The organism is Micromonospora sp. ANENR4 (assembly GCF_015354395.1).
In the GTDB taxonomy this organism is placed as follows: Bacteria; Actinomycetota; Actinomycetes; order Mycobacteriales; family Micromonosporaceae; genus Micromonospora; species Micromonospora aurantiaca.
This window is the reverse complement of the sequence record NZ_JADKYQ010000011.1, coordinates 110,601-274,443: the sequence shown is the minus strand read 5'-3', so window position 1 is coordinate 274,443 and position 163,843 is coordinate 110,601. Positions and strand designations below refer to the sequence as shown.

Genomic DNA, 163,843 nt, shown 5'->3' with positions numbered 1-163,843 from the left:
TAGACGACGGGATGCGAAGGCAGGTCAGCAAGCGGAGGCGGCCTCTGCCCCTCTGGGCGCCTTCGTTCGCTGCCAAGTCTTGGAGGCTAGCCAGCTGGGCCGAGGAAACAGGTCAGCCGACACGCCAACGACACTGGCGCGCCCATGCAGGCCGTGGCACTTCGCAGCGGCTGGGTAGGGGGCTTGTGCCAGCCAGGAGCGGGTACAGAGATGGAAGCGGCGAGAGTCTAGACAAGCATCCGATGCGAAAAGGTCGGACCTGGCAGGTACCGTTACAAGCACCCCCCCGAGAGGAGTAGTGCGATGCTTACCGCAAGTGACGCACGCGACATCCAAGTGGTGGAGCTGACCCCAGACGAGGAGCACGAGTACATCCAGAGAGAGTCCCGCCGCCTGCTGGGCATGGACGTCGAAGAGTTTCGGCAGCGCTGGGAAGCCGGCGAGTTTCGCGACAATGACGACCCGAAGGTGACTCAGGTGGCTATGCTGCTGCCTGATGCCCGGTAGCACCCCTCATGCCGCGTTCAGCGCGTTCGTCACTCCAATGACGGACGCGCTGAACTGTGTCGTCCACCCGCGTCTGGCCGTCTCTCCAGGCGGTCAAACGCTGATCAACCAGAAGCACAACCTCTACCTCACGGGCCATCAGCGCGAGACGGATGGCTTCCTGCGGCTTCCCCGCACGGACCTTGAGTTCCGCGCCCGCATGTTCTACATGATCATTGAGGATCCGCGGGAGGACTACGGTCCCTACCGCGTTACCACTCGTGGTTACGACTACTCGGTTCGCAAGACGGACGGGGCGGCCGTCATCGACTACCACTGGCACCCCGTGGGCCTCTCGCACGAGAAGCGACCCCATATCCACCTCGGGTCATCGCAGCTGCGACCCGACGCTGTGCTGTCGAATAAGCAGCACATTCTGAGTGGTCGCGTAACGCTTGAGTCCGTAGTGCGTGACCTCATCGGCCTGGGCGTGCCGCCCCGCTTCGAGGACTACGCCGCCCTCCTCGACCTGTGCGAGGCCCCGCACCTGCTTCATCGGACCTGGACGAACGACTACGAGCAAGAGACTGGCCAGTCCATCCCGGAGTGATTGCGGCCCACCTGCTCGTCGCGTCGCTCACCGTCGGCCCAGGACCGCCCCAGCCAGCGGCTGGCTGTACAGCCACCGTCTGATCCGTAGCTCCGGGCGATGCGATCTCTCGTGGCCGCGCCCGACCTCCCACAGCTCCTGGTCGTCGCGTGGCAGCTCGTGCGGCTTGCTCGGTTGCTGTACTTCGCTGCTGTACTGCTGCGGCTGCTCCCCGTCGTCGGGTAGTGCTGGGCGGCCCGCATGTTGGACCGAGCAGCTTGATCGGCGCTGGCCTTCGCCGCTGAACCTGCTTCGATTACTGCTCGGCGAGGGAAGCCCCGAACGCATACCATCTTCCTCGGATGGCCAGCGATGTTCCTAACTTAGGAAGTCACGAACTGGCCGGCGGACTGTGCCGCTGCCCCCGTTCGTCGTCCAGGCGCTGACCGACCATCGGCAGTCCTTCGAAACGGGCGCCGACGGGTTGATCTTCGTCGCCCGGACTGGCGAGCCGCTGAAGCGGGGAACGTTTCGGGCTCGGATCTGGAAGCCCTCCCTGCAACGCGCCGGCCTGCCACTCGGGCTCCGGTTCCATGACCTGCGGCACTCCTACGCGACGTGGCTCGTCTCCGACGGGGTACCGATCAACGACGTAGCCAAGGTGATGGGACACGAGCAGACGTCGACGACTCTGGACCGGTACACGCACTCGACCCTGGACCGGGATCGCAGGGTGCTCGCGTCGTTTGCTGCCTTCTCGCTGCCTCTGCTGGAGCAATGATCGGCGGGAACGAATCAAGGCCCCTCCGTGGAGGGGCCTTGACCTTTACTTACCTCTGGTCGGGGTGGCCGGATTCGAACCGACGACCTCTTCGTCCCGAACGAAGCGCGCTACCAAGCTGCGCCACACCCCGAGGCGTGCCGACAAATAGTAGCCCACCCGCCCGCACGGTCAAACTCGGTACCCCCCGCCCCGCGTACCCGGCAGATCTTGGTACGGATCGGCCCTCCGAGGGGCGGCCGCGTACCAAGATCTGCCGGGGGGTCAGCGGGGGATCAGGGTGAGGATGCTGGCCTCTGGGGGGCAGGCGAAGCGGATCGGGGCGGTGGGATGGGTGCCGAGGCCGGCGGAGACGTGCAGCCAGGAGTCCGAGCCGGGCCAGCGGTGCAGCCCGCGCGCCATCGAGCGGGGCAGCCCGCAGTTGGTCACCAGGGCGCCGTACCCGGGCACGCGGACCTGGCCGCCGTGGGTGTGGCCGGCGAGCAGCAGACCGAAGCCGTCGGCGGCCATCCGGTCCAGCACGATCGGCTCGGGGGAGTGGGACACCGCTATCGACAGCGCCGCGTCGCCGCTGACCCGGCCGGCCACGGCGTCGTAGTCGTCCCGTTCGATGTGTGGGTCGTCCACGCCGGCCAGCTCGATCTCCCGCCCGCCGGCCTTGAGCGTGGTGCGGGCGTTGTTCAGGTCGGCCCAGCCGGCACCGGTGAGGATGTCGCGCAGTTCCTCGTACGGCAGCGGCACGCCGTCGGTGTACTCCCGGTCGGGCAGGAAGTAGGTGAAGGGGTTCTTGAAGACCGGACCGGTGTAGTCGTTGGAGCCGAAGACGAACGCGCCGGGCAGATCGAGCAGCGGCTGCAGGGCACGCAGCACGCCCGGCACCGACTCCGGGTGCGCCATGTTGTCGCCGGTGACCACGACCAGGTCGGGGTCGAGCGCGGCCAGTGAGGCCACCCAGTCCTGCTTGCGTCGCTGGCCGGGCATCATGTGCAGGTCGGAGAGGTGCAGCACCCGCAGCGGTTCGGCGTCGGTCGGGAGCACCGGCACGTCGTACCGGCGGAGGGTGAACATGTTGCGCTCGATGAGCGACGCGTACGCCAGGGTGGCCGCGCCGGCGGCGACGGTTCCGGCCGCGAGCCGGAATAGTGTGCGCTTTCGCATGGCGTTCAGGGTAGTTTCACCGTCCATGAGCACGCTGAAGGACCGTCTCACCGCCGACATGCGCGCCGCTCTCAAGGCGCGCGACGAGCTGACCACCTCCACGCTGCGGATGGCCCTGGCCGCCGTGGGCAACGCCGAGGTCGCCGGCCGGGAAAAGCGCGAGCTCAGCGACGACGAGGTGCTCGCCGTGCTGACCAAGGAGGCGAAGAAGCGCCGCGAGGCGGCGGTGGCGTTCGCCGACGCCGGGCGCGCCGAGCAAGCCGGCAAGGAGACCGCCGAGGGTGAGGTGCTGGAGCGCTACCTGCCCAAGCAGCTCTCCGACGAGGAGCTGGCCGAGCTGGTCTCGGGGGCGCTCACCGCGGGCGGCTTCACCGGCAAGGCGCAGATGGGCCCGGCCATGAAGGCGGCCCAGGGCGCGGTGGCCGGCCGGGCCGAGGGTGGTCGGGTCGCCGCGGAGGTACGCCGCCAGCTCGGCCTCTGACCCGGGCTCCGGTAGCGCGGAAACGACGACGGCCACCTCCCGGGGGAGGTGGCCGTCGCTGTCTGCTGTCCGGGATCAGTTCCCCGGGCGTCCCGGTCTGCCGTTACCCCCGCCCGGCCCACCCGGCCGGTCCGGTGTCGCGGTGCCGCCCTGCTCCGGGGTGCCCGTGCCCTGGCCGGAGCTGACCTCGATCATCACCACGCCACCCTTGATGGTGCGCCCGTCCGGGCTGGTGCCGGCCGCGGTGCCGGCCGGGCACTCCGACGGCACCTTGTTGCTGGAGACCACCGGCTCGAAGCCGGCACCCTTCAGCCGGGACTTCGCGGTGTCGATCGACTCGCACTTGACGCCGGGGATGGAGCGCTGGTCACCCAGGACGATCTTGCCGCTGGGCGGCGTGAAGTTCTTCCGCTCCTTGCCCTTCATGGCGTCGCGCAGCGTCTGGTAGACCGCCGGGTTGATGCCCTGGGGCGTCTCGTCGTGGCCCATCTTCTGGTTGGTCTGCGGCCAGTCCGGGTCGGCCATGATGCCGGCCACCGCGTACTGCTTGGTCATCGCGACCAGGGCCGAGGTGCGGTCGGAGTCGGTGGTGCCGGACTTGCCGGCCACCGGCGCGTCGACGATGTTGCGGACGTTGCCGGCGGTGGCGGGGCCGCACTTGGTGGTGGAGGAGCGGTCACCGACCGGGCAGCGCGCGGCGTCGACGGCGGCGCGGGCCACCTCGGTGCTGACCCGCTGCTCGCAGCGGGGGTTGGCGACGTCCAGCTTCTCGCCGTCCGGACCGCGGATCTCCTGCACCGGGATCGGCTCGCAGTACTTGCCGTCGGCGGCGAGCGTGGCGTACGCGTTCGCCAGCTCCAGCGGCGTGGTCTGGGAGACGCCGAGGCTGAACGCGCCCCACTGGTGCGGGTTGGCGGCGAGCTGCGCGTCGCTCGACGAGCGGAACGTGATGCCGAGCTTCTGCGCGGCCTTCACCACGTTCTCCGCGCCGACCCGCTGCTGGAGGTCGATGAAGAAGGTGTTGACCGAGTAGCCGAAGCCACTCCACATGTTGTGCATGCCGGCCATCGCCGGGTTGGCGTTCTTCGGGCAGTACTTGCTGGTGCCCGGGCAGGCGGCGGGCGAGTTGAACTCGACCGGGTAGTCCGACTTGAACACCGGCTGCGCGTTGATGGGGTAGCTGAGCGGGTAGCCCTTCTCCAGCGCGGCCACCAGCGTGAAGATCTTGAAGGTCGAGCCGGCCTGGTAGCCGGCGATGCCGGGACCACCGGTGACCAGCGGGTTCACCGTGTTGGGGTAGTTGCCGCGGATCTTCTTCTTGGCCTTGGCCGGGTCGCTGGAGATCTTGTTCTGCGGGTCGGCCGGGTCGTCGAGCTTGAAGTTCCGGTTCACCGCCACGGCGCGCACCCGGCCGGTGCCCGGCTCGACCGCGGCCACCATGCGGGCCGCCTTGCTGCTCTCGCCGAGCTTGTTGCGGACGGCCTTGTCGGCGCCCTTCTGGGCCTGGACGTCCAGGGTGGAGATGATGGTGTAGCCGCCGCTCTTGAGCCGCCGCTCACGGTCGTACGACGTGGCGCCGAACGTCTCCTGCTGCAGCCACCAGCGGTAGAGGTAGTCGCAGAAGAAGCCCCAGGAGCGGGTGGTGGTCTGGGTGCAGCCGTTCGGGGTGCGCTTGCCCTTGACCACGAGCTTGATCTTCTTGGCGGCGTCCGCCTCCTGCTGGGTGATCGCGCCGATCTGCACCATGTTCTGGATGACGTAGTCGCGCCGGCCGACCGCCTCCGGGTAGCCCGACTTGGTGGTCGGGTCGAACGAGGTGGGGGCCTTCACCATGCCGGCGAGCATCGCCGACTCCTGGATGTCGAGCTTGCTCGGCGGCTTGTTGAAGTAGACCTGGCTGGCCGCCCAGATGCCGTACGCGCCGTTGCCGAACGCGGCGATGTTCAGGTAGCGCCGGAGGATCTCGTCCTTGGAGAGCTCCTTGTCGACCTGGAGCGCCAGGCTCATCTCGCGCAGCTTGCGACCGCTGGTGTCCTCGGTCGCGGCGACCACGTCGGCCGGGTGCGTGGCCGAGTAGGAGATGGCCAGCCGGACGTACTGCATGGTGAGCGTCGACGCTCCCTGCCGGGACGAGCCGGCGGCCTGGTTGTTGACGAAGGCGCGCGCCACACCGTTGATGTCCACGCCGTTGTGCTTGTAGAAGTCGTGGTCCTCGGCCGCGATGATGGCCTTCTTCATGTACGGCGAGATGTCCTCGAACTTGACGTCCTTGCGGTTCTCGTCGTACATCGTGGCCAGCACGGTCTTGCCGTCGGCCGCGAGCAGCTTGGTGATCTGCGGCGCCCGGGCGACTGTCAGCTCCTTGGGCAGCGCCTCGAACGTCTCCGCCCCCGCCTTCGCGGCCAGGCCCGACATCGCCGCCACGGGGAAGGCCGCCGCAGCGACCACCACTCCGGCCAACAGGCCGCAGATCAGCAGCGATGCGGCGTTGGTCAGCACGTTGTGGTCACGTTTCCGCATCCAGGTCACCTCGACAGGGTACGCGAGTAGGGAATGGCGGGCGCGCGGGGAACTTTCCCCATTTCCTGCACGCGCCGGCCTCGTTGTGCTAAACGCACGAGCCCTGGTCCGAGGTTGCGTGGGATCCGGCGGAAGTCTCGCCGAACTCCGGGAGCGGCGCAGCGTTTTCACGTAGTCGGGCGGGGTAGTCGCGGGGCGAAAGCCCGGGAAGCCGGGAGTGTCCGGAATGATGGATTTCGCCGACAACGTTGCGTAATCGGGCGACTACACAGCATGATGGTGGCGGCGACCGCAGCCATGAGTCGTTCGTGCCGCCCTGGGGAGGCCGGGGCGAACGACCGGGGGGATGTACGACGGCTGCTCGCGCGAAGTCGGTAGGTACTGCAAGGGGGGACGTGTACAGATGGGCATGATCACTGACTGGCCGTCACTGGCGGCGTGTCAGAACGGAGACCCGGACGCGTTGTTCGTACAGGGCGCCGAACAGAACGTGGCGAAGAGGATCTGCCGGAGCTGCCCAGTTCGGTACGAGTGCCTGGCCGACGCGCTCGACAACCGGATCGAGTTCGGCGTGTGGGGTGGCATGACCGAGCGCGAGCGCCGGGCGTTGCTGCGCCGTCACCCGCAGGTCACCAGCTGGCGCAAGATGTTCGAGGCGGCCATGAAGAAGAACGCCAAGGAGAAGGCCGGCAAGGACAAGGTCCTGGTCACCACGGCCACCTGACCGCACCGGTCAGCTCCGGCTGATCGCCTCGCCGATCGTCCGCAGCCCGTCGACGTCGTGCACGTCGGCGGGTTGCGCCGTCACCGACACCGCCGGCACCGCCGGGAACGCCTCGGTGAACCGGGCCGCCACCTGCTCCTCGCGTACCGCCTGCTGAGCCAGCGCGGCGTGCGCGCGCAACACCTCGACGGTGCCCTCGTGCCCACCCACGCCGGCCAGCCGCTCCGCGGCGGCCAGGCTCTCCGCCGCGGACAGGTCCGCGGCCGGCCGGTGCACCCGGTTGAGTACCAGCCCGGCCAGCGGCATCCGCTCCTCACGCAGGCGGCCGGCGAAGTAGGCGGCCTCCCGGACCGCGTCCGGCTCCGGCGTCGCGACCAGCAGGAACGCCGTCTCCCGGGCCTGCAGGATCCGGTACGTCTGCTCGGCGCGCTGCCGGAACCCGCCGAACATCGAGTCGAGGGCGGCAACGAAGCCGGACAGGTCGGTGAGCAGCTGGGCGCCGATCACCTTCTGCACCACCTTGGAGAACATCCCGAAGCTGGCGGTGACCAGGCTGAACATGCTCCGCCCGCCGCTGCGTGCCGGAGCCAGCAGCAGCCGCAGCATCCGGCCGTCGAGGAACCGGGACAGCCGGGCCGGTGCGTCCAGGAAGTCGAGCGCGGACCGCGACGGCGGCGTGTCCACCACGATCAGGTCCCACTCGCCCCGGGCGTGCAACTGGCCCAGCTTCTCCATCGCCATGTATTCCTGCGTGCCGGCGAAGGTGGAACTCATGGCCTGGTAGAAGGGGTTCGCGAAGATCTCCGCGGCCTTCGCCGGGTCGGTGTGCTGGAGCACCACGTCGTCAAACGTGCGCTTCATGTCGAGCATCATGGCGTGCAGTTCGCCGCCGCCGGCCTCGACGTCGATGCCCTTTACCTGCCGGGGTGTGTTGTCCAGTTCGGTCAGGCCGAGCGACTGGGCCAGCCGCCGGGCCGGGTCGATGGTGAGCACCACCGTCCGCCGGCCGTGCCGCTCGGCCGCCCGCAGCGCCAGCGCCGCGGCGGTGGTCGTCTTGCCCACGCCGCCCGCCCCGCAGCAGACCACGATCCGTACGCCGTCGTCGGCGAGGATCTGGTCGACGTCAAGCGGAGGCGCCGCGTCTTCGGAAGGCACCAATCGAGCGTATCGGTCCCGAGGGCCTCTCTGCTCCGTGCCGGCCGCAGGTGTGAGTCAATCCGCCCGGACGAGGGCCTCGGCGAGCGTCTCCAGCCCGGCCCGGTCGACCCCCTCGGGCAGCAGCGGCAACTCGACCAGAGGCAGGCCCAGATCCACCAGGTCACCCCGCAGGGAGTCCTCCAGCTCACGGCGTACCTGCTGGTCACGTGCCTCCTCGACGAGCCCGGCCACGGTCGGGCCGTCGGCCGGCAGGCCGGCGGCGGCCAGCCCGCGCTTCAGCTCGGCCGCCGTCACCGCGCGTCCGGCCGGCACCGGCGGGCGGACGCCGTTGACGATCACGCGGCCGACCGGGAAACCGAGCTGGGTCAGCTCCGCGACCGCGTCGAGCGTCTCCTGGACCGGCATCTCCTCCAGCAGCGTGACCACGTGCACAGCGGTCATCGGGGACCGGAGCAGCGCGGAGACACCCTCGCTCTGGGTCTTGATCGGGCCGACCTTCGCCAGCCGGGCGGTCTCCGCCGTCACGTTCAGGAAGCGGCCGATCCGCCCGGTCGGCGGCGCGTCCAGCACCACCGCGTCGTACGTCCGGCGCGACCCGCTGGTGCGGGTGGTCGCCTCCTTGACCTTGCCGGTGAGCAGCACGTCGCGCAGGCCCGGCGCGATCGTGGTGGCGAAGTCGATCGCGCCGAGCTTGCGCAGCGCCCGGCCGGCCGCGCCGAGCTTGTAGAACATGTCCAGGTATTCGAGGAGCGCCTCCTCGGCGTCCACCGCCAACGCCCGCACCTCACCGCCGCCGGGCGCGTCGGCGAGGTGCCGTTCCTCGTACGGCAGCGGGTCGGTGCCGAAGAGCTGGGCGATGCCCTGCCGGCCCTCCACCTCGACCAGCAGGGTGCGCCAGCCCCCGGCGGCCAGGCCGAGGGCCAGCGCGGCGGCCACGCTGGTCTTTCCGGTGCCGCCCTTGCCGGTCACCACGTGCAGGCGGGCCGGCCATCTGCCGGCGGACTCGGCCGGCTGCTCACTAGCTGCCACCCGTCGAGCCTAACCAGCCGTTGGGACCAGCCCTGTCCGGCCGGCGGGATCAGCCGACCTCGCAGACCCACCAACCCGTCTTCCGCACCACTGTGAAACGCAGCGCCTGCTCGGCGACCTTCTCGTCGGCGGTGGTCATGGTCACCCGCGCGGACACGGTTGCCCGGTCCCCGGTCTGGTTGTCGACCGTCGGGGTGGGCCAGCGGAAACGGGGGTTCTGGTACTGGGCGACGTACTCCCGTACCTCGGTGACCTTGGCGGCGATCTTCTCGTCGTCACGGGCCGCCGAGCAGACGAACGCGGCCGCCTTCTCGGAGTCGCGCTCCTGGTAGACGGCCTTGAGGAAGCCGTCCACGGCTACCTGCGGTTCTTTCGCGCCCTGGCCGTCCTCGCTGTTGCGTAACGCGAGGAACGCGGCAGTGCCCCCACCGCCGCAGAGCAGGACCGCGGCGGCCAGCACCAGCGAGACGATCAGCACCGCCGGTCGCTTTCGCGGCGGGGTGTCGGACGGGTACGGCGGCGGACCGGCTGCGGGTGCGGGTGCGGATCCCGGCGGCGCGCCGCCGGCGGGCGGCGGTTGCGGATTCGGGTCGCCGGGCGTGCCGGTGTCGCCACCGGCGGGCGGTTGGGTCATCTGTCTCCCCCGGGTTGCGGCTCCCGTCGCCGCCCCAGGCGACGGGCACGGGTCGAGGTGTGCGGGCGCGCGTCGGCGCGCGTCCAGTCCGGAAGGGTATCGGTCGGCGGTGCGCTTGCCAGCCCCGCGTACGCGCCCCGCCGGGCGGACACGGCTAGCGCGTTCCCGACCACCCTTGTGTCGCAAATGTGACTGGAGGTGACGAGGAGTGCGCGTCCCGTTGCCGGGACTTGTCGCAGGATCTACGTTCGTCCCCGACGCGGAGAGCCGGGCCGGGGACGGCTCCGAGCCGGATGGCGGTGTTTGTTGAACAGGTACGACGCCCGGAGGCGACGGATGCGTGACGCGGAGAACAGTCCCCGAGGCCAGTTCCCCGGTGACCGGGCCGGACGGCCGGGTGAGGCCGAGGTGCCGGGTGCGCCGTTCAACGAGCGCTCCTACGGCCCGCCGGCCGAGGCGGTCCGGACGCTGCCCCGATCCGGCGGGAAGGGGCGGGACGAGGACGAGCCCGGCTACGTCATCCACCTCCAGGTCCGGGTACCCGACCTGGACGCGGCCACCGCGCTCGCCGGCACCGTGGCCACCTCGCTGGGCTTCCTGGTGGAGCTGGACGCGGGCGAGACCACCGTCTCCACCGCCGACGACCAGAACAACAGGCACCGGGTCTTCTGCGACCTACTGCTGCCCGACCGCAGCCGGTGCCCGCAGCGCTTCGAGCACGAGGGCCCGTGCGGCGAGCCGCCACCGGCACCGGAGCCGCGTCCCGCGTCCTGGTGACCGCGGCGGACCGTAGGCTGTGCCTGACCGAAGTCCAAGTCAGGCAAGGGAGCCCTCCTCCGATGCAGAAGTGGGAATACGCCACGGTGCCGCTGCTGGTCCACGCGACCAAGCAGATCCTCGACAACTGGGGCGAGGACGGCTGGGAACTGGTCTCCGTGGTCCCCGGCCCGAACCCGGAGCAGCTCGTCGCGTACCTGAAGCGTCCGAAGGGCTGACCCCGATGAGCAACGGACCCCACGCGAAGCTCGCCGAGCTCGGCCTCGAACTGCCCGAGGTGGTGCCGCCGGTGGCCAGCTACGTGCCGGCCGTTCAGTCCGGGCAGCACGTCTACGTGTCGGGCCAGCTGCCGATGGCCGAGGGCAAGCTGCTCGCCACCGGCAAGGTCGGCAACGGCGTCTCGGCCGAGCAGGCCAAGGACCTGGCGGAGCGGTGCGCGCTGAACGCGCTCGCCGCGATCGACGCGCTGGTCGGGCTGGAGAACGTGGTGAAGGTGGTGAAGCTGACCGGCTTCGTGGCCAGCGCACCCGGCTTCACCGGCCAGCCCGGCGTGATCAACGGTGCCTCCGACCTGTTCGGCGCCGTGTTCGGCGAGGCCGGCCGTCACGCCCGCAGCGCCGTCGGCGTGGCCGAGCTCCCCCTAGACGCCCCGGTAGAGGTAGAGGTCATCGTCGAGGTCGCGTAACGCTGAAGCCCGCGATCTTGCGGTTGTGGCCCCGGCAGAAGCCCCAGACGGGGACAAAGCTCGGGCCGGAACTGCAAGATCGCGGGGAGCGGCGGGCGGAGTCGTACGATCGCAGCCATGGGTGGGCGTATGGCCGGTGCGGCGGGGGCGCTTGCGGACGGGCTGCCGGGGTGGGTGACGCTGCTGCGTGCGCCGAACCCGGGGCCGATGACGCTCGACGGGACCAACACCTGGGTGCTGCGGGCCGGGCCGGACGCGCCCGCCGTCGTGGTCGACCCGGGGCCCGCCGACGAGGGGCACCTGGCCGCGATCGCGGCGCAGGGACGCATCGGATGCGTGCTGATCACGCACGGGCACGCCGACCACACCGAGGGCGCGCCCCGGTTGCGCGAGCTGCTCGACGGCGTACCGGTGCTCGCCGCCGACCCGGCGCACACCGCCGGAGGCGAGCCGCTCACCGCCGACACCACCATCGACGTGGGGCTGGACCTGCGCCTGCTGCCCACCCCCGGGCACACCGCCGACTCGGTCTGCCTGGTCGCCGCACACGACGGCGAGCACGTGGTGCTGACCGGTGACACCATCCTCGGCCGGGGCACCACAGTGGTCGCCCACCCGGACGGGCACCTCGGCGACTATCTGTCGAGCCTGGAGCTGCTCTCCGCGTACCGGGGGATCCCGGCGCTGCCGGGCCACGGCCCGGCGCTCGCCGACTGCGGTGTGGCGGCCGACTTCTACCTGGCCCACCGGCGGGCCCGGCTGGACCAGGTGCGTGCCGCAGTCGCCGCGGGCGCCACCACCGCCGCCGAGGTGGTCGCAGTGGTCTACGCCGACGTCGACAGGTCGCTGTGGTGGGCCGCCGAGTGGTCGGTCCGGGCCCAGCTCGAACACCTCGGAGTGGAGCAGCCGTGACCTGCCCGGTGTGCGGAACCGTAGCCGTGCCCGGGGCGCGGTTCTGCCACAACTGCGGGGCGGCGCTCCCGGCCGCTGCCACCCTGCCCGCCGCCGAGCGCCGCGTGGTGACTGTGCTCTTCGGCGACCTGTCCGACTTCACCTCCTGGTCGGAGGACCTTGACCCGGAACGGGTCGGCGCGGTCACCGACCGGGTGCTGGCCGCCCTCGCGGGTGCGGTCAAGACGTTCGGCGGGCACGTCGACAAGCTCACCGGCGACGGCATCATGGCGGTCTTCGGCGCGCCCGTGGCGCACGAGGACGACGCCGAGCGGGCGGTCCGCGCCGCGCTGTCCATGCAGCGCGCGGTGCGGCGGGTGCTCGACGACGAGCGCGGCGGCGGCGCGCCGCTGGGCCTGCGCGTCGGCCTCAACACCGGGGACGTGATCGCGGGCATCCAGGCGGCGATCGAGTACACGGTCATCGGCGACACGGTGAACACCGCCGCCCGGCTGGCCGACGCCGCCGCCGTCGGCGCGGTCTACGCCGGGGCGCGCACCTCCGCCGCCACCCGGCACGTCGCCTCCTGGCGGGCGCTGCGCCCGCTGCGGCTCAAGGGCAAGCGGGAACCGGTCGAGGCGTACGAGCTGCTGGGCCTGCTCGACGCGCCCGGCACCCGGTCCGGCCTCGGTGACGAGGCGCCGTTCGTGGGCCGGGAGACCGAGATCGGCCGGGTCGCCGGCCGGCTCGCCGAGGTGATCGACAGGGGCGAGCCCCGGGTGCTGCTGATGACCGCCGAGGCGGGGATCGGCAAGTCCCGGTTCGCGGCCGAGGTGGAACGCCTCGCGGCCGGCTACGACGTCGGCGCCGGGCGGTACGCGGCGCACACCGGCGCCCGCGTCCTCTCGGTGCGCTGCGCGGCGTTCGGCGAACGGCGCCGGCTGGCCCCGCTGGCCGACCTGGTCCGGGCCGCAGTCGGCCTGCCCGGCGACGCGGCCACCGCGGTCACCCGGCCGGCCGTCGAGGAGCGGCTGCGCCGCCTCGGCCAGCGCCTGTCCCGGCTCCCCGGCGACCCGCCGCCGATCGCCGTGGATCAGCTCCTGGCCCTGCTCGGGTACGCCGAACTCCCGCCCGCCAGCGAGAACGGCGAGTGGAACGCGGCCGGACCCCCGCCCGACGACGAGGCGGTGCCCACCGCCGTGGCGGACCTGCTCAGCGCGCTCGCCGGTGAGGCGCCGCTGGTGATCGTGGTGGACGACCTGCACGACGCCACCGCCGAGACGCTCAAGGCGCTGGCGCTGACCCTCAACCGGCTCAGCGGGCCGGTGCTGGTGCTGCTGCTCGGCCGCCCCGAGCTGGTACGGACCGCCGGTGCGCTGACCCGCGTCGCGGACGCCGAGGTGCACGCGCTGCCACCGCTGCGCGGCGCTGACGCGTCCCGGCTGCTCACCAGCTACCTGTCCGGTGGCCGGATGCCGCAGACCGACGCGGACCGGCTGCTCGCCACCGCGCAGGGCAACCCGTTCTATCTGGCCGAACTGGTCACGCTGCTGATGGAGCGCGGTGCGCTCACCGCCGGGCCGGGCCGGGGCTCCGACGTCGGCTGGCGGCTCGCCCCCGGCTCGCTCGGCAGCCGGCTGCTCTCCCGGGACCTGGCCGCGGTGCTCGCGGCGCGTATCGACGCGCTGCCGCCCAACGCCCGTTCGGCGTTGCGGGACGCCGCGGTGGTGGGCGACACCGTGCCGGCGGGGGCGCTGGAGGCGCTGCGGGAGCAGCGGGTCGGGCAGGACGGGCGGCCCGCCGCGGTGGCCGCCGTCGAGCTGGACCGGGCGGTGGAGGAACTGCTGCAACGGCGCATGCTGCACCGCACCCGCAGCGGGTTCGCCTTCGCCACCCCGCTGATGCGGGAGGCCGCGTACGCCGGGGTGAGCAAGGCCGAGCTGGCCGAGCGGCACGCGGCGCTGGCCCGCTGGGCCGCGCCGGAGAGCGTCGACGAGACCGGCGGCGCACCCGGTGGCGCGTTCACCGAGGCCGCCCGGGACGACTTCGTCGCCGAGCACGTGGAGCGGGCCACCGCGCTCGCCGACGCGGTCAAGCTGCGCCCGGACGCGCCGGCCCGGGCGGTCACCCCGCTGGGCGTGGCCGCGCTGGGCCGGGCCGCCCGCCGGTCGCTGCGGTCGGGGGAGCCGGCTCTCGCCGTCGAGTACGCCGAACGCGCGGCCGAGCTGGCCCGCGACGGGGTGCCCGCGGCCGACCGGGTGGTGCACGCCCGGGCGCTGCTCCAGGTCGGTCGCCCGGCCGACGCGCTGGCCTTCGCCGAGAAGATCGCCGCGAACACCGGCGACCCGGCCACCCGTACCGCCGCGCTGCTGCTCGCCGGGCAGGCCCAGCAGACCCTCGGTGACGCCGAGCGGGCCGAGTGCAACTGGCAGGAGGCGTTGCAGGTGGCGACCGACGCCGACCTGCCCACGCTGCGGGCCTCGGCGATGCGGCGGCTCGGCATGGCCGACTTCATCGCCGGCCGGCTCGGGCAGGCGAGCAGCCGGCTGGCCGCGTCCTACCAGGTCAGTCTCGCCGCGCGGGATCTCCGCGGGCAGGCGTGGTCGTTGCAGAACCTGGCCTGGGTGACCACCACCCGGGGCGACTTCGCCGGGACCGACGCGGTGCTCGGCCGAGCCGCCCGGCTCTTCGCCGAGCTGAAGGACCCGTACGGGCGGGCCTGGCTGCGCGGCACCACCGCGTTCGCCCGGCTGCTCGCCGGCCGGCTGCGGGAGGCGTGCCGGATGGCGCGGGTGTTCCTGCCGTTCGGCGAGCGGGTCGGCGAGGCGTGGGCGGTGGGGACGCTGCGCGCGGTCGAGGCGTACGCCACCGCCGAGCTCGGCGACCTGGCCGAAGCGGACCGGGCGGCGCGGCGTGCGTACCGGGACTTCGCCGAGGTGGGCGACGACTGGGGGCAGGGCTTCGCGCTCGTGGTGCGCGGGGTGGTGGCGCGCGGGCTGGGCGAGCCGGAACACGCGGCCGACCTGTTCACCGACGCGCTGGAGTACGCCGACCGCACCACCCACCCGCTGCTCACCGGCATGGCCGGCACGCTGCGCGGCTTCGTGGCGCTGGACATGGGCGACCACGAGACCGCCGAGCGGGAGGCGCGGTCGGTGCTGACCCGGGTGGAGCCGCACAACCCGCAGGCGCCGGCCCAGGTCGCGCCGCGGGTGCTGCTCGCCATGGCCCGCCTCGCGGCGGGTGACCCGGGCACCGCCGTGGGGCTGCTCGCCCCGGTGGCGACCGGCGCGGCGAACGCGCCCTCGCTGCTGTTCTCCCGGCGGCAGACGATGGCCCGGTACGCCGCCGCGCTGCTCGCACACGGCCAGCGCGAACAGGCGCTCGACTGGGCGCAGCGGTCCATCACCGCCCCGGCGGAGGACGTCCGCAGCCAGGTGGTGGCGCTGCTCGTGCTGGCCGAGGCGCTTGACGCCTGCGGTCGGCGGGCCGAGGCGCTGACGCACGCGGAGGAGGCGGTACGCCTCGCGTACGTCACCGAGCAGCGCAGTGAGCGGATCGTCGCGGACGCCTTGCGGGTGCGCCTCTCCAGCGGCTGATCGCCCGTGTTCTGACGGTTCCGGGGATGTGTTCGTCGGTGGAGCCGGTTAGCGTGGGGCGGCCACAGTCGTGGATCGACTGTGGCCGCCCGGTGCGCGCCCGCGTCACCGGCGCTCATGCTGGGGAGGAACGATGAGGCTGCCGCGCTCGGGCGCCGGCTGGACGATCGCGGTCTTCGGGCTCCTCGCGCTGCTGCTCGGCGCGCTCGGTCTGATCTGGCCGGAGACGCAGCTGCGCCTGCTCGGCTTCGAGGTGCCGGCCGAGCGCGCTCCGGGCGACTACACCGGCACGTTCCTCACCGCGTCCTCGATGGCCTCGTTCAACATGGGGGTCTACTACCTGCTCGCCGTCGCCACCGAGTGGCGGCCGTTCTACCGGTTCACCGTGTGGTTCCGCCTGGTCACCTTCACCGTGTTCACCATCGCGGTGCTCTCCGACGTCGCGCCGGACCGCTTCTTCGCGGTCGCCGCGTGGGAGGGCCTGGGCGCGCTCGCCACGGCAGCCGGCCTGTGGTGGGACGCACGCCGGGCGGCTCCCGCCGGTGCCGTGTCCGCGCCGGAGCCGGCGCCGGCCACCGACGCGGCGCGCTGACGGGTCCGGATCGTTGGGTATTTTCGAGTCGTGACCGAGACCCCGCCCGGCGCCCTGCGGCTGCCCATCGTGCCCGGTCTGACCGATCTGCAGGTGTTCGCCCGGGGCGGCTACGCCACCATCTACCGGGCCACCCAGATCTCGGTGGGACGCGAGGTCGCGGTCAAGATCGAGAACCGCACACTGGACAGCGAACGCGACCAGGCCCGCTTCCTGCGCGAGGCCCGTGCGGCCGGGCGGATGTCGTCGCACCCGCACGTCGTCGACCTGTTCGACGTCGGGGTCACCGTCGACCAGCACCCCTACCTCATCATGGAGCTGTGCGACGGCTCGTACGCCGAGCGGATGCGCACCTCCCCGCTGGGTCCGGCGGAGACCCGCGACCTCGGCGTGAAGATCGCCGACGCGCTGGCGCACTCGCACGCGGCGGGCGTCCTGCACCGCGACGTCAAGCCGGCGAACATCCTGCACTCCGAGTTCAACTCGGCGGTCCTGGCCGACTTCGGCCTGGCGGTGCTCGCCGAGTTCCGCGACTCCTCGGTGATGCTGGAGGCGCTCACCCCGGCGTACGCGCCGCCGGAGACGTTCAACCACAGCCCGCCCACGCCTGCCGTCGACGTCTACTCGCTGTGCGCCACGCTCTACGCGCTGATGTACGGCCGTCCGCCGCGCTGGCACTCCGAACGCAACCCGAGTCTGGTGACCGTGCTGGAGATGTTCCAGCAGCCGATCCCGGGTCTGCCCGGTGTGCCCGGCGAGCTGATCGACGTACTCCGGCTGGGCATGTCGAACGACCCGGGCGCGCGGCCCTCGGCGGTCGAGCTGCGCGGCCTGCTCGCCTCGCTGCCGCTCGACGGCGCCCCGGCGACCGGCGGCCGGTACGACGACGGCATCGGCGACCGGTTCCACCGCACCGGTGGGCCGAACCCGCGACCGCCCGCGGACGACGACCACCCGACGGTGGCCTCGCGTGGCCGGCGCTGGCCCAAACGCTGGTTCCTCGGCGGTGCCGGCGTGCTGGCGCTTGCGGCCTCGGCCGGCGGTGGCTGGGTGGCCGGCGGCCACGCTCCGGCCGCCTCGCCGACGCCGACGGCCAGCGGGGTGGCCGGGGTGGCGCCGGTACCGGGATGCGCGTCCGCCGACGTGCGGCTGCCCGCCGGGGCGCGCTGCGCGACGGAACTGGAGTGCTTCGGTCCGGTACGGCTGCGCCGCGACCGGGCCGAGGCGAGCCGGGTGCCGTGCGACGGCCAGCACACCTGGGAGACCTACGCCGCCGGTGACCTGCCGGCCGCGCTCGCCGGGGCCCGGCACGAGACGGTCGCGGCCGACCCGGCCGTCGGCAGGGTGTGCAACGCCGACACGTTCCGGCTGGTCAGCGGCGGCAAGTCGGCGAGCGGGTGGAACCTGGAGGTGCTGCCGCCGGAGGCCGAGGCGGACCGCACCTACCGCTGTCTGGCCGGCCGGGGCGTCAACGCGCTCGCCGGTCCCACGCTCACCGGTCGCTGAGCCCGTTCACGGTCCGGCTCTGCCGCACCGACCGCGGGTCGAGCGTCTCCAGCGTGTCGGCGTCCACCGCCGTCGGCGCACGCATGCCGCGTACCACGCGCGGGTCCAGCGTCTCCAGCGTGTCCGCGTCGATCGGCTGACCCGCCGGGGTGCGCAGGTTCCGCACCGCGCGCGGATCGATCGCCTCCAGCGTGTCGGCGTCCACTCCGTACCCCTGGTGGGGGACCGGCCAGGTCTCGGCCTGCGGGGCGGACCCGCCGGTGCCGCCGGGCTGACGCGCGGCGGTGATCGTCACTCCCGTGATCATGGCGAGCAGCACGCAGACCAGGGCCAGCACGACCGACAGGATGCCGGGCGGACGCCACACGGCGAGGGTCACCACCGCCGCCACCGTCGCCAGGGACGCGACGACGGCCTTCGCCCGCGCATCGGGCTTCGGGAACGATCTCACCCGACAAGCATGGCCCAGCGCGTCCACCTGTCAACCGGCGGGATGAGACAGCTTCCCGTCATTGAGGCTCCACTTCGGAGTCGCAGGTAGCGACGATCGAGAAAAAATCGTTACATCATCTGGTTGTTTGCCGTATCGATCCATGTTTGGGGGCCACTAACGTGGGCGTCGATCCCTACAGTGACGGGGGTCGAGGTCTCCTCGACGGAACTGTTCCCCGACGGAAGGCAGCCTCATGCCCCGTGCAATCCGATCCCTGGCCGCAACCGGGATCGCCGGCGTCCTCCTCGCCGGACCGGCCGTCGCGCCCGCCGCGGCGGCGACTCCGCAACCACCCGCGCACGACCGGACCACCGCCGCCGAGGCACGCCGGGTGGACCGCGTGCCGACGCCGAAGCTCGACTGGTACGCCTGCTACGACTACGCCGAGTGCGCCACGGTCCGGCTCCCGCTGGACTACGACAACCCGAAGGGCGCCACCACCGAGGTCGCACTGCTCCGGGTCAAGGCCCGCGACCAGCAGCGCAAGGTCGGCAGCCTCTTCCTCAACCCGGGTGGCCCGGGTGGCTCCGGCACGAGCATCGCGCTCGCCGCGCCCTACTTCCTCGGCGACGACCTGCTCGACCGCTTCGACATCGTCGGCGTCGACCCGCGTGGCGTCGAGGCCAGCGAGAACATCAAGTGCTTCCGCTCGGTGAAGGACCAGACCCGGGCGTACGCCGGGTTGAACGTCGCGTTCCCGTGGACCAAGGCGGAGGAGAAGGCGTACGTCGCCGCGTCCAAGGCGGTCGGCAAGGCGTGCTCCACCACCGGCAAGCCGCTCACCGGCGCGGCCTCCACCGCCGAGGTGGCCCGCGACATGGACGTGTTGCGCCGGGCCGTCGGCGACAAGTTGCTCAGCTACCTCGGGTTCAGCTACGGCACCGCGCTGGGCCAGTACTACGCGAACATGTTCCCGGACCGCTTCCGCGCGCTCGTCGTTGACGGCGTGCTCGACCCGAACGCCTGGGTCGGCCAGGGCAGCGCCCGCAACCAGCTCCAGGAGACGCGGCTGCGCAGCGCCGACGGCGCGTACCGGGCGCTGCGGGAGATCCTGGCCCGGTGCGGCAAGGCCGGCGCCGAGAAGTGCGAGCTGGCCGCCACCGGCAATCCGCTGGCCGCGTACGACACGGTGGCGAAGCGACTCCGCAAGAAGCCGGTGGTGATCGAGGATCCGGACTTCGGCTCCTTCACGGTCAGCTACGCCGACTTCGTCGGTGCCACGCTCGGCGCGCTCTACGATCCGTACGGCTGGCAGTCGGTCGTCGACATCACCGTGCAGCTCCTGGCCGCCACCGATCCGGCCGCCGGCAAGGCCGCCACCGCGTCGGCCCGCACGGCGCTCGCCGCCCGCGCCGCGCAGGCACGGCAACAGCGGGGGTACGACTTCCCGTACGACAACGGGCTGGAGACGTTCCTGACCGTCGACTGCACCGACGCGTACCACCCGAAGAGCGCCGACGCCTGGCCGGCGCTGTCGGCAAAGGAGGACAAGCGGGCGCCGTACTTCGGGCGCGCGTGGGCCTGGGGCACCTCGCCCTGCGCCCGCAACACCTGGACGGTGCGGGACGAGGACGCCTGGACCGGGCCGTTCAACCGGGTCACCGCCGCTCCGGTGCTCGTCGTCGGCAACTACTGGGACCCGGCGACCAACTACCAGGGTGCGGTCAGCTCGGCCGAGCTGCTGCCGAACAGCCGCCTGCTGAGCAGCGACAGCTGGGGCCACACCGCGTACGGCACCTCGGCGTGCGTGACCGGCCGGATCGACGCGTACCTGCTCACCGGGAAGCTGCCGGCCAAGGGCACGCTCTGCGTCGGTGACGCGCAGCCGTTCCAGGAGGACGCGGCGGCCGGCCGGGCGGACGCGTCGAAGAGCGAGCTGGCCCGGGCGGGCGAACCGCGCCGGGGCGAGCCGAAGCGGCTGCCGCCGGTGGCGACGCCGCGTCCGGCGGTCGGCACGCTGACCGTCCGCTGACGGACCCCCGGGGTACGGCGGGTGATCGGGCACCCGCCGTACCCCGGGCCCACCTCGGTCAGTAGGACTTGTCCTGGCCGAGGACGTGCTGGGCGACGAAGTTGAGGATCATCTCCCGGCTGACCGGGGCGATCCGGCCCGCGCGTACCGCGCCGAGCAGCGTCGCCACGCCGTACTCGGTGGTCATGCCGGCCCCGCCGAGCGCCTGGACGGCGGTGTCGACAGCGAGCGCGGCGGCCTCGCCGGCCGCGTACTTGGCCATGTTGCCGGAGATGCCTGCTTCCAGGTCGCGGCCCGCGTCGTAGAGCGTCGCCGCCTTGTGGATCATCAGCCGGGCCAGCTCGACCTGCACTGCGGCGTGCGCCAGCGGGTGCGCCACACCCTGGTGCGAGCCGATCGAGCGCCCGCCCCACACCTTGCGGGTGGACGTGTAGTCGCTGGCCCTCTCGATCGCGTACCGGCCGGTGCCGGCGCCCATCGCGGCGACAGTGATGCGCTCCGGGTTGAGCCCGGCGAACAGCGCGGGCAGCCCGGCGTCGAGCGACTCGCCGACGAGCGCGTCGGCGGGGAGCCGGACGTCGTCGAGGAAGAGCAGGAACTGGTTCTCCGGCGACAGGATCTCCATGTCCAGCTTGGACTTCTCCAGGCCGGGCGCGTCGGTCGGCACGATGAACAGCGCCGGCTTCAACTTCCCGGTGGACGCGTCCTCGGTGCGGGCGACCACGAGGACATGTCCGGCCTCGTCCACCCCGGAGATGTAGATCTTCCGGCCGCTGAGCAGCCAGTCGTCGCCGTCGCGCCGGGCCACGGTGGCGAGGCGGTGGAAGTTCGAACCTGCGTCCGGCTCGGTGATCGCGAAGACGATCTTCTGGGAGCCGTCGGCGAGACCGGGGAGGTGCTTCTTGCGCTGCTCCTCCGTACCGTGCTTGTGGATGATCGTGGCCGCGATGGCGGGGGAGACGACCAGCAGCAGCAGCGGGCAGCCGGTCGCGGCCAGCTCCTCGCACACCAGCGCCAGCTCGGTGATGCCGCCGCCCCCGCCGCCGTACTCGGTGGGGATGTTCACGCCCAGGTAGCCCAGCCGGCCGGCCTCGTGCCACAGCTCGTCGGTGTGCCCGCCGGACCTGGCCTTCTCGACGAAGTAGGAGTGGCCGTACTTGCGGCCCAACGCCCGTACGGCGTCGCGGAGCTGGTCCTGCTCGGGGGTCAGGTCGAAGTTCACTGCGGGTCCTCCTCGGGGTCCACCACGGCAAGTACGGCACCCGTCTCGACCTGGCCGCCGGCCGGCACCGGCAGCTCCGTCACCACGCCGTCGGCGGGGGCGAGCACGGGATGTTCGAGCTTCATCGCTTCCAGCGTCAGCAGCAGGTCACCGGCGGCGACCCGCTGACCGACCTCGACGTGCACCCGGGTCACCGCGCCGGGCAGCGGCGCGAGCAGCGACCCGGCCGCCAGCTCCGCGGTGGGCAGGGGCAGGCGGGGCAGCTCGGTGAGGCTCGCCGCCCCGTCCGGGCCGTCCACGAAGACCGACGACCCCGCCCGGTGTACGCGCAACGCCCGCCGCACCCCGTCCACGTCGAGCACCACCCGGTCCGGGGTGGCGTCGACGACAGTCACGGCCGGGGTGGCGTCGGACGACGACACCGACCATTCGGCGAGCCCGCCGGTGCGGTCGAGCCGGTACCGGACCTCGATCTCCTCGTCGCCCGGGCCGGTGAAGCGGGTGACCTGCGGGAAGGACGGCACGTTGCGCCAGCCCGACGGCAGCCCGGCCAGCACCGGTGCGGCGGCCCGGCGCGCGGCGGCCCCGGCCAGCGCGGCGGCCAGCGCCACCACCGGAAGCTGCTCGGCAGGCAGCAGCGGCGCGAACACCTCCGGGTGCCGGTCCAGGAAGCCGGTGTCCACGTCCACCGCGGCGAACTCCGGACTGCGCAGCACACGGACCAGCAGGTCCCGGTTGGTGGCCACGCCGTGCAGTTCGGCGCGGGCCAGCGCGCCGGCGAGCGCGCGGGCCGCCTCGGTGCGGGTGGGCGCCCAGGCGATGAGCTTCGCCAGCATCGAGTCGTAGTGCACGCTCACCGTCGAGCCGTCCACCACACCCGAGTCCAGGCGCAGCCCGCGGGCCGGGCCGAACTCGGCGGCGACCCCGGGGATCGCGAACCGGTGCAGCGTGCCGGTGGCCGGACGGAAACCCTGAGCCGGGTCCTCGGCGCACAGCCGTACCTCGATGGCGTGACCGTCGGCCGGCGGCGTGGTGGTGACCGGCAGCGGCTCGCCCTCGGCGACGAGCAGTTGCAGCCGCACCAGGTCCAGCCCGGTGGTCAGCTCGGTGACCGGGTGCTCCACCTGGAGGCGGGTGTTCATCTCCAGGAAGTGCACCTGACCGTCCGGCGCGAGCAGGAACTCCACGGTGCCCGCGCCGACGTAGTCGACTGCGCGCCCGGCCGCCACCGCCGCCTCGTGCAGCGCCGCCCGCACGTCGTCGGGCAGCACACCGGGTGCCTCCTCGACGATCTTCTGGTGGCGGCGCTGGATCGAGCAGTCGCGTACCCCGAGCGCCACCACCGTGCCGCGGGTGTCACCGAAGATCTGCACCTCGACGTGGCGGCCGCGTTCCACGTACCGCTCGATGAAGACCGTGCCGTCGCCGAACGCCGCAGCCGCCTCGCGGCGCGCACCGGCGACGGCCTCGGCCAGCCCGGCCGCGTCGCGGACGATCCGCATGCCCCGGCCGCCGCCACCGGCAGCGGCCTTGACCAGCACCGGGAAGGCGGTGACCTCGGCCGGGTCGGTCCAGGTGGGCAGCATCGGCACGCCCGCGTCGGCGAGCAGCGCCTTGGCGGCCATCTTGTCGCCCATCGCCGCGATCGCCTTGGCCGACGGACCGATCCAGGTCAGGCCCGCGTCGGTCACCGCCGCCGCGAACTCGGCGTTCTCGGCCAGGAACCCGTAGCCGGGGTGGACGGCGTCCGCGCCGGAACGCCGGGCCGCGTCCAGGATGGCGTCGATGCGCAGGTACGTCTCGGCCGGCGTGTTGCCCGGCAGCCGGACGGCCTGGTCGGCGTCCGCGACGAACGGCGCGTCGGCGTCCGCGTCGGAGTGCACGGCGACGGTGGCCACGCCGAGGGCGCGGCAGGTGGCGAAGACCCGGCGGGCGATCTCGCCCCGGTTCGCAACCAGAAGCTTCGTGATCATTGGCGCTGAGCCTGCCTTTCGTTCGCGACTGCGGGACTCCGCTTCGCTGCGTTCCTCGCGCTCACAGGTCACATCCGGAAGACGCCGAAACCGTCGGCGCCCTTCACCGGTCCGTTGTGGATCGCCGACAGGCACAGCCCGAGGACGGTACGGGTGTCCCGGGGGTCGATCACCCCGTCGTCGTAGAGCCGCCCGGACAGGAACAGCGCGCCGGACTGCGACTCGATCTGCTGCTCGACCATCATCCGCATGGCGGCGTCGGTGTCCTCGTCGTACTCGCGTCCCCGCGCGGCGGCGGCCTGCCGGGCCACGATGGACAGCACCCCGGCGAGCTGTGCCGGACCCATCACCGCCGACTTCGCGTTCGGCCAGGTGAACAGGAACCGGGGCTCGTACGCCCGGCCGCACATGCCGTAGTTGCCGGCGCCGTAGGAGGCGCCCAGGTTGACGGTCAGGTGCGGCACCTTCGAGTTCGACACCGCGTTGATCATGAAGGCGCCGTGCTTGATGATGCCGCGCTGCTCGTACTCGGTACCGACCATGTAGCCGGTGGTGTTCTGGAGGAAGACCAGCGGTGTGTCCGCCGCGTTGGCGAGCTGGATGAACTGGGCCGCCTTCTGCGCCTCCTCGCTGAACAGCACGCCCCGGGCGTTCGCCAGCACGCCGACCGGGTAGCCGTGCAGCTCACCCCAGCCGGTCACCAGCGCGGTGCCGTAGCCGGGCTTGAACTCGTCGAACGCGCTGTCGTCGAGCACCCGGGCCAGCACCTCGCGCGGGTCGAACGGCACCTTCAGGTCGGCGCTGGCGATGCCGAGCAGCTCCTCCGGGTCGTACCGGGGTGGCAGCGGGTGGGGGTTGCGCGGCGGCGGGCCGTGCTTGCGCCAGTTGAGCCGGCGGACGCACTGCCGGGCCAGCCGGATGCCGTCGCGCTCGTCCTCGGCGAGGAAGTCGGCCAGGCCGGACGTGGTGGCGTGCATCGCCGCGCCGCCGAGTGACTCGTCGTCGGTGACCTCACCGGTGGCCATCTTCACCAGCGGCGGCCCGGCCAGGTAGACCTGCGACCGGTCCCGGATCATGATGGTGAAGTCCGACATGCCCGGCACGTACGCGCCACCGGCGGTGGCGTTGCCGAAGACCACGCTCACGGTCGGGATCCGCTGCGCGGAAAGCCGGGTCAGGTCGCGGAACACCCGGCCGCCGGGAATGAAGATCTCCGCCTGGGTGGGCAGGTCCGCGCCGGCCGACTCGACCAGGTTCACCATCGGCAGCCGGTTGGCCGCCGCGATCTCACCCGCCCGGCGGGTCTTCGCCAGCGACCACGGGTTGATCGCACCGCCGCGTACGGTCGGGTCGTTCGCCACGATCAGGCACTCGACGCCCTCGACCACGCCGATGCCGGTCACGGTGCTGGCGCCGACCGGAAAGTCGGTGCCGTACGCGGCCACCGACGACAACTCCAGGAACGGGCTGTCCGGGTCGAGAAGCAGCTCGATCCGCTCGCGGGGGAGCAGCTTGCCGCGGTTGTGGTGCCGCGTCACGTACTTCTCGCCGCCACCGCCCCGGGCCTGGTCGAGCGCCGACTCCAGCTCGGCCAGGCGTTCCAGCAGCGCCTCCCGGTTCGCGGTGAAGGCGGGCGCGGACGGGTCGATGGTGCTCTGCAGGACAGTCGTGCTCATAGGCCCATGCCCTTCGCGATGATCTCGTTCATGATCTCGGTGGTGCCGCCGCCGATGCCGAGCAGACGGGCGTCCCGGTAGTGCCGCTCCACCTCGGCGTCGCGCATGTAGCCGAAGCCGCCGTGCAGTTGCAGCGCCGCGTCGACCACCCAGTCGCAGGTGGCCACCGCCACGTTCTTCGCCATCGCCACCTCGGTCACCACCGGTTGCCCGGCGGCCACCCGCTCGGCGACGTCGTGCACGTACGCCCGCGCCGCGTCGGTGCGGCTGTGCATCTCGGCCAGCTTGTGCCGGACGACCTGGCGACCGACGAGCGGCCGGCCGAACGTGGAGCGGTCCCGGCACCACTGCACCGACAGGTCCACGCAGCGCTGCGCGGTCGCGTACGCCTGGGTGGCGAGCGACAGCCGCTCGTTGGCGAACTGCTGCATGATGGCGAGGAATCCGGTGTCCTCCGGGCCGACCCGGTTCGTCACCGGCACCCGCACGTCGACGAAGGACAGCTCGGCGGTGTCGGAGCAGTGCCAGCCCAGCTTCTCCAGCCGCCGGCCCACTGTGAACCCGGGCGTGCCCTTGTCGATGACGAGCAGGCTGACCGAGCCCGAGCCGGGGAAGTCGGTGCAGACCGCAGTGGTGACGAAGTCGGCGCGGACCCCGCTGGTGATGTACGTCTTGGAGCCGTTTACGACGTAGTGGTCGCCGTCGCGTACCGCGCAGGTGCGGATGCCCGCCACGTCCGAGCCGCCGTCCGGCTCGGTGATCGCCAGCGCGCCGATCATCGTCCCGGCCAGCGCCGGCCGGACGTACCTGTCGATCAGCGCCTCGTCCTGGGTCTCGACCATGTGCGGCAGCGCGATCCCGTGCGTGAACAGCGCGGCCACCAGCCCGGACGACCCGCCCGAGCGGATGATCTCCTCGGTCACGACCATCGAGTCGAGCAGGTCACCGCCGCTGCCGCCGACCGACTCCGGGAAGCCGATGCCGAGCAGACCGATCTTGGCGGCGGTCTCGTGCAGCGACCGGGGCACCTCGCCCGCCCGTTCCCAGTCGGACAGGTGCGGCAGCACCTCCCGGGTGACGAACGAGCGGGTCAGCTCGCGCAGTTGCCGGCGTTCCGGCGTGTCCACGATGGTCATGCCGGAACCTCCGTCGGTAGGTCGACCACCCGGGAGCGCAGCAGCTCGCCGAGCGCCTTGGCCTGGGGGTCGAACCGGGTGGACGCGGCCACGCCCTGCCCGAGCAGCCCACGGATCACGAAGTTGACGGCGCGCAGGTTCGGCAGCTCGTACCGCTCGACGGTGAGCGCCGCGGTCTCCGGCAGCAGCTCGGCCAGCCGCTCCACGGTCAGCCAGTCGCGCAGCCAGGGCCAGGTCGCGTCGGTACGGGCCCAGACGCCCAGGTTGGCGTCGCCGCCCTTGTCGCCCGACCGCGCCCCGACCAGCTCACCGAGCGGCCCCCGCCGGGTTGCGGGTAAGGACGGGCCCCCTGTCAACGCCTCGTGTTGTACAGGGGCCCCCTGCAAACCGCCGGTCACCGTCGGCGGCGGGATCGGCACCCGCTCGCCGGACGGGAGCACCGCGACGTGCTCGACCGCGTCCTGCGCGATCGCGTCGGCGGTGAACACCCCGTACGGCGTCGCGTCGCCGGGCAGCGTGGTGAGCGTGCAGCCCGGGTACGAGGCCAGCGCCAGCTCCACCGCCGCCGCCGAGAACGCCCGCCCGGCCCGCGACTTGTCGCCGTCGCGCAGGTGTACGTGCAGCAGCGCGCTGGCCGCCTCGGTGTCGCCGGTGTCCGGGTGGTCGGTACGGGCCAGCGTGAACTCCAGCCCTTCCGTGCCGACCGACTCCTCGATCTGCCCCCGGACCAGCGCCGCCTTGGCCGGGATGTCCAGCCCGCACAGCACGAACGTCATCGAGTTGCGGAAGCCGCCCAGGTTGTTGACGCCCACCTTGAGCGTGTCCGGCGGCGGCGTGCCGCGCACCCCGGAGACGCGTACCCGGTCCGGGCCCTCCTGCTCCAGCCGCACGGTGTCCAGCCGGGTCACCACGTCCGGCCCGAGGTAGTCCGGCCCGCCCACCTCGTACAGCAGCTGGGCGGTGACCGTCTCGACTGTCACCGCGCCGCCGGTGCCGGGGTGCTTGGTGAGCACCGACGAGCCGTCCGCGTGCAGCTCCGCGATCGGGAAGCCGGGCCGGTGCCCGCCGTCCGGCAGCTCGGTGAAGAAGCTGAAGTTGCCGCCGGTGACCTGCGCGCCGCACTCGATCAGGTGCCCGGTCACCGTCGCGCCGGCCAGCGCGTCGAGGTCGTCGCGGGTCCACCCGAAGCGGGCGATCGCCGGTCCGACGGCCAGCGAGGCGTCGGTGACCCGCCCGGTGACCACCACGTCCGCGCCCGCGTCGAGGCAGGCCGCGATCCCGAACGCGCCCAGGTAGGCGTTCGCGGTCAGCGCGTCCGGCCGCTGGATCGCGTCGCCCTCGACGTACCCGACCCGGACCTGAAGGCCGAGCCGGTCGCCGAGCGACCGGATCGCGTCGGCCAGCCCGGCCGGGTTGAGACCGCCGGCGTTGGTGACCAGCGTGACGCCGCGCTCCAGCGCGGTGCCGAGCACGCCCTCCGCCTGACGCAGGAACGTCTTGGCGTAGCCGAGCGACGGGTCGCGCATCCGGTCCCGGCCGAGGATGAGCATGGTCAGCTCGGCCAGGTAGTCACCGGTCAGCACGTCCAGCTCGCCGCCGTCGAGCATCTCCCGCCAGGCGGCGAAACGGTCGCCGTAGAAGCCCGACGCGTTCCCGATCCGCAGCACGCTCATGAGGGGGTTCCGTTCGCCGGTTCCCGCTTGCCGCCGGGCGGGCCGGCGAACGCCTGGGCCACGTCCAGCCACTCGTCGGCCACCGGCCCGGTGGCGGTCAGGGCCAGGTCCGCGCGGTGCCGGCGCTGCGTGACGAGCAGGCAGAAGTCGAGCGCCGGGCCGGTCACCCGGTCGGCCGCGTCGGCCGGTCCGAACTCCCACACCTCGCCGTCCGCGGGTGCGGTCAGCTCGACCCGCACCGGCACCGTGGGCACGTCGCGGCCGTGGGCCGAGAAGCCGTGCCCGAGGGTACGGAAGCCGAGGTGCGCGATGTGCCGCAGGCGCTGCGTCGGGGTACGGCTGACGCCCAGCGCGTCGGCCACGTCCTCGCCGTGCGCCCACGTCTCCATCAGCCGGGCCGTCGCCATCGAGGTGGGCGACATGCTGGTGCCGTACCAGGGGATCTTCTGCCCGGCCGGGACGGCGGCGAGCGCCCCGGCGAGCGCCGACCGGCCGGTACGCCAGCGGGTCAGCAGCGCTGCCGGGGGTGCGAGGAAGGACTCGGCGCCGTCCTCGACCAGGCGCGACGGGTCCGGCGCGGCCATCACCGAGGCGAAGAACGCGGACTCGTCGGTGGCCGCCAGGTAGGCCACGTGGTCGGTCCAGGCCAGGTGCGCGACCTGGTGTGCGACGGTCCAGCCCGGGGCCGGTGTCTGCTGCTCCCATCCGTCCGGCGGCAGATCCGCGACGAGCGCGTCGAGCTGTTCGGACTCGGCGGCCAGATCCGCGAGCAGGGCTGTCAGGTCGACCATTGTGCCTCCGGGCGGGGGTGGGGCGTCAGGGGATCAGTGCCGCTCGCTCTCGGGGGTGAGCAGCGCGGCGAGCTGGCGTTTCCAGGTGTGCAGCAGGGCGGCGCGGCGGGGCGAGTCGTCGCTGAGCAGGTTGGCCACGCCGAGGCCGCGCAGCAGGTCGAGGGTGGCCTGCACCGACTCGCGTACGCCCGGCCTGCGCTCGTCCACACCGAGCAGCTCGACGGTGAGCCGGTGCATCTCGCGGCCGATCCGCGCCTCCAGCGGTACCAGCGCGGCGCGCAGCTCGGCGTCGGTACGCGCGGCCACCCACAGCTCCAGCGCGGCCACGAACAGCGGGCCGGTGAACGAGGCGGCGAGCAGGTCGACCACGCCGTCGAGCCGCTTCGGGCCGACCGGCAGGTGCGCCGCCTCGGCGCGCAGCTCGGCCGCCCGGCGCTCGGTCAGGTGGGTGACGGCGGCGGTCACCAGCGCGGCCTTCGTCGGGTAGTGGTGCAGCTGGGCGCCCCGGGAGACGCCGGCGTGGGCCGCCACCACAGTCGTGGTGGTGCCGGACCAGCCGTGCTCCACCAGGCACTCGACGGTCGCCTCCAGCAGCCGGGCCTGGGTGGCACGGCTGCGCTCCTGCTGCGGAACCCGGCTCGACACGCAGACAGCGTGCCCCGTCCAAAACAAACAGTCAAGCCTGACTTTTTTTTAGGAGGGGGCCCTTGTTGACGCCTGCGGTAGAGGAACGGCCCCTTTGTGACGCCTCAGCGGCCGTCGCGCGGAGCGAAGACCGTGAGCGCGTCGGCGTCGGAGTGACGGGAGCGGACGTACTCGTCGGCCCAGGCCGCCGCATCCGGGAACGTGGACTCGGCGGCGATCCGGGCGCAGGCGGCGTCCACGTCGAAGCGCGTCCGGCGCATCTGCACGCCCGGGCCGAGCAGTGCCCACCAGGCGCCCGCGCCCCCGTACGGCATGCCGACGCTGCCCGGGTTCACCACCAGGCGACTGTCGACCAGCCGGGTGAACGGCATGTGCGTGTGCCCGCAGACCACCGTGCCGACCTCGACCGGCAGGCCGGCGAAGACCTCGGCCCAGCGGTCGAGCCGCGAGTCGACGAGCACGACCTCCTCGTCGTCGCGCGGGGTGGCGTGGCAGAACAGCACGTCGCCCAGACCGGTGACCGGCAGCGTGACGGACGGCGGCAGCGCGGCCAGCCGGGCCACCTGGTCGTCGCGGAGCTGCCCGGCGGCCCAGTTGGAGACGGCGATCGGGGATGACCTGCCGGCCCGCGCCTGCACCAGCTCCCGGTCGGCGTTCCCGCCGACCCAGCAGGCCCGGTCACCGAGCGCGGTCAGCCGGTCCAGCACCTCGACCGGCTGCGGACCGGCCGCCAGGTCACCGGTGAGGACGATCAGGTCGGCGGCGGCCACGTCCGGCTCGGCCAGCACTGCTTCCAGCGCGGGCAGCACACCGTGGATGTCGGAGAGGACGGCGATGCGATCGGGCATCGTCCCAGCCTGGCGGCACCGGCGCGGGAGCACCAAGCGATTCTGCGGCGGGCAGAGCCGGCTTGCTCAGAGGCGGCCGGCCCGGCCTGCGCAGAAGACGGCATCGGCCCGGCTCCGCGCGGTGGCGGGCCGGGCCGGGAAGCCGGTACGGAGGATCAGACCCGCGCGCGGCGGGCCAGGCGCTCCGGGTCGAGGATGATGATGCTCTTGCCGTCCAGCCGCAGCCAGCCACGCGAGGCGAAGTCGGCCAGCGCCTTGTTGACGGTCTCCCGGGAGGCGCCGACGAGCTGGGCGATCTCCTCCTGGGTGAGGTCGTGCGTCACGCGCAGCACGCCGCCGTCACGGGTGCCGAACCGGCCGGCCATCTGGAGCAGGTTCTTGGCGACCCGCCCCGGCACGTCGGTGAAGATCAGGTCGGCGAGCGAGTCGTTGGTCCGCCGCAGCCGGCGGGCCAGTACCCGCAGCAACTGCTCGGCGATCTCGGGCCGGTTGTTCAGCCACGGCCGCAACGCCTGCTTGCGCAGCCGGACCAGGCGGGTGTCGGTGACCGCCGTGGCCGTCGCCGTACGCGGACCGGGGTCGAAGAGCGACAGCTCACCCACCATGTCCGACGGGCCCATCACGGCGATCAGGTTCTGCCGGCCGTCCGCCGCGCGGCGACCCACCTTGATCTTGCCGGACAGGAGGATGTAGAGACTGTCGCCGGGCTCGCCCTCGTTGAACACGATCTCGCCCTTGCGGACCTCGATCGTCTCCATCTCCTTGGCGAGCGCCTCGGCAGCCTCCGGGTCGACACCCTGGAAGATCCCGCTGCGGGCCAGTACCTCGTCCATCGCGCACCTCCGCCTGCGCGTGCCGTCCGTCGGCCGGGTCTGCCGTCCGCTGATCCCTCGCGCGCCGCCAGTCTAGGCGCACATGAGCAGGAATCAGAGGTGCACCCCTGGAATCTTGATCGTTGGGCGTAACCCACCCGACCTGGGGAGCGGCTAAGATCCCGCCTCCGGCCCGGGCCGGCGCCACCCGTTCCCACCTGTGATCGTAGGGTGACCGGCGTGCTGTGTGAGCCGTTCCTGACCAGCCGGTCCGAATCCGGCTGGGACATCCCGCTGCTGGCCTGGCGGGCCGAGTCGCCGCTGCTGGCGGTCGGCTCCGCGCCGCTGGGCGGGGGGATCGGCGTCCGCCGGTGGGTGCTGAACGCGACGGTCCCCATGTCGTACGACCGGGACGACCCCGCCGCGCACCTGGCCGAGCTGGCGCACGGCCTCGACCTGGACGGGCCCGGGGTCGGGCTGCTGACCGGCGTGGACGTGAGCGAGGTGGTCCGCCGCACCGACGGCGGCGTCCGGGTCTGGGCGACTGTCGGCCTCGGCACGCCGGTCTGGGCCGCCGCCCCCGGGCCGGCGCCGTCGGCCGCGAGCGAGCCGGCCCGGCCCGCGCAGCACGTAGGCACCGTCAACATCGTCGTGTACGTCCCGGTGCGGCTCGGCGACGCCGCCCTGGTCAACGCCGTGGCCACCGCCACCGAGGCGAAGGCCCAGGCGATCTGGGAACTCGGCCTGCCCGCCACCGGCACGCCCACCGACGCGGTGACGGTGCTCTGCCCGGCCGACGGCGATCCGGCCCCGTACGGCGGTCCCCGGTCGGCCTGGGGTGCGCCGCTGGCCCGGGCCGTGCACGCCGCCGTGCGCTCGGGCGGCGCCGGGACCGTGGTGCCCTGGTCCGACCGGCGGGCGGGCTGACGTGGGCCCGGCACACGCGACACGCCGGGTTTTCCGACCGATCGGCCCTCGTCGCGGCGTTCCGGGGACGGTAGCGTCGCCGACGATGTACGCTTCCGCCCGCTCTGTGCCCCGTACCCTCCGCGCCGCCGTCGCCGGACCGCCCGCCGCCGTGCCCGGCCCGCGTCGCGCGGTGCTCGGCCGGCGCCTGGCCGTGTTCGCCGCGCTCGTCGCCGTCCTGTTCGTCGCCGGCTGCGGCGGCGACGCCGGCGGGTCCGGCGGCGACCCCCGGTGGCAGGCGGGACAGGGCGGCGGGTCGACCGGCTCGGCCGGGCCCGAGACGGGTGACCAGCCGGCCGCGCCGGGCGCGTCGAAGGAGCCGTCGATCTCGCTCACCGCGACCGGTGACGTGATCATGGGCAACGCGCCGGACCGGCTGCCGCCCAACGGCGGCAAGGGCTTCTTCGACGACGTGAAGTCGGCGCTCAAGGGCGACCTGGTGATGGGCAACCTGGAGGAGCCGCTCACCGACGACACCGGCGCCGGCAAGTGCGGCCCGGAGCCGAAGAACTGCTACCAGTTCCGCGCGCCGCCCGGCTACGCCGCGCACCTGCGCTCGGCCGGGTTCCAGCTGCTCAACCAGGCAAACAACCACGGCTACGACTACGGCCGGCAGGGCTACGAGAACACCCAGTCGGCGCTGGAGGCGCACGGGCTCAAGCACACCGGCGCGCCGGGCGAGATCACCGTGGTGGACGTCAAGGGCATCAAGGTCGCCGTGGTGGGCTTCTCGTCGTACCCCTGGTCCAACAGCCTGGTCGACCTGAACGCCGCCAAGCAGGTGGTCGAGATGGCCAAGGAGCAGGCCCAGCTCGTGGTGGTGCAGGTGCACATGGGCGCCGAGGGGGCGGACAAGACCCGGGTCAAGCCGGGCACGGAGATGTTCTTCGGCGAGAACCGCGGCGACCCGATCCGCTTCTCCCGCACCGTCATCGACGCCGGCGCCGACCTGGTCATCGGGCACGGCCCGCACGTGCTGCGCGGGATGGAGTTCTACAAGGGGCGGCTGATCGCATACAGCCTGGGCAACTTCGCCGGCGGCGGGAAGTCGCTGAACAGCTCGGGCCGGCTCGGCTGGGGCGGCGTGCTCAAGGTGTCGCTCACCGCCGAGGGGACGTTCGTCGGCGGCACGTTCACCTCCACCGTGATGAACGGCGTGGGCCGTCCGTCGGTGGACCGGCAGGACCGCGGCCTCGGACTGGTCCGTGACCTGAACCGGTCCGACTTCCCGGACACCGGCGCGAAGCTCGACGGGACCGGCAAGATCACCGCACCGGCGGGTGGCTGAGCGCACCCCGGCCGCGCCGAGCCGCCGGAGCGTCGGCCCCGCGACGTAGGCTGGCCGACGTGACCACGCGTTCCCCCGAGACCGACCTCGGCCGTACGCGCCGCGCCCGGCGCATCGGCCGCGTGCTGACCGAGACGCACCCCGACGCGCACTGTGAGCTCGACCACGGCAACGCGCTGGAGCTCGCGGTGGCGACGATCCTGTCCGCCCAGTGCACCGACAAGAAGGTCAACGAGGTCACGCCGAAGCTGTTCGCCCGCTACCGCACCGCGGCCGACTACGCCGCGGCGGACCGCGCCGAGCTGGAGGAGCTGATCCGGCCCACCGGGTTCTACCGCAACAAGACCAGCTCCCTGATCAACCTGGGGCGGGCGCTCTGCGAGCGGTACGACGGCGAGGTGCCGGGGCGGCTCGACGACCTGGTGACCCTGCCGGGGATCGGCCGCAAGACCGCGAACGTCATCCTCGGCAACGCCTTCGGCGTCCCCGGCATCACCGTCGACACCCACTTCCAGCGGCTGGTGCAGCGGTGGCAGCTCACCACCGAGACCGACCCGGTGAAGATCGAGCACGCGATCGGCGCGCTCTACCCGAAGCGCGACTGGACGATGCTGTCGCACCGGGTGATCTTCCACGGCCGCCGGGTCTGCCACGCCCGCAAGCCCGCCTGCGGCGCGTGCACGCTGGCGAAGCTGTGTCCCGCGTACGGCACCGGGCCGACCGAGCCGGCCGCCGCGGCCAAGCTGCTGAAGGGCCCCCGGGCCCGTGACCTGGCGGTCGCAGTCGGCCTCGATCCCGACCTGGTGCCGCAGCAGGCGGCAGCGGCGGACGTGCCGTGATGCGCCGGTTCGCGTACGTGCTCGTCCCGCTGCTGCTGGCGGCAGCGGGCTGCACCGCCACGACCGAGGCGCCGGAACGTCCGGCGCCGGCGACCCGGGCCGAGCGCCCCTCGCCGTTCGCCGACTGCGCCCCGCTGACCGTCGCGCCCGCCGCCGCGTCCCCGACTCCCGCCGGGAAGGCCGGGGACCAACTCCCCGACCTGACGCTGAACTGCTTCACCGGCGGCGCGCCGGTGAACCTGCGCGACGTCAAGGGCCCGGCGGTGATCAACGTGTGGGCGTCCTGGTGCCCGCCGTGCCGCAAGGAGCTGCCCGCGTTCCAGCGGCTCAGCGAGCGGGCCGACGGCCGGTTCCAGGTGATCGGCGTGAACAGCCGGGACAGCCGCGGCGGCGCGCAGTCCATCGGCGAGGACTACGGCGTCGACTTCCCGATGCTGCTCGACCAGGGCGACGCGTTCCAGCGCGCGCTGGAACGCAACGCGTTCCCGCTCACAGTGCTCGTCGACGCCGACGGCCGGATCCGGCACACCGACGCGACCGGCGCGCTCGACGACGCCCGCCTCGCCGCGCTGCTCGAACGTCACCTCGGGGTGCGGGTATGACCCGACGGCCGCCGGGGTGGTTCGACCCGCTGCTGGGCCGGCTCGGCACCGCGCGGGCGGAGGACTTCACCCGCATCGTCACGCCGGAAAGCGGCGGCCGGGAGAGCGCCGTGCTGGTGCTGCTCGGCGAGGAGCCCGGTGCCGGGCCGGACGTGCTCGTCCTCCAGCGCGCCGCGACGCTGCGCAACCACGCCGGGCAGCCGGCCTTCCCGGGCGGGGCGGCCGACCCGGAGGACGCGGACGCCCGCGCCACCGCGCTGCGCGAGGCGAACGAGGAGGTCGGCCTCGACCCCGGCAGCGTCACAGTGCTGGCCGAGCTGCCCCGGCTGTGGATCCCGGTCAGCGACTTCGTCGTCACCCCGGTGCTCGCCTGGTGGCACGACCCGCACCCGGTGCACCCGCGCGAGCCGGCCGAGGTCGCCCACGTGGCCCGGCTGCCGGTCACCGAGCTGGTCGACCCGGACAACCGCATGCGGGTACGCCACCCGAGCGGCTGGATCGGTCCCGCCTTCTCCGCACGCGGCATGCTCGTCTGGGGCTTCACCGCGGGCGTGATCGACCGGCTGCTGGAGATGGGCGGCTGGTCCCGGCCCTGGCCGCACTCGCGGGTGGTGGACCTGCCGCCTGTCGACGCCACGCCCGCTCCGTCGGCGGGCACCGAGGCGGCCGACGAGAGCCCGGTGCGGTGATCACCCGTACGCATCCCCGGGTCACGTTCCGCGAGCGCTGAGCCGAGCACGGGCCTCGTGCCCGTACCCTTGGGGCGTGTCCGCCGTGGATCTCGTCCTTCTCCTGCTCATGCTCGTGTTCGCGATCAGCGGATACCGCCAGGGTTTCGTCATCGGGGCCCTGTCGTTCTCCGGCTTCTTCCTCGGAGCGCTGCTCGGCCTCCAGGTCGGGCCGCTGATCGCACAGCAGTTCGCGGCGAGCGGCACACGCGTGCTGATCTCCCTGGTGGCGATCTTCGGGCTCGCGGTCCTGGGGCAGGCGCTGGCCGGCTGGCTCGGCTCCAACCTGCGGGCAGCCATCACCGGCCCGGCCGGCCGGAAGATCGACGACGTCGGCGGCGCGTTCATCTCGGTCATCGCGGTCATGCTCGTGGCGTGGCTGGTCGCCGTGCCGCTCGGCTCCTCCTCGGTGCCGTGGCTGGCCTCCTCGGTCCGCAACAGCGCGCTGCTCACCGTCGTCGACCAGGTGCTGCCGGACAAGGCGCAGGACCTGTCCACCGCGCTGCGCGACACGGTCGACACCAACGGCTTCCCGGACGTGTTCGGCGACCTCGCGCCGACCCGGGCCCGGCAGGTCGCACCGCCCGACCCGGCCCTGGCCAACTCCCAGGTGGTGCAGAACAGCAGGCGGTCGGTGGTGAAGGTGCTCGGCTCCGCGCCGAGCTGCTCACGCCGCATCGAGGGCTCCGGTTTCGTGTACGCCGACGACCGGGTGATGACGAACGCGCACGTGGTGGCCGGCACCCGCTCGGTGGCGGTGGAGTTGCGCGGCGAGCGGTACGACGGCGAGGTCGTCGTCTACGACCCGGACCGGGACCTGGCGGTGCTCTACGTACCGGGGCTGCCCGGGCCGTCGCTGCGCTTCGCCGCCGGACCGGCCGCCACCGGCGCCGACGCGATCGTGCTCGGCTTCCCGCTCGACGGCCCGTACGACGCCCGCCCGGCCCGGATCCGCGACGTCGACCGGATCACCGGCCCGGACATCTACTCGGCCGGTGACGTCAACCGGGAGATCTACACGATCCGGGCGCTGGTACGCAGCGGCAACTCCGGCGGCCCGCTGGTCTCCTCGAACGGTCTGGTGCTCGGCGTGATCTTCGCGGCGGCGGCGGACGACCCCAACACCGGCTTCGCGGTGACCGCGGCCGAGGCGCGACCGGTGGCGCTGGCGGGCGCGGAGCGTACCCGGGGAGTGGAGACCGGCGACTGCACCTGAGCCGGCCGGCGGCGCTCAGCCGCCCGCGGACGCTCCCGCCGGTGTCGCCTCGTCACCGGAGCGGGACAGCGGCAGATGGGCGCGGCCCCAGGTGAGCGTGCGGTCGAGGACCGCCCGGGCCATGATCGCCACGCAGACGCCGCCGTTGAGGAACGAGGCGACCACGTCGCTGGGGTGGTGCATGCCCCGATACATCCGGGTGAGGGCCACGCCGATCGGCACCAGCACCAGCAGCGTCCACCAGCCGATCTTGGCCGGGGTGCTGCGCGCCCGCAGCGCCAGCAGCACCGCGAGGCCGACGTAGAGCGCCGTGGCCGCCGAGGTGTGCCCGGACGGGAAGCTGGACGTGGGCGGCGAGGCGTCCATGTGCGCAACGGCCGGGCGGTTCCGGTCGATGACCATCGTGGTGAACAGGAAGATCAGCGCCTGCGCGGTCACCGCCGCGCACAGGAAAAGCGGCTCCCGCCAGCGGTGCAGCACCAGCCGCAACACCAGCGCCGCCAGCACGGTGACCACGACGATCATCTGGGTGCTGGCGAGCGTGCTGAACACCAGCGAGACGTCGTTCCACCCCGGCGTCCGGTCGCCGGCCAGCTCCCGGTTCACCGTGTCCTCCACGGTGAACGGCCAGGTGTGCGCCAGTACCCGGGTCACCAGCAGGCCCAGGCCCACCATCAGCGCGAAGAGCAGGGCCAGCGGCAGCAGGACGCGCCGGGTGACTCGGATCACGACATCGGACATGGGCTCGCCTATACCCCGATGCGGGCCCGGCTACGCCCGGCCGCACTCCGGCCGCTGGTCGGCCAGCTCCGGCTCGACCCCCTCGCGCAGCGGACGCGCGGACGGCCGTCCGGACCCGCTGCGCCAGGTGGCGAACGCCGCCGCTGTCGCGGCCACCACGGCGGTCCCGAGCACCCAGCCGCCCACCACGTCGCTGGTCCAGTGCACGCCGAGCGCGATCCGGCTGATCCCGGTCACCACCGTCACCAGCAGGGCGGCGGTCCACAGCGCGATCCGGCCCGGGCGGCTGTCCCGCACGAACGGCAGGAACACCAGCAGCAGCACACCCGCGGCGAGCGTGGCGTTGAGCGCATGGCCGGACGGGAAGGAGTAGCCGGCGGCCCGGGCCACCGGGTCGAGCAGATCCGGCCGGTCCCGGCCGACGAGCAGCTTGAGCAGCGCGCCGAGCAGGCCGCCGGCGACCACGGTGACCACCACCCAGACCGCGAGCCGGGGCGCGCCGCGCCGGACCAGCCAGACCACCACCACTACCGCTGCCACCCGCAGCGGGCCGGGCCCGAACACGTGCGTCCAGACCGTCATCACCGCCACCCAGGCGGGATGGTCCTGCGCGTACCCGTGGAACGCGTCGGTGATCGAGGCGTCCAGCCGCAGCAGGGGCGGCCAGGCGCCGAGCACCAGCAGCGCGATCAGCGCGAACGGCACCAGCACCAGGAACGCCGCCACCACTGTCAGGGTGAGCCGCAGCCCCAGCGAGTGATCGCGGTCGAGGCGGCGGTGCCGCCACGACCGGTGCGTGATCGTCGCCTCGGTGGTGTCCATGGGGCTTCCCCTACCCACCCAGGGGCGGGATCAGACCGGTTCAGCGCCGGGTCTGCCGGAACCGGCGAACCATCAGCGCGGTGCCGGTGACGAGCGCGACGAACAGGGCCAGGCCGGTCCAGAGCCGCTCCGGGGCGGAGACGTCCGTCTGCCCGGCCGGCCGGGCGGTCCAGCCCTCCGCCGTACGCCCGAGTGGGTCGCCGCCGCGGCCCGCCGCAGCGGCCCGGGTGTCCGGTCCGTCGCCGGGTGCCGGCCCGAAGCCCACCACGCCGGGGGAGGCGTTGTCGTCGAGCGGGTTGTGGACCACCGGCGGCACGTCACCGGTGAGCGCGGCCACCGGGTCGACCAGGCCGTAGCCGAACCGGTCGTCCCGCCCGGTCGGGCCCAGATCCCGGGCGGTGCTGATCAGCCGGTTGACCACGTCCCCGGCCGACATCTTCGGATACCGCGAGCGGACCAGGGCCGCCGTCGCGGCGACGAGCGGCGCGGCGAAGCTCGTCCCCTGCACCCGCCAGTAGCCCTCCGGGCGGGCGCCGTAGAGCCCGGTGGCCGGGGCGCTGAGCACCGTCTCGTGACCCGTGATCGAGCCGGACCAGAGGTTCTCGCTGGTCCGCTCCAGCCCGGTGACCGCGAGCACGCCCGGTTCCCGGGCCGGGTACCAGACCTCGGTGGTCGTCGAGGTGGCCAGGTTGCCGGTGCAGGCGACCACCACCACGTCCCGGGCGAACGCGTAGTCGAGCGCCGCGGCCAGGGCCGGGTTGTCGCTGCTGCCGCCGAGCGACAGGTTGACCACCTGGGCGCCGTTGTCCACCGCCCAGCGCACCGCCTTGGCGATGATCAGCGCGTCGTCGTAGCGGTTCTCGGCGTCGAGGACCCGGACCGGGAGGATCTTGGCGTCCGGCGCGAGCCCCACCACGCCCCGGTCGTCGTCGGACCGCCCGGCGATCAGCCCCGCCACAGTGGTGCCGTGCCCCACCGGGTCCGCGCCGTCCGAGCCGTCCGGCGTCACCAGATCCAGGCCGGGCAGCACCTGCCCGGCCAGGTCGGGGTGAGAGCCGTCCACACCGGAGTCGATCACGGCGACCACCACGCCGCGCCCGGTCGACGTGCGCCACGCGGTCTTCGCCCGCAGCTCCTCCAGCTGCCACTGCTCGTCGCGTACCTGGTCGGTGCGCAGCGGACGGTCGGGGGCCGACCAGGGCCGCGCCACGGCGGTCGAGGCGGCGGGCGCGGCGTGTGCCGACGGTGCCAGCGGACCGGCCACGGTGACCAGTGCCGAGGCGGCGGCGAGCAGCGCGCGTCCGGCGAGACGCCGGGGCGGCCCACCGGGCAGTCCCTGCCGATCCCCTGTCACATTCCCCAGCCGTTCGGTCGCGTCAGACACATGCTGCACGGAGATTACCGGTTGCCCCGGCCGTCACGGGGCAACTCGGCCAGCCTGATCACCCGGGCGGGAGATACGCCAGCTGCACCAGGCGCACCCCCTCCCGGCGGGTGACCAGACGCGCCCGCCCCGGCGGCAGCGGCCCGGCCTTCACCTGGCCGACGAGCGTGCCCTCCTCCGGCCCGCCCGACATCACCAGCCCGGCCGTGGACAGCTCGCGCAGCCGCTGCACGATCGGCTCGTACGCGGTCCGCCCGGCGCCGCCGGTGCGCCGCGCCAGCACCAGGTGCAGCCCGACGTCCCGCGCGTGCGGCAGGTGGTCCTCCAGCGCCCGCAACGGGTTCGTCGGCCCGCCCGCCACCAGGTCGTAGTCGTCCACGAGCACGAACAGCTCCGGTCCCGTCCACCACGACCGGCTGCGCAACTGTGCCGGTGTCACCTCCGGCCCCGGCTGCCGCCCCTGGAGATAACCGGCGGCCGACTCGATCAGCTCGGCGGTGTGCGGCGCGGCGGTGCCGTACCCGATCAGGTGCGGCGTCTCGATCACGCCCATCAGGCTGCGCCGGTAGTCCACGAGCATCACCCGGGCCTGCTCCGGGGTGAACCGGTTGACGATCGAGGTGGCGAGCGCCCGCAGGAACGACGACTTGCCGCACTCGGCGTCGCCGAAGACCAGGAAGTTCGGCTCGGTCGCGAAGTCCAGCACCACCTGGGACAGGTCCGCCTCGGCCACGCCGATCGGGAACGCCGGCCCGCTCGTCGCGCTCTGGTCCAGCTCGGCGTACGGCAGCACCGGCGGGAGCAGCCGTACCTGGGGCGCGGGCGGACCGCTCCACGCGCCGGCTACCGCCTTGACCAGGTCGGCGGTCTCCGCGCCGAGCGCCTCGACGCGCGGCTCGGCGGTGAGGAAGTGCAGGCCGCCGGCGGTGATGCCGCGGCCCGGCCGCTCCTCCGGCACGGTGGCCGCCAGCGCGCGCTTGACCACCACCGAGTCGGCCGGGTCGCCGAGACGCAACTCCAGCCGGGAGCCGAACAGGTCGCGGATCGCCGGGCGGAAGTCCGACCAGCGCAGCGCGCTCGCCACCACGTGCACCCCGTACGCCAGGCCCCGGGTGGCGAGCTCGGTGACCAGGGGTTCCAGGTCCTCGTACTCGCCGCGCAGCGTGTTCCAGCCGTCGACCACCAGGAACACGTCCCCGAACGGGTCCGGCGCGCCCGCCGCCCGCCGCCGTCGCCACGCGGCCATCGACTCCACACCGGCCTCGGCGAAACGCCGCTCCCGTTCGGCCAGCAGACCGGCGACCTCGCCGACGGTACGGCGCACCGCGGTGCCGTCGGTGCGCCCGCTGACACCGCCCACGTGCGGCAGGTCGCGCAGCGTGCCGAGCGTCCCGCTGCCGAAGTCGAGGCAGTAGACCTGCACCTCGGCCGGGGTGTGGGTGAGTGCGAGCGCGCAGACCAGGGTGCGCAGCAGACTGGACCGGCCACTGCGGGTGGTGCCGACCACCGCGACGTGCCCGGCCGCGCCGTCCAGCGCCAGCCAGAGCAGGTCGCGCCGCTGCTCGAACGGCTTGTCGACCACCGCCACCGGCACCTGCAGCGCCCCGTGCAGCTCCGGATTCGCGACAGTGAGCCCGCGTACCGGGGCGGCGCCGACCGGGCCGAGCAGCTCGTCCAGGGCGGGCGAGGCGTCCAGCGGCGGCAGCCACACCTGGTGCGCGGGCGGGCCCTGCCCGGCCAGCCGGTCCACGAGCAGGTCCAGCAGCGTCTCGCCGCTGTCGTCCTCGGCGGGCGGGGCGACGGGCGCGGGCGGCTCGGGCACCGGGACCAGGTGGGTGGAGAACGCGAGCACCCGTGCCTCGCCGGCGCCGGACGCGCCCGCCGCCCCGCCGCGCCGGCGGACCGCCCCGGAGACGTACGCGGCCCGGAACCGGACCAGCGGGTCGGTGCCCGAGCGCAGGTAGCCGTGCCCCGGACTGCGCGGCAGCTCGTGCGCGTCCGGCACGCCCAGCACAGTCCGGGACTCCAGCGCCGAGAACGTCCGCAACCCGATCCGGTACGACAGGTGCGTGTCCAGCCCGCGCAGCCGTCCCTCCTCCAGCCGCTGGCTCGCCAGCAGCAGGTGCACACCCAGCGACCGGCCCAGCCGGCCGATCTGCACGAACAGGTCGATGAAGTCGGGCTTGGCGGACAGCAGCTCGGAGAACTCGTCGCAGATCAGCAGCAGCGACGGCAGCGGGGCCAGCGGGGATCCGGCCGCCCGGGCCCGCTCGTAGTCGCGCACGCTCGCGAAGTTGCCGGCCCGGCGCAGCAACTCCTGCCGGCGCATCAGCTCCCCGTTTATCGCGTCCACCATCCGGTCCACGAGCGGCAGCGCGTCGGCCAGGTTGGTGATCACGGCGGCGGTGTGCGGCAGCCGCTCGAACGACGCGAACGTGGCGCCGCCCTTGAAGTCGACGAGCACGAAGTTGAGCTGCTCCGAGCTGTGCGTGGCGGCCAGCCCGAGCACCAGTGTGCGCAGCAGCTCCGACTTGCCCGAGCCGGTCGCGCCGATCAACAGGCCGTGCGGGCCCATGCCGTCCTGCGCCGACTCCTTCAGATCCAGGTCGATCGCCCCGCCGTCGGCGCCCACCCCGATCGGCACCCGCAGCCGGTCCCGCGCGGCCCGGGGCGCCCAGCCCTGCTCGGCGGTGAAGCTCTCCGGGTCGCCCAGACCCAGTAGCTCGGGCAGGCCCAGCTCGGTGCCGGGCGGCGCATCCGGTCCGCGTACCGTGCCGGCCAGCCGTAGCGGCGCGAGCCGCCGGGCCACCGCCTCCGCGTCGGCGGGCGCCAGCGCGTCGGCGGCACCCACCTCGGCGTGCCCCTCCGCGGAGTGCGAGTGCAGCCGGCCGTCGACCAGGTCGAGCAGGAGCGCGTACCGGTCGAGCAGCCGGGGCGGCGGAGTGTCCAGGTCGAGCACGGTGACGGCGTCGATGCCGCCGTCACCGGCCAGGTCGGTCGCGCCGGTCAGGTCACCGCCGTCGAGCACCACCACGACGTGCGGCCCGTCGGTCGCGGTGCCGTGCGGGCTGAACCGGGACCGGGCGCCGAGTACGTCGTCGAGCAGCCGTTCCAGGTCGGCGGCGGAGCTGGTGACCAGCCGCACCGGGCCCAGCGCGTCGGTGCGCGCCGGATGGTGGGCGTGCGGCAGCCACTTCACCCACTCCCAGGCGCTGCGGCGTTCCGGCCCGGCGCAGACCGCGATCAGTAGCTCGTCCGGCGCGTGGAAGACGGCGAGCTGGGTGAGCACCGCCCGGGCCAGCGCCTGCCCGGCGGGCGAGCCGGCGCCGCGTACCTGGCCGGCCGGGCCGCGCACGAAGACCCGGGCGAAACTGCGCAGCGACAGCGCCACCGGCAGGTCCGGCACCACCGAGTACGCGTCCAGGAAGCGCCGCAGCGCCCCGGCCGTCATCGGCTCCAGTTCCTCCAGCGGGCGGGTGACCGGCGGGACCAGCGGGGTGGCGAGCGTCTGCGGGCCCACACCGACCCGGACCACCGCGAAGTCCGGGTCGGCCGGCCGGCGCTCCCAGACCCGGTGACTGTCGACTGTCGACCAGAGCCGCCCCGGCTCGGGATGGCGGTAGGACAGCCCGGCCCGCTGGGCCCCGGCCGTCTCCCGCACCCGGCGCCGGAGCGTGGCCAGGTGGCGCAGGTATTCCCGGCGGGCGGCCATCAGCTCGGACTTCTTCGGCCCGGCGCTGCCCCAGGTGGTCACCAGCATCGCCAGCGAGGAGAGGCCGAACATGCCGCCCACCACGTACGAGTAGGCACCGCCGCCGCGGCCGAACATCATCGCCATGGCCACCGTCCCGCCGAGCATCGGCAGCACCATCAGCGCCTGCTGCCAGCGCCCGCCCGCAGCGGCGGGGATCTCCGGCGGCGCCTCGACGGGCAGCTCACCGACCGGGATCTCCGGTGCCGGGCGGCGTGGCGGCCGCTTGATGACGACAGTGGACACTCACCCTCCCCGGAAGTGGCTCTGGGTAACCCGAGCCTGGCTCATCGTAGGTAAAGTCCTCTCGTCCGTCAGCCCACTCCCTCCGCCCGATATGGAGATGCCTCGATGACAAGCGGGCTCGCCCGGGTCACGATCAGCGCGCCCAGGCGGCGGGTCGACGTGGCCCTACCGGAGCAGGTGCCCCTGGCCGAGCTGCTGCCCGAGGTGCTCCGGCACGCCGGGGAGGGACTGGCCGACGACGGGGAACGGCACGGCGGGTGGGTGCTGCGCCGGACCGACGGGGCGGTGCTCACCACCGCCCAGGCGCTGCTGCCGCAGGGCGTGCGCGACGGCGAGGTCCTGCACCTGGTGCCGGCTCGCGCGCAGTGGCCCGAGTTGGAGTACGACGACGTGGTCGAGGCGATAGTGGACGGCGCCCGGCGCCGGGGTGCCGCCTGGTCCGGCCGGGCCACCCGGGCCGCGGCGCTCGCCGGTGCCGCCGTACCCCTGGCCGTCGGCCTGGTCGCCGTGGTCGCGGCCGGGCCGGGCGCGCGCGGCTGGCCGGTCGCCGCGGCGGTCGCCCTGATCCTGGTGCTCACCGCCACCGCGGCGTCCCGGGCGTACGGCGACGGCCCGGTCGGCGCCACGCTCGGCGGGTACGCGCTGCCCTGGGCCGCGGTGGCCGGTGCGCTCGCGGTCGCCTCCGGCGATCCGGTCGGCCCGATCCCCGGCCTGCGCTGGGTGGGCGCCCCCGAACTGCTGGTCGGCTCGGTGGCGCTGCTGCTGGTGGCGGTGCTCGGCCTGCTCGGCGTGGCCAGCCGGTCCCGCGTCTTCGTGGCCGGGGTGACAGTCGGCCTGGCGGGCGTGGCGGCAGCGCTCGGCGGGCTGCTGCTCGACCCGGACGGCACCGCCGCTGTCCTGCTCGCCGTGCTGGTGTTCGCGCTCGGCGGGCTGCCGCTGCTGGCCATCCGGGTCGGCAAGCTGCCGCTGCCGCCGCTCACCCTGCCCAGCCCGGCCGGCACCCGGGACCTGCCGGACCGGGGCCGGGTGCACGCGGCGGTGGCGCGCGCCGAGGAGGTGCTCACCGGGATGCTGCTCGGCCACGCGGTGCTCGCCGTCGGCGCGGTCGCGGTGCTCGTCTCCGTCGGCCGGACCGCCGGGCTGCTGCTCGCCGCCGTCGCCTGCGGGGTGCTGCTGCTGCGCTCCCGCCTGTTCGTGGCGGTACGGCACCGGGTGCCCGCGATCGTCGCCGGGTTGACCGGGTTCGCGCTGCTCGGCGTGGTGCTGGCCGACCGGGCCGGTCCGGGTGCCCGGCTCGCGCTGACTGTGGGCGGGCTGGCCCTGGCCCTGACGGCGGTCACCGCCGGGGCCACGTACGCCCGGCGGCCGGTCTCCCCGTACCTCGGCCGGCTCGCCGACCTGACCGACACCGCGCTGGTGGTCGCGGTCGTGCCGGTGGCCTGCGCGGTGCTCGGCCTCTACGACCGGGCCCGCGACCTGCTCGCCTGAACACGCGGAGGCCCGGGTCGCGAAGCGCGACCCGGGCCCCCGGCAGGTGTCAGCGTCAGTGCAGCGTCTCGCCGCGCTCCTCGGCCTCCTTGGCACGCCGGTACGACGCGGCGATCTCCGCCTCGGCCTCGACCCGGCCCACCCAGGTCGCGCCCTCGACCGACTTGCCCGGCTCCAGGTCCTTGTAGACCTCGAAGAAGTGCTGGATCTCCAGCCGGTCGAACTCGCCCAGGTGGTGGATGTCGCGCAGGTGCTCCTGACGCGGGTCCTCGTAGGGCACGCAGAGGACCTTGTCGTCGCCGCCCTTCTCGTCCGTCATCCGGAACATGCCGATGGTGCGGCAGCGGATCAGGCAGCCCGGGAACGTCGGCTCCGGCACCAGCACCAGCGCGTCCAGCGGGTCGCCGTCCTCGCCCAGGGTGCCCTCGATGAACCCGTAGTCGGCCGGGTACTGCGTGGAGGTGAAGAGGGTGCGGTCCAGCCGGATGCGGCCGGTCGCGTGGTCTACCTCGTACTTGTTCCGGTGACCCTTGGGGATCTCAACCGTGACGTCGAAATCCATCTTCCACGCTCCCTCGTTTGCCCACGCTGGCTAACGGAAACCAGCGGCTCACCCCCGGCGCGGGGTGAACGCCCCCCGTCGGCTCCGGCCGCCGCATAGTGTTCGGACCGAAGTAGTGTCGCCCAAGGTGATTTCGAGCGGGGAGGAGGGGGCCGTGGGGAGGGAAGATTCACACTACCGCCCCGAGAGGGTTGACGGGCGCGGGTCCGCCGGTTCCGGTTCCGGCGGGGCCACCGGACGGGTGTCCGTCCCGGGGGCCAACGTCCCTCATCGTCCCTCTCCGGCCGGGTCCGCCCGCGTCGGCCCGCCGCACCACGGCCCCGGCCCGCTGCATCACGGCTCCGGCCCGGCGAGCGGCTCGGCCCGTGTCGGGCCGCCGCACGATCCCACGGCTGCGCTGAACCGGCCCGGCGCGCCGGACTCGATCCCGGTCAGCCCGCCGGTCCCGCCGGTCGGCGCCGCGCCGCCCGTACCCTCCGGGCCGCCCCCGGGCCGGCCGCGACGTCGCCTGCGGCTCGTCGCGGCGCTCGCCTGCGTGCTCGTGCTGGCCCTGGCGGTGGCCGGGCTCGCCGTGCTGCGCCCCGGCCCGGTCGCCGGGTGGCTGGGCGACGACGACAGCACGGGTACGGCGGTCGCCGCGCCGCCCGAGCCCTCCCCGCCGGCCGTGCTGGCCGGGCCGGACGGCAACGCCCCGCTGCCCACCGAGGCCGGCATCCGCGCCGCCCTGGACCCGCTGGTCCGCGCTGCCGCGCTCGGCGACCGGGTGCACGTTTCGGTGGCCGACGTGAGCACCGGCCAGGGGCTCTACGGCAGCGGCCAGGACACACCCACCGTGCCCGCCTCGGTGACCAAGCTGGCGACCGGGGTGGCGGTGCTCGCGGCGCGCGGTCCCGCCTACCGGATCCCGACCCGGGCCGTGGCCGGCGCCAACCCGGGCGAGGTGGTCCTGGTCGGCGGCGGTGACCCCACGCTCGCCGTGGACAAGAACGGCTTCTACCCGGGCGCGGCCCGGCTGGACGACCTCGCCGCCCAGGTGCGCGACGCGCTCGGCGGCACCGCCCCGACCAAGGTGATCGTCGACTCGTCGCTGTTCAGCGGCCCCGTCTTCGAGCCCGGCTGGGACTCCGACATCCCCACCGGCGGCTTCGGCGCGGCGATCACCGCGCTGATGACCGACGGCGCCCGGAAGAACCCGGCGGAGGCGCGGCGCACCGCCGAGCAGACGAACCACGCCGCCGAGCGGGTGCCGCAGCCCGACCTGACCGCCGGCCGCCAGTTCGCCAAGCTGCTCGGCCTGACCGGCGGCGCCGCCCAGGTCACCCGGGGCACCGCGCCGGCCGCCTCCGGCGCCACGGGTACGGCCCCCGGCGCCGAGCTGGGCACTGTCGAGTCCCTGCCGATGATCCGGCTGGTCGACATCATGATCAGCGACAGCGACAACGTGATCGCCGAGGCGATGGCCCGCCAGGTGGCGCTCGCCAAGGGCAAGCCCGGCTCGTTCGTCGGCGGCGCGGCCGCGACCGACCAGGTGCTCGGCGAGCTGGGCCTGCCGGCCGGTGAGATCAGCCTGGCCGACGGCAGCGGGCTGTCCCGCACCAACCGGATCAGCCCCTCGCTGCTCACCGACCTGATCACGCTCGCCGGCAACGGCAGCCACCCCGAACTCGCGGCGATCTTCGGCGGACTGCCGGTCGGCGGCTGGTCCGGCACGCTCGACGAGCGCTACCGGGCGGCGGCGACCCGCGCCGGAGCGGGCGTCGTCCGGGCCAAGACCGGCACGCTGAGCGGCGTCAACGCGATCGCCGGCACGGTGACCACCGCCGACGGCCGGCTGCTCACGTTCGCCGTGCTCACCGACCGGACGCAGGGCTCGCTGGACGACACCCGGGCGGCGCTGGACCGGATCAGTTCCGCGCTGGCCGGGTGCGGCTGCCGCTGACCGACGGGCGTCGATCGGTCGGCGCGAGCCCGGGTAGGGGTGTTCCGGCGCGGGTACGGTGGGTTCATGGCGCAGTTCGTGGACTGGGATCTGGCCGCCGCGACAGCGGGGGCGCTGAGCAAGTCGGGCCCCCGGGTGTCGTACGCCGAGGCCACCGACGTGGTCGGCGACCTGCGCCGGCTGACCGACGAGGCGGCCGGTCACGTCGCCGACTACACCGGCCTGCGCGCGCAGGTCGCGCACCCGCCGGTACGCGTGGTCGACCGCCGGGACTGGGCGGCGGCGAACATCGCCGGGCTGCGTGAGGTGGTCTCCCCGCTGGTCGAGCGCCTCTCCGGCGACAAGCGGCCGGGCGCGCTCACCGAGGCGATCGGCTCCCGGGTGACAGGTGTGCAGGCCGGCACCGTGCTGGCGTACCTCTCCGGCCGCGTGCTCGGCCAGTACGAGGTCTTCGCCGGGGACCCCGGCCAGCTGCTGCTGGTGGCGCCGAACATCCTCGAGGTCGAGCGGAAGCTCGGTGCCGACTCGCGCGACTTCCGGCTCTGGGTGTGCCTGCACGAGGTCACCCACCGCACCCAGTTCACCGCCGTGCCGTGGATGCGCGCGTACTTCCTCGGCGAGGTGCAGGCGTTCGTGGACGCCTCCCAGGGCGGCGAGCACCTGCTGGAGCGGCTCCGCCGGGGTGTCGCCACGCTCTCCGACGCGGTGAAGGACCCGGAGAGCCGGGCCAGCGTGCTGGACATCGTGCAGACCCCGGCCCAGCGCGCCGTGCTGGACCGGCTGACCGCGCTGATGACGCTGCTGGAGGGCCACGCCGAGTTCGTCATGGACGGCGTCGGCCCGCAGGTCATCCCCAGCGTCGAGTCGATCCGGGCGGCGTTCAACCGGCGCCGCGAGTCCGGCAACCCGCTGGAGAAGGCGATCCGGCGGTTGCTCGGCATCGAGGTCAAGATGCGCCAGTACGCCGAGGGCCGCAAGTTCGTGCACGGCGTCGTCGACCGGGTGGGGATGGCGGGCTTCAACAAGATCTTCTCGTCCCCGCTGACGCTGCCCCGCCTCGACGAGTTGGGCGACCCGGACGCCTGGGTGTCCCGCGTACACGGTCCCGCCGGTGCCACCCCGCCCGTCGGCTGATCCGGCCGGCCCGGTCGTGCCGGGCGGTCCCGCCGGCTCGGCTGATCCGGCCGGTCCGGCTGATTCCGTTGGTCCGCTCGGTTCGGCTTCTTCCGCGGGCCGGGCTGATTCCGGCGTTCGGTCGCGCCGCTCGCCGTCGCCCGCTCCCGCCGTTGCCGCGGTGCGGCTCGCGGTCCGCCGGATGCTGACGGGTCTGTCCGGCGCCGGCCCGGTGCTGGTGGCCTGTTCCGGCGGGGCCGACTCGCTCGCGCTCGCCGCCGCCACCGCGTTCGTGGCCCCCCGGCTCGGGCGGCAGGCCGGCCTGGTGACGGTCGACCACGGCCTGCAAGCCGGGTCCGCCGACCGGGCGGAGGCGGTCGCCGGCTGGGCCCGCGCCGAAGGGCTCGACCCGGTCGAGGTGCTTCCGGTACGGGTGGACGGCCGGCCCGGCGGACCCGAGGCGGCCGCCCGCGAGGCCCGGTACGAGGCGCTGATCGCGGCAGCCCGCCGCTACGACGTAGCCGGGGTGCTGCTCGGGCACACGCGCGACGACCAGGCCGAGACCGTCCTGCTGGCGCTGGCCCGGGGCGCCGGACCGCGCGGGCTGTCCGGGATGCCGGAGCGGCGCGACGTCGACGGGGTATCCCTGCTCCGCCCGCTGCTCGACGTCACGCGCGCCGACACCCGGGCCGCCTGCGCCGCGCTCGGGCTCGACCCGTGGGCGGACCCGCATAACGCCGACCCCGCGTACGCCCGGGCGCGGGTCCGGTCCGACGCGCTGCCGGCACTCGTCGACGCGCTCGGGCCGGGGGTGGTGGCGAACCTGGCCCGTACCGCCGGGCTGCTCGCGGCCGACAACGCCGCACTCGCCGCGCTCGCCGACGCCGCGCTCGCCGACGTCCGGACCGCTGACGGTGGGCTGTCCGTAGCCGGACTCGCCGAGTTGCCGGCCGCCGTCCGTACCCGGGTGCTGCACGCCTGGGCCCGTGAGCTGGGCGCGACGCCGGCCGCGCTGTCCCACAGTCACGTGGCGGCGCTGGACGCCCTGGTCACGGCCTGGCACGGACAGGGCCCGGTGCACCTACCCGGCAACCACCAGGTACGCCGCCACGCAGGCCAACTCCTGCCCTGACCCGCGCACCCTCCGCCTCCGCCCGCCCACTCATCCCCGCCCCGTTGATCAAGGACTTCTGGTCCCGATCCGCCCCTCTCGAGCCCGCAAACTCCTTGATCACCGCTCCAGGGGTGCGCCCGGGGGCGTCGATCATGAGGTTGACGGGGAGAAAACGGGCGCAAATTGCGGTCAACTTCATGATCGACGGGGCAGACCCGGGCGGGGCGGGGGTGGGGGTGGGGGTGGGGGGTCAGGTGGTCTGGCGGTCTCGGAAAGTCGTGCGGTAGGCCAGCGGGGTGGTGCCCACCCGGCGGGTGAAGTGGTGCCGCAGGGCCGCCGCGTCGCCGAAGCCGGCCTGCTCGGCCACGCCCTCCACGCTGAGCGTGGTGTCCTCCAGCAGGTGCCGGGCCAGCAGCACCCGCTGGTTGGTCACCCAGTCGTGCGGGGTGGTGCCGGTCTCGGCGCGGAACCGGCGGGCGAACGTCCGCGGGGCCATGCCGGCGCGTGCCGCGAGTTCGTCCACAGTCACCTGCCGGCGCAGGTGTCCCATCAGCCACTCCAGCACCGGTTCCAGGGTGGCCGCCTCGGGCGCCTTGGGGATCGGCGCCTCGACGTACTGCGACTGGCCGCCGTCGCGGTGCGGCGGGACGACCATCCGGCGGGCCAGCCGGGTCGCCACCGCGGAGCCGTGCTCCTGGCGTACCAGATGCAGGCAGGCGTCGATGCCGGCGGCGGTGCCGGCGCTGGTGAGCAGGCGGTCGTCCTGCACGTAGAGCGAATCGCACTGGACCCGGGCGGCCGGGAAGCGCCGCTGCAACTCGTCGGTGTACCGCCAGTGGGTGGTGCAGTCGCGCCCGTCGAGCACGCCCGCCTCGCCGAGGACGAACGCGCCGGCGCAGACGCTGAGCAGCCAGGCGCCCCGGTCGGCGGCGCGGCGCAGCGCGGCGAGCACCGGTTCGGGTACCGGGGTGCCGTCGGCGTGCGCGGGCACCGCCACCAGATCGGCGTCCTCGACCGCACCCAGGTCGGCGGTGGGGGTGAGCAGGAACCCGGACCGGCTGCGGACCGCGCTGCCGTCGGCGGTGCACACGTCGAACCGGTATTCGGGAAAGCCGTCGGCGGTGCGGTCGGTGCCGAAGACCTCCGCGAGCACGCCGAGTTCGAACGCGGCGACCTGGTCCATGACGATGACGGCGACCGAGCGGAGCATGTGACGAGGGTAACCCGACATCTGGCAGGAAATCGATGCCCGGTGACATTCCTGCCACTGTCCGGATCGGTCGGTGGGCCGCAGAATCAATGGTGTCCGGTGCGCACCGGCGGCGAAAACAGTCTCAACCATGCGAAAGTGAGCGCCGCCATGACCGTTCTGCTGCTCCTGCTCTTCCTGCTCCTCCTCGTCGGCGCCAGCGCCCTCGGGTTCACCGCCGACACCCGCGACTCGGCCGACTGGAAGCCGAGCGACGACGGGCAACGCTGGCGCTCCCGTACCTGCTGAGGTGATTTATTCAGTTCGCGCCGAAAATCCCCGGCGGGACCGCGCCAAAAGGGGCGGCCCCGCCGACGGCGGCGCGGGGGCGTACGGCAGGCTAGGAGCATGGCTGACGGCTCCTGGTACGACGCCGACATCGACCACGTGATCATCTCGGAGGCGCAGATCCGCGACAAGACCGCGGAGCTGGCCAAGCAGGTCTCGGCGGACTACGCCCACGTCGAGGACGGCCTGCTGCTCGTGTGTGTGCTCAAGGGAGCGGTCATGTTCATGGCCGACTTCGCCCGCGCGCTGGGCCGCCAGGGTCCGCCCGCCGAACTGGAGTTCATGGCCGTCTCGTCCTACGGCCAGGGCACCACCTCGTCCGGCGTGGTCCGCATCCTCAAGGACCTGGACCGGGACATCGCCGGCCGCCACGTGGTGGTCGTCGAGGACATCGTCGACTCCGGTCTGACGCTGTCCTGGCTGCTGCGCTACCTGGAGTCGCGCTCCGCGGCGAGCGTCGAGGTGGTCGCGCTGTTCCGCAAGCCGGACGCGGTCAAGGTGCAGGTCCCGGTCAAGTACGTCGGGTTCGACATCCCCACCGAGTTCGTCGTGGGCTACGGGCTCGACTTCGGCGAGCGGTACCGCGAGGTGCCCTACGTCGGGGTGCTCAAGCCCGAGGTGTACGCGCGGGCCTGAGGCTCTGCCGAGCCCTTCGTCAGCTGACATTCAGCGGGCTCTCAGTCTTCCGGTCTACGGTAGGAGCCGGTGACGTGGAGGCACCCTCCACGCCCGGCCCCTCGAACCGCGTGACCGTGCGGTGTGGGCGGGCCGGGTGGGAGCTCCCCGCCACGCCGGCTCAGACCCGGGTTCGCCCTACGCGTAAGTGCCGGGCTCGCAAGCTCACTCGTCGCGCGCGCCGAGGTTCCGAATGTGCGCGACTGCGGGGCTCGCAAGCTCACTCCTCGCGCGCACGGTGTACCGTCGAATGACCGTGGTGCGGCAGTTTGCGTGCCCCGGGGGTCGGGCCGGCCCGCACGGCGGCCCCGGCCGCCGCTCAAGGCGGCGACACCATTCAGACGGTCAGGACGTCGATCAGGAGGATGCGGGCGCCTCGGCACCCGACTACAGCATGGAACGTACGCGTTTCTTCCGCCGACCGGTGGTCTGGATCATCCTGGTCATCCTCGGCGCCGTTGTGCTCAGTCAACTGTTCACCGCTGGTCCCAGCTACCACCGGGTGGACACGTCCGTCGCGCTCGACCAGCTCAACAAGGGTGGCATCGAGAAGGTCGTCTTCCAGGACAAGGAGCAGACGCTCCAGCTCGACCTGAAGGACAAGGCCAAGTTCGACGGCGACACCACCACTGACAAGATCGAGGCGCAGTTCCCGTACGAGGTCGGCGGCCAGGTCTGGAACCAGGTACGCGAGGCCGAGGCGGCGGACCGCATCACCGGCCCGGTCGACACCAAGGTGTCGTCGGACAGCATCTGGGTCAGCCTGCTGGTCAACCTGCTTCCCATCGCGCTGCTCGTGCTCCTGCTGCTGTTCTTCATGTCGCAGATGCAGGGTGGCGGTTCCCGGGTGCTCAACTTCGGCAAGTCCAAGGCGAAGATGATCACCAAGGACACGCCGAAGACCACCTTCGCTGACGTCGCGGGTGCGGACGAGGCCGTCGAGGAACTGCACGAGATCAAGGACTTCCTGCAGAACCCGGCGAAATACCAGGCCCTGGGCGCCAAGATCCCGAAGGGCGTGCTGCTGTTCGGCCCGCCCGGTACCGGCAAGACGCTGCTGGCCCGCGCGGTCGCCGGCGAGGCCGGGGTGCCCTTCTACTCCATTTCCGGCTCCGACTTCGTCGAGATGTTCGTCGGTGTCGGCGCCAGCCGCGTCCGCGACCTGTTCGAGCAGGCCAAGTCGAACGCTCCGGCGATCGTCTTCGTGGACGAGATCGACGCCGTCGGCCGCCACCGCGGCGCCGGTATGGGCGGCGGTCACGACGAGCGGGAGCAGACGCTCAACCAGCTGCTTGTCGAGATGGACGGCTTCGACACCAAGGGCGGGGTCATCCTGATCGCCGCCACCAACCGGCCGGACATCCTCGACCCGGCGCTGCTGCGCCCGGGCCGGTTCGACAGGCAGATCCCGGTCGACGCCCCCGACATGGAGGGCCGCAAGGCCATCCTGCGGGTGCACGCCAAGGGCAAGCCGTTCACGCCCGACGTCGACCTCGACGCGGTCGCCCGGCGTACCCCGGGTTTCAGCGGCGCCGACCTGGCCAACGTGATCAACGAGGCCGCGCTGCTCACCGCTCGTAAGGAGCAGCGGGCGATCACCAACGACTCCCTGGAGGAGTCGATCGACCGGGTGATCGCCGGCCCGCAGCGCCGGACCCGGGTGATGAGCGACCAGGAGAAGAAGATCACCGCGTACCACGAGGGTGGGCACGCGCTGGTCGCCTGGGCGCTGCCGCACGCCGCGCCGGTGCACAAGGTGACCATCCTGTCCCGGGGTCGCTCGCTGGGTCACACGCTCGTGCTCCCCACTGAGGACAAGTACACCCAGACCCGGGCTGAGATGATCGACACCCTGGCGTACGCGCTGGGCGGCCGGGCGGCCGAGGAGCTGGTCTTCCACGAGCCGACCACCGGTGCCGGCAACGACATCGAGAAGGCCACGCAGCTGGCCCGCGCGATGATCACGCAGTACGGCATGAGCTCCAAGCTCGGTGCGATCAAGTACGGCACCAGCGGCGACGAGCCGTTCCTCGGCCGCAACATGGGCCACGAGCGGGACTACTCCGACGCGGTGGCGGCCGAGATCGACGGCGAAATGCGTGCGCTGATCGAGCTGGCCCACGACGAGGCCTGGGAGATCCTGGTGGAATACCGGGACGTCCTGGACAACATGGTCCTGGAGCTGATGGAGAAGGAGACCCTCTCCACCGCCGACATGGCCCGCATCTGTGCGCGTGTGGTCAAGCGCCCGCCGATGGCCCCGTACCACGGCTTCGGCAAGCGTCAGCCCTCCACCGAGCCGCCGGTGCTCACCCCGGCCGAGAAGGAGGCGCTGGCCGCACAGGCCCGCGCCGACGCCGCCGCCTCGATCGGTGGTTCCAGCAACAACTCGGACGGTACGCACTGAACAGCGATCCGACGACGGCCGGCTCCCACCACAGGGAGTCGGCCGTCTCCGCGACCGAGCCCGACGGGGACGACGCGCTCGACTACGTGGCCGCACGCCTGATCAGCGGCAAGCTCACCGGCGGCCCGGTGGAGGACAGCGTCGACCTCGCCCGGATCGAGAAGGCGGTCCGCGAGATACTCATCGCGGTCGGCGAGGACCCGGACCGCGACGGCCTCCAGCAGACGCCGGCCCGGGTGGCCCGCGCGTACGCCGAACTCTTCGCCGGCCTGCGGGTCGACCCGGCCCAGGTGCTCCGCACCACGTTCGAGGCCAACCACGAGGAACTGGTGCTCGTCCGGGACATCGACGTGATGAGCCTCTGCGAGCACCACCTGCTGCCGTTCCGGGGCAGCGCGCACATCGGCTACATCCCCGGCCCGGACGGCCGGATCACCGGCCTGTCGAAGCTGGCCCGGCTGGTCGAGGTGTTCGCCCGCCGGCCGCAGGTGCAGGAGCGGCTCACCTCGCAGATCGCCGACCTGCTGATGTCCAGCCTCGCCCCGCGCGGCGTGATCGTGGTGCTGGAGTGCGAGCACATGTGCATGGCGATGCGCGGCATCCAGAAGTCCGGCGCGAAGACCATCACGTCCGCCGTGCGCGGCGGCCTCCAGAACGACGCGAAGTCGCGGGCCGAGGCGATGGCACTGATCATGGCCCGCTGACCCTCGACCGGCACCGACGGCCGCGTACTCCCGCCCGGAGGCGCGGCCGTCGTCAGTCGGGCAGCATGGCGAGCAGCAGTCCGGCGGCGGTGAGCACCGCCGGGACCAGGCAGACCAGGGCGCCGAATCGGGGCGTCCGGTCCACCCGATCGGTCGGACGCGGGCGGAAGACGCGCCCCACCGCGAGCCAGCCCAGCATGAACGCGACAGCCGGCAGCGGCAGCCCCACGAGCAGCGCCAGCACTGTCACCGGCCCCGGGCCGGCGACCGCGTACAGCACGAGCTGGAGCAGCGGCACCACGAGCGCCAGCGGCCCGTACACGAGCAGGTTGCGCGGACGGGCCGGCCACCTAGCCAGCCGCGGCAGGCCGCGCGCGCTCAGAGTGTCGTCCGCCGCGTTCGCCCAGTCCCCGGCGGCGCGCAGCGCCGCCAGCACCGCCGACGGCCCGCCCGCCATCGACCGGGCCGCCTCGGTCACCTCCGGCGGCGTCGGGACCAGCGACATCGCCGGTACGCCCAGCTCACGCAGCCGGGACTGCTGCGGCGCCAGCCGTTCCCGTACCGCTGTCAGCTCCTCGCGGGCCGCAGCCACCGACCGCGCCTGCTCCCCGGCGGCGGTGGCCGCCGCCCGGCGTACGCCGTCGAGCGCCCGCGCGGCGGCGACGTACTCCGCCCAGGCCGACTCGGCGGGGTCCGCCACGGTTGTCGGGCCACCCGCGCGGGGCCCCGGTACGGTCGTGCCGGTCTCGCTCATGCGGCCCCCTCCCCGGTGCGCTCCGTCGCCCGCGGGTCCGGTTCGACCCGCGCGGTCGCCACTTCGGTCGTGCCGAACGGGACGAAGACGGTGCCCTGCTCGTCCGGGCCGTCCCAGAGCACCGCGCGACAGGGGCGGGGCCGCCACCAGACCGGACGGTCGAAGAGTTGCTCCAGCCGGCCGCCCGGCACGTCGGTGACCGCCACGGCGGTGAGCTTGTCCACCTCGCCCTCGGGACCGAGCAGCCCGGCCAGCGGCGCCGGTGTCCGCCACCAGCCGAGCAGGTGCCGCCCGGCCGGCGGGCCCTCCAGCAGCAGCGTCCGCAGCAGGTCCGGCGGCAGTTCGGTGGCGTCCGGCACGTCCAGCCCGAACACGACGAGATAACCCGGCTCGTCCGACTCCATCGCGGTCCGCAGCCCGGCCGCGTCGACGGTCTCCACCCGGTGCCGTCCGGCCAGCTCGGCGGCGAGCACCCCGGCCGGCTCGGCAGACCCGTTCGCCAGCGGCGCCAGCACGAACCGGGCCGAGCCCGGATGCGCTGCCGCCGCGCTGCGCACCGCAGTCACCAGCAGGCGCTCAGCCTCCTCGTCCCGGCCCAGGACGGCCAGGTTCCGCCCCGCGCCCGGCCCCAGCGGCACCGTCACCGTGGACCGCCGCACGTCCACCGCCCGGCCCAGCAACGCGGCGGGCGCGTGGGTCCGCCCGGCCAGCGCGGCCCGGTGCCGGGGGTCGTTGGCGAGCAGCGGGCGGGCGTACCCGGCGAACACCACGGGCGGTGTCGCCGACTCGCCCCGCGCCTCCCAGAGCCGTCGCCGCAGGTCGGACAGGACCTCGGGATCCTCGTACGGATCCGGGAAACGGATCATCCGCTCGTGCCCCCGGGTCGCGCCGCGCGGACCGCCCAGGCCACCCGCCGTGTTCACCACAGCGCTGCCCACCGGCAGCCCGGCCGCCGAGTCGTTCGCCGGTTCCAGCACCGCCGAGCCGCCGGGCAGCGCCACCCGCACCGGGAACTGGCCGAGCAGCGGGTCACGCGGACCGCCGATGCCCAGGTCACCCTCGCCGGCCAGCACCAGGTGGATCCCGTACGACCGGCCGGCGCGGGCGAGCGCGTCCAGCCGGGCCAGCAGGTCGGCGGCGAGCCGGTCCCGCTCGCGCAGCGCCAGCGGGAAGTTGTCGACCACGCAGACGATCCGGGGCAGCGGCTGGTGCTGGCGCAGCTCGGCGTAGCGCTGCCCGCCGGCCCGCCGGGACGCCTCCTCGCGGCGGCGCAGCTCCGCCTCCAGCTCACCGAACAGGTCGGCCACGTACTCCCGGTCGGCGGCCATCCCGGCGGCACGCACCTGCGGCACCCAGGAGCGGTCCCGCTCGGTCTGGAGGAACTCCACGAACGACTCGCCGTCGGCCAGGTCGGCCAGGTAGAGCGCCAGCTCGTCCGGGCCGTACCGGGCGGCGAGGCCGAACAACGCGTCGGTCAGGAACGCCGACCGCCCCGCCTGACCTCGGCCGCTGACCAGCCAGTGTGGCGTCAGCTCGGTGAAGCCCAGGCTGACCGGACGCCCGGCGGCGTCACCCACAGTTGTGCTCAGCCCGTCGGCCGAGCCGGTCGTCCAGAAGCCGTCGGCAGGCAGCAGGTCACGAAGGGAGAGACGGGAGCCGTCCTCGATCTGCTGGGCCAACCGCGCACAAACAGCGGCGACCAGGTCGGCGGGTGGATCCTCGTCGAGGAACACCGGCGAGTTCAACCCGCCCGGCGGCTCGGCGCCCGGACTGCTGAAGCCGGCGCCGGGCGGGTCACCGACCAGCGCGTACGCGGTGCGAACGGTGACCGCTGTGGCGCGCGGCAGCGGGCTGCCGTCCGGCCAGCCGGCGAGCACCAGATGCAGCCCTGCGCGCGGCCCGCCCTCGGCCAGCCCGGCGAGCCGGTCCAGGTCGGCGGTGGTCGTACCCTCGGGCAGCGCCGCAACCACGAGCAGCAGCGTTCGGTCGTGCCCGCGCTGCCGGGCCGTCCCGGCGGCCACCCACTGCTCCGCCTCGGCCAGCACCGCGCGCATCCCGGCGAGGTCGGTGGCGGGCGGGGGCAGCAGGCCGGCGTCGGCGAGCGGCGCGTACCCGGCGAACGTCGCACCGGAACCGCCGTCCACCGCGCGGGCCAGCAGCGCCCCTGCCGGCGTGGCAGCGAAGACGCGCAGCAGCAGCGCGCGGAGCAGCCCGGCCACCCGGGCGTCCGAGGCGTCGGCGTCGAGGCTCACATGGCCGCTGCCGAGCAGCGGCACCAGCGCGGGGAAGCGGGCGTCGTCGAGCGGCGACGCGGTACCGACCCGGACCAGCGGCGGCAGACCGTCACCCGGTGGAGTCGTCGCGGTCAGCGCGTCCAGTGGCGCGCCGGCCCAACCGGGCGCCGCCAGCTCTGCCGCCGCCCGCAGGCGCTCGGCCAGTTCGTACTGCCGATGATGGTCGGCCGGCGCGGGCCGGATCTCGTCGAGGATGCCCGCCGCCGCCGTCGCGGCGGCCTCGGCCCGGCGGTGCAGCGCGGCGGCCCGGCCGGCGCGCGCCTTCGGAGTCACCACCGCGTCCACCTCTCTTTCCGAGGCCGACATGTCCTCCCCGAGGTGTGACGGTAACCCAGGCGGCGGCCGTCCACCGGGATGTCGGTCGGCGCGGTGAGCTGGTCGGCGGTGAGCAGCCTCACCCCGCCGCCGGTCGGTGCCCGCCCGGCGGTTCGCCACGATCCGCCGGTTCCAGGCATTGGGTACGCGCGGCGCAGCCGATAGCCTCAGGAGGTGGAATCAGTGCAGCCCCCCGCCGGTTCCCAGGTGTCCCGAGTACCGGCGCAGCGAACCCCGCCGGAGCAGCTGGCGCCCCCCGCGCCCGCTCCCGCACCGGTACGCCCCAAGCGTCCGGTGCGCACAGTGCTCGCTGTCGTCGCGGGGGTGGTGGCGCTGCTGTGCACTGTCGGCGGAGTGGTCGGGTTCGTGCTGTACGACCGCGCAACCGCCCCGGACCGAAGCGCCCCGGACGTGGTCGTGGCCAATTACATCCGGGCCTACCTAATCGACCGGAATGACACGAAGGCCCAGGAGTTCACTTGTAACGACAGTGACGGGATCGGTGGCATGCGCGACCTCCGGACCGAGCTTGAGCAGCGCGAGGCCAACTTCGGCGTGTCGATCAAAGTGAGTTGGGGCCCGTTGCTTCAGGCCGAAAATGGATCGGGCGAATCGGTTACCACGACACTTGCCATCTCCAGCTCAAAGGATGGCCAATCGGTAAGCAGTCGTCGGGAATCGTGGCGATTCGACTTGACGGACAACAAGGACGGCTGGCGCGTCTGCGGCGCAAGTAAGGTCGGCTGAGGCCTACTCGAGCCAGAGCAGGTGCACCGGCACCTCCAACGTGGTCGGTGCCTGGCCGCGCCAGGCCCACCGGTACCACTCCAGTTCCGGGGCCACCCGCACGCAGATGTCGCCGTCCGCGCCGGAGTAGGTCTCGGTGACGGCACGCAGGTCGCGCCGTTCCACGCCGTTGTCCACGTGTACCACGCGCCGCCCGGTCACCGCGTCGGCCTCGAACACCGGCGTCGGCGGCCGGCGCTCCGGCACGTCCAGCGAGACCAGCCGGAGTCCCGGGGCGCTTCCTCCGGTCGCCGGACGCCGCTCGCCGATGGTCTCCACCCAGACCCGTTCCACAGGCACCAGCGGCGCGAACACCTCCACCTGCTCGGCCTCGGCCCGGTACCACTCGTGTTCCGGGATCACCGGTACGTAGGTGCGGCTGCCCTGCACCACCCGCTCGTCGGCCCGCAGGTCGCCACGCCAGCCGAGGCCGGGCAGGCCGACCAGGACGCGGCGGCCGCGCAGCTCGGTGCCGCCGGTGGCGGGCACGGTCTCCACCGGCCGGGGCGGCAGCGGTGCCCAGTCGGGCCGGTCGGCGAACGGGTCGGGCAGGGGGTTGCTCATCCGCCCGGCCTCACCCGGTCTCGCCGAGGGGCGCGCCCCGCTTGCGCATGAAGGGCACCGGGTTCTCCGCCCCGTTGCTGGACCGGTCGCCATTGCGGTGCACCTCGAAGTGCAGGTGCGGACCGGACGAGTTGCCGCTGCTGCCGGAGAGGCCGATGACCTCGCCCGCCTCGACCGCCTGACCAGGCACCACGCGAGGTCGCTCGACCATGTGGCAGTAGCGGGTGATGAATCCGCCGGCGTGCAGGATGTCCACGAACCATCCGCAGCCGCCCTTGTTCGGCCAGCCGTCCCGGTCGCAGTCCCGCCGCCCGGAGCGGTCGGGGTCGCAGCGGGCCACCAGCACCCGGCCGGCCGAGGCGGCGTGGATCGGCGTGCCCTTCGAGGCGGCCAGGTCCACGCCGTGGTGGCTGGGCCGGGCCGTGGTGCGGAAACCGGAGACCACACCGCCGGGCAGCGGCGCGGTCCAGCCGGAGGCGGCGATCCGGTCTCCGGCCGCGGCGTCGCACACGGCCTTGCCGGCGACCTCCACGGTCCGGGCGGCGCCGCCGGCCAGCGCGTCGACGATGGCTCCGGCCAGTTCCTCGTGCTTGGCGTAGGCGTCGGGGTAGGCGCTGACCTGGACTTTCTGGGCGACCACAGTGAGCGGGCGCTGCTGCCAGTTCGGCACCTTCTCCATCTTCTGGTAGAACTTGCGGGCCGCGTACGAGGGCGTCATCCGCTGCTCGACGCTGCCCCATCCGGGCCGCTGCTGGAACAGACCCAGCGAGTCGTGGTCGGCGCCGACCCCTTCGTGCGGCAGCGCCAGCGATGCCGGCACCGTGCTGTTGGCGAGGTTGCGCAGCGCTGATTCCTGCATCGCGGTGGCGAGCGCGATCACCCAGCCGCGCGCGGGGAGCTTCATGTCCTGGCCGACCTTGATGATGACCGCGGCGTTGCGCAGTTGGCGCTCGCCGTACTCGGCGAAGCGCGGCATGTCGCCGGTCAGGTTCACCTGGTAGGTGGGGTCGCAGTTCAGGGCCGCGAGCTTCGGGTCGTCCTCGTCGCCGCCGAGTTCGGTGAGAAGGAAGGCGCCGGCGCCGCCGACGCAGCAGAGCAGGGCGAGCACACTCGTGACGGCGGTGGCGACCACGCCCAGGCGCAGCTTCCGGCGGACCTGCCCGGCGACGGCCGGGCCGGCGGTCACGACCGCTCCCAGTCGATCGCGTCCACCAGCCAGGGTCCGTCCGGTGCGACGAGTTCGAGCCGGAGCGTGCCGTTGTCCAGCGGAACCACCGCCTCCACGAAGGACTCGGTACGGGGCCGGAGCGTCGGGGTGCCGGCGGTCCTCCGTGCGGGCACTGTCTCCGGGTCGGCATCAGTCATCTTCTCGGCCAGCGCCGGCGTGGAGAGCGGCCGCAGGCGGGCCTGCCACGCGTCACCGCTGCTGCCCGGGCCGCTCAACCAAGCGGTGGCGAAGCGGCCGGCGACCTCCTCCGGCGTGTCCTCGCCCGGCCGGGTCTTCGGTGCGACCGCGGTCGGCGGGCTGGCGAGCACGCCGTCGTCACCGGCCTCCGGGTCCGTGGTGCTGATCGGCTGGGTGGGGCGGCTGGTCAGGCCGAGGCCCGGATCGCCGGGGCCGGCGACGAGGCGGGCCGCGCCGATCACCCCGAAGACCAGCACGGCGATCATGAGGGCGACACCGATCCGGGACCGGAGGACCCGGGTGAAGAGGAATTCCAGCGCGCGTCGCACCGGACTCACCGGGCCTCGGAGCGGATGCGCGGCGCCGGCCGGGCCGGGGCGGTGCCGCGGTCCGCCGAGTCCGGCCGGTAGACGGCGTAGGAGGGCGCTTCCTCCGGCACATCCGGCTCGGTCCAGGTCGACGCTGCGCGCCGGGGGCGGGGAGTGGCGCCGGGACGCTCACCGGGCCGTCCGCTCGCGGGCGCCTCCTCCGGCCGTTCCCGTCCGTCCGGCCTTTCCCGCTCGGCGGGTGTGGCGCTGTGCGCCGGATCCTCGTGCCGGGCCTCCGGCCGGAGACTGCGCTGGTCCGCCGTGACGGTGCGGCGCTTGCCGATCGCCGGCTCGTTGGTCCCGCCGGGCTCGGCCACGTCCAGCCGCGCGGCGATCCGCATGTCCCGGAAGAACCGGCGGTGCCAGGAGCCGGCCGAGCTGACCGCCTCGCTGCTGTCCTTGCCGCCGAGCTGGGTGATCCGGCGGTACGGCCGCAACAGCAACCAGCCGACGACCCCGCAGAGCCAGACCAGGACCACCTGGAGCCAGCCGGGCAGCGTGGCGGTGTTCATGATCAGGTCGACGGCGAAGAGGTAGATGGCCGCGCCGGTGCCGAAGATGGCGATGTTGAAGACGGCGGCGACCACCGCGTTCGCCAGGCGCCGGAGCCCGGCGCTGGCCGGGCGCATCAGGCCGACGGTGCCGAGGATCGGCGCAGCGATCACCGCCCAGCGGAAGATCAGGAAGCCGAGCAGCACCAGCAGTGACGCGGTGAGGTCGAACATGGCGAACAGCACCGAGGCCAGCACCGCGATGAACCCGGCACCGATCCGGTCCATGTCCCGCGTGCCCTGGAGGTACTCGTACGCCTCGGGATCCTCGGTCTTGATCTGCTCGGCGACTTTGGCCCACTGCTGCTGCTTGGCCTTGATGACCACGTCGCGGGTGGCCGGGTTGGACCGGATCGACGCGGCCTCGTCCCAGGTGAGCGACTTCGCGTCGTAGAGCGCTTGGCCGTACTTCTTCGCGGTCTCGCTGTCCGCCGAGCCGAGCACACCGCGCAGCCAGTTCCGGTAGAGCATCGTCTCGGTCGCCGTGTCACTGGCACGCACGGCGGGCGGCCGATGATCCTTGCACGCCTGCGGATTCGGGTCGTCACATTGGCCAGGCGGCGTGTCCTTGGTGGATGGGCCGACCGCGTCGTGCACGACGCCCAGCGTGGTGATCAGCGTGTTGTCGGCGATGTTCGCGGACTTCACCGGCCAGGCGGCCAGCGCGGTCACCGCCACCATCACCAGCAGCGCCCAGCCGGCAGTGGTCATCGCGTTGCTCATGTCCGACTGGCGGGACCGCCAGAGCAGGTAGAGGCCGACCACGCAGACGGTTATGATGCCGAAGACGCTGAACACCTTCTGGTAGACGGCCTTCGTGGCCTGCTCCACCAGCGGGTCGGCCCAGCTCCACATCGTGCGCGGATCCCAGGCGCGCTCGCGCAACGCGTTCGAGGCGCCGATCACCGCGTTGGCGAACATGAACTCGCCGTTGGCGACCATCGTCGTGAAGCGGTAGTCCGGATGCAGCACCGAGGAGGCACAGCCGCCGTCCACGTCGTACGTGTTGTAGCTGTACCCGGCGTACCCGTAGTCGCTGTAGAGGCCCTTCGGGCCGGGCTCCTTCGCCGAGTCGGGCCGGGACGCGAACCAGCCGGCCAGTCCCGAGTCCGGCGCGGCGGGCACCGGCGCGTTGCGGCACTCGACCTGGTCCTCGCTGACCGCCTTGAGCTTGCCGACGCAGGACCGGAAGTCGGCCTGCCACTCCTTGGTGCTGCACAGCTCGGCGCGCGCCTGGGTGACCGGCGCGGCGGCGTACGCGGGTGTGGCCGCCCCGATCACCGGCCAGGAGATCGTGGCCCCGGCGAGTACGCCGAGCGCGAGGAGGAGCGCCGCGATCCGTGCCCGGGCCCTCGCCATGTCACGCCTCCAGATCAGCCAGGACGGTCGGCAGTATCCCGGCGGCCTGGGCGACCGCGGCGGGGGTGGTGTCCAGGTGTTCCAGCAGCCCGTCGACGTACGACACGTCGACCCGGACCTTCTGCACGCGCCCGTCGACGTCGCGCATGACGAACTCGCGGAAGCCGAGCCGGTTGGCCGATCCGCTGTCCGCCTGGGAGAGCGAGGCGAGTGTCGCCTCGTAACCGTCGTCGACAGGAACCCGCAGCAGGCGCAGCGCCTCGGAGGCGATCTCGCTGTCCTCGGCGATCCGGCCGACGAAGACGGTGGAGACGAGGTTCTGCACGTCGAGGCCGAGGATGTCCTTGGGGTTCTGCGAGGCGACGAGCGCGGCGAGGTTCCACTTGCGGGAGTCGCGGGCGAGCCGGACCAGGAACGAGCGCCCGGACCGCCAGCCCTCCATGAAGTGCGCCTCGTCGAGGCCGACCAGCTTCCGGGAGGACATCGAGCCGCCGTAGCAGCGGCGTACGGCGAGCCGGTGCGCGGTGTGCAGCATCGGCAGCGCGAGCGCCTCCTCGGCCGACCAGTACTCCCGCTCGATCTTGAGGTCGGGGAGTCGCAGACCGGCCATGGTGATGACGGTGAGCGCCGCGTCGGCGCCGAGCAGTCCCTCCGGCGGCCGGCCGAAGAAGAGCATGGCCAGCGGCATCTCGGCGGTGTCGAGGAGAAGGTGCGCCAGTTCGCGCCCGGCGTCGTCGTCGAGCCCCTGGAGGCAGGTCACCACGTCGTCGAGCGTGGAGGTCTCCTCGGCGGGGACCTGGCGTACGGCGTGCCGGAACAGCGTGGCGGTGGACGCCTCCCGGGCAACCTGCGGCGGCACCAGCATCATGCAGATGTCCTGCACCAGCATCCGGCGCTCGGCGCGGGCGTTCGACACGGCGATCTCGAATTCGCGGTCGCCCGCCGGGCCGGCGCCGAACTCGCTGCGCAGCGGCGTCGGGATCAGCGCGTACGGCGCGAGCGTGCCCTGCTCCGAGCCGGTCAGGTTGAGCACCCGCGAGTACGGCGCCAGTTCGGGCATGGCGCAGAGCCGGGCCAGCGGGCCGGACGGGTCGAGCAGCGTCACCTGCACGCCGCGGCGCGCGGCCAGGTAGCCGAGCGCGCCGAGCAGCGTGGACTTGCCACCGCCCGGTTCGGCGACGAAGACGGCGAGGCCGGAGCGCTCGCGTACCTCCATCGGAAAGTGCAGGTCGAGGAAGACCGGCCGGCGGCAGGTGCCGGCGGTGCGCCCGATGAGGTCGCCGCGCCGGTCGCCGACCGTGGACGCGGCCTGCGGCAGCGCGGCGGCGAGCAGGTTGACCGGCATCCGCCGGACGTAGCCGGTGTTGGCGATCGGCTCGCCGGGGATGAACTCGCGGGCCAGCCAGTCCTGGTTCTTCGGGTGCTGGAGCGAGATCCGCAGCTCGCGGGAGTAGAGCTGGATGAGCCGCCGGGCCCGTTCCAGGCACTCTTCCCGGGTACGCCCGCCGACCGCGATCCGGTGCCAGCCGTGTGCCCGGGCCGAGTCCACGGGCAGGCCGGTGGTCATCTCGTCGCCGATCACCAGCGCGCGCTTGGCCAGTCGTTCCAGCTCGGGCGGCGCGTCGATGCCGTGCTCGGCGTAGTCGAGCTGCTGGGAACGGATCATCCGGAGCCGGTGTTCGAGGTTCCGGAAGGAGTCGTTGGGGCCGAGGATGTCGACCCGGGTGGACAGCTCCATCGGCCACGGGAGCCGCTCGTGGAAGTGCAGCCAGGGCTCGTGCCGTTCGGGGATCTCCAGCGGCTCCATCCGGCCGACCGCGAGCACGGCGACGTGGCGTTCCTCGCCGGTCATCCGGTTGACCAGCTTCACCGTCGAGCCGTACGGGGTGCGGTAGCGCTCGACCTGCTCGGTGAGGGCCAGCAGGTCGCCGCGTTCCCACCGGCCGTTGGTGATCGGGGACAGGACGCCGGGTGGCGCCATGCACAGCGCCACCGAGCGGTAGAGCAGCCATTCCAGTTCGGGTGCGGTGACCCGGCGCCCGCGCATGCCGAACGCGCCGAGGACCTCGTCGAACTGCTCGACGGTACGGCTCAGCCGGCGGCGCTCGCCGTCGGCGGTGCCCCGGCCGAACGTGCGCAGGAGTCGTTCGGTGAGCGAGTCGCCGAGCGACCGGCGGGCGAACGTGACACCGAGGTAGGTCTGGCCCTCGGCGTGGTTGACCGCCATCAGGTGCCGCTGGGCGGCGACCAGGTGGTCGGCCCAGCCGGTGGTGCCCGGTACGTCGGGCAGCGGGGCGGCGGTGTGCGCGTCGATGGTGCGGGCCCACTCGTCGGCCGGGAAGGGCCGGGTGGTGCGGCGCAGGTGCAGCCGGAACCCGGCGAGTCCGGCGTACTGCTCGGAGATCGCCGAGAGCAGCGCCTCGCGTTCGGCGTCCGGCCGGAACGCCCATCGCACCTCGGGCAGCCAGTACCAGGCGGTGACTGTGTTCGGGGTGAAGGTCAGGTGGCCGGCGATCTCGGTGATGGCCAGCTCGACCGACGGGTCCCGGTCACCGAACTTGATCTTCGGGGCGCGGACCCGGACCGGCTTGGTCGGCCGGTTGCGGCGCTCCGGCGCGCGCTGCCGGGGCGGCGCCACCTCGCGGTGCGCCGAGCGGCCGACCTCCCGCGACGGTGCCGCCGCGGCCGTGAGCGGGTCGGCGGGAGCGAGATCCGGCTCCCGGTGGTCGGCGGGGACAGGCGCGGGGGCGTGGATCTGCGGGGGCGGCGGGAGCGCCGGCTCGGGCTCGGCCGGGGGCCGGAGCGCGGGCAGCCGGTCACCGGCCTGCTGCGGCACCCGGCTCCGGGACGGCGGCGGCGGGGCGAGCGCGGCGGGCGGGTCGGGCAGGGAGGGCTCGACCGGCGGCGGTGCGGGTTCGGGCCGGGGGCGGCCGACCGCGCGTACCCCAGGGGCCCGCTCGCGGACCGGCGGTTCCGGTTCGGCCCGGGGCGCCGACTCGACCGGCACGGCGGGCTGGTGCGGGATCGGCAGGGGCTCCCGGCCGACGCCACGGCGCGGCGGCGCCACCACCGGCTCGACCGGCGGGAGCGGTGTGGACGCGGCGGGCCGCCGCCGGGGCTGCGCGCCGCCGAACAGGTCGAGGAAGGGGGAGTCGATGTCGCCTTCGGGGCGTACCGGCTCGCGCGGGGTCATCGGTCGCGGCGGCTGGAACACGCCGACGCGGCTGTGCCCGGGGCTGGTGACGAGCGCGCTGTCGAGGACGACCTCGTCCAGATCCTCGTCCGGCGGGTAGTCGAACGATCGCGCACGGTTACCGTTGGGCCCGGCCGGGCGCCCGGCCGGGGAACCCGGCGTGGAAGAGCGACTCATGCGACCGCCTCACCCGCGTCGTTCGTCTGCACGGTTGTCGTACGCCCGGTCATGCCAGTTCCTCCCGGATCCTGATCCGGCTCGCGACGAGCCGCGGATCCCGCTGCTCGGTGGCCGGTTCCCGGGTGCGTCGCCAGTCGGTCAGCGCGGTCCGGATGACCATGCGCGCGGGCCGGTCCGGGTCGACGTACCGGAAGATGAACGAGGTCGTCACGATCGCCAGCGAGATCTCCCAGGCGGGGAACAGCTCGACCTGGAGCGTGAACAGCCAGTGGATGAACATGTAGAGGGGTACGAGCAGCATGAACAGGCCGTACTGGGCGTACGGCAGGTGGACGGGAAGGGTGTACCCGGGCGGCCCCAGGTAGACGAGGCGTGCCCGGTAGATGTCGTCGTCGGTGCGCAGCCGCATCGTCGCCCAGCGCCCTACTCGAAGATCAGGTTGATCAGGTAGTCGCCGACGAAGAAGAGTGTTGCCGCTCCGGCGATGAAGGCCAGGCCGATGATGGCGATGGCCGAGCTGGTCAGCACCTTGGAGATCTCACCCCGGCTGGCCCGGCCGATGAAGATCACCCCGAGGACCGCGAGCAGGATCGGCGCGATCTTGCTGGCGAAGAAGGTGACGACGTTGTCGGTGTCGATGCCCTTCGGTGCCGGCTCGGCGAGTGGAGTCGACGCCAGGGTGTGGAGCGCGTGGTCGACGGCACTGGACGCCGTTGCCATGAGCTCGATGGCGATCACTGGAAACCTCCCCAAGGTCGCGGCCGGCGGCGCCGCGTTGGTGCAAGTAGGCAAGCCTGGCGGGATGGTGCTCGTCAGAGACAGCGCCGTCAACGCTGAGTCCGTCACCCACCACGCAGAGTGGTGAGTTTTGGGGGGATTCTTCCCGCTTCGGCCCTCCCTCCAGGCTTCGCCATCTCGATGCTGGGCAATTCCAAAGCGTACGGCCCGGCCACCTTTGCGACAAGCCGTGAAGAGTCGACCTCCGACGGCCCGGATGACCGATCGTACACCTGTTCCAATGTGCACGTCAGGGGTGCCGCGTCGCGCGCTCGCCCGGTGGCCGGAAGCCCTGCCGGCGAACGGTACTGTCGGGTCCGTGACCGATCTGGTACGGGCGGAGGCCCCGGTGGTGATGGGCGTCCTCAACGTCACGCCCGACTCCTTCTCCGACGGCGGCAGATACGCCGATCTGGGCGCGGCAGTCGCACACGGGGTGCGACTGCGGGGGGACGGCGCCGACCTGATCGACGTGGGTGGCGAGTCCACCCGGCCCGGCGCCGAGCGGGTCGACGCGGAGACGGAGACCGCCCGGGTGCTGCCCGTGGTCCGCGAGCTGAGCGCCGCCGGCATCCTCGTCAGCATCGACACCAGCCGCGCCCGGGTCGCCGAGGCGGTCCTCGCCGCCGGCGCGTACGTGGTGAACGACGTCTCCGGCGGCCTCGCCGACCCGGACATGGCCCGGGTGGTTCGCGACGCCGGCTGCCCCTGGGTGCTCATGCACTGGCGGGGTCACTCGCGGGGGATGCGGGAGCTGGCGACGTACACCGACGTGGTGGCCGAGGTCCGGGACGAGCTGAGCCGGCGCGTCGACGCCGCGCTCGCCGCCGGGGTGGCCGCCGACCGGATCATCGTGGACCCGGGCCTGGGCTTCGCGAAGACCGCCGCGCACAACTGGGCGCTGAGCGCCCGCCTGCCCGAGCTGGTCGACCTGGGCTTCCCGGTGCTGTTCGGGGCGAGCCGCAAGTCCTACCTGGGCCGGTTGCTCGCCGACCCGGCCGGCGAACCACGCCCCACCGCCGGGCGGGAGGCCGCGACCGTCGCGACGAGCGTGCTCGCCGTCGCGGCCGGCGCCTGGGGGGTACGCGTGCACGACGTCCGCGCCACCGCCGACGCGCTCGCCGTCTGGCGCGCCACCGGCAGCCCCCGGCTCGCCACCGCGACCGGCACCCGGCCGGCGGAAGCGGCCACCGGCACGAGCGGAGGCGACAGATGAGCGACCGGATCGAGCTGACCGGCCTGCGCGCGCACGGCCGCCACGGCGTCTACGACTTCGAGCGCGCCCAGGGGCAGGAGTTCGTGGTCGACGCGGTGCTCGAACTGGACCTGGGCCCGGCCGCGCGCTCGGACGAGGTGACCGACACCGTGCACTACGGCGAACTCGCCGAACGTCTGGTCGCGGTGATCACCGGCGAGCCGGTGAACCTCATCGAGACACTCGCCGACCGGCTGCTCGCGGTCTGCCTGGCCGAGCCGCTGGTGGCCGCCGCGACGGTGACCGTGCACAAGCCGGAGGCCCCGATCCCGCACGCCTTCCGGGACGTCGCGGTCACGATGAGGCGTACCCGATGACCCGGGCCGTGCTGTCGATCGGCAGCAACCTGGGCGACCGGCTCGGCCATCTGCGCGGCGCGGTGGCCGCGCTCGGCGACCGGGTGCTCGTGGTCTCCGGCGTCTACGAGACTCCACCGTGGGGGGACGCCGACCAGCCCGCGTACCTGAACGCCGCGGTGATGGTCGCGGACCCGGCGGCGGCGCCGGATGACTGGCTGGAGTGCGCCCGGGCCGCGGAGGCGGCGGCCGGGCGCGACCGCGACCCGCAACGACGGTACGGGCCGCGCACGCTCGACGTGGACGTGATCGCGGTCTGGGACGACGCCGGCGAGCCGGTGCTCCGCGACGACCCCGAGCTGATCCTGCCGCACCCCCGGGCCCACCTGCGCGCCTTCGTGCTGCGCCCGTGGATCGACATCGAGCCGCACGGCCGGCTGCCCGGGCACGGCTGGCTGACCGATCTGCTCAACGCCGAGCCGCTCGCCGGGGACGCCCTGGAACTGAGCCCGCGACCCGATCTGGCGCTAGAGTCGGACACATGACCCGGTGGATCGTGGCCCGGCAGTGGCGAGCTGAGGAGGTGCGGTGAGCACCGACCGCTCCCCGCAGGGGCCCGACCGCTTCCGGATGGGGCCGACCCGGGCCTCCACCCTCGTGGTGGCCGGCCTGGCCGCCGCCGCGGTGGCCTGGCTGCTGATCAGCGGCTTCTACTACGACTTCGCCCCCGACCTGCCCTGGCTGCCGGTGATCACGCTGGCCGGGCTGGCCGTGCTGGAGGGCTACGCGGCGGTGAACACCCGGGGCCGGATCGAGCGGCGGCCCGGCCGGGAGCCGGTCAACCCGCTGCTGGTCGCCCGGTTCGTCGTGCTGGCCAAGGCGTCGGCGCTGGCCGGGGCCATCTTCGCCGGCTTCTACGCCGGGCTGACCGGCTGGCTGTTCGTGGAACGCACGAACGCCGCGGTGGGCGATCGGCCGGCCGCGCTCGGCGGCCTCATCGCCGCGCTGGCGCTGGTCGCGGCCGCGCTCTGGCTGGAACGCTCCTGCCGGGTGCCGGAGCAGGAGGACGACGAGGACCGCGAGCCCGGTGACCGGGAGACGCCCCGCGGGCGTCTCTGAGGGTTCCCCCCACCCCGGCCCGGCGGTACCGTCCCTGGCGACCGGAGAGCGACGGCCGCCACCGGTCCGCCCGCCCGTGGGCCGGACGCGGCCACCTGGGGGAGGCGCGAGCCAATGGCGTACGACGATGCGGGCCGGACAGCGCCGCCGGAGACGTCGTCCGGGGTGCCCGCTGCCGTACTGGAGAACGTCTTCGACGACCCGGCCCACGGCGAACCCGGCCGGGACCGGATCGCGGTGCACGTGTTCTGGGAGTTCGTGCTGCTCGCCGGCCTGGTCGCGATGGCCTGGCTGCTCTGGCGGGAGGACTCGGACGCACTGCGCGGCGGCTCCCTGAAGACGCTGCTCGTCGACGTGGCGGCGCTGGGCCTGCTCGCCCTCGCCGCCGGCCTGAGCCTGCGGGCCGGCGCGGTGAACCTGGCGATCGGGCCGGTCGCGCTGGCCGCCGCCCTGCACTTCGCCGAGCAGGGCGACCGGGGCATGCGGGAGGCGCTGCTGCCGGCGCTGGCGATCGCGGCGGCGGCCGGGCTGGCGCTCGCCCTGGCCGTGGTGGTGCTGCACGTGCCCGGATGGGCGGCGAGCCTGGCCGGGGCAGCCGGTGTGATCGTCTACCTGGAACGGCGGACCGCCCCGGTGACGGTGCAGGGCGACTACGACCCGCGCGGCAGCGCGCTGTACTTCTTCGTGGGCTTCGCCGCGGTCGCCGTCCTCGGTGGCCTGTTCGCCGCGATGAGACCGGTACGCCGGCTGATCGGCCGGTTCCGTCCGGTCGCCGACCCGGCCCGGCGGCGCGGCGTGGCGGCCGCCACGGTGACCGCGCTGGCGCTCGTCGGGTCCACCGTGCTGGCGATGCTGGGCGGCGTGCTGATCGCGGCGAACGGGGACGGCCAGGTCGCGCCCGGCACCGGACTGGACTGGACCGTGCTGGCGGTCGGCACGGTGATGCTCGCCGGCACCAGCGCGTACGGGCGGCGCGGCGGCATCTTCGGCACCCTGTTCGCGGTCTGCCTGGTGGTGGTGTTCCTGGCCTGGACCGTGCCGCACGGCTGGACGGTCAGCCGGTGGGCGCTCGGCGGCGCCGTGCTCGGCGCCGGCCTGCTCGTCACCCGGCTGGTCGAGACGTTCGGCCGTCCCCACCCGGCACCGCCGGGTCCGCTCGGCCCGGTCCGCCCGGCCCGGGACGGCGCGCTGAGCGGCGGCTGGACGATGACCCCGCCGCCCGAACCGGCCGACGCCTGGCCCTCGGTGCTCCCGGTACGCCAGCACGACACCCCCGTCGAGGCGTGGGAGGCGCCGCGCTGGGACACCGAACCCCGGCGCTGGGACGCCGACGACCGCTGACCCCCGGCGGTGGCCGTGCGTCCGGCGCGCCCGGACTGATCTCTCCGGTTAGGCTCGGCGGCATGACCGATACTCCTGCCCCCGGTGGCCGCACCTTCGACGAGCTCGACAAGCTCTCCACCGAGGAACTGCGCGAGCAGGCGTTCAACCTGGCGCGCGACCGCCGCGACGTGGGCTTCTTCTGGTCGGTCCTGCGGCACCTGCCCAACGCCGACGAGGCCGCCGCGCTGGACGGCGCACCGAACTCGATCGGCCCGACCATCGACGAGGCGAACGCGCTCTGGCGTGAGCTGACCGGGCACGGCTACGACGAGTCCGCGCCGCTGCTGCGCGCCGCCTTCATCGACTACCTGATGAAGCACTGAGGTCGATGACTGCCCGTCGGCCGACGGCGGCCGACCGGTTGCGCAGGTTTGCCCGGCGGGACCGGCCGGGAACTGACCGCCGCATGGCTCTGAGCAACCGCCCCCGCACCGTCCCCCGGTACGGCACGGCCGCCGGCACCGGCACGCTCGCCGCGTTCCTGCTCGTCGCCGTCGGCGGCAGTCCGATGTACGTGGACTGGGCGCAGCGCGGCACCGACCCGACCGGCGCGGGTGGCTGGTTCCTGCGGCTGCTCGCCTGGCCGTCCTGGCGGTGGCAGGCGGACGAGGGCGTGTTCGCCACCAACCTGCGGGCGATCCTGCTGCTCGTGCTGGCCGCGGCACTGCTGTACCTGCTGCCCGGCCCGCAGGTCGACCGGGTGACGTCCTCGGGCAGCCAGTTCCTCTCCGGCTGGGGTGCGTACGCGCTCGCGGGCGGGCTCAGTGCCCTGCTCGCCACGCTCCTCGGCCCGCACGGCTCGCTGTTCGCCGCGTTCCAGGCCGCCAGCACCGGCGTCACGTACGGCTTCTTCGCCGGCTGGATCGTCGGACTGGCCAGCCTCGGCGGCCGGGCCTGACCTCAGTCCACAGCACCGAGGGCCAGCACCCGGGTGCGGGTGAGCAGCCCCACCGCCCGGCCCTCCTCGGTCACCACCGCGTGCTCGGCACCGGAGGTGAGAAGCGCGCCGAGCGCGTCGTACGCCGAGTCGCCGAGCGCCACGGTGGGCAGGCCGGTGCCGCCGTCGGCCGGGAGCGGGTCGAGCACCGCGCGGGTCACCGGCGTGACCGCGAGCCGCCGGATGCCCCGGTCGGCGCCGACGAACTCGCGGACGAAGTCCGAGGCGGGCGAGCCGAGCAGCGCGGCGGGGCTGTCGTACTGCTCCAGCCGGCCGCCCTCGGACAGCACCGCGATCCGGTCGCCCAGCCGGACCGCCTCGTCGAGGTCGTGGGTGACCAGCACGATCGTCTTGCGTACCTCGGCCTGCAACCGCAGGAACTCCTCCTGCAGGCGGGTCCGGACGATCGGGTCCACGGCCGAGAACGGCTCGTCCATCAGCAGCACCACCGGGTCGGCGGCGAGTGCCCGGGCCACGCCGACCCGCTGCCGCTGCCCGCCGGACAGCTCGTGCGGGTACCGCCTGCCGAACTGCGCCGGGTCCAGACCGACGAGTTCCAGCAGCTCGCCGACCCGGTCCCGGGTGCGCTGCTTCGGCCAGCCCAACAGCCCCGGCACGGTCGCCACGTTCGCGGCGACGGTCTGGTGCGGGAACAGTCCGACGTTCTGGATGACGTACCCGATGCGGCGGCGCAGCGCCACTGGGTCGACCCGGGTGACGTCGTCGTCGCCGAGCAGGATCCGCCCGTCGGTCGGCTCGATCAGTCGGTTGATCATGCGCAGCACCGTCGACTTGCCGCAGCCGGACGGGCCGATCAGCACCACCAGTTCGCCGGCCGCGACCTCCAGGCTCAGCTCGCGTACCGCCTCGGTGCCGTCCGGGTAGCGCTTGCGGATGCGCTCCAGCGTGATCGACGCCGCGCCGCCTCCGGCGGCGCTTCCCGGGGTACCGTCCACGTGTGTCCCTCCACCTGAGCTACCGGGCCGACCCGGGTAATCCGTGGTTCTCCTGGCAGTACGTGCGGGACAACTCTGACACGATCCTCGCCGCGCTGCGGGAGCACACCTGGCTGACCGCACGCGCCGTGGTGATCGCCGCGCTGGTGGCGTTGCCGCTCGCGGTGCTCGCGTACTGGTTCCGGTCGTTGTCGGCGCCCATCCTGGCGGTGACCGGGGTGCTCTACACCGTCCCGTCGCTGGCGTTGTTCGCGTTCCTCGCGCCGTACCTGGGCATCGGCGCGATCACCGTGCTCACCGTCGTCGCGCTGTACGCGCTGCTGGTGATCGTGCGCAACGCGCTGGCCGGGCTGAACCAGGTGCCGCCCGAGGTCCGCGAGGCCGCCGAGGGCATGGGGTACGGCAGGTGGGGCCGGCTGTTCCGGATCGAGCTGCCGCTGGCGCTGCCCGGCATCCTCACCGGCGTACGGCTGGCGACCGTGTCCACTGTCGCGCTCGTCACCGTCGGGGTGGTGGTCGGCCGGGGCGGGCTCGGGCAGCTCATCTTCGCGGGCTTCCAGAACAACTTCTACAAGGCGCAGATCATGGCCGGCACGGTGCTGTGCGTGCTGCTGGCGCTGGTGCTCGACCTGGTGCTGGCGGGCGTGGGCCGCCTGCTCACCCCCTGGCTGCGCGGGAGGTCCGCCCGGTGAACCCCGTCGAGCAGGCAGTGGTCTGGCTGAACGACCCGTTGAACTGGACCAACCCCGGCGGCGTGCTGGACCGCCTCGGCGAGCACCTGAGCATGTCCGCGCTGGCGGTGCTGCTGGGCTGCCTGGTGGCCTGGCCGATCGGGCTCTGGCTCGGGCACAGCGGCCGGGGCGGAGGGCTGGTCCTGCTGGTCTCCAACGTCACACTGGCGATCCCGACGCTGGCGCTGCTGACCATCCTCCCGCTGACGTTCCTCGGTTTCGGCCGCCCGGCCGTGGTGGTGGCGCTCGCGGTCTTCGCGATTCCGCCGCTGCTGGCCAACGCGTTCACCGGGGTGCGGCAGGCCGACCCGGAGGCCCGGGACGCGGCCCGGGGGATGGGCCTGTCCGGCGGGCAGGTGCTGCGCCGGGTGGAGCTGCCGCTCGCGGTGCCCTACCTGGCGGCCGGCTTCCGCACCGCGGCGGTTCAGGTGGTGGCCACCGCCGCGCTCGCCTCGTTCGTCAACGGCGGTGGGCTGGGCCAGATCATCCGGGCCGGGTTCGGGCTCGACATCGCCGCCGGCGGGGGCCAGATCATCGCCGGCGGGGTGCTGGTGGCCGGGTTGGCGCTGCTCGTCGAGGGGGTGCTCGCGCTGGTGGAGCGGGTGGTCACGCCCCGCCCGCTGCGCCGGGAGCGCCGGCGGGCGAACCGCCGCGCGACGGCGGCGACGACCGGCAGTTGAGCCGTCGGTGACGATCGGATGACGAAAACCGCTCCGAGTTTGTCGGTCGGGTCTGGAGGATATTGGCTGGAGTCGCGGGTGGCCGTCCGGATCGCCCGTCGGACACGCGGCCGGCCCGAGGGGGTCGCGCCGGGACACGGAAGGCGGGCACTGATGCGCGCGCGTACGACACTGGCCGCGGGGGCGCTCGGCGCACTCACCGCGGCTGTTCTCCTCACCGGGTGCGGCGACGCCGGCTCGTCCGGCACCGACGCGCCCGAGCAGGGCGCCTCGGGGGCGGGCTGCGCTCCGGTGGCCGGTGACCAGCTCGTCGTCCTGACCGACGACAAGAAGCTCCAGAACACCGACAACGTCATCCCGGCGATCAACGCGAAGGCGGCCACGCCGCAGCTCGTCGCCGCGCTGGACAAGGTCTCCGCGAAGCTCGACACCCCGAAGCTGATCCAGCTCAACCGGGCGGTCGACGTCGACCGCAAGACGCCCCAGGTCGCGGCGCAGGAGTTCGCCTCCGCAAACGGCGTGACCGACGGGATCGAGAAGGGCCCGGGCGGTCAGATCACGGTCGGCGCCGGCAACTTCAGCGAGAGCCAGACCATCGCCGAGCTCTACAAGATCGCGCTCACCGCGGCCGGCTACCAGGTCAAGGTGCAGACCATCGGCAACCGGGAGCTCTACGAGCCGGCCCTGGAGAAGGGCCAGATCCAGGTCGTCCCGGAGTACGCCGCCACCATGGCGGAGTTCCTCAACACCAAGGCGAACGGCAAGGACGCCCAGCCCGTCTCCTCCCCGGAGCTGGACAAGACCGTCGCGGCGCTGAAGACCGAGGGTGACAAGGCCGGCCTGGTCTTCGGCCAGCCGTCTCAGGCGCAGGACCAGAACGCGTTCGCCGTCACCAAGGCGTTCGCCGACAAGTACGGCGTGTCCACGCTCTCCGAGCTGGCCGCCGAGTGCTCCGGCCAGGCCACCGTGCTGGCCGGGCCGCCGGAGTGCCCGCAGCGGCCGAAGTGCCAGGCCGGTCTGGTCGAGGTGTACGACTTCAAGGCCGGCTCGTTCAGCTCGCTGGACGCGGGCGGCCCGCAGACCAAGAACGCGCTGAAGACCGGCTCGGCGAGCGTCGGCCTGGTCTTCTCCTCCGACGCGGCGCTGGCCACGAGCTGACCCGGCACCGCCGGCCGGCGCCACGCGTGCCGGCCGGCGGCACGGGCAGCCCGTTCGGCGGGCCGCTCATCGAGTGGCGCCGACCCGTTCCCCTCGGGTGGAACTCTCGGTACTCTGCTCAGCCATGCCAGCCTCGGTCGCGCCCGCCGACAAGAGCACGCCTGCCCTGCTCAACGTCCTGTTCTGGGTCGGTGTGGGGCTGGCGCCCCTGGCCGCGCTCATCCTGCTGGTCGCCGACGGCAACGGCTCGCTCCGGTTCGGCGCGGTCCTGGCGATCCTCGCGGTCGTGCTCATCGGTCTGTCCATCGCGCTGCGGCCGGACAACGTTTCCGCAGGTGCGGAGGCCGAGGAACTGCGCGAGGAGCTGGCGCAGCTCCGGCGGGAGTTGCGGGCCGAGATCGTGGCCGCCGCCCAGCGCGGCAACCAGGCGCTCGACCAGGCACGACGGGCCGAGGAGGTGGCCGGCGCGCTACGGCACCGGCTCGACGCGGCCGCCGCCGGACTGGCGTCCGCGCCCGTGTCCACCTCGGCGTCCGCCTCCGCGCCGGCGCCGGAGCGCCCGAGCGGTGCGGCGAGGGTACCGGTCACCGGCACGTCCGACGTCGGCCGGGCGCAGCCGGCCGGCCGGGACGACGACGAACCGGCCCGGCCGGCGTACTCCGGCGGCCGCTACGGAACCGATGCCGACGCGTCCCGGGCGGGCCACTACGACGCGGACCCGCCTCGGACCGGCCACCACGACGCCGCCCCGTCCCGGACCGGCCACTACGACGCCGACTCGCCAAGGGCGGGCCGCTACGACGCCGAGCCGGCGCGGGCCGGCCACTACGACGCCGACTCGCCAAGGGCCGGTCGGCACGACGCCGAGCCGGCGCGGGCCACCGCACGGCCGGACCGGCAGGCGAGCGGGGTGTACGGCGCGGCGCGGGTGTCCGAGCCGATGCCCAGGCCGGAGAGCCGCCCGGTCGGCGTGGTCCACCACACCGAGACGGTGCACGTCACCACCCGGCACACCATCGTCGGCGGTGGTGAACCGGCCGGAAGCCGGTACGGCGGATTCCCCGGCGGCTGGTCGGACGAGGACCGGTCCCGGGGCACGGACCCGGCCGACCAGTGGCGCGCGGGCCACCGCGAATCGGGCCGGGACGACCGGACAGGTCGTCGGGCCGGGCCGGACGACGGTGGCTGGGGCACCGGTGCCGGCGACGACGGGCACTCGTGGACCGACCCCGGACGGCTGGGCGCCGAGCATCCGTGGGCGGGTGTCGGCCGGGCCACTGCCGGAGAACAGGGCTGGTCCGGACGTACCGCCGGGGGCGGTTGGTCGAGCGGCCACGACCAGGGCCGGACGGCAGCGGAGGAGCAGCGGCAGTGGTCCGGCGCTGGTGAGGACCGGGCAGGCCGGGCGGCGAGTACCTGGCCGGCGGCGGGCGAACCGGCGGACCGGGCGGGCGCCGGCGGCGACCAGTGGTCCGAGATGCGGGCCGGCAATCGGTGGGCAGCGGTACGCGACGACGGTGACGGCCGGGAGATCCGGCTCGGGGAACGGCGGGCCGCAGTGCACGCCGACGGTGGCGGTACCGAGTACCGGGTCGAGGACCGGTGGGCGTCGGTGCGCGGCGGCAGGCCAGACGCGAGCGGGCCGGACGGAACCGACGACCGCTGGTCCGGGGAGAGGGAGAGCCACCCGGCGCTGCCGGCCGGTGGGGTGCCGGTGCCGGACGAGTGGCGGCCGCCGACGCAGCGCAGCGGCCAGCCGGAATGGCGTCAGCCGCCGCCGGAGTGGCACCGGCCCGAACCGGAGTGGAGTCAGCCGGCACCGGACCGGCACCAGGCCGAACCGGAGTGGCGAACGCACCAGGTCGAGCCGGATTGGCGTCAGCCGGAAGCGCGTCAGCCCGAACCGGAGCAGTGGCGTCGGCCCGAGCCGGAATGGCGGCCGGCGGAACCGGAGTGGCGGAGCCCGGAGCACGGTGCACACGGCCGGCCGTACCGGGACACCGCCGACCGCTGGCGCTGACCCCGCCGGCTACTTGTCGATGTCGCCCACCACGAAGAACATCGAGCCGAGGATGGCGATCAGGTCCGGCACCAGGCAGCCGGGCAGCAGCGACGACAGCGCCTGCACGTTCGCGTACGAGGCGGTGCGCAGCTTCATCCGCCACGGCGTCTTCTCGCCCCGGGACACCAGGTAGTAGCCGTTGATGCCGAGCGGGTTCTCGGTCCAGGCGTACGTGTGCCCCTCGGGGGCCTTCAGCACCTTCGGCAGCCGCGTGTTCACCGGCCCGCTGATCCGGTCCACCCGGTCCAGGCACTGCTCGGCGAGGTCGAGCGAGGCGTACACCTGGTCGAGCAGCACCTCGAAGCGGGCGTGACAGTCGCCGGCGGTCTTCGTCACCACCGGCACGTCGAGCTGGTCATAGGCCAGGTAGGGCTCGTCGCGGCGCAGGTCGAGGTCGAGCCCGGAGGCGCGGGCGACCGGCCCGGACGCGCCGAACGCGGCGGCGTCGGCGGCGGAGAGCACGCCGACCCCGACGGTACGGGCCAGGAAGATCTCGTTGCGCCGGATCAGGTTGTCCAGGTCGGGCATCCGGCGGCGTACCTCGGCGACGGCGGCGCGGGCACGCCCGGTCCAGCCGGACGGCACCTCCTCCTTCAGGCCGCCGACCCGGTTGAACATGTAGTGGATCCGGCCGCCGGAGACCTCCTCCATCACGGCCTGGATGGTCTCCCGTTCCCGGAACGCGTAGAACATCGGCGTGATCGCGCCGATCTCCAGCGGGTACGAGCCGAGGAACATCAGGTGGTTGAGCACCCGGTTCAGCTCGGCCAGCGCCATCCGCAGCCAGGTGGCGCGTTCCGGTACCTCCATGCCCATCAGTCGCTCGACCGCGAGCACCACGCCCAGCTCGTTGGAGAACGCCGACAACCAGTCGTGCCGGTTCGCCAGCACGATGATCTGCCGGTAGTCGCGTACCTCGAAGAGCTTCTCCGCCCCCCGGTGCATGTAGCCGACGATCGGTTCGGCGGCGACCACCCGCTCCCCGTCGAGCACCAGCTTCAGCCGCAGCACGCCGTGCGTGGAGGGGTGTTGCGGCCCGATGTTGAGCACCATGTCGGTGCCGAGCTGCTCACCGCCGGCGCCGGTACCGACTGTCAGCTCGCGGAGGTCGGCGGCGTCCGTGGTCATGCCCGTCATCGTGCCACGACCGCGTCGAGCGCGACGCCGACCGGCTGCCGCAGCCACAGGTGCCCGCCGAGCCCGGCCGGGTCGGTCAGTTCGGCCGCCGCCGACGCCGCGGCGAGCGCCCGCAGGTAGCCGGCCGGGTCGCGGGAGGCCAGGCTCAGCGGCGGTCGCCCGCCGTCGGCCCCGAGCGCCCGCAGCGCCTCCCGCTGAGAGACCAGGGAGTACGCGCACCGCGCGACCCGCTCACCGGCGGAGGCGACCGAGTCCATGGCGACGTGCGCCGTCACGTCGCACGACCCGTCCGGAACCGGCGGCACCTGCCGCCCACCCCGATACCCGGTCAACGTCCCGTCCAGGGGACGCGAGTCCCGCAGATGCCCGTAGTCCACCGCGAGCGCCACCCCCCGCGCCACCTTCCCCACAGCCTCGGCCCAGGCCAGATCCCGTCCCACCCCGATCTCCGCCCTCTCACCGCCCCGGGTGGGGGTGGGGGGCCACCAGGTGGTCAGCCAGGTGGTGTCGGTGGGGGACGGGGGCGGGCCCATCGTCTCCTCGCCGGTTTTCGGGTTCACCAGGAGGAGGCGCCAGCCGTCGGAGGTGTGGACCGCCACGTCCACTGGGACGTTGTCCAGCCATTCCGTCGCCAGGAGCAGGCCGGTGATGCCGTCCGGGATGTCGGGGCGCCAGTCGATCTCCGGTGGCAGGTCCGGCGGGCGGGGGGCTCGTTCCACGGCTACCGGCCTGAGCCGGGCGGCCAGTTCGGGTGCGGCCCGGGACAGCAGCGCCCGGAGCAGTTCGCCCCGGCCCGCGCCCACGTCCACCACGTCCAGCCGGGCCGGGTGCCCCAGCGCCGCGTCCACCGTCTCGAGCTGCCGCAGCATGCAGGCGGCGAAGACGGGTGAGGCGTGCACGCTCGTGCGGAAGTGCGCGGCAGGCCCGGCGCCGGAGACGAAGAAGCCGTCCGGCCCGTACAGCGCCCGCTCCATCGCGTCGCGCCAGCGCAGCGGGGTGGTCACCGTGCCGACCCTACGGGACGTACCCGAACGGGCGGTTTGCCCGCCACCGCGGCAGCCGCTTCCGGCGGTCGGTGAAGGTTTTCACACCTTCTTGTTCCGGGTCTGTCACCCGGGCGCATACTTGCCATCGACCGGTACCCCCTTCGAGGACTGGATCGCTGCCATGAGCGCACCGCTGCGCCCCCGGGCCACCGCTGCCCCGCTCGTCTTCCCGCGTACCCTCGCCGTCGGCGTCCTCGGCGCCGGCCGGGTCGGCGCCGTGCTGGGCGCGGCCCTCGCCGCCGCCGGCCACCGGGTGGTCGCCGCGTCCGGCGCCTCGGGCGCGACACGGGCCCGGCTGGCGCTGCTGCTGCCGCAGACCCCGCACCGTTCCGCGTCCGCCGTGGCGCGCGCCGCCGCCGACCTGCTGATCGTCGCGGTCCCGGACGACGCGCTGGCGGGCGTGATCGCCGACCTGGCCGAGAGCGGCGCGCTGCGCCCCGGCCAGGTGGTGGCGCACACGTCCGGCGCGCACGGGCTCGCCGCGCTGGCCCCGGCCGTCGAGGCGGGCGCCCGGCCGCTCGCGCTGCACCCCGCGATGACCTTCACCGGTACGCCGGACGACCTGTCCCGCCTGCCCGGCATCTCCTACGGGGTGACCGCCCCGGCCGAGCTGCGCCCGTTCGCGGCCCGGCTGGTGGCCGACCTGGGCGGCGTACCGGAGTGGGTCGGTGAGAACGATCGGCCGCTCTACCACGCGGCGCTCGCGCACGGCGCGAACCACCTGGTGACGCTCGTCAACGAGGCGGCCGACCGGCTGCGCGACGCCGGGGTGGAGCGGCCGGAGAAGGTGCTCGCCCCGCTGCTGCGGGCGGCGCTGGAGAACGCGCTGCGGCTGGGCGACGACGCCCTCACCGGCCCGGTGTCGCGGGGCGACGCGGGCACCGTACGCCGGCATCTGGACCGGCTGGCGCGGACCGCGCCGGAATCCGTACCCGCGTACCTGGCGTTGGCACGACGGACGGCTGATCGTGCCGTCGCGGTCGGCCGCCTCCGCCCGGCGGACGCGGCCGCGCTGCGCAACGTGCTCGACGGAATCGAGGTGGCGGCCTGATGGCCGAGGTGCTGCACACGCGCAAGGAACTGGCGGCCGCGCGCGAGGCGATGGCCGGCCCGGTCGGCGTGGTGATGACCATGGGCGCGCTGCACGCCGGGCACGAGGCGCTGCTGCGGGCCGCCCGCGAGCGCACCGGCCACGTCATCGTCACGATCTTCGTGAACCCGCTGCAGTTCGGCCCGAACGAGGACTTCGACCGCTACCCGCGCACGCTCGACACCGACCTGGAGATCTGCCGCCGGGCCGGGGTGGACGTGGTGTTCGCGCCCTCGGTGACCGAGATGTACCCGGAGGGCCGACCGACCGTGCGGCTCGACCCGGGGCCGCTCGGCGAGGACCTGGAGGGCCTGAGCCGTCCCGGTTTCTTCCACGGCGTGCTCACCGTGGTCATGAAGCTGCTCCAGCTCACCCGCCCGGACCTGGCGTTCTTCGGCGAGAAGGACTACCAGCAGCTCACCCTGGTCCGCCGGATGGTTCGCGACCTCGACGTGCCGGCCGAGATCGTCGGCGTGCCGACCGTACGGGAACCGGACGGGCTGGCCATGTCCAGCCGTAACCGGTACCTGTCGGCGGCCGAGCGGGAGACCGCGCTGAGCCTGTCCGCCGCGTTGCGGGCCGGCGCGACGGCGGCCGAGCGGGGTGAGGACGCGGGCGCGGTGCTGGCCGCCGCGCACCGGGCCTTCGACGCGCCGGACGCCCGCCTGGACTACCTGGTGCTCACCGACACCGAGCTGGAACCCGGCCCGGTCGCCGGTCCGGCCCGGCTGCTGATCGCGGCCTGGGTCGGCGCCACCCGCCTGATCGACAACACGGCGATCCACCTCGCGCCGCGTCCCTGAACCCCACCACGAATGCGGAAAGGCACCCCGATGCTGCGGACCATGCTCAAGTCGAAGATCCATCGGGCCACCGTGACCCAGGCCGACCTGCACTACGTCGGCTCGGTGACTGTGGACGAGGACCTGCTCGACGCGGCGGACCTGATCCCCGGCGAGCAGGTGGCGATCGTGGACATCACAAACGGCGCCCGGCTGGAGACGTACGTGATCCCGGGGCAGCGGGGTAGCGGCGTGATCGGCATCAACGGCGCCGCCGCGCACCTCGTGCACCCCGGTGACCTGGTCATCCTGATCTCGTACGGGCAGATGGACGACGCCGAGGCCCGCACGTACCGCCCGAAGGTGGTGCACGTCGACGCCGACAACAAGGTCGTCGACCTGACCGCCGACCCGACCACGGCGGCCCCCGGCACCGCAGGCGCTCCCGTCCCCAACCCCCTGGCCGCCGCCCGCAGCTGACCCTCCCGGGTCGCCGCCCCCTCTCGCCGTTGATCTTGCACTTTCGGCCCTCGGCGCGGGCGGTTCGCCCCTTTCGCCGGGGCAGCAAGCGCAAGATCGGCGGGGCGAGAGGGGCGAGGACGGGGCGCAAGGGCGGGGAACGCGGTCTGTCACCGGAAGGTCATTTTCGGCTACCCTGGGCGGACCGTCGGGGATCGACGGTCGTCGGCTGGGGGAGGCCGCGATGCGCCGTGCGATGAGCTTCCTGGTCGCCGCGATGGTCGCGAGCGCCGCCCTGGCCGGCTGTGCCGGCACCGGCGGGCTGGACGGCGACCTCACCGACGACTGGGCCGCGATGGCCGCACCCGGGCCGTTCACCCCGGCCGCAGAGGTCTGCCAGGTCGCCGACTTCACCCCGAGCGTCGGCCTGGCCGCGTACGCGCCGGTCGGCTGCGAGCTGCCGCACCGGGTGGAGACCGTGCACGTCGGGGCGTTCACCGCCGACCGGCCCACCCCGCCGCCGCTCGCCTCGCCCGATCTGCGTACCGCGTTCGCCGACTGCGACAAGCGGGCCACCGGGTACGTGGGTGACGACTGGCGCGCCGGTCGGCTCCGGCTGGCGGTGGCGGTGCCGACAGGCACCGCCTGGACGGCGGGCTCCCGCTGGTACCGGTGCGACCTGACCGAGCTGACCACGGTCGAGGCGGCGGCCACCGTGGTCACCCGGACGGGCAGCCTGCGGGACGCGCTCAAGACGCCCTCCCCGCTGCGGCTGGGCTGCCAGCGGTCGGTGCGGGACGGGAACCGCGTGGAGCGGCTCAACCCGGTCGACTGCGCTGTCGCGCACGACGCCGAGTTCGTCGGCGTGTGGGCTGCGCCGGACCGCCCGTACCCGAAGAAGCCCGAGGATTGGGTCCCGCTCTACGACGGTTGCTTCGGTGTGATCGCCCGCTACGCCGGGGTGCCCGCCGACGCGTTCCTGCGCTACCGCAGCGACGTGGTGGTCCGGCCGCCCGCCGCCGGCCGCTGGACGGTCGGCGACCGGGGCGTGCGCTGCTACCTGTGGCTCAGCACGCGGACGGTGACCACCTCACTGAAGGGCGCCGGACCGGCCGCCCTCCCGCGCCGCACGAGGTAGCCGAGGGCACTCGTCACGCCCCCCGCGCCCGAGCCGAGTTCGCTTCGGGTTGACTGTGCTCATGGACCTACCGACCGTCGACCTGCCGGCGCTGCCCCGGCTGCTCGCCGCGCCCGCCCCCGGCTGGGTGGAGACGACAGACGTGATCGTGGTCGGCTCCGGCGTGGCCGGGCTGACTGCGGCGCTGCACCTGCGCGAGGCCGGCCTGCACGTCACGGTGGTCACCAAGGTCGACATGGACGAGGGCTCGACCCGCTGGGCGCAGGGCGGGATCGCCGCCGTGCTGGACCCGGCGGACACGCCGGACGCGCACGCGTACGACACGGAGGTCGCCGGCGTCGGCCTGTGCGACCCGGCGGCGGTCCGCGCACTGGTGGCCGAGGGCCCGACCCGGCTGCGCGAGCTGATGCGGATCGGGGCGGAGTTCGACCGCAACCCGGACGGTTCGCTGATGCTGACCCGGGAGGGCGGCCACCGGGCCGACCGGATCGTGCACGCGGGCGGTGACGCCACCGGCGCGGAGGTGCAGCGGGCGCTGCACGACGCGGTCCGCCGCGACCCGTGGATCCGGCTGGTCGAGCACGCGCTGGTGCTGGACCTGCTGCGCGCACCGGGCGACGGACCGGGCGGGCTCGGCCCGGCCTGCGGCATCACGCTGCACGTGCTCGGTGAGGGCAGCGAGGACGGCGTCGGCGCGATCCTCGGCCGCGCGGTGGTGCTCGCCACCGGCGGCATGGGGCAGGTCTTCGCCGCCACCACGAACCCGGCGGTCTCCACCGGGGACGGCGTGGCGCTGGCGTTGCGCGCTGGCGCTGCCGTCACCGACGTGGAGTTCGTCCAGTTCCACCCGACCGCGCTGATCGTGCCGGCGGGCGGCCCGGGCGCCGGGCTGGCCCAGCAGCCGCTGGTCTCCGAGGCGCTGCGCGGCGAGGGCGCCCACCTGGTCGACGGCGACGGCAAGCGGTTCATGGTCGGCCAGCACGAACTGGCCGAGCTGGCCCCCCGGGACGTGGTCGCCAAGGGCATCCACCGGGTGCTTCTCGCGTCCGGCGCGGACCACGTGTTCCTGGACGCCCGGCACCTGGGCGGCGACTTCCTGGCCCGGCGGTTCCCCACCATCGTGGCCTCCTGCCTGGCCATCGGCGTGGACCCGGCGACCGATCTGATCCCGGTCGCGCCGGCCGCGCACTACGCCTCCGGCGGCGTCCGGACCGACCTGCGCGGCCGTACCTCCATCCCCGGCCTGTACGCCTGCGGCGAGGTCGCCTGTACCGGCGTGCACGGCGCGAACCGGCTGGCCAGCAACTCGCTGCTGGAAGGGCTGGTCTTCTCCCGCCGGATCGCCGAGGACATCGCCGCCGGGCTGCCCGAGCAGGCCCGCCCGGCGGAGACCGGTGCCTGGGTGGGGGGTCCGGGCGCGCTGGTGCCGGCGTCCGGCACGGCGGAGCTGCAACGGGCGATGACGCGGGGCGCCGGGGTGCTCCGCTCGGCGGACACGCTGGAAGCCACCGCCGCCACGCTCACCGAGCTGGGCGCGGGCCGGGGCGTGCCGCGTACCGCCGACTGGGAGGCGACGAACCTGCTCACCGTGGCGTCGACGCTGGTCGCCGCCGCGTACGCGCGCCAGGAGACGCGGGGCTGCCACTGGCGGGAGGACTTCCCGACGGCCGACGAGCGGTGGCTGGGCCACCTGGTGGCCGAGGTGGGCACGGACGGCATGGTGGCCGAGCGCTGGGAATCCCGTGAGCGCGAGGAGTGAGCCGGTCTTGCGAGCCCCGCAGTCACGAACAAAGGAGGCACAGCTGATGAGGGAGTCGACGGAGCGGGCGCTGCGGGACGGCGGCCTGGACCCGGAGCGGGTCCGGCACGTCATCGTCGACACGCTGCACGAGGATCTGGGACCCGACTTTCTCGACGTGACGAGCGTGGCCACCATCCCGGACGAGCAGCACGACACGGCCGATCTGGTGGCGCGCGCCGACGGTGTGGTGGCCGGGCTGCCCGTCGCCGCCGCCGTGTTCGAGCTGGTCGGCGAGGTGACCGGCGCGGGGCGTACGGTCGAGGTCTCGCTCGTGGCTCACGACGGGCAGCGGGTGGCGCGCGGCGACGTGCTGGCCACCGTGTCCGGGCCGACCCGGCTGCTGCTGACCGCCGAGCGGACGGCGCTGAACCTGCTGTCCCGCATGTCCGGGGTGGCGACGCACACCCGGGCCTGGGCCGACGCGCTGGCCGGCACGAAGGCGACGGTGCTGGACACCCGCAAGACCACGCCGGGCCTGCGGGCGCTGGAGAAGTACGCGGTCCGGGCCGGCGGCGGCACCAACAAGCGGATGGGCCTGTACGACGTCGCCATGATCAAGGACAACCACAAGGTCGCGGCGGGCGGGATCGCTGCCGCGTTCCGCCGGGTCCGGGAGGCGTTCCCCGATGTCGCGGTGCAGGTGGAGGTGGACACGCCGGCCGAGGCGGTGGAGGCGGTCGAGGCGGGCGCCCGGTTCCTGCTGCTGGACAACATGACCCCGGCGCAGCTGCGCGAGGTGGTGGCGTCGGTGGGCGACCGGGCGGAACTGGAGGCCACCGGCGGGCTGACGCTGCCGATGGCGGCCGAGTACGGCGCGACGGGTGTCGACTTCCTCTCCGTCGGCGCGCTCACCCACTCCTCACCGATCCTGGACATCGCCCTCGACCTGCGTGACGTCTAGGCTGCCGCTGTGCTGCTCTGCATCGACATCGGAAACACGAACACCGTGCTGGCGACCTTCGACGGCGACAAGCTGGTGCATTCGTGGCGGATCAAGACCGACGCCCGTTCCACTGCGGACGAGCTGGGTCTGATGTTCCGGGGACTGCTCGCCGGGGACGCCGTGGAGATCACCGGCGTGGCCGCCTGCTCGACAGTGCCGGCCGCGCTGCGCTCGCTGCGCACCATGCTCGACAGGTACTACGCCGACCTGCCCAGCGTGATCGTCGAGCCGGGCGTCCGGACCGGTGTACAGCTCGCCATCGACAACCCGAAGGAGGTGGGCGCGGACCGGGTGGTGAACACGCTGGCCGCGTACACGCTCTACGGCGGGCCGTCGATCGTCGTGGACTTCGGCACCACCACCAACTTCGACCTGGTCAGCAGCCGGGGGGAGTTCCTCGGCGGTGCGTTCGCGCCTGGCATCGAGATCTCCTTCGACGCGCTGGCCGCCCGCGCCGCCCAGCTGCGCAAGGTGGAGGCGACCCGTCCTCGTTCGGTGATCGGCAAGAACACCGTCGAGTGCCTTCAGGCCGGGCTCTACTTCGGCTTCGCCGGCCAGGTGGACCGGATCGTCGAGCGGATGTCCGAGGAGCTGGGCGGCGTGAAGGCGGTCATCGCCACCGGCGGCCTGGCCTCGCTGGTGCTCGGCGAGTGCCACACCATCACCCACCACGAGCCGATGATCACGCTGATCGGCCTGCGGATGGTCTACGACCGCAACGTCTGAGGTCAGCGGCGGCGGGCCCGCAGCACGAACGTCCGGTAGGGCAGCTCGACCGTCTCCCGGCCGGCCAGGTCCGGGTGGGAGGCGAACAGCTCCGCCAGCTCCGTGTCGACCCGTCGCCGCTCGTCCGCGTCAGCGGTCAGCCAGTACGAGCGGGTGTGCAGCATGCCCACCACCTCGTCCGGCGTGAGCGTGGTGGCGTGCGCGAACTCGCCCACCTCGACGTCGGTGAAGGCGGCGCCGAAGTCCGCGTACCGCTGCGTCACGTCGCCCGCGTTGTCGCCGAGGTGGGCGATCCGGGTCAGCTCCGCCACCCAGCCGACCTGCTCGTCCCGGATGTTCCAGACCGGCGCGAACGTGCCGCCCGGGCGCAGCACGCGGGCCACCTCGGCGTGCGCCGGCTCCCTGTCGAACCAGTGGTAGGCCTGCCCGGCCAGCACCGCGTCCGCCGACCCGTCCGGCAGCGGCACCGCCTCGGCGCTGCCGGCCAGCGCCGTCGTACCGGGCGTGGCGGCGGCCAGTTGCGCCCGCATCCCCGGATCCGGTTCCACGGGTACGACCTGAGCCACCGGCCCGGTCAGCGCCAGGAGTCCGCGGGTGAGGATGCCGGTGCCGGCGCCGAGATCGACCACCCGGGCGTCGTGCAGCCCGTCCAGCGCCCAGCGCAGCGCGGCCTCCGGATAGCGGGGACGGAACCGGTCGTAATCGGCCGCGGCGGCGCCGAACGAGAGGGCCGCAGTGGGGTCGGTCATGGCGGGCAGGTTATCCCGTAACGGCCGCCACGGCGCTTGAGTACGCTCATGTGCTGACCCCGCCGATGTCCCCAAGGCCTGAGGAAGCGTGCCGTGACCGAGCAGAACGCCCTGCCAACAGACCCCGCCGACGACCTTCCCGAGCAGATGAAGGTCCGCCGGGAGAAGCGGGACCGGATGCTCGCCGAGGGCGTCGAGCCGTACCCGGTGGGCTTCCCGCGCACCACCACGCTCGCGCGGCTGCGCGAGCGCTACGGCGACCTGCCCACCGACACCGCCACCGGCGACCGGGTCTCGGTCACCGGCCGGGTGATCTTCATTCGCAACACCGGCAAGCTCTGCTTCGCGACGCTGCGGGACGGTGACGGCACCGAGGTCCAGGCGATGCTCTCGCTGGACCGGGTCGGCGCCGAGCGGCTGGCGGACTGGAAGCGCCTGGTCGACCTCGGCGATCACGTCGGCGTGACCGGCGAGGTGATCACCAGCCGGCGCGGCGAGCTGTCCGTTCTCGCCGAGGATTGGGCGGTGACCGCCAAGGCGCTGCGCCCGCTGCCGGTGGCGCACAAGCCGCTCAGCGAGGAGTCCCGGGTCCGCCAGCGCTACGTGGACCTGGTGGTCCGGCCGCAGGCCCGGCAGATGGTCCGTACCCGGGCCACCGCCGTCCGCAGTCTGCGCGACACCCTGCACGGGCAGGACTTCATCGAGGTCGAGACGCCGATGCTGCAACTGCTGCACGGCGGTGCGGCGGCACGCCCATTCGTGACCCACAGCAATGCGCTCGACACGGATCTGTATCTGCGAATCGCGCCGGAACTGTTTCTCAAGCGCGCGGTGGTCGGTGGCGTGGACCGCGTCTTCGAGATCAACCGCAACTTCCGTAATGAGGGCATCGACTCTTCGCACTCACCCGAGTTCGCGATGCTGGAGGCGTACCAGGCGTACGGCGACTACCACACGATGGCGGAGCTGACCCGAAATCTCGTACAGCAGGCCGCAGTGGCGGTCGCCGGCTCGACGGTGGTGACGCACGCCGACGGGCGTGAGTTCGATCTGGGCGGCGAGTGGCGGTCGGTGTCGCTGTTCGGTGTTCTTTCCGAAGCGCTCGGTGAGGAGGTCACCGTCCGCACCGAAAGGGCACGCCTGGTCGAGTACGCGGACAAGGTCGGTCTCTCCGTCGACCCGAAGTGGGGGCCGGGCAAGCTGGCCGAGGAGTTGTTCGAGGAACTGGTCGTGCCGTCGCTTCAGGCGCCGACGTTCGTCATGGACTACCCGGAGGAGACCAGCCCGTTGACCCGGGCCCACCGCAGCGAGCCGGGCCTGGCCGAGAAGTGGGACCTCTACGTGCTCGGATTCGAGCTGGGCACCGCGTACTCGGAGCTGGTCGACCCGGTCGTGCAGCGGGAGCGGCTGGTGGCCCAGGCGCAGCTCGCGGCGCGTGGGGACGACGAGGCGATGCGACTGGACGAGGATTTTCTCCGAGCGATGGAGTATGGAATGCCGCCGTCCGGTGGCATGGGAATGGGAATCGACCGGCTGCTGATGGCACTGACCGGGCTCGGAATTCGGGAAACGATCCTGTTCCCGTTGGTCCGGCCCGAGTAGACGCTCGCCCCCGCAAGCCTTCTCCGGCTCGTTACCTGGTCCTATTGACGGAACAAGCGCCGGACGGGTTATTGTGCTCGGAGTATTGCAGGAGTACAACCCTGCTCGAAAGGAATGTGGGACGTGGCCAAGCAGATCATTCACAAGCTGGTCGATGACCTGGACGGCGGGGACGCTGACGAGACCGTCAAGTTCGCGCTCGACGGTGTGCAGTACGAGATCGACCTCTCCGCATCCAACGCCGGTAAATTGCGTGACGTATTCGCGCCGTACATCGCGAACGGAACGAAGGTCGGTCGCGGGGGTGTGGTCGTGGGCGGCCGGGCCGCTCGGGGCCGGGGCGGCGCGACCGCCGACCGCGAGCAGAACCGGGCCATCCGCGAATGGGCCAAGAAGGCCGGCAAGGACATCTCCGACCGGGGCCGGATCCCGCAGGAGATCGTGGACGAGTACCACGCGAAGGCGGGGCACTGACCCCACCCTCGTCACGGGCGACGCGACGCCGGACCGGAGTGCGACTCCGGGCCGGCGTCGCCGTTTCCGGTCCGCCGTCACGGTTGGACCGCGCCGTGCCGGTCCCGTCGTCCCTGTGCCGGATGTCCGGTCCGGCCCACAGTGCCGCCCTCGGTCGCGGCGGCAGGGAAGAAAACCCCGCCGGGGACGGTTGTCCACAGGCGGTGGAGACTTCATCCACAGGCTGTGGACGACCCCGGCGGACGCATCGGTTGCCGCCTCCGGTCCACTCGACCGGCCGTTCGGGTGCCGGTCGAATTTCGCTCTGCGCGTACAGGCAGGGGCCCCGGAACACCTCCTGAGCGTGGACGGTTGTCAGAAACGACGTCGGAACGGTCATTCGCGAGGGCACACGACCTCAGCGGAGACGGTCCGCGGCGATAGAGTAAGGAGGCACGGACGCCCGTCCCGGACGTCCGCGCACCGGCCCCGCCGAGATCTGACCATCAAGGCGCACGGCACGTGAGGAGCACGAGGGCATGTTCGAGCGGTTCACCGACCGAGCGCGACGGGTTGTCGTCCTGGCCCAAGAAGAGGCCCGGATGCTCAACCACAACTACATCGGTACGGAACACATCCTGCTGGGCCTGATCCACGAGGGTGAGGGTGTCGCGGCAAAGGCCCTGGAGAGCCTCGGCATCTCCCTGGAGGGCGTGCGCCAGCAGGTCGAGGAGATCATCGGCCAGGGCCAGCAGGCACCGAGCGGGCACATCCCGTTCACGCCGCGGGCCAAGAAGGTGCTGGAGCTGTCGCTGCGCGAGGCGCTGCAGCTCGGCCACAACTACATCGGCACCGAGCACATCCTGCTCGGCCTGATCCGCGAGGGCGAGGGCGTCGCCGCCCAGGTCCTGGTGAAGCTGGGCGCCGACCTGAACCGGGTCCGCCAGCAGGTCATCCAGCTGCTCTCCGGCTACCAGGGCAAGGAGCCGGCCGCCGCCGGCGCCGCGCCGGGTGAGGCCGCGCCGTCGACCAGCCTCGTGCTGGACCAGTTCGGCCGCAACCTGACCCAGGCCGCCCGCGAGGGCAAGCTCGACCCGGTCATCGGGCGCGAGAAGGAGATCGAGCGGGTCATGCAGGTGCTGTCCCGCCGCACCAAGAACAACCCGGTGCTGATCGGCGAGCCCGGCGTCGGCAAGACCGCCGTGGTGGAGGGCCTGTCCCAGAAGATCATCAAGGGCGAGGTGCCCGAGACGCTGAAGGACAAGCAGCTCTACACGCTCGACCTCGGTGCCCTGGTCGCCGGTTCCCGCTACCGCGGTGACTTCGAGGAGCGCCTGAAGAAGGTGCTCAAGGAGATCCGCACCCGCGGCGACATCATCCTGTTCATCGACGAGATCCACACGCTCGTCGGTGCGGGCGCGGCCGAGGGCGCGATCGACGCCGCCAGCATCCTCAAGCCGATGCTGGCCCGTGGTGAGCTGCAGACCATCGGCGCCACCACGCTCGACGAGTACCGCAAGCACCTGGAGAAGGACGCCGCTCTGGAGCGTCGTTTCCAGCCGATCCAGGTGGGTGAGCCGTCGCTGGCCCACACCATCGAGATCCTCAAGGGCCTGCGGGACCGCTACGAGGCGCACCACCGCGTCTCCATCACCGACGCCGCTCTGGTCGCCGCCGCGACGCTGGCCGACCGGTACATCTCCGACCGGTTCCTGCCGGACAAGGCGATCGACCTGATCGACGAGGCGGGCGCCCGGATGCGGATCCGCCGGATGACCGCGCCGCCGGACCTGCGCGACTTCGACGAGCGCATCGCCCAGGTGCGCCGCGACAAGGAGTCCGCGATCGACGCGCAGGACTTCGAGCGGGCCGCCCAGCTGCGCGACACCGAGAAGCAGCTGCTGGGTCAGAAGGCGCAGCGCGAGAAGGAGTGGAAGGCCGGTGACCTGGACGTCGTCAGCGAGGTCGACGACGAGCAGATCGCCGAGGTGCTCGGCAACTGGACCGGCATCCCGGTCTACAAGCTGACCGAGGAGGAGACCTCGCGCCTGCTGCGCATGGAGGACGAGCTGCACAAGCGCGTCATCGGCCAGGAGGACGCGGTCAAGGCGGTCTCGAAGGCGATCCGGCGTACCCGGGCCGGCCTGAAGGACCCGAAGCGCCCGTCCGGCTCGTTCATCTTCGCCGGCCCGTCCGGCGTCGGTAAGACCGAGCTGTCCAAGGCGCTCGCCGAGTTCCTGTTCGGCAGCGAGGACGCCCTCATCCAGCTCGACATGTCGGAGTTCCACGACCGGTACACGGTGTCCCGGCTCGTCGGTGCCCCTCCCGGCTACGTCGGCTACGACGAGGGCGGGCAGCTGACCGAGAAGGTGCGTCGCCGGCCGTTCTCGGTGGTCCTCTTCGACGAGATCGAGAAGGCCCACCCGGACGTGTTCAACACGCTCCTCCAGATCCTGGAGGACGGGCGACTCACCGACGGCCAGGGCCGGATCGTGGACTTCAAGAACACGGTCATCATCCTGACCACCAACCTCGGTACGCGCGACGTCGCCAAGGCGGTGTCGCTGGGCTTCCAGGCCTCTGAGGACTCCGAGTCGAACTACGACCGGATGAAGCAGAAGGTCAACGACGAGCTCAAGCAGCACTTCCGGCCCGAGTTCCTGAACCGGATCGACGACACCATCGTCTTCCACCAGCTGCGCGAGACCGAGATCCTCTCGATCGTCGACATCATGATCCAGCGCATCGAGACCCAGCTGCGCAACAAGGACATGGGCCTGGAGCTGACCGACAACGCGAAGAAGTACCTCGCGAAGAAGGGCTTCGACCCGGTGCTGGGCGCGCGGCCGCTGCGTCGCACGATCCAGCGCGACATCGAGGACAACCTGTCCGAGCGGATCCTGTTCAACGAGCTGACCCCGGGTCAGATCGTGGTCGTGGACTGCGAGGGCGACCCGGAGAACATCGACAAGTCCAAGCTCGTCTTCCGGGGCGCGGACCGGCCGGATGCCGTGCCGGACGCGGTCCCGGCGGACCTCGGCGGCACCGCCGCCACGGGCGCTGACGACGCCGCGTAGGTCCGCACAGTTCGAGGGCGACGGCCCCGGTAGGCGAAAGCCACCGGGGCCGTCGCCTTCTCCACGCCCGCCGCCCCGCCCCTCCCCGCCCGCCCTTGCCGTGGTCGATCATGAGGTTGACCGCACTTGGCGCCCCATTTGTCGCCGCTAACTTCATGATCAACGGGGCGAGCCGAGGGCGGGCGGAGGCGGGGGTCGGGGTCAGGGTGGGTGGGGTGAGGGCCGTCAGGGGAGGGGGACGGCGGGGCCGTCGCCGGCCAGGCGGAACGACTCCTCGCCCACCGGTTCCACCAGGCCGTCGGTGACCAGGCCGGCCAGCGCTCGCGCCCGCTGCACGTCGTCGTGCCACACCTGGTCCAGCCGCTGGTGCGGCACCGGGCCGGTGGACTCCCGCAGCACCGCGAGCAGCAGTCCGCGTACCTGCCGGTCGGTGCCGGCGTAGCGCTGCGGCCGGCGGGTCGGTCCCTCAGGCGCGGCCCGCCCGGAGGCCCGCCAGGCGCAGCTCGACTCGACCGGGCAGATCGCACAGCGCGGCGTGCGGGCGGTGCAGACGACGGCACCGAGTTCCATGAACGCGGCGCTGGCGAGCGCGGCGGCGGCCGGCTCGGCCGGCAGCAGTTCCTCGGTGGCGACCAGGTCGGCCGGGCGGGTGGTGGGGCCGGCGTCGGGTTCACCGGCGATCGCCCGGCACACCACGCGCCGGACGTTGGTGTCGACCACCGGGTGCCGCTGCCCGTACGCGAACGCGGCGACCGCGCGGGCCGTGTACGTGCCGACACCGGGCAGCGCCAGCAACTGGTCGAGCCGGTCGGGCACCACGCCACCGTGGCGTTCCATGATCGCCACCGCGCACTCGCGCAGGCGTACCGCCCGGCGGGGGTAGCCGAGTCGCCCCCACATCCGGATCGCCTCGGCCGGGGTGTCCTCGGCGAGCGCACGCGGTTCGGGCCAGCGGGCCAGCCACGCCTCCCACGCGGGCACCACGCGGACCACAGGGGTCTGCTGGAGCATGACCTCGCTGACCAGGATCGCCCAGGCGCCGATGCCGGGCTTGCGCCAGGGCAGGTCGCGGGCGTTGCGCTCGTACCACCGGCTGACCTGGGTGGCGAATGTGGGCTCGGACATCGCGCCGCCGATCATGTCACGGCTGTCTTTCCCGCAGGTTGGGCGGGGCGGGTGGCCGGGCGCGATCGATCATGGGCGACGGGGCAGAATGTCCGAATGAACGAGCTCGCGATCACCGTCATCGGCCGGGACCGGCCGGGCATCGTGGCCGACGTCGCGGAGGTCCTCGCCCGGCTCGGCGCGAACCTCACCGACTCGACGATGACCCGGCTGCGGGGACACTTCGCGATGACCCTGATCTGCGTGGGCCCGGCCGCCGCCGACGTGGAGGCCGCGCTGGCCCCGCTCGCCGCCGACGGGCACCTGCTGGCGACCGTACGCGCGGTCACGCCCGACGGCGGCAGCGAGCCGACGGGGGAGCCGTACGTGCTGGCGGTGCACGGCGCCGACCGGATGGGCATCGTCGCGGCGATGACCCGGGTGCTGACCGACGCGGGCGGGAACGTGACCGACCTGAGCACCCGGCTCACCGGTTCGCTGTACGTGGTGGTCGCCGAGGTCGAGCTGCCGCCGGGTGTGTCGGACGAGGTGGCCGGCCGGCTCACCCGCGTCGCGGCGGAGCTGGGCGTGGGGGTCAGCCTCCGCCCGGCGGACACGGACCTGCTGTGACCGGGCCGGAGTACGCGGGCCTGGGCGGCTGGACCCCGGAGAAGCTCGGCCTCCCCGGCGCGGTACGTCCGGTGGTCACCGCCCCGGAGCCGGTGCTGAGCCGACCCGGCCCGGAGGTCGACCCGACGTCTGCCGAGGTGGTGCGCCTCGCCGCCGACCTGGTGGCCACGATGCGCGTCTCGCCCGGTTGCGTGGGCCTGGCGGCGCCGCAGGTCGGGGTGAGCGCGCAGGTGTTCGCGGTGGACGTGACGGGGCATCCGAAGGCGGTCACCGTGCACGGCACGTTCGTGCTCTGCAACGCCCGCGTGGTCGAGGCGTCCCGGTGGAAGGCCGGCCGGGAGGGCTGCATGTCGGTGCCGGACCTGACCGGCGACGTGAAGCGGGCCAGCCGCCTGGTGGTCGAGGGCGCGCTTCCCGGCAGCGGCGAGCCGGTCCGGCTGGTGACCGACGGCTTCGAGGCGCGGGCGCTCCAGCACGAGATCGACCACTGCGCCGGGCTGCTCTTCCTCGACCGGGTAGCCGGCGCGCACGCGATCTACCAGCGCAAGGTCTACCTCTGACGGTGGCCGTCGGAATCCAGTGTGGACGAGCGTGGCCGTACGGCGGTGGGTTCCCGGCGCGTCGGAACGGCGAGCCGTGCGCCGCGCGGCTACGGTAGGCGCATCATGCGTCTGACGGTCGGCCCCCTGCCCCCTGCCGTGTACTGGCGGCGTCGTGCCGTCGTGCTCGGAGCGGGGCTGCTCTTCCTGATTGTCCTGTTGTATTCGTGCACCGGTACGGACCGCAACACCGGCGCGCCGGGCACCGACCCGTCGCCGACCGGTTCCGCCGGGGCGCAGCCCGACCCGTCCGGCTCGGTGCTGACCCCGCAGTCCGGCAGCCCGTCACCGACGGCGGGTGACGCCGGTGGCGGTGGCGCGAACAACGGCGGCACCGGGCCCGGCGGTACCGGCGACGGCGGCGGGAACACCGGCGGGGGTGGGAACGACGGGGGTGGCACCGGTAACGGCGGCGCGACCGGTCAGCCGGTCTCCGACGACGGCACCTGCACCGACTCCGAGTTGCTGGTGACCCCGGTGGCGGTTCCTGCCACCGCCCAGCGGGGCACTGTGGTCACGCTGCGCCTCAAGGTCAAGAACGTGTCGAACCGTACGTGCAGCCGGGACGTCGGCGCCGACCTCCAGGAGCTGTACGTCAAGTCGGGCGCGGAGAAGATCTGGTCGTCGGACACCTGCGGCACCGGCAAGGGCTCGGACGTGCAGTCGTTCACGCCGAACTTCGAGCGCTCCTACGAGCTGGGCTGGAACGGCCGGCTGGACAACAAGTGCGCGAACGGGCTGGCGAACGGTGAGTTCGCCGCGATCGGCGCGTACCAGGTGTTCGCCCGGGTCGGCACCAAGATCAGCGAGCCGGTGAAGCTGACCGTCACCGGCTGAGCGGTCGGTCAGACGTACCGTTCGAGGATGCTCGCCTCGGCGAGCCGGGACAGGCCCTCGCGGACGCCGCGGGCGCGGGCGTCGCCCACGCCCTCGACCGCCTGGAGGTCTTCCACCGTCGCGCCGAGCAGCCGCTGGAGGCTGCCGAAGTGCACCACCAGCCGGTCGACCACGGCCACCGGCAGCCGGGGCACCTTCGCCAGCAGGCGGAACCCGCGCGGGCTGACCGCGGCGTCGAGCGCGTCGGAGGCGGACGGGTAGCCGATCGCCTTCGCCACCGCCACGAGGTCGATGAGCTCGGTGGCGCTGAGCAGGTCGAGTTCGACGAGCGCCTCGTCGAGCGTGCGCGACTTGCGGCCGGTCGGCAGGTAGTCGCGGATGACCAGGGTGCGGTCGGCGTCCACGCCGGCCATCAGCTCGTCGAGCTGAAGCGCCAGCAGACGGCCGTCGGTGCCCAGCTCCACCACGTAGCCGGCGATCTCGTCGGCGATCCGCCGGACCATCTCCAGCCGCTGCACCACCGCCACCGCGTCGCGGACGGTGACCAGATCCTCGATCTCCAGCGCGGAGAGCGTGCCGGAGACCTCGTCCAGCCGCAGCTTGTAGCGCTCCAGCGTGGCGAGCGCCTGGTTGGCGCGGGACAGGATGGCGGCCGAGTCGTCCAGCACGTGCCGCTGGCCGTTGACGTAGAGGCTGATGATCCGCATCGACTGGCTGACCGAGATGACCGGGTAGCCGGTCTGCCGGGCCACCCGCTCGGCGGTGCGGTGCCGGGTGCCGGACTCCTCGGTGGGGATGGACGGGTCGGGCATCAGGTGCGCGCCGGCCTGCACGATCCGGGTGCCGTCGCTGGACAGCACCACAGCGCCGTCCATCTTGCACAGCTCCCGGACCCGGGTGGCGGAGAACTCCACGTCCATCGGGAAGCCGCCGGTGCAGATCTGCTCGACCACCTTGTCGTAGCCGAGCACGATCAGCGCGCCGGTGCGGCCGCGCAGGATCCGTTCCAGGCCGTCCCGCAGGGCGGTGCCCGGAGCCATCAGGGCGAGGTTGGCGCGCAGCGGATCGGCGCCGGCCCCGGCGCCGACGCTTCCGTTGACGCTCACGCTGATGGCACGAGCGGGGTTGCCGGTCACGGCGCCGGTACGGGCGTGCGGCGTCGCCGTTGCGGGCTTTGTGGCATCGCGGTCGATCGGCACGGGCACAGTCTACGGACTGCCATGCGGTGGGTGCTCTCGTGGTTACTGTGATGTGTCACGATGCCCTGCTCGGCCGGGTCGGTGCGGCCTGCGTGGCCTGCCCGGAAACGCCCACCGTGTCACTCCGCCGACGCGCGTGCGGCCGCCTGGAGGGCGGCCCGCACGTCGGTGACCTCGATCACGCGCATGTTCTCCGGCCCGGCACCACTGCTCTCCGGCCCGCACCCGGGCGGTACGAGGGCCAGCCGGAAGCCGAGCCGGGCGGCCTCGGCCAGCCGGCGGGGCACCGCGCCGACCCGGCGGACCTCACCGGTGAGGCCCACCTCGCCGATCGCCACCAGGTGCGGGTTGAGCGCCAGGTTGAGCCCGCCGGAGGCGACAGCGAGCGCCACCGCCAGGTCGGCTGCCGGCTCCACCACCCGGATGCCGCCGACGGTGGCGGCGAAGACCTCCCGGTCGTGCAGCGTGAGCCGCTCGGTGCGGCGCTGGAGCACCGCGAGGACCATCGCGAGCCGGGCGCTGTCGAGGCCGGAGACGGTACGCCGGGGCGAGCCGGCGACGGTGGCGCCGATCAAGGCCTGCACCTCGGTCACCAGCGCCCGGCGCCCCTCCATCGCCACCGTCACGCAGGTGCCCGGCACCGGCTCGGAGTAGCGGGTCAGGAACAGGCCGGACGGGTCGGCCAGGCTGCTGATGCCGCCCTCGTGCATCTCGAAGCAGCCCACCTCGTCGGCCGCGCCGAAGCGGTTCTTCACGCCGCGCACCATGCGCAGCGAGGAGTGCTTGTCGCCCTCGAAGTGCAGCACCACGTCGACCAGGTGCTCCAGCACCCGGGGCCCGGCCACCTGGCCGTCCTTGGTGACGTGCCCGACCAGCACGGTGGCGATGCCGCGCTCCTTTGCGACGGCGACGAGGGCGGCGGTGACCGCGCGGACCTGGGTGACGCCGCCGGGCACGCCCTCGGTGCCGGTGGTCGAGATGGTCTGCACCGAGTCGAGCACCAGCAGCCCCGGCTTGACCGCGTCGAGGTGGCCGAGCACCGCCGACAGGTCGCTCTCGGCGGCCAGGTAGAGCTGGTCGTGCAGGGCGCCCATCCGCTCGGCGCGCAGCCGCACCTGGCTGACCGACTCCTCGCCGCTGACCACCAGCGACGGGCTGCCGGCCCCGGCCGCCCACTGCTGGGCCACGTCGAGCAGCAGCGTCGACTTGCCCACGCCGGGCTCACCGGCGAGCAGCACCACCGCGCCGGGGACCAGGCCGCCGCCGAGCACCCGGTCGAGCTCGCTCACACCTGTGGGACGGGCCCGGGCGGGCGCGGCGCTGATCGTGGCGATCGGCCGGGCCGGCTCGGCCGGCATCCGCGAGCTGACCACCCGGCCGGAGACCAGCGGGCCGGTGACCGTGCACTCGACCACCGAACCCCACTCGCCGCACTCGGGGCACCGGCCCACCCACTTCGGGGGCTGGTGGCCGCAGGCGTCGCACTCGTAGGCCGGACGGGGTTCGCGGGTGGCGGCGCGACCGCGGCCGGCACCGGCGCGGGAGGGGGTCGATCGGGGCGAGGTCACCACCGGACGCTAACCGGCCGGTACGACGAAAGCCCACCCGAAACGGCGACACCGCCGGCGTGGCGCTGGCCACGACGGCGGTGCCGACGACAGAGGGGACGCGGTCAGTGGCCGCCCTCGACGCCGCTGTCCTCACCGACGTGCCGCGGCTCCACGATCTTCGACGGCGTGGCCTCCGGGGTCAGCGGGATGCCGATCGGTGCCGGGGTCGTGACGACCTTGCCGTTGCCGAAGTCGAAGGTCAGGTTGACCTGCTGGCCGACGAGCAGCTTCTCGTTCAGGCCGACGAGCTGGAGGAACCGCGGGTTGCCGGCGTTGAGCTGGGCGTAGCTGAGCGCCGGGATCTCGATCCGGGCCGGCTGGCCGGCGGGCGCGGACTCGCTCTCGCTCGGCGACGGGCTGGCCGACGGCGACCCGGTCACCTCCAGCGACTGGCTCGGCGACGCGCTCGGGTCGGTGGCGGTCGGCGAGGCGGTGGCCGGCTCGGTGGGCGAACCGGTCGGGGTGGCCGCGCCGCTCTCGCCCGCGCCGGAACCGGTGAGCACGATCTCCCGGGCGCTGTCGGTGGTGACCGTCACGGTCACCGGCTTCTCGCTGTCGTTGTAGATCACCACGTTGACCGGCGCGTTCGACCCGGCCTCGTAGCCCTTCGGGCCCGGGAACTGCACGTAGAGCCCGCGCACCTTGTAGAGGTTGTCGGAGGTCTGGACGTTGACGCCCTGTACCGACGGGATCTTGTTGGCGGTCTCGGAAATCTGCCCGGCGCCGCACCCGGACAGCAGCAGGCTCGCCGCCGCCGTGCCGGCCAGCAGCAGGGCCGGCCCCCGGGAACCCCTGATCGAGCGCGTCACGTCGGTCCTCCTCGTCACGATCCCCGCCCGGTCGACCCCCGGGCACGGGGTGGCCATACCCGCGCAGACCGCGCTCCAGGGTAGTTGGAGCTGATCGAGGCCCGCACGCGGACCCGGCAATACCACCTCGGGAGGGACTGCTCAGACCACCCGGCCGCTCGTCACCAGCAGCACCACATCGATCAGCGCCACCACCAGCACCGCCCGGAAGGCGGTCGCCGAGCGTCCGGCGGTCGCGCGTCCCGCGTACCAGCCGACGGCCGGCACGGCGACGGCGGCGGCGACGGCCGACAGGCCGGCCCACGACGGCGGTCCGGGCGGGCCGAGGACCAGCGCGACGGTGGCCGCGAGCAGCAGCCCGGCGGCGGCCAGCCGGCTGCCCACCGGCCCGAGCCGGTGCGGCAGGCCGCGCACCCCGGTCCGGGCGTCGTCGGCCAGGTCGGGCAGCACGTTGGCGAAGTGCGCCCCGGCACCGAGCAGCGCAGCGGCGGCCACCAGCCAGGCCGGGGGCGCCGGCGAGCCGGGCAGCGCCAGCACCACGAACGCGGGCAGCGCGCCGAACGAGACCGCGTAGGGCAGCACCGACACCGGCGTCGACTTCAGCGGCCGGTTGTAGAGCAGCGCGGAGACCAGGCCCAGCGTCGCGCAGGCCGCCGCGGCCGGACCGCCGGCCAGCGCCAGCACCGGCACGGCGACGGCGGCGACCACGGTGGCGCGGGCCAGCGTCGGCCGGGCGACCTCGCCGGTTGTCACCGGTTTGTCGGTACGCCCCACCGCCGCGTCCCGCTCGGCGTCGATCAGGTCGTTGCTCCACCCGACGGCGAGCTGGCTGGCCAGCACCGTCAACGCCACCGCGGCGACGCCCGACGCGGAGTGCCCGGCACCGGCGGCGAGCAGCGCGGCGACCACTGTGACCGCCGCCGCGGGTTCCGGATGGCTCGCCCTGACCAGCCCTAACACCCGTGTCGACATAAGGGAAGTCTGGTCGTTACCGGGCAGTCGTGCCACGCTCGACGCATGCCCGACGCGTCGCCGGTGTCCACTCCGTACCGGGTGCTGCCGCCGAACGACCCCCGGCAGTACGACGACCTGGCCGGCGAGTGGTGGCGGCCGGACGGCGCGTTCGCGATGCTGCACTGGCTGGCCCGGGCCCGGGCGGCGCTGGTACCGGCGGCGTCCACGCCGGACGACCTGCTCGTCGACCTGGGTTGCGGCGCCGGGCTGCTGGCGCCGCACCTGGCCGGCAAGGGCTACCGCCACGTCGGGGTGGACCTGACCCGCTCCGCGCTCGACCAGGCCGCCGCGCACGGTGTGACTGTGGTCCAGGCCGACGCCACGGCGGTGCCGCTGGCCGACGGCTGCGCGGCTGTGGTCTCCGCCGGTGAGCTGCTGGAACACGTACCGGACTGGCGGCGGGCCGTCGCCGAGGCGTGCCGGCTGCTGCGCCCTGGTGGCCTGCTGGTGCTGGACACGCTCAACGACACGCTGCTGGCCCGGCTCGTCGCTGTGGAACTGGGCGAACGGCTGCCCACGGTGCCGCGCGGCATCCACGATCCGCGGTTGTTCGTCGACGCCCGCGCGCTGGTCGCCGAGTGCGCCCGGCACGGCGTGTCGCTGACGGTGCGCGGGGTCCGCCCGCAGCTGGGCGGCACGCTGGCCTGGCTGCTGCGCCGCATGCGCGGCGGCGCCGACCGTCCGGGCCGGACCGAACCGCGCATCGTGCCGACCCGGTCGACAGCGGTGCTGTACCAGGGCTGGGGGCGCCGGGGCGGGTAGCCGGGGCGGCCCGGGGTAAAGGACGCCGAGAAGGGGGCGACATGACTGTGCACGCGCTGGAGGCGGCCCGCCGGTTGGCGCCGCGACTGGCCGCCCGCGCGGCCGAGCACGACCGCGACGGCTCGTTCCCCGTGGACGACTTCGCGGACCTGCGGGCGGCCGGGCTGTTCGGCCTGATGGTGCCCCCCGAGCTGGGCGGTACGGGCGCGAGCTTCGCCGAGTACGCCGCCGTCGCCACCGAACTGGCCCGGGGCAACGGCGCCACCGCGCTGGTGTTCAACATGCACGCCTCGGTCACCGGGGCGCTGGGCGCGGTCACCGAGGAACTGGCCGAGGCGCTCGGCGTACCGGACGAGGCCCTGGCGGCGCGGGACCGGCTGCTGCGCGCGGCTGCGGACGGCGCCTGGTACGCGGTCGCGATGAGCGAACGCGGCGCCGGTGCCCGGTTGTCGCAGCTCAGCACCGTCTACGAGCCGGTCGACGGCGGCTGGCACATCAAGGGCAGCAAGACGTTCTGCTCCGGCGCCGGGCACCCGGACGGTTACCTGGTGGCTGCCCGCAGCGCCGCCGACCAGTCGGTGGTGTCGCAGTTCCTGGTCCCGGCGGGGGACGGGATCACCGTCGAGCCCACCTGGGACTCGCTCGGCATGCGGGCCACCTCCTCGCACGACGTGCACCTGGACGTGACGGTCCCGGCCGACCGGCTGCTCGGCGGCGTCGAAGGGCTGGCCCTGGTCGTCGCCCAGCTCATGCCGCACTGGCTGGTGGCGAGCTATGCGGCGGTCTACGTCGGCGTGGCCCGGGCCGCCATCGACGCCGCGGCCGAGCACCTCAACGCCCGCAACCTCGCCGGGCTGCCCGCGGTGCGGGCCCGCCTGGGCCGGGCCGACGCGGCCACCGCCGCCGCCGAACTGGTGGTCGCCGAGGCGGCCCGCCGGGTCGACGAGGCGCCCGGCGACGCCGAGACGAACCGCTGGGTGTGGCGGGCCAAGCTGCTCGCCGGCACCACCGCCGCCGACGTCGCGGCCTCCATGCTGGAGGCGGCCGGTACGTCGGCGACCCGGCGCGGGCATCCGCTGGAACGGCTCTACCGGGACGCCCGCTGCGGCTCGCTGCATCCGGCCACGTCCGACGTGTGCGCCGACTGGCTCGGCATCGCCGCGCTGGGCGGCGACCCGGACCGGGACAGCGCGCTCCCTCGTTGGTGAAGCGCGAGGAGCGAGCCGGTTTTGCGAGCCCCGCAGTCGCGAACGAAAGGCTGCCGGGTGACCAGGAGTCGGTGCGAGAGATGAGGGAGGGGTGGGGGACGTGGGCACACCGGTGATCGCGGGTCTGGGTACGGCGCAACCGCCGGCCGCGATGCAGGACGAACTGTGGACGGGCTTCTTCGCGAAGCACTTCCAGGGGAACACCAGGGCGCTGGCCGAGCGGATCTTCGCGAACTCGGGCGTCAGCCGGCGGCAGGCGGCGGTCAACCCGCTGCTGGAGGACGTCTCGGAGTGGCCGACCGAGCGCCGGATGCGCCGCTACCAGGTCGAGGCGCTGCCGCTCGGCAAGGAGGCGGTCAGCCGGGCACTCACCGCCGCCGGCCTGGACGCCTCCGACATCGGGCTGTTCATCGTCTGCTCCTGCACCGGGTACGCGACCCCGGGGCTGGACATCCTGCTCGCCCGGGACCTGGGCATGTCCCCGAGCGCCCAGCGCATGTTCGTGGGGCACATGGGCTGCTACGCGGCCCTGCCCGGGCTGGGCGCGGCGAGCGACTTCGTCACCGCCCGCGGGCGGCCCGCGCTGCTGCTCTGCGCGGAGCTGACCAGCCTGCACATCCAGCCGCCGGGCGCCCGCGTGGACACCCAGCAGATCGTCTCCCACGCGCTGTTCTCGGACGCCGCGGTCGCCGCCGTGGTCGTCCCCGGCGGCCGGGGGTACGCGCTGCGCGAGGTCACCTCGGTCACCGACACCTCCACCGCCGACCACATGACCTGGGACGTCACCGACACCGGTTTCCGGATGGGGTTGTCGCCGAAGGTGCCGCAGGTGCTGTCGCGGCACGTGCGGACGCTGATCGACGAGCTGCTGGCGCGGCACGGGTGCGAGCGCTCCGACGTGGACGGCTGGGCGGTGCATCCGGGCGGGCCGCGGATCCTCAACGTGGTGGAGCGTGAGCTGGCCCTGCCGCCGGACGGCCTCGCCGCCTCCCGGGGCACGCTCGCCGAGCACGGCAACTGCTCGTCCCCGACCGTGCTGCTGATCCTGGACCGGCTGTGGCGTACGGAGCCGGCGCCGCCGCGCTGGGTGGTGATGCTCGCGTTCGGACCGGGCCTGACGCTCTACGCGGTGCTGCTGGAACGGGTGGGCTGACGGCTCGCCCCGCCCGGGCCGCGCGGATACGCTGCCGTCATGGCCTCCGATGAGCGGGACGGACGGGTACCGCTGACCGTCCTGACCGTTCTGGCGTTGACGGCCGGCGCGGCCTGGTGGCGGGCGGCGGCACCGGAGCCGGGCGCGGCCACGGCCGTGCCGGTGCCGCCGGCGAGCGCCGAACCCGTCGCCCGCACCTGGCGGGTCGACCCCTCGACAGGCGATGCCTGGCCGGCACGACCGGGGCGCGATCCGACGCCCCTGGCACTCCGTGGGCCGGCCACGGCGCCGGACCGGTCGGTGGTGATCCGGGTCGAGGACGACGGCACCTCGCGTGTGCTCCAGGTGTCGCACGTGGTGTGGCGGGAGACGTCCGACCTGACGCCGGACGGGCCGCCCGTCGTCCGGCAGGTGAATCCCTCGCGGGGCGACGACTACCGCCTGTCGGTGAGCTGCTCCGGGGACGGGGCGGTCGCCGTGCAGCTGTCCGGCGCGGGGACCGGCGACGCGCAGCGGGTGCTCCGGTGCGGCGGGCGACTGGAACTGCCGTTGCTGGGCGGCACCGGCGCGCCGGTGCTGGTGCGGTTCAGCGGCGTACGCGGCCGCGCCGAACTGGACGCCCGACTCGAAGCGCTCTACTGACCGCTGTCGCGCCGGCCCTCAGTTGCCCAGCCGGGCCAGGTCGGCGCCGTAGTCCGACAGCGGGCCCAGCTCCGGCACCACCCGGACCAGCGAGCCCTGCCGGTCCACGAGCAGCGCGGCGGCGGTGCCGGGATGGGCGGACAGGTGCACGTAGGAGCGCAGGCCGCCGGCCGGGTCCCCGAGCGGGCGTACCCCGGGGACGCTCGCGGGTCCGGCGCTGCGGCCCTCGGTCACGGTGACCACCGTGACGCCGGGCGGCGCGGCGCGCGCCGCGGTGCCGACCTGCTCGGCGCAGGCGCAGGCGTCGACCAGGATGATCATGGCGGGTAGCAGGCTGCGCAGCGGTACCGGCGTGTCGTCCGCGCCGACCAGGTCCAGCGCGGGCAGTGGGCCGACCGGTTGCGGCGCGGTGGTGGAGCGGGGGAGCACCGTCGGCGCGCCGGACCGCGTGGTGGTACGCGGCCAGGTGACGGCGGCCAGCCCGGCGAGTGTGACGAGCACCGACACGAGCAGGACCAGCACCGGTAGCCCGAGGCGGGCCGGAACGGTACGCCGGCCGGAGCCCTGCCGCGCGCGGCGCAACTCCCGGCGGACCTGCCGGGCCTCGTCGGCGAGCGCCGAGGCGTCGTCCGGGACGACCACCCGGCCCCACTCCGGAGGCAGGCCGGGCAGCCCGTCCGGCGGCCCCTGGCCGTCAGCGTCAGGCACGCCCATCGGACCCCCAGGAACGTCTCGGTGAGCGGACGTCACGTCCCTCACCAGCGTCCCGCACCGACCGCCGTAACGCCACACCTGGGCGCGGACGGAGTTGCGGAGCTACCATGGAAGGAGCGCATTGCCCTAGATCTGGACGCTCCCGTCACCCCGTACCGGGTTGTCACGTGTTCCTCACGGAGCGTGTCGAAACCATCGGTTTGACCGCCTGTCAAGCTGAAGAAATACCTCTCACAGGGCCCCTGAGCTGCGCCAACGGTCAGGACAGCGGTGAGACATCGGTGCCTGAGCGTGTTACCCTAGACACAGCGAAAGGGGTTTCGAACCTATGGTTTTCAGTGTCGGCGAGACCGTTGTTTACCCCCACCACGGGGCCGCACTCATCGAGGCAATCGAGACTCGGGTCATCAAGGGCGAGCCCAAGCAATACCTCGTCCTGAGGGTCGCACAGGGTGACCTGACGGTCCGGGTTCCCGCCGAGAACGCCGAGATCGTGGGTGTGCGCGAGGTGGTCGGCGAAGAGGGCCTGGGCAAGGTCTTCGACGTGCTCCGTGCACCACACACCGAGGAGCCGACCAACTGGTCGCGGCGTTACAAGGCGAATCTGGAGAAGCTGGCCTCCGGAAACCCGCTGAAGGTGGCCGAGGTCGTCCGCGACCTGTGGCGCCGGGAGCGGGAGCGGGGCCTGTCGGCGGGCGAGAAGCGGATGCTCGCCAAGGCTCGTGACATCCTCGTCGGCGAGGTCGCGCTGGCGGAGAAGAGCACCAAGGACGAGGCCGAGACGCTGCTCGACAAGGTGCTGACCGAGGCCTGATCCACGCCTCTGCCTCTACCCACCCCGCAGCGAACGAATCCGAGGACCGCGACGTGACCGCGCAGCTCAATCCGCGCGGTGACGTCGCGGTCCTCGTTCCTGCGGCAGGTGCCGGGGTACGCCTCGGACCCGGCGCCCCGAAGGCACTCCGGCTGCTCGCGGGTGAGCCGCTGCTGGTGCACGCGGTCCGCCGGATCGCCGCCGCGCCCTCGGTGCACACGATCGTGGTGGCCGCGCCGGCGACCGAGGTCGAGGCGGTACGCGCGATGCTCGCACCCGTGGCCCCGGTGACTGTGGTGCCCGGTGGCGCCGAACGCCAGGAGTCGGTGGCGGCGGCCCTCGCAGCGGTTCCCGCCGGTCCGGAGATCGTCCTCGTGCACGACGCGGCCCGCGCACTCACCCCGCCACACCTGGTCGAATCGGTGGCCGCGGCGGTCCGCGACGGGCACGACGCGGTGATCCCGGTGCTGCCGGTGGTCGACACGATCAAGGAGGTCGACGCGACCGAGCGGGTGCTCGGCACCGTCGACAGGTCCGCGCTGCGGGCGGTGCAGACGCCGCAGGGCTTCCGCCGGTCGGCGCTGATCGCGGCCCACCGGTCGGCGGGCGACGCGCTCACCGACGACGCCGGGCTGATCGAGAAGCAGGGCGGCGCGGTCATGTGCGTGCCGGGCTCCGAGCTGGCCCTGAAGATCACCCGCCCGTTCGACATGGCCCTGGCCGAGCGCCTCCTGACCACAGGCGCCTGACGGCCGTCGTCCACCCGGCTCCTGGGATCTGCGGCGCGTACCCTCTGATCATGATCGTTCCTCGGGTGGCTGTCGGCACCGACGTGCACGCGTTCGCGGCCGGGCGGCCCTGCTGGGTCGCGGGCCTGCACTGGCCGGACCAGGACGGCCTGGCCGGGCACTCCGACGCCGACGTGGCGGCGCACGCGGCCTGCAACGCCCTGCTCTCCGCCGCGGGGCTCGGCGACCTGGGCGCGAACTTCGGCGTGGACCAGCCGGAGTGGGCCGGTGCCTCCGGGGTGGCGCTGCTGACCGAGAGCGCACGCCGGGTACGGGCGGCGGGCTTCCAGATCGGCAACGTGTCGGTGCAGGTCGTCGGCAACCGTCCCAAGATCGGGCCGCGCCGGGAGGAGGCGCAGCGGGTGCTCTCCGGGGCGGTCGGCGCGCCGGTGACCGTCTCCGCGGCCACCACAGACGGGCTGGGCTTCACCGGGCGCGGGGAGGGGCTCGCCGGGATCGCGGTGGCTCTGGTCTACGAGGCTCCGGCCGACTGACGCGGTGACCGGGGACGCCGGTCACCGCGTCACCCGATCAGTCGACGTCGGTGCAGACGTTGTGAGTAGTGCCGTGGAGCATCGTGATGGTCTTGTCGTAGGTGGGGGAGAACTCCACCCGGAACCGGCCGTCGACGATCCACAGCCCCTTCGGCAGCGTGCCGGCGTTCTCCCGGAAACCGAGCAGCACCGGCCCGGTCACGTACCAGGTCATCGAGCCGTCGGTGCGGTAGACGACGAGGGCGGTGCCGCTCGCGTCCGCCGTCGAGGTGGCACCGGTCTCCAGGTTCGTCACCCGGTTGATCAGGGCGCCGGTGAACAACTCCCGCTTCGGTGCGCCGTCCGGATAGGTCTCGATCGTCAGCTTCCGAACCTCGTCCACGATCGGCTCGACCCGTACCGCGAACTCGCACCGCGCGCCCGCCGGCATCTCGAACGGCTCCTGGGGTGCCGGTTCCCAGGCACCCGGGGCGGGATGCCGCTCCGGCGCGGCGGACGCCGAGCCGGGCAGGCCCGCGACAACCGCCGCCACGACGCTCGCCACCGCGATACTCATCCTGAACCGCATGTTGCACTCCATTCGTCGCTGGTCCGGACGGCGAGCATCACCGGGCCGGATCACCACCGGCTCACCGCGTCGAGCCGCAGCCGTCGAGCGGGCGGACCCGGCCGGCCGAGCTCCTCACCACGCGATCACCGCCGGGCGACAACCCCCGGCTCGGGCCGGATCGTCCTGTTCGGTATGGAGTTCCGCCTGCTCGGGCCGTTCGAGGCCCGCCACGACGGCCGGCCGGTCGAGGTCGGCAGCCGGCGCCAGGAGCGTTGCCTGCTCGGGGTGCTGCTGCTCGACGTGGGCCGGGTGGTGCCTACCGACCGCCTCATCGACCTGCTCTGGAACGGCCGGCCGCCGGCCACGGCGCGCAGTGCGGTGCAGACGTACATCGGGCGGCTGCGGGGCTCGCTCCATCCGTACGGGGTGCGGATCAGCACCCGGGGCGAGGGCTACGCGGTGGAGGAGGACGGGCACCGGGTCGACGTCGACGAGTTCGCCGAACTGGTCCGGAGGGCCGGGAGAGCCGCCGATCCCGCCGAGCGGGTGCGGTCGCTCGACCGGGCGCTGGCCCTCTGGCGCGGGCCGTTGCTCGCCGACGCGGCGGACGACGAGCTGCGGCACCGGCTGCACGGCACTGTCGAGGAGCTACGGCTGGTGGCCGTGGAGCTACGGGCCGAGGCGCAGCTCGCGCTGGGCCGGCACACGCGGGCGATCGCCGAACTGATGCCGCTGGCCGCCGAACACCCTACGCGGGAACACCTCGTGGCAGTCCTGATGACCGCCCTGTACCGGGGTGCCCGGCGGGCCGACGCGCTGCGCCTCTACCGCGCCACCCGGGACCTGCTCGCGGCCGACTTCGGCGTCGAGCCGGGGCTCCGGCTCCGCGAGGTGCAGCGGCGGGTGCTCGCGGGCGACGACCGCCTGGACCGGGTCGACCGGCCGATGCACGAGATCCGGGTGAACGACGAGAGCCTGCCGTGGAGCGTGGGCGGCCATCCGGCCCTGGACTTCTGCAACACCCTCGCCGGGTGGGGACACGAGCCTCCGTTGCCCGGCGCCGAGTGGCTGCGCGGCTACCGCACCCTTGCCGTCTGGGCCGGCCATGTCGGGCTGGTGGACGAGGTTTCGACGAACCGCCTGCTGCACCTCGCGCGCCGTGACCCGCCAGCGGCGGAGGCGGTGCTCGACGAGGCCCGTACGCTCCGCGCGGCGCTCTACGCCAGCCTGGTCGACCCGGACGACGGACCGGCCTTCGAGACGGTCGCACGGGCCGCCGAGGCCGCCGCTCGTACGCTCGTCTTCCGGCGCGAGGCCGACGGACGCGGCAGGTGGTGGCCGGACCTGGCGGCCGGGCTGCGGCTGCCGGTGCACGCCGCCGCGTTCAGCGGCGCGCAACTGCTCGCCGATCCGGCCCGGTTCACGGTGCGGGTCTGCCCGGACCGGCGGTGCGGGTGGCTGTTCCTGGACGAGAGCGGGCTGCGCCGGTGGTGCAGCCTGGGGACGTGCGGCGGCCGGGCGGGCGCGTCCTGCCGGAGTGCCTGACGCGGGGCACCCTCGGCGCGCGGTGGGGCCGGGCGGATACGCTCGCCGGGATGCCGAGTGACGCCGCTCCCGACCAGTCCGCCGCCGACGGCTACCTGCAACGCGCCCACCTGCTCGCCGAGCTGGGGCGCTACGACGAGGGGATCGGCGAACTCACCGCGCTGCTCGCGGACGAGCCCGGGCACCTGCCCGCGTTGACCATGCTGGCCCGGATGCACCTGGCCGCCGACCGCCCGGCCGAGGCGCTCGCCGCCACCGAGACCGCCGTCGAGGAGGCGACCGCCGGTCCCGAGGCGGTGCCGGCGCTCGTGGCGCGCGGGTTCGCCCTCCTCGACCTCGAACACTGGAAGCCCGCCGCGGCCACCGCCGACGAGATCCTGGCGCGTGCGCCGGGCGACGCGTACGCGCAGCGCAGTGCCGCCGCCATCCTCTCCGCGTCGCGCAACGGGCAGGCGGCGCTGGACGCGGCGTGGCGCGGGGTGGAGCTGGCCCAGGACGAGCCGGAGGCGCACCTGGTGCTCGGCCTGGTCGCGGTGCGGCTGCAGCTGTTCGACCTGGCCGAGCGGGCCTACCGGGAGGCGCTGCGGCTGGACCCGGAGCTGGGTGACGCGGGGCAGGACGTGGGCATGGCCCGGCTGGAACGCCGCCGGTACGCCGAGACGCTGGAACACCTGACCGCGCTGGCGGACCTGCCGGTGGCACGTCCCGACCCGGCGCGGACGGTGGACGACGGCATCCGGCGGCTCCTGCTGTCCGTGGCCGGCTGGTCGCTGCTCGCGAGCGTGCTGGTCGCCGCGCTGGCCCCGGCCTCGACCGGCGCGTCCCGGCTGTTCGCGGTGCTGGCGGTGGCCGGGACGGCAGTGCTGCTGCGTCGCCCGGCGACGTGGCGGCCCGGCCTGCGGGAGGCGATGTCACGCGGCCTGGTCGTGCCGGTCTACGCGGCCGCCGCCGCGGTGGTGCTGCTGCTCGTGTACGCGCTGGTCGGCGGCCCGTTGCCGCTGGTCGGGGCGATCACCGCGTCGGTGGTGGCCGGATTCACCGCGTTCGCTCGCCGGTGAGCGGGTAGGAGGACCGGAAACACCGGCTGAAGGAAGCGGGAACCAGTGCTCACCGTCAACGCCTATGCGGCGACGTCCGCGACCGAACCGCTCGCCCCGACCACCATCGAGCGGCGCGATCTCGGACCGGACGACGTTCTCATCGACATCAAGTTCTCCGGCATCTGCCACTCCGACATCCACACCGCGCGCAGCGAGTGGGGCCCGACCCGCTACCCGATCGTGGTGGGTCACGAGATCGCGGGCGTGGTGCGTGAGGTCGGCTCCGCGGTCACCAGGTTCGCCGTCGGCGATCGGGTCGGCGTCGGCTGCCTGGTCGACTCCTGCCGGGAGTGCGACAACTGCCGCAAGGGGCTGGAGCAGTACTGCCTCAACGGCAGCACCGGCACGTACGGCGGGGTGGGGCGGGACGGCGAGCCGACCCAGGGCGGCTACTCGCAGGCCATCGTGGTCACCGAGGACTTCGTGCTGCGCATCCCGGACGGCATCGAGTTGGACGCGGCCGCGCCGCTGCTCTGCGCCGGCATCACCACGTACTCGCCGCTGCGGCACTGGAACGCCGGGCCGGGCCGCCGGGTCGCGGTGATCGGCATGGGCGGTCTCGGCCACATGGCCGTCAAGCTGGCGCACGCGATGGGCGCCGAGGTGACTGTGCTGTCGCAGTCGCTGAAGAAACGGGAGGACGGGCTGCGGCTCGGCGCCGACCACTACTACGCGACCTCGGACGAGGACACGTTCACCGAGCTGGCCGGCTCGTTCGACCTGATCATCAACACGGTGAGCGCGACGCTCGACATGGACGCGTACCTGCGGCTGCTCGCGGTGGACGGGACGCTCGTCAACGTGGGCGCGCCCGAGGATTCGCTGTCGGTGCACGCGTTCTCGCTGATCCCGGCCCGGCGGTCGTTCGCCGGGTCGAACATCGGCGGCATCGCGGAGACCCAGGAGATGCTCGACTTCTGCGCCGAGCACGGGCTGGGCGCCGAGATCGAGGTGATCGGTGCCGAGAAGATCAATGAGGCGTACGAGCGGGTGCTCGCCTCCGACGTCCGCTACCGCTTCGTCATCGACGCGTCCACGTTCTGACGACCGCGTGCGAAGGGGCCGCGTCCGTGCCGGGCGCGGCCCCTTCTCGCGTACGTCAGGACTTGCGCGCCCAGGTCCAGGCGTAGCCGTCGTCCTCGCAGGCGGCGGCCGCGTCGCAGAGGTCCAGTGGGCGGAACGTGTCCACCATGACCGCCAGCTCGTCGAAGAACTCCGCACCGATCGACCGCTCGGCGGCACCCGGCTGGGGGCCGTGCGTGAAGCCGGACGGGTGCAGCGAGATCGAGCCCTGCTCGATGCCGGAGCCGCGCCGGGCCTCGTAGTTGCCGCCGGTGTAGAACAGCATCTCGTCGGAGTCGACGTTGTGGTGGTTGTACGGCACCGGGATGGCGGCCGGGTGGTAGTCCACCTTGCGCGGCACGAACGAGCAGATGACGAAGTTCGGGCCCTGGAACGTCTGGTGCACCGGCGGCGGCTGGTGGATCCGCCCGGTGATCGGTTCGAAGTCGTGGATGGAGAACGCCCACGGGTACATGTGCCCGTCCCAGCCCACCACGTCGAACGGGTGGTTGGCGTAGACGTACCTCGTCCAACCGCGACGGTGCCGCACCAGCACCTCGACCTCCTCGCCGTCGACCAGCAGCGGGGTGTCCGGTCCCCGGACGTCGCGCTCGCAGTAGGGCGCGTGCTCCAGGAACTGGCCGCGTACGGAGAGGTAGCGCTTGGGCGGCCCGATGTGGCCGGACGCCTCGACGGCGAGCAGCCGGGTCGGTTCGTCGCCGGTGGGCACGAGGCGGTGGATGGTCGAGGTGGGGATGACGACGTAGTCGCCGGCGACCGCGTCGAGCACGCCGAACGGCGACTCCACACGCATCGACCCGGCCTCCAGGTAGAGGCAGTGGTCGCCGGTGGCGTCGCGGAACAGCGGCGACGGCCGGTCGGCTAGCACGTAGGCGATGCGTACGTCGTCGTTGGCGAGCAGGTACTGCCGGCCGAGCACCGGGTCCGCACCGGTGCCGTCGAGCTTGTGCGTGCGCAGGTGACGCGGCTTGAGCGGCAGGTTCGGCACGCGGGTGACTGTGGGCGGGGCGTACTCCTGCGCGGCGAGGATCGCGGTCGGCGCGTGCCGGTGGTAGAGCAGCGACGAGTCGGAGGAGAAGCCCTCCTGGCCGACCAGTTCCTCCGCGTAGAGCGTGCCGTCGGGCTGGCGGAACTGGGTGTGGCGCTTGCGCGGCACGTCGCCGACCCTGCGGTAGTACGGCATCTCGCCTCCCGATATGTCCCGTTCTCCGGCCGAGGGCGTCCGATAATCGGACGCTGTTGTCCGTTCCTCGTAGCGTCCCGTACATTCTTGTCTCGTGTCAACGCAGGTGCCCCGCCTCCTCTCCGGCCTGGTGGACGACGCCGCGGTCTTCCCACCCGGCAACGCCCCGCTGCCCGACGCGGTGACCGCGCACCGCACCCACCGCACCGCCTGGTACGCGGACATGGTCGGCCCGCTGCTGCTGCCCGCCTCGGAGATCCAGCGCGGATCACTGAGCGGCCTGGTGGACCCGGCCGAGGGCCTGGTCATCGGGCTGATCGGCGACACCGGTCTGGACCAGCTCCCGCAGACGCTGGACGCGCTCGCGCCCGACGGGCTGGCCGCCCGGCAGATCGAGGCGCCGGTCGCCAAGCGCGGCGAGGACCCGCAACCCGGGCTGTCCGAGCTGCTCGCGCTCGCCGGCCGGCTCGCCGGCACCGCCGTGTACGCGGAGATCCCGCTGACCTTCGGCCTGATGGGCGCGCTCGACACGCTCGCCGAGGCACGCGCCGCCGGGCTGCCGGTGGCCGCCAAGTTCCGCACCGGCGGGCTCGCCGCCGAACTGTTCCCCACCCCGGTCGAGCTGGCCGCGGTGATCTGCGCGTGCCGGGACCGTAAGCTGCCGTTCAAGCTCACCGCCGGGCTGCACCACGCGATCCGGCACCGCGACCCGGAGACCGGCTTCAACCACCACGGTTTCGTCAACGTGCTGGGCGCGACGCTCGCCGCCGTCGGGGGAGCCGAGGTGGACGGCGTGGCCGAGCTGCTCGCCGCCACCGACCCGGTACGGGTGGTCGAGCCGGCCCGGGCGCACCGCGACGCCGAGCGCCCGCTCTGGGTCGGGTACGGCTCGTGCAGCATCTCCGAACCACTTACCGATCTGATCCGGCTGGGGCTGGTGAACGGAGGCTACGAGGCATGACCTGGGTACCAGGGGCGGCGGGGTCGCCGTACGGGGTGACGAACCTGCCGTACGGCGTGTTCCGGCACGGCGGCGGCGAGCCGCGTATCGGCGTCCGCATCGGTGACTTCGCGCTGGACCTGGCCGGCGCGGAGGCCGCCGGTCTGGTGCTGGCCGGCGGCGCGCTGGGTGAGCCGGCGCTCAACGCCTTCATGGCGCTCGGCCGTCCGCAGTGGACGGCGGTCCGGCAGCGGGTCGTCGAGCTGCTCACCGAGCCGGAGCACCGGGCGGCGGTCGAGCCGCTGCTGGTGCCGCTGCGCGAGGTCGAGATGGCGCTGCCGTTCGAGGTGGCCGACTACGTCGACTTCTACTCCTCGGAGCACCACGCCTCGAACGTCGGGCAGATCTTCCGGCCCGGGCAGCCGCCGCTGCTGCCGAACTGGAAGCACGTGCCGATCGGCTACCACGGCCGGGCCGGCACGGTGGTCGTCTCCGGCACCCCGGTGATCCGCCCGACCGGCCAGCGGGCCAGCGCGCAGGGCCCCACCACCGGTGCCTCGGTACGGCTGGACATCGAGGCCGAGGTGGGCTTCGTGGTGGGCGTGCCGAGCCGGCTCGGCGAGCGGGTGCCGGTGGCCGACTTCGCCGACCACGTCTTCGGCGTGGTGCTCGTCAACGACTGGTCGGCCCGGGACATCCAGGCGTGGGAGTACCAGCCGCTCGGACCGTTCCTCGGCAAGTCGTTCGCCACCTCCGTCTCGGCCTGGGTGACGCCGCTGGAGGCGCTGGCCGACGCGTTCGTACCCGCGCCGGACCAGGACCCGCCGGTGCAGGACTACCTGCGCGACACCCCGCGCGTCGGGCTGGACCTGACGCTGTCGGTCGAGTGGAACGGCGAGCGGGTCGCCGAGCCGCCGTTCGCCGGCATGTACTGGACCCCGGCGCAGCAGCTCGCGCACCTCACCGTCAACGGCGCGTCGCTGCGTACCGGCGACCTCTACGCCTCCGGCACCGTCTCCGGTCCGGAGCGCGGCCAGGTCGGGTCGTTCCTGGAGCTGACCTGGGGCGGGTCCGAGCCGGTCAAGTTCGCCGACGGCAGCGAGCGGACGTTCCTGGAGGACGGCGACACGGTGACGATCACCGCCACCGCGCCCGGCCCGGACGGCACCACAGTCGCGTTGGGCGAGGTCACCGGGACGATCCTCCCGGCCCGCTGAGATCCGACCTTCCGAACCGGCCCCGGTCGCACCCGATGTGCGACCGGGGCCGTTTCCTTCGCCGTTGATCGCTCCGGATCACGTACGCCCCGGCCGGTGGCTCCTCCCGGGAGCCGCCCGCGGTGCCGGGCCGGGCGTACCAGCGAAAGCCGAGAGGAAGGATCGAGCATGACCGAGTTGACCGGTGCCGTCTGGCGCACCAGCAGCCGCTCGAACGATCAGGGTCTCTGCGTCGAGGTGGCGACGAACGTGGTCGCCGCGCACGGCGTGGTGGGCGTACGCGACTCGAAGGACCCGGACGGCCCCGCGCTCGCGGTGAGCCCGCCGGGCTGGGCCGCGTTCGTCACCGCGCTGCGGGGCGGCACGTTCGGAGGCTGACCGCTCGCGCCCACACCGGTGCCCCGGCCGGGGCGCCGGTGGTGGAAATGTCACCGGGAGGCTCCCCGTTTCCGGTCACGGCCCGTACCGTGTACGACACGGGAGGTGCCATGTCGACGGTGACGGTTTCCGCATTCATCGAAGCGCAGGACGCCGACCTGTGGCGGCTGCTCACCGACCTCCCGGCCCGCGCCGACTGGCTCTCGGCGGTGGACGCGGTCGAGGTCGTCGGCACCGGCGGCTTCGGACCGGGCACCGTGTGGCGGGAGACCCGCGTCCGCCCGGACGGCGGCACCGAGCCGGAGGAGTTCGAGGTGATCGAGGCGGTCGCGCCCGGCCGCCTGGTGCTCGGGTCGCGCGGCGCCGGCGCCGACTACCGGATCACCTGGACGCTGCGCACCGTCGAGCGGCGGCGGCGCGGCTGCACCGAGGTCACGGTCGAGCAGGAGGCGGTGCCGACCCGGGCGTACGGGCGGGTGCTGGCCCTGATCCTCGGTGGCCTGGCGGCCCGCGCGGTCGAGGGCGCGCTCCGGCGTGACCTGGCCGACCTGGCGCTGGCCGCCGGTTCCGACCGATCCACCGAGGCCGCCTGAGCCGACCCGGCCGCTCCCCGCACCCCGCCCGCACACGGCCGGTAGGGTGCCGGGGCGGAGGTGACGGATGGCGAAGGCCGCGAGGCGGCGGGCCGTGGTGGCGCTGGTGGCGGTGCTCGCCGTCGCGGCGTCGGTCGCCGTGGTCGTCCGGGTGCTGTCGCCCGCCGAGGTCGACACCCCGGCCCGGAAGTCGTACCCGGAGGTGCCCGCGCCGACCGCCGGGGTGCTCGCGCGGCTGCCGGTGGCGCCGCTCGTCGTGGACGGCCGCCTCCGCGTCTACGCCGGCGCCCGTCAGGTGTACGCCGACCAGCCGGTCACCGGTCGGCACCGGGTCACCCCGTTCTGGTCCTTCCGCCGCTGGCCGGCAACGCTGGTCGGAGTGCTCGCCGAGGGAACCACGGTGGTCAGCCGCTGGTCCGACGGCAAGCTGGTGGCGCTCGACGCGCGTACCGGTCGGGTGGCCTGGCGGGCGGACGGCCCGCGGCCCGGGTCGGTGCCGGAGCCGCGACGCACCTTCGCCGGCACGGTCTGGGATCCGGCCGGGCTGCACGTGGCGCGCGCTGCGGACGGGCGGACCGTGCTGCTCGCGGCCGGTCCGGGCGGGCTCGGCGGCTACGACCTCGCCGACGGCCGCCGGCTCTGGCGCGTCGACGTGGGCAGCGGTTGCCGGTCCGACGTGGGCACCACCGCCAGCGGCGAGCTGGTCGGGGTGGACAGCTGCGACGGCCCGGCCGCGGTCGAGCTGCGGGACGCGGCGACCGGTACGGTGCGGACCCGCTGGCGGCCGCCGGACGCGCCGGAGCAACTCGTCGTCACGCCTGTGGGCTGCCCGCACGGGCACTCCGGTTGCCGTGGGCTACGTACCGCCGGGCCGGACGGCGCGGGCAGCCGGGGCTGGCTGGTGACCGACCCGGGCGAGCCGGCCGCGGCGCCGGGCCTGGACCACCCGGACACGGTGCTGGACGGTGAGCGGGCGGTGGACACGTCCGGCCCGGTGGTGGTCGGACGCTCGGCGCGTACCGGCGAGGAGCTGTGGCGCCGGGCGGACATCCACCCGGCGCGGGTGCTGGCGACCGAGCCGGGACGGGTGCATCTGCTGACCGACCGGCGGGAACTGGTCACCGTGGACCCGCTGACCGGCACCACCCGGTCCAGTTTCGTGCTCGACCTGGGACGGGACGGGATCGGCTGGCGGCCGGGCCGGGCGTACGCGGTGGACGGCTACGTCGCCGTGGAGCGGCTGCGGGAGCAGGCCGCTCCGGAGGACGACGACCAGGGCTACTTCCTGATGGCCGAGCCGGTGCTGCTCGCCGTGACCTGATCCGGACGCCCGGCGCCGGTCCGTAGGGGGTTGACGGACCGACGCCGGGCGCGCCCGGTCAGGCCAGCGCGGCCTCTGCGGCGGCCAGGAACGCGTCGTTCTCGGCCGGGGTGCCGATGGTGACCCGGACACCGTCGCCGGGGAACGGGCGGACGATCACGCCGCGCGCCTCGCACGCCCGGCCGAACTCCACCGCCCGCTCGCCCAGCGGCAGCCAGACGAAGTTGGCCTGGCTGTCCGGCACGTCCGGGACGAACTTGCGCAGCGCCTCGGTGACCCGGTCCCGCTCGGCCACCACCAGCGCGCAGCGCCGCTCCACCTCGTCGGCCTGCGCCAGCGCGGCCAGCGCGCCGGCCTGGGCCGCCATGCTGGTGGAGAACGGAGTGACCACCTTGCGCACGGCGGCGGCCACCTCCGGCGCGGCGACCAGCCAGCCGATCCGCAGACCGGCCAGGCCCCACGCCTTGGACAGCGTGCGCAGCACCGCCACGTTCGGCCGGTCCAGGTAGGTCAGGCCGTCCGGCACCTCGGGGTCGGTGACGAACTCCCGGTACGCCTCGTCGATCACCACGAGCACGTCGTCCGGCATCGCGTCGAGGAAGCGGTCCAGCTCGGCCCGGCGCACCGCCGTACCGGTGGGGTTGTTCGGGTTGCAGACCAGCACCATCCGGGTCCGGTCGGTCACCGCCGCAGCCATCGCGGAAAGGTCGTGGCCGTGGCCGGCGTCGTTCGGCACCCGCACGCTCGTCGCGCCGCTGGTCGCCGCGATGATCGGGTACGCCTCGAAGGAGCGCCACGAGTAGAGCAGCTCGTCACCGGGCAGGCAGGTGGCGCGCACCAGGTGCTCGGCCAGCGCCACCGAACCGCAGCCGGTGGCGATCCGGTCGGCGTCCACGCCGTACCGCTCGGCGAGCGCCTGACGCAGCGCCACCACGCCCATGTCCGGGTAGCGGTGCGAACCGGCCACCGCCTCCGCGACCGCCTCCACCACGCCCGGCAGCGGGCCGTACGGCACCTCGTTGCTGGCCAGCTTGATCGCCTCGGCCAGCCCCAGCTCGCGGGCCAGGTCGGCCGGGCTGCGGCCGGGCACGTAGTTGGGCAGCGCGTCCAGGTCGGCGCGGGTGAGCCGCAGCGCGGGCTGCTGGCGTCCGGTCTCGGTCATGGGGTGTCTCCCGGGGTGTCGGCGCTCTCGGGCGGGGTGGTACGGGTGTCACGCTTGCGGGGGAGCTGGACCACCACCGTCTGCGCCCGCTTGTCGTGCAGGGCCTGGCGCAGCGGATGGTCGAACAGGGGTGAGACCGCGTCGATGAGCTGGAGCACCAGGCCCAGCCCGCAGCAGTACCAGAGCAGCGTCGGCAGGCCGAGCGTGCTCCAGCGCCGGGTGGCCCGGCCGAAGCCGAGTGGCTGGTCCGCCTCGACCGGCAGCGCGCGGATGCCCATCAGCCGCTTGCCGAAGGTCTGGCCGCGCGCCGCCATCGACGGCACCTCGTACGCGTACCAGAGCGCGGTGGCGATCACCAGAATCGCGATCTGGAGGCCGCCGGCCTGGTCGTCGATCTGGGGCAGCCCTTCGGTGGACGTGTCACCGTTGAGCGCCCGGCGCACCGACTCGCGCAGGTACGGGGAGACCGCCTCGACGTAGCGCCAGACGAACCAGCCGTTGACCACGGCGTTGAGCAGGAACACCACGCCGAAGTCGATCAGGCGCGCGACCAGCCGGGCGCCGTACGACGCGAGCGGCAGCCCGTGCGGACGCGGGACCGGCTGCGCACCTGGCCAGTGCGGGTACGGCCAGCCCGGCGGCGGTCCCTGCGTGCCCGGCCCGGCCTGCCCCGGCTGCCCGGGCTGGCCCGGCTGACCCGGCTGACCCGGCCACGGGTTCACCTGACCCGGCTGTCCCGGCCACGGGCCGCCCTGGCCGGGCTGACCCGGCTGACCCGGCCACGGGCTCGGTCCGCCCGGACCGCCGGGCGTGCCGGACGTCGTGGTCGCGTCGGGGCGGCCGCCGGGGCCGGTGGCCTGCTGGCCGGCGGCGGGCGTCGAGGCGGCCGGCGCGGGCTCGGGTTCGGGGGGCGGCGGGCCGTCGGGCGGGGTGACGTCGACCGGGATCGGCGCGCCGATCCAGCCCTCGCCGTCCCACCACCTGCGGGTCTCCGTGTCGGCGGGGTCGACGTACCAGCCAGGTTCCAAACTCACGATGCCGTCCTTGTTCCCGACTGCGGGGCTCGCAGACCCGGCTCACTCCTCGCGCTCACGGGCCAACCTTAACGACGACCGTTCCGGCGAACTTGTCGTGGAGGCACTGCTGCCAGGGCTTGTCCCACAGTTGCCAGAAACCGTCGAGGTAGCTGAGGAACGGCACGAACATCCCGCCGGCGAACTCGACGACCCAGCGCTTGCCGAGCATCCCCCGGCTCAGCGCGGCGTCCGGCTGCAGCGGCACGATCCGTAGCTTCATCACCTTCTTGCCCAGCGTCTGCCCGGTCCGGCGGGCGTACTCGACGTGGTAGACCCAGTAGAAGGCGAGCATCAGCAGCAGCACCCCGAGCTCGGCGGCGAACAACGGCAGGAGTACGCCGGTCCAGAGCTCGGCCGGGTCGGGGCCGTTCGGGCCGGCCTGCTCGATCTCGTCGATCATCCGGACGAAGACGAGGAAGAAGACCGGCAGGAACAGTGCCATCGTCACCGCCACGGCGACGGCGGTGTCGATCAGGTAGGCGAGCAGCCGGTCACCGAAGCTCGCCAGCGGCTGCCCGTTCGGCGCGACCGGAGGCGGGACGGGCATCGGGGCGTACCCGGCTGGGGGGTAACCGGGAGGTGGGTAGCCGGGCGGGCCGGCGTACCCCGGGGGAACGTGCTGCGCGGGCACCGCCGGTCCGCCGGGCGGCGCGAAGCCGCCGCCCGCGGGTACAGGACCGGCGGGCGGCGGCGTCGGGTTCGGAGGAGGCTGGGTCACGCGGACAGTGTTACAGGTTCCCGCGCTTCTCCTGCTCGCGCTCGATCGCCTCGAACAGGGCCTTGAAGTTGCCCTTGCCGAAGCCGAGCGAGCCGTGCCGCTCGATCAGCTCGAAGAAGACGGTGGGGCGGTCCTGCACCGGCTTGGTGAAGATCTGGAGCAGGTAGCCGTCCTCGTCCCGGTCGACCAGGATCTTGCGGGACTGAAGCTCCTCGATCGGCACCCGGACGTTGCCGATGCGGGCGCGCAGCTCCGGGTCCTCGTAGTACGAGTCCGGGGTGTCCAGGAACTCGACGCCCGCCGCGCGCATGGCGTCCACGCTGGCCAGGATGTCGTTCGTGGCCACGGCGATGTGCTGGGCGCCGGGGCCCTGGTAGAACTCCAGGTACTCGTCGATCTGCGACTTCTTGCGGGCCACGGCCGGCTCGTTGAGCGGGAACTTCACCTTGCGGGTGCCGTTGGCGACGACCTTGCTCATCAACGCCGAGTAGTCGGTGGCGATGTCGTCGCCGATGAACTCCGCCATGTTCGAGAAGCCCATGACGCGCTTGTAGAACTCGACCCACTCGTCCATCCGGCCCAGCTCCACGTTGCCGACCACGTGGTCGACGGCCTGGAAGAACCGCTTCGGCTGGAGGCCGGCGTCGATCATCGGCTGGCGGTCCACGATCGGGCCGCGAGCGACGAAGCCGGGCAGGAACGGGCCGGTGTAGCGGGACCTGTCGACAAGGCTGTGCCGGGTGTCGCCGTACGCGGCGATGGACGCCATCCGCACGGTGCCGTGCTCGTCGCTGACGTCGTGCGGCTCGACCAGGCCGGTCGCGCCCTGCGCCACGGCGTGCGCGTACGCGGCGTCCACGTCCGGCACCTCCAGCGCGATGTCGGAGACACCGTCGCTGTGCTTCGCCACGTGCTCGGCGCCGTCTGCGTCCGGGCGGACCGCGCCGGTCAGCACGAAGCGGGCCGAACCGCTTGTGAGCACGTACTGCGCGTGGTCGCGGTAGCCCTGCTCCGGCCCCCGGTACGCCACGCAGGTCATGCCGAACGCGGTGGAGTAGTAGTGCGCGGCCTGCTTGGCGTTCCCCACCAGGAAGTGGACGTGGTCCATGCCCTTGACCGGGAACGGGTCGCGGGTGATGTCGTGGTCGACTGCGCCGACGAGAGCGTCGACGTCGACCTCCTCGGTCGACTGGGGTCGGTCGATCGCCTGGGTCATGGTGGCCTCCCTCGCGTACCGGCCGGCCTCGGGGGCCGCCGTGGATGTGCTCTTCCGGCGAGGATCTACGGACCGCGGTGAGTTGGGCAACAGTTGACGTAATTCCTGGTCAGGTTGTGCATTCGGTACCGTCGAACACCATGAACACTGGTCAGGATGTACAGCTCGACGAGCTCGACGCGCGCTTGATCGAACTGCTCGCGGAGGAGCCCCGGATCGGCGTGCTGGAGTGCTCCCGGCGCCTCGGCGTCGCCCGCGGCACGGTCCAGGCCCGGCTCGACAAGCTCGTCGACCGGGGCGTGGTGACCGGGTTCGGGCCGGACATCACCCCCGCCGCGATCGGGTTCGGGGTGACCAGCTTCGTCACCCTGGAGATCAGCCAGCGGCACGGCCACGACCAGGTCACCGCGCACCTGGCCGCGATCCCCGAGGTGCTGGAGGCGCACACCATCACCGGCTCCAGCGACCTGCTCTGCCGCATCGTCGCCCGGTCGAACACCGACCTCCAACGGGTCATCGACCAGATCGTCGCCTCGGAGGGCATCCGGCGCGCGTCCACCATCATCGCGCTTGCCGAACAGATCCCGTACCGCACGCTGCCGCTGGTCCGCTCCGCCGCCCGCGGCGCCCCTTAACACCCCGGGCCGCCCAAGAAGCGCCGCGACACGCACCGCACGCGGCCCGGGGGACCGGTGATCGTCGCTACCGTGTGCGGTGTGAAGGGCCTAGGGATACGCGGCTGGTTGCTGCTCGGGCTCGTCACCGTGGTCGTACTCGCCGCGACAGGCGTCTGGAACCCGTTCCCGGCGCTGTGGGACTGGGTCGACCGGAGCAAGCCGATCAGCGAGCCCGACGTGGTCTGGCAGCAGCGCGTCGGCGGCACGCCGCGCAGCGTCACCATCGCCGGCGACACCGTGATCGTCGAGCAGCGCACCCGCATCGAGGCGCGCAACCTCGCCGACGGCGGCCAGCTGTGGGAACGCAAGGCCGACTGGTCGGCGGTCGCGGGCAGCGGCCGGGAGTCGGTCGTCGCCGTGGGCAAGCTGCTCGACAAGGGGTACGAGGTGCTCGACCCGGTCAGCGGCGTGACCCGGCGCCGCGACGATCGCGCGATCGCCGTCTGGACCTACCGGAACCTGCTGCTCGACGCGTACTGCGTGCAGGCCACCGACTGCACACTGCGCGCCTGGGACCCGCGCGGCACCGCTCCGCTGTGGAGCGCGTTCCTGCCCGGCGTGCACAGCGGCGTGCTCGCCGACAACCCGGAACTCCTCGGCACCCGGCGGCTCGGCGCCACCCGGATCGACGGCGGAGTGGCCGGGCCGGAGTCCGTCCCGCCGCTTCTCGGCTTCCCGGTCGACGGGCGGGTGCACGTGGTGGACACCGCCACCGGCCGGGTGCTCCAGAACGTCCAGCCCGGCCGGGAGGAGCGGCTCGCCGTGGTCGGCGGCCGGCTGCTGCGGATCGAGGCCACCTCCCGCGACGGGAGCTGCTACTACGCGGTCACCGCCGTGGACCCGGCCACCGGTCAGCAGGTGTGGCGGCGTACCGGGATCAACCTGCGCACCGCCGACTACGCCGGCTGCGTGCAGCGGGAGGACCCGCAGGGTGGACGCAACGTCCTCATCGGGGTCGCCCCGGACGGCCGTGAGGCGGTGCTCGACGGGTACGACGGCCGGCTGCTCCAGGTCGGCGCGGACGGCGAGAAGCTGCTCGCCGTGGACGACCGCTACGCCGTGGTGCGCAGCGCCGACAAGGGTTCGCTGCTGGGCCGGGAGCTGTCGGCCGACCGGACCCGCTGGACCCGCCCGGCGGGCGGCAAGAGCGGCGCGGCGCTCACCCCGTACGCGGCGGTGATCAGCGAGGAGAAGCCGTCCCGGCTGATCGCGGTCGGGCCCCGGGACGGCCGGGTGCTGGTCGAGCTGCGCACCTCCGCGAACGCGCTGGCGGTCGGCCCGAACGGCATGATCATCGGCGAGGGGCGGGAGATCGGGTACGTCCGCTGGGGCGCCGGCACGTCCGAGGCGCCGGGGCCGGACCAGGACGGCGCGCCGGTGGCGCCCGACCCGGGAGGCAGTTGGCGCCCGCCGAGCGACCAGGGAAGTTGCGGACCGAAACGGGAACTCTGCGCCGACGGCAAGTGACAGCGGGTGAGAGGGTCGTCCCAGGACCGACCTGCGGGTGCCACCGATCGACGGCTCTGCCCTAGGCTTTTCGGTCATGAGCAGTGCCGCCGCCTTCTCGTACGCACCCCTGCTGCCGACCGGTCCCGACCAGACCGAATACCGCCTGGTCACCGACGAGGGCGTGGACGTCGTCAACGGCCCCGGAGGCCGCCGGTTCCTCACCGTGGATCCGGGCGCGCTGACCGCGCTGACGGCCGAGGCGATGCACGACATCGCCCACTTCCTGCGCCCGGCCCACCTGGCTCAGCTCCGCGCGATCATCGACGATCCGGCGGCCTCGCCGAACGACCGCTTCGTCGCGCTCGACCTGCTGCGCAACGCCAACATCGCGGCCGGCGGTGTGCTGCCGATGTGCCAGGACACCGGCACCGCGATCGTGATGGGCAAGCGCGGCCGGCACGTGCTCACCGACGGCACCGACGCGGAGGCGATCTCGCGCGGCGTCTACCAGGCGTACACCCGGCTCAACCTGCGCTACTCGCAGCTCGCCCCGCTGACCATGTGGGACGAGCGGAACACCGGCAGCAACCTGCCCGCCCAGGTGGAGCTGTACGCCGAGGACCCGGACGGCCACGCCGACGCGTACAAGTTCCTGTTCATGGCCAAGGGTGGCGGCTCGGCCAACAAGTCCTACCTCTACCAGGAGACCAAGGCGCTGCTGAACCCCACGCGGATGATGCAGTTCCTGGAGGAGAAGCTGCGGCTCATCGGCACCGCCGCCTGCCCGCCCTACCACCTGGCGATCGTCATCGGCGGCACCTCCGCGGAGTACGCGCTGAAGACCGCGAAGTACGCCTCCGCGAAGTACCTCGACGCGCTGCCCACCGAGGGCTCGATGAGCGCGCACGGCTTCCGTGACCTGGAGTTGGAGGCCGAGGTGCTGGAGCTGACCCGCAACTTCGGCATCGGCGCGCAGTTCGGCGGGCGCTACTTCTGCCACGACGTACGGGTGGTCCGGCTGCCCCGGCACGGCGCCTCCTGCCCGGTGGCGATCGCGGTCTCCTGCTCGGCCGACCGGCAGGCGGTGGCGAAGATCACCCCGTCGGGCGTCTGGCTGGAACGACTCGAGACCGACCCGGCGCGTTATCTGCCCGACGTGACCGACGAGACGCTGGAGACCGAGGAGGTCGTCCGCGTCGACCTGAACCGGCCGATGGACGAGATCCGGGCCGAGCTGTCGAAGTACCCGGTGAAGACCCGGCTGTCGCTGACCGGCCCGCTGGTCGTGGCCCGGGACATCGCACACGCGAAGATCGCCGAGCGGCTGGACGCGGGCGAGCCGATGCCGCAATATCTGCGCGACCACGCGGTCTACTACGCCGGCCCGGCGAAGACCCCCGAGGGCTATGCCTCCGGCTCGTTCGGCCCCACCACGGCGGGCCGGATGGACGCGTACGTGGAGAAGTTCCAGGCGGCCGGCGGCTCGATGGTGATGCTCGCGAAGGGCAACCGGTCCGCCCAGGTCACCCGCTCCTGTCAGGCCCACGGGGGGTTCTACCTCGGCTCGATCGGCGGCCCGGCGGCCCGCCTCGCGCAGGACTGCATCAAGCACGTCGAGGTGCTCGAATACGCCGAGCTGGGCATGGAGGCGGTCTGGAAGATCGAGGTGGAGGACTTCCCCGCCTTCATCGTCGTCGACGACAAGGGCAACGACTTCTTCGCCGAGGTCACCAAGCCGGTCCTCACCGTCGGCCGGCGCTGACGTCAGACGTACACCAGGGGCGCTCGGGATCGTCCCGGGCGCCCTCGATGTGTCCGTCGTGCATCGACATCGGTGCGCCTGCCCGGCCGGGTGGCCGGGCAGGCGCACCGCCCCCGTCGGATGCCGTCACCGACAACCGTTGACGAGTCTGGGTGCCGTCGCTATCGGATCGCTATCGCCTCGTCGCGCCGCTCGGTGACCGTCGGGCTACGCTGCTGGAAGTTGCATGGCGGCAGGCGGGGGCGCGGATGCGATTCGGGATCTTGGGGCCCTTGCGGGTCGGCGGCGGCGAAGCCACCGTCACCGCGGGCCGGGATCGCACCGTGCTCGCCATGCTGTTGCTGCGCCCCGGCCGGGTGGTGCCGGTGGAGGATCTGGTCGACGCGGTCTGGGAGGAGCGCCCGCCGGCCACCGCGCGCACCCAGCTCCAGATCTGTGTCTCGCGGCTGCGGCAGCGGTTCGCGGTGCTCGGGCTGCCAGCCGGGACGATCGTCACCGACCCGGCGGGCTACGGCATCCGGATCGAGCCGGACGACCTCGACGCCGACATGTTCGCCCGTGCCGTGGAGGCGGCGCGTGCCGAGGCCGCCGCCGGCCGGCCGGCCGAGGCGCGCCGCCACTACCGGGCAGCTCTTGCGCTGTGGCGCGGCCCGGCGCTCGCCGGCATCCCGGCCGGGGTGGTGCGGCTGCGGGCCCAGGCGCTCGACGAGCAGCGGCTAGCCGTGCTGGAGGACTGCGTCGACGTGGAGCTGCGGCTGCGCCGGGGCACCGAACTGGTCGACGAACTCACCGAGGCCGTCGAGCACAATCCGCTGCGGGAACGGCTGCGAGGTCAGCTGATGCTGGCTCTCTCGGCGGTCGGCCGGCAGGCGGACGCGCTCGCCGTCTACCGGGAGGGCCGACGGATCTACGCCGAGGAGCTGGGCATCGAGCCGGGCGCGGCGTTGCAGGAGCTGCACCAGCGCGTGCTGGCCGGCGACGAGGCGGCGGGCGCGCGCCCGGCGGCCCCGGTACGCACACTGCCCCGGGCCATCCGGGACTTCACCGGTCGTCAGCAGACCATGGCGCGGCTCGTCAAGGACATCGTCGAGGGGGGCACACGGCTGTATCTGATCGACGGGATGGCCGGCAGCGGCAAGACGACCCTCGCCGTCCAGGTCGCGACCGGGTTGCGCGAGCGGTTCCCCGACGCGGAACTCTTCATCGACCTGCACGGCTACAGCGAGCGCAGCCCGCTGGCCCCCGCGGCGGCCGCGGCCACCCTGCTGCGGCAGCTCGGCGTGCCGGCCGAGCGGGTGCCGGTCGACGCGGAGGACCGGCTGGCGATGTGGCGCTCCGAGCTGGCCGACCGGCGGGCCGTGGTGGTGCTCGACAACGCGGCGAGCGCCGCCCAGGCGGCGGCGCTGCTGCCCAGCGGTCCGGACAATCTCGTGCTGGTGACCAGCCGGCGGCGGCTGGCCGGGCTGGACGAGGGGCGTCCTCACTCGCTACCGGTCCTGGACCCGGACGAGGCCGTCGAACTGCTCGGCCGGATCGTCGGCGCCGACCGGGTCGACGCCGAGCCGGCCGCGGCCGCCGAGGTGGTCCAGCGGTGCGGTCACCTGCCGCTCGCCATCCGGCTGGCCGGATCCCGGCTCGCGCACCGTCCGCACTGGCGGGTCGCCGACCTGGCGCGGCGGCTGGCCGAGGCGCAGGACTCGCTGGCCGAGCTGGCGGTCGGCGAGCGGTCCGTCGGGGACGCCTTCACGCTCTCGTACGCGCAGGTCTCGGCGCCGGCCCGGCGGCTGTTCCGGTTGCTCGGACTCCACCCCGGCATACGGTTCGACAACCGGGTGGCGGCGGTGCTCGCCGACGTGCCTCTGCCGGAGGCGCAGGACCTGCTGGACGAGCTGGTGGACGTGCACCTGGCCGAGGAGACGGCCCCGGGCCGCTACCGCCTCCACGACCTGCTCCGGGAGTACGCCCGCCGGTTGCTGGCCGAGACCGAGCGCCCGGAGGAGCGACAGACGGCGGTGGCCCATCTGCTCGACCATCACCTTCAGGTGGCGGTCGGCCTGGCGATGGTCGCCGAGACGAAGCTGGGCGCGCTGAGCCAGGTCGCCTTCCCGCCGCCGCGGCGTCCCGATCTGCTGCCGGCCCCGGGCACGCCGGGTCAGTCCTGGTTCGACGAGAACCGGGCGGCTCTCGTCGGACTGGTGCACCTGGCCGAGTCGGAGGGCCTTCCGGCGTACTGCTGGCAGCTGACCCGGGCGTGCTGGTGGTCCAATTTCGTCGGTGGCCACCTCGACGAACTGGTCGAGACGCATGAGGTGGCGCTGCGCGCCGCCGTCGGGTCGGGGGACGAGGAGGCCGTGGCGATCACCATGAACTACCTCGCCTCGGCGAAGTTCCGGTTGGGGGACTTTCCGGAGGCGATCCGGTTCCTGGAGGCGGGCGTCGACAGGTACCGCCGGCTCGGCCTGCGCCGGGAGCAGGTCCAGGCGCTCTCCAACCTCGCCGCCGTGTGTTTCGGGACCGACGACGCGGAGCGCTGCATCAGGTACGTCGACGAGGCGCTGCGGATCAGCCGCTACCCGGACGACGCGGCGACCATGTCCAGCCTGTTCAACATGCTGTCGGTCGCCGAGCTGTTCCGTGGCCGGTACGACCTGGCCCTCCGGGCGGCCCGGCGGCACATCGTCCTGGGGAGGGAGGCCGGGGATCCGCGGCACACCTCGAACGCGGTCGGCCACCTCGGCATGATCCGGCACCGCCTGGGCCAGACCGGGCCGGCCCGCCGGCTGCTCCGGGCGGCGCTGCACCTGAAACGGAGCACCGCGAACCGGTTCGGTGAGGGGGAGATCCTCAACGAGATCGGCATGATGGAGCGTGAGGCGGGCCGCCCAGTCGAGGCCGCCGACCAGCACCGGGCCGCTCTGCTCGCGATGACCGACGCGGGGGACCGGATCGGGCAGTGCGCCTCCCGTAACCTCCTCGCCCGCGCCCTGCACGACCTGGGCGACGTCGACGCCGCGATCGACCTGCACCGCCGGGTGCTGGACGACGCCACGCGCCTGAGCCTGCGCTACGAGCAGGCGCGGGCCCTGGACGGCCTCGCCCGCTGCCTGCGGCACACCGACCCGGACCAGGCCCGCCGGTATGCCGTGCGAGCGCTGGCGCTGTTCCGCCAGGTCGAGTCGCCGGACCGGCGGGAGACCGAGAGGCTGCTCGCCGAGCTGGGCTGAGGGCCGCGCCACTTTCCCTGCACACCGACCGGCGGCGCGGCAGGATGGAACGCGTGACGACTCCAGAGGCGACCGGCTACCGGATCGAACGCGACTCGATGGGCGAGGTGGAGGTGCCCGCCGAGGCGCTGTGGCGGGCGCAGACCCAGCGCGCGGTGCAGAACTTCCCGATCTCGGGGCGCGGGCTGGAACCGGCCCAGATCAAGGCCCTGGCGCAGATCAAGGGTGCGGCGGCCCTGGTCAACGGTGAGCTGGGGGTGATCGACGCGGACGTGGCGCAGGCGATCGCCACCGCTGCCGCGCACGTCGCAGAGGGCGGCTACGACGACCAGTTCCCGGTGGACGTGTTCCAGACCGGTTCCGGCACCTCGTCCAACATGAACACCAACGAGGTGATCGCCACCCTGGCGAGCCGCGAGCTGGGCCGCGACGTGCACCCGAACGACCACGTCAACGCGTCGCAGTCCAGCAACGACGTCTTCCCCACCTCGATCCACCTGGCCGCCACCCAGTTCGTGGTGGAGGATCTGATTCCCTCGCTGAAGCAGCTCGCGGGCGCGCTGGAGGAGAAGGCGGCCGAGTTCGAGACGGTGGTCAAGGCCGGGCGTACCCACCTCATGGACGCCACGCCGGTCACGCTCGGGCAGGAGTTCGGCGGCTACGCCGCGCAGGTCCGCTACGGCGTCGAGCGGCTGGAGTCGGCGCTGCCCCGGCTGGCCGAGCTGCCGCTGGGCGGCACCGCCGTCGGCACCGGCATCAACACGCCGCTGGGCTTCGCCGACCGGGTGATCGGCAAGCTGCGGGAGTCGACAGGGCTGCCGCTGACCGAGGCGCGCAACCACTTCGAGGCGCAGGGCGCCCGGGACGCGCTGGTGGAGACGTCCGGCCAGCTCCGTACCGTCGCGGTCGGTCTCTACAAGATCGCCAACGACGTGCGGTGGATGGGCTCCGGCCCGCGTGCCGGGCTGCGTGAGCTGCGCATCCCCGACCTCCAGCCGGGGTCGTCGATCATGCCGGGCAAGGTGAACCCGGTGGTGGCCGAGGCGATGCGGCAGGTCTGCGCCCAGGTGATCGGCAACGACGCGGCGGTGGCCTTCGCCGGGTCGCAGGGCGACTTCGAGCTGAACGTGATGCTCCCGGTGATGGGCCGCAACCTGCTGGAGTCGATCAAGCTGATCGCCGCGTCCAGCCGGCTGTTCGCCGAGCGGCTGGTGGCCGGCCTGGTCGCGGACGCCGAGGTCTGCCTGGCGTACGCGGAGGGCTCGCCGTCGATCGTCACCCCGCTCAACCGCCACCTCGGGTACGACGAGGCCGCCTCGATCGCCAAGGAGGCGCTGGCCAAGCAGGTGTCCATCCGCGAGGTGGTGATCGCCCGGGGGCACGTCGACTCGGGCACGCTCACCGAGACCCAGCTGGACGAGGCGCTGGACCTGCTCCGGATGACCCACCCCTGAGCCGGCGCCGGTAATTGCCTCGACCCGTCACAGGGGGCGCGGCATGATCCGACGGTGCGTGACGACGGCGGGGTGTTGCTGGAGACCGCGCGGCTGACGCTGCGCCGGTTCACGATTGACGACGTGGATCGGCTGGTGGCGCTGGACGCCGATCCGGAGGTCATGCGCTTCCTGACCGGCGGCGCGCCGACCTCGGCCGCGACGTACCGGGACGAGGTGCTGCCCCGGGTACTCGCGCAGTACGACAGGTTTCCCGGGCTCGGCCGCTGGGCGACGCTCGACCGGTTCACCGGCGAGTTCCTCGGCTGGCACTCGCTCGACCCGTCCGACGACGGCGCCGAGGCGGAGCTGGGCTACCGGCTGCGCCGCGCCACGTGGGGGCACGGGCTGGCGACCGAGGGCGCGCGGGCGCTGGTGCGGCACGCGTTCGACACGGTCGGCGTCCGCCGGGTGTGGGCCCAGACGATGGCGGTCAACGACCGCTCCCGCGCGGTCATGGCCCGCGCCGGGTTGCGTTACGTCCGCACGTTCCACCTGGCCTTCGACGACCCGATCCCGGGTACGGAGCACGGCGAGGTCGAGTACGAGCTGCGCCGCGACGCCTGGCCCGGGACGCGTCAGGAGTGGGACGCGGCGGCCCTGCGGGCCCGGTAGGCGCTCACCGCGGCGCGGTTGCCGCAGCCGGCGTCGCAGAACCGGCGCGACCGGTTCCGGGACAGGTCGACGAGCACGTTGTCGCAGTCCGGGTGGTCGCAGTGCCGCAGCCGGCTCAGTTCGCCCATTCGGACCAGGTCGGCCATCGCCATCGCGGCCTCGACCGCCATCCGGGTCGCCAGCGGCGCGTCCCGCGGCACGGCGTGCAGGTGGTACGGCTCGTCGTCGTGCCGCACGAGTTGCGGCAGCGCGTGCGACTCGCGCAGCAGCGCGTTGACGATTGCGACCACCTCGTCGGTGTCGCCGTACCAGATGCGGCGCAGCCGGGGCCGCAGCGCGCGGACCTGGCGCAGTTCGGCGTCGGTGTGCTCGTGCCGGCCGCTCCAACCGTGGGCGGTGAAGAACGCGTCCAGGGCGGCCACGTCGGGCAGCCCTTCCCGGTCGTCGCCGGCGGTGTTCACCAGTGCGGCGACGCTGACCAGCGCGCATTCGGTGTCATGGGCGAAAAGCAACTTGACTCCTGTCGGAGGCTACGCCTAGCGTCATCAGCATAACCTTCCTTGACTCATGACCAGGAGATGCCGATGCGTGAACGGTCCGGCGTCGGGCTCGGCCTGGCACTGCTCTCCGCGATCACGTTCGCCACCTCGGGCACCTTCGCCCGCCCGCTGATCACCGGCGAGTGGACGGCGGTCGCCGTGGTGATCGCCCGGGTCGGCATCGCCGCGCTGGTGCTCGCCGTCCCCGCCGTGCTCGCGCTGCGCGGCAGGTGGAACGTGCTGCGCCGCAACGCGGGAACCGTGGTGCTGTTCGGGCTGCTCGGCGTGGCCACGGCGCAGGCGTGCTTCTTCAACGCGGTCCGCTACCTGCCGGTCGGCGTGGCGCTCCTGCTCGAATACCTCGGCATCGTGCTCGTGGTCGGATGGATGTGGCTGGTCCACGGGCAGCGCCCTCGGCTGCTCACTGTGGCCGGCTCGGTCATCGCCCTGTGCGGGCTGGTGCTCGTCCTCGACCTCACCGGCGCCGGACGACTCGACCCGGTGGGCGTGCTCTGGGGCCTCGGCGCGGGCGTGGGACTCGCCGGATACTTCGTCATCGCCGGCCGGATCGACGCGGGCCTGCCCTCGGTCGTGATGGCCAGCGGCGGCATGGCCGTCGGGGCGCTGGCGCTGCTCCTGCTCGGCGGCATCGGAGCGCTGCCGCTGGCGGCCGGCACCGCCGACGTCACCTTCGGCGGGCACCGGGTGAGCTGGCTGGTGCCGATCGCCGGGCTGTCGCTGATCGCCGCAGTGGTCGCGTACCTCGCCGGTGTCGCCGGCACCCGGCTGCTCGGGGCACGGCTGTCCTCCTTCGTGGGTCTGACCGAGGTGATGTTCGCGGTCCTGATCGCCTGGCTGGTGCTCGACGAACTGCCCAGCCTGATCCAGCTGGCCGGCGGCGTGCTCATCCTCGGCGGCGTCGCCCTGGTCCGGGCGGACGAACTGCGCGGTACACCGCCGGAACCGGCTGACGCACCGGCCGAGCCGGTGCTGACCGGCGAGCGATGAGCGGGCCGCCCGGCGCCGTCGTCTTCGACGCCGACGAGACACTCGTCGACCTGCGCCCGGCGATCACCGGCGCGCTCGTCGCCGTACTCGAGGAGATGCGGCGGCGGACCCCGGCGGCGGCCGCTGTGGTGCTCGCGGACCTGGAGGGGGACTGGGGTGCGGTCTTCGGCGCGCTCAGCGCCGCCCCGGTGCAGGAGATCCGGCGGGCCGCGCTGGCCCGGTCGCTGGCCCGGGCCGGGCTGGAGGCGGACCTGGACGAGTTCGCGGCGTTGTTCTTCGCCCGCCGGTACGCGCTGAGCCGGCCCTTTCCCGACGCGCTGCCCGCGCTGGCGGCGCTGCGCCCGCACCACGTGCTGGGCTTCGCCACGAACGGCAACAGCCGCGCCGAACGCTGCGGGCTCGCCGGGCAGTTCGCCTTCGAGCTGTACGCGCACGAGGGTGGCCTGCCCAAGAAACCGGCGCCGGAGTTCTTCGCGGCGGTGGTGGCCGCGTCCGGGCTGCCCGCCGCGCGCATCGTCCACGTGGGCGACTCGCCGGAGCACGACGTGGCCGCCGCCCAGCGGGCCGGGCTGCGCGCGGTCTGGCTCAACCGGGCCGGGTTGCCCCGCCCGCGCGGCCTCGAACCGGACGCCGAGGTGTCCTCGCTCGCCGGACTGTCCACGGTGCTCGCCACCTTGATGAGCGCGAATGCCTAGTTGCCGCCGATAACGGACGTCGATCTGGCGGAACCGGCTCCCGTGATGTGGGATGACACCACGTCCCTCAACGAGAGGATCTGATGTGGTGAGCAAGCGCTTCACCGTCGGCGCGGTCGCTGCTGCGGCCTCGCTGGCACTCACGGTGACCGGCCTGAGCATCCCGGCGAACGCCGCGCCGTCGGAGTTCCGGACCTTCACCGTGCTGGCCGAGAGCGGCGTCTCCAGTGACGCCGCGGTCGCCGCGATCACCGCCGCCGGTGGCAAGGTCGTCGCCCGCACCGACGACGTCGGCCTGTTCCAGGTCAGAAGCGACCGGGCGGACTTCGCCAGCCGGGCCACCGCGGCCGCTGCGCTGGTCGGCGCGGCCGAGGAGAAGGCGATCGGCCGCAAGCCGAAGCTGGACCGGGTCGAGCAGGAGCACCTGCTGGCCGCCGCGGCGACCAAGGGCAAGGCCGCCAAGGGCAACGGCAAGAAGATGGACCCGCTCGACGACAAGCTCTGGGGTCTGGACATGATCCGGGCCGACAAGGCCCGCAAGATCGAGCCGGGCGACCGCCGCGTCACCGTCGGCATCCTGGACACCGGCGTCGACGCCAGCCAGCCCGACCTGGCGCCGAACTTCAACTGGGCGCTGTCGCGCAACTTCGCCCCGGACATCCCCGAGGTCGACGGCCCGTGCGAGGTGGCGAGCTGCCTCGACCCGGTCGGCACCGACGACGGCGGGCACGGCACGCACGTGGCCGGCACCATCGGCGCCGCCGCGAACGGCTTCGGCCTGTCCGGCGTGGCCCCGAACGTCTCCCTGGTCGAGCTGAAGGGCGGCCAGGACAGCGGCTACTTCTTCCTCAACCCGGTGGTGAACGCCCTGGTGCACGCGGGCCGGTCCGGGCTGGACGTGGTGAACATGTCCTTCTACGTCGACCCGTGGCTCTACAACTGCACCGCCAACCCGGCCGACTCGCCGGAGGCGCAGGCCGAGCAGCGCACCGTCATCGAGGCCATGAAGCGGGCGCTCAACTTCGCGCACCGCAAGGGCGTCACGCTCGTCGGCTCGCTCGGTAACAACCACGAGGACCTGGGCGCACCGCGCACCGACGTGAGCAGCCCGGACTACGGCGCCGACCCGTACCCGCGCCCGATCGACAACGCGACCTGCTGGGACCTGCCGGTCGAGGGCCCGCACGTGATCGGCGTGTCGGCGGTCGGCCCGTCCGGCAAGAAGTCGGACTACTCGAACTACGGCACCGAGCAGATCTCGGTGGCGGCTCCGGGCGGCTGGTTCCGCGACGGCTTCGGCACCGACACGTACCGCACCGACGCCAACATGATCCTCTCCACGTACCCGAAGAAGGTGCTCCAGGAGGAGGGGTCGGTCGACGAGAACGGCGACATCGTCGCCGGCTTCGAGAACTCGGTGTTCAAGCAGTGCACCGCCAAGGGTGAGTGTGGCTACTACACCTACCTGCAGGGCACCTCGATGGCGTCCCCGCACGTCTCGGGCGTGGCGGCGCTGATCGTCAGCAAGCACGGCAAGAAGGAGGGCCGCAACGGCTACGGCATGGCGCCGAACCTGGTCGAGCAGCACCTCTACCGGACGGCGGCCGAGCACGCCTGCCCGGAGCCGCGGCTGCAGAGCTACACCAACGAGGGCCGGGACGCCGAGTTCGACGCGTACTGCGCGGGCTCGCTGAACTTCAACGGCTTCTACGGCTACGGCATCGTCGACGCCTACGCCGCGGTGAAGACCCCGGTCAAGCCCAACGTTCGACCGTAACGACAGTTCCCCCGAGGTGGCGGTGTCCGGAGTTTCCGGACGCCGCCATTTCGGCGTTCCGGTGACCTGCGCAGCTGGTGGCGTGGCGGCTGGTGGGGCGGCGGCCGGTGTCACGGCCGCCACCCCCGGGCCACCAGTGCGGCGCGGATCTCCCGCACCAGGGCGGGGAACTCCTTGCGCAGACGGCGGCCGGTCACGTGCAGCACCAGCCAGCCGGCCGCGACGAACTGGTTGAGCCGCCGCCGGTCGAGGTGCATCCGGTCCGCGTCGGAGTGCCACTGACCGTCGTACTCGACAGCGACCCGGAACTCCGGCCAGGCCAGGTCGGGGTGCAGGATCAGCCCGGTCGGCACCCGCACCGGATACTGGGCCACCGCGCGAGGCAGGCCGGCGAGGACGAGACGGACCCGCAGGTGGGACTCGGGCGGGGACTGGGCCAGCCCGTCGGTCAGGCCGAACACCCAGACCGCCCGCCGCCCACCGGGGCGACAGGCGTTCCGGGCCGCCTCGCTCGCCAGCGCCGACCGGTTCACCGAACCGGTACGCAGCAGCCCGTCGATGATGCCGACCGCCTCCACCGGATCGGCCCAGACCGCAGTCTCCCAAGCGCAGGCGGCCGGCTCGGTGCGTGGCGGAGGCCCGGCCAGGATCATCACCGCGCCGGGGGACGACTCCGCGAACGGGTTCGATGCGGCGGCGGAAGCCGGCGGGACGATCCGGCCGTGCGGTCCGGGCCCCCTTGCGGCGCTGCCGACGGGGACCAGGAGACCGCTGCGTGTGCTCGCCATAGGGGCGTGGTGCACCCGGACACCGGGCTGGGAGTCGGCCCGGACCGTGGCCGGCAGCAGGACGTGCACGTCGTCGGTGAAGCCCGCGGCGTGCTCGACCCCGTGCAGGTAGGCCGCCGACGGACCGGCGATCGCCGCGCCGGGTGGCAGGCGCAGCAGCGCCGCGCGGCAGGCCAGCGCGTGGTCGCGGTCGAGTCGCGCGTCGGCGTAGACGTCCTGCCGGAGCCGGATCCAGGACGCGCCGCGCAGATGATGCCGGGACAGCAGCCCGCGCCGGATCGCTTCCGAGCCCCGGAAGACCTGCCAGGCCAACTCCGGTGGTCGATGAGGATGAGGTGGCATGTGACGAGCGTGGCGGCGCACGGGTCGAGATCGGTACCCCTGTGGACAGTCGCAGCCGTGCCGCCCTACGCGCCCTGTGGACAACCCCCGCACGGCCCTGTCGGCGTGCTATAGCCCTCGGCCTTTCCATGATCCACTCCATCTCGGGGAGGTGGTGGTGTCCGGGGCGTGTTGATCCAGCCACCTCGCCGTGCTGGCGTGGGGGTGTGTGGAGGAGGGCAGGTTCGTGGGCGCGTTCCGGAGGTGTTGAGCTCGCTTGATCGACTCCACTTCGGGGAGGTGGCGGTATCCGGGTCGTTTGATGCAGCCACTTCGCCGATCTGGCGTGAGGACCCGCGAGGACCGGCGAGGGCACGCGGGTCAGGAGAGCGCGGCGGCCACCGCCTCGGCGGCGGCGGTGACCTGGGCGCCGACGTCCGCCACGTCGAGCGGGGTCAGCGACACCACCCCGACGCTGCCCTCCAGACCCGGCACGCCGAGCACCGGCGCCGCCACCCCGTACGCGCCCGACTGGAGCTCGCCGCTTGTGCTCACCGGCCCCGGATCGCCGGCCCGCCCGGCCAGCACCGCCCGGCCGGCGGCCCCCCGCTCCAGCGGGTGCCGGGTACCGGTGCGGTACGCCACGTGGAACGACGTCCAGCTCGGCTCGACCACCGCGAGCGCCACCCCCTCGCCGCCCTCGACCACCGTCAGGTGTGCGGTCGCCCCGGTGCCCTCGGCGAGTCGGCGCAGCGCCGGCAGGGCGCCCTCGGCCAGCAGCGGCTGGGCGCGGCGGGCCAGGTGCAGCACGCCCACGCCGATGCGCAGGCGGCCCTCGCCGTCGCGCCGGAGCATCCCGTGGCTGGTCAGCGCGCCGACCAGCCGGTAGACGGCCGCCCGTCCGATGCCCAGCCGGTGCGCCGCCTCGGTGACCGTCAGCCCGCCCGGCGCGTCCGCGACCAGGTGCAGCAGCCGCAGGCCCCGGTCCAGGGTCTGCGCCGTCTCTCCCGTGCGTGCCGCCGTGTCCACAGCACGCAGCGTACGACCCGGCTCCGGCCAACCCGGAAATGTGCGGACGGCTACCCTTGTGAGGTGACGCTACGCCTGTATGACACCGCCACCCGATCGGTGCGGGACTTCGTCCCGCGGGAAGCCGGCAAGGTGGGGGTCTACCTGTGTGGTCTCACGCTCCAGGCCCCGCCGCACATCGGTCACCTTCGCTCCGGCGTCAACTACGACGTGCTACGCCGCTGGCTGCTCGACAAGGGCTTCGAGGTCACGTTCATCCGCAACCTGACCGACATCGACGACAAGGTCCTGGCCAAGGCGATGGAACAGGACCGGCCGTTCTGGTCGATCGCGTACGCCAACGAGCAGATCCTCACCGCCTCCTACCGGGCGCTGAACGTGCTCCCGCCGACGTACGAGCCGCGGGCCACCGGGCACATCCCGGAGATGCACGAGCTGATCGCCCGGCTGATCGAGACCGGTCACGCCTACCCGGCCACCGACGGCTCCGGCGACGTCTACTTCGACGTGGCCTCCTGGCCCGCGTACGGGTCGCTGTCCGGCCAGTCCCCGGCGGACATGCAACCCGCCGGCGACGCCCCCGACCGGGGCAAGCGGGATCCGCGTGACTTCGCGCTCTGGAAGGGCGCCAAGCCGGGCGAACCGGCCGATGCCTACTGGCCGTCGCCGTGGGGCCGCGGCCGCCCCGGCTGGCACATCGAGTGCTCGGCCATGTGCTGGCGCTACCTGGGCCCCGAGTTCGACATCCACGGCGGCGGGCTCGACCTGACGTTCCCGCACCACGAGAACGAGATCGCCCAGTCGCAGGCCGCCGACCTGCCGTTCGCCCGCTACTGGGTGCACCACGGCCTGCTCGGCATCGGCGGCACCAAGATGGGCAAGTCGCTCGGCAACACGCTCGACCTCGACTACGTGGCCTCGCTCGGCGTGCGCCCGGTGGAGCTGCGCTACTACTACGTCGCCGCGCACTACCGGTCCCGCATCGACTACTCCGAGGACGCGCTCCGCGAGGCCGCCGTGGCGTACCGGCGGATCGAAGGCTTCGTGCAGCGGGCGGCCGAGCGGGTCGGCGGCGGCCGGTCCGGCGACCTGCCGGCCGGCTTCACCGCCGCGATGGACGACGACCTCAACACGTCGGCGGCGCTGGCAGCGCTGCACGAGGTGGTCCGTGACGGCAACACCGCGCTGACCGCCGGTGACGATGTGACCGTCCGCACGACGCTCGCCGCCACCCGGGCGATGCTGGATATCCTCGGCGTCGACCCCCTGGACCCGGCCTGGACCGGCGGCGGCCGCACGGACGACCTGCGCGGCGTGGTGGACTCCCTGATCGCGCTGGCCCTGGAGCAGCGCGCGCAGGCCCGCGGCCGCAAGGACTGGGCCGCCGCCGACGCCGTACGCGACCAGCTCAAGCAGGCCGGCGTGGTCGTCGAGGACACCCCCCAGGGCCCGCGTTGGACTATTGGAGAGCAGGACTGATGGCCGGCAACTCGCAGCGCCGTGGCCGGCGACTGACGCCGAAGGCGGGCGCCCCCAAGGGCACCGGTGGCAAGAACAAGGACTCCCTCGCCGGGCGGGGCCGCACGCTGCCCGCCGACGAGCGGCCGTGGCACAAGGCGTACTCGGGTACCGAGAAGCTGCCCCAGCGCACCGCCTGGAAGCAGGACAAGGAGCGCCGCGCCGCCGCCGAGGAGGGGCGCGCACCCAAGATCGGCCAGCCCGGCACCAAGGACACCACCTGGGGCAAGGGCAGCCGGGCCGGCGTGCCGCTCAAGGGCGGCAAGGGCAAGCCCGCCGGCCGGGGCGGTCCCCGGGTCGCGCCGGGTCGCAAGGCCAACCCGGCGAAGGACAGCCCGGAGCTGCTTGTCGGGCGCAACCCGGTGCTGGAGTCGCTGCGCACCCAGGTGCCCGCGACCGCGCTCTACACCGCGCACGGCATCGACATCGACGACCGGGTCAAGGAGATCGTCCGCACCGCCGCCGACCGGGGCATCGCGATCCTCGAGGTCAGCCGCGCCGAGCTGGACCGGATGACCGGCGGCGTGCTGCACCAGGGCGTCGGCCTCCAGGTGCCGCCGTTCGCCTACGAGCCCTTCGACGACCTGGTCGCCGCCGCGCTGGAACAGGCCGCCCCGCTGCTCGTCGCGCTCGACGGCGTCACCGACCCGCGCAACCTCGGCGCGGTCATCCGGTCGGCCGCCGCGTTCGGCGCGCAGGGTGTCTTCGTACCCGAACGGCGTGCCGCCGGGATCACCGCGACCGCCTGGCGGACCAGCGCCGGCGCGGCCGCGCGCGTGCCCGTCGCCCAGGTCACCAACCTGACCCGGTCGCTCAAGGCATGCAAGGAGGCCGGCTTCGTCGTGGTCGGCCTGGACGCCGACGGACAGACCGACCTGTACGACCTGGAAGCAGCCGTCGGCCCGCTCGTCGTGGTGGTCGGCTCGGAGGGACGCGGGCTGTCCCGCCTGGTCGGGGAGACCTGCGACCTGACCGTCAGCATCCCGATGGTCTCCGACGTGGAGTCGCTCAACGCCAGCGTCGCCGCCGCGGTCACGCTCGCCGAGGTCGCGCGCCGCCGGTCCGTCGAGGCCTGATCGAGAGCAACGGAAAGGGGCGGTCCGCCGTGGCGGGCCGCCCCTTTCTCGCGGACGTCAGATCCGCTGGCCGGTGGCGGCGTGGAAGACGTGGCTGCGGCCGGTACGCGGCTTGACGAACACGGTGTCGCCCATGTTCGGCATGCTGCGCCGGTCGGTGCGGACCACGAACCGCTCGTTGTGGCCCTCCAGCGCGGCGTGGCCGTAGACGTTGGCGTCGGAGCCGAGGTCCTCGACCAGCTCGACCACGACCGGCATGCCGCCCTCGGACGGGCTGACCAGGTCGCAGTCCTCCGGCCGGAAGCCGACGGTGACCTTGCCGTCGCCGCCCTCGGCGCTGGCCGCCTGGACCTGCTCGCGGGTCAGCGGCACGATCATCTCGGCGAACGCGCCGCCCTGCTCGGTCAGCTTCACCGTCTTGATGTTCATGGCGGGGGAGCCCATGAAGCCGGCGACGAAGACGTTGGCCGGGGTGTCGTAGAGCGCCCGCGGGGTGTCCACCTGCTGGAGCACGCCGTCGAGCATGACCGCCACCCGGTGACCCATCGTCATGGCCTCGACCTGGTCGTGGGTGACGTAGACCGTGGTGACGCCCAGCTTCGCCTGCAGCGAGGCGATCTGGGTACGGGTCTGCACGCGCAGCTTGGCGTCGAGGTTCGACAGCGGCTCGTCCATGAGGAAGACCTGCGGCTCGCGGACGATCGCGCGGCCCATGGCGACACGCTGGCGCTGACCACCGGAGAGTGCCTTCGGCTTGCGGCTGAGGAACTCCTCCAGCTGGAGCAGCCCGGCCGCCTCCTTGACCCGCCGGTCGATCTCCGACTTCGAGGTCTTGCGCAGCTTGAGCGCGAACGCCATGTTCTCGTACACCGTCATGTGCGGGTAGAGGGCGTAGTTCTGGAAGACCATCGCGATGTCGCGGGCCTTCGGCGGGAGGTGGGTGACGTCCCGGTCGTCGATGTAGATCGCGCCGTCGTCGACGTCCTCCAGGCCGGCGAGCATCCGGAGGCTGGTGGACTTGCCGCAGCCGGACGGGCCGACCAGGACGAGGAACTCCCCGTCACCGATCTGGAGGTCGAGCTGGTTGACGGCGGGGCGCTCGGTGCCCGGATAGATCCGGGACGCCTTCGAGTAGGTGACCGTAGCCATGATGGAGCGCTTCCTTTCACCGGCAGGAACGTGCCGGACGATCCGAGTGAAGGAGCGACCGGCGCCCAAGGCACCGGCCAACGGGGTCGTCGCTCAGGGCAGCCGGGGCCGGCCGGAGTGTCGTCCGTGTCACTGCACGGTAAACGGCTTTCGCGATCGTGCCAAGACGTAGCGCTCGGGGTGGGATGGACGGCATACGCATAACGGTCAGTCGGGCACGGCGGGGCATCAATCTCCCGCTTGGGAGCGCGACCGAGCGATGATCCATCGGTCGTACCGGTCGGGATGCCGACGTTTTCCGTGCTCGGGAGCCCTGCGAGGCGGGATTTCCGGGGGCAAGTCGCTATGCTGAGCGCGACGCACGCGCCCCTGTAGCTCAGCTGGCCAGAGCACTCGCCTTGTAAGCGAGATGTCGCCGGTTCGATCCCGGCCGGGGGCTCCATTTTCACAAGGTGTTCCGGGGCCCATGTCGCCGCGGGACGCCGGGCTCCGTCAGCAGCGACACGACGGCGTGCCGCACGAGCGGTCAGGCGGGCCCACGGCTGTCGGCACCTGCGGGCTCCCAGAGCTGCACCACGTTGCCCTCCGGGTCTCGCAGGCTCGCGAACCTGCCGTTCGGATACTCCTCGGGGTCCACCTCGACGTCGATACCCGCACCGCGCAGTTGGTCGATCATCGCGTCCAGGTCCGCGACCCGGAAGTTGAGCGACCAGGAGTGTTCGGGGCCGCCGAAGTGCTCGGAGTCCGCCGGCATGGCCGCCAGGACGGTAGGGCCGGGTTTCTGCCACCAGGAAGACACGTCGTAGGACTCCGGTGCCAGGTCGACCCCGAGGTGCGTGGCGTACCAGTGGTTGATCCGGTCCGGGTCGTGGGCCCGGAAGAAGACGCCGCCGATACCCGTCACGCGTTCCATGATCTTCTCCCCCGCTGGGCGCTGTCAGGCTGAGCCTGCCGGATTCAGGCTAGAGAGAGCCCTGGCATCTGACGAGCAGCCATTCCGGCGAGCAGGAGCGAGAAGTCGCGGAGGTCGATGCCACGCGGACCGAGAGGCACTCGCCACGGCGCTCGGCCACTAATGGTCAGTCCCAGAAGTTGAACAGCAGCTCGCCGACGGTGGCCGGTGTCCAGTAGCCGATCTGGTCGTGTTCGGCGCGGTCGAGGGCGCTCAGGTCGGCCTGCGACAGCGGGATCCCTAGCTGATCGGCGGTGAGGACCCGGGCGTCGGACAGGGTGGCAAGGACAGGGGCGAGGCCGGGATGGTCGACGAACGTCACGGTGGCGTCGCCGACGGCTCGCGGGCGGGCGAAGGCGATGAACGGCACGGTGACGTGCCGCAGCACCGCGACGTGGTGCCGGGCAGCGGCGATGCCGACGGTGTGGAAGCTGGGTGTGACGCCGGCGGGGGTCACGCCGGCGATGGTGGCACCGAGGGCGCGGGCGGCGTGGTGACAGACGGCGGTGAAGGCCCTGACGTCCGCTCGTCCGCCGGGTGCGTGGAAGCCGGTGGCCCCGGGCGGCAGTCTCATGGTCGGGCTCCCTGGTCGTCGCGGCCGGTGCAGGCTATCCGGCGCCGGCGTGGAGGCCCGGCCACCCGACCCCGCCCACGCCGGATATCGATTGCCTGCTCGGGATGCCTGCGCCACCCTCTCCGCATGCTTGAGACGCGCGTCCTCGGCGAGGACGACTGGAAGGTGTGGCGGGAGCTGCGGCTCGCCGCGCTCACCGAGGCCGGGTACGCCTTCGGTGCCCAGCTGGCGGACTGGCAGGGCGACGGTGACCGCGAGGAACGCTGGCGCGGGCGGCTGGCCGTCCCCGGCTCGTACAACATCGTGGTGCTGCTCGACGGGCAACCGGTCGGGATGGCCAGCGGGATGCCGACCGAGCACGACGGGGTCGTCGAGCTGATCTCGATGTACGTGGCACCCGGGGGACGCGGCCGGGGCGTGGGCGACCACCTCGTCCGGGCGGTCGAGCAGTGGGCCCGGCTGGCAGGCGCGCGGACGCTGCGGCTCGCCGTGGCGGAGGGCAACCCGAACGCGTGGGCCCTCTACCTGCGCAACGGCTTCCGGGACACCGGCGACGTCGGCGGCCTGATGCCCGACGGCGTGCGCCGCGAGCACATCATGACCAAGAGCCTCGCGAACGAGCCGTAGGGGCGGGAGGCGCGGGCCGCGCAGTAGGCTGACCAGCGATGAGTCGCGCCGTCGAGGAGTCCAACCGGGCGATGCTGCGCGCCCGGGACGCGATGGACCGGGCGTACGCGCAGCCGCTGGACATTCCCGCGCTGGCCCGGATCGCGTACGTCTCGGAGGCGCACTTCATCCGTACCTTCCGGGCCACGTTCGGCGAGACACCGCACCGCTACCTGCAACGCCGCCGGGTGGAACGCGCCATGTACCTGCTGGTAGGCACCGACGAGCCGGTCACGGAGATCTGCCAGCTGGTCGGCTTCGGCAGTCTGGGCACGTTCAGCCGGACGTTCCACGGCATCGTCGGTGAGTCGCCGTCGGCCTACCGGCGCCGCAAGACCGCGCCGACCGGCGTCCCGGGCTGCTTCACCAAGGCCTGGATGCGCCCGAGCAGCACCGCGGGCGAGCCGGCCACCGCCGCCAAGCCGGCCACGGCGGGCAAGAAGCCAGCCGCCGTGCTCAGCGCCCCCGCACCTGCCGCCGCACGATGACCCAGAGCCGGTCGCCGAGCCGGCTGCGCCGTACCCAGCGCAATCCGGCCAGCCGGCTCTTCGCCGGCGTACGCGGGCGCGGCGGCGCGGTGACCCGGGCGTAGGTGGCACCTGTCGACGGCCTGGTGAAGCCGGGCTCCAGCCGTTCGGAGGCGACCGCCAGCGCGGTGAACTGGGCGAGCACGCGGGGATCGGGCCGGCCGCCTCGGGCGGCGGTACGCAGATCCCGCTCCACGACCGGCCGCCGGATCAGCTCGGTGAGCGGCCCGTGGACGGTGTCCAGCAGGTCGGAGACGGCGGCGACGCCGTCGCCCTCCCAGATCCGGGTGGCCCGGGACGGCCCGGTGGCGGCGCTGACGAACGGCACGTCCGCCCACTCCGGTACGAGCCGGGCGATCAGCGCGGTGTGCGGCAGCCGTGCCCGCTTCTCGGCCGCGGTGAACGCGAAGCTGGCCGCGACGAAGCCCGGCGCCAGGAACGGGGTGACCATCCCGGTGGTGTACGCGGAGGTGCACCACCGGCGCATCCGCTCGACCAGGTAGAGGTAGTCGATCAGGTGCTCGTCGCGGAGGCCGATGTCGCGGGCGTGGGCCAGCAGGGCGGTGACCCGGTCCCGTTCGGTGGCAAGTGCCTCCGGTGACACCGCGGCGTTCGGCACGCCCGCCAGCAGCTTGGTCAGGCCCGCCTGCTCCGGGGTGGGCGCCGGGTCGGCGTCGGCCCGGGGATACCAGTAGCCGACGACCAGTTCGCCTGCCGCGCCGGTGAGGCTCGGCGCGCGTACCACCTCGGGCAGCCGGGTGCGCACGGCCGGCCGGGCCAGGTAGTTCGACGGGAACTGGTGGTCGTGCAGCGCGGCGAGCCGTCGCGCTCGTTCCCGGAGGCCGACGCCGAGGACGGCGGCCGGGGGAGCGGCCGGCACGAGGCGGTGCGGCAGCTCCAGGCCGCGCCGGTCCCGCACGAGCCGGACCAGCTCGCGGGCCACGTCGCCCTCGGCGGCGGTGTCGTCGTTCGTGGCCAGGTTCGGCGTACGGCCGGCGGCGACGAGCGTCGCGGCGATGAGCCGGGAGTCCTTCCCACCGGAGAGGCCGAGCGTCACCTCACCGTCGTGCAGCCGGTGCAGGCCGGCGACGGCCCGGGTCAGCGCGTCGGCGGCCCGGTCCAGCCGCTCGCCGAGCGGCCGGTCCCGGTCGGTGAGGCCGCTGCGGACCACGTCGTCGGTGGCGTACCGGATCTCGCTGGTGAGCTGCCAGCCGCCGTCGGCGCGGCGGCGGCCGGTGATCCGCTCGCCCGGCCGCAGCAGCCGGATGTCGGCGAGCGGGGAGAGGTCGCCGCCGAAGTGGCCGGTGAGCAGGTACGACGACCAGCCGGCCGGGTCGGGGCGGGCCTCGCCGTGCAGGAAGGCGGCGAGCAGGCCGGGCCGGGTGCACCAGGCGGTGACGCCGTCGGCGGTGCCGGTGAACACGCGGGCCATGCCGAGCCAGTCCTGTTGCAGGGCGAGGCGGTCGTGGCCGAGGGCGAGCAGCGCGAACGGCGGTACGACGTCGCGGTGCACGTCCGCGCCGGTGAGCAGGTGGCGGGCGAGCGTCACCGGGTCGTCGCCGTCGACGCCGACCGGGATGCCCACCGAGACGGCGGTGACGTCGTCGTCGCCGGCGACGGGCGGCCACCGGTAGCCGCCCGGGTCGGAGGGGTGCAGCACCAGCACCCCCGAGTCGGTGCCGCCGAGGTGCCGGCGGTGCCAGCTCTCCGGCACCAGCTCGGCGGCGGCGCTGTGGAACCGGGCGACGGCGGCGTCACCACGGGACCGCGGGAGGGCGCTCGTGGCGGCCCAGGCCAACATCAACTGCATCGACTTCCCCCGATGTCGTCGCGAAGACGTTAACAGCGGGTGACGAGGTGGTGTCCCCGTCTGGACAAACGACGCAAGCCGGACCAGGGTGCCGGGCCGCAGGACTGCGCGGTTTTGGATAAGCAGCAGGCCGGGGCGCTGCTCTAGCGTCGTCGGCATGACGATGCTTTCGACTTCCCGCTCCCAGATCTACGTGCTCGACCAGGACGAGGCGCTCGACTTCTACGTCGGCAAGCTCGGCCTGGAGGTCAGCCTCGACCAGGATCTCGGTTTCATGCGCTGGCTCACCGTGCACGTGCCCGGCGACGCGGGCCGGGAGATCCTGCTGGAGAAGCCGGGCCCGCCGGCGCTGGACCCGAAGACCGCCGAGCAGGTCCGGGAACTGCTCACCAAGGGCGCCGCGGGCGGGTTCCTGTTCTTCACCACCGACGACGCGCACAAGACGTACGCGGACCTGGTCGCGAAGGGCGTCGAGGTGACCGACGAGCCGACCGACCAGCCGTACGGCATCGACTTCGGCATCCGCGACCCCTTCGGCAACCGCATCCGGATCGGGCAGATGCGCCAGGGGCAGTGAGCGGCGGGCCATCCGGACGGCGGGCGGCGGGCTAGTCTCGCGGTCCCCGACCGTGGAGGTGCCGATGCCCAGCCGCCTGCTCTACCTGGTCCGTCACGGCGAGCAGGACCGGCCGGAGGAGGAGGCGGACACCGGGCTGTCGGAGCGAGGGCGGCGGCAGGCGACGCTGCTGGGCGAGCGGCTGCGCGGCACGCGCTTCGCCGCCGTGCATCATGGGCCGGCCCGCCGGGCCGCGGAGACCGCCGCGCTGGTCGCGGCGTCGCTGCCAGATGTTCCGGTACGCGAGGACGACCGCGCCGGCGACCACATGCCGCACGACACCGACCCGGCCGGCCTGCCGGAGTCGTACGCGGCGTTCCTGGCCGGTTTCTCCGAGCGGGAGCGGCGCGCCGGACCGCGCGTGACAGCGGAGGCGGTGGCGCGGTTCGCCGCCGCCCCCGCGGAGGGTGACGTACGCGAGCTGGTCGTCACCCACAACTTCCTGGTCGCGTGGCTGGTGCTGCACGCGGTGGACGCGCCGGCGCGCCGGTGGATCGGGCTGAACCAGCAGAACTGCGGGCTGACGGTGATCCGCTACAGCTCGGGCGGCCCGCCGGCGCTCATCGCGTTCAACGACGTCGCCCACCTGCCGCCCGAGCTGCGTGCCACCGGCCTGCCCGACGACTACCGGATCTGACTCAGGCGATCAGCTTCACCACGGCGTCGGCCACGGCGCGGGCGGACTGCGGGTTCTGGCCGGTCACCAGCCGCCCGTCGACCACCACGTGCTCGGTGAAGTCCGGCGCCGGTACGTGCTGCGCGCCCGCCTCGCCGAGCTTGTCGGCGAGCAGGAACGGCACCTCGTCGGTGAGGCCGACGGCCGCCTCCTCGCTGTTCGTGAACCCGGCCACCCGCTTGCCGGCGATCAGCCGGGAGCCGTCGGTGAGGGTGAGGTTCACCAGCGCCGACGGGCCGTGGCAGACGGCGGCCACCACGCCGCCGCGCTCGTACACCGAGCGGGCGATCCGGGCCAGGTCGGGGTCGTCGGGGAAGTCCCACATGGTGCCGTGGCCGCCGGCGAAGAGGATCACGTCGTACCCGGCCGGGTCGACGTCGGCGGCCTTCGGGGTGTCGGTGACGCCGGCGGTGGCGAGGAAGTCGTTCTGGGTGCTGTCGTTCTCGTCCCGCCCGTCTACGGGCGGCTCCCCGCCGGCCACGGAGACGAGGTCGACGTCGTACCCGGCGGCCCGGAACACCTCCCACGGCTCGGCGGCCTCGCCGACGTAGTAGCCGGTCGAGCGGCCGGTGCGGCCCAGCTCGGAGTGACTGGTCAGGGCGATGAGTGCGCGAGTCATGCCTTCCATGCTGGCCCGGCCGCCCGCCGGCCGGCCATAGGCCGATGTCACAGCCGGAACGGGTTTGAAATCGGGCCGGGTCAGCCGGTGGCGCCGTTGATCAGGTCCACCACCTGCGCGGTGACGGCCGGCGGCGTGGTCTCCGGCGGGCAGTCGACGTAGCCGACCTGGTTCGGCCCGATGGTGAGCCGATAGGTGAACGCGTCGGCGCACATGGTCGGCGGGACGGTGGCGGCGGCCTCGGCGGCCAGCCGGGGGTCGGCCGCGAGTTGCCGCAGCCGGGTGAGCTTCTCCGCGCCGAGTTGTCCCTCGTGGGAGGCGCCGGCGCGGTCGGTCCTCGTCCAGTGGCCGTCCGGCCCGACCCGGACGGTGTCGGACAGCCCGGCGATGCCTCCCGACTTCTCGAGCACGACCTCGGAGACGAGCGGCGGGGGCCCGTCCGTGACGACGGGTGGCGCGTCGGTGCGGGCGCAGCCGGCGAGCGGGAGGAGAAGGGCGGCGACGGCCGCCGCGGCGGAGGCAGCTCTCATACCCGATCGGACGCGCGACGGGACCACCCGGTTCCGGCCCACCGGTCCTCCTCATCCGTTCGGTCAATGTCTCCGGCGGGTTCTCGCCAGCCTCTTTCACGTTCTTCGATGTATCGCTATATCTACATCAGTGACTACCCCCGTCACAACTTCGCCTTCCAGGAGGGCCCGTGAAAAGATCCGTCGCCGCCGTCAGCGCAGCGCTGCTCACCAGCGGCGTGCTGGCCTGCGTCACCACCTCGGCGCAAGCGGCAGCGCCAACCGCCCCCAGCCCCGAGACCTCGGCCGCAGCCAAGGCCGCGAGCCTGCTGCGCGCCAACCCCGGCGTCGTCCAGGGCGCCGGCGGTGAGGCCTATCAGGCCGTCCGCACCAAGGTCGACCCCTCCGGGGCCGCGCACACCCGGTACAGCCGCACCTACCAGGGTCTCCGCGTGTACGGCGGTGACTTCGTCATCCACACCGCCCCGAACGGCACCCTGACCAGCGCGTCGGTCAGCCTCTCCGCCCCGCTGACGCTGAGCACCACCGCGAAGGTCGGCGCGGACGCGGCCAAGGCCAGCGCCCGCAAGACGTTCTCCGGTTCGCTCACCTCGGTCGGCGCGCCGGAGCTGTTCGTCGACGCCAGCAGCGGCAAGGGCCGCCTCGCCTGGGAGACCGTCGCGACGGGCTGGAAGGCGGACAAGCAGACGCCGTCGAAGCTGCACGTCATCACCGACGCCACCACCGGCAAGGTGATCGGCTCGTACGACGAGATCGAGACGGTGGCCGGCACCGGCCAGGGCATCTACACCGGCTCGGTCACCATCGACACGACGCTGAGCGGCAGCACGTACCAGATGATCGACCCGGTACGCGGCAACGGCCGTACCTGCGACATGAACAACGGGACCTCCACCTGCACCACGTTCACCGACGCGGACAACGCGTGGGGCAACGGCGCCACCTCGAACCGGCAGTCGGCCGCGGTGGACGCCCACTTCGGCGCCGCCAAGACGTTCGACTACTTCAAGAACGTGCACGGCCGCAACGGCATCTTCGGCAACGGCCAGGGCGTGCCGAGCCGGGTGCACTACGGCAACAACTACGTCAACGCGTACTGGGATGGCTCCCAGATGACCTACGGCGACGGCTCGGGCAACTCCCGCCCGCTGGTCTCGCTGGACGTGGCCGGGCACGAGATGAGCCACGGCGTCACCGAGGCGCTGGCCGGGCTGGTCTACTCCGGTGAGTCCGGTGGCCTCAACGAGTCCACCAGCGACATCTTCGGCAACATGGTGGAGTTCTACGCCGCCGCGCCGAGCGACCCGGGCGACTACCAGGTCGGCGAGAAGATCAACATCAACGGCAACGGTACGCCGCTGCGCTACATGTACAACCCGTCGCTGGACGGCTCGTCCGACTCCTGCTGGTCCACCAGCACGAAGAACAAGGACGTGCACTACTCCTCCGGTGTCGGCAACCACTTCTTCTTCAACCTCGCCGAGGGCACCGGCGCCACCGCGTACGGCACCTCGCCGGTCTGCGGCTCGGCTCCCGCGGTGACCGGCATCGGCCGCGCCAAGGCGGAGAAGATCTGGTACCGGGCGCTCGACGTGTACTTCACCTCGAACACCTCGTACGTCAACACCAGCAACCCGGCCAACACCGCCCGCGCGTACACCCTGCGGGCCGCGACCGACCTGTACGGCAACTGCTCCACCGAGTACAAGACCGTCCAGGCCGCGTGGACCGCGGTGAACGTGGCCGGCAACGACGCGCCCTGCAGCTCGACCGGCAACGACTTCTCCGTCTCGCTCTCGCCGACCTCCGGGTCGGTCACCGCGGGTGGATCGGCCTCCGCCACCGTCGCCACGTCCACCACCAGCGGCACCGCGCAGACCGTGACGTTCTCCGCGTCCGGCCTGCCGACCGGCGCCACCGCGTCGTTCAGCCCCACCTCGGTGACCTCGGGCGGCTCGTCCACGCTCACCGTCTCCACCAGCTCCAGCACCCCGGCCGGCACCTACTCGGTGACCGTCACCGGCAGCGCGGCGTCGGGCACGAAGACCGCCACGTACTCGCTCACCGTGAGCAGCGTCGGCGGCGGCTGCACCGGCGCCGGCCAGAAGCTCGGCAACCCCGGCTTCGAGTCCGGCAACACGGTCTGGGCCACCACCTCCGGCGTCATCGGCCAGTACGGCTCGCAGGGCCAGCCGACCCGCACCGGTACGTGGAACGCGTGGCTCAACGGCTACGGCAGCACCCGCACCGACACGCTGTCGCAGTCGGTGAGCCTGCCGAGCGGCTGCTCCGCGTACTCCCTCTCGTTCTGGCTGCACATCGACTCGGCCGAGAGCACCACCAGCGTCCAGTACGACAAGCTGAACGTGCAGGTGCTCAACTCGTCCGGCTCGGTGCTGGCCACGCTGGCGACCTACTCGAACCTGAACAAGGCCAGCGGCTACAGCCAGAAGTCGTTCAACCTGGCGGCGTACGCCGGGCAGACCGTCACGCTGAAGTTCACCGGCACCGAGGACAGCTCGCTGCAGACCTCGTTCGTGATCGACGACACCGCGCTCAACGTCTCCTGACCTGACCGCCGATCCCGGGGCCCGGCGACCACCCACTCGGGTGGTCGGCGGGCCCCGCCCGTTACGGTCGGACCCATGTCCGACGCGGAACTGACCGTCACCCTGGACGGCCCGGTGGCAACCGTGGTCATCCACAACCCGGCCCGGCGCAACGCCATGACCCCGGCCATGTGGCGGCAGCTCCCGGTGCTGCTCGACGGCCTGGAGGCGGACCCGGCGGTACGGGTGCTGGTGCTCACCGGCGCGGGCGGCACGTTCTGCGCCGGCGCCGACCTGGGCGACCTGGACGAGCTGCTGGCGGCCGGTGACGGCAGCATCGCGGTGGCCGCCGAGGAACGGCTCGCCGCGTTCGGCCGCCCCACGGTCGCCGCGATCGAGGGCGCCTGCGTGGGCGGCGGCTGCCAGCTCGCCGTCGCCTGCGACCTGCGGCTGGCCGCGGCGGACGCCCGGTTCGGCGTACCCCCGGCCCGGCTCGGCCTGGTCTACCCGGCGCCGACCACGCGGCGGCTGGCCGCGCTGGTCGGCCCGTCCGCGGCCAAGCACCTGCTGTTCACCAGCGAGCTGGTGGACGCCGAGCGGGCGCTGCGGATCGGCCTGGTCGACGAGGTGCTGCCGGCCGGGGAGCTGGCCGGGCGGGTGGCGGCGCTGACCGCCACCGTCGCCGAGCGCTCCCGGCTCACCGTGACCGCCGCCAAGGAGATCGTCGACGGGCGCGCCGACGCCGACCGGCTGGCCTGGTGGCACGCCCAGGTGCGGGACAGCGGCGAGGCCCGCGAGGGGGTGGCGGCGATCAACGAGCGCCGGCCGCCGCGCTTCGGCTGGACCCCGCCCGCCACGCGCTGACCGCCGTTTGACCGGCATCCCCCGGCGGGTACGTTCCGGCCGTCGAACGGGGGCCATCGTGGACGGTGATTCGGAACGTCGGAAGATCAAGCGAGGGCGCCGCCGTGTCCGGCTGCTGCTGGTCGGCACGGTGTTGACGTTCGCGCTGGCGTCGCTGCTGGTCGGGCTGATGGCGGACGGTGCGTTCCCGAGTAGCTGGCTGGAACGCGGCGACCCGCCCGACTGGGTGGAGGTGACCGGCCTGGTTCTCGCGGTGCTGGGTCTTGGGCTGGAAATCGTCGCGCTGGTCCGCATGGTCCGCAGCGGTAGCTATCGGGCCGACCGTGAGTCGCGGCTCTGGGCGGTGACCTTCCGCCGTCGCCGCGAACTGGTCCGGGCCGTCCGGCGCGGCGTGGTGGACTCCCCGGACGACCTGCCCTGGCTGCGCACCACCGCCGAGCAGTTGATCCGGCAGCGGAGATTCGTGCCGTTGTTCGGCGGTCTGGCGACGATGAACCTCGGCCAGTTGCTGCTCAGCCTGGCGCCGATCTGGTTCGTCCTGTTCGGCGTCACCGTGGTGATGTTCGCGCTCGCCTGCTGGCAGATCCTCCGGGACGCGCCCCGGGCCGAGGCGTTCCTGCGGGAACACCCCGGCGATCCGGCGGTCAGCGTGCCGACCGGCTCCCGCTGACCTGGGCCAGCAGTTCGTCCACCGACCACTGGTCGGAGGCGTGTTCGCCGTGCTTCGCGGCGACCACCCGCCCGTCGGGCGCGATCAGGAAGTCGGCCGGCAGCCCGAGCCGGCCGCCGTGCGGCGTGCGGGACGGCAGTCGCTCCCGGCCGCGCAGGACGTGCCAGGTGCCGGTCACCACGGCACGCAGGATCGGCAGCCAGGCGCGCGGGTCGAGCAGCGACCGTCGCGCCGACTCCACACCGAACTCCCGGTAGAGCCGCCGGTCCGGGTCGGCCACCACGGCGAACGGCAGGTCGGCGACGTGCTCGCGCAACTCGTCGGCGGGGGAGTGGAAGAGCACCACCTCGCGTACGCCAGCCGCCTCGATCTCGGCGTGCCGGCGGACGATCGAGTGCAGGTGGAGGTTGCAGACCGGGCAGCCGGCGAAGCGGCGGAACTGGAGGTGGACCAGGCGGTCCGGGTCCGGCAGGGCGACCTGGGCGCCGGTCACGCTGGTGAGGTGGCGAGGGGGGACGACGTCCATGCGCGCTCCCGTTGTAGGCGTACGACGTACTCCTACAACCGTAGGCGTATCTTGTACGCTGTCAAGGCCATGCCCCGTCCCCGTTCCCTGACCCACGCCCAGCTCGCCGACGCGGCGCTCGCGGTGCTCGACCGGGACGGCCTCGCCGGCCTCACCATGCGCGCGGTCGGCGCGCAGCTCGGCACCAGCACGATGGGCCTCTACCGCTACGTCGCCGACCGCGACGAACTGGAGGCGCTCGTCGTCGAGCGGGTCCTCGACCGGGTGGACACCCGCCCGCCGCTCGACGTCCCGTGGCCGGACGGCATCCGGGAGCTGTCCGGCCGGGTACGCCGGGCTGTCGGCACCCATCCGGCCGTCGTCCCGTTGCTGCCCGCACACCGGCACCGCTCACCGGCGATCCTGCGCTGGGGCGAAGCGGTGCTCGCGGTGCTGACCCGGGCCGGCTTCACCGGCACCGGGCGGGTGATCGCGTTCCGCGCCCTGCTCGGCTACGTGATCGGCGCGATCCAGATGGAACACCTCGGCGCGCTGGCCGGGCCCGGCACGGCCGTCATCGCGGCGTTGCCCCGCGACGAGTTCCCCCTGCTCGCCGAGACCGCACGGGCGGCCGGTGCGGTCGCACCGGAGGACGAGTTCGGTGGCGGGCTGGACCTCCTGCTCGACGGGCTGGCCCGGCGTCTCGGCACCTAGGGCATGGTGGGACCGGCGGGCGCGGCGCCGGGGCGTACCCCCGACACCGCCCCCTGTGCCCGCCGGCCGTCCGTCACCGCGCCAGCGCGGCCCAGCTCGGCGTCACCGGCTCCCGCCGCAGCGGCATGCCCGCCTCGGCCGGGGTCCGGTCACCCTTGCGCTGGTTGCACGCGTAGCAGGCGGCGGTGGTGTTCCCCCAGGTGTTCCGGCCACCGCGCGAGCGGGGCAGGATGTGGTCGATCGTGCTGGCCGCACCGTCGCAGTACGCGCACCGCCGCCGGTCGCGCGCCAGCACCCCGGCCCGGGACCAGGCCGGGCCGGCGCTGAACCGCCAGCGGGTCACCACGTACCGGACGAGGCGGACCACCCGCGGCAGCGGGAAGACGCCGATCACCCGGTCGGGCTCGGCCTCGTGGATCTCGGCGACCCGGCGGCAGAGCATCCGGATCGCGTGCTTGACGGTGACCCGGTGCAGCGGGCCGAGGTCGGCGTTGATGACGAGGACGGCGTCCACCGGGCTCTCCCTTCACGATCGGCGGTACGGCGACGAAAAAGCCGCCCGGTCCACGGGACCGGGCGGCGACGACGGGGACGCGAGACGCGTCAGTCGTGGCCTCCGGGCCAGGGACCGTGTTCCCGGCAGCCGTCGCCGAGCAGCCACGACGTCTTCGTGGTGGCGGATCGCAGCGACATCGACGGCTCCCGGAACGGTGGCTGACCTTGCGCGCTCACGGTAGATCGATTCGGGAATCGCGGGCAACGCATTTCGATCCGTCGTCGGCGGGTCGCCGCTGCCGTCCGGCCCGCCCGGCACGCCGGGCGGCGGTGAGCGGCCTGTCGATCCGGGCGGTCATCTGCACCACCAGTTCGCTGTCCAGCAGCGGACGGTTCACCTCGGCCGCCACCGACAGCGTGGGTGTGGAGATCGACCGCCAGATCGCGGTCAGGCCGGCGCCGAGGCCGACGAGCGCCACCGCCGCCCGGGTGGTGGGGGAGCCGGCCGCGGCGGCGGCACTGACCCCGACGACCGCGAGCAGCACCACGAGCAGGGGCGCCAGCACCGGCCAGAAGATGCCCCGGGCCGCCTGCGCCACCAGCTTCCGGTCCCGGATGACGACGTTGCGGGCGATCACCGCCCAGTTCTCCTCGTCCAGCAGGTCGCGCGGGTGCAGGCCGCCGGTCAGGACGTCCTGCCACAGGTCGCCCTGGTTGCGCAGCTCGCGGGCCAGCTCGGCGAGCCCGGCCTCGCCCGGATCGCCCACTGCGGCCCGGCCGACAGCGGTGGCCCAGGCGGCGAGCGAGCGGCGCACCACGGCGGCCGAGTACGGCGGCAGCACGCTCGCCAGCTCGTCCAGCCACCTGCTGATCTGGAGGTGCCGGCCGCCGAAGCGCGCGGCGAGCTGGTCGGCGTCGCCGCGCCGGACGGTGTCGGCGAGCGAGCGCCCGAGCCGGTACGCCACCCCGACCCGGTGGTTCGTCGCCATGGTCCACCGCAGCACGTCGATGTTGAGGTCGTCGAGCGCCCGCAGCAGCGGTTCCCGGTCGGCCCCGGTGGCACCACGGGCGGCGGCGGCGGACGGCACCGTACGGCCGGCCGGGGTCAGCGGCGCGATCTGGGCCAGCGCCACGTCCACGCCGTCGAGGTACATGCCGAGCCGGTGCCGCCCGGCCAGCTCGGTCAGGTTCGACAGCTTCGGCGGCGCCGGCGTCTGCGGGTGCCCGTCCCCGGTCAGGTCGGCGGTCTGCGCGTGGTGGTAGGCGTCCGCCATCGACCAGCCGAGCCGCAGCGCGGTGACCACCGCGGTCCGTTCGTCCCGTGGCGTGCCGTGCTCCTCGTCGCGCCGATCCCGCGTCGCGGTGCTCACCGCCCGACCTCCCGTGTCACCGGATCAGTCGAGCGTAGAGGCGTTTTTGGCCGCTTATGACCGTTTCGGTGCGGCCCGCCCGGCCAGCAGCCCGCGCGGCCGGATCGAGCGGACCGGCTCGGCCGCCGCCCCCTCGACCCGCAGGATGTGGTTCGCGGCGATGATCCCGGTGGCCGCCGACCGTTCCATCAGCGCGCTCGGGAACTCGGTGCGGATGCCGTCCCCGGCCAGGTAGAGGCCGGGCGCGTCGGTCTCCACCCCGGGACGCCACGCGTGGCTGCCGGGCGTGAACGCGGGCGCCTGCGCCTCGACGCGGGCGCGCAGCTCGCGTACCCGCAGGCCGGCCACCTCCGGCCAGAGCGCGGTCAGCTCCCGCAGCATCCGGGCGGCCAGCTCGTCGGCCGGCACGTCCGGCTCGCAGGCGTACGCGTGCAGCTCCACCACCGAGCCGCCGGTCCGCTCGGCCCAGCGGCGGGGCTCGTCCTCCAGCCGGTGGTAGAGCGTCACCGAGTCCAGCGTGGGCTGCCGGGAGACGCCGCTGAACACCGCGCGGTCGGCCCGGACGTCCCCGTCCATCCAGTAGCGCGCCACCGCGTACGGCGGACCGGGCCGGCCGAACGCGGGCATCCGCGCCACCAGCTCGGGCGCCGCCCCGGCCAGGCCGGGGGAGGCGTCGACGAGCGCGGCCAGCGCGGGCGGGTCCACCGCGAGCACCACGTGCGGCGCCTCCCAGGCGTCGCCGTCCGCGCCGGTCACCCGCCACCCCGCCGGGGTACGGTCCAGCCGGGCCGCCGCCGCGCCGGTCAGCACCCGGCCGCCGTGCTTCTCCACGTACCGGGTCAGCGGCTCCCAGATCGCCGTGCCGTAGTCCCGGTCCGGGCAGTCGAAGGCCAGCCCCTCCGGGTTGCCGAGCAGGTAGAAGTGGAACTGCGCGATCATCTCGGCGGCCGACATCTCCGCCTCGTGGTTGAAGAACGAGTGGGAGAAGACCTCGAACAGCATGGCCCGCGCCCGGTCCGGCAGCCGCAGCGAGGTGAGCAGCTCGTCGGCGGTCCGCTCGTCGAACTCCTCGTAGGTGCGTACCGGGTCGTAGGTCAGCAGCGGCAGCGCCGCGTCCCGGTCCATCGTGCGCAGGTCCGCCAGGCGCAGGCTGGGGCTGCGCAGCAGCAGCGCCAGCAGGTTCGCCGGGGGCGCGGGCGGCAGCTTGCCGAACTCCTCCGTGGGCCACTGCTCGGACAGGATCGGATAGCCCGGGATCGGCTTGAGGAAGCCCAGCCCCGGATCGACCCGGCGCAGGATCGACCGCCAGTTCCAGTACTGCCGGAAGAACGCGTGGAAGCCGTGCTCGTTGCGCTGGACGCCGTCGGGCAACTCCTCCGGCCAGGCGCCGAGCCGTCCGCCGAGGTGCGGCGCCGCCTCCAGCACCGTCACGGCCACCCCGCGCTCGGCCAGCACCACAGCCGCCGACATCCCGGCGATGCCGCCGCCGACCACGAGCGCCGCGACCGGTCGCGGCACGCGGTCCGCGCCACCGCCGCCCGGGTCCACCACGTGCTCGCGTACGCCGATCAGGCGACCTACCACTTGCGACAGACCCACGGGGCATCCTCCAGTCGGCGGTGCTCACAGTCTGCCGGTCGGGGCGGCAACCCGCTGGGTACGCGTCGGCGGGGCGTTCACGGCAGGCAGCGGCGCGGGCGGTCCGACGGCGGCCAGACGTACTCCAGGTCGGGGGAGACGTCGCCGAACAGCGGCGCATAGTGGACCGGGTCCTTGCGCAGCAGCGACGACCGGTGGCTGCGGTGCAGGTCGTCGCGGCCCAGCCAGGGCGGCAGCTCACCGGCGGCGGCCAGTTCGTCCTGGGTGCGGATCACCGAGACGCCGCAGGCAGTCGCGAGATCGGTGGCGAGCGTGCCGGCGCAGGTGTCGGCCCGGCCCGGCTCGCACCACACCGCGCACATGTCCAGCCCGTACCGGGTCAGCGCCTCCTCGTACCCGGCCCACATCTTCACCGCGGGGTGGTTGCGCCAGCCGTAGTCCGGCCGGGTCAGCCCGCGCAGCACCTGGATCGCCTCCACGCGCTGCTTGCCCAGCCGCTTCTGGTCCAGCGTGCGCGCGCTGGCCAGGAAGTCCGGATACGGCAGGAACGTCTGCATGCCGGTGCTCTACCCGGACCCGGGCCCGCCATGCGTTCATGATCGCCGGGGCTGCGCACATCGCGAGCGGCTGACTACGATCCGGACATGGCCGAGCCACTGCGCGACCGCGCGCGCCGCGCGACCGGCTGGCGGCTCCGGATGAACGGTGACGAACGCCCTCACTACGTGGTCTGCGGCTCCGATCCGCTCGCCTACTGGGTGGTCCGGTCGCTGCTCGCCACCGACAGCGCCGACGGCCAGGTGCGGGTCACGCTCGTGGTGCCGGGCCGCCGCCGGTCCGACGGCCCCGACGGGCGGGACGTGCCGGGGGTACGGGTGGTCACGGCGGAGCGGCTGGACGAGGCCGCGTTCCGCCGGGCCGGGCTGGCCGGGGCGGCCGGGCTGGCGCTGCTGCACCAGGACGACGTGGGCAACATGCACGCCGCGCTGTGCGCCCAGGAGGTCGAGTCGCGGCTGCGCCTGGTGGTGCGGATGTTCAACACCAACCTGGCGGACGGGCTGCGGCAGCTCTTCCCCGACTCGGCGGTGCTCTCCGACGCCTCGATGGCCGCGCCCGCCTTCGTGGCCGCCGCGCTTGGCGAGGTGGCGCCGACCCACTTCCGGCACGCCGGGCGCACGCTCTACGTGGCCCGCCGAGACGACGTACGCCCGCAGGACGTGGTCTGCGGCCTGGCCGTCACCGCGGATCCGGACCTGGTCCGGGTGCTGCCCGCCGACGAGGCGGCGGCCGACGTGGTGCTGGCCGAGGCGACCGGGCGGCCGGCGGGCACCGAGGTCGCCGCGCGGCGGCTGGTCCGGGCGCGGCGGCGCCGGCAGCCGGTCGCCGTCCTGCTGCGCGCGGTCCGCCACTTCGCCACCCGCAAGATCGGCATCGCGGTGCTGGTGCTGCTCGGGGTGATCGCGGCGCTGGGCTGGCTCAACGCCCGGGCCGCCGACGTGAGCTGGAGCGAGGCGGTCTACCTGACGCTGGTCACCACGCTCACCGGCCAGGACCCGGACGTCAACAAGCCGGTCGCCGCCCAGGTGATGCAGGTGGTGCTCAACCTGGCCGGGCTGGCGCTGATCCCGCTGATCACTGCCGCGGTGGTCGACGGCATCGTCAACGCCCGGCTGGCCCTGCACGCGGGCCGGGTCCAGCCGGACCGCTCGGGGCACGTGGTGATGGTCGGGCTGGGCAACATCGGCACCCGGGTGATGGCCCAGTTGCACGACTTCGGCGTCGAGGTGGTGGCGATCGACAAGAACCCGGACGCGCGCGGCGCCGCGCTGGCGCACCGGCTGGGCGTGCCGCTGATCGTGGGCGACGCGGGCCGGGAGGAGACGCTCCGGTCCGCCTCGGTGGACACCTGCCAGGCGCTCGTGGTGGTCTCCACCGACGACGGGACGAACCTGCGGGCCGCGCTGATCGCCCGGTCCCTCGACCCGGACCTGCGCGTGGTGCTGCGGCTGTTCGACGGCGACTTCGCCGAGCGGATCCAGCAGGCGTTCGGCATCGGCATCTCGCGCAGCGTGTCCTATCTGGCCGCGCCGGCGTTCGCGGCGGCGCTGCTCGACCGCGCGGTGATCGCCACCATCCCGGTCGACCGGCACGCGCTGCTGGTCACGGAGGTGCCGGTGGTGGCCGGTTCGCCGCTGGACGGCCGTCCGCTGAGCGCGGTGGCCAGGCCGGGCGAGGTACGCCTGCTCGCGCACACCCGGCCGAGCCAGAAGGCCGACTGGTCGGCCGACCCGCGTGTGGTGATCCAGGCCGGTGACCGGCTCACGGTGGTGGCCCGGCGGGCCGGGCTGACCGCGCTGCTCCGGGAGACCACGCCCGCGCCGCCGCCGGCGCCCACCGGCCCGCCCGTCGCGCGCCGCCCGCAGGAGTGACCGGCCGCGTCAGGCGGGTCGCCCACGGCGGCGGACGGCGTATCCGAGCGCGCCGAGCGCGAGCACGCCGAACCCGGCGAGCACGCTCGGCAGTGGCAGGTTGACCACCAGCACCAGGCAGCCGACGAGCCCGAGCGCGGCGAGCAGCCGTACCGGGACGCGCCGGTCCGGGTCCGGGCCGAGCGTCAGCGCCGACGCGTTGGTGATCGCGTAGTAGACCAGCACCGTGCAGCTGGAGAAGCCGATAGCGCCCCGGATGTCGCCCACTGTCACCACGGCGATCACCACGGCGGCCACCGCCAGTTCGGCGCGGTGCGGCACCCGGTGGCGCGGATGGACCGCCGCCAGCGCGCCCGGCAGGTCCCGACGGCGGGCCATCGCCAGCGTGGTCCGGCCGACGCCCGCCAGCAGCGACAGCAGCACCCCGGTCACCGCGACTGCCGCACCGGCCCGGACCAGCCAGGCCAGGCCCGGGTGCCCGGCGGCGGTCACCACCTCGACCAGTGGCGCGTCGGTGGACGCCAGCCGGTCGGAGCCGAGCACCCCGAGCGCGACCACCGCCAGCGTCAGGTAGATCGCCAGCACCGCGCCGAGCGCCAGCGGCACCGCCCGGGGGACGGTGCGCTCCGGGTCGCGTACCTCCTCGCCGAGCGTGGCGATCCGCGCGTACCCGGCGAAGGCGAAGAACAGCAGGCCGGCGGCGGTCAGCACGCCGCCCGCGCCGATGCCCGCCGGTGCGGTGAGCCGGTCGGCGGCGACCTGCGGCGCGCCGGTCGCCGCGACCACGGCGAGCACCGTGAGCACCACCGCGACGAGGACCCGGGTGGCGGTGGCGGTCTTGCCGATCCCGCGCAGGTTCACCGCCGTCACCGCCACCACCGCGAGGACCGCGACGAGCCGCGCCCGCCCCGGCCACAGGTACGCCCCGACGGTCAGCGCCATCGCCGCGCAGCTCGCCGTCTTGCCGACCACGAACCCCCAGCCGGCCAGGAAACCGGCGAACGGGTGCAGGCGCTCCCGGCCGTAGACGTAGGTGCCGCCGGACTCGGGGTAGCGGGCGGCGAGCCGGGCCGAGCTGGTCGCGTTGCAGTAGGCGATGAAGCCCGCGACCGCCAGCGCGACCAGCAGGCCCGCACCGCCCGCCGCAGCCGCGGCCGGTGCGAAGACCACGAAGACACCCGCGCCGAGCATCGAGCCCAGACCGACGACCACCGCATCGGGTACGCCGAGTCGCCGCGCCAGTTGTTCCACACCGGCAGCCTAGGGTGCTCAGGTGAACGGTAGGTGCCCAGCGACCGGAAATTGACGAAAATGATTTGTGTAATTTAACCGGTGCTCAGCGGTGGCTGATTGCGGAGGGTCTGGGTAGAGTCGTTTACGCAGGTCAAGTGCTTTGCGAATGTTCCGCGCCGATTATCCGATGGCGATGATCAGATTTTTTCTGCGCCGATCGGGCGATGGTGCCCGCGATTCGGCACAAGCAATTTCCGGAACGTCTTCTCCGCGAACGCGGGAGGTACCGCACATGACGCTCTTCGGCTGGGACGCCAGTGACTACGACGTCGACCGGGGGTTGACGGCCGATCGGATCCGGGAGGCCCGCGCCGCGGGCATCGACTTCATGACCTACAAGGGCACCGAGCAGTCGCGCGACGGCACGTTCCACAGCCAGTACTACGGGGTGATGCTCACCGCCGCGAAGGACGCGGGCATCCCGTTCCTGGGCATGTACGTGGTGGTGCACTCCGACGTCTCCATCGAGGACCAGGCCACCACCGCCATCGACTACGCCGACAAGCACACCCCCTGGTGGCGCACCTACGACGGGTTCTTCTGGCAGATCGACCTGGAGCGCTGGCCGACCGACGACGTGCCCCCGCGCATCGGCGTCGACGTGGGTGAGGAACTGGAGGAGCGCACCGGCAAGGTGGCGGTGATGTACGCCTCGCGCGGTGAGTACGGCGACGACGACCTGGGCGACTTCCCGCGCTGGAACGCGGACTACCCGTACCGGGTGGCCGAGGACTTCAAGGCCGCGTACGCGCGGGCCGGCGGGGACTCCGGGCCGGGTTGGTCCCGCTACGGCAAGCCGGCGGAGACGCCGCGCATCTGGCAGTTCACCGATTCGGCGATCATCGGCCGCCAGCACACCTGCGACGCGGACGCGTTCCGCGGCACCACCGACGACTTCGCGAAGATGATCGGGGAGAAGACGTCCACGACGACGAAACGGGACGTGATCGCCACCTTCCACAGCACCGCGCACGCCGGCGACACGCTCGACACCACTGACGTCTTCCACGCCATCCGCTGGGCCACCGGCCTCTACCACTGGACCGTGCCGGAGACCGGGCTGGTGAGCATCCAGGCGACAGTCGACCTGCGCGGGCTGCGGCGCGACGACCTGGTCCGGATCCGCGCCGAGTACACCCGGCCCGGAGACTCGGAGAACGACACCCCGCTGCTACGGCAGGAGCGGGTGTCGGTCGACCCGGAGACCACCGGCGGGGTGTTCGTGGTGAGCACCCCGGACGAACGGGTCGAGCTGCCGAAGGGCACCCAGATCCGCATCCAGGTGGCGGTGCGGCCGGCGGACGGCGACCACCGCCGCAAGCTCACCTACAGCACCCGTACCCGGATCAGCATCGTGGAGATCCGGACGGTGAGCTGAGCGGCGCGGACCAGGCGACCGGCCGTCCCCGGTCGCCGAGGCGACGCGGCAGCGGCAGGTCGTCCCAGGGCACCCGGTGCAGCAGGCGGTCCAGCAGCAGGCCGAGCAGCAGCCCGGCGACGGAGTCGGTCAGCCAGTGCCAGCCCAGGTAGACGGTGGTGCAGAAGACCACCGCCGGGGGCACCACCCGGACCGCGGTGACCAGCCCGGCCGGGACGGTACGGCCGAGCGTGCGCACGAGCGGGGCCAGCAGCAGCGCCAGGACGCCGTACCAGACGATCGAGTTGGCGACGTGCCCGGACGGGTACGACTGCGCGAAACGCACCGGCAGGTCGTGCTGGAACAGCGGCAGCGTCTGCTCGGGCGACAGGAACGGCTCCTTGACCGAGGCGCTCGGCGCCGGCCGGGCCGTCCACACCTTCAGCGGGCCGACCGTGAAGAACGTGAGCACGAAACCGGCCACCGGCGGCAGCAGTGGCCGTACCGAGCGCAGCCGCCACGCCAGCAGGACGCCCAGCCCGGCCGCGAGCAGCGTCAGCGGCGTGCCCTGGCCGAGCAGGTTCAGCGTCATCGCCACCCAGCGGGCGGCCGCCGGGCGGTTCTCGTCGGACCAGTCGGCGACCGCCCGGTCGAGGCCGAACAGGTGGCCGGAGGCGAGCGCGACGGTCAGCGCCACCACTGCCGCGAGCAGCAGCCCGTCGAACCACCACCCGGCCGGCCGGACCGGCCGCAGCCGCAGGTCACCGCGTACCCCCGAGGTCTGACGCACGCGACCACGCTACCGGCCGCGCGCGGCGGCCGGGCGGCGCGGGCATCGGCGGCTGTGTGCCCAGCCACGAAGGGAAGCGCGGCGCGGGGGTCAGCGGTCACACTGGTTGCCGTGCGGATCACCTCGGCTCTCGTCGACCCGGCGCTGCTCGACCTCCCCTGGTCGACCCCGCTGGAGCAGTGGCCTGCCGAGCACCTGGTGGCGCTGCCGCAGGGCATCTCCCGGCACATCGTGCGATTCGTCCGGCTCGGCGGGTACGTCTACGCGGTGAAGGAGACCGGCGAGCGGGTCGCCGAGCGCGAGTACGACCTGCTGCGGGCGCTGGAGCGGATCGACTTCCCGTCGGTCGAGGCGATCGCGATCGTGGCCGACCGGCAGACCGACGACGGCGAGCCGCTGGACCCGGTGCTGATCACCCGGCACCTCCAGTTCTCGCTGCCCTACCGGGCGCTGTTCTCCAACACGCTGCGCCCGGAGACGATGAACCGGCTGCTGGACGCGCTGGCCGCGCTGATCGTGCGGATGCACCTGACCGGCTTCTTCTGGGGCGACTGCTCGCTGTCCAACACGCTGTTCCGGCGGGACGCGGGCGCGTTCGCCGCCTACCTGGTCGACGCCGAGACCGGGGCGCTGTACCCGTCGCTGTCAAACGGCCAGCGCGGCGAGGACCTGGAGATCGCCCGGGTCAACATCTTCGGCGAGGCGCTCGACCTCCAGGCCGCCGGACTGCTGCACGAGTCGATCGACCCGGAGGTGGTCTGCGAGGAGGTCGTGCGGCGCTACGAGCGGCTCTGGCACGAGATCACCTACGAGCAGCAGGTCGAGCGCTCGGCCCGGCACGACATCGAGCGCCGTATCCGCCGCCTCAACGAACTGGGCTTCGACGTGGCCGAGGTGGCCATGTCGACAGTCGACAACGGGCGCTACCTGGTCCGGCCGAAGGTGGTCGACGCCGGCTACCACACCCGGCGGCTGCTGCGCCTGACCGGCCTGGACGCGGAGGAGAACCAGGCCCGCAGGCTCCTCAACGACCTGGACGCCTACCGGCTGGAGAGCGACCTGACCGACGAGCAGCAGGCGGCGCACCGCTGGCTGACCGAGGTCTTCGAGCCGGTGGTCCGGGCGGTGCCCGCGCACCTGCGCCGCAAGCTGGAGCCGCAGGAGCTGTTCGCCCAGATCATCGAGCACAAGTGGCTGCTCTCCGAGCAGGCCGGGCGGGACGTCGGGATGCGCCGGGCGGTGCAGTCGTACCTCGCCGACGTGCTGGTGCACCGCCCGGACGAGCAGGCGGTGCTCGGCGTCGAGGTGCCCACGGTCTGACGCCCGGGCGGATCACTCCACCCAGTCGCCGCCGCGCATCACCCGCACCACGTTCAGGTCGTCGTCCAGCATCACCAGGTCGGCGCGCAGCCCGGCGACGAGCGCGCCCACCCGGTCGCCCAGGCCGATCGCGCGGGCCGGGGTGGTGGCGACCATCCGGCAGGCGTCCGGCAGGGCCACGCCCGCGCCGACCGCGTGCCGCAGCGCCGCGTCCATGGTGAGCGTGCTGCCGGCGATCGC

152 protein-coding genes and 2 tRNA genes (1 of these 154 running past the window's edge) are annotated in these 163,843 nt (G+C 73.4%); 90 read left to right on the top strand and 64 right to left on the bottom strand.

From position 1 onward, the window contains the following. Window positions 1-303 precede the first annotated feature (303 nt). The 3 genes from IRY44_RS21190 (at window position 304) to IRY44_RS21180 (ending at window position 1,856) form a co-directional block, all read left to right on the top strand. The gene (locus tag IRY44_RS21190) at window positions 304-507 is read left to right on the top strand and encodes a hypothetical protein (RefSeq protein WP_194801995.1); all 204 of its coding nucleotides are present in this window, start codon (window positions 304-306) and stop codon (window positions 505-507) included. After that, complete coding sequence (locus tag IRY44_RS21185) at window positions 497-1,096, top strand: hypothetical protein (protein ID WP_194801994.1); 600 nt, start codon at window positions 497-499, stop codon at window positions 1,094-1,096. The genes IRY44_RS21190 and IRY44_RS21185 overlap by 11 nt, the downstream gene beginning before the upstream one ends. A 391-nt stretch (window positions 1,097-1,487) precedes the next feature. After that, window positions 1,488-1,856 (top strand): tyrosine-type recombinase/integrase, encoded by a 369-nt coding sequence (locus IRY44_RS21180; RefSeq protein ID WP_194801993.1) that lies wholly within the window; start codon window positions 1,488-1,490, stop codon window positions 1,854-1,856. Between the two features lie 56 nt (window positions 1,857-1,912). On the opposite strand, the gene IRY44_RS21175 is transcribed toward IRY44_RS21180, so the two are convergent. Both IRY44_RS21175 and IRY44_RS21170 read right to left on the bottom strand, forming a co-directional pair. Then, window positions 1,913-1,989 (bottom strand) — tRNA-Pro (locus tag IRY44_RS21175). Between the two features lie 131 nt (window positions 1,990-2,120). Then, window positions 2,121-3,014: a metallophosphoesterase gene (locus IRY44_RS21170; RefSeq protein ID WP_194801992.1), complete on the bottom strand. Its 894-nt coding sequence runs from the start codon at window positions 3,012-3,014 to the stop codon at window positions 2,121-2,123. A gap of 25 nt (window positions 3,015-3,039) precedes the next feature. Between IRY44_RS21170 and IRY44_RS21165 the strand changes: the two genes are divergently transcribed. After that, window positions 3,040-3,495 carry a GatB/YqeY domain-containing protein gene (locus IRY44_RS21165; RefSeq protein ID WP_194801991.1) on the top strand — a complete coding sequence of 152 codons (456 nt, stop codon included), beginning with the start codon at window positions 3,040-3,042 and terminating at the stop codon, window positions 3,493-3,495. A 75-nt stretch (window positions 3,496-3,570) separates the two neighbouring features. Here the strand turns inward: IRY44_RS21165 and IRY44_RS21160 are convergent, their stop codons facing one another. After that, window positions 3,571-6,015, bottom strand: coding sequence for a transglycosylase domain-containing protein (locus IRY44_RS21160; protein ID WP_194801990.1), 2,445 nt, complete (start codon window positions 6,013-6,015; stop codon window positions 3,571-3,573). 403 nt (window positions 6,016-6,418) lie between these two features. Here IRY44_RS21160 and IRY44_RS21155 point away from each other — a divergent pair, with 403 nt between their 5' ends. Further along, a complete protein-coding gene (locus IRY44_RS21155; RefSeq protein WP_043327856.1) occupies window positions 6,419-6,739 on the top strand; it encodes a WhiB family transcriptional regulator in 321 nt (106 codons plus the stop codon). 9 nt (window positions 6,740-6,748) lie between these two features. Here the strand turns inward: IRY44_RS21155 and IRY44_RS21150 are convergent, their stop codons facing one another. The 3 genes from IRY44_RS21150 to IRY44_RS21140 are packed head-to-tail and all read right to left on the bottom strand — an operon-like array spanning window position 6,749 to window position 9,560. After that, window positions 6,749-7,897 (bottom strand): ArsA-related P-loop ATPase, encoded by a 1,149-nt coding sequence (locus tag IRY44_RS21150; RefSeq protein ID WP_194801989.1) that lies wholly within the window; start codon window positions 7,895-7,897, stop codon window positions 6,749-6,751. A 54-nt stretch (window positions 7,898-7,951) separates the two neighbouring features. After that, window positions 7,952-8,926 carry an ArsA family ATPase gene (locus IRY44_RS21145; protein WP_194801988.1) on the bottom strand — a complete coding sequence of 325 codons (975 nt, stop codon included), beginning with the start codon at window positions 8,924-8,926 and terminating at the stop codon, window positions 7,952-7,954. Between the two features lie 49 nt (window positions 8,927-8,975). Further along, the gene (locus IRY44_RS21140; RefSeq protein ID WP_194801987.1) at window positions 8,976-9,560 is read right to left on the bottom strand and encodes a hypothetical protein; all 585 of its coding nucleotides are present in this window, start codon (window positions 9,558-9,560) and stop codon (window positions 8,976-8,978) included. 336 nt (window positions 9,561-9,896) lie between these two features. Between IRY44_RS21140 and IRY44_RS21135 the strand changes: the two genes are divergently transcribed. The 7 genes from IRY44_RS21135 to IRY44_RS21105 all read left to right on the top strand — a co-directional run bounded on the left by IRY44_RS21135 (window position 9,897) and on the right by IRY44_RS21105 (window position 17,610). Next, complete coding sequence (locus tag IRY44_RS21135; protein WP_194801986.1) at window positions 9,897-10,337, top strand: hypothetical protein; 441 nt, start codon at window positions 9,897-9,899, stop codon at window positions 10,335-10,337. Window positions 10,338-10,399: 62 nt separating this feature from the next. After that, the gene (locus IRY44_RS21130; RefSeq protein WP_013289021.1) at window positions 10,400-10,555 is read left to right on the top strand and encodes a DUF4177 domain-containing protein; all 156 of its coding nucleotides are present in this window, start codon (window positions 10,400-10,402) and stop codon (window positions 10,553-10,555) included. A 5-nt stretch (window positions 10,556-10,560) separates the two neighbouring features. Next, the gene (locus IRY44_RS21125) at window positions 10,561-11,022 is read left to right on the top strand and encodes a RidA family protein (RefSeq protein WP_135242382.1); all 462 of its coding nucleotides are present in this window, start codon (window positions 10,561-10,563) and stop codon (window positions 11,020-11,022) included. A gap of 117 nt (window positions 11,023-11,139) precedes the next feature. Further along, window positions 11,140-11,934 carry an MBL fold metallo-hydrolase gene (locus IRY44_RS21120; protein WP_370584982.1) on the top strand — a complete coding sequence of 265 codons (795 nt, stop codon included), beginning with the start codon at window positions 11,140-11,142 and terminating at the stop codon, window positions 11,932-11,934. Beyond that, window positions 11,931-15,512, top strand: coding sequence for an adenylate/guanylate cyclase domain-containing protein (locus tag IRY44_RS21115; RefSeq protein ID WP_194801985.1), 3,582 nt, complete (start codon window positions 11,931-11,933; stop codon window positions 15,510-15,512). The genes IRY44_RS21120 and IRY44_RS21115 overlap by 4 nt, the downstream gene beginning before the upstream one ends. Before the next feature lie 133 nt (window positions 15,513-15,645). After that, window positions 15,646-16,104, top strand: a complete 459-nt coding sequence (locus tag IRY44_RS21110; RefSeq protein WP_194801984.1) for a hypothetical protein — start codon at window positions 15,646-15,648, stop codon at window positions 16,102-16,104. A gap of 30 nt (window positions 16,105-16,134) precedes the next feature. After that, window positions 16,135-17,610, top strand: coding sequence for a serine/threonine-protein kinase (locus IRY44_RS21105; protein WP_194801983.1), 1,476 nt, complete (start codon window positions 16,135-16,137; stop codon window positions 17,608-17,610). On the opposite strand, the gene IRY44_RS21100 is transcribed toward IRY44_RS21105, so the two are convergent. Then, window positions 17,597-18,061 carry a hypothetical protein gene (locus IRY44_RS21100; RefSeq protein ID WP_194801982.1) on the bottom strand — a complete coding sequence of 155 codons (465 nt, stop codon included), beginning with the start codon at window positions 18,059-18,061 and terminating at the stop codon, window positions 17,597-17,599. The genes IRY44_RS21105 and IRY44_RS21100 overlap by 14 nt on opposite strands. Window positions 18,062-18,296: 235 nt before the next feature. Here IRY44_RS21100 and IRY44_RS21095 point away from each other — a divergent pair, with 235 nt between their 5' ends. Then, window positions 18,297-20,075 carry an alpha/beta hydrolase gene (locus tag IRY44_RS21095; protein WP_194801981.1) on the top strand — a complete coding sequence of 593 codons (1,779 nt, stop codon included), beginning with the start codon at window positions 18,297-18,299 and terminating at the stop codon, window positions 20,073-20,075. A 58-nt stretch (window positions 20,076-20,133) separates the two neighbouring features. Here the strand turns inward: IRY44_RS21095 and IRY44_RS21090 are convergent, their stop codons facing one another. The 9 genes from IRY44_RS21090 to IRY44_RS21050 form a co-directional block, all read right to left on the bottom strand. Beyond that, window positions 20,134-21,297 (bottom strand): acyl-CoA dehydrogenase, encoded by a 1,164-nt coding sequence (locus IRY44_RS21090; RefSeq protein WP_194801980.1) that lies wholly within the window; start codon window positions 21,295-21,297, stop codon window positions 20,134-20,136. Beyond that, window positions 21,294-23,270 carry a biotin carboxylase N-terminal domain-containing protein gene (locus IRY44_RS21085; protein ID WP_194801979.1) on the bottom strand — a complete coding sequence of 659 codons (1,977 nt, stop codon included), beginning with the start codon at window positions 23,268-23,270 and terminating at the stop codon, window positions 21,294-21,296. The genes IRY44_RS21090 and IRY44_RS21085 overlap by 4 nt, the downstream gene beginning before the upstream one ends. Before the next feature lie 68 nt (window positions 23,271-23,338). Next, the gene (locus IRY44_RS21080; protein ID WP_194801978.1) at window positions 23,339-24,946 is read right to left on the bottom strand and encodes an acyl-CoA carboxylase subunit beta; all 1,608 of its coding nucleotides are present in this window, start codon (window positions 24,944-24,946) and stop codon (window positions 23,339-23,341) included. Then, entirely contained in the window at window positions 24,943-26,082 is a 1,140-nt protein-coding gene (locus IRY44_RS21075; protein ID WP_194801977.1) for an acyl-CoA dehydrogenase family protein, read from the bottom strand. Before IRY44_RS21075 ends, IRY44_RS21080 begins: the two co-directional genes overlap by 4 nt. Then, on the bottom strand, window positions 26,079-27,755 hold the full coding sequence (locus IRY44_RS21070; protein ID WP_194801976.1) for an acyclic terpene utilization AtuA family protein: 1,677 nt from the start codon (window positions 27,753-27,755) through the stop codon (window positions 26,079-26,081). The genes IRY44_RS21075 and IRY44_RS21070 overlap by 4 nt, the downstream gene beginning before the upstream one ends. Next, window positions 27,752-28,546 carry a TIGR03084 family metal-binding protein gene (locus tag IRY44_RS21065; protein ID WP_194801975.1) on the bottom strand — a complete coding sequence of 265 codons (795 nt, stop codon included), beginning with the start codon at window positions 28,544-28,546 and terminating at the stop codon, window positions 27,752-27,754. The genes IRY44_RS21070 and IRY44_RS21065 overlap by 4 nt, the downstream gene beginning before the upstream one ends. A 33-nt stretch (window positions 28,547-28,579) precedes the next feature. Next, window positions 28,580-29,191 carry a TetR/AcrR family transcriptional regulator gene (locus tag IRY44_RS21060; RefSeq protein ID WP_194801974.1) on the bottom strand — a complete coding sequence of 204 codons (612 nt, stop codon included), beginning with the start codon at window positions 29,189-29,191 and terminating at the stop codon, window positions 28,580-28,582. Between the two features lie 104 nt (window positions 29,192-29,295). Continuing rightward, window positions 29,296-30,039 (bottom strand): metallophosphoesterase, encoded by a 744-nt coding sequence (locus IRY44_RS21055; protein WP_194801973.1) that lies wholly within the window; start codon window positions 30,037-30,039, stop codon window positions 29,296-29,298. A gap of 155 nt (window positions 30,040-30,194) precedes the next feature. Beyond that, entirely contained in the window at window positions 30,195-30,872 is a 678-nt protein-coding gene (locus IRY44_RS21050; protein ID WP_007466162.1) for a Crp/Fnr family transcriptional regulator, read from the bottom strand. Window positions 30,873-31,091: 219 nt separating this feature from the next. Here IRY44_RS21050 and IRY44_RS21045 point away from each other — a divergent pair, with 219 nt between their 5' ends. The 6 genes from IRY44_RS21045 to IRY44_RS21020 all read left to right on the top strand — a co-directional run bounded on the left by IRY44_RS21045 (window position 31,092) and on the right by IRY44_RS21020 (window position 36,490). Then, complete coding sequence (locus IRY44_RS21045) at window positions 31,092-31,778, top strand: adenosylcobinamide amidohydrolase (protein ID WP_194801972.1); 687 nt, start codon at window positions 31,092-31,094, stop codon at window positions 31,776-31,778. A 106-nt stretch (window positions 31,779-31,884) separates the two neighbouring features. After that, window positions 31,885-33,105: a CapA family protein gene (locus IRY44_RS21040; RefSeq protein WP_370584981.1), complete on the top strand. Its 1,221-nt coding sequence runs from the start codon at window positions 31,885-31,887 to the stop codon at window positions 33,103-33,105. Then, on the top strand, window positions 33,102-33,944 hold the full coding sequence (gene nth / locus IRY44_RS21035) for an endonuclease III (RefSeq protein ID WP_370584984.1): 843 nt from the start codon (window positions 33,102-33,104) through the stop codon (window positions 33,942-33,944). The genes IRY44_RS21040 and nth overlap by 4 nt, the downstream gene beginning before the upstream one ends. Next, window positions 33,941-34,546: a TlpA family protein disulfide reductase gene (locus tag IRY44_RS21030; protein WP_370584980.1), complete on the top strand. Its 606-nt coding sequence runs from the start codon at window positions 33,941-33,943 to the stop codon at window positions 34,544-34,546. The genes nth and IRY44_RS21030 overlap by 4 nt, the downstream gene beginning before the upstream one ends. Then, window positions 34,543-35,235 (top strand): CoA pyrophosphatase, encoded by a 693-nt coding sequence (locus tag IRY44_RS21025; RefSeq protein WP_194801969.1) that lies wholly within the window; start codon window positions 34,543-34,545, stop codon window positions 35,233-35,235. Before IRY44_RS21030 ends, IRY44_RS21025 begins: the two co-directional genes overlap by 4 nt. A gap of 76 nt (window positions 35,236-35,311) precedes the next feature. Continuing rightward, window positions 35,312-36,490, top strand: coding sequence for a MarP family serine protease (locus IRY44_RS21020; RefSeq protein ID WP_194801968.1), 1,179 nt, complete (start codon window positions 35,312-35,314; stop codon window positions 36,488-36,490). 15 nt (window positions 36,491-36,505) lie between these two features. Here IRY44_RS21020 and IRY44_RS21015 read toward each other — a convergent pair whose 3' ends face one another. From IRY44_RS21015 to eccCa, 4 genes are all read right to left on the bottom strand, one after another. Further along, the gene (locus IRY44_RS21015; protein WP_194801967.1) at window positions 36,506-37,231 is read right to left on the bottom strand and encodes a phosphatase PAP2 family protein; all 726 of its coding nucleotides are present in this window, start codon (window positions 37,229-37,231) and stop codon (window positions 36,506-36,508) included. Between the two features lie 30 nt (window positions 37,232-37,261). Further along, the gene (locus IRY44_RS21010) at window positions 37,262-38,053 is read right to left on the bottom strand and encodes a phosphatase PAP2 family protein (RefSeq protein ID WP_194801966.1); all 792 of its coding nucleotides are present in this window, start codon (window positions 38,051-38,053) and stop codon (window positions 37,262-37,264) included. 40 nt (window positions 38,054-38,093) lie between these two features. Further along, window positions 38,094-39,407: a type VII secretion-associated serine protease mycosin gene (gene mycP / locus IRY44_RS21005; RefSeq protein WP_194801965.1), complete on the bottom strand. Its 1,314-nt coding sequence runs from the start codon at window positions 39,405-39,407 to the stop codon at window positions 38,094-38,096. Window positions 39,408-39,495: 88 nt separating this feature from the next. Continuing rightward, the gene (gene eccCa / locus IRY44_RS21000) at window positions 39,496-43,434 is read right to left on the bottom strand and encodes a type VII secretion protein EccCa (protein ID WP_194801964.1); all 3,939 of its coding nucleotides are present in this window, start codon (window positions 43,432-43,434) and stop codon (window positions 39,496-39,498) included. Between the two features lie 105 nt (window positions 43,435-43,539). On the opposite strand from eccCa, the gene eccD reads away from it, so the two are divergent. Continuing rightward, a complete protein-coding gene (eccD, locus tag IRY44_RS20995) occupies window positions 43,540-44,922 on the top strand; it encodes a type VII secretion integral membrane protein EccD (RefSeq protein WP_194801963.1) in 1,383 nt (460 codons plus the stop codon). A gap of 55 nt (window positions 44,923-44,977) precedes the next feature. Here the strand turns inward: eccD and IRY44_RS20990 are convergent, their stop codons facing one another. Continuing rightward, window positions 44,978-45,484: an inorganic diphosphatase gene (locus IRY44_RS20990; protein ID WP_013288994.1), complete on the bottom strand. Its 507-nt coding sequence runs from the start codon at window positions 45,482-45,484 to the stop codon at window positions 44,978-44,980. Between the two features lie 424 nt (window positions 45,485-45,908). Here IRY44_RS20990 and dacB point away from each other — a divergent pair, with 424 nt between their 5' ends. From dacB to tilS, 3 genes are all read left to right on the top strand, one after another. After that, window positions 45,909-47,423, top strand: a complete 1,515-nt coding sequence (dacB, locus tag IRY44_RS20985) for a D-alanyl-D-alanine carboxypeptidase/D-alanyl-D-alanine-endopeptidase (RefSeq protein ID WP_370584983.1) — start codon at window positions 45,909-45,911, stop codon at window positions 47,421-47,423. 66 nt (window positions 47,424-47,489) lie between these two features. Beyond that, window positions 47,490-48,557: a zinc-dependent metalloprotease gene (locus IRY44_RS20980; protein WP_091426057.1), complete on the top strand. Its 1,068-nt coding sequence runs from the start codon at window positions 47,490-47,492 to the stop codon at window positions 48,555-48,557. Between the two features lie 181 nt (window positions 48,558-48,738). After that, window positions 48,739-49,668, top strand: a complete 930-nt coding sequence (gene tilS, locus IRY44_RS20975) for a tRNA lysidine(34) synthetase TilS (RefSeq protein WP_194801962.1) — start codon at window positions 48,739-48,741, stop codon at window positions 49,666-49,668. A gap of 232 nt (window positions 49,669-49,900) precedes the next feature. Here tilS and IRY44_RS20970 read toward each other — a convergent pair whose 3' ends face one another. After that, window positions 49,901-50,860 carry a GlxA family transcriptional regulator gene (locus IRY44_RS20970; RefSeq protein WP_194801961.1) on the bottom strand — a complete coding sequence of 320 codons (960 nt, stop codon included), beginning with the start codon at window positions 50,858-50,860 and terminating at the stop codon, window positions 49,901-49,903. Window positions 50,861-50,998: 138 nt separating this feature from the next. Here IRY44_RS20970 and IRY44_RS20965 point away from each other — a divergent pair, with 138 nt between their 5' ends. The 4 genes from IRY44_RS20965 to folE all read left to right on the top strand — a co-directional run bounded on the left by IRY44_RS20965 (window position 50,999) and on the right by folE (window position 54,973). After that, window positions 50,999-51,148 carry a hypothetical protein gene (locus IRY44_RS20965; RefSeq protein WP_194802014.1) on the top strand — a complete coding sequence of 50 codons (150 nt, stop codon included), beginning with the start codon at window positions 50,999-51,001 and terminating at the stop codon, window positions 51,146-51,148. Between the two features lie 99 nt (window positions 51,149-51,247). Further along, window positions 51,248-51,823 carry a hypoxanthine phosphoribosyltransferase gene (gene hpt, locus IRY44_RS20960; protein ID WP_013288988.1) on the top strand — a complete coding sequence of 192 codons (576 nt, stop codon included), beginning with the start codon at window positions 51,248-51,250 and terminating at the stop codon, window positions 51,821-51,823. A gap of 433 nt (window positions 51,824-52,256) precedes the next feature. Then, window positions 52,257-54,269: an ATP-dependent zinc metalloprotease FtsH gene (ftsH, locus tag IRY44_RS20955; RefSeq protein WP_135242355.1), complete on the top strand. Its 2,013-nt coding sequence runs from the start codon at window positions 52,257-52,259 to the stop codon at window positions 54,267-54,269. Between the two features lie 86 nt (window positions 54,270-54,355). After that, window positions 54,356-54,973, top strand: a complete 618-nt coding sequence (gene folE / locus IRY44_RS20950) for a GTP cyclohydrolase I FolE (RefSeq protein ID WP_013288986.1) — start codon at window positions 54,356-54,358, stop codon at window positions 54,971-54,973. Window positions 54,974-55,025: 52 nt separating this feature from the next. On the opposite strand, the gene IRY44_RS20945 is transcribed toward folE, so the two are convergent. After that, window positions 55,026-55,727, bottom strand: a complete 702-nt coding sequence (locus tag IRY44_RS20945) for a hypothetical protein (RefSeq protein ID WP_194801960.1) — start codon at window positions 55,725-55,727, stop codon at window positions 55,026-55,028. Then, window positions 55,724-58,306, bottom strand: a complete 2,583-nt coding sequence (locus tag IRY44_RS20940) for an FtsK/SpoIIIE domain-containing protein (protein WP_194802010.1) — start codon at window positions 58,304-58,306, stop codon at window positions 55,724-55,726. The genes IRY44_RS20945 and IRY44_RS20940 overlap by 4 nt, the downstream gene beginning before the upstream one ends. A gap of 213 nt (window positions 58,307-58,519) precedes the next feature. Here IRY44_RS20940 and IRY44_RS20935 point away from each other — a divergent pair, with 213 nt between their 5' ends. After that, the gene (locus tag IRY44_RS20935) at window positions 58,520-59,083 is read left to right on the top strand and encodes a hypothetical protein (protein WP_194802009.1); all 564 of its coding nucleotides are present in this window, start codon (window positions 58,520-58,522) and stop codon (window positions 59,081-59,083) included. 3 nt (window positions 59,084-59,086) lie between these two features. On the opposite strand, the gene IRY44_RS20930 is transcribed toward IRY44_RS20935, so the two are convergent. The 7 genes from IRY44_RS20930 to IRY44_RS20900 are packed head-to-tail and all read right to left on the bottom strand — an operon-like array spanning window position 59,087 to window position 67,480. After that, window positions 59,087-59,686: a hypothetical protein gene (locus IRY44_RS20930; RefSeq protein ID WP_194801959.1), complete on the bottom strand. Its 600-nt coding sequence runs from the start codon at window positions 59,684-59,686 to the stop codon at window positions 59,087-59,089. A 10-nt stretch (window positions 59,687-59,696) separates the two neighbouring features. Then, window positions 59,697-60,872 (bottom strand): M23 family metallopeptidase, encoded by a 1,176-nt coding sequence (locus IRY44_RS20925; protein ID WP_194801958.1) that lies wholly within the window; start codon window positions 60,870-60,872, stop codon window positions 59,697-59,699. After that, on the bottom strand, window positions 60,869-61,429 hold the full coding sequence (locus IRY44_RS20920; RefSeq protein WP_194801957.1) for a hypothetical protein: 561 nt from the start codon (window positions 61,427-61,429) through the stop codon (window positions 60,869-60,871). The genes IRY44_RS20925 and IRY44_RS20920 overlap by 4 nt, the downstream gene beginning before the upstream one ends. After that, complete coding sequence (locus IRY44_RS20915; RefSeq protein ID WP_194801956.1) at window positions 61,426-63,369, bottom strand: MFS transporter; 1,944 nt, start codon at window positions 63,367-63,369, stop codon at window positions 61,426-61,428. Before IRY44_RS20915 ends, IRY44_RS20920 begins: the two co-directional genes overlap by 4 nt. A gap of 1 nt (window position 63,370) precedes the next feature. Then, a complete protein-coding gene (locus tag IRY44_RS20910) occupies window positions 63,371-66,739 on the bottom strand; it encodes an ATP-binding protein (RefSeq protein WP_194801955.1) in 3,369 nt (1,122 codons plus the stop codon). A 49-nt stretch (window positions 66,740-66,788) separates the two neighbouring features. Then, window positions 66,789-67,151: a hypothetical protein gene (locus IRY44_RS20905; RefSeq protein ID WP_013288977.1), complete on the bottom strand. Its 363-nt coding sequence runs from the start codon at window positions 67,149-67,151 to the stop codon at window positions 66,789-66,791. A gap of 14 nt (window positions 67,152-67,165) precedes the next feature. After that, complete coding sequence (locus tag IRY44_RS20900; RefSeq protein WP_013288976.1) at window positions 67,166-67,480, bottom strand: hypothetical protein; 315 nt, start codon at window positions 67,478-67,480, stop codon at window positions 67,166-67,168. A 358-nt stretch (window positions 67,481-67,838) separates the two neighbouring features. Here IRY44_RS20900 and folP point away from each other — a divergent pair, with 358 nt between their 5' ends. The 7 genes from folP to IRY44_RS20865 all read left to right on the top strand — a co-directional run bounded on the left by folP (window position 67,839) and on the right by IRY44_RS20865 (window position 72,470). Next, window positions 67,839-68,735: a dihydropteroate synthase gene (gene folP / locus IRY44_RS20895; protein ID WP_194801954.1), complete on the top strand. Its 897-nt coding sequence runs from the start codon at window positions 67,839-67,841 to the stop codon at window positions 68,733-68,735. After that, window positions 68,732-69,091: a dihydroneopterin aldolase gene (gene folB / locus IRY44_RS20890; protein ID WP_013288974.1), complete on the top strand. Its 360-nt coding sequence runs from the start codon at window positions 68,732-68,734 to the stop codon at window positions 69,089-69,091. The genes folP and folB overlap by 4 nt, the downstream gene beginning before the upstream one ends. Then, window positions 69,088-69,615, top strand: a complete 528-nt coding sequence (gene folK / locus IRY44_RS20885) for a 2-amino-4-hydroxy-6-hydroxymethyldihydropteridine diphosphokinase (protein ID WP_194801953.1) — start codon at window positions 69,088-69,090, stop codon at window positions 69,613-69,615. Before folB ends, folK begins: the two co-directional genes overlap by 4 nt. Before the next feature lie 85 nt (window positions 69,616-69,700). After that, a complete protein-coding gene (locus IRY44_RS20880; protein WP_120574102.1) occupies window positions 69,701-70,189 on the top strand; it encodes a DUF3180 domain-containing protein in 489 nt (162 codons plus the stop codon). A 114-nt stretch (window positions 70,190-70,303) separates the two neighbouring features. Beyond that, complete coding sequence (locus IRY44_RS20875; RefSeq protein WP_194801952.1) at window positions 70,304-71,530, top strand: ABC transporter permease; 1,227 nt, start codon at window positions 70,304-70,306, stop codon at window positions 71,528-71,530. Window positions 71,531-71,592: 62 nt separating this feature from the next. Then, window positions 71,593-71,895 carry a hypothetical protein gene (locus IRY44_RS20870; protein ID WP_135242344.1) on the top strand — a complete coding sequence of 101 codons (303 nt, stop codon included), beginning with the start codon at window positions 71,593-71,595 and terminating at the stop codon, window positions 71,893-71,895. Window positions 71,896-71,978: 83 nt separating this feature from the next. Continuing rightward, on the top strand, window positions 71,979-72,470 hold the full coding sequence (locus IRY44_RS20865; protein WP_013288969.1) for a hypothetical protein: 492 nt from the start codon (window positions 71,979-71,981) through the stop codon (window positions 72,468-72,470). A 2-nt stretch (window positions 72,471-72,472) separates the two neighbouring features. On the opposite strand, the gene IRY44_RS20860 is transcribed toward IRY44_RS20865, so the two are convergent. Then, a complete protein-coding gene (locus IRY44_RS20860; protein ID WP_194801951.1) occupies window positions 72,473-73,465 on the bottom strand; it encodes an ATP-binding cassette domain-containing protein in 993 nt (330 codons plus the stop codon). Between the two features lie 2 nt (window positions 73,466-73,467). On the opposite strand from IRY44_RS20860, the gene IRY44_RS20855 reads away from it, so the two are divergent. The 4 genes from IRY44_RS20855 (at window position 73,468) to IRY44_RS20840 (ending at window position 78,054) form a co-directional block, all read left to right on the top strand. Then, window positions 73,468-74,157 carry an ABC transporter permease gene (locus IRY44_RS20855; RefSeq protein ID WP_013288967.1) on the top strand — a complete coding sequence of 230 codons (690 nt, stop codon included), beginning with the start codon at window positions 73,468-73,470 and terminating at the stop codon, window positions 74,155-74,157. Further along, on the top strand, window positions 74,154-74,876 hold the full coding sequence (locus IRY44_RS20850) for an ABC transporter permease (RefSeq protein WP_194801950.1): 723 nt from the start codon (window positions 74,154-74,156) through the stop codon (window positions 74,874-74,876). The genes IRY44_RS20855 and IRY44_RS20850 overlap by 4 nt, the downstream gene beginning before the upstream one ends. A gap of 153 nt (window positions 74,877-75,029) precedes the next feature. Further along, complete coding sequence (locus tag IRY44_RS20845) at window positions 75,030-76,034, top strand: glycine betaine ABC transporter substrate-binding protein (protein ID WP_194801949.1); 1,005 nt, start codon at window positions 75,030-75,032, stop codon at window positions 76,032-76,034. 124 nt (window positions 76,035-76,158) lie between these two features. Then, on the top strand, window positions 76,159-78,054 hold the full coding sequence (locus IRY44_RS20840; protein WP_194801948.1) for a hypothetical protein: 1,896 nt from the start codon (window positions 76,159-76,161) through the stop codon (window positions 78,052-78,054). A 9-nt stretch (window positions 78,055-78,063) separates the two neighbouring features. On the opposite strand, the gene IRY44_RS20835 is transcribed toward IRY44_RS20840, so the two are convergent. Then, on the bottom strand, window positions 78,064-79,233 hold the full coding sequence (locus IRY44_RS20835; RefSeq protein ID WP_194801947.1) for an NADH-quinone oxidoreductase subunit D: 1,170 nt from the start codon (window positions 79,231-79,233) through the stop codon (window positions 78,064-78,066). Further along, the gene (locus tag IRY44_RS20830) at window positions 79,230-80,207 is read right to left on the bottom strand and encodes an SAM-dependent methyltransferase (protein ID WP_194802008.1); all 978 of its coding nucleotides are present in this window, start codon (window positions 80,205-80,207) and stop codon (window positions 79,230-79,232) included. Before IRY44_RS20830 ends, IRY44_RS20835 begins: the two co-directional genes overlap by 4 nt. A gap of 193 nt (window positions 80,208-80,400) precedes the next feature. On the opposite strand from IRY44_RS20830, the gene IRY44_RS20825 reads away from it, so the two are divergent. The 7 genes from IRY44_RS20825 (at window position 80,401) to IRY44_RS20795 (ending at window position 87,218) form a co-directional block, all read left to right on the top strand. Beyond that, window positions 80,401-81,330: a Rossmann-like and DUF2520 domain-containing protein gene (locus IRY44_RS20825; RefSeq protein ID WP_194801946.1), complete on the top strand. Its 930-nt coding sequence runs from the start codon at window positions 80,401-80,403 to the stop codon at window positions 81,328-81,330. Then, window positions 81,330-82,172, top strand: a complete 843-nt coding sequence (panC, locus tag IRY44_RS20820) for a pantoate--beta-alanine ligase (RefSeq protein WP_194801945.1) — start codon at window positions 81,330-81,332, stop codon at window positions 82,170-82,172. The genes IRY44_RS20825 and panC overlap by 1 nt, the downstream gene beginning before the upstream one ends. A gap of 30 nt (window positions 82,173-82,202) precedes the next feature. Then, window positions 82,203-82,631, top strand: coding sequence for an aspartate 1-decarboxylase (gene panD / locus IRY44_RS20815; protein ID WP_194802007.1), 429 nt, complete (start codon window positions 82,203-82,205; stop codon window positions 82,629-82,631). 223 nt (window positions 82,632-82,854) lie between these two features. Next, on the top strand, window positions 82,855-83,748 hold the full coding sequence (locus tag IRY44_RS20810; RefSeq protein ID WP_194801944.1) for a septum formation family protein: 894 nt from the start codon (window positions 82,855-82,857) through the stop codon (window positions 83,746-83,748). Window positions 83,749-83,809: 61 nt separating this feature from the next. Continuing rightward, the gene (locus IRY44_RS20805) at window positions 83,810-85,507 is read left to right on the top strand and encodes an L-aspartate oxidase (RefSeq protein WP_194801943.1); all 1,698 of its coding nucleotides are present in this window, start codon (window positions 83,810-83,812) and stop codon (window positions 85,505-85,507) included. A gap of 46 nt (window positions 85,508-85,553) precedes the next feature. Beyond that, complete coding sequence (gene nadC / locus IRY44_RS20800) at window positions 85,554-86,450, top strand: carboxylating nicotinate-nucleotide diphosphorylase (protein ID WP_194801942.1); 897 nt, start codon at window positions 85,554-85,556, stop codon at window positions 86,448-86,450. A 9-nt stretch (window positions 86,451-86,459) separates the two neighbouring features. Further along, window positions 86,460-87,218: a type III pantothenate kinase gene (locus tag IRY44_RS20795; protein ID WP_013288955.1), complete on the top strand. Its 759-nt coding sequence runs from the start codon at window positions 86,460-86,462 to the stop codon at window positions 87,216-87,218. Between the two features lie 2 nt (window positions 87,219-87,220). Here IRY44_RS20795 and IRY44_RS20790 read toward each other — a convergent pair whose 3' ends face one another. Further along, window positions 87,221-87,967: a class I SAM-dependent methyltransferase gene (locus IRY44_RS20790; protein ID WP_194801941.1), complete on the bottom strand. Its 747-nt coding sequence runs from the start codon at window positions 87,965-87,967 to the stop codon at window positions 87,221-87,223. Between the two features lie 93 nt (window positions 87,968-88,060). On the opposite strand from IRY44_RS20790, the gene lysS reads away from it, so the two are divergent. The 3 genes from lysS to IRY44_RS20775 all read left to right on the top strand — a co-directional run bounded on the left by lysS (window position 88,061) and on the right by IRY44_RS20775 (window position 93,099). Further along, window positions 88,061-89,569: a lysine--tRNA ligase gene (lysS, locus tag IRY44_RS20785; protein ID WP_194801940.1), complete on the top strand. Its 1,509-nt coding sequence runs from the start codon at window positions 88,061-88,063 to the stop codon at window positions 89,567-89,569. A 123-nt stretch (window positions 89,570-89,692) separates the two neighbouring features. Continuing rightward, a complete protein-coding gene (locus tag IRY44_RS20780; RefSeq protein ID WP_013288952.1) occupies window positions 89,693-90,043 on the top strand; it encodes an Lsr2 family protein in 351 nt (116 codons plus the stop codon). 518 nt (window positions 90,044-90,561) lie between these two features. Beyond that, window positions 90,562-93,099, top strand: a complete 2,538-nt coding sequence (locus IRY44_RS20775; RefSeq protein ID WP_064446770.1) for an ATP-dependent Clp protease ATP-binding subunit — start codon at window positions 90,562-90,564, stop codon at window positions 93,097-93,099. 225 nt (window positions 93,100-93,324) lie between these two features. Here IRY44_RS20775 and IRY44_RS20770 read toward each other — a convergent pair whose 3' ends face one another. Next, complete coding sequence (locus IRY44_RS20770; protein WP_194801939.1) at window positions 93,325-94,224, bottom strand: A/G-specific adenine glycosylase; 900 nt, start codon at window positions 94,222-94,224, stop codon at window positions 93,325-93,327. A 96-nt stretch (window positions 94,225-94,320) separates the two neighbouring features. Between IRY44_RS20770 and IRY44_RS20765 the strand changes: the two genes are divergently transcribed. From IRY44_RS20765 to IRY44_RS20755, 3 genes are all read left to right on the top strand, one after another. Then, the gene (locus IRY44_RS20765; protein ID WP_013288949.1) at window positions 94,321-94,833 is read left to right on the top strand and encodes a glycine cleavage system protein R; all 513 of its coding nucleotides are present in this window, start codon (window positions 94,321-94,323) and stop codon (window positions 94,831-94,833) included. Further along, the gene (locus IRY44_RS20760; protein ID WP_194801938.1) at window positions 94,830-95,393 is read left to right on the top strand and encodes a peptide deformylase; all 564 of its coding nucleotides are present in this window, start codon (window positions 94,830-94,832) and stop codon (window positions 95,391-95,393) included. The genes IRY44_RS20765 and IRY44_RS20760 overlap by 4 nt, the downstream gene beginning before the upstream one ends. A gap of 105 nt (window positions 95,394-95,498) precedes the next feature. Next, window positions 95,499-96,269, top strand: coding sequence for a hypothetical protein (locus tag IRY44_RS20755; RefSeq protein ID WP_194801937.1), 771 nt, complete (start codon window positions 95,499-95,501; stop codon window positions 96,267-96,269). 8 nt (window positions 96,270-96,277) lie between these two features. Here the strand turns inward: IRY44_RS20755 and disA are convergent, their stop codons facing one another. From disA to IRY44_RS20735, 4 genes are all read right to left on the bottom strand, one after another. Beyond that, a complete protein-coding gene (gene disA, locus IRY44_RS20750; protein WP_194801936.1) occupies window positions 96,278-97,468 on the bottom strand; it encodes a DNA integrity scanning diadenylate cyclase DisA in 1,191 nt (396 codons plus the stop codon). A gap of 119 nt (window positions 97,469-97,587) precedes the next feature. Next, the gene (radA, locus tag IRY44_RS20745) at window positions 97,588-99,039 is read right to left on the bottom strand and encodes a DNA repair protein RadA (RefSeq protein ID WP_370584979.1); all 1,452 of its coding nucleotides are present in this window, start codon (window positions 99,037-99,039) and stop codon (window positions 97,588-97,590) included. A gap of 101 nt (window positions 99,040-99,140) precedes the next feature. After that, window positions 99,141-99,887, bottom strand: a complete 747-nt coding sequence (locus IRY44_RS20740; RefSeq protein ID WP_194801934.1) for a hypothetical protein — start codon at window positions 99,885-99,887, stop codon at window positions 99,141-99,143. Between the two features lie 141 nt (window positions 99,888-100,028). After that, window positions 100,029-100,859, bottom strand: coding sequence for a UbiA family prenyltransferase (locus IRY44_RS20735; RefSeq protein WP_228532488.1), 831 nt, complete (start codon window positions 100,857-100,859; stop codon window positions 100,029-100,031). A gap of 45 nt (window positions 100,860-100,904) precedes the next feature. On the opposite strand from IRY44_RS20735, the gene IRY44_RS20730 reads away from it, so the two are divergent. From IRY44_RS20730 to IRY44_RS20715, 4 genes are all read left to right on the top strand, one after another. Further along, on the top strand, window positions 100,905-101,663 hold the full coding sequence (locus IRY44_RS20730) for a methyltransferase domain-containing protein (RefSeq protein ID WP_194801932.1): 759 nt from the start codon (window positions 100,905-100,907) through the stop codon (window positions 101,661-101,663). 41 nt (window positions 101,664-101,704) lie between these two features. Next, window positions 101,705-102,871, top strand: coding sequence for an acyl-CoA dehydrogenase family protein (locus IRY44_RS20725; protein ID WP_194801931.1), 1,167 nt, complete (start codon window positions 101,705-101,707; stop codon window positions 102,869-102,871). Between the two features lie 91 nt (window positions 102,872-102,962). Beyond that, on the top strand, window positions 102,963-104,024 hold the full coding sequence (locus IRY44_RS20720) for a type III polyketide synthase (protein ID WP_194801930.1): 1,062 nt from the start codon (window positions 102,963-102,965) through the stop codon (window positions 104,022-104,024). Window positions 104,025-104,063: 39 nt separating this feature from the next. After that, complete coding sequence (locus IRY44_RS20715; protein ID WP_194801929.1) at window positions 104,064-104,666, top strand: hypothetical protein; 603 nt, start codon at window positions 104,064-104,066, stop codon at window positions 104,664-104,666. 18 nt (window positions 104,667-104,684) lie between these two features. Here the strand turns inward: IRY44_RS20715 and IRY44_RS20710 are convergent, their stop codons facing one another. Then, a complete protein-coding gene (locus tag IRY44_RS20710; RefSeq protein ID WP_194801928.1) occupies window positions 104,685-105,380 on the bottom strand; it encodes a hypothetical protein in 696 nt (231 codons plus the stop codon). 328 nt (window positions 105,381-105,708) lie between these two features. Here IRY44_RS20710 and IRY44_RS20705 point away from each other — a divergent pair, with 328 nt between their 5' ends. The 3 genes from IRY44_RS20705 to ispF are packed head-to-tail and all read left to right on the top strand — an operon-like array spanning window position 105,709 to window position 107,476. Continuing rightward, window positions 105,709-106,194, top strand: a complete 486-nt coding sequence (locus IRY44_RS20705) for a CarD family transcriptional regulator (protein WP_007073334.1) — start codon at window positions 105,709-105,711, stop codon at window positions 106,192-106,194. Between the two features lie 53 nt (window positions 106,195-106,247). Then, window positions 106,248-106,943: a 2-C-methyl-D-erythritol 4-phosphate cytidylyltransferase gene (gene ispD / locus IRY44_RS20700; RefSeq protein WP_194801927.1), complete on the top strand. Its 696-nt coding sequence runs from the start codon at window positions 106,248-106,250 to the stop codon at window positions 106,941-106,943. Between the two features lie 47 nt (window positions 106,944-106,990). Then, window positions 106,991-107,476, top strand: a complete 486-nt coding sequence (ispF, locus tag IRY44_RS20695; protein WP_194802006.1) for a 2-C-methyl-D-erythritol 2,4-cyclodiphosphate synthase — start codon at window positions 106,991-106,993, stop codon at window positions 107,474-107,476. Between the two features lie 37 nt (window positions 107,477-107,513). On the opposite strand, the gene IRY44_RS20690 is transcribed toward ispF, so the two are convergent. Then, window positions 107,514-108,044 carry a hypothetical protein gene (locus tag IRY44_RS20690; RefSeq protein WP_194801926.1) on the bottom strand — a complete coding sequence of 177 codons (531 nt, stop codon included), beginning with the start codon at window positions 108,042-108,044 and terminating at the stop codon, window positions 107,514-107,516. Window positions 108,045-108,218: 174 nt separating this feature from the next. Here IRY44_RS20690 and IRY44_RS20685 point away from each other — a divergent pair, with 174 nt between their 5' ends. Genes IRY44_RS20685 through IRY44_RS20675 form a run of 3 tightly spaced genes read left to right on the top strand, consistent with a single transcriptional unit; the run spans window position 108,219 to window position 111,715 of the window. Next, window positions 108,219-109,571 (top strand): BTAD domain-containing putative transcriptional regulator, encoded by a 1,353-nt coding sequence (locus tag IRY44_RS20685; RefSeq protein WP_194801925.1) that lies wholly within the window; start codon window positions 108,219-108,221, stop codon window positions 109,569-109,571. A 50-nt stretch (window positions 109,572-109,621) separates the two neighbouring features. Further along, window positions 109,622-110,629, top strand: coding sequence for a lipopolysaccharide assembly protein LapB (locus tag IRY44_RS20680; protein WP_194801924.1), 1,008 nt, complete (start codon window positions 109,622-109,624; stop codon window positions 110,627-110,629). A gap of 45 nt (window positions 110,630-110,674) precedes the next feature. Then, on the top strand, window positions 110,675-111,715 hold the full coding sequence (locus IRY44_RS20675; RefSeq protein ID WP_194801923.1) for an NAD(P)-dependent alcohol dehydrogenase: 1,041 nt from the start codon (window positions 110,675-110,677) through the stop codon (window positions 111,713-111,715). Window positions 111,716-111,770: 55 nt separating this feature from the next. Here IRY44_RS20675 and IRY44_RS20670 read toward each other — a convergent pair whose 3' ends face one another. Continuing rightward, on the bottom strand, window positions 111,771-112,937 hold the full coding sequence (locus IRY44_RS20670; protein ID WP_194801922.1) for a homogentisate 1,2-dioxygenase: 1,167 nt from the start codon (window positions 112,935-112,937) through the stop codon (window positions 111,771-111,773). 94 nt (window positions 112,938-113,031) lie between these two features. Here IRY44_RS20670 and IRY44_RS20665 point away from each other — a divergent pair, with 94 nt between their 5' ends. From IRY44_RS20665 to IRY44_RS20645, 5 genes are all read left to right on the top strand, one after another. Further along, window positions 113,032-113,898, top strand: coding sequence for a hypothetical protein (locus tag IRY44_RS20665; protein WP_194801921.1), 867 nt, complete (start codon window positions 113,032-113,034; stop codon window positions 113,896-113,898). Then, window positions 113,895-115,094, top strand: coding sequence for a fumarylacetoacetase (gene fahA / locus IRY44_RS20660; RefSeq protein ID WP_194801920.1), 1,200 nt, complete (start codon window positions 113,895-113,897; stop codon window positions 115,092-115,094). Before IRY44_RS20665 ends, fahA begins: the two co-directional genes overlap by 4 nt. Before the next feature lie 168 nt (window positions 115,095-115,262). Beyond that, a complete protein-coding gene (locus IRY44_RS20655) occupies window positions 115,263-115,472 on the top strand; it encodes a DUF397 domain-containing protein (RefSeq protein ID WP_194801919.1) in 210 nt (69 codons plus the stop codon). A gap of 110 nt (window positions 115,473-115,582) precedes the next feature. Beyond that, window positions 115,583-116,065 carry an SRPBCC family protein gene (locus IRY44_RS20650; protein ID WP_135242307.1) on the top strand — a complete coding sequence of 161 codons (483 nt, stop codon included), beginning with the start codon at window positions 115,583-115,585 and terminating at the stop codon, window positions 116,063-116,065. Between the two features lie 67 nt (window positions 116,066-116,132). After that, window positions 116,133-117,386, top strand: a complete 1,254-nt coding sequence (locus IRY44_RS20645; RefSeq protein ID WP_194801918.1) for a PQQ-binding-like beta-propeller repeat protein — start codon at window positions 116,133-116,135, stop codon at window positions 117,384-117,386. A 58-nt stretch (window positions 117,387-117,444) separates the two neighbouring features. Here the strand turns inward: IRY44_RS20645 and hisC are convergent, their stop codons facing one another. From hisC to hppD, 4 genes are all read right to left on the bottom strand, one after another. Next, complete coding sequence (gene hisC, locus IRY44_RS20640; RefSeq protein ID WP_135242305.1) at window positions 117,445-118,548, bottom strand: histidinol-phosphate transaminase; 1,104 nt, start codon at window positions 118,546-118,548, stop codon at window positions 117,445-117,447. Then, a complete protein-coding gene (locus IRY44_RS20635; protein WP_194801917.1) occupies window positions 118,545-119,582 on the bottom strand; it encodes an RDD family protein in 1,038 nt (345 codons plus the stop codon). The genes hisC and IRY44_RS20635 overlap by 4 nt, the downstream gene beginning before the upstream one ends. Window positions 119,583-119,637: 55 nt before the next feature. Continuing rightward, window positions 119,638-120,171, bottom strand: a complete 534-nt coding sequence (locus tag IRY44_RS20630) for an RDD family protein (protein WP_228532486.1) — start codon at window positions 120,169-120,171, stop codon at window positions 119,638-119,640. 181 nt (window positions 120,172-120,352) lie between these two features. After that, entirely contained in the window at window positions 120,353-121,558 is a 1,206-nt protein-coding gene (gene hppD, locus IRY44_RS20625) for a 4-hydroxyphenylpyruvate dioxygenase (RefSeq protein ID WP_013288921.1), read from the bottom strand. 140 nt (window positions 121,559-121,698) lie between these two features. Here hppD and IRY44_RS20620 point away from each other — a divergent pair, with 140 nt between their 5' ends. The 6 genes from IRY44_RS20620 to IRY44_RS20595 all read left to right on the top strand — a co-directional run bounded on the left by IRY44_RS20620 (window position 121,699) and on the right by IRY44_RS20595 (window position 130,778). After that, on the top strand, window positions 121,699-122,193 hold the full coding sequence (locus IRY44_RS20620; RefSeq protein WP_194801915.1) for an Lrp/AsnC family transcriptional regulator: 495 nt from the start codon (window positions 121,699-121,701) through the stop codon (window positions 122,191-122,193). Window positions 122,194-122,265: 72 nt separating this feature from the next. Continuing rightward, a complete protein-coding gene (locus IRY44_RS20615) occupies window positions 122,266-123,702 on the top strand; it encodes a PQQ-binding-like beta-propeller repeat protein (RefSeq protein ID WP_194801914.1) in 1,437 nt (478 codons plus the stop codon). Between the two features lie 76 nt (window positions 123,703-123,778). Further along, the gene (locus IRY44_RS20610; protein ID WP_013288918.1) at window positions 123,779-125,446 is read left to right on the top strand and encodes a fumarate hydratase; all 1,668 of its coding nucleotides are present in this window, start codon (window positions 123,779-123,781) and stop codon (window positions 125,444-125,446) included. A 248-nt stretch (window positions 125,447-125,694) separates the two neighbouring features. Continuing rightward, on the top strand, window positions 125,695-128,670 hold the full coding sequence (locus IRY44_RS20605; protein ID WP_194801913.1) for an AfsR/SARP family transcriptional regulator: 2,976 nt from the start codon (window positions 125,695-125,697) through the stop codon (window positions 128,668-128,670). A gap of 53 nt (window positions 128,671-128,723) precedes the next feature. Further along, window positions 128,724-130,124 carry a class II fumarate hydratase gene (locus tag IRY44_RS20600; RefSeq protein WP_370584978.1) on the top strand — a complete coding sequence of 467 codons (1,401 nt, stop codon included), beginning with the start codon at window positions 128,724-128,726 and terminating at the stop codon, window positions 130,122-130,124. A 54-nt stretch (window positions 130,125-130,178) separates the two neighbouring features. Next, window positions 130,179-130,778, top strand: a complete 600-nt coding sequence (locus tag IRY44_RS20595; RefSeq protein ID WP_194801911.1) for a GNAT family N-acetyltransferase — start codon at window positions 130,179-130,181, stop codon at window positions 130,776-130,778. Here the strand turns inward: IRY44_RS20595 and IRY44_RS20590 are convergent. Next, window positions 130,742-131,290 (bottom strand): CGNR zinc finger domain-containing protein, encoded by a 549-nt coding sequence (locus IRY44_RS20590; protein WP_135242298.1) that lies wholly within the window; start codon window positions 131,288-131,290, stop codon window positions 130,742-130,744. The genes IRY44_RS20595 and IRY44_RS20590 overlap by 37 nt on opposite strands. A 72-nt stretch (window positions 131,291-131,362) precedes the next feature. Between IRY44_RS20590 and IRY44_RS20585 the strand changes: the two genes are divergently transcribed. The 3 genes from IRY44_RS20585 to IRY44_RS20575 all read left to right on the top strand — a co-directional run bounded on the left by IRY44_RS20585 (window position 131,363) and on the right by IRY44_RS20575 (window position 134,797). Then, window positions 131,363-132,325 carry a DMT family transporter gene (locus IRY44_RS20585; protein WP_194801910.1) on the top strand — a complete coding sequence of 321 codons (963 nt, stop codon included), beginning with the start codon at window positions 131,363-131,365 and terminating at the stop codon, window positions 132,323-132,325. Next, complete coding sequence (locus IRY44_RS20580) at window positions 132,322-133,020, top strand: HAD family hydrolase (RefSeq protein WP_194801909.1); 699 nt, start codon at window positions 132,322-132,324, stop codon at window positions 133,018-133,020. Before IRY44_RS20585 ends, IRY44_RS20580 begins: the two co-directional genes overlap by 4 nt. A gap of 88 nt (window positions 133,021-133,108) precedes the next feature. Continuing rightward, window positions 133,109-134,797, top strand: a complete 1,689-nt coding sequence (locus IRY44_RS20575; RefSeq protein ID WP_194801908.1) for a S8 family serine peptidase — start codon at window positions 133,109-133,111, stop codon at window positions 134,795-134,797. A gap of 110 nt (window positions 134,798-134,907) precedes the next feature. Here the strand turns inward: IRY44_RS20575 and IRY44_RS20570 are convergent, their stop codons facing one another. Both IRY44_RS20570 and IRY44_RS20565 read right to left on the bottom strand, forming a co-directional pair. Continuing rightward, window positions 134,908-135,927 carry a hypothetical protein gene (locus tag IRY44_RS20570; protein ID WP_194801907.1) on the bottom strand — a complete coding sequence of 340 codons (1,020 nt, stop codon included), beginning with the start codon at window positions 135,925-135,927 and terminating at the stop codon, window positions 134,908-134,910. A gap of 360 nt (window positions 135,928-136,287) precedes the next feature. Beyond that, window positions 136,288-136,935, bottom strand: a complete 648-nt coding sequence (locus IRY44_RS20565) for a helix-turn-helix domain-containing protein (RefSeq protein WP_194801906.1) — start codon at window positions 136,933-136,935, stop codon at window positions 136,288-136,290. Between the two features lie 63 nt (window positions 136,936-136,998). Here IRY44_RS20565 and cysS point away from each other — a divergent pair, with 63 nt between their 5' ends. Beyond that, window positions 136,999-138,414, top strand: a complete 1,416-nt coding sequence (cysS, locus tag IRY44_RS20560) for a cysteine--tRNA ligase (RefSeq protein WP_194801905.1) — start codon at window positions 136,999-137,001, stop codon at window positions 138,412-138,414. Further along, window positions 138,414-139,529: a 23S rRNA (guanosine(2251)-2'-O)-methyltransferase RlmB gene (rlmB, locus tag IRY44_RS20555; protein WP_194801904.1), complete on the top strand. Its 1,116-nt coding sequence runs from the start codon at window positions 138,414-138,416 to the stop codon at window positions 139,527-139,529. Before cysS ends, rlmB begins: the two co-directional genes overlap by 1 nt. Before the next feature lie 57 nt (window positions 139,530-139,586). Here the strand turns inward: rlmB and IRY44_RS20550 are convergent, their stop codons facing one another. Then, window positions 139,587-140,678 (bottom strand): ABC transporter ATP-binding protein, encoded by a 1,092-nt coding sequence (locus IRY44_RS20550; protein WP_194801903.1) that lies wholly within the window; start codon window positions 140,676-140,678, stop codon window positions 139,587-139,589. Between the two features lie 365 nt (window positions 140,679-141,043). On the opposite strand from IRY44_RS20550, the gene IRY44_RS20545 reads away from it, so the two are divergent. After that, window positions 141,044-141,120, top strand: a tRNA-Thr gene (locus IRY44_RS20545). A gap of 84 nt (window positions 141,121-141,204) precedes the next feature. Here the strand turns inward: IRY44_RS20545 and IRY44_RS20540 are convergent. Next, the gene (locus IRY44_RS20540; RefSeq protein ID WP_194801902.1) at window positions 141,205-141,591 is read right to left on the bottom strand and encodes a VOC family protein; all 387 of its coding nucleotides are present in this window, start codon (window positions 141,589-141,591) and stop codon (window positions 141,205-141,207) included. Between the two features lie 166 nt (window positions 141,592-141,757). After that, window positions 141,758-142,204: a hypothetical protein gene (locus IRY44_RS20535; protein ID WP_194801901.1), complete on the bottom strand. Its 447-nt coding sequence runs from the start codon at window positions 142,202-142,204 to the stop codon at window positions 141,758-141,760. Window positions 142,205-142,330: 126 nt separating this feature from the next. Here IRY44_RS20535 and IRY44_RS20530 point away from each other — a divergent pair, with 126 nt between their 5' ends. Continuing rightward, window positions 142,331-142,831: a GNAT family N-acetyltransferase gene (locus IRY44_RS20530; protein ID WP_194801900.1), complete on the top strand. Its 501-nt coding sequence runs from the start codon at window positions 142,331-142,333 to the stop codon at window positions 142,829-142,831. A gap of 38 nt (window positions 142,832-142,869) precedes the next feature. Then, window positions 142,870-143,358 (top strand): helix-turn-helix domain-containing protein, encoded by a 489-nt coding sequence (locus tag IRY44_RS20525; RefSeq protein WP_194801899.1) that lies wholly within the window; start codon window positions 142,870-142,872, stop codon window positions 143,356-143,358. On the opposite strand, the gene IRY44_RS20520 is transcribed toward IRY44_RS20525, so the two are convergent. Next, a complete protein-coding gene (locus tag IRY44_RS20520) occupies window positions 143,327-145,207 on the bottom strand; it encodes a hypothetical protein (RefSeq protein ID WP_194801898.1) in 1,881 nt (626 codons plus the stop codon). The two genes, IRY44_RS20525 and IRY44_RS20520, sit on opposite strands and share 32 nt — an antisense overlap. A 157-nt stretch (window positions 145,208-145,364) precedes the next feature. Between IRY44_RS20520 and IRY44_RS20515 the strand changes: the two genes are divergently transcribed. Continuing rightward, entirely contained in the window at window positions 145,365-145,784 is a 420-nt protein-coding gene (locus tag IRY44_RS20515) for a VOC family protein (protein WP_194801897.1), read from the top strand. Window positions 145,785-145,848: 64 nt separating this feature from the next. After that, window positions 145,849-146,460 carry a histidine phosphatase family protein gene (locus IRY44_RS20510; RefSeq protein ID WP_194801896.1) on the top strand — a complete coding sequence of 204 codons (612 nt, stop codon included), beginning with the start codon at window positions 145,849-145,851 and terminating at the stop codon, window positions 146,458-146,460. 1 nt (window position 146,461) lies between these two features. Here IRY44_RS20510 and IRY44_RS20505 read toward each other — a convergent pair whose 3' ends face one another. Together IRY44_RS20505 and IRY44_RS20500 are read right to left on the bottom strand one after the other, a co-directional pair. Then, complete coding sequence (locus IRY44_RS20505; RefSeq protein ID WP_228532484.1) at window positions 146,462-147,118, bottom strand: type 1 glutamine amidotransferase domain-containing protein; 657 nt, start codon at window positions 147,116-147,118, stop codon at window positions 146,462-146,464. An 80-nt stretch (window positions 147,119-147,198) separates the two neighbouring features. Continuing rightward, window positions 147,199-147,648, bottom strand: a complete 450-nt coding sequence (locus IRY44_RS20500) for a hypothetical protein (protein ID WP_194801894.1) — start codon at window positions 147,646-147,648, stop codon at window positions 147,199-147,201. Window positions 147,649-147,818: 170 nt separating this feature from the next. Here IRY44_RS20500 and IRY44_RS20495 point away from each other — a divergent pair, with 170 nt between their 5' ends. The 3 genes from IRY44_RS20495 (at window position 147,819) to IRY44_RS20485 (ending at window position 151,731) form a co-directional block, all read left to right on the top strand. Then, window positions 147,819-150,218, top strand: a complete 2,400-nt coding sequence (locus tag IRY44_RS20495) for a M4 family metallopeptidase (RefSeq protein ID WP_151011532.1) — start codon at window positions 147,819-147,821, stop codon at window positions 150,216-150,218. Window positions 150,219-150,293: 75 nt separating this feature from the next. After that, entirely contained in the window at window positions 150,294-151,061 is a 768-nt protein-coding gene (locus tag IRY44_RS20490; protein ID WP_194801893.1) for an enoyl-CoA hydratase/isomerase family protein, read from the top strand. A 58-nt stretch (window positions 151,062-151,119) separates the two neighbouring features. Beyond that, window positions 151,120-151,731 carry a hypothetical protein gene (locus IRY44_RS20485; RefSeq protein ID WP_194801892.1) on the top strand — a complete coding sequence of 204 codons (612 nt, stop codon included), beginning with the start codon at window positions 151,120-151,122 and terminating at the stop codon, window positions 151,729-151,731. Here the strand turns inward: IRY44_RS20485 and IRY44_RS20480 are convergent. After that, a complete protein-coding gene (locus IRY44_RS20480) occupies window positions 151,706-152,257 on the bottom strand; it encodes a peroxiredoxin-like family protein (protein WP_194801891.1) in 552 nt (183 codons plus the stop codon). The genes IRY44_RS20485 and IRY44_RS20480 overlap by 26 nt on opposite strands. A 69-nt stretch (window positions 152,258-152,326) precedes the next feature. Between IRY44_RS20480 and IRY44_RS20475 the strand changes: the two genes are divergently transcribed. Further along, window positions 152,327-152,950 carry a TetR/AcrR family transcriptional regulator gene (locus IRY44_RS20475; protein ID WP_194801890.1) on the top strand — a complete coding sequence of 208 codons (624 nt, stop codon included), beginning with the start codon at window positions 152,327-152,329 and terminating at the stop codon, window positions 152,948-152,950. 73 nt (window positions 152,951-153,023) lie between these two features. Here the strand turns inward: IRY44_RS20475 and IRY44_RS20470 are convergent, their stop codons facing one another. From IRY44_RS20470 to IRY44_RS20455, 4 genes are all read right to left on the bottom strand, one after another. Beyond that, window positions 153,024-153,464 carry an HNH endonuclease gene (locus IRY44_RS20470; protein ID WP_128138148.1) on the bottom strand — a complete coding sequence of 147 codons (441 nt, stop codon included), beginning with the start codon at window positions 153,462-153,464 and terminating at the stop codon, window positions 153,024-153,026. A 214-nt stretch (window positions 153,465-153,678) separates the two neighbouring features. Continuing rightward, entirely contained in the window at window positions 153,679-154,815 is a 1,137-nt protein-coding gene (locus IRY44_RS20465) for a hypothetical protein (RefSeq protein WP_194801889.1), read from the bottom strand. Between the two features lie 54 nt (window positions 154,816-154,869). Then, entirely contained in the window at window positions 154,870-156,414 is a 1,545-nt protein-coding gene (locus tag IRY44_RS20460; protein WP_194801888.1) for an FAD-dependent oxidoreductase, read from the bottom strand. A 77-nt stretch (window positions 156,415-156,491) separates the two neighbouring features. Then, window positions 156,492-156,971 carry an MSMEG_6728 family protein gene (locus IRY44_RS20455; RefSeq protein WP_194801887.1) on the bottom strand — a complete coding sequence of 160 codons (480 nt, stop codon included), beginning with the start codon at window positions 156,969-156,971 and terminating at the stop codon, window positions 156,492-156,494. Window positions 156,972-157,058: 87 nt separating this feature from the next. Here IRY44_RS20455 and IRY44_RS20450 point away from each other — a divergent pair, with 87 nt between their 5' ends. Continuing rightward, window positions 157,059-158,843 carry a TrkA family potassium uptake protein gene (locus IRY44_RS20450; RefSeq protein ID WP_370584977.1) on the top strand — a complete coding sequence of 595 codons (1,785 nt, stop codon included), beginning with the start codon at window positions 157,059-157,061 and terminating at the stop codon, window positions 158,841-158,843. A gap of 9 nt (window positions 158,844-158,852) precedes the next feature. Here the strand turns inward: IRY44_RS20450 and IRY44_RS20445 are convergent, their stop codons facing one another. Then, on the bottom strand, window positions 158,853-160,094 hold the full coding sequence (locus IRY44_RS20445) for an APC family permease (protein ID WP_194801886.1): 1,242 nt from the start codon (window positions 160,092-160,094) through the stop codon (window positions 158,853-158,855). Window positions 160,095-160,368: 274 nt separating this feature from the next. Between IRY44_RS20445 and IRY44_RS20440 the strand changes: the two genes are divergently transcribed. Continuing rightward, window positions 160,369-161,514, top strand: a complete 1,146-nt coding sequence (locus IRY44_RS20440) for a hypothetical protein (protein ID WP_194801885.1) — start codon at window positions 160,369-160,371, stop codon at window positions 161,512-161,514. Here IRY44_RS20440 and IRY44_RS20435 read toward each other — a convergent pair. Then, window positions 161,483-162,283 carry a phosphatase PAP2 family protein gene (locus IRY44_RS20435; RefSeq protein WP_194801884.1) on the bottom strand — a complete coding sequence of 267 codons (801 nt, stop codon included), beginning with the start codon at window positions 162,281-162,283 and terminating at the stop codon, window positions 161,483-161,485. The genes IRY44_RS20440 and IRY44_RS20435 overlap by 32 nt on opposite strands. A 111-nt stretch (window positions 162,284-162,394) precedes the next feature. Here IRY44_RS20435 and IRY44_RS20430 point away from each other — a divergent pair, with 111 nt between their 5' ends. Further along, window positions 162,395-163,603 carry a DUF4032 domain-containing protein gene (locus tag IRY44_RS20430; RefSeq protein WP_194801883.1) on the top strand — a complete coding sequence of 403 codons (1,209 nt, stop codon included), beginning with the start codon at window positions 162,395-162,397 and terminating at the stop codon, window positions 163,601-163,603. Window positions 163,604-163,615: 12 nt separating this feature from the next. Here the strand turns inward: IRY44_RS20430 and nagA are convergent, their stop codons facing one another. Then, window positions 163,616-163,843: the final stretch of an N-acetylglucosamine-6-phosphate deacetylase gene (gene nagA, locus IRY44_RS20425; RefSeq protein WP_194801882.1), read on the bottom strand. The gene runs 882 nt beyond the window's last position; only the last 228 of its 1,110 coding nucleotides appear in the window; its start codon lies beyond the right edge, outside the window; the stop codon is at window positions 163,616-163,618.

What these genes read in the sequence shown, in the direction of transcription:
- IRY44_RS21070 (WP_194801976.1), bottom strand. Translation starts at nt 27,755, where the DNA reads ATGAGCGTGCTGCGGATCGGGAACGCGTCGGGCTTCTACGGCGACCGT.
- IRY44_RS20540 (WP_194801902.1), bottom strand. Translation starts at nt 141,591, where the DNA reads ATGGAACGCGTGACGGGTATCGGCGGCGTCTTCTTCCGGGCCCACGAC.
- IRY44_RS21055 (WP_194801973.1), bottom strand. Translation starts at nt 30,039, where the DNA reads ATGCCCGATCGCATCGCCGTCCTCTCCGACATCCACGGTGTGCTGCCC.
- hppD (WP_013288921.1), bottom strand. Translation starts at nt 121,558, where the DNA reads ATGACCCAGGCGATCGACCGACCCCAGTCGACCGAGGAGGTCGACGTC.
- hisC (WP_135242305.1), bottom strand. Translation starts at nt 118,548, where the DNA reads ATGACCGAGACCGGACGCCAGCAGCCCGCGCTGCGGCTCACCCGCGCC.
- IRY44_RS21140 (WP_194801987.1), bottom strand. Translation starts at nt 9,560, where the DNA reads ATGACCCAACCGCCCGCCGGTGGCGACACCGGCACGCCCGGCGACCCG.
- IRY44_RS20570 (WP_194801907.1), bottom strand. Translation starts at nt 135,927, where the DNA reads ATGCCACCTCATCCTCATCGACCACCGGAGTTGGCCTGGCAGGTCTTC.
- IRY44_RS20915 (WP_194801956.1), bottom strand. Translation starts at nt 63,369, where the DNA reads ATGGCGAGGGCCCGGGCACGGATCGCGGCGCTCCTCCTCGCGCTCGGC.
- IRY44_RS21155 (WP_043327856.1), top strand. Translation starts at nt 6,419, where the DNA reads ATGGGCATGATCACTGACTGGCCGTCACTGGCGGCGTGTCAGAACGGA.
- IRY44_RS20520 (WP_194801898.1), bottom strand. Translation starts at nt 145,207, where the DNA reads ATGCAGTTGATGTTGGCCTGGGCCGCCACGAGCGCCCTCCCGCGGTCC.
- IRY44_RS20970 (WP_194801961.1), bottom strand. Translation starts at nt 50,860, where the DNA reads ATGCTCCGCTCGGTCGCCGTCATCGTCATGGACCAGGTCGCCGCGTTC.
- IRY44_RS20515 (WP_194801897.1), top strand. Translation starts at nt 145,365, where the DNA reads ATGACGATGCTTTCGACTTCCCGCTCCCAGATCTACGTGCTCGACCAG.
- IRY44_RS20755 (WP_194801937.1), top strand. Translation starts at nt 95,499, where the DNA reads ATGCGTCTGACGGTCGGCCCCCTGCCCCCTGCCGTGTACTGGCGGCGT.
- IRY44_RS21170 (WP_194801992.1), bottom strand. Translation starts at nt 3,014, where the DNA reads ATGCGAAAGCGCACACTATTCCGGCTCGCGGCCGGAACCGTCGCCGCC.
- IRY44_RS21015 (WP_194801967.1), bottom strand. Translation starts at nt 37,231, where the DNA reads ATGTCCGATGTCGTGATCCGAGTCACCCGGCGCGTCCTGCTGCCGCTG.
- IRY44_RS21120 (WP_370584982.1), top strand. Translation starts at nt 11,140, where the DNA reads ATGGGTGGGCGTATGGCCGGTGCGGCGGGGGCGCTTGCGGACGGGCTG.
- IRY44_RS20765 (WP_013288949.1), top strand. Translation starts at nt 94,321, where the DNA reads ATGAACGAGCTCGCGATCACCGTCATCGGCCGGGACCGGCCGGGCATC.
- IRY44_RS21095 (WP_194801981.1), top strand. Translation starts at nt 18,297, where the DNA reads ATGCCCCGTGCAATCCGATCCCTGGCCGCAACCGGGATCGCCGGCGTC.
- IRY44_RS20980 (WP_091426057.1), top strand. Translation starts at nt 47,490, where the DNA reads ATGGCGCAGTTCGTGGACTGGGATCTGGCCGCCGCGACAGCGGGGGCG.
- IRY44_RS20725 (WP_194801931.1), top strand. Translation starts at nt 101,705, where the DNA reads ATGACTGTGCACGCGCTGGAGGCGGCCCGCCGGTTGGCGCCGCGACTG.
- IRY44_RS20685 (WP_194801925.1), top strand. Translation starts at nt 108,219, where the DNA reads ATGGAGTTCCGCCTGCTCGGGCCGTTCGAGGCCCGCCACGACGGCCGG.
- IRY44_RS21130 (WP_013289021.1), top strand. Translation starts at nt 10,400, where the DNA reads ATGCAGAAGTGGGAATACGCCACGGTGCCGCTGCTGGTCCACGCGACC.
- IRY44_RS20630 (WP_228532486.1), bottom strand. Translation starts at nt 120,171, where the DNA reads ATGCCCGTCCCGCCTCCGGTCGCGCCGAACGGGCAGCCGCTGGCGAGC.
- IRY44_RS20845 (WP_194801949.1), top strand. Translation starts at nt 75,030, where the DNA reads ATGCGCGCGCGTACGACACTGGCCGCGGGGGCGCTCGGCGCACTCACC.
- IRY44_RS21075 (WP_194801977.1), bottom strand. Translation starts at nt 26,082, where the DNA reads ATGACCATCGTGGACACGCCGGAACGCCGGCAACTGCGCGAGCTGACC.
- folK (WP_194801953.1), top strand. Translation starts at nt 69,088, where the DNA reads ATGACCCGGGCCGTGCTGTCGATCGGCAGCAACCTGGGCGACCGGCTC.
- IRY44_RS20735 (WP_228532488.1), bottom strand. Translation starts at nt 100,859, where the DNA reads ATGTCGACACGGGTGTTAGGGCTGGTCAGGGCGAGCCATCCGGAACCC.
- IRY44_RS20610 (WP_013288918.1), top strand. Translation starts at nt 123,779, where the DNA reads ATGAGCAGTGCCGCCGCCTTCTCGTACGCACCCCTGCTGCCGACCGGT.
- IRY44_RS20775 (WP_064446770.1), top strand. Translation starts at nt 90,562, where the DNA reads ATGTTCGAGCGGTTCACCGACCGAGCGCGACGGGTTGTCGTCCTGGCC.
- IRY44_RS20500 (WP_194801894.1), bottom strand. Translation starts at nt 147,648, where the DNA reads ATGAGAGCTGCCTCCGCCGCGGCGGCCGTCGCCGCCCTTCTCCTCCCG.
- IRY44_RS20880 (WP_120574102.1), top strand. Translation starts at nt 69,701, where the DNA reads ATGGGGCCGACCCGGGCCTCCACCCTCGTGGTGGCCGGCCTGGCCGCC.
- IRY44_RS20910 (WP_194801955.1), bottom strand. Translation starts at nt 66,739, where the DNA reads ATGAGTCGCTCTTCCACGCCGGGTTCCCCGGCCGGGCGCCCGGCCGGG.
- IRY44_RS21050 (WP_007466162.1), bottom strand. Translation starts at nt 30,872, where the DNA reads ATGGACGAGGTACTGGCCCGCAGCGGGATCTTCCAGGGTGTCGACCCG.
- IRY44_RS21190 (WP_194801995.1), top strand. Translation starts at nt 304, where the DNA reads ATGCTTACCGCAAGTGACGCACGCGACATCCAAGTGGTGGAGCTGACC.
- folB (WP_013288974.1), top strand. Translation starts at nt 68,732, where the DNA reads ATGAGCGACCGGATCGAGCTGACCGGCCTGCGCGCGCACGGCCGCCAC.
- IRY44_RS20440 (WP_194801885.1), top strand. Translation starts at nt 160,369, where the DNA reads ATGACGCTCTTCGGCTGGGACGCCAGTGACTACGACGTCGACCGGGGG.
- IRY44_RS20510 (WP_194801896.1), top strand. Translation starts at nt 145,849, where the DNA reads ATGCCCAGCCGCCTGCTCTACCTGGTCCGTCACGGCGAGCAGGACCGG.
- IRY44_RS20535 (WP_194801901.1), bottom strand. Translation starts at nt 142,204, where the DNA reads ATGAGACTGCCGCCCGGGGCCACCGGCTTCCACGCACCCGGCGGACGA.
- IRY44_RS20580 (WP_194801909.1), top strand. Translation starts at nt 132,322, where the DNA reads ATGAGCGGGCCGCCCGGCGCCGTCGTCTTCGACGCCGACGAGACACTC.
- IRY44_RS21080 (WP_194801978.1), bottom strand. Translation starts at nt 24,946, where the DNA reads ATGAGCACGACTGTCCTGCAGAGCACCATCGACCCGTCCGCGCCCGCC.
- IRY44_RS20550 (WP_194801903.1), bottom strand. Translation starts at nt 140,678, where the DNA reads ATGGCTACGGTCACCTACTCGAAGGCGTCCCGGATCTATCCGGGCACC.
- IRY44_RS20840 (WP_194801948.1), top strand. Translation starts at nt 76,159, where the DNA reads ATGCCAGCCTCGGTCGCGCCCGCCGACAAGAGCACGCCTGCCCTGCTC.
- IRY44_RS20480 (WP_194801891.1), bottom strand. Translation starts at nt 152,257, where the DNA reads ATGGACGTCGTCCCCCCTCGCCACCTCACCAGCGTGACCGGCGCCCAG.
- IRY44_RS20930 (WP_194801959.1), bottom strand. Translation starts at nt 59,686, where the DNA reads ATGAGCAACCCCCTGCCCGACCCGTTCGCCGACCGGCCCGACTGGGCA.
- IRY44_RS20585 (WP_194801910.1), top strand. Translation starts at nt 131,363, where the DNA reads ATGCGTGAACGGTCCGGCGTCGGGCTCGGCCTGGCACTGCTCTCCGCG.
- IRY44_RS20865 (WP_013288969.1), top strand. Translation starts at nt 71,979, where the DNA reads ATGGCTCTGAGCAACCGCCCCCGCACCGTCCCCCGGTACGGCACGGCC.
- IRY44_RS20705 (WP_007073334.1), top strand. Translation starts at nt 105,709, where the DNA reads ATGGTTTTCAGTGTCGGCGAGACCGTTGTTTACCCCCACCACGGGGCC.
- IRY44_RS20655 (WP_194801919.1), top strand. Translation starts at nt 115,263, where the DNA reads ATGACCGAGTTGACCGGTGCCGTCTGGCGCACCAGCAGCCGCTCGAAC.
- IRY44_RS21135 (WP_194801986.1), top strand. Translation starts at nt 9,897, where the DNA reads ATGCGTGACGCGGAGAACAGTCCCCGAGGCCAGTTCCCCGGTGACCGG.
- panD (WP_194802007.1), top strand. Translation starts at nt 82,203, where the DNA reads ATGCTGCGGACCATGCTCAAGTCGAAGATCCATCGGGCCACCGTGACC.
- IRY44_RS21165 (WP_194801991.1), top strand. Translation starts at nt 3,040, where the DNA reads ATGAGCACGCTGAAGGACCGTCTCACCGCCGACATGCGCGCCGCTCTC.
- IRY44_RS20990 (WP_013288994.1), bottom strand. Translation starts at nt 45,484, where the DNA reads ATGGATTTCGACGTCACGGTTGAGATCCCCAAGGGTCACCGGAACAAG.
- hpt (WP_013288988.1), top strand. Translation starts at nt 51,248, where the DNA reads ATGGCTGACGGCTCCTGGTACGACGCCGACATCGACCACGTGATCATC.
- IRY44_RS20945 (WP_194801960.1), bottom strand. Translation starts at nt 55,727, where the DNA reads ATGAGCGAGACCGGCACGACCGTACCGGGGCCCCGCGCGGGTGGCCCG.
- IRY44_RS20790 (WP_194801941.1), bottom strand. Translation starts at nt 87,967, where the DNA reads ATGACCGACCCCACTGCGGCCCTCTCGTTCGGCGCCGCCGCGGCCGAT.
- IRY44_RS20620 (WP_194801915.1), top strand. Translation starts at nt 121,699, where the DNA reads ATGAACACTGGTCAGGATGTACAGCTCGACGAGCTCGACGCGCGCTTG.
- IRY44_RS20455 (WP_194801887.1), bottom strand. Translation starts at nt 156,971, where the DNA reads ATGCAGACGTTCCTGCCGTATCCGGACTTCCTGGCCAGCGCGCGCACG.
- IRY44_RS20730 (WP_194801932.1), top strand. Translation starts at nt 100,905, where the DNA reads ATGCCCGACGCGTCGCCGGTGTCCACTCCGTACCGGGTGCTGCCGCCG.
- IRY44_RS21160 (WP_194801990.1), bottom strand. Translation starts at nt 6,015, where the DNA reads ATGCGGAAACGTGACCACAACGTGCTGACCAACGCCGCATCGCTGCTG.
- IRY44_RS20680 (WP_194801924.1), top strand. Translation starts at nt 109,622, where the DNA reads ATGCCGAGTGACGCCGCTCCCGACCAGTCCGCCGCCGACGGCTACCTG.
- IRY44_RS20905 (WP_013288977.1), bottom strand. Translation starts at nt 67,151, where the DNA reads ATGCGGCTGCGCACCGACGACGACATCTACCGGGCACGCCTCGTCTAC.
- eccD (WP_194801963.1), top strand. Translation starts at nt 43,540, where the DNA reads ATGACAAGCGGGCTCGCCCGGGTCACGATCAGCGCGCCCAGGCGGCGG.
- IRY44_RS20875 (WP_194801952.1), top strand. Translation starts at nt 70,304, where the DNA reads ATGGCGTACGACGATGCGGGCCGGACAGCGCCGCCGGAGACGTCGTCC.
- IRY44_RS21065 (WP_194801975.1), bottom strand. Translation starts at nt 28,546, where the DNA reads ATGGTCGACCTGACAGCCCTGCTCGCGGATCTGGCCGCCGAGTCCGAA.
- nadC (WP_194801942.1), top strand. Translation starts at nt 85,554, where the DNA reads ATGAGGGAGTCGACGGAGCGGGCGCTGCGGGACGGCGGCCTGGACCCG.
- IRY44_RS20710 (WP_194801928.1), bottom strand. Translation starts at nt 105,380, where the DNA reads ATGGGCGTGCCTGACGCTGACGGCCAGGGGCCGCCGGACGGGCTGCCC.
- IRY44_RS20505 (WP_228532484.1), bottom strand. Translation starts at nt 147,118, where the DNA reads ATGACTCGCGCACTCATCGCCCTGACCAGTCACTCCGAGCTGGGCCGC.
- IRY44_RS20830 (WP_194802008.1), bottom strand. Translation starts at nt 80,207, where the DNA reads ATGGAGCGGGCGCTGTACGGGCCGGACGGCTTCTTCGTCTCCGGCGCC.
- IRY44_RS20670 (WP_194801922.1), bottom strand. Translation starts at nt 112,937, where the DNA reads ATGCCGTACTACCGCAGGGTCGGCGACGTGCCGCGCAAGCGCCACACC.
- IRY44_RS20450 (WP_370584977.1), top strand. Translation starts at nt 157,059, where the DNA reads ATGGCCGAGCCACTGCGCGACCGCGCGCGCCGCGCGACCGGCTGGCGG.
- IRY44_RS21010 (WP_194801966.1), bottom strand. Translation starts at nt 38,053, where the DNA reads ATGGACACCACCGAGGCGACGATCACGCACCGGTCGTGGCGGCACCGC.
- IRY44_RS21110 (WP_194801984.1), top strand. Translation starts at nt 15,646, where the DNA reads ATGAGGCTGCCGCGCTCGGGCGCCGGCTGGACGATCGCGGTCTTCGGG.
- IRY44_RS21025 (WP_194801969.1), top strand. Translation starts at nt 34,543, where the DNA reads ATGACCCGACGGCCGCCGGGGTGGTTCGACCCGCTGCTGGGCCGGCTC.
- IRY44_RS21085 (WP_194801979.1), bottom strand. Translation starts at nt 23,270, where the DNA reads ATGATCACGAAGCTTCTGGTTGCGAACCGGGGCGAGATCGCCCGCCGG.
- fahA (WP_194801920.1), top strand. Translation starts at nt 113,895, where the DNA reads ATGACCTGGGTACCAGGGGCGGCGGGGTCGCCGTACGGGGTGACGAAC.
- IRY44_RS20490 (WP_194801893.1), top strand. Translation starts at nt 150,294, where the DNA reads ATGTCCGACGCGGAACTGACCGTCACCCTGGACGGCCCGGTGGCAACC.
- IRY44_RS20525 (WP_194801899.1), top strand. Translation starts at nt 142,870, where the DNA reads ATGAGTCGCGCCGTCGAGGAGTCCAACCGGGCGATGCTGCGCGCCCGG.
- IRY44_RS20605 (WP_194801913.1), top strand. Translation starts at nt 125,695, where the DNA reads ATGCGATTCGGGATCTTGGGGCCCTTGCGGGTCGGCGGCGGCGAAGCC.
- IRY44_RS20825 (WP_194801946.1), top strand. Translation starts at nt 80,401, where the DNA reads ATGAGCGCACCGCTGCGCCCCCGGGCCACCGCTGCCCCGCTCGTCTTC.
- IRY44_RS20870 (WP_135242344.1), top strand. Translation starts at nt 71,593, where the DNA reads ATGACCGATACTCCTGCCCCCGGTGGCCGCACCTTCGACGAGCTCGAC.
- IRY44_RS21185 (WP_194801994.1), top strand. Translation starts at nt 497, where the DNA reads ATGCCCGGTAGCACCCCTCATGCCGCGTTCAGCGCGTTCGTCACTCCA.
- panC (WP_194801945.1), top strand. Translation starts at nt 81,330, where the DNA reads ATGGCCGAGGTGCTGCACACGCGCAAGGAACTGGCGGCCGCGCGCGAG.
- IRY44_RS21125 (WP_135242382.1), top strand. Translation starts at nt 10,561, where the DNA reads ATGAGCAACGGACCCCACGCGAAGCTCGCCGAGCTCGGCCTCGAACTG.
- IRY44_RS20475 (WP_194801890.1), top strand. Translation starts at nt 152,327, where the DNA reads ATGCCCCGTCCCCGTTCCCTGACCCACGCCCAGCTCGCCGACGCGGCG.
- IRY44_RS20770 (WP_194801939.1), bottom strand. Translation starts at nt 94,224, where the DNA reads ATGTCCGAGCCCACATTCGCCACCCAGGTCAGCCGGTGGTACGAGCGC.
- IRY44_RS20690 (WP_194801926.1), bottom strand. Translation starts at nt 108,044, where the DNA reads ATGCGGTTCAGGATGAGTATCGCGGTGGCGAGCGTCGTGGCGGCGGTT.
- IRY44_RS20810 (WP_194801944.1), top strand. Translation starts at nt 82,855, where the DNA reads ATGCGCCGTGCGATGAGCTTCCTGGTCGCCGCGATGGTCGCGAGCGCC.
- IRY44_RS20715 (WP_194801929.1), top strand. Translation starts at nt 104,064, where the DNA reads ATGGCCTCCGATGAGCGGGACGGACGGGTACCGCTGACCGTCCTGACC.
- tilS (WP_194801962.1), top strand. Translation starts at nt 48,739, where the DNA reads ATGCTGACGGGTCTGTCCGGCGCCGGCCCGGTGCTGGTGGCCTGTTCC.
- IRY44_RS20645 (WP_194801918.1), top strand. Translation starts at nt 116,133, where the DNA reads ATGGCGAAGGCCGCGAGGCGGCGGGCCGTGGTGGCGCTGGTGGCGGTG.
- IRY44_RS20805 (WP_194801943.1), top strand. Translation starts at nt 83,810, where the DNA reads ATGGACCTACCGACCGTCGACCTGCCGGCGCTGCCCCGGCTGCTCGCC.
- IRY44_RS20835 (WP_194801947.1), bottom strand. Translation starts at nt 79,233, where the DNA reads ATGACGGGCATGACCACGGACGCCGCCGACCTCCGCGAGCTGACAGTC.
- ftsH (WP_135242355.1), top strand. Translation starts at nt 52,257, where the DNA reads ATGGAACGTACGCGTTTCTTCCGCCGACCGGTGGTCTGGATCATCCTG.
- IRY44_RS20530 (WP_194801900.1), top strand. Translation starts at nt 142,331, where the DNA reads ATGCTTGAGACGCGCGTCCTCGGCGAGGACGACTGGAAGGTGTGGCGG.
- rlmB (WP_194801904.1), top strand. Translation starts at nt 138,414, where the DNA reads ATGGCCGGCAACTCGCAGCGCCGTGGCCGGCGACTGACGCCGAAGGCG.
- IRY44_RS20650 (WP_135242307.1), top strand. Translation starts at nt 115,583, where the DNA reads ATGTCGACGGTGACGGTTTCCGCATTCATCGAAGCGCAGGACGCCGAC.